This window comes from Lysinibacillus sp. C5.1, assembly GCF_016350185.1.
In the GTDB taxonomy this organism is placed as follows: Bacteria; Bacillota; Bacilli; order Bacillales_A; family Planococcaceae; genus Lysinibacillus; species Lysinibacillus sphaericus.
Genome location: NZ_CP066226.1, coordinates 3,354,327 through 3,585,012, shown reverse-complemented (window position 1 = coordinate 3,585,012; position 230,686 = coordinate 3,354,327). Strand labels below are relative to the sequence as shown.

General features: G+C 38.4%; 203 protein-coding genes, 40 tRNA genes, 3 rRNA genes, 1 pseudogene, 3 riboswitches and 2 other annotated features (2 of these 252 only partly in view). Of the genes and pseudogenes, 197 read left to right on the top strand and 50 right to left on the bottom strand.

Features of this window, described 5'->3' with window-relative positions; all coding sequences use genetic code 11:
• From I5435_RS17635 to I5435_RS17530, 22 genes are all read left to right on the top strand, one after another.
• Positions 1-666 (top strand): 23S ribosomal RNA (locus I5435_RS17635) (it extends 2,262 nt beyond the left edge of the window).
• A 305-nt stretch (positions 667-971) separates the two neighbouring features.
• Positions 972-1,087, top strand: a 5S ribosomal RNA gene (rrf, locus tag I5435_RS17630).
• A gap of 10 nt (positions 1,088-1,097) precedes the next feature.
• Positions 1,098-1,173 (top strand) — tRNA-Val (locus I5435_RS17625).
• A 3-nt stretch (positions 1,174-1,176) separates the two neighbouring features.
• Positions 1,177-1,252, top strand: a tRNA-Thr gene (locus I5435_RS17620).
• 7 nt (positions 1,253-1,259) lie between these two features.
• Positions 1,260-1,335: transfer RNA gene (locus I5435_RS17615), tRNA-Lys, on the top strand.
• A gap of 23 nt (positions 1,336-1,358) precedes the next feature.
• A tRNA-Leu gene (locus I5435_RS17610) sits at positions 1,359-1,443 on the top strand.
• Between the two features lie 48 nt (positions 1,444-1,491).
• Positions 1,492-1,566, top strand: a tRNA-Gly gene (locus I5435_RS17605).
• Between the two features lie 5 nt (positions 1,567-1,571).
• Positions 1,572-1,660: transfer RNA gene (locus I5435_RS17600), tRNA-Leu, on the top strand.
• Positions 1,661-1,671: 11 nt separating this feature from the next.
• A tRNA-Arg gene (locus I5435_RS17595) sits at positions 1,672-1,748 on the top strand.
• Between the two features lie 9 nt (positions 1,749-1,757).
• Positions 1,758-1,834: transfer RNA gene (locus tag I5435_RS17590), tRNA-Pro, on the top strand.
• A gap of 22 nt (positions 1,835-1,856) precedes the next feature.
• A tRNA-Ala gene (locus tag I5435_RS17585) sits at positions 1,857-1,932 on the top strand.
• Between the two features lie 26 nt (positions 1,933-1,958).
• Positions 1,959-2,032: transfer RNA gene (locus tag I5435_RS17580), tRNA-Met, on the top strand.
• A 7-nt stretch (positions 2,033-2,039) separates the two neighbouring features.
• Positions 2,040-2,116, top strand: a tRNA-Ile gene (locus tag I5435_RS17575).
• Positions 2,117-2,131: 15 nt separating this feature from the next.
• A tRNA-Ser gene (locus I5435_RS17570) sits at positions 2,132-2,224 on the top strand.
• A gap of 54 nt (positions 2,225-2,278) precedes the next feature.
• Positions 2,279-2,353 (top strand) — tRNA-Met (locus tag I5435_RS17565).
• Positions 2,354-2,356: 3 nt separating this feature from the next.
• Positions 2,357-2,432: transfer RNA gene (locus I5435_RS17560), tRNA-Asp, on the top strand.
• Positions 2,433-2,460: 28 nt separating this feature from the next.
• Positions 2,461-2,536: transfer RNA gene (locus I5435_RS17555), tRNA-Phe, on the top strand.
• Between the two features lie 5 nt (positions 2,537-2,541).
• Positions 2,542-2,615, top strand: a tRNA-Gly gene (locus I5435_RS17550).
• A gap of 2 nt (positions 2,616-2,617) precedes the next feature.
• Positions 2,618-2,694: transfer RNA gene (locus tag I5435_RS17545), tRNA-Ile, on the top strand.
• A 4-nt stretch (positions 2,695-2,698) separates the two neighbouring features.
• Positions 2,699-2,775 (top strand) — tRNA-Asn (locus I5435_RS17540).
• 13 nt (positions 2,776-2,788) lie between these two features.
• Positions 2,789-2,879, top strand: a tRNA-Ser gene (locus I5435_RS17535).
• 2 nt (positions 2,880-2,881) lie between these two features.
• Positions 2,882-2,953: transfer RNA gene (locus I5435_RS17530), tRNA-Glu, on the top strand.
• Positions 2,954-3,052: 99 nt separating this feature from the next.
• Here I5435_RS17530 and nadA read toward each other — a convergent pair.
• The 3 genes from nadA to nadB are packed head-to-tail and all read right to left on the bottom strand — an operon-like array spanning position 3,053 to position 6,546.
• Positions 3,053-4,156 (bottom strand): quinolinate synthase NadA, encoded by a 1,104-nt coding sequence (nadA, locus tag I5435_RS17525; RefSeq protein WP_337982675.1) that lies wholly within the window; start codon positions 4,154-4,156, stop codon positions 3,053-3,055.
• On the bottom strand, positions 4,143-5,003 hold the full coding sequence (gene nadC, locus I5435_RS17520) for a carboxylating nicotinate-nucleotide diphosphorylase (protein ID WP_108031405.1): 861 nt from the start codon (positions 5,001-5,003) through the stop codon (positions 4,143-4,145). Before nadC ends, nadA begins: the two co-directional genes overlap by 14 nt.
• Positions 4,960-6,546 (bottom strand): L-aspartate oxidase, encoded by a 1,587-nt coding sequence (gene nadB, locus I5435_RS17515; protein ID WP_108031402.1) that lies wholly within the window; start codon positions 6,544-6,546, stop codon positions 4,960-4,962. Before nadB ends, nadC begins: the two co-directional genes overlap by 44 nt.
• Before the next feature lie 99 nt (positions 6,547-6,645).
• Between nadB and I5435_RS17510 the strand changes: the two genes are divergently transcribed.
• The 27 genes from I5435_RS17510 (at position 6,646) to I5435_RS17380 (ending at position 15,281) form a co-directional block, all read left to right on the top strand.
• Positions 6,646-7,731 (top strand): cysteine desulfurase family protein, encoded by a 1,086-nt coding sequence (locus I5435_RS17510; protein WP_108031409.1) that lies wholly within the window; start codon positions 6,646-6,648, stop codon positions 7,729-7,731.
• A 598-nt stretch (positions 7,732-8,329) separates the two neighbouring features.
• A 5S ribosomal RNA gene (rrf, locus tag I5435_RS17505) occupies positions 8,330-8,445 on the top strand.
• A 10-nt stretch (positions 8,446-8,455) separates the two neighbouring features.
• Positions 8,456-8,531: transfer RNA gene (locus I5435_RS17500), tRNA-Val, on the top strand.
• A gap of 3 nt (positions 8,532-8,534) precedes the next feature.
• A tRNA-Thr gene (locus I5435_RS17495) sits at positions 8,535-8,610 on the top strand.
• A 7-nt stretch (positions 8,611-8,617) separates the two neighbouring features.
• Positions 8,618-8,693, top strand: a tRNA-Lys gene (locus tag I5435_RS17490).
• 23 nt (positions 8,694-8,716) lie between these two features.
• A tRNA-Leu gene (locus I5435_RS17485) sits at positions 8,717-8,801 on the top strand.
• Between the two features lie 48 nt (positions 8,802-8,849).
• Positions 8,850-8,924 (top strand) — tRNA-Gly (locus I5435_RS17480).
• A 5-nt stretch (positions 8,925-8,929) separates the two neighbouring features.
• Positions 8,930-9,018, top strand: a tRNA-Leu gene (locus I5435_RS17475).
• An 11-nt stretch (positions 9,019-9,029) separates the two neighbouring features.
• A tRNA-Arg gene (locus tag I5435_RS17470) sits at positions 9,030-9,106 on the top strand.
• 9 nt (positions 9,107-9,115) lie between these two features.
• A tRNA-Pro gene (locus I5435_RS17465) sits at positions 9,116-9,192 on the top strand.
• Positions 9,193-9,214: 22 nt separating this feature from the next.
• A tRNA-Ala gene (locus tag I5435_RS17460) sits at positions 9,215-9,290 on the top strand.
• Positions 9,291-9,316: 26 nt separating this feature from the next.
• A tRNA-Met gene (locus I5435_RS17455) sits at positions 9,317-9,390 on the top strand.
• Between the two features lie 7 nt (positions 9,391-9,397).
• Positions 9,398-9,474: transfer RNA gene (locus I5435_RS17450), tRNA-Ile, on the top strand.
• 15 nt (positions 9,475-9,489) lie between these two features.
• Positions 9,490-9,582: transfer RNA gene (locus tag I5435_RS17445), tRNA-Ser, on the top strand.
• 54 nt (positions 9,583-9,636) lie between these two features.
• Positions 9,637-9,711 (top strand) — tRNA-Met (locus I5435_RS17440).
• Positions 9,712-9,714: 3 nt separating this feature from the next.
• Positions 9,715-9,790: transfer RNA gene (locus I5435_RS17435), tRNA-Asp, on the top strand.
• Between the two features lie 28 nt (positions 9,791-9,818).
• Positions 9,819-9,894 (top strand) — tRNA-Phe (locus I5435_RS17430).
• 5 nt (positions 9,895-9,899) lie between these two features.
• Positions 9,900-9,973, top strand: a tRNA-Gly gene (locus I5435_RS17425).
• A gap of 2 nt (positions 9,974-9,975) precedes the next feature.
• Positions 9,976-10,052: transfer RNA gene (locus tag I5435_RS17420), tRNA-Ile, on the top strand.
• 4 nt (positions 10,053-10,056) lie between these two features.
• Positions 10,057-10,133: transfer RNA gene (locus I5435_RS17415), tRNA-Asn, on the top strand.
• Positions 10,134-10,146: 13 nt separating this feature from the next.
• A tRNA-Ser gene (locus tag I5435_RS17410) sits at positions 10,147-10,237 on the top strand.
• A 2-nt stretch (positions 10,238-10,239) separates the two neighbouring features.
• Positions 10,240-10,311, top strand: a tRNA-Glu gene (locus tag I5435_RS17405).
• Positions 10,312-10,480: 169 nt separating this feature from the next.
• Entirely contained in the window at positions 10,481-11,692 is a 1,212-nt protein-coding gene (gene dpaL / locus I5435_RS17400) for a diaminopropionate ammonia-lyase (protein ID WP_337982674.1), read from the top strand.
• A 368-nt stretch (positions 11,693-12,060) separates the two neighbouring features.
• Positions 12,061-12,834: a DUF7683 domain-containing protein gene (locus I5435_RS17395; RefSeq protein ID WP_108030006.1), complete on the top strand. Its 774-nt coding sequence runs from the start codon at positions 12,061-12,063 to the stop codon at positions 12,832-12,834.
• 180 nt (positions 12,835-13,014) lie between these two features.
• Positions 13,015-13,776, top strand: coding sequence for a MerR family transcriptional regulator (locus tag I5435_RS17390; protein ID WP_108030005.1), 762 nt, complete (start codon positions 13,015-13,017; stop codon positions 13,774-13,776).
• 85 nt (positions 13,777-13,861) lie between these two features.
• Positions 13,862-14,299 (top strand): TraR/DksA C4-type zinc finger protein, encoded by a 438-nt coding sequence (locus I5435_RS17385; RefSeq protein ID WP_036205401.1) that lies wholly within the window; start codon positions 13,862-13,864, stop codon positions 14,297-14,299.
• 55 nt (positions 14,300-14,354) lie between these two features.
• The gene (locus I5435_RS17380) at positions 14,355-15,281 is read left to right on the top strand and encodes a dipeptidase (protein ID WP_108030004.1); all 927 of its coding nucleotides are present in this window, start codon (positions 14,355-14,357) and stop codon (positions 15,279-15,281) included.
• Positions 15,282-15,450: 169 nt separating this feature from the next.
• Here the strand turns inward: I5435_RS17380 and I5435_RS17375 are convergent, their stop codons facing one another.
• Complete coding sequence (locus tag I5435_RS17375) at positions 15,451-16,371, bottom strand: 1,4-dihydroxy-2-naphthoate polyprenyltransferase (protein ID WP_025220364.1); 921 nt, start codon at positions 16,369-16,371, stop codon at positions 15,451-15,453.
• A 353-nt stretch (positions 16,372-16,724) separates the two neighbouring features.
• Between I5435_RS17375 and I5435_RS17370 the strand changes: the two genes are divergently transcribed.
• From I5435_RS17370 to I5435_RS17345, 7 genes are all read left to right on the top strand, one after another.
• Positions 16,725-18,110, top strand: coding sequence for an isochorismate synthase (locus I5435_RS17370; protein WP_108030003.1), 1,386 nt, complete (start codon positions 16,725-16,727; stop codon positions 18,108-18,110).
• Positions 18,103-19,827, top strand: coding sequence for a 2-succinyl-5-enolpyruvyl-6-hydroxy-3-cyclohexene-1-carboxylic-acid synthase (gene menD / locus I5435_RS17365; RefSeq protein ID WP_108030002.1), 1,725 nt, complete (start codon positions 18,103-18,105; stop codon positions 19,825-19,827). The genes I5435_RS17370 and menD overlap by 8 nt, the downstream gene beginning before the upstream one ends.
• Positions 19,815-20,624 carry a 2-succinyl-6-hydroxy-2,4-cyclohexadiene-1-carboxylate synthase gene (gene menH, locus I5435_RS17360; RefSeq protein ID WP_108030001.1) on the top strand — a complete coding sequence of 270 codons (810 nt, stop codon included), beginning with the start codon at positions 19,815-19,817 and terminating at the stop codon, positions 20,622-20,624. Before menD ends, menH begins: the two co-directional genes overlap by 13 nt.
• A 63-nt stretch (positions 20,625-20,687) precedes the next feature.
• Positions 20,688-21,506: a 1,4-dihydroxy-2-naphthoyl-CoA synthase gene (menB, locus tag I5435_RS17355; RefSeq protein ID WP_024363692.1), complete on the top strand. Its 819-nt coding sequence runs from the start codon at positions 20,688-20,690 to the stop codon at positions 21,504-21,506.
• Between the two features lie 329 nt (positions 21,507-21,835).
• Positions 21,836-23,275, top strand: a complete 1,440-nt coding sequence (locus tag I5435_RS17350) for an o-succinylbenzoate--CoA ligase (protein WP_024363693.1) — start codon at positions 21,836-21,838, stop codon at positions 23,273-23,275.
• Between the two features lie 71 nt (positions 23,276-23,346).
• A complete protein-coding gene (locus I5435_RS23200) occupies positions 23,347-23,451 on the top strand; it encodes a hypothetical protein (RefSeq protein ID WP_108030000.1) in 105 nt (34 codons plus the stop codon).
• 67 nt (positions 23,452-23,518) lie between these two features.
• On the top strand, positions 23,519-24,694 hold the full coding sequence (locus I5435_RS17345) for a transglutaminase domain-containing protein (RefSeq protein ID WP_108029999.1): 1,176 nt from the start codon (positions 23,519-23,521) through the stop codon (positions 24,692-24,694).
• 22 nt (positions 24,695-24,716) lie between these two features.
• Here the strand turns inward: I5435_RS17345 and I5435_RS17340 are convergent, their stop codons facing one another.
• From I5435_RS17340 to ytzI, 4 genes are all read right to left on the bottom strand, one after another.
• Positions 24,717-25,787 (bottom strand): metal ABC transporter solute-binding protein, Zn/Mn family, encoded by a 1,071-nt coding sequence (locus I5435_RS17340; protein WP_108029998.1) that lies wholly within the window; start codon positions 25,785-25,787, stop codon positions 24,717-24,719.
• 105 nt (positions 25,788-25,892) lie between these two features.
• Positions 25,893-26,126: a membrane protein insertion efficiency factor YidD gene (gene yidD / locus I5435_RS17335; RefSeq protein ID WP_024363696.1), complete on the bottom strand. Its 234-nt coding sequence runs from the start codon at positions 26,124-26,126 to the stop codon at positions 25,893-25,895.
• The gene (locus tag I5435_RS17330; RefSeq protein WP_162832724.1) at positions 26,123-26,284 is read right to left on the bottom strand and encodes a hypothetical protein; all 162 of its coding nucleotides are present in this window, start codon (positions 26,282-26,284) and stop codon (positions 26,123-26,125) included. The genes yidD and I5435_RS17330 overlap by 4 nt, the downstream gene beginning before the upstream one ends.
• Positions 26,285-26,354: 70 nt before the next feature.
• Positions 26,355-26,501 (bottom strand): YtzI protein, encoded by a 147-nt coding sequence (ytzI, locus tag I5435_RS17325; protein WP_103976058.1) that lies wholly within the window; start codon positions 26,499-26,501, stop codon positions 26,355-26,357.
• Positions 26,502-26,634: 133 nt separating this feature from the next.
• Between ytzI and I5435_RS17320 the strand changes: the two genes are divergently transcribed.
• Positions 26,635-26,952: a hypothetical protein gene (locus I5435_RS17320; protein WP_024363697.1), complete on the top strand. Its 318-nt coding sequence runs from the start codon at positions 26,635-26,637 to the stop codon at positions 26,950-26,952.
• A 48-nt stretch (positions 26,953-27,000) separates the two neighbouring features.
• Here the strand turns inward: I5435_RS17320 and I5435_RS17315 are convergent, their stop codons facing one another.
• The gene (locus tag I5435_RS17315; RefSeq protein WP_337982673.1) at positions 27,001-28,467 is read right to left on the bottom strand and encodes an L-lactate permease; all 1,467 of its coding nucleotides are present in this window, start codon (positions 28,465-28,467) and stop codon (positions 27,001-27,003) included.
• A gap of 223 nt (positions 28,468-28,690) precedes the next feature.
• Here I5435_RS17315 and I5435_RS17310 point away from each other — a divergent pair, with 223 nt between their 5' ends.
• Genes I5435_RS17310 through I5435_RS17300 form a run of 3 tightly spaced genes read left to right on the top strand, consistent with a single transcriptional unit; the run spans position 28,691 to position 30,537 of the window.
• On the top strand, positions 28,691-29,251 hold the full coding sequence (locus I5435_RS17310) for a helix-turn-helix domain-containing protein (RefSeq protein ID WP_337982672.1): 561 nt from the start codon (positions 28,691-28,693) through the stop codon (positions 29,249-29,251).
• A 58-nt stretch (positions 29,252-29,309) separates the two neighbouring features.
• Positions 29,310-29,777, top strand: coding sequence for an NUDIX domain-containing protein (locus tag I5435_RS17305; protein WP_229387438.1), 468 nt, complete (start codon positions 29,310-29,312; stop codon positions 29,775-29,777).
• The gene (locus I5435_RS17300) at positions 29,761-30,537 is read left to right on the top strand and encodes an alpha/beta hydrolase family protein (RefSeq protein WP_024363701.1); all 777 of its coding nucleotides are present in this window, start codon (positions 29,761-29,763) and stop codon (positions 30,535-30,537) included. The genes I5435_RS17305 and I5435_RS17300 overlap by 17 nt, the downstream gene beginning before the upstream one ends.
• 104 nt (positions 30,538-30,641) lie before the next feature.
• Here the strand turns inward: I5435_RS17300 and pckA are convergent, their stop codons facing one another.
• Positions 30,642-32,228, bottom strand: coding sequence for a phosphoenolpyruvate carboxykinase (ATP) (gene pckA / locus I5435_RS17295; RefSeq protein WP_024363702.1), 1,587 nt, complete (start codon positions 32,226-32,228; stop codon positions 30,642-30,644).
• 202 nt (positions 32,229-32,430) lie between these two features.
• A riboswitch (SAM riboswitch) is annotated at positions 32,431-32,549 on the top strand.
• A 256-nt stretch (positions 32,550-32,805) separates the two neighbouring features.
• On the opposite strand from pckA, the gene metK reads away from it, so the two are divergent.
• On the top strand, positions 32,806-34,002 hold the full coding sequence (gene metK, locus I5435_RS17290; protein WP_025220354.1) for a methionine adenosyltransferase: 1,197 nt from the start codon (positions 32,806-32,808) through the stop codon (positions 34,000-34,002).
• A gap of 361 nt (positions 34,003-34,363) precedes the next feature.
• Here metK and I5435_RS17285 read toward each other — a convergent pair whose 3' ends face one another.
• Complete coding sequence (locus I5435_RS17285) at positions 34,364-34,876, bottom strand: gamma carbonic anhydrase (RefSeq protein ID WP_024363704.1); 513 nt, start codon at positions 34,874-34,876, stop codon at positions 34,364-34,366.
• Positions 34,877-35,011: 135 nt separating this feature from the next.
• Between I5435_RS17285 and I5435_RS17280 the strand changes: the two genes are divergently transcribed.
• Both I5435_RS17280 and I5435_RS17275 read left to right on the top strand, forming a co-directional pair.
• A complete protein-coding gene (locus I5435_RS17280) occupies positions 35,012-35,818 on the top strand; it encodes an alpha/beta hydrolase (protein ID WP_024363705.1) in 807 nt (268 codons plus the stop codon).
• A 129-nt stretch (positions 35,819-35,947) separates the two neighbouring features.
• Positions 35,948-37,456, top strand: a complete 1,509-nt coding sequence (locus I5435_RS17275) for an alanine/glycine:cation symporter family protein (protein ID WP_024363706.1) — start codon at positions 35,948-35,950, stop codon at positions 37,454-37,456.
• A 42-nt stretch (positions 37,457-37,498) separates the two neighbouring features.
• On the opposite strand, the gene I5435_RS17270 is transcribed toward I5435_RS17275, so the two are convergent.
• Together I5435_RS17270 and I5435_RS17265 are read right to left on the bottom strand one after the other, a co-directional pair.
• Positions 37,499-38,125 carry a tRNA 5-(aminomethyl)-2-thiouridylate-methyltransferase MnmM gene (locus I5435_RS17270; protein ID WP_108029995.1) on the bottom strand — a complete coding sequence of 209 codons (627 nt, stop codon included), beginning with the start codon at positions 38,123-38,125 and terminating at the stop codon, positions 37,499-37,501.
• On the bottom strand, positions 38,122-39,078 hold the full coding sequence (locus tag I5435_RS17265; protein WP_337982671.1) for a tRNA modification radical SAM protein MnmL/YtqA: 957 nt from the start codon (positions 39,076-39,078) through the stop codon (positions 38,122-38,124). Before I5435_RS17265 ends, I5435_RS17270 begins: the two co-directional genes overlap by 4 nt.
• A 293-nt stretch (positions 39,079-39,371) precedes the next feature.
• On the opposite strand from I5435_RS17265, the gene I5435_RS17260 reads away from it, so the two are divergent.
• The 3 genes from I5435_RS17260 (at position 39,372) to I5435_RS17250 (ending at position 42,858) form a co-directional block, all read left to right on the top strand.
• Positions 39,372-40,559 carry an MDR family MFS transporter gene (locus tag I5435_RS17260; protein WP_024363709.1) on the top strand — a complete coding sequence of 396 codons (1,188 nt, stop codon included), beginning with the start codon at positions 39,372-39,374 and terminating at the stop codon, positions 40,557-40,559.
• A 136-nt stretch (positions 40,560-40,695) separates the two neighbouring features.
• Complete coding sequence (locus tag I5435_RS17255) at positions 40,696-41,043, top strand: ArsR/SmtB family transcription factor (RefSeq protein WP_024363710.1); 348 nt, start codon at positions 40,696-40,698, stop codon at positions 41,041-41,043.
• 75 nt (positions 41,044-41,118) lie between these two features.
• Positions 41,119-42,858 (top strand): SulP family inorganic anion transporter, encoded by a 1,740-nt coding sequence (locus I5435_RS17250; RefSeq protein WP_025220350.1) that lies wholly within the window; start codon positions 41,119-41,121, stop codon positions 42,856-42,858.
• Positions 42,859-42,909: 51 nt separating this feature from the next.
• Here I5435_RS17250 and I5435_RS17245 read toward each other — a convergent pair whose 3' ends face one another.
• Positions 42,910-43,494, bottom strand: a complete 585-nt coding sequence (locus tag I5435_RS17245) for a transposase (protein ID WP_337982670.1) — start codon at positions 43,492-43,494, stop codon at positions 42,910-42,912.
• A 251-nt stretch (positions 43,495-43,745) separates the two neighbouring features.
• Positions 43,746-43,964 (top strand) — a binding site (T-box leader).
• A gap of 92 nt (positions 43,965-44,056) precedes the next feature.
• Between I5435_RS17245 and leuS the strand changes: the two genes are divergently transcribed.
• From leuS to I5435_RS17225, 4 genes are all read left to right on the top strand, one after another.
• The gene (gene leuS, locus I5435_RS17240) at positions 44,057-46,471 is read left to right on the top strand and encodes a leucine--tRNA ligase (protein ID WP_337982669.1); all 2,415 of its coding nucleotides are present in this window, start codon (positions 44,057-44,059) and stop codon (positions 46,469-46,471) included.
• 169 nt (positions 46,472-46,640) lie between these two features.
• Positions 46,641-46,832 carry a hypothetical protein gene (locus tag I5435_RS17235; RefSeq protein WP_337982668.1) on the top strand — a complete coding sequence of 64 codons (192 nt, stop codon included), beginning with the start codon at positions 46,641-46,643 and terminating at the stop codon, positions 46,830-46,832.
• Between the two features lie 153 nt (positions 46,833-46,985).
• Positions 46,986-47,507: a sigma-70 family RNA polymerase sigma factor gene (locus tag I5435_RS17230; protein WP_024363713.1), complete on the top strand. Its 522-nt coding sequence runs from the start codon at positions 46,986-46,988 to the stop codon at positions 47,505-47,507.
• A complete protein-coding gene (locus I5435_RS17225; protein ID WP_337982667.1) occupies positions 47,494-48,432 on the top strand; it encodes a hypothetical protein in 939 nt (312 codons plus the stop codon). Before I5435_RS17230 ends, I5435_RS17225 begins: the two co-directional genes overlap by 14 nt.
• Before the next feature lie 55 nt (positions 48,433-48,487).
• On the opposite strand, the gene I5435_RS17220 is transcribed toward I5435_RS17225, so the two are convergent.
• From I5435_RS17220 to I5435_RS17195, 6 genes are all read right to left on the bottom strand, one after another.
• The gene (locus I5435_RS17220) at positions 48,488-49,756 is read right to left on the bottom strand and encodes a TRAP transporter large permease (RefSeq protein WP_024363726.1); all 1,269 of its coding nucleotides are present in this window, start codon (positions 49,754-49,756) and stop codon (positions 48,488-48,490) included.
• The gene (locus tag I5435_RS17215) at positions 49,737-50,234 is read right to left on the bottom strand and encodes a TRAP transporter small permease (RefSeq protein ID WP_024363727.1); all 498 of its coding nucleotides are present in this window, start codon (positions 50,232-50,234) and stop codon (positions 49,737-49,739) included. The genes I5435_RS17220 and I5435_RS17215 overlap by 20 nt, the downstream gene beginning before the upstream one ends.
• Before the next feature lie 153 nt (positions 50,235-50,387).
• Entirely contained in the window at positions 50,388-51,434 is a 1,047-nt protein-coding gene (locus I5435_RS17210) for a DctP family TRAP transporter solute-binding subunit (protein ID WP_337982666.1), read from the bottom strand.
• A 56-nt stretch (positions 51,435-51,490) separates the two neighbouring features.
• Positions 51,491-52,534: a DctP family TRAP transporter solute-binding subunit gene (locus tag I5435_RS17205; RefSeq protein ID WP_108029983.1), complete on the bottom strand. Its 1,044-nt coding sequence runs from the start codon at positions 52,532-52,534 to the stop codon at positions 51,491-51,493.
• Positions 52,535-52,908: 374 nt separating this feature from the next.
• Positions 52,909-53,577: a response regulator gene (locus I5435_RS17200; protein WP_024363730.1), complete on the bottom strand. Its 669-nt coding sequence runs from the start codon at positions 53,575-53,577 to the stop codon at positions 52,909-52,911.
• Positions 53,574-55,061 (bottom strand): ATP-binding protein, encoded by a 1,488-nt coding sequence (locus tag I5435_RS17195; protein ID WP_337982665.1) that lies wholly within the window; start codon positions 55,059-55,061, stop codon positions 53,574-53,576. The genes I5435_RS17200 and I5435_RS17195 overlap by 4 nt, the downstream gene beginning before the upstream one ends.
• 981 nt (positions 55,062-56,042) lie before the next feature.
• On the opposite strand from I5435_RS17195, the gene I5435_RS17190 reads away from it, so the two are divergent.
• On the top strand, positions 56,043-57,314 hold the full coding sequence (locus I5435_RS17190) for an L-lactate MFS transporter (RefSeq protein ID WP_024363732.1): 1,272 nt from the start codon (positions 56,043-56,045) through the stop codon (positions 57,312-57,314).
• 354 nt (positions 57,315-57,668) lie between these two features.
• Entirely contained in the window at positions 57,669-58,361 is a 693-nt protein-coding gene (locus I5435_RS17185; protein ID WP_024363733.1) for an AIM24 family protein, read from the top strand.
• Between the two features lie 221 nt (positions 58,362-58,582).
• On the opposite strand, the gene I5435_RS17180 is transcribed toward I5435_RS17185, so the two are convergent.
• Positions 58,583-59,836, bottom strand: coding sequence for a BaiN/RdsA family NAD(P)/FAD-dependent oxidoreductase (locus tag I5435_RS17180; RefSeq protein ID WP_024363734.1), 1,254 nt, complete (start codon positions 59,834-59,836; stop codon positions 58,583-58,585).
• Positions 59,837-60,033: 197 nt separating this feature from the next.
• Here I5435_RS17180 and asnB point away from each other — a divergent pair, with 197 nt between their 5' ends.
• The 4 genes from asnB to I5435_RS17160 all read left to right on the top strand — a co-directional run bounded on the left by asnB (position 60,034) and on the right by I5435_RS17160 (position 66,161).
• Positions 60,034-61,881 (top strand): asparagine synthase (glutamine-hydrolyzing), encoded by a 1,848-nt coding sequence (gene asnB, locus I5435_RS17175; protein WP_024363735.1) that lies wholly within the window; start codon positions 60,034-60,036, stop codon positions 61,879-61,881.
• Positions 61,882-62,136: 255 nt separating this feature from the next.
• Positions 62,137-63,750 carry a putative polysaccharide biosynthesis protein gene (locus I5435_RS17170; protein ID WP_229387414.1) on the top strand — a complete coding sequence of 538 codons (1,614 nt, stop codon included), beginning with the start codon at positions 62,137-62,139 and terminating at the stop codon, positions 63,748-63,750.
• Between the two features lie 8 nt (positions 63,751-63,758).
• Positions 63,759-64,472, top strand: a complete 714-nt coding sequence (locus I5435_RS17165) for a pseudouridine synthase (protein ID WP_024363737.1) — start codon at positions 63,759-63,761, stop codon at positions 64,470-64,472.
• A gap of 168 nt (positions 64,473-64,640) precedes the next feature.
• Positions 64,641-66,161, top strand: coding sequence for a GGDEF domain-containing protein (locus I5435_RS17160; RefSeq protein WP_024363738.1), 1,521 nt, complete (start codon positions 64,641-64,643; stop codon positions 66,159-66,161).
• Between the two features lie 62 nt (positions 66,162-66,223).
• Here the strand turns inward: I5435_RS17160 and I5435_RS17155 are convergent, their stop codons facing one another.
• Positions 66,224-67,387 carry an MDR family MFS transporter gene (locus I5435_RS17155; protein ID WP_337982664.1) on the bottom strand — a complete coding sequence of 388 codons (1,164 nt, stop codon included), beginning with the start codon at positions 67,385-67,387 and terminating at the stop codon, positions 66,224-66,226.
• A gap of 140 nt (positions 67,388-67,527) precedes the next feature.
• Positions 67,528-67,749, bottom strand: coding sequence for a DeoR family transcriptional regulator (locus I5435_RS17150; RefSeq protein ID WP_025220342.1), 222 nt, complete (start codon positions 67,747-67,749; stop codon positions 67,528-67,530).
• 358 nt (positions 67,750-68,107) lie between these two features.
• Here I5435_RS17150 and pepV point away from each other — a divergent pair, with 358 nt between their 5' ends.
• The 8 genes from pepV to I5435_RS17110 all read left to right on the top strand — a co-directional run bounded on the left by pepV (position 68,108) and on the right by I5435_RS17110 (position 76,964).
• The gene (gene pepV / locus I5435_RS17145) at positions 68,108-69,511 is read left to right on the top strand and encodes a dipeptidase PepV (protein ID WP_024363740.1); all 1,404 of its coding nucleotides are present in this window, start codon (positions 68,108-68,110) and stop codon (positions 69,509-69,511) included.
• Positions 69,512-69,686: 175 nt separating this feature from the next.
• Positions 69,687-70,538 (top strand): D-amino-acid transaminase, encoded by an 852-nt coding sequence (gene dat / locus I5435_RS17140; protein WP_337982663.1) that lies wholly within the window; start codon positions 69,687-69,689, stop codon positions 70,536-70,538.
• Between the two features lie 209 nt (positions 70,539-70,747).
• Positions 70,748-71,755 carry a nuclease-related domain-containing protein gene (locus tag I5435_RS17135; RefSeq protein WP_337982662.1) on the top strand — a complete coding sequence of 336 codons (1,008 nt, stop codon included), beginning with the start codon at positions 70,748-70,750 and terminating at the stop codon, positions 71,753-71,755.
• Positions 71,756-71,758: 3 nt separating this feature from the next.
• Positions 71,759-72,712, top strand: a complete 954-nt coding sequence (locus tag I5435_RS17130; RefSeq protein ID WP_258841861.1) for a diacylglycerol/lipid kinase family protein — start codon at positions 71,759-71,761, stop codon at positions 72,710-72,712.
• A gap of 76 nt (positions 72,713-72,788) precedes the next feature.
• Positions 72,789-73,436 carry a tRNA (guanosine(46)-N7)-methyltransferase TrmB gene (gene trmB, locus I5435_RS17125; RefSeq protein WP_024363744.1) on the top strand — a complete coding sequence of 216 codons (648 nt, stop codon included), beginning with the start codon at positions 72,789-72,791 and terminating at the stop codon, positions 73,434-73,436.
• A 21-nt stretch (positions 73,437-73,457) separates the two neighbouring features.
• Complete coding sequence (locus tag I5435_RS17120) at positions 73,458-74,321, top strand: YtnP family quorum-quenching lactonase (RefSeq protein ID WP_025220337.1); 864 nt, start codon at positions 73,458-73,460, stop codon at positions 74,319-74,321.
• 288 nt (positions 74,322-74,609) lie between these two features.
• On the top strand, positions 74,610-75,638 hold the full coding sequence (locus tag I5435_RS17115) for a PTS sugar transporter subunit IIC (RefSeq protein WP_024363746.1): 1,029 nt from the start codon (positions 74,610-74,612) through the stop codon (positions 75,636-75,638).
• Between the two features lie 99 nt (positions 75,639-75,737).
• Positions 75,738-76,964 carry a carboxylate--amine ligase gene (locus tag I5435_RS17110; RefSeq protein ID WP_108029979.1) on the top strand — a complete coding sequence of 409 codons (1,227 nt, stop codon included), beginning with the start codon at positions 75,738-75,740 and terminating at the stop codon, positions 76,962-76,964.
• Positions 76,965-77,341: 377 nt separating this feature from the next.
• On the opposite strand, the gene I5435_RS17105 is transcribed toward I5435_RS17110, so the two are convergent.
• Positions 77,342-77,656, bottom strand: a complete 315-nt coding sequence (locus tag I5435_RS17105) for a peptidase M4 (protein WP_024363748.1) — start codon at positions 77,654-77,656, stop codon at positions 77,342-77,344.
• A gap of 166 nt (positions 77,657-77,822) precedes the next feature.
• Between I5435_RS17105 and I5435_RS17100 the strand changes: the two genes are divergently transcribed.
• The 11 genes from I5435_RS17100 to I5435_RS17050 all read left to right on the top strand — a co-directional run bounded on the left by I5435_RS17100 (position 77,823) and on the right by I5435_RS17050 (position 90,753).
• A complete protein-coding gene (locus tag I5435_RS17100; RefSeq protein ID WP_024363749.1) occupies positions 77,823-78,899 on the top strand; it encodes a M42 family metallopeptidase in 1,077 nt (358 codons plus the stop codon).
• Between the two features lie 58 nt (positions 78,900-78,957).
• Entirely contained in the window at positions 78,958-79,479 is a 522-nt protein-coding gene (locus I5435_RS17095) for a DUF84 family protein (RefSeq protein WP_024363750.1), read from the top strand.
• 94 nt (positions 79,480-79,573) lie between these two features.
• Positions 79,574-80,092 carry a hypothetical protein gene (locus I5435_RS17090; RefSeq protein WP_025220334.1) on the top strand — a complete coding sequence of 173 codons (519 nt, stop codon included), beginning with the start codon at positions 79,574-79,576 and terminating at the stop codon, positions 80,090-80,092.
• Positions 80,093-80,162: 70 nt separating this feature from the next.
• A complete protein-coding gene (locus I5435_RS17085; RefSeq protein WP_081769926.1) occupies positions 80,163-80,987 on the top strand; it encodes a DUF1444 domain-containing protein in 825 nt (274 codons plus the stop codon).
• On the top strand, positions 80,984-81,598 hold the full coding sequence (ytpR, locus tag I5435_RS17080) for a YtpR family tRNA-binding protein (protein ID WP_337982661.1): 615 nt from the start codon (positions 80,984-80,986) through the stop codon (positions 81,596-81,598). Before I5435_RS17085 ends, ytpR begins: the two co-directional genes overlap by 4 nt.
• A gap of 207 nt (positions 81,599-81,805) precedes the next feature.
• Positions 81,806-85,231, top strand: coding sequence for a DNA translocase FtsK (locus I5435_RS17075; protein ID WP_337982660.1), 3,426 nt, complete (start codon positions 81,806-81,808; stop codon positions 85,229-85,231).
• A gap of 222 nt (positions 85,232-85,453) precedes the next feature.
• Positions 85,454-86,767: a UDP-N-acetylmuramate--L-alanine ligase gene (gene murC, locus I5435_RS17070; RefSeq protein ID WP_337982659.1), complete on the top strand. Its 1,314-nt coding sequence runs from the start codon at positions 85,454-85,456 to the stop codon at positions 86,765-86,767.
• A 113-nt stretch (positions 86,768-86,880) separates the two neighbouring features.
• Positions 86,881-87,387, top strand: a complete 507-nt coding sequence (locus tag I5435_RS17065; RefSeq protein WP_025220330.1) for a DUF948 domain-containing protein — start codon at positions 86,881-86,883, stop codon at positions 87,385-87,387.
• Between the two features lie 131 nt (positions 87,388-87,518).
• The gene (locus I5435_RS17060; RefSeq protein WP_024363757.1) at positions 87,519-88,028 is read left to right on the top strand and encodes a YtxH domain-containing protein; all 510 of its coding nucleotides are present in this window, start codon (positions 87,519-87,521) and stop codon (positions 88,026-88,028) included.
• Positions 88,029-88,363: 335 nt separating this feature from the next.
• Positions 88,364-89,514, top strand: a protein-coding gene (locus I5435_RS17055) for an IS3 family transposase (protein WP_337982658.1) whose coding sequence is annotated in 2 segments (ribosomal slippage) — positions 88,364-88,637 and positions 88,637-89,514 — 1,152 coding nt in all. Because the reading frame shifts where the segments join, the coding sequence is not laid out codon by codon here.
• 88 nt (positions 89,515-89,602) lie between these two features.
• Positions 89,603-90,753, top strand: a protein-coding gene (locus tag I5435_RS17050; protein WP_337982657.1) for an IS3 family transposase whose coding sequence is annotated in 2 segments (ribosomal slippage) — positions 89,603-89,876 and positions 89,876-90,753 — 1,152 coding nt in all. Because the reading frame shifts where the segments join, the coding sequence is not laid out codon by codon here.
• Positions 90,754-90,833: 80 nt separating this feature from the next.
• Here I5435_RS17050 and I5435_RS17045 read toward each other — a convergent pair.
• Complete coding sequence (locus tag I5435_RS17045; RefSeq protein WP_337982656.1) at positions 90,834-92,990, bottom strand: cell division FtsA domain-containing protein; 2,157 nt, start codon at positions 92,988-92,990, stop codon at positions 90,834-90,836.
• A 172-nt stretch (positions 92,991-93,162) separates the two neighbouring features.
• Here I5435_RS17045 and I5435_RS17040 point away from each other — a divergent pair, with 172 nt between their 5' ends.
• A complete protein-coding gene (locus I5435_RS17040) occupies positions 93,163-94,248 on the top strand; it encodes a bifunctional 3-deoxy-7-phosphoheptulonate synthase/chorismate mutase (RefSeq protein ID WP_024363759.1) in 1,086 nt (361 codons plus the stop codon).
• Between the two features lie 176 nt (positions 94,249-94,424).
• Positions 94,425-95,429 (top strand): catabolite control protein A, encoded by a 1,005-nt coding sequence (gene ccpA, locus I5435_RS17035; RefSeq protein ID WP_024363760.1) that lies wholly within the window; start codon positions 94,425-94,427, stop codon positions 95,427-95,429.
• 103 nt (positions 95,430-95,532) lie between these two features.
• Here the strand turns inward: ccpA and I5435_RS17030 are convergent, their stop codons facing one another.
• The 3 genes from I5435_RS17030 to I5435_RS17020 are packed head-to-tail and all read right to left on the bottom strand — an operon-like array spanning position 95,533 to position 97,997.
• Positions 95,533-96,693 (bottom strand): acetoin utilization protein AcuC, encoded by a 1,161-nt coding sequence (locus I5435_RS17030; protein ID WP_024363761.1) that lies wholly within the window; start codon positions 96,691-96,693, stop codon positions 95,533-95,535.
• Positions 96,693-97,340 (bottom strand): acetoin utilization AcuB family protein, encoded by a 648-nt coding sequence (locus I5435_RS17025; RefSeq protein ID WP_024363762.1) that lies wholly within the window; start codon positions 97,338-97,340, stop codon positions 96,693-96,695. The genes I5435_RS17030 and I5435_RS17025 overlap by 1 nt, the downstream gene beginning before the upstream one ends.
• A 24-nt stretch (positions 97,341-97,364) precedes the next feature.
• Complete coding sequence (locus I5435_RS17020) at positions 97,365-97,997, bottom strand: GNAT family N-acetyltransferase (RefSeq protein ID WP_025220327.1); 633 nt, start codon at positions 97,995-97,997, stop codon at positions 97,365-97,367.
• 527 nt (positions 97,998-98,524) lie between these two features.
• Between I5435_RS17020 and acsA the strand changes: the two genes are divergently transcribed.
• The 5 genes from acsA to I5435_RS16995 all read left to right on the top strand — a co-directional run bounded on the left by acsA (position 98,525) and on the right by I5435_RS16995 (position 104,751).
• A complete protein-coding gene (gene acsA, locus I5435_RS17015; protein ID WP_337983878.1) occupies positions 98,525-100,240 on the top strand; it encodes an acetate--CoA ligase in 1,716 nt (571 codons plus the stop codon).
• A gap of 233 nt (positions 100,241-100,473) precedes the next feature.
• Positions 100,474-101,508: an N-acetyl-gamma-glutamyl-phosphate reductase gene (gene argC / locus I5435_RS17010; protein WP_025220325.1), complete on the top strand. Its 1,035-nt coding sequence runs from the start codon at positions 100,474-100,476 to the stop codon at positions 101,506-101,508.
• 87 nt (positions 101,509-101,595) lie between these two features.
• Entirely contained in the window at positions 101,596-102,828 is a 1,233-nt protein-coding gene (gene argJ, locus I5435_RS17005; protein WP_337982655.1) for a bifunctional glutamate N-acetyltransferase/amino-acid acetyltransferase ArgJ, read from the top strand.
• Positions 102,791-103,555: an acetylglutamate kinase gene (gene argB / locus I5435_RS17000; RefSeq protein WP_337982654.1), complete on the top strand. Its 765-nt coding sequence runs from the start codon at positions 102,791-102,793 to the stop codon at positions 103,553-103,555. The genes argJ and argB overlap by 38 nt, the downstream gene beginning before the upstream one ends.
• 65 nt (positions 103,556-103,620) lie before the next feature.
• Positions 103,621-104,751, top strand: coding sequence for an acetylornithine transaminase (locus I5435_RS16995; protein WP_337982653.1), 1,131 nt, complete (start codon positions 103,621-103,623; stop codon positions 104,749-104,751).
• Between the two features lie 152 nt (positions 104,752-104,903).
• On the opposite strand, the gene I5435_RS16990 is transcribed toward I5435_RS16995, so the two are convergent.
• The gene (locus I5435_RS16990) at positions 104,904-105,785 is read right to left on the bottom strand and encodes an NAD-dependent epimerase/dehydratase family protein (RefSeq protein ID WP_337982652.1); all 882 of its coding nucleotides are present in this window, start codon (positions 105,783-105,785) and stop codon (positions 104,904-104,906) included.
• A 91-nt stretch (positions 105,786-105,876) separates the two neighbouring features.
• The gene (locus I5435_RS16985; protein ID WP_337982651.1) at positions 105,877-108,939 is read right to left on the bottom strand and encodes a transglycosylase domain-containing protein; all 3,063 of its coding nucleotides are present in this window, start codon (positions 108,937-108,939) and stop codon (positions 105,877-105,879) included.
• A 102-nt stretch (positions 108,940-109,041) separates the two neighbouring features.
• Positions 109,042-109,245, top strand: a binding site (T-box leader).
• Between the two features lie 71 nt (positions 109,246-109,316).
• Between I5435_RS16985 and tyrS the strand changes: the two genes are divergently transcribed.
• On the top strand, positions 109,317-110,585 hold the full coding sequence (gene tyrS, locus I5435_RS16980) for a tyrosine--tRNA ligase (protein WP_025220319.1): 1,269 nt from the start codon (positions 109,317-109,319) through the stop codon (positions 110,583-110,585).
• Positions 110,586-110,658: 73 nt separating this feature from the next.
• On the opposite strand, the gene I5435_RS16975 is transcribed toward tyrS, so the two are convergent.
• Both I5435_RS16975 and I5435_RS16970 read right to left on the bottom strand, forming a co-directional pair.
• Entirely contained in the window at positions 110,659-111,468 is an 810-nt protein-coding gene (locus I5435_RS16975; RefSeq protein ID WP_108029968.1) for a cobalamin-binding protein, read from the bottom strand.
• Between the two features lie 124 nt (positions 111,469-111,592).
• Positions 111,593-112,798, bottom strand: a complete 1,206-nt coding sequence (locus I5435_RS16970; RefSeq protein WP_024363773.1) for an iron-containing alcohol dehydrogenase — start codon at positions 112,796-112,798, stop codon at positions 111,593-111,595.
• Between the two features lie 1,440 nt (positions 112,799-114,238).
• Here I5435_RS16970 and I5435_RS16965 point away from each other — a divergent pair.
• The 5 genes from I5435_RS16965 (at position 114,239) to I5435_RS16945 (ending at position 117,046) form a co-directional block, all read left to right on the top strand.
• Positions 114,239-114,508, top strand: coding sequence for a hypothetical protein (locus tag I5435_RS16965; RefSeq protein ID WP_337982650.1), 270 nt, complete (start codon positions 114,239-114,241; stop codon positions 114,506-114,508).
• 331 nt (positions 114,509-114,839) lie between these two features.
• On the top strand, positions 114,840-115,190 hold the full coding sequence (locus I5435_RS16960) for a hypothetical protein (RefSeq protein WP_108029966.1): 351 nt from the start codon (positions 114,840-114,842) through the stop codon (positions 115,188-115,190).
• A 187-nt stretch (positions 115,191-115,377) separates the two neighbouring features.
• Positions 115,378-115,728, top strand: a complete 351-nt coding sequence (locus I5435_RS16955; protein WP_108029966.1) for a hypothetical protein — start codon at positions 115,378-115,380, stop codon at positions 115,726-115,728.
• Positions 115,729-115,883: 155 nt separating this feature from the next.
• Entirely contained in the window at positions 115,884-116,291 is a 408-nt protein-coding gene (locus tag I5435_RS16950; RefSeq protein WP_108029965.1) for a phage holin family protein, read from the top strand.
• On the top strand, positions 116,288-117,046 hold the full coding sequence (locus I5435_RS16945) for an N-acetylmuramoyl-L-alanine amidase (RefSeq protein ID WP_337982649.1): 759 nt from the start codon (positions 116,288-116,290) through the stop codon (positions 117,044-117,046). Before I5435_RS16950 ends, I5435_RS16945 begins: the two co-directional genes overlap by 4 nt.
• A gap of 340 nt (positions 117,047-117,386) precedes the next feature.
• On the opposite strand, the gene rpsD is transcribed toward I5435_RS16945, so the two are convergent.
• The gene (gene rpsD, locus I5435_RS16940; RefSeq protein WP_337982648.1) at positions 117,387-117,989 is read right to left on the bottom strand and encodes a 30S ribosomal protein S4; all 603 of its coding nucleotides are present in this window, start codon (positions 117,987-117,989) and stop codon (positions 117,387-117,389) included.
• Positions 117,990-118,458: 469 nt separating this feature from the next.
• Between rpsD and I5435_RS16935 the strand changes: the two genes are divergently transcribed.
• Positions 118,459-120,342: a sensor domain-containing diguanylate cyclase gene (locus tag I5435_RS16935; protein WP_337982647.1), complete on the top strand. Its 1,884-nt coding sequence runs from the start codon at positions 118,459-118,461 to the stop codon at positions 120,340-120,342.
• 91 nt (positions 120,343-120,433) lie between these two features.
• Here I5435_RS16935 and I5435_RS16930 read toward each other — a convergent pair whose 3' ends face one another.
• Positions 120,434-120,913: a GAF domain-containing protein gene (locus I5435_RS16930; RefSeq protein ID WP_337982646.1), complete on the bottom strand. Its 480-nt coding sequence runs from the start codon at positions 120,911-120,913 to the stop codon at positions 120,434-120,436.
• A gap of 20 nt (positions 120,914-120,933) precedes the next feature.
• Complete coding sequence (hisJ, locus tag I5435_RS16925) at positions 120,934-121,731, bottom strand: histidinol-phosphatase HisJ (RefSeq protein ID WP_337982645.1); 798 nt, start codon at positions 121,729-121,731, stop codon at positions 120,934-120,936.
• Between the two features lie 199 nt (positions 121,732-121,930).
• Here hisJ and ezrA point away from each other — a divergent pair, with 199 nt between their 5' ends.
• The 4 genes from ezrA (at position 121,931) to I5435_RS16905 (ending at position 126,745) form a co-directional block, all read left to right on the top strand.
• Positions 121,931-123,634 carry a septation ring formation regulator EzrA gene (gene ezrA, locus I5435_RS16920; RefSeq protein ID WP_024363778.1) on the top strand — a complete coding sequence of 568 codons (1,704 nt, stop codon included), beginning with the start codon at positions 121,931-121,933 and terminating at the stop codon, positions 123,632-123,634.
• Between the two features lie 326 nt (positions 123,635-123,960).
• Positions 123,961-125,121 (top strand): cysteine desulfurase family protein, encoded by a 1,161-nt coding sequence (locus I5435_RS16915; RefSeq protein WP_337982644.1) that lies wholly within the window; start codon positions 123,961-123,963, stop codon positions 125,119-125,121.
• A complete protein-coding gene (thiI, locus tag I5435_RS16910) occupies positions 125,118-126,326 on the top strand; it encodes a tRNA uracil 4-sulfurtransferase ThiI (protein WP_337982643.1) in 1,209 nt (402 codons plus the stop codon). Before I5435_RS16915 ends, thiI begins: the two co-directional genes overlap by 4 nt.
• 212 nt (positions 126,327-126,538) lie before the next feature.
• A complete protein-coding gene (locus I5435_RS16905) occupies positions 126,539-126,745 on the top strand; it encodes an alpha/beta-type small acid-soluble spore protein (RefSeq protein ID WP_024363781.1) in 207 nt (68 codons plus the stop codon).
• 107 nt (positions 126,746-126,852) lie between these two features.
• On the opposite strand, the gene thiE is transcribed toward I5435_RS16905, so the two are convergent.
• From thiE to thiM, 3 genes are read right to left on the bottom strand one after another with little or no spacing between them, the layout of a single operon-like run.
• Positions 126,853-127,482, bottom strand: a complete 630-nt coding sequence (gene thiE, locus I5435_RS16900; RefSeq protein WP_255702584.1) for a thiamine phosphate synthase — start codon at positions 127,480-127,482, stop codon at positions 126,853-126,855.
• Positions 127,469-128,296, bottom strand: a complete 828-nt coding sequence (gene thiD, locus I5435_RS16895; protein ID WP_337983877.1) for a bifunctional hydroxymethylpyrimidine kinase/phosphomethylpyrimidine kinase — start codon at positions 128,294-128,296, stop codon at positions 127,469-127,471. The genes thiE and thiD overlap by 14 nt, the downstream gene beginning before the upstream one ends.
• Entirely contained in the window at positions 128,296-129,051 is a 756-nt protein-coding gene (gene thiM, locus I5435_RS16890) for a hydroxyethylthiazole kinase (RefSeq protein WP_258841872.1), read from the bottom strand. Before thiM ends, thiD begins: the two co-directional genes overlap by 1 nt.
• Before the next feature lie 92 nt (positions 129,052-129,143).
• A riboswitch (TPP riboswitch) is annotated at positions 129,144-129,241 on the bottom strand.
• Positions 129,242-129,435: 194 nt separating this feature from the next.
• On the opposite strand from thiM, the gene mbcS reads away from it, so the two are divergent.
• From mbcS to I5435_RS16865, 5 genes are all read left to right on the top strand, one after another.
• Complete coding sequence (gene mbcS, locus I5435_RS16885) at positions 129,436-131,022, top strand: acyl-CoA synthetase MbcS (protein ID WP_258841900.1); 1,587 nt, start codon at positions 129,436-129,438, stop codon at positions 131,020-131,022.
• 187 nt (positions 131,023-131,209) lie between these two features.
• Positions 131,210-132,223 (top strand): signal peptide peptidase SppA, encoded by a 1,014-nt coding sequence (gene sppA / locus I5435_RS16880; protein WP_024363787.1) that lies wholly within the window; start codon positions 131,210-131,212, stop codon positions 132,221-132,223.
• A 12-nt stretch (positions 132,224-132,235) separates the two neighbouring features.
• A complete protein-coding gene (locus I5435_RS16875) occupies positions 132,236-132,844 on the top strand; it encodes an RDD family protein (RefSeq protein ID WP_337982642.1) in 609 nt (202 codons plus the stop codon).
• Positions 132,845-133,094: 250 nt separating this feature from the next.
• On the top strand, positions 133,095-133,598 hold the full coding sequence (gene tpx / locus I5435_RS16870) for a thiol peroxidase (RefSeq protein WP_024363789.1): 504 nt from the start codon (positions 133,095-133,097) through the stop codon (positions 133,596-133,598).
• Between the two features lie 88 nt (positions 133,599-133,686).
• Positions 133,687-134,616 (top strand): class I SAM-dependent methyltransferase, encoded by a 930-nt coding sequence (locus tag I5435_RS16865; protein WP_025220308.1) that lies wholly within the window; start codon positions 133,687-133,689, stop codon positions 134,614-134,616.
• Between the two features lie 48 nt (positions 134,617-134,664).
• Here the strand turns inward: I5435_RS16865 and I5435_RS16860 are convergent, their stop codons facing one another.
• Positions 134,665-135,114, bottom strand: coding sequence for a universal stress protein (locus tag I5435_RS16860; RefSeq protein ID WP_024363791.1), 450 nt, complete (start codon positions 135,112-135,114; stop codon positions 134,665-134,667).
• A 298-nt stretch (positions 135,115-135,412) separates the two neighbouring features.
• Between I5435_RS16860 and ald the strand changes: the two genes are divergently transcribed.
• Positions 135,413-136,528 (top strand): alanine dehydrogenase, encoded by a 1,116-nt coding sequence (gene ald / locus I5435_RS16855; RefSeq protein ID WP_024363792.1) that lies wholly within the window; start codon positions 135,413-135,415, stop codon positions 136,526-136,528.
• A gap of 376 nt (positions 136,529-136,904) precedes the next feature.
• On the opposite strand, the gene I5435_RS16850 is transcribed toward ald, so the two are convergent.
• Positions 136,905-137,993 carry a M24 family metallopeptidase gene (locus I5435_RS16850; RefSeq protein WP_337982641.1) on the bottom strand — a complete coding sequence of 363 codons (1,089 nt, stop codon included), beginning with the start codon at positions 137,991-137,993 and terminating at the stop codon, positions 136,905-136,907.
• A gap of 307 nt (positions 137,994-138,300) precedes the next feature.
• Here I5435_RS16850 and I5435_RS16845 point away from each other — a divergent pair, with 307 nt between their 5' ends.
• Together I5435_RS16845 and I5435_RS16840 are read left to right on the top strand one after the other, a co-directional pair.
• Positions 138,301-138,984, top strand: coding sequence for a metal-dependent hydrolase (locus tag I5435_RS16845; protein ID WP_024363794.1), 684 nt, complete (start codon positions 138,301-138,303; stop codon positions 138,982-138,984).
• A gap of 152 nt (positions 138,985-139,136) precedes the next feature.
• Entirely contained in the window at positions 139,137-140,444 is a 1,308-nt protein-coding gene (locus tag I5435_RS16840) for a DRTGG domain-containing protein (protein WP_024363795.1), read from the top strand.
• An 85-nt stretch (positions 140,445-140,529) separates the two neighbouring features.
• Here the strand turns inward: I5435_RS16840 and I5435_RS16835 are convergent, their stop codons facing one another.
• The gene (locus tag I5435_RS16835) at positions 140,530-140,835 is read right to left on the bottom strand and encodes a YtpI family protein (RefSeq protein ID WP_024363796.1); all 306 of its coding nucleotides are present in this window, start codon (positions 140,833-140,835) and stop codon (positions 140,530-140,532) included.
• Positions 140,836-140,925: 90 nt separating this feature from the next.
• Between I5435_RS16835 and I5435_RS16830 the strand changes: the two genes are divergently transcribed.
• The 8 genes from I5435_RS16830 (at position 140,926) to I5435_RS16795 (ending at position 151,097) form a co-directional block, all read left to right on the top strand.
• A complete protein-coding gene (locus tag I5435_RS16830) occupies positions 140,926-141,873 on the top strand; it encodes a DHH family phosphoesterase (protein WP_108029953.1) in 948 nt (315 codons plus the stop codon).
• A gap of 19 nt (positions 141,874-141,892) precedes the next feature.
• Positions 141,893-144,976 (top strand): DNA polymerase III subunit alpha, encoded by a 3,084-nt coding sequence (gene dnaE / locus I5435_RS16825; RefSeq protein ID WP_337982640.1) that lies wholly within the window; start codon positions 141,893-141,895, stop codon positions 144,974-144,976.
• 130 nt (positions 144,977-145,106) lie between these two features.
• Complete coding sequence (locus I5435_RS16820) at positions 145,107-145,748, top strand: FadR/GntR family transcriptional regulator (protein WP_025220305.1); 642 nt, start codon at positions 145,107-145,109, stop codon at positions 145,746-145,748.
• A gap of 21 nt (positions 145,749-145,769) precedes the next feature.
• Positions 145,770-146,627, top strand: coding sequence for an acetyl-CoA carboxylase, carboxyltransferase subunit beta (gene accD / locus I5435_RS16815; protein ID WP_024363800.1), 858 nt, complete (start codon positions 145,770-145,772; stop codon positions 146,625-146,627).
• Positions 146,620-147,576 (top strand): acetyl-CoA carboxylase carboxyltransferase subunit alpha, encoded by a 957-nt coding sequence (locus I5435_RS16810; RefSeq protein ID WP_024363801.1) that lies wholly within the window; start codon positions 146,620-146,622, stop codon positions 147,574-147,576. The genes accD and I5435_RS16810 overlap by 8 nt, the downstream gene beginning before the upstream one ends.
• A gap of 227 nt (positions 147,577-147,803) precedes the next feature.
• Positions 147,804-148,763, top strand: coding sequence for a 6-phosphofructokinase (gene pfkA, locus I5435_RS16805; RefSeq protein ID WP_024363802.1), 960 nt, complete (start codon positions 147,804-147,806; stop codon positions 148,761-148,763).
• A 27-nt stretch (positions 148,764-148,790) separates the two neighbouring features.
• Positions 148,791-150,551 carry a pyruvate kinase gene (gene pyk, locus I5435_RS16800; RefSeq protein ID WP_024363803.1) on the top strand — a complete coding sequence of 587 codons (1,761 nt, stop codon included), beginning with the start codon at positions 148,791-148,793 and terminating at the stop codon, positions 150,549-150,551.
• A 156-nt stretch (positions 150,552-150,707) separates the two neighbouring features.
• The gene (locus I5435_RS16795) at positions 150,708-151,097 is read left to right on the top strand and encodes an FxsA family protein (protein ID WP_337982639.1); all 390 of its coding nucleotides are present in this window, start codon (positions 150,708-150,710) and stop codon (positions 151,095-151,097) included.
• On the opposite strand, the gene I5435_RS16790 is transcribed toward I5435_RS16795, so the two are convergent.
• Positions 151,081-152,046: an AI-2E family transporter gene (locus tag I5435_RS16790; RefSeq protein ID WP_229387366.1), complete on the bottom strand. Its 966-nt coding sequence runs from the start codon at positions 152,044-152,046 to the stop codon at positions 151,081-151,083. The genes I5435_RS16795 and I5435_RS16790 overlap by 17 nt on opposite strands.
• 252 nt (positions 152,047-152,298) lie before the next feature.
• On the opposite strand from I5435_RS16790, the gene citZ reads away from it, so the two are divergent.
• The 23 genes from citZ (at position 152,299) to I5435_RS16675 (ending at position 176,311) form a co-directional block, all read left to right on the top strand.
• On the top strand, positions 152,299-153,414 hold the full coding sequence (gene citZ, locus I5435_RS16785) for a citrate synthase (protein WP_024363806.1): 1,116 nt from the start codon (positions 152,299-152,301) through the stop codon (positions 153,412-153,414).
• Between the two features lie 80 nt (positions 153,415-153,494).
• On the top strand, positions 153,495-154,757 hold the full coding sequence (icd, locus tag I5435_RS16780) for an NADP-dependent isocitrate dehydrogenase (RefSeq protein WP_024363807.1): 1,263 nt from the start codon (positions 153,495-153,497) through the stop codon (positions 154,755-154,757).
• Positions 154,758-154,935: 178 nt separating this feature from the next.
• Complete coding sequence (gene mdh, locus I5435_RS16775) at positions 154,936-155,874, top strand: malate dehydrogenase (protein ID WP_024363808.1); 939 nt, start codon at positions 154,936-154,938, stop codon at positions 155,872-155,874.
• A gap of 188 nt (positions 155,875-156,062) precedes the next feature.
• Positions 156,063-156,503 carry a MaoC/PaaZ C-terminal domain-containing protein gene (locus tag I5435_RS16770; RefSeq protein WP_024363809.1) on the top strand — a complete coding sequence of 147 codons (441 nt, stop codon included), beginning with the start codon at positions 156,063-156,065 and terminating at the stop codon, positions 156,501-156,503.
• A gap of 55 nt (positions 156,504-156,558) precedes the next feature.
• On the top strand, positions 156,559-157,275 hold the full coding sequence (locus I5435_RS16765; RefSeq protein ID WP_024363810.1) for a response regulator transcription factor: 717 nt from the start codon (positions 156,559-156,561) through the stop codon (positions 157,273-157,275).
• Positions 157,272-158,825 carry a two-component system histidine kinase PnpS gene (gene pnpS / locus I5435_RS16760; RefSeq protein WP_025220303.1) on the top strand — a complete coding sequence of 518 codons (1,554 nt, stop codon included), beginning with the start codon at positions 157,272-157,274 and terminating at the stop codon, positions 158,823-158,825. Before I5435_RS16765 ends, pnpS begins: the two co-directional genes overlap by 4 nt.
• A gap of 243 nt (positions 158,826-159,068) precedes the next feature.
• On the top strand, positions 159,069-159,434 hold the full coding sequence (locus I5435_RS16755; RefSeq protein WP_024363812.1) for a CidA/LrgA family holin-like protein: 366 nt from the start codon (positions 159,069-159,071) through the stop codon (positions 159,432-159,434).
• Positions 159,431-160,150 carry an LrgB family protein gene (locus tag I5435_RS16750; RefSeq protein ID WP_024363813.1) on the top strand — a complete coding sequence of 240 codons (720 nt, stop codon included), beginning with the start codon at positions 159,431-159,433 and terminating at the stop codon, positions 160,148-160,150. The genes I5435_RS16755 and I5435_RS16750 overlap by 4 nt, the downstream gene beginning before the upstream one ends.
• 135 nt (positions 160,151-160,285) lie before the next feature.
• Positions 160,286-161,272 (top strand): FtsH protease activity modulator HflK, encoded by a 987-nt coding sequence (gene hflK / locus I5435_RS16745; RefSeq protein ID WP_337982638.1) that lies wholly within the window; start codon positions 160,286-160,288, stop codon positions 161,270-161,272.
• Positions 161,272-162,273: a protease modulator HflC gene (gene hflC / locus I5435_RS16740; protein WP_024363815.1), complete on the top strand. Its 1,002-nt coding sequence runs from the start codon at positions 161,272-161,274 to the stop codon at positions 162,271-162,273. The genes hflK and hflC overlap by 1 nt, the downstream gene beginning before the upstream one ends.
• A gap of 364 nt (positions 162,274-162,637) precedes the next feature.
• Positions 162,638-163,069, top strand: a complete 432-nt coding sequence (locus I5435_RS16735; protein WP_025220300.1) for a hypothetical protein — start codon at positions 162,638-162,640, stop codon at positions 163,067-163,069.
• Positions 163,070-163,279: 210 nt separating this feature from the next.
• Positions 163,280-165,907 carry a DNA polymerase I gene (gene polA / locus I5435_RS16730; RefSeq protein WP_337982637.1) on the top strand — a complete coding sequence of 876 codons (2,628 nt, stop codon included), beginning with the start codon at positions 163,280-163,282 and terminating at the stop codon, positions 165,905-165,907.
• Between the two features lie 11 nt (positions 165,908-165,918).
• Positions 165,919-166,791: a bifunctional DNA-formamidopyrimidine glycosylase/DNA-(apurinic or apyrimidinic site) lyase gene (gene mutM / locus I5435_RS16725; RefSeq protein WP_024363818.1), complete on the top strand. Its 873-nt coding sequence runs from the start codon at positions 165,919-165,921 to the stop codon at positions 166,789-166,791.
• Between the two features lie 13 nt (positions 166,792-166,804).
• The gene (coaE, locus tag I5435_RS16720; RefSeq protein WP_024363819.1) at positions 166,805-167,398 is read left to right on the top strand and encodes a dephospho-CoA kinase; all 594 of its coding nucleotides are present in this window, start codon (positions 166,805-166,807) and stop codon (positions 167,396-167,398) included.
• Between the two features lie 379 nt (positions 167,399-167,777).
• On the top strand, positions 167,778-168,800 hold the full coding sequence (locus I5435_RS16715; RefSeq protein WP_025220297.1) for a glyceraldehyde-3-phosphate dehydrogenase: 1,023 nt from the start codon (positions 167,778-167,780) through the stop codon (positions 168,798-168,800).
• A gap of 169 nt (positions 168,801-168,969) precedes the next feature.
• Positions 168,970-169,440 (top strand): transcriptional regulator NrdR, encoded by a 471-nt coding sequence (nrdR, locus tag I5435_RS16710; RefSeq protein ID WP_024363821.1) that lies wholly within the window; start codon positions 168,970-168,972, stop codon positions 169,438-169,440.
• Positions 169,441-169,458: 18 nt separating this feature from the next.
• On the top strand, positions 169,459-170,832 hold the full coding sequence (locus tag I5435_RS16705) for a replication initiation and membrane attachment family protein (protein ID WP_337982636.1): 1,374 nt from the start codon (positions 169,459-169,461) through the stop codon (positions 170,830-170,832).
• 24 nt (positions 170,833-170,856) lie between these two features.
• A complete protein-coding gene (gene dnaI, locus I5435_RS16700) occupies positions 170,857-171,786 on the top strand; it encodes a primosomal protein DnaI (RefSeq protein WP_337983876.1) in 930 nt (309 codons plus the stop codon).
• 393 nt (positions 171,787-172,179) lie between these two features.
• A complete protein-coding gene (gene thrS, locus I5435_RS16695; RefSeq protein ID WP_337982635.1) occupies positions 172,180-174,114 on the top strand; it encodes a threonine--tRNA ligase in 1,935 nt (644 codons plus the stop codon).
• A gap of 394 nt (positions 174,115-174,508) precedes the next feature.
• Positions 174,509-175,012, top strand: coding sequence for a translation initiation factor IF-3 (gene infC, locus I5435_RS16690; RefSeq protein WP_024363824.1), 504 nt, complete (start codon positions 174,509-174,511; stop codon positions 175,010-175,012).
• A gap of 31 nt (positions 175,013-175,043) precedes the next feature.
• The gene (gene rpmI, locus I5435_RS16685; protein ID WP_024363825.1) at positions 175,044-175,244 is read left to right on the top strand and encodes a 50S ribosomal protein L35; all 201 of its coding nucleotides are present in this window, start codon (positions 175,044-175,046) and stop codon (positions 175,242-175,244) included.
• A gap of 58 nt (positions 175,245-175,302) precedes the next feature.
• Entirely contained in the window at positions 175,303-175,662 is a 360-nt protein-coding gene (rplT, locus tag I5435_RS16680; protein ID WP_024363826.1) for a 50S ribosomal protein L20, read from the top strand.
• Positions 175,663-176,038: 376 nt separating this feature from the next.
• Positions 176,039-176,311, top strand: coding sequence for a DUF1294 domain-containing protein (locus I5435_RS16675; RefSeq protein WP_024363827.1), 273 nt, complete (start codon positions 176,039-176,041; stop codon positions 176,309-176,311).
• Positions 176,312-176,354: 43 nt separating this feature from the next.
• On the opposite strand, the gene I5435_RS16670 is transcribed toward I5435_RS16675, so the two are convergent.
• On the bottom strand, positions 176,355-176,750 hold the full coding sequence (locus I5435_RS16670) for a hypothetical protein (protein WP_024363828.1): 396 nt from the start codon (positions 176,748-176,750) through the stop codon (positions 176,355-176,357).
• Positions 176,751-176,854: 104 nt separating this feature from the next.
• On the opposite strand from I5435_RS16670, the gene I5435_RS16665 reads away from it, so the two are divergent.
• The 17 genes and pseudogenes from I5435_RS16665 (at position 176,855) to I5435_RS16590 (ending at position 192,414) form a co-directional block, all read left to right on the top strand.
• Positions 176,855-177,340: a dUTP diphosphatase gene (locus tag I5435_RS16665; protein WP_024363829.1), complete on the top strand. Its 486-nt coding sequence runs from the start codon at positions 176,855-176,857 to the stop codon at positions 177,338-177,340.
• Positions 177,341-177,448: 108 nt separating this feature from the next.
• Positions 177,449-178,537 (top strand): M42 family metallopeptidase, encoded by a 1,089-nt coding sequence (locus I5435_RS16660; RefSeq protein WP_024363830.1) that lies wholly within the window; start codon positions 177,449-177,451, stop codon positions 178,535-178,537.
• A gap of 245 nt (positions 178,538-178,782) precedes the next feature.
• A complete protein-coding gene (locus tag I5435_RS16655; protein ID WP_193768781.1) occupies positions 178,783-181,278 on the top strand; it encodes an HD domain-containing protein in 2,496 nt (831 codons plus the stop codon).
• A 141-nt stretch (positions 181,279-181,419) separates the two neighbouring features.
• Positions 181,420-181,578, top strand: a pseudogene (locus I5435_RS16650) (peptidase M28); the annotation flags it as partial.
• A 600-nt stretch (positions 181,579-182,178) separates the two neighbouring features.
• On the top strand, positions 182,179-182,886 hold the full coding sequence (locus tag I5435_RS16645; RefSeq protein WP_108029945.1) for a zinc ribbon domain-containing protein: 708 nt from the start codon (positions 182,179-182,181) through the stop codon (positions 182,884-182,886).
• A gap of 272 nt (positions 182,887-183,158) precedes the next feature.
• Complete coding sequence (locus tag I5435_RS16640; protein WP_024363831.1) at positions 183,159-183,641, top strand: DUF2975 domain-containing protein; 483 nt, start codon at positions 183,159-183,161, stop codon at positions 183,639-183,641.
• Positions 183,642-183,682: 41 nt separating this feature from the next.
• The gene (locus I5435_RS23195) at positions 183,683-183,922 is read left to right on the top strand and encodes a DUF2975 domain-containing protein (RefSeq protein ID WP_024363832.1); all 240 of its coding nucleotides are present in this window, start codon (positions 183,683-183,685) and stop codon (positions 183,920-183,922) included.
• A 53-nt stretch (positions 183,923-183,975) separates the two neighbouring features.
• The gene (locus tag I5435_RS16635) at positions 183,976-184,191 is read left to right on the top strand and encodes a helix-turn-helix domain-containing protein (RefSeq protein ID WP_337982634.1); all 216 of its coding nucleotides are present in this window, start codon (positions 183,976-183,978) and stop codon (positions 184,189-184,191) included.
• A gap of 295 nt (positions 184,192-184,486) precedes the next feature.
• Positions 184,487-185,452 carry an ornithine carbamoyltransferase gene (argF, locus tag I5435_RS16630; RefSeq protein WP_024363834.1) on the top strand — a complete coding sequence of 322 codons (966 nt, stop codon included), beginning with the start codon at positions 184,487-184,489 and terminating at the stop codon, positions 185,450-185,452.
• Positions 185,453-185,753: 301 nt separating this feature from the next.
• Complete coding sequence (locus tag I5435_RS16625; protein ID WP_337982633.1) at positions 185,754-186,650, top strand: LysR family transcriptional regulator; 897 nt, start codon at positions 185,754-185,756, stop codon at positions 186,648-186,650.
• 199 nt (positions 186,651-186,849) lie between these two features.
• Entirely contained in the window at positions 186,850-188,178 is a 1,329-nt protein-coding gene (locus I5435_RS16620) for an LLM class flavin-dependent oxidoreductase (RefSeq protein WP_258841878.1), read from the top strand.
• A 47-nt stretch (positions 188,179-188,225) separates the two neighbouring features.
• Positions 188,226-189,239 (top strand): LLM class flavin-dependent oxidoreductase, encoded by a 1,014-nt coding sequence (locus tag I5435_RS16615; RefSeq protein WP_337982632.1) that lies wholly within the window; start codon positions 188,226-188,228, stop codon positions 189,237-189,239.
• A 15-nt stretch (positions 189,240-189,254) separates the two neighbouring features.
• Entirely contained in the window at positions 189,255-189,533 is a 279-nt protein-coding gene (locus I5435_RS16610; RefSeq protein ID WP_337982631.1) for a glutaredoxin family protein, read from the top strand.
• 16 nt (positions 189,534-189,549) lie between these two features.
• Complete coding sequence (locus I5435_RS16605; RefSeq protein WP_337982630.1) at positions 189,550-190,374, top strand: transporter substrate-binding domain-containing protein; 825 nt, start codon at positions 189,550-189,552, stop codon at positions 190,372-190,374.
• 24 nt (positions 190,375-190,398) lie between these two features.
• Positions 190,399-191,100, top strand: coding sequence for an amino acid ABC transporter permease (locus I5435_RS16600; RefSeq protein WP_231784895.1), 702 nt, complete (start codon positions 190,399-190,401; stop codon positions 191,098-191,100).
• 12 nt (positions 191,101-191,112) lie between these two features.
• A complete protein-coding gene (locus I5435_RS16595; protein WP_337982629.1) occupies positions 191,113-191,820 on the top strand; it encodes an amino acid ABC transporter permease in 708 nt (235 codons plus the stop codon).
• A gap of 81 nt (positions 191,821-191,901) precedes the next feature.
• Positions 191,902-192,414: a GNAT family N-acetyltransferase gene (locus tag I5435_RS16590; protein ID WP_337982628.1), complete on the top strand. Its 513-nt coding sequence runs from the start codon at positions 191,902-191,904 to the stop codon at positions 192,412-192,414.
• Positions 192,415-192,928: 514 nt separating this feature from the next.
• Here I5435_RS16590 and I5435_RS16585 read toward each other — a convergent pair.
• Positions 192,929-194,308, bottom strand: coding sequence for an FAD-binding oxidoreductase (locus I5435_RS16585; RefSeq protein WP_337982627.1), 1,380 nt, complete (start codon positions 194,306-194,308; stop codon positions 192,929-192,931).
• Positions 194,309-194,385: 77 nt separating this feature from the next.
• Positions 194,386-194,595: a small acid-soluble spore protein SspI gene (sspI, locus tag I5435_RS16580; protein WP_024363844.1), complete on the bottom strand. Its 210-nt coding sequence runs from the start codon at positions 194,593-194,595 to the stop codon at positions 194,386-194,388.
• A gap of 236 nt (positions 194,596-194,831) precedes the next feature.
• On the opposite strand from sspI, the gene I5435_RS16575 reads away from it, so the two are divergent.
• Together I5435_RS16575 and I5435_RS16570 are read left to right on the top strand one after the other, a co-directional pair.
• Complete coding sequence (locus I5435_RS16575; RefSeq protein WP_337982626.1) at positions 194,832-195,356, top strand: sigma-70 family RNA polymerase sigma factor; 525 nt, start codon at positions 194,832-194,834, stop codon at positions 195,354-195,356.
• A gap of 212 nt (positions 195,357-195,568) precedes the next feature.
• Positions 195,569-197,728 carry a putative bifunctional diguanylate cyclase/phosphodiesterase gene (locus tag I5435_RS16570; RefSeq protein ID WP_337982625.1) on the top strand — a complete coding sequence of 720 codons (2,160 nt, stop codon included), beginning with the start codon at positions 195,569-195,571 and terminating at the stop codon, positions 197,726-197,728.
• Between the two features lie 104 nt (positions 197,729-197,832).
• Here the strand turns inward: I5435_RS16570 and I5435_RS16565 are convergent, their stop codons facing one another.
• From I5435_RS16565 to I5435_RS16555, 3 genes are all read right to left on the bottom strand, one after another.
• Complete coding sequence (locus I5435_RS16565) at positions 197,833-198,024, bottom strand: H-type small acid-soluble spore protein (RefSeq protein ID WP_024363847.1); 192 nt, start codon at positions 198,022-198,024, stop codon at positions 197,833-197,835.
• 12 nt (positions 198,025-198,036) lie between these two features.
• Positions 198,037-198,195, bottom strand: coding sequence for a YfhD family protein (locus tag I5435_RS16560; protein WP_105928897.1), 159 nt, complete (start codon positions 198,193-198,195; stop codon positions 198,037-198,039).
• A gap of 173 nt (positions 198,196-198,368) precedes the next feature.
• Complete coding sequence (locus I5435_RS16555; RefSeq protein WP_337982624.1) at positions 198,369-199,775, bottom strand: glycoside hydrolase family 18 protein; 1,407 nt, start codon at positions 199,773-199,775, stop codon at positions 198,369-198,371.
• 174 nt (positions 199,776-199,949) lie between these two features.
• Between I5435_RS16555 and I5435_RS16550 the strand changes: the two genes are divergently transcribed.
• From I5435_RS16550 to pheT, 6 genes are all read left to right on the top strand, one after another.
• On the top strand, positions 199,950-201,299 hold the full coding sequence (locus tag I5435_RS16550) for an FAD-binding oxidoreductase (RefSeq protein WP_337983875.1): 1,350 nt from the start codon (positions 199,950-199,952) through the stop codon (positions 201,297-201,299).
• Between the two features lie 359 nt (positions 201,300-201,658).
• Positions 201,659-202,453 carry an alpha/beta fold hydrolase gene (locus tag I5435_RS16545; RefSeq protein ID WP_024363850.1) on the top strand — a complete coding sequence of 265 codons (795 nt, stop codon included), beginning with the start codon at positions 201,659-201,661 and terminating at the stop codon, positions 202,451-202,453.
• Between the two features lie 27 nt (positions 202,454-202,480).
• Positions 202,481-203,449, top strand: a complete 969-nt coding sequence (locus tag I5435_RS16540; protein WP_038509874.1) for a sensor domain-containing diguanylate cyclase — start codon at positions 202,481-202,483, stop codon at positions 203,447-203,449.
• Between the two features lie 112 nt (positions 203,450-203,561).
• Positions 203,562-204,326 (top strand): TrmH family RNA methyltransferase, encoded by a 765-nt coding sequence (locus I5435_RS16535; RefSeq protein ID WP_337982623.1) that lies wholly within the window; start codon positions 203,562-203,564, stop codon positions 204,324-204,326.
• A gap of 487 nt (positions 204,327-204,813) precedes the next feature.
• Positions 204,814-205,851, top strand: a complete 1,038-nt coding sequence (pheS, locus tag I5435_RS16530) for a phenylalanine--tRNA ligase subunit alpha (protein WP_337982622.1) — start codon at positions 204,814-204,816, stop codon at positions 205,849-205,851.
• 12 nt (positions 205,852-205,863) lie between these two features.
• Entirely contained in the window at positions 205,864-208,281 is a 2,418-nt protein-coding gene (pheT, locus tag I5435_RS16525; protein ID WP_025220274.1) for a phenylalanine--tRNA ligase subunit beta, read from the top strand.
• A gap of 225 nt (positions 208,282-208,506) precedes the next feature.
• Here pheT and rnhC read toward each other — a convergent pair whose 3' ends face one another.
• Positions 208,507-209,433, bottom strand: coding sequence for a ribonuclease HIII (gene rnhC, locus I5435_RS16520; protein ID WP_024363854.1), 927 nt, complete (start codon positions 209,431-209,433; stop codon positions 208,507-208,509).
• Between the two features lie 135 nt (positions 209,434-209,568).
• Between rnhC and zapA the strand changes: the two genes are divergently transcribed.
• The 13 genes from zapA (at position 209,569) to I5435_RS16455 (ending at position 224,969) form a co-directional block, all read left to right on the top strand.
• A complete protein-coding gene (zapA, locus tag I5435_RS16515) occupies positions 209,569-209,829 on the top strand; it encodes a cell division protein ZapA (protein ID WP_024363855.1) in 261 nt (86 codons plus the stop codon).
• A gap of 5 nt (positions 209,830-209,834) precedes the next feature.
• A complete protein-coding gene (locus I5435_RS16510) occupies positions 209,835-210,380 on the top strand; it encodes a CvpA family protein (RefSeq protein ID WP_024363856.1) in 546 nt (181 codons plus the stop codon).
• A 259-nt stretch (positions 210,381-210,639) separates the two neighbouring features.
• Positions 210,640-212,349, top strand: coding sequence for a DNA polymerase/3'-5' exonuclease PolX (gene polX / locus I5435_RS16505; RefSeq protein WP_337982621.1), 1,710 nt, complete (start codon positions 210,640-210,642; stop codon positions 212,347-212,349).
• Between the two features lie 18 nt (positions 212,350-212,367).
• The gene (locus I5435_RS16500; protein WP_337982620.1) at positions 212,368-214,734 is read left to right on the top strand and encodes an endonuclease MutS2; all 2,367 of its coding nucleotides are present in this window, start codon (positions 212,368-212,370) and stop codon (positions 214,732-214,734) included.
• Between the two features lie 21 nt (positions 214,735-214,755).
• Complete coding sequence (locus I5435_RS16495; protein ID WP_010860124.1) at positions 214,756-215,169, top strand: DUF350 domain-containing protein; 414 nt, start codon at positions 214,756-214,758, stop codon at positions 215,167-215,169.
• A gap of 502 nt (positions 215,170-215,671) precedes the next feature.
• A complete protein-coding gene (locus I5435_RS16490) occupies positions 215,672-217,363 on the top strand; it encodes an AMP-binding protein (RefSeq protein ID WP_024363859.1) in 1,692 nt (563 codons plus the stop codon).
• A gap of 236 nt (positions 217,364-217,599) precedes the next feature.
• On the top strand, positions 217,600-218,181 hold the full coding sequence (locus I5435_RS16485; protein WP_024363860.1) for a fatty acid metabolism transcriptional regulator FadR: 582 nt from the start codon (positions 217,600-217,602) through the stop codon (positions 218,179-218,181).
• Positions 218,182-218,195: 14 nt separating this feature from the next.
• Positions 218,196-218,969, top strand: a complete 774-nt coding sequence (locus I5435_RS16480; RefSeq protein WP_024363861.1) for an enoyl-CoA hydratase — start codon at positions 218,196-218,198, stop codon at positions 218,967-218,969.
• 110 nt (positions 218,970-219,079) lie between these two features.
• Positions 219,080-219,853, top strand: a complete 774-nt coding sequence (locus I5435_RS16475) for an electron transfer flavoprotein subunit beta/FixA family protein (RefSeq protein WP_024363862.1) — start codon at positions 219,080-219,082, stop codon at positions 219,851-219,853.
• A gap of 51 nt (positions 219,854-219,904) precedes the next feature.
• The gene (locus tag I5435_RS16470; protein ID WP_025220271.1) at positions 219,905-220,882 is read left to right on the top strand and encodes an electron transfer flavoprotein subunit alpha/FixB family protein; all 978 of its coding nucleotides are present in this window, start codon (positions 219,905-219,907) and stop codon (positions 220,880-220,882) included.
• 181 nt (positions 220,883-221,063) lie between these two features.
• Positions 221,064-221,375 (top strand): thioredoxin, encoded by a 312-nt coding sequence (gene trxA / locus I5435_RS16465; protein ID WP_024363864.1) that lies wholly within the window; start codon positions 221,064-221,066, stop codon positions 221,373-221,375.
• A 156-nt stretch (positions 221,376-221,531) separates the two neighbouring features.
• On the top strand, positions 221,532-223,322 hold the full coding sequence (uvrC, locus tag I5435_RS16460; protein ID WP_337982619.1) for an excinuclease ABC subunit UvrC: 1,791 nt from the start codon (positions 221,532-221,534) through the stop codon (positions 223,320-223,322).
• Between the two features lie 136 nt (positions 223,323-223,458).
• A riboswitch (Lysine riboswitch) is annotated at positions 223,459-223,636 on the top strand.
• 103 nt (positions 223,637-223,739) lie between these two features.
• Entirely contained in the window at positions 223,740-224,969 is a 1,230-nt protein-coding gene (locus I5435_RS16455; RefSeq protein WP_108029928.1) for an aspartate kinase, read from the top strand.
• Between the two features lie 97 nt (positions 224,970-225,066).
• Here the strand turns inward: I5435_RS16455 and I5435_RS16450 are convergent, their stop codons facing one another.
• Positions 225,067-225,501 (bottom strand): YslB family protein, encoded by a 435-nt coding sequence (locus tag I5435_RS16450; protein WP_024363275.1) that lies wholly within the window; start codon positions 225,499-225,501, stop codon positions 225,067-225,069.
• Positions 225,502-225,773: 272 nt separating this feature from the next.
• Between I5435_RS16450 and I5435_RS16445 the strand changes: the two genes are divergently transcribed.
• From I5435_RS16445 to I5435_RS16415, 7 genes are all read left to right on the top strand, one after another.
• A complete protein-coding gene (locus tag I5435_RS16445; protein ID WP_024363274.1) occupies positions 225,774-226,382 on the top strand; it encodes a succinate dehydrogenase cytochrome b558 subunit in 609 nt (202 codons plus the stop codon).
• 67 nt (positions 226,383-226,449) lie between these two features.
• On the top strand, positions 226,450-228,204 hold the full coding sequence (gene sdhA / locus I5435_RS16440; RefSeq protein WP_024363273.1) for a succinate dehydrogenase flavoprotein subunit: 1,755 nt from the start codon (positions 226,450-226,452) through the stop codon (positions 228,202-228,204).
• A 5-nt stretch (positions 228,205-228,209) separates the two neighbouring features.
• Positions 228,210-228,989 (top strand): succinate dehydrogenase iron-sulfur subunit, encoded by a 780-nt coding sequence (sdhB, locus tag I5435_RS16435; RefSeq protein WP_024363272.1) that lies wholly within the window; start codon positions 228,210-228,212, stop codon positions 228,987-228,989.
• 212 nt (positions 228,990-229,201) lie between these two features.
• Positions 229,202-229,660, top strand: coding sequence for an acyl-CoA thioesterase (locus I5435_RS16430; RefSeq protein ID WP_024363271.1), 459 nt, complete (start codon positions 229,202-229,204; stop codon positions 229,658-229,660).
• Between the two features lie 71 nt (positions 229,661-229,731).
• Positions 229,732-229,914, top strand: a complete 183-nt coding sequence (locus I5435_RS16425) for a hypothetical protein (RefSeq protein ID WP_108029927.1) — start codon at positions 229,732-229,734, stop codon at positions 229,912-229,914.
• A 37-nt stretch (positions 229,915-229,951) separates the two neighbouring features.
• Positions 229,952-230,173 (top strand): helix-turn-helix domain-containing protein, encoded by a 222-nt coding sequence (locus tag I5435_RS16420; RefSeq protein ID WP_004226437.1) that lies wholly within the window; start codon positions 229,952-229,954, stop codon positions 230,171-230,173.
• A 74-nt stretch (positions 230,174-230,247) separates the two neighbouring features.
• Positions 230,248-230,686, top strand: partial view of a MarR family winged helix-turn-helix transcriptional regulator gene (locus tag I5435_RS16415; RefSeq protein ID WP_024363269.1) — the 5' portion only. 14 nt of this gene lie beyond the right edge of the window; the window shows 439 of its 453 coding nt (coding positions 1-439); the start codon lies at positions 230,248-230,250; its stop codon lies off the right edge, out of view.

The following is a 230,686-nucleotide window of genomic DNA, read 5'->3' as shown; positions in this document are numbered from 1 at the left end:
GGCGGACAGTTTGACTGGGGCGGTCGCCTCCTAAAAGGTAACGGAGGCGCCCAAAGGTTCCCTCAGAATGGTTGGAAATCATTCGTAGAGTGTAAAGGCACAAGGGAGCTTGACTGCGAGACCTACAAGTCGAGCAGGGTCGAAAGACGGGCTTAGTGATCCGGTGGTTCCGCATGGAAGGGCCATCGCTCAACGGATAAAAGCTACCCCGGGGATAACAGGCTTATCTCCCCCAAGAGTCCACATCGACGGGGAGGTTTGGCACCTCGATGTCGGCTCATCGCATCCTGGGGCTGTAGTCGGTCCCAAGGGTTGGGCTGTTCGCCCATTAAAGCGGTACGCGAGCTGGGTTCAGAACGTCGTGAGACAGTTCGGTCCCTATCCGTCGTGGGCGTAGGAAATTTGAGAGGAGCTGTCCTTAGTACGAGAGGACCGGGATGGACACACCGCTGGTGTACCAGTTGTCTTGCCAAAGGCATCGCTGGGTAGCTATGTGTGGACGGGATAAGTGCTGAAAGCATCTAAGCATGAAGCCCCCCTCAAGATGAGATTTCCCATTACGCAAGTAAGTAAGATCCCTCAAAGACGATGAGGTAGATAGGTTCGAGGTGGAAGTGTGGTGACACATGGAGCTGACGAATACTAATCGATCGAGGACTTAACCAAAAGTTTGAAACATTCAATGCACCGTTTATCCAGTTTTGAAAGAACAATCTTTCATAAAAGGGTTTCAAGATACGAGTAGTTCCCGGAAGCGATTGAGAGAAGGAAGGAGCGTACGTCTGTACGTGACTGACTGAACGAATGAAGCTGACAAAGAAATACGATGTATATTGAAAGCCGTGAGAGCTTCAAGACACAAGTAGAACAAGGAAGCAAACGAGTGATTGAAGGAGCGTACCTTTGTACGTGAGTGATTGAACGAGAGAAGCTGACGCAGTAATACGCCGTGTAATGGAGGTCGAATATAGTCTAGTGATGATGGCAAAGAGGTCACACCCGTTCCCATACCGAACACGGAAGTTAAGCTCTTTAGCGCCGATGGTAGTTGGGGGCTTCCCCCTGCGAGAGTAGGACGTCGCTAGGCATAATACCCAGGAGGATTAGCTCAGCTGGGAGAGCATCTGCCTTACAAGCAGAGGGTCGGCGGTTCGAGCCCGTCATCCTCCACCATATGCCGGTTTAGCTCAGCAGGTAGAGCAACTGACTTGTAATCAGTAGGTCGTGGGTTCGATTCCTATAGCCGGCACCATTTTTTCGAGCCATTAGCTCAGTTGGTAGAGCATCTGACTTTTAATCAGAGGGTCGAAGGTTCGAGTCCTTCATGGCTCACCATTTTTAATTGCCAACAATAAATTGCGGGTGTGGCGGAATTGGCAGACGCACTAGACTTAGGATCTAGCGCCGCGAGGCGTGGGGGTTCGACTCCCTTCACCCGCACCATTTTATTTGAATTTATATAATTGCCAGGATAAATAATCTTATGCACATGCGGAAGTAGTTCAGTGGTAGAACACCACCTTGCCAAGGTGGGGGTCGCGAGTTCGAACCTCGTCTTCCGCTCCAAATGTGCCGGGGTGGCGGAACTGGCAGACGCACAGGACTTAAAATCCTGCGGTAGGTGACTACCGTGCCGGTTCGATTCCGGCCCTCGGCACCATTTTTTATCAAGCGCCCGTAGCTCAATTGGATAGAGCGTCTGACTACGGATCAGAAGGTTGTGGGTTCGACTCCTGCCGGGCGCGCCAATAAATAAACGGGAAGTAGCTCAGCTTGGTAGAGCACTTGGTTTGGGACCAAGGGGTCGCAGGTTCGAATCCTGTCTTCCCGACCATTTCCAAAAAACTGTAATTTATGGGGCCTTAGCTCAGCTGGGAGAGCGCCTGCCTTGCACGCAGGAGGTCAGCGGTTCGATCCCGCTAGGCTCCACCATAATTTATAACCAGTATAAAGATCCTGGCGGCGTAGCTCAGCTGGCTAGAGCGTACGGTTCATACCCGTAAGGTCGGGGGTTCGATCCCCTCTGCCGCCATCTTAAAGGACCTTTAGCTCAGTTGGTTAGAGCAGACGGCTCATAACCGTCCGGTCGCAGGTTCGAGTCCTGCAAGGTCCACCATTTATATAATAGTACGGAGGTATACCCAAGTCTGGCTGAAGGGATCGGTCTTGAAAACCGACAGGCGGGTAACACCGCGCGGGGGTTCGAATCCCTCTACCTCCTCCAGTTTTAATTTTAGTAAATGGTGTACAAAAAACTCGAAGTGAATAAACATATTATCGCGGGGTGGAGCAGTGGTAGCTCGTCGGGCTCATAACCCGAAGGTCGTTGGTTCAAATCCAGCCCCCGCAACCAAATGGTCCCGTGGTGTAGCGGTTAACATGCCTGCCTGTCACGCAGGAGATCGCCGGTTCGATCCCGGTCGGGACCGCCATTTTAAAATAGGTTCAGTAAAAGTATATGGGTCAGTAGCTCAGTTGGTAGAGCATTAGATTGAAGCTCTAAGTGTCGGCGGTTCGATTCCGTCCTGACCCACCATATACGCGGGTGTAGTTTAATGGTAAAACCTCAGCCTTCCAAGCTGATGTCGTGAGTTCGATTCTCATCACCCGCTCCAATGGGCCTATAGCTCAGCTGGTTAGAGCGCACGCCTGATAAGCGTGAGGTCGATGGTTCGAGTCCATTTAGGCCCACCATTATTCCGAAGTAGCTCAGTTGGTAGTAGCACCTGACTGTTAATCAGGTTGTCGCAGGTTCGAGTCCTGCCTTCGGAGCCATTTTTTTATTTATGGGGAAGTACTCAAGAGGCTGAAGAGGCGCCCCTGCTAAGGGTGTAGGTCGGGTAACCGGCGCGAGGGTTCAAATCCCTCCTTCTCCGCCATTGGCCCCTTGGTCAAGCGGTTAAGACACCGCCCTTTCACGGCGGTAACACGGGTTCGAATCCCGTAGGGGTCATACTAAAACACAGTCGATATGAGCAATCATATCGACTGTGTTTTTTTGTCTAGATCATTTTAAAAATCGTCTACCGATTTAACGGTAGACGATTTTTTGTTAACTACGTGATAGCATTCTTTCAAGAGAGCTACGAGCTTCTTCAGCCGTTGACGCATCCACTTGAATGCGATTATGTGGCTTACCTTGGTCAATACTTTCAAGTGACCAAAGTAGATGTGGAAGGTCGATTCGATTCATTGTAAGACAAGGGCAAAAGTTTTCGTTTAAAGAGATTATATTTTTATCAGGATGTTGTTGAATAATGCGATTTACTAGATTCATTTCTGTTCCGATTGCCCACGCCGAGCCGCTTGGGGCGTTATTAATCGTATCGAGAATATATTTTGTAGAGCCTGCATCATCTGCAGCAGCAACTACTTCACGGCTACATTCAGGATGAACAATAATGCGCATATTTGGATATGTTTGACGAACCTTAGCAGTATGTTGTACTGTAAAACCTTCATGCACCGAACAGTGTCCTTTCCACAATATGACTTTGATATTTTCTGGAGATTGGTCTGTTTCAAGTGTATTTGTATGAGGGTTCCAAACCGCCATACTTTCTAGTGGAACACCTAAGTCAAAAGCAGTGTTTCTGCCCAAATGCTGATCTGGTAAAAATAAAATACGCTGCTTTTGTGAAAAAGCCCATGTTACCATTTCTTTAGCATTAGAGGAGGTTACGCAAGCCCCACCGTGACGTCCCGTAAATGCTTTAATGGCTGCAGTCGAATTTACATATGTTAACGGCAATATTGTATTACCAAAAAGTTGTTGTAAAATAGGCCAAGCCTGCTCTGTTTGATAAATATCAGCCATATCTGCCATGGAACAACCTGCACGCATATCAGGTAAGTAAACATGTTGTTTTTCAGTCGTGAGCATATCAGCTGTCTCTGCCATAAAATGTACTCCACAAAAAACGATATGTTCTGCTTCTGTATTAGCAGCAGAAATTTGAGCAAGCTGTAAGGAATCTCCTGTGGCATCAGCAAATTGAATCACTTCATCTTTTTGATAATGATGTCCAGGAATAAAAAGCTTCTTACCTAGTTTCTTTTTAATAGCTAAAATTCGAGACTCCATTTCGGTCGTTGATAATGTGCGGTAATGCTCAGGAAGTAATGAAGTTTGTTGTAGTAGACTAGTGATGGACAAGTGTATGCTCTCCTTTCATTTGTACAAGTGCACTTATATCAAAGGCTTTTACTGAATGCGTTAGTGCACCCAGTGAAATCCACTGAATACCTGACTTTGCATAAACATGTAAATTTTCTAATGTAATGCCACCAGAAGCTTCAGTGGCAATATGTGTTGGAACGTATTGAATCCAAGCTGCTATTTCTTCAGGCGTACAATTATCGAACATAATAATGTCTGCACCTGCGGCAATGGCTTCATCTAACTGGGCTTTTGTTTCAATCTCTACTTCGATTTTTACTGTATGCCCAATTTTTTTACGAGCGGTTTGTACGGCTTCTGTAATACTACCAGCAAAAGCAATATGATTATCCTTAAGCATAATCGCATCGTATAAGCCACTTCGATGATTATAGGCACCACCTATACGTACAGCATATTTATCAAGCATCCTTAAGCCAGGAATCGTTTTGCGTGTATCGCAAATTTTCGCAGAAGTTCCTGCTGTTTCCTGAACAGCTCTATTGGCTGCTGTGGCGATGGCGGACATGCGCTGAATAAGATTTAAAATCACTCGTTCTCCTATCAATAATTTCTGTAGAGGTCCTTTAATAACTGCAAGAATATCACCATATTTCACGGCATCACCGTCATTTTTATGCATTGTGATCTGCATGGAAGAATCGAGTAACCGAAAACCATGTTCGATAATAGGTGTTCCGCAAAAAATACCACTATCTTTTGCATAAAAGGAAAAGGAACCGGTTTGCTCGATTGAAAAGATAAGTTCGCTTGATAAATCCCCATCTCCTATATCTTCATTAAAAAATTGCTTGAGCATTTCCTCGAGTTTGATGATATTCATACATTGAATTCCTCACTTTCATTTGTCCTTGTTGAAAAATAATCCAGCGCTGTGCCCAGTCTGTTTCACTGTTAGGCGTATCGTTGCGAATATGAGCGCCACGAGTTTCTGTTCGTGTAAGAGCCGCATGCCCCATCAGCGAAGCAACAATATGCATCATGTAGAGTTCAAGGTGCTGTGCATTGAAATTCATCACATTCACTTGAAGTAAATCTTGTAATGAAGGCAATTGCTCTACAAAAAGTTGCATATCGATAGGGTTTCGCACGATGCCTAATGTATGCATCATTGCTTGTTGTAATTGCTCTTTCGGTAATAATGGGGGCATCGACTGTTGATATTTTGCAGCAGCAAGCGTGAAATTCGTTTGGTTGCAACCAGTTTGTATGATATATTGAGCCATCTTTTGGCCGAATGTGATGCCTTCCAGTAATGAATTGCTTGCTAAACGATTTGCACCATGAACGCCCGTACAAGCAACTTCGCCGACAGCATATAGGTTTGCAATCGTAGTTCTTCCCATGTCATCAGCTATAACGCCGCCCATTAAGAAATGACTTCCTGGTGCTACAGGGATTAGGCCATTTTGTAAATCAATACCGTTGTCAATGCAAAGTTTTGTAATCGTAGGGAATTTCTCTTCAAAGTGCTGAATGTTTGTAATATCAATAAATGTTTCTTGCCCAGATGCGCGCTTTGTATATAATGTGTGGGCAGTAACATGACGTGGTGCTAAATCTAGCAGTGGATGTACACCTGTCATAATAGGTTCACGCTGTGCATTAACAAAAATACCTCCAGCGCCTCGAACAGCTTCAGAAACCAATCCTTTAGCCTCGCCATCACACCATAATAAACTTGGATGAAATTGCATAAATTCCATATCACTGATGGCAGCGCCTGCGCGATATGCTAATGCAATACCATCTCCCGTATTCGTTGCATAGTTAGAAGTGCTTGGATAAAGAGCACCTGCACCACCTGTAGCAAGAATGACATGATGGGCAAAGTAACGTTTTAATCCTTCTTCACCCTTTGTCATGACGCCAATACACGCGCCATTGCTGTTTAACATCAATTCAAAAGCCAATTCATTGCAATGAATAGAAATATTTGGCGGTAGGTGTTTAAGTAAGTAATCAATCAATATTTGACCAGTCCTATCGCCCCCAGCATGTAAAATACGATGATGACTATGGGCTCCTTCTAAGCCAAGTGCCGGTTCACCGGTTTCTTGCCGATCGATGGGCAATCCCTCTAAGAGAAATTGCCTCATAATGGTAGAACCATCTTTTATAAGTGTTTCAACAAATTTTTTCTCGTGATGGCATTCACCGGCAGCTAATGTATCAGCAATATGCAAATTTGTATGATCTTCAGGACTAGTAACGGCAGCTATGCCTCCTTGTGCACGATAAGAGCTACTCATTTTAACAGAGGATTTCGTAACAATCTGTACTTGAAAATACTGTCCAAGTAGTCGTGCTGCTTGAAGTGATGCAATGCCACTACCAATAATGAGTATGTCTGTCTTTACATCCATAGGTCTACCTTCTTTACAGTTGTCTTGACACATATCTTTACATAAAATAAAAAGGAAAACAAGACTTGATGACTAGAAAGGGAGAATTAGATGATTTACATGGATTATGCAGCAACATCTCCAATGTCGAATAAAGCACTTGAAGCTTATTGTGAAGTGGCAAAACGTTATTATGGAAATAGTGCAAGTTTGCATGATTTAGGAGGACAAGCAAATTACTTTGTAGAACAGGCGAGAGCTATCGTAGCAAGAAAACTCGGCGTTAAAAGTGATGGGATTATTTTTACTGGAAGCGGAACAGAAGGGAATTTACTATCGATTTTATCACTGGCTTTAGCTTCAAAAAAAGGCAAGCATATAATTTCATCGCAAGCTGAGCATACGTCTGTCCATGCAGCATTGAATACACTTGAGAAAATGGGTTATTCCGTTACAAAATTACCTTTACAACTGGATGGGTGTATTCAAGTCAATCAGGTACGAGAGGCTATAAAAGAGGATACAGCATTAATAACAATTCAACATGTAAATTCTGAAATAGGCTCTATCCAACCAGTGGAAGAAATTGCTTTAATAGCAAACAGTCAAAATATATTTTTTCATGTAGATTGTGTACAGTCCTTTTGTAAGCTACCAACTACTTCTTTTGGTGCAAATGTAGATGCAATTACCATTTCTGCCCATAAAATAGGAGGGCCAAAAGGATGTGGGGCAATATTTGTAAATCCTCAAATTCGAGTGCCGTCTTTAACACCCGGCGTAACACATGAACGTGGTTTACGTGGTGGAACATTAGATACACCTGCCATTGTGGCTTTTGCGACAGCCATTGAAAACTATCATTTTGAGCGTCAACATTATGAATTGTTGCGTCAATATCTACAAAGCCATTTACCACCAGCTTGTCGATTAATTGAGTGTGTGAGGCAACTACCTAATATATGTGGTTTGATGATGGACAAAGTGGAAGGGCAATACGTGTTACTCAAATTAAACGAAGCCGGTATTTGTATTTCAACTGGTAGTGCTTGTGATATACACAGTGAATCTGGCACAAAAGCAATTATATCAATGGGTTATACAATGGAGGAAGCACGACAGTTTTTTAGAATATCATTTGGACCAACAACAACATTTGAAGAAATTGATCAATTAACCTTTGCATTGTCTAACATTCTAAAATAAATTAGGTATTGAAAAAAGCCTTTAATTTTTCTGATAAATCACTTCCTGTAAAAATTAAAGGCTTCTTTGTTCTAATAAATTGCTTCTTGACGTTACTAGTAAGCATGGGCTTTAAGTGATAACTGCAAAAGCCATCTATAATTTTATTGTTGCAAAGGCGTAAAAGCTACCTCTCCCATAGCGATGCAAACGAGCACACCATTAAAGAAACAGTAGTAGCGTTCGTTAAAAATATACATCTCTTTGTCGACAATTTAACTATTTTATTGATTTGTGTAAATAAAATGTTTTCTTTTGGAAAAACAATTGCTATAATGGTTAGTAGAGCGATAAATTCTCTCACATAACAAAAATATCTTTAAAAAGTAATAATTTCTTTTTTTTTATAAAAAAGTGTTGCATTCTCTAGATAAACGTTATACAATAATTCTTGTCTTGAAGGACAGGTAAACAACTTCAAAACGAAATACATAAGAGTTTCGAGATAAAAGCTATTCGCAAAAGCGGTTGAGAGAAGGAAGAAGCTTACTCTAGTACGCAACTGACCAAACGCATAAAGCTAATGCAGTAATACTTTGTATTGAAAGTCGAAATATAGTCTAGTGATGATGGCAAAGAGGTCACACCCGTTCCCATACCGAACACGGAAGTTAAGCTCTTTAGCGCCGATGGTAGTTGGGGGCTTCCCCCTGTGAGAGTAGGACGTCGCTAGGCATAATACCCAGGAGGATTAGCTCAGCTGGGAGAGCATCTGCCTTACAAGCAGAGGGTCGGCGGTTCGAGCCCGTCATCCTCCACCATATGCCGGTTTAGCTCAGCAGGTAGAGCAACTGACTTGTAATCAGTAGGTCGTGGGTTCGATTCCTATAGCCGGCACCATTTTTTTGAGCCATTAGCTCAGTTGGTAGAGCATCTGACTTTTAATCAGAGGGTCGAAGGTTCGAGTCCTTCATGGCTCACCATTTTTAATTGCCAACAATAAAATGCGGGTGTGGCGGAATTGGCAGACGCACTAGACTTAGGATCTAGCGCCGCGAGGCGTGGGGGTTCGACTCCCTTCACCCGCACCATTTTATTTGAATTTATATAATTGCCAGGATAAATAATCTTATGCACATGCGGAAGTAGTTCAGTGGTAGAACACCACCTTGCCAAGGTGGGGGTCGCGAGTTCGAACCTCGTCTTCCGCTCCAAATGTGCCGGGGTGGCGGAACTGGCAGACGCACAGGACTTAAAATCCTGCGGTAGGTGACTACCGTGCCGGTTCGATTCCGGCCCTCGGCACCATTTTTTATCAAGCGCCCGTAGCTCAATTGGATAGAGCGTCTGACTACGGATCAGAAGGTTGTGGGTTCGACTCCTGCCGGGCGCGCCAATAAATGAACGGGAAGTAGCTCAGCTTGGTAGAGCACTTGGTTTGGGACCAAGGGGTCGCAGGTTCGAATCCTGTCTTCCCGACCATTTCCAAAAATCTGTAATTTATGGGGCCTTAGCTCAGCTGGGAGAGCGCCTGCCTTGCACGCAGGAGGTCAGCGGTTCGATCCCGCTAGGCTCCACCATAATTTATAACCAGTATAAAGATCCTGGCGGCGTAGCTCAGCTGGCTAGAGCGTACGGTTCATACCCGTAAGGTCGGGGGTTCGATCCCCTCTGCCGCCATCTTAAAGGACCTTTAGCTCAGTTGGTTAGAGCAGACGGCTCATAACCGTCCGGTCGCAGGTTCGAGTCCTGCAAGGTCCACCATTTATATAATAGTACGGAGGTATACCCAAGTCTGGCTGAAGGGATCGGTCTTGAAAACCGACAGGCGGGTAACACCGCGCGGGGGTTCGAATCCCTCTACCTCCTCCAGTTTTAATTTTAGTAAATGGTGTACAAAAAACTCGAAGTGAATAAACATATTATCGCGGGGTGGAGCAGTGGTAGCTCGTCGGGCTCATAACCCGAAGGTCGTTGGTTCAAATCCAGCCCCCGCAACCAAATGGTCCCGTGGTGTAGCGGTTAACATGCCTGCCTGTCACGCAGGAGATCGCCGGTTCGATCCCGGTCGGGACCGCCATTTTAAAATAGGTTCAGTAAAAGTATATGGGTCAGTAGCTCAGTTGGTAGAGCATTAGATTGAAGCTCTAAGTGTCGGCGGTTCGATTCCGTCCTGACCCACCATATACGCGGGTGTAGTTTAATGGTAAAACCTCAGCCTTCCAAGCTGATGTCGTGGGTTCGATTCCCATCACCCGCTCCAATGGGCCTATAGCTCAGCTGGTTAGAGCGCACGCCTGATAAGCGTGAGGTCGATGGTTCGAGTCCATTTAGGCCCACCATTATTCCGAAGTAGCTCAGTTGGTAGTAGCACCTGACTGTTAATCAGGTTGTCGCAGGTTCGAGTCCTGCCTTCGGAGCCATTTTTTTATTTATGGGGAAGTACTCAAGAGGCTGAAGAGGCGCCCCTGCTAAGGGTGTAGGTCGGGTAACCGGCGCGAGGGTTCAAATCCCTCCTTCTCCGCCATTGGCCCCTTGGTCAAGTGGTTAAGACACCGCCCTTTCACGGCGGTAACACGGGTTCGAATCCCGTAGGGGTCATACTAAAACGCAGTAAATGTGATTACACATTTACTGCGTTTTTTTTGCTAGATTGAAAAATTGAGAGTGCATCGTTTCCCATTGTCTATTTATGAATACAATGATGATTCTCTTTAATAGCAATATTAGGTAATATAGGTATAAGTAATTATAAAGGGGGATCATACGAATGAGCGAAAATTTAAGATGGGTGTATAATCGGCAATTTCTTTTGCAAGAGAACTTACAACAATGTAAAGATTTACTGCAAAATTTTACAGTAGAACAGGTTAATTGTGTGGAAAGATTCCATCATACATATGAAAATTTTGAAAAAACACCTATACATGATTTAGATGCTTTAGCAATGCATCTCGGGGTCAGTAAGATTTTTGTTAAAGATGAATCCTATCGCTTTGGTTTAAATGCGTTTAAGGTGTTAGGTGGTATTTATGCGATTGGCAAATATGTTGCGAAATTGCTAGATCAAAATATTGATGAATTGTCTTTTGAACAATTAAAACTACCTGAAGTGAAAGAAAAATTAGGCAACTGTACCTTTATTTCAACGACAGATGGCAATCATGGGCGCGGGGTTGCTTGGGCAGCAAGGGAACTTGGCTGTAAGGCGCGAATTTATATGCCTGCTGGTAGTGCGGAAGAGCGCTTGCAAAATATTAAAAATGAGGGCGCATATGCAGAAATCACTTCAATGAATTATGATGAAACGGTAAGGTATACCTCACAGCTTGCAGAGGATAATGGCTGGATAGTGATACAGGATACAATGTGGGAAGGGTACGAAGAGATTCCATTATGGATTATGCAAGGCTATACAACATTGGCAAAAGAGATTGTTGACCATCTGCAAGAAGCACCGACCCATGTATTTTTACAGGCAGGTGTAGGTTCATTTGCAGGAGCTATAGTCGCTTTTTTACAACAATATTATGGACAACAACTAACATTTGTTTTAATCGAACCTGATGCAGCTAATTGCTTCTATGAGAGTTTTAACCGAGGTATTGGACAGTTTGTTACTGTCGGTGGAGAAATGCAAACCATTATGGCTGGCTTAGCATGTGGGGAGCCTAATCCTATCGCTTGGGATATTTTAAAAACATATACAAAGGTAAGTATTAGTTGTAGTGAGAGAGTAGCTGCAACGGGTATGCGCGTCTTGGGAAATCCACTTGGAGCGGATAATCGTATTGTTGCAGGAGAATCAGGAGCAGCGCCATTTGGATGTTTTTATGAATTAATGACAAATGAGGATTACTATGATTTAAAGGTCGCTTTACAGCTCAATCCAAAGTCAAAGATATTGTTTGTTAGTACGGAGGGAGACACAGACGTAGAAAACTACAGAAATATAGTGTGGCATGGGAAGTATGCTAAATAGGAAAGGTGAGCGTCTTGGATACTGAGATGCTTTTTTATATTAATTCTTGCAAATTATTTATCCATTTTATAAAATATTTTTACTTATATACGGAATATCTCAATATTTAGCTTTTAGTAGGAATTAAAATATATGTGTTTACAAGATGTAGACTTAACTTTTGAATTAACGGAATTTTCATACATTTAATTAGTTAGGAGATTTAATAGAAATTAGATACTTTTATCCGATCTTCTTGTTATTATCAATATTTCTCATAGGGTGCAGTTCTAAAGAAGCTAGCTTAGATTCTATAGCATTTTCTTCTAAAGAATGTGAACAAAACTGGGGTATTTGTACAGTTTATGATAAAGGAAGAGGTGATAAAAGTGAATAATCACATAAAATATCAATGGAGGATAACGAAATATAATCCTGACTTCAGAAATAATGAAGGGCATTACACGAAGAAATTGGAATGGACAAGCCCAGCTCACATTGGGAAGACAATTAATGGTGAAACTTTTACATTAGAAAAATATTTAAAGGTCGAAACAGCCTATATTAATACAATCATGAAGTTTTTAGAGGTCAATCATATAAAATCATTAACAATGATTAACATGACTTATATTGATGTAGATAGTAATTGTGCTCTGTATAATCAATTGTATGATGAAAAATTAGACAATTTTCAATTAAAAGATGATCAAGAAGTATCGATTGATCAAATCCCTCTTATTTCTAAAATGGTATTAAGAGGTTTCATATATTGTCATTTCATAACTTTAGATTTTTTTGTGCATTTTGGAGATGACTATTATATGTTTATTGGAACAAATAATTATCAAGAGGAACCATTACAATTTGCTCGGGAAAACAATTTATTTGTAGAAGAAATGGTTTCTCCATTTTATATCAATGAAGAGAACATCGAAAGAATGATAATGTGGACGCCAATTAATGAAGATACCGTAGTAGGTGAGGAAATACTAACTGACTTTTCAATAGAGGAATATAGAGAAATATTGCATCTTTCAAATATTCATCCGGTTATCGGGTTATTTCCAATTACAGCGAGTAACCAACAATTTTTTCAAAAAAAATTAAGACATAAAATAGATACGAATAAGTATCAATATTATCTAAGTGCGGGGGATTAACCTAACTGTACTGAGCTACTCTAAAAAGTTAGCCAAATATTATAAGCAACTTCTAAGATCTGTTCCTGGGTGAAGTGGACACAGATCTTTTTATTTTTCCCTTTCGGCAGACTTATATAAATATCCCCTTGACCTTAACGCTGCGGAAAGGTTTACAGTATAAATATGGAGGTGAAAGCAATGGAGTATACCATTTTACAGCTTGCTAAATTGTCAGGAGTAAGTACGAGAACGTTGCGGTATTATGATGAAATTGATTTACTAAAGCCGGCAAGAACAAATGAAGCAGGGTATCGCTTTTATGGGCAACAAGAAGTCGATATTCTTCAGCAAATTTTGTTTTATAAAGCGTTAGATATGAAGCTTGAAACCATTCACAACATTATTCATGCACCTGATTTTCAACATAAAGCGGCATTAAAAACACATCGTGATGCTTTATTACAACGAAAAAAACAGCTAGATCAATTATTAAAAACAGTGGAACAAACCATTCATTCGATTGAGGAGGAACAACCAATGACAAACGAAGAGAAATTTGAAGGCTTTAAAGAAATGCTGATTGAAGAAAATGAAAAACAATACGGTAAAGAAATTCGTGCAAACTACGGCCATGAAAAGGTCGATGCATCGAATGCGAAGTTTAAGAATTTATCAGAGGAACAATATAAGGCAATGCAGCAACTCGAACAGCAACTATTTGAACGATTAAAAGAGGCAATGGCTATAGGCGACGTGAAACATGATGTCGCCATGGAAGTGGCAGAACTGCATAAGCGTTGGCTGAGCTTTTCGTGGCCACAATATACAAAGGAAGCACATGCTGGTTTAGCACAAATGTATATAGCAGATGAACGTTTTACGGCTTATTACGATCAACATGTGTCAGAAGGTGCTACTCAATTTCTCCATGATGTAATTAGAGAATACACACAAAACTAATGGAATCCTTCTCATACAGATGTTTTAGAAATAGATATTTAGGAAAAAATGAAAGTATGAGGAGGAGATTTTTTTGAAACAACAAATGATCGAAAAGTTTAAAAACCAATTACAGCAGGAATTACAAGAACTAGAGAAGCAGCTAGAAGAATCAGAGCGACCGCAGGCAACAGAGCTCTCAAATTATGATAACCATCCAGCCGATAATGCGAGTGATTTAACAGACCAACTTACAGAGATGGCCATTGATGAACATCGCAGTGACCATGCTGAAGAAATCGAGCATGCGCTGCAAGCAATAGAAGATGGAACATATGGTAAGTGCGCTATATGTGGCGAAGAAATTCCGTTAGGCCGTTTAGAGGCTATGCCACATGCATTGACATGTGTAGAGCATGCTGAACAAAGAGACGATTTACTGCGACCAGTAGAAGAAGATGTGTTATCCTCTTTACCAAAATCTGATGATTTCGAAGAGCTTGAGGAATTTGGTTCGTCTGATACACCATCAGATAAAATGTAAAAAATAAGAGCATTTCTTCCCTTAAACAGTATAATAACTGTATGAGGTGATTGACATGGAAATAATTGATTTACATTGTGATGTTTTATTAAAGTTAACGACATTGGAAGAACCAAAATTTAGTAATGATAGCCGATTACATGCTAATAAAGAAAGACTGCAATTAGGGCAAGTCAAAGCACAAGTATTTGCCATTTTTATTGACCCTGAAATACCTCAAAGTATGCAATTTTTAGAGGTTATGCGCCAAATTGAAGCCTTTCATACACAAGTATTACAAACAGAGGGCATGGTGCATATTACGGAATGGTCACAACTCGATACTTTAGCACCTCATGAAATTGGTGCTATTTTAAGTTTAGAAGGCTGTAGTGCAATTGGCGAGGATTTGACAAAGCTTTCCGCAATTTTGGATGCAGGTGTTATGTTAGTAGGTCTTACATGGAATGAAGAGAATGCTGTAGCCTATGGTGCTGAGCAAGATGCTAGCCTCGGTTTAAAGCCATTTGGTAAGGAAGTTGTTAATATGCTAAATGAGCGGGATATTATCATTGATGTTGCCCATTTAAATGAGCAAGGATTTTGGGATGTACTGCCGCTAGCAAAGCATATTATTGCTAGCCATAGCAATGCACGTGCAATTTGTGACCACCCGCGTAATTTAACAGATCAACAGGCTAAGGCGCTTGTTGAGCATGGGGGGCATATTCATCTAGTTTACTACCCGCATTTTATTGGCGACAATGCAACAATGGATGATTTAATTGAGCATATAAAGCATCTGGCAAGTGTCGTTGGCATGGAGCATCTTGGGGTAGGTTCTGATTTTGACGGAATAGATATGACAATCAAAGGTCTTGCACATGCAGGTGAGGCGCAAAATTTATTAGAGATGTTACGTGAGCATTTTTCAGATGAAGAAGTTCGTGGAATTGCGCATAATAATTTCAAACAATATTTAAAAAAAGCAGCAACTAAATAAGTTGCTGCTTTAGCGTGTCAACAGAGTAAAAATCGCTACGAAGTTATTTCTGCTATTGGCAAACGCACACCGTTGGTTGCAATTTTCTACTTGCATGTGAGGCGCCACGTTTAACGTTTTATGTTGTTCTCGTTGAAGTCGCTGCCTTCGTTGCAATTAACTAACCCTATTAATAAAAGAAATGATTTACTAATAAACCAATTGCTAATAGGAAACCGAAGAATGTATTTGTTTGCGCTGTAAATTTCATCGCGGGCATTACTTCTTTGGCTTCTTTTTTATCGCGGAAAATTTGGATTGCTCGGAGTGGCTTCGGTACACTTAGGAAAATGATAAGCGCCCAAAAAGTAATCCCATCAATGGCTACTAATGCGATAACCCAAAGGTACGAAACGATGAAAAAGCCAGATAATACAGAAATAGCACGGTCGCGTCCCACTAAAATGGCCAGTGTTTTACGTCCACCTTCTGTATCGCCAACGATGTCACGAATATTATTAGAAAGCATAATGGCGCCAACTAAAATCATACTCGGAACAGAAAGTAATACCGCATCTAATGTAACTGTAAGTGTTTGAATGTAAAAGGCAATTAAGACAATACCCATCCCCATGACTGCGCCTGAAACAAGCTCTCCAAAAGGTGAATATGCGATAGGGTACGGCCCTCCTGTATATAGAAAACCTATAAGCATACATACTAGTCCAACTACAGCAAGCCACCAAGAAGTGGAGGCACAAATATAAATGCCAAGTAGCATGGCTAGTGCATAAAAGCTTAGGGCAATCAGCATAATCGTTTTCGGTTGAACACCGTGGCGCACAATCGTGCCACCAATGCCGACAGAATGTTCATTATCTAATCCTAACTTGTAATCATAATATTCGTTGAACATATTTGTTGCTGCTTGAATCAGCATACTTGCAATTAACATTGCAAAAAACAGTCCAAAATGAATGGTTTCTTTTTCAATTGCTAGCGCAATCGCTGTTCCTAAAAATACTGGAACAAATGAAGCGGTTAAAGTATGTGGACGTGTTAAATGCCACCAAACTTTAAAACCCCTATCAGCTTCAATGACTTTGGTCATAAGGTCTTTCTCTCCTTCAACTATTGTAGACTCTTCTTATTTTATACGAAGAAAGAGAAATTGGATAGGTTCACAGCTTATTACATACTGTTATGTTTAAAAAAATGATACAATAGTACATGCATTTGAGAGATGGGAATATAAATTAAGCAGTAGAAAGAACAGAGCCGTCAAACGTATAGGACGGCTATTTTAGCGGAACAAGTAATGCTAAAGACGGATGTCACAGAGGGATTTGTGTGTGACATCAAAGCGACAGACGTAGGAAGTTATGTATGTGCAGGACAACGCAACACGTACCATAACGCGAAAACATCATTGATATGTACATTGCAATAACGGAGGTAATTTTCATGCAACAGAAGTGGTACCAAGCCACAGAACTAGAAGTGGACTCTTTGGGCCAAAACCTTCATTTTTATATGGAAACAATCGAAGTAAGTCGCTTATCGGCTCTTGCATTTTTTGCAGCGGGCGAGGAGCGTTATAAAGGTGAACGATTTTATTGGCAAAATAGAGAAAAAACAATGACATTGGTTGGGCTAGGACACGCTCACACAATTCAAAATAACGAAAAAAATAACCGCTTTGATGCTGTAGAAGCAGAGTGGAAGCGCTTAACGAAAAATTGCGTAAAAGGTCAGGCTGAACTACAACCAATTTTGTTTGGTGGTTTTACATTCGATCCGCAAAATAATGTAGATGGGGAGTGGACTGACTTTCCAGAGGCTTATTTTGCCTTAGCAACGTATCAGTTTGTTTTACGTGATGATAAAGCCTATGTAAGCATTCACCTTATCGCAAGTGCTACTGAGGCAGATGGACAATTAGAGGCGTTGCGTAAAGAGCGAAATCATTTAATCCATGCTGCTCAAGTAAAAGAAGTGAAAATGTATGCGAAGCCTGAAATCACAAATTATTTCGAGCCTTATAAGGATCCTTATTTAGCATCAATTGATCAGGTCACAGCATTAATTAAAGCAAAAAAAGCGGATAAGGTTGTCATTGCACGTTCCCTTGCGCTGCAATTTAAGGAGCAAGTAACTTCACCTCAAGTATTAGCTCAAATTATTCACGAACAGCCTGAAAGTTATTTGTTTGGGTTGGAGTGGCAAGATTTATTATTTTTCGGCGCGTCTCCTGAGCGTCTTGTAAAGGTTGAAAATGGTCGTGCCTACTCATCATGTGTTGCAGGATCTATTCAACGAGGTAAAACGGCGGAGGAAGATGAAGCTTATGGACAAAGCTTATTAAATGATCCGAAAAATGGTGGTGAACATCAATATGTAGTCGATATGATTGCGGAAACGTTCCGAAAAAATTGTGTTGAAATGAAAATACCTGATGGACCACGCTTACTAAAAATTAGAGACATCCAACATTTATTTACACCTGTTGAAGGTCAGCTAAATAACGAAGCAACCATTTTGCAATTGACGAAGCATTTGCATCCAACACCCGCTTTGGGCGGTGTGCCAAGAAAAGAGGCAATGATTGCTATACGTAAATACGAGCCAATGAACCGTGGTCTTTATGCTGCACCTATTGGCTGGTTAGATGCGGAGGGTAACGGAGAATTCGCAGTTGCGATTCGTTCAGCAGCTCTACTAAAAGATAAAGCTTATTTATATGCAGGTGGCGGTATTGTAGCTGATTCAGAGCCACAATCTGAATATGAGGAAACATTAGTGAAATTCCGTCCAATGCTTCGAGCGTTAGGAGGACAAGTACATGAGTGAACGGAAAATATTGACTGATTATGTTTATAAAATGGTTGCATCATTAGTACAAGCAGGTGTCCAACATGTTGTTGTAAGCCCAGGGTCACGGTCGACGCCACTAGCTTATGCTTTTGCCTCAACAAAGCAATTGACGATGTACCGTCAAGTAGATGAGCGAGCTGCTGCATTTTTTGCGTTAGGCATTGCTAAGGCGACTACTAAGCCTGTCGTTTTGTTATGTACATCTGGTACTGCCGCGGCAAACTATTATCCTGCGATTGTGGAGGCAAGTTATGCAAGAGTACCACTAATTGTTATAACAGCCGATCGTCCACATGAATTACGTGAAGTAGGTGCACCACAAGCAATTAATCAGACGAATTTATACGGAGCACATGTAAAGTGGAGTGTAGATTTTCCGCTAGCGGATGGTGCTGCACCGACATTGCCATTTATTGAACGTCATATTGCACGTGCAGTAGCTATTGCAACAAGTGCACCATTTGGACCAGTACATCTTAACGTACCGTTCCGTGAACCGTTGCTCATTGATTTTCGAGAGGAGCTTCCAACTGTTACGTTTAAGCAAAGCCATATTGGACAGTTAACGCCACCGAAAGCTGCACAAGTAGAACTAGCTTCTATTTTACGAGACACTAAAAAAGGATTTGTTGTTGTTGGGGAGCTTCCGCTCGGGACAGATTTAACCATTATGTGGGAGTTTGTGCGCCAATTAAAATGGCCAATCATTGTGGAGAGTCTATCGAATATGCGAACTTCCGTGCCAAATGATTGTTTGCCATATGTTATGACAACCTATGATGCCATTATGAAAAACGATGATTTCAAAGCGCTAGTAGAACCTGAAACAGTTCTGCGCTTAGGAGCACAGCCTGTATCGAAATTTATGATGCAATTTATTACAAAGTCGCAGCCCCAAGCTTATATTGTTGTCGATGAAGATCCGATGTTCCGTGATTCAACAGGGGTGTCCACTCATTTTCTGCATGCAAGCATTGGCGAATGGCTCGTACAATTAGACCTTGCTGAAACTGCGCTAGAGGCGGCATATTTAGCGGAATGGCAAGATGCGAATGATATTGCACTTGAGTATATTGAGCATTATACAGAAGGCGCAATTGACGAAGGTGCTATGGTAAGTCGTTTACTTGAAATCATTCCAAATGGCAGTGATATTTTTGTTAGCAGTAGCATGCCCATTCGTGATATCGATACGTTTTTAATGGCAACATCAAAAGATATTCGAATTTTTGCGAATCGTGGCGCTAATGGCATTGATGGGGTCGTATCAACGGCAATGGGCTTAAGCCAAGGAAATAACCGTGAAACCTATTTGCTTATCGGAGACCTAGCTTTTTTACATGATGTCAATGGCCTAATTGCGTCACGCTATCAAGCATGTAATATGACCATTATTGTCATGAATAACGATGGTGGTGGTATTTTCTCATATTTACCGCAATCTACGGTAGAGGCTCATTATGAAGATTTATTTGGTACACCAACTGCACTTGAATTCCAAGACATTGCTCATATGTACAATATGGACTACATTTGTGTTGAGGATATTGCACAGTTAGTGCCGAAATTTAACACGTTGAGAAAAAATCCGTTACGATTAATTGAGATTTTTACAAACCGTGAAGAAAATGTCTATGCACACCGCGCGCTTTGGAACCGTATTAATGCGGGGTTAAAAGCATGGCAAAGCTAATGATTCGAGGGCTTGAGACACATGTGGATATATGGAATGAAGAAGCGGGGCAAACACTAGTTGCCCTGCATGGCTTTACAGGTAGTACTGCTACATGGCGAAATTTAGCAAAGAATCTTCCACATGTGCGAGTTGTGGCGATTGATTTAATTGGTCATGGTCAAACAGCCGTACCGGAGCAAGTAAGTCGCTTCACGATGGCTGAACAATTGCGTGATTTAGAGGAAATATTTTGTCAGTTACAATTAGAAACTTTTGCATTGCTCGGTTATTCAATGGGTGGACGTATTGCACTATCTTATACGATTGCTTACCCTCAACGTGTCAGCAAGTTGCTGTTAGAAAGTTCTTCTCCTGGTTTGCGAACTGCAAAAGAGCGTATGGAGCGATGCGAGCGTGATAATGCGTTAGCGGAGAAAATAACAACGAATGGTTTACAGTCCTTTGTTAATTCGTGGGAAAATATTGCGCTATTTGAATCGCAGAAGCGTTTAGCTAAAAATGTAAAACAAGCAGTTCGAGCAGAACGATTAGCCCAAAGTGAAAAGGGCTTGGCAGGCAGTTTACGAGGAATTGGAACAGGCATGCAACCATCAAACTGGGATAATTTAACTAAATTAGAATTGCCTGTACTATTAATAACGGGTTCATTAGATGTTAAATTTTGTAATATCGCATTGGAAATGAAAGCGTTATTAAAAAATGGAAAGCATATGTCAGTAAATGACGCTGGACATGCAATTCATGTGGAAAATCCAGCTGAATTTGCTACAATAGTAAAGGAGTATTTAACGTAATGTTTTTTACGTTAGCGCCTCTTAGTAGTAATGAGGCGAATTTTATAATTAGGAGGTATTTCAATGTCACGTCAATGGACTACATTACATACTTACGAAGATATTAAGTATGAGTTTTATAACGGTATCGCTAAAGTGACGATTAACCGTCCAGAAGTGCGCAATGCATTTCGACCAAAAACAGTTATGGAAATGATTGATGCATTTTCTCGTGCCCGCGATGACAAAAATGTCGGTGTTATTATTTTAACAGGTGAAGGCGAAAAAGCCTTTTGCTCAGGTGGAGACCAAAAGGTACGCGGCCATGGTGGCTATGTAGGGGAAGATGAAATCCCACGTTTAAACGTTCTTGATTTACAACGTTTAATCCGTGTTATTCCAAAACCAGTTGTAGCGATGGTTGCTGGTTATGCTATCGGTGGAGGACACGTATTACATGTTGTATGTGACCTTACAATTGCAGCAGACAATGCTCGTTTCGGACAAACTGGTCCTAAAGTTGGTTCATTTGATGCTGGTTATGGTTCAGGCTATCTTGCACGTATTATCGGTCATAAAAAGGCGCGTGAAATTTGGTACCTTTGCCGTCAATACGATGCTCAGCAAGCGCTTGATATGGGCTTAGTCAATACAGTTGTTCCTTATGAACAATTAGAAGACGAAACAGTGCAATGGTGTGAAGAAATGCTACAAATGTCTCCAACAGCTCTACGCTTCTTAAAAGCAGCTATGAATGCTGATACAGACGGCTTAGCTGGTCTTCAACAAATGGCAGGCGATGCTACACTTCTTTACTACACTACTGATGAAGCAAAAGAAGGTCGTGACGCATTTAAAGAAAAACGTCAACCAGACTTTGGTCAATTCCCAAGATTCCCTTGATTCGGAATATTAGAAAAAGCTGGGATAAAAGAGAAAAAGTGTTAGATTGATGGTAGTCAATCTAACACTTTTTTACTGCGCCGTTGTTGTCCGCTTCAGCGGTGCTTTCCGCTTAGCACCGTAAGCCCAACCTTCGCTACCACGCAGAATGCCCGCGTCTTACGGTGTACGTTCTGAGCAGGAGCCATAGCGAAGTTCGCCATATAGCAAAAATTGATGAACACCTTTCCTCTGTTCCTTAAATTTTTTAGTTATGTAACAGCCTCTTTTTCTGTCTATATCAGGCTGAAGCAGTACCATATCAGTGTAATGATTGGAGGAAGCAAACAATGTATCCAAACTGGATTTTACAGCGTGCGTCTATCACACCATTACGTAGCGCTCTCACATATGAAGGACAAACTTGGACCTTTCAACAAGTAAATGAGCTATCCTTAAAACGAGCTCGACAATTAACAGCACTTGGGGTGCAGCAAGGGCATCGTATCGCTATTATGGGTCCGAGTACGCCTGCACTGGTCGTTATGATGTATGCTTGTATGCATTTGCAATGTGAAATGGTGATGCTTAATCGCAGGCTGTCTCAAGCAGAAATCGCATATCAATTAGAAGATTCACAAGCAACGATTGTGCTAGTTGCAGATGAGGATGTAGAAAAATTACCGTCATCCGTACACTATCATGAATTTACGACAATAGAAAATGGTAAAGAGCAATATGTTGATATTGCAAAAGAATGGTCACTCAATCAAACAACATCCATTATGTATACGTCTGGTACGACAGGCTTCCCAAAGGGGGTTCGTCAAACAGTTGGCAATCATCAGGCAAGTGCTACAGCCTCTGTTCTAAACATAGGTTTACAAGCCGATGATGTTTGGTTGTGTGCAGTGCCATTATTCCATATAAGTGGTTTTTCCATTTTAGTTCGTTCATTGTTATACGGCAATAAAGTACAACTATATGAGCATTTTAACGTAGAGGCGATCACGCAAAATATTATGGATGGTGATGTCACCCATATGTCAGTGGTCGCTGTAACATTAGAACGCATTTTAAATACCCTTGAGTTAAATAAGGCGCAGGCGTCACCGCGTTTTAAATTGATGCTAGCCGGTGGTGGTCCTGTACCAGTGGATTATCTAGAGCGAGCAAGTGCATTGCATTTAGCAGTAGCTCAAACATATGGTATGACAGAAACCTCGTCACAAACGGCTACATTGGCAAGTGAAGATGCCATGACAAAGATTGGCTCAGCAGGTAAGCCATTGTTTTTTAACCAAATAAAAATTTCAGCACCCAATGCACAAGGTGAAGGGGAAATATGTATTCGAGGTCCCCACGTAACGCCTGGTTACATAGGTCGTTTTGCCGAGAAAAGCGCAACTGAGGAGGGCTGGCTTCACACGGGAGACATTGGCTATATGGATGAGGAGGGTTACTTGTTTGTAGTGGATCGTCGGGCAGATTTAATTATTTCTGGTGGTGAAAATATTTATCCAGCAGAGATTGAAAATGTGCTATTGGCACATCCAGCTATTCAGGAAGCGGGTGTATGTGGCATTGAAGATGAAACATGGGGACAAGTTCCTATAGCATTTGTTGTTTTAAAGGAAGCGGTCACGATGGAAAACTTAAAGCAATACTGTGAAAAGAAACTGGCTAAATATAAAGTTCCCAAACAAATTAAGATAATCGATACACTGCCACGTAATGGAGCAAATAAGCTACTAAGAAGAAAATTAGCAGCTTTACTTGCCAGTGAATAACTTTAATGGATTTAGCCTTTAAAAATAGCATGCTAGAAGTCACTTCTAGCATGCTATTTTTTTGACTTCACGTGCCAGTCACTCAAACAATTCTCAAACAATTGTATAAAGTATATGTGCCAGTCACTCAAACAATTTTTAGGCTTCTGTTATTGAAATTATATTTTTTTGATTAAATTAATTATTCTTTAACATAATAAATAATGGGGGGCATAAACTATTTAGTAAAGGAGAATGACTCATATGAGAAAAACTATATATAATGTTGTCATTATATTATTTGTTTTACAAATGAGTCATGTGCAAGTATTCGCAAATTACGAATCACAGAATATAGCAAAAGCTAATTCAATCGAAACATTACAACAGCAAATTCAGAAAGAAGTGATGCAATTGTCTACTGAATTTGAAATTCGTTACACTGGTAAAACTTCTGAATTACAAAACGAACTAACAGAGCTTATCAAACATGCCATATTAGATCCATATATTTTCGCCAATATTTCCAGCTTTCAATGGAAGTATGATGGCTATGCCAATAATATTGTCATCCAATTTCAATTTACTTATCATATTTCACAGGAAGAGGAGGCATTTACAGAGCAAACATTGACAACTATTGTTGCGTCTATGCATGGATTAAGCGAATTAGAAAAAATACAGGCTGCACATGATTATATCGTCTTAACAACAGAGTATTCAAAAGATAGTGTAGGAAGCCAATATTCGCCATACACATTGCTTAGCGAAGGCAAAGGTGTCTGTCAGGCCTATGCTTTAGTGCTTTATCGAATGTTAGATATGCTAGGTTTTGAGGTGCAATATGTGCCAGGGAAAGTAGGCGAACAATTGCATGCATGGGTGTTAGTGAAGTTAGATAATGAATGGTACCATATTGATGTGACATGGGATGACCCATTGCCAGATCGGAAGGGCGAGGTACGTTATAACTATTTTCTCGTATCCGATAAGCAATTAGCGCAGGATCATACATGGGATTTTGCAAGTTTTCCTTCAGCAACAAGTGAAAAATACGCAGATTGGCAAGGGAAAAGTAGGATTGAAGTTCTTACGAAACCATTAGCTAATCTTTTTACCCCTAATAGTGGGCTAGCGATTATAGAAAATAATGCGCTGCAAATGAAACAATTAATAGAACACTCTGCACAATTACCAAATGACTTTCAACTTAGCGACAAACTTAATCAAATCGTTTTATATGAACAACAGGATAAAGTTGTCCTACAGAGCGCTCTTACAGTTCGTCTGGTTATTGTCAAGACAAAGATAAACGGGGATGCCAGGATAAAGAGGCTTCTTCACTTTGACAAAAATGAAAAGCGTATGCCGCAAGAAAAGTACGTCATAATAAAGGAGGTGTCCCTTATGCATTACGGGGCACCTCCTTCTTCATCTTAAACAGGTAATTCGTATCGTTGTTTTACTTGTGTTCATTTAGAGCTGTTTCTAAAGTTTGCATATTTTTTTTCATGAGAGTAAAATACGTTTCATTATTTTTCACATCATCACTTGTTAACACGCTTAAATTATGTAGGACAAGTGATTGAGCGCCAACTTCTTTTTGAATGACTTCGGCTAATTTAGATGAAACATTTTGCTCGAATAAAATATAATGAATATTTAAGTCTTTTGCTTTATCTACAATCGCTGTTAATTCCTTTTGAGACGGTTCATTTTGCGAGTTTAACCCTGCAATTGGAACTTGTGTTAAGCCATATTGACCCGCGATGTAGCCAAATGCAGCATGCGATACAAAGAATGTTTTGTTTTGCGTTGTGTCAGCCATCGCTTTATATGCAGTGTCTAAATCTTGTAGCTCTTTTATGAGCCCTTCATAATTTGCTGTAAATGTCGCTTCTTGAGCTGGCATTTTTTCAACTAATGCATTTTTAATGGATAATGCTAAATCTTGACTAATAACAGGCGACAGCCATACATGGGGATCGACACTACCGTGAGCATGATCTCCATGATCAGCCTCCTCGTCATGCGCGTGATTATCTTCCGTAGTCGCATCTTCGTGCTCGTCATGTGCGTGGTCATCTTCTGAAGCGGCAGCTTCATGCGCATGATCAGCTTCATCTTCTTCGTCATGCGAATGACCAGTACTAACGGCTAATTTTTCATCAGGTATTTGAGATGCCATAGCAACCATAGTGACATCTTCGTTGGCTAATGTCTTTTTCGTATTTTCTACAAAACCTTCAAGTCCTAAGCCAATATAGAAAAATAGATGCGCGTCAGCTAATTTCATCATATCCTTTTGCGTTGGCTCAAAGGTATGCTCGTTAGCACCAGGAGGATATATAGAAGATACTTCTACATAATCGCCACCAATCCGCTCCGTAAAGTAGCTTAAAGGATAGACGGTTGTGTACACAGTTAATTTATCTGTTTTCTCCGTCTGTTTCGACGATGATGATTGATCACCACAGGCAGCTGTAAATACGGCTAGTACAGCAACTAAGAAAAATAGAAATATTTTTTTCATATAATGGATACCTCTTTCAAATAGTAATGATTACGATTTGTTTTTTAACAGTATCTATAATAACGCACATCGAATAAAAGTACAAGAAAAAATGACCTTCGAAAATTATTTCTTTTTCGAAGGCCATTTTTCAGGCACTGGATCAAAGCCACCAGGATGAAGTGGTTGGCATTTTAAAATACGTGTGACGGTCAAAATTAGACCTTTAATAGCGCCATGCTTTTGAAAAGCTTCTAGACCGTAAGAAGAGCATGTTGGATAGAAGCGACACGATGGTGGCGTCATTGGTGAGATAAATTTTCTGTATAACTGAATGAGCCATATAAAGGGATATTTCATGCTTGTCCATCCTTGTGATGTGAATTATTTTGTTTTGGTTTTGCATCGATTGTTTGTGTAAAAAAATCGCCTTTTTTCTTGAGAATAACGATTACGGAAACACCAAACATTAGCATCATCATTGCAATCATAATGATGATTGGTAATGGAACACCCATTGTTTTCACTCCAAATTCTATTTGATATTGTTATTATAAGTGATATTGCTATAAAAGGGTTAAATTTGAACTACTCGTCATGCTGCTGAAAATTTTGCTTCGGTTTTTCATCGACCGTATGTTTAAAAGCATAGGCGCGATTTACACTTAGAATGGTTGCGACTGTTACTAATATCACGATAATGATTGCAACCGTGATTAGCGAGGTTAAACTCATTGTATTCACTCCGTTCTTGTTCGTTATATCTATTATAAATTAGAAGCTCTAACTTAGTTGTGAAGGAAGTTTGACATTCCAGCGAATAAAATAACCACTTAACCACCATACTATGGAAAAAGGAGTGTTATCTATGGATCGTCAACGTGTTTATTTTTCACTTGCCCATAAAACGTATTATACAAATCCTTACGAAGGGCAATGGAATTTCGAACTTAATGTAGACCGGCAAGCATTAGATGTTTTTGAAAAAATATTTCAGCAAATGCAACTATTAGAAATTGCGAACGGTTGGCGCGCACAATTGCCTTATTTGCAATATCATTTGGATCGAGAAAATGACGAGTTAGATTTACGTTTGAAGAAAATTTATGCACTTATACATGAGTATGGGGATGATGATACAAAGCAATTTGTAGAACAACTTCCCTATTTCAATAAACGTGTCTAGCTATTGGCTAGACATTTTTTATATTTGCATAACCTGTATAACATTATGCTAGTGGAAGCGTGATAGAAAAATAATTTCTAGAAAAATAATAGCAAGTGTACTAAGTCCAACTAGCGCCATTTTTCTTTGAATAATATTTTCAAATGAATGTATTTTACATACTGAACAACTTAATGCCACTCTAGATGGGTTGACCATTGTCATGAACGAAGAACTAACATTTTGAATGCAAGCAAGTATAGTAGGTGACAGACCTATGTGCGTAGCAGTTTCTGTTTGTAGTCGAATAAACATAGTATTGGACGCAGTATTACTGCCAGTTAAAAAACCACCTGTTGCGCCAATTAAAGGTGTTATGAATACAAAGTATGAACCAAATGTGTTGGCAGCAGTTACGGATAGTAGCTGAATCATCTCGGCCTCTGCCATCATTTCGGAAACCACAATATATAAAAAAGTCGTTAGCAATACAGGATAACATTTATTGATTGTTAATTTGATACTATCGAAAATGGATGCCTTATTTAAACGGAAGAGCGTACAAGTAAAGAGACAAACAATAAAGAGAAAAAATCCAGGCGAATAAAGAAACGATAATTGGAATTGATAAGAAGCAATCGTTACGGTAAGCAGGCTCGTTAAAAAATCTTTAATCGGATTAATAGTTCTTGATGCGATTAATAGAGCGATTAACAACAAATAAGGAGAAATATTTTTTAAAAAGATATTAGAATAATATTGTTTGTTTCTATTTTGCAAAGAAATCATAATAAAAATAGCCGCCATCACCGTTAAAGAGCCCACTACTCCGGCAAGTTCTACACTGATGAAACGATTACAAACCCACACGCTTAAACCTAAAACTAATCCCATCGATAGTATCCGCCATTTTTTCTTTTGCATTGCTTCTTTTCTGACGCCTATGTATGTAACTAAGAAGGCAAAGTAGATATAAATAGGAATGCACATCAGAGCGCTTCCAATACCTAAATCCTCTAAAGGAATGTTTCCTAATGATGCACCAATAATTGTCCCCATTGCTAACGTGCCCCAAGGTATGATACATAAACTAATTAATGCAATGAAGGAAGATTGTAAGGAATTGAAACCTAGAGCCATTAAAATAGGTGCAATAACAATGACCGCTAGACCAAAGCCGCTAACGGATTCAATTAAAGGAGAGAGCCCCAAGGCCAATAATAATACTTGGTCAATCCGATTATCAGTAGAGGTGGCAATAGAAGAAGCTATTTTTTGGATGGACCCTGATTTTTCCATTAGATGATATAATAATATTCCAAAAAATAAAACATAGGTAACTGGCAATGTTATAAGAAAACTGTTGATAAAAGGTTTAGGCAGTAATGCGATGTTTAGGTGAAAAACAGGAGAAGTAGCAATCACTGTTGTAAGTAGGCAAGCAAAAATGCCAGTGAAAATAGAAGATTTCTTTAAAATAAAAATCATAAATAAAATACTAACAAGAGGGAATAGCGCTAATACGACTTTTAACATAAAACAACACTCCTATACTTGATTATTCACTATAGTATATTTTATTTTCACTAAAGTGTAAATATCTTATCTTGCATGAAATGATTCAAACATCTTCTAGGTTGATTGTGATTGATAATGTACAATATCATAGTAGAAGGGCTAACGAAGATAAGTTTTTAATTACATTTCACTATAGTAAAAATAATAGTAGGCGAACAAAGTAGTGAAAGGAGCTTTATTCATGGGATTTGGAAAGCAAGTAAATGTAATGAGGAAGAAAAACAAAATGACATTACAGGAGCTTTCAGCCGCAAGTAATGTGAGTGCCTCGATGCTATCTCAAATTGAAAGAGAGGAAAAAAATCCAACGATACAAGTAGCTTGTCAAATTGCAGAAGCTTTAAATACAACACTTTCAGCTTTATTAGATCAGCAGGAAAAAAGGGAGATTGTCGTCATAAGAAAAGATGAACGACCCATTTATGTTGATGAAAAATCGGGTTTTCAACGACATTTATTATCACCTTCCGTTCCATCACGAGGTATTGAGTTTGTGTTAAATATTATTCCACCAAACAAAGAATCAGGCATATTTCCCGCGCATAAAGCAGGCGTAAAAGAGTATATTTTTGTTAAAAGCGGAAAGTTACGAGTTGAATTGGGGCATGGTGCTTTTTCTGAAGAATTAGAAGCAGGCGATTCTCTTTTTTTTGAAGCAGATACAGCGCATAGATTTATCAATATGACGAATGACGAATGCCACTATTTTCTTGTGATTGATTCCTCACAGTACATGAAATAATAAGACGAATAACATAATGAATACATTCGTGACAATATAATACGAGGAGTTGAATGGAATGTTTTCATTTCAAGATTTGAATGGATTTCAAGTGGATTTAAGCTTTACAAGAGGGGAGTTTCAAGTTGAACCAAAGCATGTCCTTGTCTTTTTAAAACATGAACAGAAATGGCTATGTACGATTCATAAGCGTCGTGGCGTGGAAGTGCCAGGAGGGAAGGTAGAATCAGGCGAAACATTAGAGCAAGCTGCTGTTCGGGAAGTATTTGAAGAGACGGGTGTGCATGTGAAAAATCTTCAATGGTTTGCAGAATATGCTGTCCACGGTGAACTATTGTTTTGTAAAACAGTCTTCACTGCGGAATTTGTCAGTCAGGAGAAGATAGATTTTGATTTGGAAACTTCGGGTATGGTCTGGTTAACCGATGAAGAGTTTGCAAGCCATCCAAATTTAAGCTTCCATATGAAAGATGAAGGCATGCAAAAAATGCTAGAGGAGCTGAAGCGCTTTGACAATCAATGGTGAAATAGTTGAAAAACGTCCATATCCTTCACCGAATCCAGCTATTCGATTATCAGAAATTACGTATCTATCCCTTGGATTACGTGTCAAAGGCTTACTAGCAGAGCCTAAAGCAGAAGGTACATATGACGGTTTTTTATATTTGCGTGGGGGTATGCAAAGTATCGGCATGGTAAGACCAGCACGTGTTGCACAATTTGCAGCCCAAGGTTTTATCGTGTTTGCCCCTTATTATCGGGGGAATAGAGGTGGAGAAGGCCGTGATGAGTTTGCAGGTCAAGATCGTTTTGATGCAGTGCATGGAGTAGATGTGCTAAAACAATTTTGCAACGATCATATCCATGTGTTTGGTTTTTCACGTGGAGGTATTATGGCGCTCTGGACAGCCATTTTACGGAAGGATATTACATCCGTTGTGACGTGGGCAGGCGTTTCGGATGCCACAGCTACATACTGGGAGCGAACCGATATGCGTCGAATGATGAAACGGGTTATTGGCGGGACACCTAATCGTGTTCCAGAAGCCTATGATGCACGCACACCTTTATTTCAAGTCGATCAGATTACAGCCCCAGTGCTAATTATCCACGGCTATCGGGATGAAAATGTAGATATTGAGCATGCAAGGCAGTTAGCATTTTACTTAGAAGATGCCAATAAAGTGTATGAAACTTGGTATGATCAACGTTTTGCCCACCAATATCCACCTGCCCAAAATCGTGAAACGGTTCGTGCATTATGCGAATGGATGAAGAAGCAGTGAAAATTGTTTGAGTGCCTGACACTAAAAAAAGACACTAAAAAAAGACACTAAAAAAAGACACTAAAAAAAAAGGGAACGAATACATCGTTCCCTTTTTGTATGCATTATTTTAATGGCCCACCAAGATTAGTGATTGCTTCAGAAACATTTGAGAATTTCTTGAAGTTGTCGTTGAATAGACCAGCAAGTTCAGCAGCTTTCACATCGTAAGCAGCTTTGTCTGACCAAGCATCACGTGGGTTTAGCACTTCTGTTGGTACACCTTCAACTGCTGTAGGGATGTGTAAACCGAATACAGCATCTTGAATTGTTTCAACATTGTTTAGTTTTCCGTCGATTGCTGCACGTACCATTGAACGAGTATAAGAAAGCTTCATACGGCTACCTGTACCGTATTCGCCACCAGTCCAACCAGTGTTTACAAGGAATACTTGTGCGCCATGCTCATCGATTTTTTGACCTAACATTTCTGCATAAACAGTTGCTGGAAGTGGAAGGAATGGAGAACCGAAACATGTAGAGAATACTGGTTCTGGCTCTGTTACACCACGTTCAGTACCTGCAAGTTTAGATGTGAAACCACTTAGGAAGTGATACATTGCTTGCTCTTTTGTTAATTTACTGATTGGAGGTAAAACACCAAATGCATCAGCAGTTAAGAAGATGATTGTTTTTGGGTGACCTGCAACAGATGGATCAACGATATTTTCGATATATTGGATTGGATAAGCAACACGTGTATTTTCTGTTAATGAACCATCATCGTAGTCGCAAACACGAGTTTCAGGGTCTACAGCTACGTTCTCTAGTACAGAACCGAAGCGGATTGCGTTGTAGATTTCAGGTTCTTTTTCAGCAGAAAGGTTAATTGTTTTTGCGTAGCAACCACCTTCAATGTTAAATACGCCGTTGTCAGACCAACCATGCTCATCGTCACCGATTAATTTGCGGTCAGGATCAGCAGATAAAGTCGTTTTACCAGTACCAGATAAACCGAAGAATAATGCTACGTCACCAGCTTCCCCAACGTTTGCTGAACAGTGCATTGATAAGATGCCTTGTTGTGGTAATAGGTAGTTCATAATACCGAAAATCGATTTTTTAATTTCACCAGCATATTCAGTACCACCGATTAGGATGATTTTCTTTTCAAGTGATACAATGATGAATGTTTCAGAAGCTGTACCATCAACAGCTGGATCTGCTTTAAAGTTAGGAGCTGAAATAATTGTGAAATCAGCAACGTGAGAAGCTAATTCTTCTTCAGTTGGACGGATAAATAATTGATGGGCGAAAAGATTGTGCCAAGCATATTCATTGATTACTTGAATACTTAATTGTGAATCTTTGTCAGCACCAGCAAAACCTTTAAATACAAATAATTCGTCACGTTCTTTTAAGTATTTAACTACTTTTACATATAAGTTATCGAACACTTCAGAAGAAATTGGTTGGTTTACTTTACCCCAGTCAATTTTATCTTTTGTGCTTTCTTCTTCTACCGTATATTTATCTTTAGGTGAACGACCAGTGTATTTGCCAGTTTCTGCACGAACTGCGCCATCTACTGTTAACATTGCCTCACCACGAGATGTAGCTTTTTCAGCTAATTGTGGTACTGAAAGTTGAACGTTAATGTTCCCGCCGTTTAATAATTCCTTCAGTTCGTTTGCAATTTCTACTGAATTCATCGATTAAATACCATCCTTTTTTATAGTATTCCCTTGAGTTTGAGGGAGTTTTTCTTAATTTCAAAAATAGTATAACACAATTGCTTTAATAATCTATACTAATTCAAAAATTATTTTCGAGTTTTAAATACTTTTCAACAAAACGACATAAAATAATTGACATTGTTCTACCTTTTACGTAAGATGAGGAATTGAACGGATACTCTTATCCCGAGCTGGTGGAGGGTCAGGCCCTGTGAAACCCGGCAACCTGCATGAACTATTTCACGACATGCGTTGGTGCCAACCTGATGCAAGGGGATACCCCTTGAACGATAAGAGTGAAAGGTTAGAAGTCATTATTCCTTTCCTCATGTTAAGTACACGTGAGAAAAGGATTTTTTTTATTTTTAAAATGAATGTAAAGGTAAGTATGTGCAATTCTTTCCTTATTATAATGACGGATCTTTCGAAATCCTCATGTTAAAAGCAACAACGGCTTGAGAGTTCAATCCTTTAGGAGCGGACTTGACATGGGTAATGAGTACCGTATTAATTTCGCAAATACTATTTGTAAGAGTAATAGGAGGAAAACCAAATGACAAACCGTCGATTGTTTACATCAGAGAGTGTAACAGAAGGACATCCCGATAAAATTTGTGATCAAATCTCGGATGCTATTTTAGATGCTATTTTAACAGAAGATCCTAATGCCCGTGTAGCGTGTGAAACAACGGTCACAACAGGCTTAGTATTAGTAGCAGGAGAAATTACTACTTCTACTTATGTAGATATTAAAGGCATTGTGCGTGATACAGTAGCAGAAATCGGCTATACACGAGGCAAGTATGGCTTTGATGCTGAAAACTTAGCTGTACTAGTCGCAATCGGAGAGCAATCACCTGATATTGCCCAAGGTGTAGACCAAGCATTAGAAGCGCGTGAAGGTTCAATGACAGATGCGGATATTGAAGCAATTGGTGCAGGTGACCAAGGATTAATGTTCGGTTATGCATGTAATGAAACACCTGAATTGATGCCTCTACCAATTAGTTTAGCGCATAAATTGGCTCGTCGTTTAACAGAAGTACGTAAATCAGGTGAATTAGCATATTTACGTCCAGATGGTAAAACGCAAGTAACAATTGAGTATGATGAAAACAATGTCCCTGTTCGTGTTGATACGATTGTTATTTCAACTCAGCATGATGAAGAAGCAACACTTGAACAAATTCAAGCAGATTTAAAAGCATTAGTAATTGCTCCAGTAGTTCCTAGTGAGTTATTAGATGCACAGACGAAATACTTCATCAACCCAACTGGTCGTTTTGTTATCGGTGGTCCAAAAGGAGATGCTGGACTTACTGGTCGTAAAATCATCGTTGATACATACGGTGGTTATGCACGTCATGGTGGTGGTGCATTCTCTGGTAAGGATGCTACGAAAGTGGACCGTTCAGCAGCCTATGCAGCACGTTATGTAGCGAAAAATATTGTTGCAGCTGGTTTAGCAGAACGTGCAGAAGTACAGCTTGCTTATGCTATCGGTGTAGCACAGCCAGTATCGATTGCCGTTGATACGTTTGGTACAGGACGAGTAAGTGAAAGTGAAATTGTAAAATGGGTTCGCGAACTTTTCGATCTACGTCCAGCAGGCATCATTAAAATGCTTGATTTACGTCGTCCAATCTATAAACAAACGGCTGCATACGGTCACTTTGGCCGTACAGATTTAAATGTACCTTGGGAAAATACGGACAAGGCAGATGCACTAAGAGAAAAAGCTAGTTTATAATCTGTTTTGTCAAGAACATTCGATTTGGTAATGAACAAACGTAAATGTTTTTTTGAAAGGGGCTAGCTAGTGGCCCCTTTTTATCTTGCCTTTCGCATTTCTTCTTACTTGCTGCTAAGTCGGGGAGTAATGCACCTTCTATTTAAATCGTGAAGGCAACTAGTGCTCTTTAATCGAGTGAAAGATTTAAGCGGACTTTACGTAAGTGATTGAAAAAATTCGCTTTCTTCCCGTACGTCTACATACAAGATGTACTGTAGGCGGTTAGTGGAAGGAAATTGCGAATTTTTTTTATAAAGAGTTGTTACGTATGCAAACATCTACAACTATAGGGGCAATTCGCCCGTTTTGTAAGCATCCATTATTTTTGAAGAGATTTGTAATATTGTCCTTTTTCCGCGTATTCTCTAACGATACGTTCCATATCTTCCTTGTCTTCAGCATTTAATTCCCGTACAACTTTCGCTGGACGTCCTAATGCTAAACAATTGGGAGGTATGACTTTACCTGGAGGGACAAGACTACCCGCACCGATAAATGCACCTTCTCCTATCTCTGCCCCATCTAACACAATTGATCCCATACCAATTAAGGCATTTTTTCGAATTGTACAGCTATGTAAGGTTACTTGGTGTCCAACTGTTACTTCATCTTCGATTATTAATGGATATTTTGGACTTTGATGTAGACAACAAAGATCTTGGATGCTTACTCGTTTACCAATAATTGTAGGAGATACATCGCCTCGAATCACTGTATTAAACCATATTGTTGTCTCTGCTCCAATCGTTACGTCTCCCGTAACGGTTGCATAGTCAGCAATAAAAACCGATGGATCGATTGTAGGTGTTTTGTCTTTAAAAGGATAAATCATGCTAATCGCCTCTTTTCTTTCTTTGATGTAGTATTATCGTATCAAATACGCAATTTTATGCAAATATAATTTTATAATGGTACGAATATTTCGTTATAATTATTGTGTAACTAATTATTTAGGAGGACTATGTGAATGTGGAAATGGGAAGCTGATGGACAAGCGAAGGCTGTGATTGCTATTGTTCACGGTGCATATGAAAACCACCGTTGGTACGCATGGCTGATTGAAAAACTTAGAATGGAAGGCTTCCACGTAGTCATGGGCGATTTACCGAATCATGGGGCAAATGCGAAACTATCACGTGTCCATGATGAGGACTTTAAAGAATACAACAAGTATACTAGGCATTTAATTGAAAATGCCTTTTCATATAATTTGCCAGTATTTTTAATAGGGCATGGACTAGGAGCAACGTTAATACTGCATACCATGCATAAGAGAAAATATGAATGTGCAGGAATTGTCTTGACCTCACCTTGGTTGCAATTGAACTTACAGCCTGGGAAATTATCGAATGCATTAACGAGCTTAAGTGCTTTGACGGCAAGTGTGAAGATGACACATGATATTACTTTCGACAAGTTATCACGTAGTGTCGAAGGTCGCGATGAAATGAAAGACGAGTTTCCTTTTATGTCTGTCATCTCAGTAAAATGGTATCGTGAGTTACAACAGATGATGCGCAATTTAGTGATTATGCCGAAAGCAGAGTTTCCAAATACCCCTATGCTTATTATGACTGGAGAAAGAGATAGCATTACAGAAACTAGACAAACACGTAATTGGTTGCATCAGCAGGAGTTTGCTGAATTCCAATTTAAAGAATGGGCAAAATGCTACCATAATCTGTACCATGAAATAGAGAGAGATGAGATTTTTTTCTATATCCGTGATTTTATTAATAATGCTTTGCGTAGAATTGGCTATATAATTCGATAGAATGTTTCCCCTCCGAAAAATATTGTTGAATAAGATGTATAGTAACTTAAAAATAATGTTGTAATTTTCAGAAAAATGTAATACTATAATGTCTTAAAGAACGAATATTCATATTTTGGGAGGGGTAAGATGGAAAGTATTGTTAGTTTTATGAACAGTATTTTATGGGGACCGTGGTTTATTTATGGTATTTTATTGATCGGTTTATTCTTTTCAATTATTACAAGGTTCCTACAAATAAGACATATTAAGGACATGTTTGTCTTAATGTTTAAAGGGGAAAAATCAGAAAAAGGAATTTCTTCTTTCCAAGCAATGTCGATTGCATTATCTGGGCGCGTTGGTACAGGGAACATTGCTGGTACAGCAACTGCCATTGCAATGGGGGGACCTGGTGCGATTTTTTGGATGTGGGCAATTGCCTTCATCGGTGCAGCGACAGCTTATGTGGAGTCAACATTAGCGCAAATATATAAAGAAGAGAAAGAAACAGAATATCGTGGTGGTCCAGCCTTTTATATTGAAAAAGGGATGGGGCAGAAGTGGTTTGCAATCATTTTTGCAATTGCAGCGTTAATAGCCATGTTAATACTAATGCCTGGTGTTCAATCAAATGCAATAGCAGGTGCCGTTGAAAACGCTTTTGGAATGGAATCTTGGATTACAGGAATTATTATTGTTGTATTATTAGGTGCTATTATTATCGGTGGGGTTAAATCCATTGCAAATGTTGCACAAGTAGTTGTCCCATTCATGGCTTTAGCTTATATTCTAATGGCAATCGTCATTATTTTTATGAATATTTCAGAAGTACCTGCTGTATTTTCGCTAATTTTCTCTAGTGCTTTTGGTGCACAAGAAGTATTTGGGGGAATTATTGGTTCAGCAATCGCTTGGGGGGTTAAGCGTGGTATTTATTCTAACGAAGCGGGTCAAGGAACTGGTGCGCATCCAGCGGCGGCAGCTGAAGTTTCACATCCTGCTAAACAAGGTATTGTGCAAGCGGCATCTGTGTACATTGATACATTATTAGTTTGTTCGGCTACAGCATTTATGATCTTATTTACAGGTATGTATAATGTTCAGAATGAGAAAGCTGCGGAAGGTACAGATCCGTTTATTTACGTTGGTGAATTCAATGAAAATGGCCTTACTGGTGAGGAGCAAATTACCTTTGCGAAAAGTATTAAAGAAGGTGCTGCATATACACAATGGGCAGTGGAATCTTCATTGCCAGGTATAGGTTCAAGCTTCGTAGCAATCGCTTTATTCTTCTTCGCATTTACGACAATTATGGCGTACTACTATATAGCAGAGACGAATGTGGCCTATTTATTCTCAGGGAAAACCGAAAAGATTTTCATTTGGATAGCTAAAATCGCCTTTTTAATTGCAACATTTTTTGGAACGATTCGTACATCTGACCTTGCATGGGCAATGGGTGACGTTGGCTTAGGATTAATGGTATGGATTAACGTTATTGCCATTTTAATTATTATGAAGCCTGCGATTCTCGCATTAAAAGATTACGAGAAACAGAAAAAAGAAGGCAAAGACCCTGTGTTTGATCCTCGTAAACTAGGAATTAAAGGTGCGGATTTCTGGGTTGATTACAATGATAAACGCAAAAATAAATAATGTATAAAAAAGTCCTCTCAATATTGAGAGGACTTTTTTATTTTAATGGCCGTCGCAAGCGGCTGCTTGTGCGTTCAGAATTGTTTGAGCGACTGGCACCGGGAAGTCTTTCATTTTTTCTAATGCAATAACAAATGGTGGGTCGTTTTGTTGGTTTAGAAATTCGTATTTTAACACATGGATATATTTTTGTGGTAACTGACTAACATAGTTGATGACTGCGTCACGTTCTTCTTTACCGCCTGGATGGCCATGGTAAATAACAAGGACAATTAATCCGCCGATTTTTAGCAGTTGCAATAAATCTTGAATTGCAAGAATTGTTGTATTTGGTTTTGTTACGATATCATGGTCACTGCCAGGCAAATAGCCAAGATTGAATATAGCAGCCGCAACTGGTTTTTGAACATGCTTGGCTATATTTTCGTGCCCTGTATGTAACACAAGGGCACGGTGTTCTAATGCATTATCTAGCAGACGGTGCAAAGTAGCATCGACTGCATTTTTTTGCACGTCAAAGGCATAAACTTGTCCGTTATCACCAACAAGTTGAGCTAAAAATAATGTATCATGGCCGTTTCCAGCCGTAGCATCGACAACAGTATCGCCTTCTTGTATCGAGTCTATTAATAATTGCTGTGCATATTGTAAGACGCGTTGAAGCTTCATTTTGTGACCTCGGCATTATAAAATTTACCTTGCCAACTGCCCCGACGTTCTAACTCTGCATCAATACCGTTCAATACTTCCCACTTATTAACACTCCACATTGGTCCAATCATTAAATCAATTGGTCCATCACCTGTTATACGATGGATAACCATTTGCGGTGGTAAAATTTCTAACTGGTCTGCAACTAGTTTTGTATAAACGTCTTGATCTAAAAATTCTAGCATGCCTTTTTCATATTGCTTAACCATTGGCGTCCCTTTTAATAAATGAAGTAAATGGATTTTAATGCCTTGGACATCCAGTTTAGCTACTGCACGTGCCGTTTCCATCATCATGTCATAATCTTCAAGTGGAAGGCCATTGATAATATGTGAGCACACACGAATCCCATGCTTACGCAGCTTTTCAACACCTTCTACATAGGTTGCATAATCATGTGCACGATTAATCAGGTTTGCCGTTTTTTCATGGACGGTTTGTAGTCCCAGTTCAATCCATAAATAGGTGCGTTTATTTAGTTCTGCTAAATATTCTACAACATCATCTGGTAAGCAATCTGGGCGTGTTGCAATGGACAGTCCGACTACACCTTCTTGTGCTAACGCAGCCTCAAATTTTTCCTTTAAAACTGGCAGTGGCGCATGGGTATTTGTATATGCTTGGAAGTAAGCCATATACTTGCCATCTTTCCATTTTTGATGCATTTTGTCTCGAATTTCCGCAAATTGCACATTAATAGGATCGACTTTATTTCCGGCAAAGTCACCTGACCCTGCAGCACTACAAAATGTACAACCTCCGAATGCGACTGTACCATCTCGGTTCGGGCAATCAAAACCTGCATCGAGCGCTACTTTAAATACTTTATGACCGAAGTGATCACGTAAATAGCGATTCCATGTATAGTATCTTTTCCCCTCTGTGGGAAAAGGAAAGTTTGTTTCTGTCATGTATTTCACTCCTCTAACATTGTATTTTATCATGTGCGTAAGGTTCCGTCATGGAGTAAGAATATAAATAGACAGAGACAAATATTAGGCGGCTTTGTTTACTTAAATAAATAATTTATTTTTGTGGTAAAGGAACAGAACTGTTGGCTACTATAACGCATGCATAAAGCACAAAAAAACGGCTTATTTAAGAAGTTTTTTATGAAGAAAGGGTAAATTTATTTTCCTTGTACTTTTTTATTTTTCATCATAAACTAGCTATTTAGAGAAACGAAATAATGGGGGTCAAGGATATGCCAAAAAGTGTTTGGTTTTTAATTATCGGTATGCTTGTGAACACGACGGGCAACTCTTTTTTATGGCCTTTAAATGCCATTTATATGCACGATTATTTAGGGAAATCACTTGCAATGGCTGGCTTTGTTTTAATGTTGAATTCGGCTGCGGGTGTATTAGGCAATCTATTAGGTGGTTTTTTATTTGATAGAATTGGCGGCTATAAATCTATTATGCTGGGCATTTTATTGACCGTTGCTTCGTTAATAGGATTAACAATCTGGCATGGCTGGCCACATTATGTTTGGTTTTTAACCATACTTGGATTTAGTGGAGGAATTGTATTTCCAGGGATGTTTGCCTTAGCAGGAGCGGCTTGGCCTGAAGGTGGTCGTAAGGCATTTAATGCGATTTATTTAGCGCAAAATTTAGGTGTTGCCGTAGGGCCGGCATTAGCTGGGATTGTGGCGGATTATCAATTTGATTATGTGTTTGTTGTTAATTTAGCGATGTATATTTTATTTTTCTTTATCGCATTGATTACATTTAGAGGAATAGATGCGGAAAGTATAGCATTGAAAAATGTAGTAAGTGAAAGTAAACGTATTACAAATAAGGCACCATTTTATGCCTTGTTAATTTTAAGTTCATCCTCCGTGTTATGCTGGCTTGCCTATTCGCAATGGAGTGCAACCATTTCATCCTATACGCAAGATTTGGGATTAGGGTTAAAACAATATAGTTTACTTTGGACGATTAATGGGCTTCTTATTGTTGTTGGGCAACCATTAATCGCACCGCTTGTGCGCCGTTGGGAACATCAACTAAAACGTCAACTAGTATTTGGCATTACGCTTATTGCAGCGTCGTTTGGCATTGTAGCATTTGCTGGAGATTTTAAAATGTTTGCTGCTGCAATGGTTGTATTAACTTTTGGCGAAATGTTTTATACACCAGCTTTACCGACCATTGCAAATCAGCTTGCACCAAAGGGACGCGAAGGTTTTTACCAAGGTATTATTAATAGTGCGGCTACAGCAGGTAGGATGATCGGTCCATTGTTTGGCGGCATTATGGTGGATCAATTTGGTATGATTGCCCTTGTTTCAATTTTAGTAGTTATTGTATTAATAGGCATTTTCCCATGTCTGATCTATGACCGCCCATTATTGGGTGGCAGGCACGCAAACAATTCTGAAAATTAAAGGCGATTTACTTAAAGCGAATGCTATAGCATTCGCTTTTTTATTTTTTTGGATTGAAATAGTTGACGCAAAAGGATACAATCATACATATTCAAATATTTGAATATGTGAAAATGAATGATATGGGGGGATTAACGTGGAAGAAGGCTTACAACAGTTTAAAGCCGATTTTTTTAAAGCCTTAGCACACCCGTTACGGATAAGAATTCTTGAGTTGTTAGTCGATGGCAAGAAAAGTGTGAATGAGATTCAAAGTTGCCTAGAAAAAGAAGGCTCGGCAGTTTCCCAGCAGTTAAGTGTTTTACGGGCAAAAAATATTGTTTATGGGACAAAAGAAGGTAAAAAAGTTTACTATTCTTTAAGTGATCCAATGATTGTTGAATTGTTGCGTGTTGCAAAAGATATCTTTGACAACCATTTAATTCATACAATTTCAAGATTAGAAGAAATGACCGTCAGTGAAAATGACGAAGAGTGCATGTAGGGGATGTAATACATTTACCACCCCTTACTGAACTGGATTCGAAAAACTTAATTATTTCGAAGGGAAGATTATTGTATGAAATCACTGTTTACAGGTCGGTATGAAGGGTATTCAGTTGATCATTTTAAAAAGGACTTATTATCTGGCATAATTGTTGGGATTGTTGCAATTCCACTAGCGATGTCTTTTGCCATTGCTTCCGGTGTAAAACCAGAATATGGGATCTATACAGCGTGTATTGCGGGCATACTTATTTCACTATTTGGAGGTTCAAAATTCCAAATCGGTGGACCAACAGGTGCTTTTGTGCCAATTCTTTTAGGCATTGTCTTATCATATGGCTACGAAAATTTATTAATTGCGGGGTTAATGGCGGGAGTGCTGCTATGTTTAATGGGCCTTTTCAAGCTAGGTACTCTTATAAAATTTATACCACGTCCTGTAACGATAGGCTTTACTGCGGGTATTGCGGTTATCATTTTTACTGGGCAAATAGCTAATTTTTTAGGTTTAACAAATATTACACGTCATGAATATTTTATCGCAAATATGAAAGAGTTGTTCGTGCATATAGGAACAATTAATTATTATAGTATTTTCATAGCGGTTATTTGTCTTGTAATTATCCTTTTAACACCTAAATTTTTTCCAAAAGTACCTGGCGCATTAGTAGGCATTGTTGTTTCTACACTTGTTGCTACCTTCTTTTTTTCAGGACAGGTTGCAACAATTGCTACGGCTTACGGTCAAATTCCTAATACGTTACCGAAGTTTTCAATACCAGAAATCACCTTGGAACGATTACAATTATTGATTGGACCTGCCTTTGTAATTGCCATTTTGGGCGGGATTGAGTCGCTCTTATCAGCAGTTGTTGCTGACGGTATGACCAATACGAAACATAATAGTAATCGTGAGCTTGTAGGACAGGGCATAGCGAATATTATTACACCATTATTTGGCGGGATTCCTGCTACAGGGGCGATTGCACGTACGGCAACCAATATTAAAACGGGTGCTGCATCACCAATGTCAGGTATTATTCATGGTGTGTTTGTATTAGTCACATTATTGTTATTAGCGCCCTTTGCTTCGCATATTCCGTTAGCAAGTATGGCACCAGTACTAATGGTCGTTGCGTGGAATATGAGTGAACAAAAACATTTTGCTCATATTGTAAAAGCGAAATCTGGAGATTCACTTGTATTAATTATTACTTTTTTGCTTACCGTTTTCGCTAGCCTAACGATTGCTGTTGAAGTAGGTCTTGGCTTAGCCGTTGTGTTGTTTGCTAAACGAATGAGTGAGAAGTTAGTTATAGATAAAGTATTACCTGACCATACAAAAAAGAATGGAAAGGTACAACCTTATGTTGTCAATCAAAAGCATGATTGCCCACAAATTAGTATTTATACGATTGAGGGTCCACTGTTTTTTGGTGCAGCGCAAACGTTTGAAGAGACATTACTGCATTCTATGCAAGAACAACCAAGCGTCCTGATTTTACGTATGGGAAAAGTGCCATTTATGGACTCCACAGGTGAGTCTTATTTTAGCAATATCGTGGAGAACTTTACAAAGCGTGGTGGCAAGGTCTTCGTCACGGGCATACAAGAGGACTTAAAACTAGCGCTTATGCGTAATGGATTATATGCTCAAATTGGACAAGATCATTTTTTTGAACATACAGGAGAAGCTATAAATAGAGCATTGACACATTTAGATATGAATAAATGCCTTGGTTGTAAACATTTCGCTTTCCATGAATGTGCTGACTTTTCGAGTGACAGGCACGGAAAAGATTCTGACAATTGATGACGATTGAACAGAAAAGCTCCACACGATGGATTGTCGTGTGGAGCTTTCCTATTGGGGTGCTACATTACATGATTTGCTTTCATGTTCCTCGCAATATTGGCAGTAAGATAGTGAGTGGCGTTGTAATGTTTGAAGAAAAAAGCTATTGAGAATACTTGTATCAAAGAAGGGGAAGTTTGAAGATATAGGATGCTTGTAGAGATAATACGAGCTATAAGGATAGTCCTCCATTTTGTCAACCATAGGGGGAGACGTTGAGATAGGATTGCGGTGAATATAGCGACTAACACTAAGCATGTCGAGTTGTGAGGGAACAAGGTCTGCAAAATATCGACTCTCATATAGATGACAGCAATAGTTGTACTTCTTTTTAAAGTAATTGCTGTAACGCCAGTTAACATTGGCCATCACTTTGCCTAGTGGCACTTTGGGTGAACGAATCAGCAGGTGATAGTGGTTAGACATAACGCAATAGGCAACAATCGTAAACGAATATTTGTGATAAGCATATTGTAATACACGAAAGAAAGCTTCGTAATCTGCTACATTGTGAAAAATAGTTTGACGATTGTTACCGCGTACTACTACATGATGATAATGATCTGGGGACCAAAGCCGTTTTTTTCTTGGCACACGCTATTGCCTCCTTTACTTTTTTCTTTAGCATAAAAAAGCATGTAAAGAACGTCAATTAGACGGGAGTTACGAAAGTAATGACTATTTTTATTTTTCATGTGCATAGAAGGTTGAAATGAAAAATTGTTGGTGAAAATAATCATAGAAAAAATTTTTTTGATAATTGTGTGGAAATTGTGTGCGTGCCAGGCACCATAAAAAGATGCTTGTGCTTTTCAGGACTTTCCATTAGAATAAATGCAATACATGTAAAGACATTGATGAGGAATAGTAAATTTGTGGTTCTTTTTAGAGAGCTAGCGGTTGGTGGAAGCTAGTAAGGATGCAAATTGAACTCGCCTGCTGAGTCTGCATACGTAATATGAAATTTTACGTTTGCCGTTATTTCCGCGTTAAGGAAGCTTGAGCCGAGTGTAATCACTAATTTGGGTGGTACCGCGGGAGTTAAGAATACTCTCGTCCCTTTCTAACAAAGAAAGGGGCGAGTTTTTTTATTTTTTAAATATTTTGTCAATTCTTACGATAAGTGGTACTGCACATACTATAAGGAGGAAAAATAATGAGCTTTAATCATCAACAAATTGAAAAAAAGTGGCAACAGTATTGGGATGTCAACAAAACATTCAAAACCGAAAATGAAATGGATAAACCGAAATTTTATGCGCTTGATATGTTCCCTTACCCATCAGGTTCGGGACTTCACGTAGGACATCCAGAAGGTTATACAGCGACAGATATCCTTTCACGTTTCAAACGTATGCAAGGCTTTAATGTTCTACATCCGATGGGATGGGATGCATTTGGATTACCTGCCGAGCAATATGCACTTGATACTGGGAATGACCCAGCAGAATTTACAGCAAAAAATATTGCGACATTTAAACGTCAAATTCAAGAGTTAGGCTTTAGTTATGACTGGGATCGTGAAATTAACACTACAGATCCAGAATACTACAAATGGACACAATGGATTTTCATTCAATTATATAAAAAGGGCTTAGCTTATGTAGATGAAGTGGCGGTAAACTGGTGCCCAGCTCTAGGTACAGTGCTTGCGAATGAAGAAGTTATCGATGGGAAGTCTGAACGTGGCGGACATCCAGTAGAACGTCGTCCAATGAAACAATGGATACTTAAAATTACAGCTTATGCGGATCGTTTAATCGACGATTTAGAAGAAGTAGATTGGCCAGAATCCATTAAAGACATGCAACGTAACTGGATTGGTCGTTCGGAAGGTGCAGAAGTAACATTTAGCATGGAAGGGTCGGACAAAAACTTTACGGTATTTACAACACGCCCTGATACGCTATTCGGTGCAACATATACAGTGCTTGCACCAGAGCATAAACTAGTGGCTGAAATTACAACAGCTGAACAACAAGCTGCTGTCAATGCATATCTTGAAAAAGTAAAAATGAAATCAGACTTAGAGCGTACAGATTTAGCCAAAGAAAAAACAGGTGTATTTACAGGCGCTTATGCAGTAAATCCGATTAACGGCAAAAAAGTACCAATTTGGATTGCTGATTATGTGTTAGCGACGTACGGAACTGGTGCGATTATGGCTGTTCCTGCACATGACGAACGTGATTATGAATTTGCTAAAGAGTTTGGTTTAGACATCGTTGCTGTACTTGAAGGTGGAGATATCGACAAAGAAGCATTTACAGGTGACGGTCAGCACATTAACTCTGATTTCCTTGATGGTTTAAATAAAGCAGATGGTATTGCAAAGGCGATTGAATGGCTAGAGGAAAAAGGTGTAGGGGAGAAAAAGGTATCTTATCGTCTTCGTGACTGGCTATTCTCTCGTCAACGTTATTGGGGTGAACCAATCCCAATGATCCATTGGGAAGATGGTACAACAACTCCAGTTTCAGAAGCGGAGTTACCATTAATGCTTCCAAAAACAGATAATATTCGTCCATCTGGAACAGGGGAATCACCATTAGCGAATATTACGGATTGGGTAAATGTTGTAGATCCTGAAACAGGCAAAAAAGGTCGTCGTGAAACCAATACAATGCCACAATGGGCAGGTTCTAGCTGGTACTTCCTACGATATATTGACCCTAACAACAAAGAGGCGATTGCTGATCCAGAGTTACTAAAACGTTGGTTACCGGTTGATATTTATATTGGTGGAGCAGAGCATGCAGTATTGCATTTACTATACGCGCGCTTCTGGCATAAAGTACTATACGATTTAGGGGTAGTGCACACGAAAGAGCCATTCCAAAAATTATTTAACCAAGGTATGATTCTTGGTGAAGGTAATGAAAAAATGTCTAAATCAAAAGGCAATGTCGTGAACCCTGATGAAATCATAGAGTCACACGGTGCAGATACACTACGACTTTATGAAATGTTCATGGGTCCATTAGAGGCTTCAGTTGCATGGTCTACTAATGGTTTAGACGGTGCTCGTCGTTTCTTAGACCGCATCTGGCGTTTGTTTGTCAACGAAGAAGGTACGCTATCAGCGAAAGTGCAAACTTCAGACGATAAGTTTTTAGAAAAGTCATATCACCAAACAGTGAAAAAAGTGACAGAAGACTACGAAGGGATTCGCTTCAATACTGCTATTTCACAAATGATGGTCTTTATTAATGACTGCTACAAAGCAGAAGTACTTCCAACAGCCTATGCTGAAGGATTTGTGAAAATACTAGCACCAATCGCTCCGCATATTGCTGAAGAGCTATGGCAACTATTAGGTCATGAAAATACATTATCTTATGAAGAATGGCCAACGTATGATGAGTCTAAGCTTGTGGACGATGAAGTGGAAGTTGCTGTTCAAGTGGCAGGTAAAGTACGTGCTAAAATTATTGTAGCAAAAGATGCTTCAAAAGAAGAAATTGAAAAAGTAGCATTAGCCGATGAAAAAGTACAAGAATATATGGCGGGCAAAGACTTGGTAAAAATTATTGTTATCCCAGGAAAGCTTGTTAATATTGTTGTTAAATAATTAAACAAGAAGCCGTGAAATACGTTGTAAGAAGCGTACTTCACGGCTTTTTTAAATGTCGTTGGTAATAGGAACATTACATGCATTGCGATAAACGAGCCACGTATACAGGGATTGAGCGGAAAGGAAGCAAACAGTATCTTGCTAAAAATGAAGAGGTCGACACGTAATGGAAGACATAGTGGCAGGAATTCAAACGTATGGTAGATGCTACATCGAAAGTAGCACAATTATAAAGTACAAGCATCAACGCCAACAGATAAAATCATATCGAGCGAAAAATATGGCACAAGCATGTAACCTAAAAGGCAAATGTTTAGGAGTTAATGTTAGTTATGGACGAAATAGAAAACAGCTCTAAGCAAATTAGAATGTAAGAAATAGGGACGATTCTAAAGTTTTAAAACGATGCTACGAAAAAAAGTGTCCGAAGCGGGGGCACTTTTTTTGTTAAAGTGAAACCAACTTTAAAAGTTTTACGACTATAGGATGAATGAATAAAGGAGGGGCTCAAGTGAGTGAGCATTTAACAGCCATTATGGAAGAGCACGGCGAGTATTGCCTTCGTGTGGCCTATTTATATGTACGAGATTGGTCGATTGCAGAAGAAATCGTACAAGATGTATTTCTCGCCTACTATTTGCAACAGCATCGCTTTGAACAAAGAGCTTCGCTTAAAACTTATTTAGTAAAAATTACAGTACATAAAAGTCATGATTATTTAAGAAGCTGGAAAAATAAACGCCATCAATTACTTAGCAAATTTCATTTTGGTATTAGTAAAAGAACGCCAGAAAGCGATGTCATTAAAGCGGCGGAACGAGTTACATTGCAAGCGGCATTATTTGAGTTACCTATTACTTATCGGGAAGTATTGATTCTTTATTATTATCAGGAATTAAAAGTACGTGAAATTGCAGATGTACTAGGTAGTACAGAAAATACAGTGAAAACGAGGTTGCGTAGAGCGAGACAACTGTTACAAAACAAACTCGAACGAAGCGATTGGGAGGTGCTAGGCGATGACATCTTTTAAAAAGAAGCTGAATGAGGAAATAGGCGAAACACCACGTTTTACAAAAGGATTAAAGGAGCGCATTGTGCACCAAGCCGCACAACAACAGTACAAACAAATTAGCAAATGGCAATATCCTGCAATAATTGTAGGGATAATGGTGACACTACTTTTTTTGATTGCGAGTGGGCCATGGCAGCAAATGGAATATGTACATCATGCCTCAATTGTTGAACTAGCGCAAAATGAAGAAATACAGCAGTTGTCAATTGCACAAAATTGGTATGAAGATTCATTTAAAGCGGGGAGAACAGGTTGGGTAATAGGGCAACAAGAGTACGCAAAAGGGACTGAGACAAAGCTGTTTGAGAACATGCTTCAAAAGGCAGTGGTAAGACAAAAATCAGAAGAGTATTACTTGATTAATAATTTATGGATAGAATTTAGTAATGGGCAAGTGGTAAAGCTCCAGATGTTTAAAAGTGATGACAAATTTGCCTTTCTCGATCTAAAAACCAATAAATTTTATGAGGTCAATGATGGGGAGGCTATATCCGCATTTACAGACTTTAATTTTAAGAAATTGGACTTTAACTTTTTGGTCTTTCTCGTATGGATTGGTTTCATTTGGCTAGGGGCTTGGGTAGCGGAGAGAGCCGTTCGCTGGAAATTCCATATTCCAAAAGAGCCGAAGTATGTAAATGACAATCATAAGAAAGTCGTATATCTTAATAAGTTTATCAATGTGATTGTGCTGTGTATATTTAACTTAAAATCATGGATTATATTTATTGCTGCTGACTTTGTGCTCATTTTAGTTATATTGTTACCTAATTTAGCAATCGAATATTATTTTGGCAGACATGAAAAAAGACATTACGTAGCATTAACAACTACAACTTACACATCTATTATATTTATCGCTTTCCTTATTTGGATTTTTTAAGTGTCAGGCACCCAAACAAATTCGAAAATTCAGAATAGTTTGGGTGCCTGGCACGTTATTTCATTTGTTCTGGTAGCCAAAGTGATAATTGTGGAAGTACGATAACGAGTGCTAAGAACACAATCATTAAAATAATAAATGGAATAACTCCTTTGACTACTTCTCCGAGTTTTTCCTTCGCAATACCACTTACTACAAAGAGATTTAGACCTACAGGAGGTGTAATCATACCAAGCTCCATATTGATTGTCATAATAATCGCAAAGTGAATAAGGTTGATATCAAAATGAACAAGGATTGGTAACAAGATTGGTAGCGTTATAAGAATAATGGATACTGCTTCTAAGAACATCCCCATGATAAAGAATAAAATATTGACGATAATCATGAAAATCCATTTGTTCAAGTCACTTTCCGCAATCCAAGCACCAACTTGTTGAGGAACTTGTGCGTTCGTTAAATATAAACCGAATAAAGACGCAGCACCGATAATTAAGAAAATCATTGCAGTAATATTAATAGACTCAACTAATACTTCACGGAAGTCTTTTAACTTCATTTCACGATAGATAAATAGTGACACGACTAATCCGTAAAATACTGCAATCACAGCCGATTCAGTAGGTGTGACAACGCCAGAATAGATCGTTCCTAAAATTAAAAACGGTAAGAAGCCACCCCAAATGGCCTTTAGTGATTTCCGCCAGCGAACTTCCCAAGATGCCGGCTCATCGCCATTAAACCCATTGCGTTTTGCATAGAAGATAGCAGCAACGATTAAAATACCAGTTAACGCAAGACCTGGAATAACCCCAGCCATAAATAATTCACCGATAGATTGCTCGGAAGTTATACCATAAATGATTAAAGGAACACTTGGAGGAATTAAAATGCCGAGTGTACCACCAGCAGCTACAAGTCCCATAGAGTAACGCTTTTTATAGCCAGCTGAAATCATGGCAGGAATCATAATGGAACCGATAGCAGCAGCCGTAGCAGGGGAAGAACCGGAAATGGCTGCGAATATCGCACAGGCAACAATGGTTACAACTGCGAGACCGCCAGGGAGATGTCCAATCCAAGCGCGTAATGCTTCTATTAAATACTTAGAAATGCCCCCACGTGCCATAAGTACACCTGCAAGAACGAATCCCGGAATAGCCATCATCGGGAATGAATCGAGAGCTGTGAAAATACGCTGTGGAATCATATTCATATTGAAATCAATTTGGAAGAACACTAAAATCGTTGAAAGCGCTAAGCTGACTGCGACAGGTACACGTAAAAATAATAAAATAAAGAAACTAAGTAAGAGGATTAGCATATTCTTCGTCCTTTCCTCTTAAAATATTGACTAATCTTTCTACAAATCGTAGTAAAAATAACACACCTGAAATTGGCAGTACTAAGTAGACTACCCACATAGGAATGCCGATGTCTAGTGATACCATACCTGATGTATAGCGGTTTTCAACTAAAATAAATCCATAGTACGTATAAATGAAACAAAAGACGATGCTTAAGCATGTTGCCACTAAATCTAAAATTCGTTTCTGGGATGGTTTTAATTTATCGTATAAAATATCTACTTGGATGTGCTGATTGTGACGAAGTGCTAAACCAAAGCCAAGAAATGTTCCCCAAATAATGGCGTAACGTGCTAATTCTTCTACCCAAGCTTGGGGTTCATTAAAAATATAACGCATCATTACACCGTAGAAAATCAGTGCAATACCAGCTACGAAAAAGAATCCAGCAAGGATTTCCTCTAGATACCCCCATAGTTTATGTAAAATATTCATGCGGATGCCTCCTTAAAATATGATGATTGTATTTTCCGATTTAAAGTAAAATGAGAATGCATTCTGTCTATCAATTTTTCGAAATATTGTAAGCGATTTACTTTAAGAAAAAGAGTGAGTGTCGATAAGTCATCGACACTCAATTTAAAGCGCTTATTTTAAATCACGAATACCATTAATTAAATCTTCAGTAATCGCTTTGCCAAACTCTTCGTAAACGGGCTCAAGTTCAGCTTTGATAGCCTCTTTTTGAGCAGCTGTTAATTCAACTACTTCAATGCCAGAGTTCTTAATGTTTTCATACGATTTGGCGTTTTCTTCAGCAGCTAAATCCCAAGCTAACGTTGTAGCCTCATTTAAAGAATCTTCAACCGCTTTTAATAAATCGCTAGGAATTTTATCCCAGAAAGGTTTGTTCACAAAGATAGCGTAGTCAAGACGACCGTGTTCAGATACAGAAAAGTACTTTTGAACTTCTTGGTATTTTTGAGTATCGAAGTTGTTGAACGTATTTTCTTGACCATCTACAGTTCCTTGTTGCAGAGCAGCGTATGTTTCACCGAATGAAATCGTCGCTGAGCCAGCATGTAAAGCTTTAAATTGTGCTTCAAGAACTTTCCCTGCTTGTGCACGGAATTTTAAACCTTTAAAATCTTCAACATTTACAAGTGGGTGTTTGTCATTTGAAAAATGTTTAAAGCCGTTTTCCCAGAATACTAAACCTTTAATATCATTTGCCGCTAATTGATCGGATTCAAGAATGGTTTTTGCTACGTCAGAATCAAAGAATTTACGAACATGCTCTTCGTTTTCAAAAAGGTAAGGCATGTCTACGTATTGCCAACGAGGGTCAATTTTCACCATTTTTGTAACAGATGGAGCAATCATATGTACGTTTCCAGATACTAATGCATCCAGTTCATCATTATCGCCATATAATTGAGAAGAAGGATAAACTTCAACTTTCACTTTACCGTCAGTTTTCTCCTCAACTAATTTTGCAAAAGCATCGGCAGCTTTTCCTTTAACACTGTCAATTGATGTAACGTGAGAAAATTTAATAATAAGCGGTTTATCTTTTGTATAACCACCATCTCCTTCAGCTGCTGGAGCAGAGGCTGTTTCTTTTTTGTCGCCACCACACGCGGCTAATGCTAGTACAAGCACAGCCATCAGTGACATAAGAAGCCATTTTTTCATGTCAAATCCCCCTTAAAGTTTTGATTATAGTTAAAAGGATCCCCTTTAAACCCAAGTTAATGACGTGATTGGTTTTTTGGCAGTGCCAGTATATATTTCTTGCTATAGTTATTTGCGTAATACTCATACACTGGGTGAAATGCAGATTCCCATTGCTGAACATCTTCATCTGTAAAGTAATGAATATTGATACAACTACAAGCTTCCATTTCTTGCAAACGTTCTGCTGTGAGATTTTCTGCCAGTTGCCATTCCCATTCTTGTACTTCTGCAAGCGTTTCAATAAGCAATGTTTGAACATCCTTCGGTAAGGATTGCCAGAACTCATTGTTCATCAGTAGCAAATAACCTAAATAACCATGATTACTAATAGTTAAGTAGTCTTGTAAGGAATGGAGGTTTTTACTTGTAATATTTGTTAAAGTATTTTCCTGTCCATCTACATTGCCTTTTTGTAGTTGATGGAAGACCGTGTTGAAATCTATGCGTTTTGGATAGGCACCAACACTTAAAAATTGTTCTGCTAAAATATCACTTGGCATGATGCGCATGCGTAAGTCTTTTAAGTCAGAGACATCTTGGATAGGGCGGATACTATTACTCAATTGTTTGAATCCACTATCCCAAACACCCATTGAAAACAGATTGTGGTCATTTAATTTCTTCATTAATGATTGACCCACTTCACTATCAATGTATGAATGTACTTCCTCAGCATTTTTAAATGCATAGGGTAGGTCCATCACTGACCATTCGGGAACGAGTGTAGTAATTTTTGAAATGGCTGGTGCAATCATTTGAATATCGCCACGTAAAAGCGCATTCATTTCTTCACCGTCTTTATAAAGAACACCATTTGGAAAGACTTGAATTTCTACATGACCATTACTTCGTTGTTTAATGAGCTCGGCAAACTTTACTGCCGCCATTCCCTTTGGTGTGTTTTCACCAACTACATGTGAAAAGCGAATAACAATTTGTTCTTCATGACTTAATTGCTCATTGTCTGTAGGGTAGTCTTGTTGCTGACAGGAAACTAACAGCACTGTCAGTAAAATGAGAACGCTCACAAATTGTTTGAGAATACGATTGCGCCACATATAAATTCACCTCTAATCTATTGAAGATGTGAACGCTTTTTATTGTATTGTATTTATTGAAATACTCAATATTATGGTATTAATGAACATTTTGGTATTTATGGTATATAACAATTTATTATTTTAATAAACTGTTACAAAACAGATTGCGTGCTTTTTTTCTTATGTGTAAGTAAGTGAATTGAAATGCTTTAATGCTAAAAAACTTCTCAAAAGAAAAGAATCTGCACGTCTTGTATGGGAAACGATAGCATAGCAAAATCCTGAAGAGAACGTGGATATTGCTATGCTTGTTGCTTACCCACAAAAAGCGAGCAGATTCTTATTTCTTGCTATTAGTAATCACAAACGTGGAGAAATTGCGCAGGATGCCATTATTTAATGGAATAGTATTTTGTAGGCCGTCCAACAGCTCCGTATTTTAATTCGATTTGCACAGTACCTTTTGTTGCTAAAAAGTCTAGGTACTTGCGGACAGTTACTCTCGCCATGCCAACATTTTGCGCAAGCTGTTCAGAAGTAATAGGTGCCTGAAGTGTTGTTAAGTAACCTAAAATTTGTTCCATTGTAATGTTGTTCAAGCCTTTAGGCAGTTCAAGCATTTCGTGCTGGATGCCTAACCACTGATCAATATCCTCTTGGTTAATTGTCGCGGTGCTTAGTAAACTTTTTGTAGCGTTTCGATATTGTTGTAAAGCTTTTTCGAAGCGATCAAAACGAAATGGTTTTATGAGATAATCCATTGCACCAAGTCGAAGGGATTCTTGTACAGTAGGTGCATCACGAGCGGCTGTAATCATAATAATATCGGATGGAATACGCTGCGCCCGAATTTTTAAAAACAATTCCATTCCCGTCATATCTGGTAAGAACATATCAAGTAAAATGAGATTAGGTTTTTGAATAATGATTTTTTCGTAGGCATCACGTCCGTTGACAGCCTCTCCGATAAGCTGAAAACCAGTCATTTTATTTAAAAACCCTTTGTTAACCTCAAGCACCATTGGATCATCTTCTACGATAAAAACTGTGAGTTTGCTCATTGTTCGTCCATCACCCCTATATTAATTGTAATTGTTGTACCAACATGAACAGTGGATTCTACTTGAATCGTCCCCTTATTGGATTCGACAATTTGTTTGACAAGTGCAAGTCCAATACCGTGTCCATCTTTTTGTTTCGTACTAAATCCGTATTCAAAAATACGCTGTGGTATGCCTTCTATTCCTTTCCCACTGTCCTGCACTTCTATAATTAAAAAGTGCTTATCCCCAATAATCGTTAAGTGAACATCTTTATGTAGACATTCGAAGCAAGCTTCCATTGCATTGTCCAGTAAGTTGCCGATAATGGTAATAATGTCACCACACGATAAACCACTCATAAAATCTACAAGGTTGGAATCTTCATCAATTGTTAGTTCAACGCCTAGTTCCTTAGCACGTGAGTATTTGCCAAGCAATAAGCCTTGAATTGAATAGTCTTGAAATTTATCATGCAAGCTTTGAATGATTTCCTCTTCATCTGTAATTTCATCGATAATGAGGCTTAATGCATCATCATTTCGTTCCAATTGGATAAGCCCTGCAATACTATGGAGACGGTTCATATATTCGTGTTGCTGTGCACGCAAAGAATCGACAAGCATTTTAATACCCGTTAATTCTTCGGCAAGCATATTTGCTTCTTTGCGGTCGGTTAACATGATGAGATATCCGGCATTTTGCTCCATAATCCGAATTGGAAATGTTCGAACTAAATACATTTGGTCGAACATTAACAGTGGTCGATAGATTTCGTGCTGTTGAATAGTATCCTCTGCCAGCCAAGTGTTTTTAAATAATGCTTTTCTGGAAACTTTATGCCCAAAGAAATGCGTATATTGCCTAGCTAATCGGTTAATAAATGTTATATTCCCGCTTTCGTCAGTCGCCAAAATACCAATATCCATCGCTTGAATAATGCCTGAGCGTTCTTCTACTAGCCGAGCGATTTCATAAGGTTCCAAATTCAATGTTTGGCGTTTTAAATGGTTAGCAACCCATACAGACCCACCTAAACCAATTACGAGCCCCCAAAAAAGAGAGACTAAAATATCAAATTGATATTGGTCTAAAAGGTTGTACCATTTTGGTGCCAGTAGCCCAACAGTAATAACGCCAACTTGTTTTGTACCTTCCTCATTCATTATTGGTACGAATGCTCGTATGGAATAGCCAAGGACACCGTGCGCCTTTGATATGTACTCATGCTGTGAAAAAGCTTCTATTTCATCGCCACCTTCAAAAACGGTACCTAGCTTACTTTCAGATGGATGGGAGTATCGAATACGTTTCATATCAATGATCACAATGTAATCAACATCCGTTGTTAATCGGATACGTTCCGCAATGGGTTGAATAACTTCAAACCCCTCTTTTGTGCCTACATTTTTTTGTACGTCTGTCAGCTGCGAAACCGTTCGTGCTATAGCTATTGCACGGGCACCGAATTCTTTTTCCAAAGCGCCAGCTAGATTATGAATCATAATTGCACCACTCGTCGTGATAGAAAAAATAACAATTATGAACGAAAAGATAAACATTTTTAGTCGCAACGATATGTTTTTCATAAGTATGTAAAAGGAATGCTAAAATGGCAGCCTTTTATCATTTCATCACCTCTGTTATTGAAGATTTCGCTAAGTAAGCGCAGTGATTATGTAGAGTAGCACACCTATTTTTCTAACTAGAACTAGGACTATCATTCTATAATAAAGTAACATAAAAGAATAGCTTGTTGTAATACAATTCAGCTTAAAAGTATTCATTTCAATGGTGTACTATAACAATTTACATATACGTTCTCTGAGAAAAAATGAAAAAAGTGGGAAGTGCTATGAAGGTTTTGTTGTTCTATTATTTGTAACGTGTTTTCGGTAAATCAAAAAATTTATATTTGAATAATAAAAAATAATAGGTAATTTATCTTGAAAAGGTCGTTATACAAGTCGTTTGTGTAAATTAATTTACATTTTAAATGCTTACTGGAGGAGTTTACATATGTTGTGATAGCTTGATTTCTTTTGCGCAAAGAAAATTTGCTTCGATAAGGTTTTAAAATTCTCTTTTGTTCTTAATATTTCTGTCTATCAATTATTTGTATTTTCTAACCCTTTACGTCTAGTGGTTTTGAATCTAGTGGCAGCGTAGGAGAATACATGGCTTGATATGTGAAAATATGCACAAATTTAACTATTTTAAAATAATTTATTTAGCGTAAATAAGTACGGTAGAAAAATAATAATAGCTAAAATATGTTGGTGAAATTGTTTGATAAACGCCTTTTTTCTTAGGGACTGTAAGGATTTCGATGTTTTTGATATGCATTGACTAGTCGAAAACTTTTTGGAGAAATAATATTTTTTAGAAAAACATCTTGCATTCGAATAATTATAAGTGGTAAATTGTTTTACATGGACGTTCATAGAATTTTCACAGGTAGCAAAAGAGGGGAGAAATGAGAATTTATGAATAAAAATAGATGGTTAATTGCATTATCTGCAATCGCTATTCACCTTTCCATTGGTGGAGCCTATGCATACAGTGTATACAAGCTGCCGATTGTCACAGAAATGGGATGGAGTGAAACAAAGGTTACGATAGCCTTTACAATAATGATGGGGCTTGCTGGTTTTTCAGCAGCGCTATTTGGTAGTTTAGTAGAAAAAATGGGTCCGCGTAAATCGGCTATGGTAGCAGCAGTGCTGTTTGGAGCAGGACAAGCTGGTGCAGGTGTGGCAATCTCTATGGATTCTGTCACTTTATACTGGTTAACTTACGGCTTACTTAGTGGTTTAGGTATGGGGATTGGTTATATCGCACCTGTCTCTACATTAGTAAAATGGTTCCCAGACCGTCGTGGTTTAGCTACAGGTATGGCTGTATTAGGATTTGGATCGGGAGCATTAATTACTGCACCGGTAGCAGCAAACTTAATGGAAGCAGTCGGAATTTCTACAACTTACTTTATTTTAGGGGCAAGTTACTTCACGTTAATGATTTTAGGGGCTTCTTATATAGCGCCGCCAAAACCAGGTTTTATGCCTGCGAATATGAAAGCGGCAGCAGAAAAAGGCAAGGATGTAGTGAAAAAAGATTTAGCAGTAATGTCAGCTCGTGAAGCTGTGAAAACAAAGCATTTCTGGATGTTATGGTCCATGCATTTAGTCAATGTAACTGCGGGTATTATGATGATTTCTGTTGCATCTCCGATGGCGCAGGAAATTGTAGGTTTATCAGTTGCAGGTGCTGCAGCAATGGTAGGCGTTATGGGATTATTCAATGGTGGTGGTCGCTTAATTTGGGCTGCTGTGTCAGATTATATTGGTCGTTCAAACGTCTTTGTAATATTCTTTACAGCACAACTTATTACATTTATCGTATTGCCACATACGACAAACGTTATTATTTTCCAAGCACTTATTTTCTTAGTAGTTAGTTGTTATGGTGGCGGTTTCTCAAACTTACCTGCATTCGCAAGTGATCTATTTGGTACGAAGCAACTTGGTGTTATCCACGGTTATTTACTAACAACTTGGTCTTTAGGTGGCGTTTTTGGTCCACTTCTAGTGAGCGCTATTAAAAATGCTTATGATAGTTACATTCCTGTATTCTATGTATTTGCAGGTTTAATTGCCATTTCCTTAATTATTTCGTTAACGCTACGTGCAGATGTGCGTAAACAAACTGCGTTAAAAACAGCAGAGCAAAAGGTTGGAGACGTCTCCGCTACACGATAATTTTTACTTTCAATTCGCACTTGAAAAGTATAGCCGTATTAGTGTCATTTCGCATATGACGCTAATGCGGTTTTTTATTTGTAGCAATTGTTATACAACACTTGATTAATCTTCGTCTAACATATAACAGCTCATGTTTGATGTCAATAAGATTATGGTAAATAAAGTGATTTTGCTACTAAAAGAGAAATTTTGCAACGTTATTCTATTTATAAGTGACAGCAATTTACTATAAAAATAATCAAAATAATAGTATATAAAGTGCTATATGTCTGTAGTGGTGGACTGTGACAAAGAATGGTGAATCTTTTCATGGCAATTAACGTATATAAGGGTATAAAGGAGGCGGACGATATGGGAAAGTATTCATTAAATGAATTCATTAAGAAAACGCAACAAGATGATTATGAGAACGAATATTTTGAGTTAGAAACAGAGCGTGTATTAGAGGTTAATTTAGATGGTGAAGTCTGGTCAAAAATGGGGGCTATGATTTCATACATAGGCGACATTAAGTTTGAGCGGGAACGTGTTTTAGAGCATGGCCTTTCCAAAATGTTTAAAAAAGCATTAACAGGCGAAGGGACGCAACTTATGAAAGCAAAAGGAAAAGGGCGTCTCTATTTAGCTGATCAAGGGAAAAAAGTGACTATTTTTGATTTAAAGGATGAAAGTATTTGTGTCAACGGGAATGACTTGCTGGCATTTGAACCAAGTATTAATTGGGACATTCAATTAATGCGTAAAATGGCTGGTATTATGTCTGGCGGACTGTTTAATGTAACGCTACAAGGAAGCGGTAAAGTAGCTATTACAACACATTTTGAGCCGTTGACGTTATTGGTGAAGCCTGGTGAAACGGTTTATACAGATCCTCATGCTACAGTTGCATGGTCAGGTAATTTAACACCTGAATTTAAAACAGACATTAGCTTCCGTACATTTATTGGACGTGGCAGCGGTGAATCGATTCAAATGGCTTTCTCCGGCGAAGGGTTTGTCATAATCCAACCGTATGAAGAGGTTTATTTGTCTAACGAAAGTTAAAATAAAGTAGTGACAAAAATGCAAAAGTGTTAGATTGACTGCTATCAATCTAACACTTTTTTGTTATGCCCCGTTGATGTCCGCTTCGGCGGTGCTTTCCGCTTAGCACAGTAAGCCGCAACTCTCGCTAACGCGCGGCTTACTTTGTGTGCTGTTCCCACAAAAGTCCTACCATTGCTACTATCAACTCGTCTATTCTAAGTTGTTCAAAGTGAATCGGGTCATTCGAATGCGGCGTTCATTCCTGCAATTCGTCCTGTCACAAGTGCAGACGTAATATTATAGCCACCTGTGTAACCATGAATATCTAATATTTCTCCGCAGAAAAACAAACCAGCCTTTTTCTTAGACGCCATCGTTTTTGGTTCGATTTCTTTCACAGAAACGCCTCCACCTGTAACGAATGCTTTGTCGAGTGATTGCGTACCGCTAACCGTCATTGTGAAATTGACTAGTAATTGTGCTAGCGCGCGAATTTTTTCTTGCGATAATTCAATGCCAGTCATTTGAACATCAATATTTGCACGGTCACATAAAAATAGCAGCCAGCGTTCTGGTGCGACGCCTTTCCAAACATTTTTCACTGCTTTTTTCGGTTCTTCTTTTATAAGCTTATTTAAATATTGCAGACATGTTTCCTCATTGAAATCTACAAGCGTTTGGATACGCATTGTGACAGGTTCATAACCCGTTTTCATTAACTCCTTGACGACAAACTGACTACAGCGTAATACCGCAGGGCCGCTTAATCCGAAATGCGTAAAGAGCATGTCCATTTGATGTGTTATTAGTGGTTTACCTTTTTTATTGAGAACGGATACCGCAACATCTCGTAATGCTAGTCCTTGTAGCTCTCTCGTTTGAATAAACTCCTCTTTTGATAAAACGGGCACTTCTGTTGGAAAGAGTGTTGTCACATTATGTCCAGCACGCTCGGCCCAAGGGTAGCCATCACCTGTTGAACCTGTTTGTGGCACTGCCTTGCCTCCAACTGCTACAATAACAGCCTTACAGCGTACTTCTGTTCCATCTTCTAAGCGCACACCAAGAATCTTTTCATCATCCATCAATAACTTGTTAACGGGTGTATTTAACCTTACTTCAACATGTAGTCGTTGCAATTGACGAATTAATGCATCGACTACATCTTGCGCTCGGTTGGACATAGGGAACATACGACCATGGTCTTCTTCTTTTAATGCAACACCTAGACCTTCGAAAAAGGCAATAATATCCTCATTGTTGTAAACAGTAAAGGGGCTATATAAAAAACGACCGTTGCCAGGAATATGTTTAACAATTTCTTCAACAGGTAGTCTGTTTGTTACGTTACATCGACCACCACCAGAGATTGCAAGCTTTTTCCCAAGCTTTGTCCCTTTTTCGAGAAGTAAAACTTTCTTTTTTCGTTCTCCAGCTGCGATGGCGGCCATTAATCCAGAGGGGCCACCACCGATAACGATTACATCATACATATATGTGAACTCACTTTCTTTTCATTATTAGGAACTTTTCCTATTATACATGAAGTCTATATAGAGGGCGGCTAGTTTACATTGAAAATTATAATAAAGTGCTTTATAATTTTTTATCTATAATGACAGCATGAAATGAACGGCTTTTCGTGCTATGATGATAGAGGTTATGCACTAAATTATGAGGTGAAAAATAGATGTGCGGATTTATTGGCTATATTAATGGAACAAATGTGATTGATCATCACCAAACAATTGAAAATATGATGAATACAATTATTCACCGTGGGCCAGATAGTGGTGGTATTCATAGTGACGATAAAGTAACGTTAGGTTTCCGTCGTTTAAGCATTATTGACTTATCAGACGTGGCAAATCAACCTCTTTATAGCCCAGATGGCAACATTGTGCTTGTTTTCAATGGGGAGATATATAATTTCCAAGAGTTGCGTAAGGACCTACAAGAAAAGGGTCATACATTTAAAACAAAATCGGATAGTGAAGTGTTAATTTTCGGCTATCTGCAGTATGGTGTAGAATTTGTCAAACAGCTTCGCGGTATGTTCGCATTCTGTATTTGGGACAAAAAGAATGATTTACAATTTATCGCGCGTGATGGCTTTGGTATTAAGCCTTTGTACTACACTGAAAACACAACGGATGGAACATTTATTTTTGGGTCAGAAATTAAATCTTTCTTGCCTCATCCAGCATTCATTAAAGAATTAAACAAAAATGCATTACGTCCTTATTTAACGTTCCAATATTCTTCAATGGACGAAACATTCTTTAAAGGTGTATTTAAATTACCACCAGCGCACTATATGGTCATTAAAAATGGACAAAAACAAATTGTCCAATATTGGGATAAAAAATTCCATGCGAAAGAAGCGCCGATTGAAAAATATGTGGAAGATATTCGTTCAACAGTAAAAGAGTCAGTAGATGCCCACCAAATTAGTGATGTAAAGGTTGGTTCTTTCCTGTCTGGCGGTATTGATTCTAGTTATATTACATCATTGCTACGTCCTGATAAATCATTCTCTGTTGGTTTTTCTGACTATGAAGATATGTTCAATGAGACAAACTTAGCAAAGGATTTATCGGATACATTAAATATTCAAAACGAGCGTAAATATATTACAGCGGATGAGTGTTTTGAAGCTTTGCCGAAAATTCAATGGCATATGGATGAGCCGCAGTCGAACCCATCTTCTGTACCGCTTTACTTCCTATCGGAGCTAGCGGCGAAGGATGTAACAGTAGTACTTTCTGGTGAAGGTGCGGATGAGATTTTTGGAGGCTATTCGTGGTACCAAAACTCTGGTCGAATGAAAAAATACGAGAAAGTACCATTTGGTCTACGTAAAGCATTACGAGGTATAGCAGAAGCATTACCTAAAAACCAATATACGCATTTCTTAGTAAAAGGCGGACAAACGGTAGAGGAACGCTTTATTGGTGAAGCGGTTGTATGGGATGAAGATGATGCATTAAATGTCTTAAAACCAGCATACAAAAACGGACCATCTGTTCAAACAATTACGAAACGTATTTATGATGAAGTACCTGGTGATGATGATGTTACGAAAATGCAGTATTTAGATTTGAATTTATGGATGCCTGGAGATATTTTGTTAAAGGCAGATAAAATGAGTATGGCGCACTCTATCGAATTACGTGTACCATTTTTAGACAAAGAAGTAATGGAGCTAGCTAAAAATATTCCATCAAGATATCGTGTCAATGATATTGATACGAAATATGTCCTTCGTCAAGCGGCACATCAGGAATTACCAGAAGAGTGGGCAAAGCGTCCGAAGCTTGGCTTCCCAGTGCCAATTCGCCACTGGTTGCGTGAAGAAAAGTACTATAATATGGTGAAGGACATGTTTACAACTGACTTTGCCAACGAATTTTTCGATACGAAGCAACTAGTTGGTTATTTAGATGAACATTATGAAGGCAAAGCTAATCGTGGTCGCTATATTTGGACAGCGTATGTGTTCTTAGTATGGTATAAACAATTCTTTGTTGATATGTAACACAGAAGTAGCAGTTCAAAGAATCTAGTAGATTTTTTGAACCGCTATTTTTTTGGAAATATACTAGACAATGAATATCAATTTGTTCTAATATACGGAGAATTGAGGATTTCAAAAACTTTTCAGTGTTTTTTACATCTGTTCTCTTGTAAATATGTTAAGATAACAGTTGGTTTACTTGTTTTAATGTTTGAAAAGTGATGCTATTACATCACTTATAAAAAGCTTGATTTTACTAATGAATGGATGGATACGATGTCCAATTTAATGAAAGGTACTGCGATATTAACATTAGGGATGTTTTTATCTAAGGTGCTTGGATTAATTTATATTTTTCCCTTTTATGCGATTGTTGGGCAGGAAAATATTGCGCTGTATCAATATGCATATATTCCTTACTCAATCATGCTCGCAATAGCCATTTCAGGTGCACCGATTGCTGTATCGAAATTTGTTTCTAAATATAATGCATTAGGAGACTATCAATCAGGACGCAAGCTGATGAAGTCGGGCATCCTTATTATGATGATAACGGGTATGGTGTCCTTTGCTGCTCTTTTTATATTGGCAACACCGATTGGTGAACTTGTTATTAAAAGCGATGAACAGAAATTTACTGTCGAGCAAATTGCTTCTGTAATTCGTTGGGTAAGCTTTGCGCTTATTGTTGTCCCATTTATGAGTTTATGGCGTGGCTTTTTTCAAGGCTATGACAAAATGGAACCAACAGCAGTTTCGCAGTTGGTGGAACAAATTGTCCGAATTGTTGTTTTATTAGGTGGTTCTTTCTTAGTGGTTGTTGTTTTTAAGGGTAAACCTGAAACAGCAGTGTCCTTTGCGGTATTTGCAGCATTTATCGGGGCAATTGGTGGTTTAATGGTGCTCTATTACTATTGGAAAAAATATCAACCTGAATTTAATTTATTACGTAGTCAAAGTATTACGTCTACCCAGCTACCAATGTCGGATATTTATAAAGAAGTGATAACGTATTCCATTCCGATGGTATTTGTAGGGGTGGCTAATCCATTATTTCAATTAGTGGATATGTTAACATTTAATGGCGCTATGAGTTCCATTGGTTTAGCCAAAGTAACAGATGAATATTTATCGATGATTAACTTTACAACACATAAAGTAGTCATTATTCCAGTTATGTTAGCAACAAGTTTTTCAATGGCGTTAGTACCAACGATAACAAAATATTTTACACAAGGTGAGTATTTATCGTTACGTCATGCGATGGATAAAACGTATCAAATTTTAATTTTCATTACATTACCAGCAGTTGTGGGCATTTCATTATTAGCGAATGAAATTTACTTTATGCTTTACTCTGAAAGCGAAATGGGTGCAACGATTTTAGCTCATTATGCTCCAGTGGCAATTTTATTTGCGTTGTTCCAAGTTACTGCCGCGCTGCTACAAGGTATTGACTTCCAAAAGTGGATTGTCTTCAGTCTACTATCAGGTATTTTAGTAAAGCTAGCCCTTAACATAACGTTTATTCGTTGGCTAGAAGCGGACGGAGCTATTTTAGCAACAGCGATTGGTTATAGTGTATCAATTATTATTAATTTGCTAGTGCTTCGAAAAACGCTTAATTATAAATCAGAAATGGTTATACGTCGTGTTATGCTTATTTCACTTTTAACAGCCGCAATGGCTGTCAGCGTTTTAATCGTTCACAAGCTATTAGAACTTGTAATGGGTCCAGTGGATGGTAAATTCTCGGCGCTTGTCTATTCTGTTATTTGTGCAGCAGTGGGTGCTGCTGTTTATGGCTATTTGTCGTTACGCTTAGGTTTAGCACAAAAACTACTTGGTGAGCGCATAACACGAATTACAAGTAAATTAGGGTTTAAATAGGAGGAACAATGCGTTTAGATAAATTATTAGCCAATATGGGCTATGGCTCACGAAAGGAAGTTAAGCAACTCCTAAAACAAAAGGCCGTTTCTGTTGATGGCACGTATGTAAAAGATGCGGCAATGCATGTTGATCCAGAACAGCAAAGTGTTGTCGTATTCGGTGAACGTGTTGTATATACAGAGTTTGTGTATTACATGATGAATAAGCCACCAGGTGTTATTTCTGCCACAGAAGATTTACGAGATGAAACTGTCATTGACTTATTAGACCCACTACATCAACATTTTCAACCATTCCCAGTCGGTCGTTTAGATAAAGATACAGAGGGCTTGTTACTATTAACGAATGATGGTGTTTTGGCCCATAACTTACTTTCTCCAAAGAAGCATGTACCTAAGGTGTACTATGCTAAAATAGAGGGGATTGTTACGCAAGATGATGGAGAACAATTTGCGCGTGGTGTCGAACTAGATGATGGCTACGTAACAAAGCCAGGCAAGCTTGTTATTCTGAAATCTGCTCCGCAATCAGAAATTGAATTGACGATTCAAGAAGGTAAATTCCATCAGGTAAAACGGATGTTTGAAGCAGTAGGTAAACGTGTCATCTACTTAAAACGCCTTTCTATGGGGAGCTTACAACTTGATGAAAGCTTAGCATTAGGTGAATATCGCGAGTTAACGCCAGAAGAATTAGCAGGCTTACAAAATAGAGAGTAAAGAAAATCCTCGATGCTATACTTTTAGTATCGAGGATTTTTTTTATACATGTTTGTCCCATTAACTGTATAATATGATATATCAATAAAATAACGTGGGAGAGGCTTGACGTACCGGAAATATTTTTTGTTCAAAAAAAGATAGTGAAGATGAGTAGAGGACATGTTAATGAAAAAACTACGGATTAAATTATTAATATCTTTAATTGCCTTTGCATTAATACTTGTTGCTGTAATTTCTTATGTCAACAGACAAATTCTTGTGACAAATATTGAAACACAAGAAGCTCGTAATCGAACATTAATTGAAAATCATATTCTTGCAGATATGCAAACTGTAGATAATGCGCACTTTTATTTTGATAAAAACATTTCGGATCAGATGGAAAAAGAGTTAAGAGCATTAGCTACTTATTATAAGCAAAATCCAAAAATAGACACTTGGAACTTACAACAAATGAAAAGTCAACATGGTATGGATATATACATATTGGATCAAACAAATACGGTAATTTATACTACATTTCCAAAAGATTTAGGTCTAAATTTTTCGCTTTGCTGTAAAAATTTTTCGGCATTATTGGATGAACGTAGAGAGAGTGGGCAATTATTTACAGATGGGATAGATATTTCGACCACTACTGGTGAGTACCGTAAATTTAGTTATTTAGCAACGCCTGATAAAAAATACTTATTAGAGCTCGGTTTGGAATTAAATGAAGTCCCTGTCTTTCAAACATTTAACTTTGGAAAAACCGCTGCGTATTTAGTTGAAAAGTATAATGACTTACTGGATGTTCGAACGATTAGTGCAAACGGTGTTTTTTTCTCGGACACCGAATCCACTCGGGTAACTGTGAAAAATCAAACAAAAAAATTCCAGGATCATTTTAAGACTGCACTACAAACGATGAAGCCTGCTGAATATCAGCAAATATTAGACGATGGCTATATCGAAACCTATCGTTTTTTACCGTATGAAGCAGAGACGGTGCGTGGTGCCTCAACAAAACGGGTAGTCTATGTCAAATATGGCAATCGTACAGAGTTAACTGCACTTGCCAATAACACAAAACAGTTTTGGTATGTTTTAATGATTGCATTAGTAACAGCGTTAATTATGTTAGTTGTTATTAATAGGCTATTTTCTAAAACGATACATCTTGCAACCTATGATCCACTAACAAATGTATATAATCGTGCAACATACATTAGCAAAATGGATAAATTATTGAAAAAAAGAAAAGCCAATACGCCTGGTTTATTATTAATAGATTTAGATAACTTTAAGCAAGTAAATGATCGATTTGGACATGCTGAAGGAGATAGGATTCTTATTGAAACAGCTAAAATTTTAAAAGACGTCGTAAGAACAGAAGGTTTCGTTGTAAGATTTGGTGGAGATGAATTTGCAATTGTCCTATATGATACGAACAATGAACATATGGTACAAGTAGCAAGTGCGATTTTGGAGAAAATCCGTAGATTAAAAAATGTAGAGAATCATAAATGGTCGGTTATTTCTGTTAGTATGGGTGGCGTAATTTGTGAAAAGTCAAATGAATCCGAGTTAAGTTTATTTGAACGAGCAGATAAGGCTTTATATCAGTCGAAAAAAGCAGGTAAGGACCAATATTCTAGTTATCATGAAGTAGCTTCAACAGAAGAAAAATACAATCAATCAACGTAGTTTTACAACGGTTATAAGTAAAAGCACGAGTCCAGTAGGCAGCCTACTTGTCTCGTGCTTCTTTATTGTGTTTTGGGTCGATAAAATAGGGAACTACATAAAACAAGAGCAGCAATGACGATAAACATTGTATCAATATAATGTGTTAACAGCCAGCCACCTATAATAGGACCAATAAAACCGCCTAAATTTTTAAATTGTGCCGCACCTAAATATGTAGCTTTTTGGGTCTCTGGCGCAATTTCATCAATCATGACATTCATTGTTGGGAAAGTAAATATTTCACCAATTGTAAAAAGAACCATTGCACAAATAAACAACGGATAGTTTGTAGATACGCCAAATAATGTGAGCCCAACAGCAAAGAATAAAATACCGATAAGCAGTATTGTTGTAGATGTGAAGCGCTCTGAAAAAATACTAATCGGTAATTGCAGTAAAAGTACAACCGCAGCATTTAACGAAATCAGTAGCGAATAGAGCTTGGCTCCATCTTCAATTTTGAGCTCAATAAGCTGAGGAAGTGTTGAGTCGAATTGCGAGTAGCCAATATTTATTAAGATTGCGCCGAAAATAAAGCTTAACAGTACACGGTTTGTTAAAAGAATTGTAAAGGTTTGTAGCACTTTTGTATGAATCATCGCCTTTTGCTGTTGCATTTTGTAACGATTCAACACGAAAAATAAAAATATGGCATAAACAATGTACATAGCGCCTGTCAACATAAACGGCACGCTAGGACTAGATAATGTCGCAATATATACACCAATAAGTGGTCCTATGACTGCGGCAATATTAATGGCTGTGTAACGCAATGAAAACAATCGTTTTCGTTTATCAGCAGGAGTAAAGTCAATCATTAAAGCCTGTGTAGAAGGTTCAAAGAAGGAGCGACATAACCCGTTCAATGCATTTAGAATGACGAAAAACCAAATTGTATGCGCTGTTGCAAAACCAAAGAACACAATACTCCATACGAGGATCGTAAGTAAAATAATACTTTTTCGACCAAAACGATCTGTTAAGTAACCGCCGAAAAATCCACCTACTGTAGAAATAAGTGGCGCGATACCAATGGTCAATCCTATTTGTAAAGGGGAGGCATCAATTTCGTTATGTAAATAGATAGCTAAAAAAGGCATTGCCATAAAGCTTGCAACGCGTGTGAAAATCGTTCCACCTAAAATAATCCAAACAAGTGGATGAAACATTTTGGGAAGTTTCATAAAATTATCCTCCTCTCAACATGTAGAATGTTTCGAGTGTAACGGATAATAAAGTGCTTTGTAAATAGAAAAAAAGAATGACCCCGACGAAAGGTCATTCTTTTTCCATACAAAAATGCTTTACGCAAAGTGCGCAAAAACTAAGACGTCAATTTTACTTTTTTACTCGTCGTTGTCCATTTGCCTCGACTTGGACTCATCACCAAATCGTTAAAGGCTAACACGTTCAAATCTCTTTGAACGGTGCGAGGAGTGATGCTAAACTCTTCGACTAAATCCTGTGTAGACACGGTTCCTTTGTCTAAAATAAACATGTACACATCTTTAATACGATTAAGCATTCGATCAGTAGTTGGTTTCATAAATGAACCACTCCTTCATCTTAATTCACTTGGCAAAGACTAGCGGACGACAATATGTGCGGAGTGCACTGAGGCTATTAAGTAGCTGCCTTAGACATCCCCTTTTCTAATTTTATGTTCAGAACAAATAATTCTGATAACTCTATTATATAGAATAATGATGTGATTTTCTAGTGAATGGCGTGGAAATTTACAATTAATTCATAAAGTTTGCGCTGTATTTTGTGGAGATTAGTGAAAAAGATGCTATATGTGGTAGTGTAAAGGAAAGATAAGAAAATGATAGTTAGAAAGATGATTGAATTTTTTTTAGTAAAGAGTAGAATAATCTTATTATAAAATGGAGGAGGTACATAGGATGGATTGGTTACAGGTTGCAAAAGAAAGACAAGATGAATTAATTCAAGAGTTGCAAGAGCTTGTGCAAATTAATAGTGTACTGGATGAAAAAACAATAACTGCGGATGTGCCTTTTGGTGAAGGACCGTTAAAGGCATTGGAATGGTTGTTAGCGAAAGGGAAAGCACAAGGGTTACAAACAAAAAATGTTGATAATTATGCTGGACATATTGAAATGGGCCAAGGTGAAGAGTTACTGGGTATTTTATGTCACGTAGATGTTGTCCCTGTAGGTGATGAATCAAACTGGACGTACCCACCTTTTAGCGGCACGATTGCAGATGGAAAATTATTTGCGCGCGGTGCTATTGATGATAAGGGCCCAACAGTTGCTGCATGGATGGCAATGAAACTTGTAAAAGATGCAGGTATTCAATTAAACAAACGTGTGCGTATGATTATCGGAACAGATGAAGAAACAGGCTTCCGCTGTGTCGACCACTATTTTAAAAACGAGGAAATGCCCACAATCGGTTTCGCTCCTGATGCGGATTTCCCACTGATTAATGCCGAAAAAGGCATTGCTGCGCTTGTGTTGTCCCAAAAGCAGATTGGGGATGCAACGAAAGAACAGCTACTACTATTTAATGCTGGAAAGCGTTCAAATATGGTACCTGATTTTGCGAAAGCGACAGTTCAATTCGTATCTTCACCGTTCGAACAGAATTTTCAAACATTTTTAAGTAAAAATCAGCTAGAAGGCTCTTTATTAATGGAGGGTTCTCACTATATAATAACTATCAAAGGAAAAGCAGCCCATGCAATGGAACCTGAAAAAGGTGTCAATGCAGCTGTTTACCTTGCAGCATTTTTACAACAAGAGTTAACGACTGAAGGAAGTAAGCAATTTGTCGATTTTATCGTTGATGTATTCCATCAGGATCATTATGGTCATGCACTAGCATTACAATATGAAGATGACATGTCCGGACAAACAACATTAAATCCTGGTATTGTAACGTATGATGCAACGCAAGGTGGCAACATTGTTATTAGTTTCCGCTACTCTGTAACGTATCCATTTGATGACAAAATAACAGAAGCGCAACGATTAGCTGCAGACAAAGGATTTTCACTTGATATTCAAGAAAACTCAAAACCTCATTATGTCAGTGAGGATGATCCGTTAATCCAAACGTTAGCTGGTGTTTATCGCCGACAAACGGGCGATAACGAAACACCTTTACTTTCAACAGGCGGTGGAACGTATGCGCGCGTCTTGAAAAAAGGTGTGGCATTCGGCATGCTTTTCCCTGGTGATCCAGATGTCATGCATCGTGCGGATGAATATGTAATTGTTGATAAATTAGTACAAGCTGCTGCTATTTATGCAGAAGCCATTGCAGAACTGGCTGGGAAGTAAGTGTCATTAAGAGCGTAATGTTTTCTTGCCAAAGAGATCACGAAGCTTCACACGCCAAGCACTTCACTGAAAAGTTTACTTTGATTTACTGCATCTGGTCTTACTTGATTGTGTAGTGGGAATCATTGTACTTAAAAATGTGAAAATAACTTAAAAATGAAAAGGATGTATAAACATGGCATACTCATTATGGAATGACCAAATCGTTGAAGAAGGATCTATTACAATTTCACCAGAAGACCGTGGTTACCAATTTGGTGATGGTATTTACGAAGTAATCAAAGTATATAACGGGCATATGTTTACAGCACAAGAGCACATCGATCGTTTCTATGCTAGTGCCGAAAAAATTCGCCTTGTTATTCCTTATACAAAAGATGTATTACACAAATTATTGCATGATTTAATCGAAAAAAATAATTTAAATACAGGTCATGTTTACTTCCAAATTACACGTGGAACAACTTCTCGTAACCACATTTTCCCGGATGCAAGCGTGCCAGCAGTGCTAACAGGTAATGTTAAAATTGGTGAACGTTCAATTGAAAATTTCGAAAAAGGCGTAAAAGCGACATTGGTTGAAGATGTTCGTTGGTTACGTTGTGATATTAAATCTTTAAATTTACTTGGCGCGGTACTTGCGAAACAAGAAGCATCTGAAAAAGGTTGCTACGAAGCCATTTTACACCGTGGAGATATTATCACAGAATGTTCTTCTGCTAATGTCTATGGTATTAAAGATGGTAAACTTTATACGCACCCAGCAAATAACTACATCTTAAATGGTATTACACGCCAAGTTATATTAAAATGTGCCGCTGAAATAAATTTACCAGTGATTGAAGAGCCGATGACAAAAGGCGATTTATTAGCAATGGATGAAATTATTGTGTCTTCTGTTTCATCTGAAGTGACACCGGTTATCGATGTGGATGGTCAGCAAATTGGTGCAGGTGTTCCTGGTGAATGGACTCGTAAATTGCAAAAAGCATTTGAGGCAAAATTACCAATTTCAATTAATGCCTAATCTGTATAAATGATTAAAAAGAGCTACCTAAAACTTGGTTATTCGCCAAGTTAGGAGGGTAGCTCTTTTTTATAGAACAAAATATGCATGTATTCTCCTGAAACGTCATGTAAAATAAAAAAGATAGCGCCTTTAGTCGATATCACGGTGATACCGACTAGTAACGAGGCGAATTTGATATGGGGCAGTAAGATTGGAGTGACCTAAACATGGCACAATTAGTGAAAATACAAGATTATATTTCACGTTATCAAATTGATTTAGCTAGATATCCAACGCAATTTGTACGTTTAAAGAAAAGCCAATGGGATCGAATTAAACGTCAATGGGAATTGGGCGAAGATATTACCGAGTGGCAGCATACTGCGAATGAAAAAGACAATGATGTATTGGAAGAAAAAGAGCGCTTCTCACTCTTTAAAAAGATTTTTGCAGGGCGACACAAAGAAGACGTGCAAGAAGATATTGAGCAAATGGACGTTACAAACGATTTGACAAATGACGAAGATATGATCCCTGAAGAAGAAACAACTTTATCATTTGAACCGAATATAGTGTACGCACCTCAGTCTATTCATGAGTTGAAGCGAATGTTTATAGATCAGTTTTTTCATTTCCAAATGAAGTGGGCGAGTTCCACTTTGCGGGAAAAATCTTATGTCGATCCTCGATTTTTACGTGATTCTTTGTTGCGAACATTGCTACAAAAATTACCAGATAATTATTTAGTTTTTTACTATCCTATTTTGCAAGTGAGAAAGGCACCAATTGAGCTAGATGTTGTGTTAATGTCACCTACGGAATGTATTTGTATTACTGTACTTGAGGCAGAGAATCAAGCAGTGTATGTAGGTGGAAGTGACCGTTTTTGGGAGAAAAAAGTGGGCACAAAAGATTCGAAAGTACTGAATCCAATGATTAATTTAAGTAGAATGGAATCTGTGTTAACTCAATTATTTAAGCAAGATCAAGTCGACATGCCGATTCGCAAAGTTATTTTAACACGCAATGGCTATTTCGATTATCCAGGCTCATCTTTTAACGTTCGATTAGTGGATCGTCGTAATTATAATGAATGGTTGCATGCTTTAAGAAATGTATCATCTCCTATGAAGCATATGCAAATCCGCGCTGCACAAACAATTTTAAATAACGTCCAAACGACTTCATTTAATCGTGATATTTGGCAACAGACACCTACAAAAGCTGAGGACTAACAGATGCATGTATTATTTATTGTCAATGAGCGTGCAGGGAATGGCAAAGGGAAAATTGTTTGGAATAGACTACAACGACATTTAACGATTGATTATCAAGTCGCTCTGACACAATATGAGGGGCATGGTCAAGAAATTGCGAGCGAGTGGGCACAAAACGGGCAAATAAAAAAGTTAATCATTGTTGTTGGTGGAGATGGCACCGTTCATGAGGTAGTTAGTGGCATTGTACATAATGATTTTGTTGTGATTGGTGTTATTAGTGCAGGCTCTGGTAACGACTTTGCACGTTATTTTCCAACATTTCAAAATGCAACACAAATTGAAGCTTACGTCAAAACGGAAATGCTTGAGCGTTCGATAGATATAGGAAAGATTCAACTAGGAACCATGCACGATGAAATATTCGTCAATAATGCAGGGCTTGGCTTTGATGCCTATGTCACAAAGCATATTAATAAGTCGCGTCTAAAATACTATTTTAATAAAATTGGATTAGGAAAACTATCTTATGCTGCCGCAGTAGTTAGGGGCCTGTTTCGTTTTACCTGTTTCGATGTAACGGTTTATGCAAACAATCAAACACAGCAATTTCAGAATGTATGGTTTGTAGCAACGAGCAATCAACCGTATTTTGGTGGAGGAATGAAAATTTCACCTATGTCTAATGCATTGGACGGCAAAATTGAATTAACCATTGTTCATAATATTGCAAGATGGAAGCTACTACTAGTTTTTGCTACTGTTTTTTTTGAGAAGCATACAACTTTCCGAGAAATAACTTTTTTACAAAGCAATCAATTTGAGATTGTTGTACATGCACAGAGCGTTGATTGTCATACAGATGGTAACTACATTGGTGCAATAGGACAGGATACAATTGTGCGCTGTACAATCCAACAGCAAGCATGGAAATGTATAAAATTAGAAAAAACAAAAAACGTCATTTCGCAATAATATCATGCGAATATGACGTTTTTACGTTATACTATAAAAAATCAATAATTTCACTATTAAGAAATGAGGAAGAAAATTGAGATTACGAAATAAGCCTTGGGCAGAGGAAATGATTACAAATCATCCAGAGGTGATTATTCCAAATCCTGAAGACTTTAAAGGAAATTGGCAAGCGGTTTTTGGCAACAATCACCCATTACACATTGAAGTAGGTACTGGGAAGGGTCAATTTGTAACCGGAATGGCTCTGCAAAATCCAGATATTAATTATATCGGTATTGAGCTTTATGATAGTGTCATCGTTTGCGCATTAGAAAACATTCTTGAAGCTAAATCTCCAGCGAATTTACGTTTGTTAAAAGTAAATGGCGCAGATTTAAATAAATTCTTTGAAAAAAATGATGTAGACCGCGTGTATTTGAATTTCTCAGATCCTTGGCCAAAATTACGCCATGCAAAGCGTCGTTTAACGCATGAGGGTTTTTTGAAATTATATGAGTCGATTCTAGTGGATAACGGGGAAGTTCATTTTAAAACGGACAACCGTGGACTGTTCGAGTATTCGTTAGTTAGTATGTCTGAATATGGTATGTTACTGAAGTATGTATCACTCGACCTACATGCAAATATGCCAGAAGATAATATTATGACAGAATACGAGCAGAAATTTTCTGCTAAAGGTCAGCCGATTTATCGCTTAGAATCGCAATTTATTACAAAATAATAGATAGCAGGGGGAGTAAGGATGGATCAGTTAAAGTTTCACAATATGACATTATCATGGCTAAACGGGGGTGTCACTTGCCTTGATGGCGGTGCAATGTTTGGCGTAGTACCAAAACCACTTTGGTCACGTAAATATCCAGTAAACGAAAACAATCAAATTGAATTACCAACAGAGCCTATTTTAATTCAATATGGTGAAAAAAATTACCTTATTGATACGGGTGTCGGTTTTAACAAATTAAATGAAAAGCAACTACGAAACTATGGCGTAACAGAGGAATCGACGCTAGCTGATAGTTTACAAGAGCTTGGTCTAACAACCGCTGATATCGATGCAATCTTAATGACACATTTACATTTTGATCATGCGGGTGGTCTGACGCAATGGGAAGGTGAAGTTTTAGTTCCTACATTCCCAAATGCTAAAATCTATGTAACACAAATTGAATGGGATGAAATGCGTGAGCCAAATATTCGCTCAAAAAATACGTATTGGAAAGAAAACTGGGAGCCTGTACAGCATTTAGTTGAAACGTACGAAAGCTCTTTAGAGGTAGCTCCTGGCATTGAAATGATCCACACAGGTGGTCATAGTGATGGACATGCCATCATTAAGTTGTCACAAAATGGTGAGGTCATGATACATATGGCCGATATTATGCCAACGCATGCGCATCAAAATCCATTATGGGTGTTAGCATATGATGATTATCCGATGACGAGTGTATTTGCTAAGGAACGAATGATGAAAGAAGCTTTAGCAAACGGCTACAGTTTTATTTTCTACCATGATGCGTATTATCGTATGGTGAAATGGAATGAAACAGGTAAGGAAATGGTTGCTAAGTTAGAACGCAGTAGACAAGCGGTTATAACATTTTAATCATAGGTCACACATGTGAACTAGACTATAGGCAAGCGAAAGATTAGACGCTTGCCTGTAGTCTTTTTTATTTATCTTGCTGTAATTGTTTATGTGCCTGGCACCGATATTTTTTGTGCAGTTTTCAGCTAGTTGTAAACGACTACTTTCTGACTATGGATGGAATATGCTGTTTACCGATATTGGTATACAATATTCTGAATATTTTATATTGACCGATTAGTCTAATATTAATATACTGAGATAACATCAACGAGCGTTATATTGTCAGAAGGGAAATGAACTACAATGAAAAATTTTATTAATAATGTACTAACCGGTATGAGTATGGGGATTGTCGTTTGTTTAATTCCAAACGCATTAGTTGGAGAAATATTAAAATTAATTATTCCCTACGTACCTCAGTTAGAAATTATTTTAAATACATCGGTTTTAGCTATGAGTCTATTGCCAGTTGTAATAGGTGTAATGACAGGTATTTGCTTTAAATTAACGCCTGTTCAAACATGTAGCGTTGGACTAGCTGCATTTGTCGGTAGCGGTGTCTATACAATTGATCCGGATGCAGGTATTACCATCGCCGGTATTGGTGTGGTAATTAATATCGGGATTACGACAGCTTTGGCTGTACTGTTTGTGCAATTTTTAGGAAATAAGCTGAAAGATTTTACACTTCTTTTAATGCCTGCACTTGCTATGTTCGTACCTGGTTTAATCGGAAATGCCATTTTACCGTATGTGCGTACAGGCTCAGGCTATGTTGGTCTGATAATTGAGCATTTAACGACATTACAACCTGTTGTAATGGGTTCGCTAATTGCCATGATCTTCTCTATCTTAATCATTTCACCAATCTCTACAATCGGTGTTGCGACAGTTATTATGTTATCAGGCATCGGTGCAGGTGCTGCAAATCTCGGTGTTTGTGCTTCTGGCGTCGGAATGTGTATTGCCAGTTATAAAGCAAATAATATTGGGACAGCCATTGCCCATGTTGCGTCAGCAAAAATTCAAATGCGTAATTTTTTCATGAAACCTAAAATAGCATTTCCGATGATTATTACTGCGGGAATATTAGGGGCATTAGCAGGTCTGTTTGAAATCGTAGGTACCCCATACAGTGCAGGTTTCGGTTTAGGTGGTTTTGTGGGACCGTTGAAATATTTAAGTTTAGTCGGATGGACACCTTATACAATCACTGTAGCTGTTACATTATTTATCGCCTTACCAATTATATTAAATGTCATCTTACTGCGAATCTTCTCGATGAAATTGAAATGGATTACATCCAATGATTACAAAGTACATTATGAATAATGGAAAAGTCTCCGTATGGGGGCTTTTTTTTCGTGAACATTTTGGAAAATGTGATACACTAAAAGCTATACTAAAACACAAAAGAGAGTTGAAATAACGATGGCAACGGAGCAACCATTTTTACCAGTATTATTAGGATCAGATATGAATGCATACGGCATGGCCCGAGCATTTTATGAAGCATATGGCATTAAGCCACTTGTATTAGGACGTTCACATTTAACAGCAACACAGGATAGCCATATATTGGAGTTCCAAGAAATCGATCGTTTAAATGAACAAGACGTATTTGCACCAGCCCTTGCACAAGTTGCAAAACAATACGCTGATAAAAAATTACTGCTACTTGCTTGTGGCGATGATTATGCAAAACTAATTATTAAAAACAAACCGGCTCTACAGGAGCACTTTACAGTACCTTATATTGATGAGTCATTAATGGATGAAATATTATTGAAAGAAAATTTTTATAAAATGTGTGAGAAGTACGACTTTAAGTATCCAGGTACAACAACAGTTACAGCTAAAAACTATCAAGACTTTACACCACCATTTGACTATCCAATTATTTTAAAAGCGTCCAATTCAGTGGAATATTGGGCTTGTAAATTCCCAGGAAAGAAAAAGGTCTTCGTTGCACATGATGAAGCGGAAAAAACGGCTATCTTAAAAGCGATTTATAGCTCTACTTACCAAGATACAATGATTATTCAAGAATTCATCCCTGGTGATGATTCGTATATGCGCGTGTTAAATGCATATGTAGGAAAAGACGGGAAAGTGAAGCTAATGTGCCTAGGTAACCCAATTTTGGAAGAGCATTCACCTGAAGGAATTGGTAGTTATGCAGCAATCGTAACGACATATGATAAAGCGCTGATGGATCAAGTGCGCCACTTTTTAGAAGATATCGGCTATACGGGCTTTGCTAACTTCGATATGAAGTATGATATTCGCGATAAACAATATAAGTTATTTGAAATTAATTTACGTAACGGTCGCTCAAGCTATTATGTAACCGCAAGTGGTCATAACTTAATGAAATATGTAGCGGATGACCATATGTTAAATATTGAGCAACAGTTAACATATGTTGAGGATAAACATTTATGGATGATTATTCCGAAAGGTGTGCTATTTAAATACGCATCAAACGAAAAGCTTAAACTAGAAGCGCAAAAATTGATTCGTGAAGGAAAGTGCACCAATTCACTTTACTTCAATCAAGATATGAATCCAAAGCGATGGGTAAAGCTTACGCTAAATAATCTAAACTATTACCGAAAATATAAAAAGTATTTTAATAATAAAGGTCTAGAAGAATAAGATTACGTAAAAGGAGGTATAACACATATACCTCCTTTTATTTGATTTCTCTCGGAGTAAGGTGATTTACCCGCGAAAAGGTGAAGAATACCCGCGGAGTGAGGTGATTTACCCGCGGAAGGGTGAGGAATACCCGCGGAGTAAGGTGATTTACCCGCGAAAAGAGAAGAAATACCCGCGGAGTAAGGTGATTTACCCGCGAAAGCGAGGAATACCCGCGGAGCAAGAAGATTTACCCGCGAAAGCGAGGAATACCCGCGAAACAACGAAAAACAACTTGAGCAGCATCGTTCATCCTTCACTACATATATGTAGTTATAAAGAAAATAGCATATGGACGTATCACAATGTCCACATGCTATTGTAAAAGATTATGTTTAGACTTCGATTAGTTCTACGACAACGCCAGAGCGTGCGTCGGCAGCGAACTCGAATGTTTGCATTTCACCCTCGTGCATGCGAGAAATCCCACCACGATAAACGGGAATTGTCATAAAACCATTTGTGAAATTATCTGTTTTCATAAAGATCCAAGAACCGTCTATTGGCGCATCTTTTTTAAATTCCTTTTTTATGTTTTCAAGTACTTGTCCTGCTGGCACATACGGAGAAACTTTTTCACTGGCTTCTTTAATAATGACTGCCGCGGCGAGGCCTGTTGCAACACCAATTAAAAAATCACGTAATTTCATGGGTTTTTTCCTCCTTTTCCTATAGCTCTATTTTAGCATAGCACAAAGAGTGAATGCACGTTCATTGCAAAGGACTTTTATGAAATATATCAATATTTCGACTTCTGAAATAATTATGATACAATAAGCAAGGAAGAAAATTCTACTTCGTGGGGAGAGAGTCATCATGAATGAGGAAACATTACAATTATTTAAAACTTTAACGGAATTACCGGGTGCACCAGGCAATGAACATGCAGTACGTGCATTTATGCGTTCAGAGCTACAGAAGTACTCAGATGAGGTTATCCAAGATCATTTAGGTGGTATTTTTGGTGTCAAGCATAGTGAAGTAGCAGATGCCCCTAAAATACTTGTAGCAGGTCATATGGACGAAGTAGCATTTATGGTTACATCTATTACTGATAATGGGTTAATTCGTTTTCAAACACTTGGAGGCTGGTGGAACCAAGTGATGCTTGCACAACGTGTAGAAGTATATACTAAAAACGGTGCAATTCCAGGTGTAATTTCATCCATTCCACCGCATTTACTTACAGATGCAGAACGTGCAAAACCAATGGAAATCAAAAATATGCTGATTGATGTCGGCGCGGACAATAAAGAAGATGCGATTGCTCTTGGCGTTCGCCCAGGACAGTCAATCATCCCAGTATGTCCATTTACGCCGATGGCCAATCCGAAAAAAATAATGGCAAAAGCGTGGGATAATCGCTACGGCTGTGGACTGGCGATTGAATTAATGAAAGAAGTGAAAGATGAAAAATTAGCTTCTCATTTATATTCAGGCGCCAATGTTATGGAAGAAGTTGGATTGCGTGGCGCTCAAGTGTCAGCAAATATGATTCAACCTGATTTATTTTTCGCGTTAGATGCATCACCTGCGAACGATATGTCTGGAGATAAAAATCAATTTGGTCAACTTGGTAAAGGGACATTATTACGAATACTTGACCGTACAATGGTCACACACCGTGGTATGCGTGAGTTTATTTTAGATACGGCAGAATCTAATCATATTCCATATCAGTATTTTGTATCTCAAGGCGGCACCGATGCTGGTCGTGTACATACATCAAATGACGGTGTACCAAGTGCTGTGATTGGTGTGTGCTCGCGTTATATCCATACGTCAGCATCGATCATTCATATTGATGACTATGCAGCAGCTAAAGCATTAATCGTAGAATTAGTGAAAAAAGCAGATCGTTCGACATTAGAAACGATTCGCGCTAATGTATAAGTAACAGAAAAGATGCCTTTAGGGCATCTTTTTTCTATGTAAAGAAAGAGGGATATCAATGGAAATAGCGATTGGGACAACGAATAAAGCGAAAATCCAAGCAGTGCAAGCGATTGTTAATCAATATTTTGAAAAAGTAAATTTTACATATTTTAAAGCCGCCTCACAAGTATCAGAGCAACCTTTAACTACGGAAGAAACAAGATTAGGGGCCATCAATCGGGCGAAAAATACAGCCCTTGCGACCGATGCAGCACTATCCTTTGGACTTGAAGGTGGCGTCACTGAAATAGATGGTGTGATGTATGTCTGCAATTGGGGAGCACTAACATTAGCTGATGGGACAACGTTTACGGCAGCAGGTGCACAAATTATTTTGCCAGAAGAAATTGCCCAGGAAATAAGGGGTGGCAGGGAGCTTGGTCCTGTAATGGAACAATATACGCAACGTCTAGATATTCGTCAAGGCGCAGGGGCTGTAGGTATTTTTACGCAAGGGATAGTGAGTAGACAGACAATGTTTGAGCATATTGTCGCGCTGCTTGTTGGACAATATTTGTTCACATTAGCACAAAGATAGTGTCTTAGAACTAGTGAGAACGAAGCAGTGAAGTTGCAACTTATCTAGAATTTTTTTAAAATAGAAAAAAGTTAGCAATGAAAGGGAGATTGAAATGTCTTATGCAAGGCTTCAAGCATTAGGTTTACTGCTATTACTTTTGGGGCTTTCGGGTTGTAATCAATCGGTTGATGAACAAATTGCTAGTGGACTTCAAATGACAGAAAAGGTATTTGCAGAAGAGCCAGAAGCGTATACCGACAAAATTGGTCAAATTCAACTTTTTTTACCGTCAAAGTTCAAAATTGAGGATAGTTCAGATGCCTATAATATTTTAATATCAAAAGGAACGAATTCCTATATTCTTTTTATCAATGATCGTGAACAAGACGATAGTAAGCTTTATTATAATCTGCTAAAAGAAGATCGTTCAAAGAAAGTCATTAATGAAACTACATATGACAAGGATGGTATTTTCGGCTTCTCTGCGGTGTCTAAAACAGATAATAAAGATGAATTTGAGTTAATTGTCAGCAGTGGTGGTGTAAAAATGACGACTATTTCACCAGCAAATAATATTGAAAATAATCTTCATGAGATGACGAAAATCGTTCATTCGGTTAAGATTAAATAATTGCATCGTTTGAAGAGCGGTTCACAAATCTATGTGAGCCGCTTCATTATGAAGAAAGGACGTGAGCGAATTGAAACAAATAAAATCAGAGCAACTTGTGTCCCTATTAAAAAAACAGTTAAATGAGCAAAAGTTTGATTTTCAATTTGATAAAAAGCAAGATAAATTACGCTTAAATCATAAAAAACTAGACAAAGGGATGGAGCTTTCTTTACCAGGTATTTTAGCAAAATATAATGAAAAGCAAGAAGCGGCGATTGCAGAAGTTGTCTATACGATTGAGCAAACTTTTTTAGCAATGGAACAGGAGCAGGAGCAAGGCTTTAAACAATCTGGGCAAATCTACCCGGTTATTCGTGCTACATCTTATCCGAAAGCTTCGAAAGAAGGACATGCTTTTATCACAACGGAGCATACTGCCGAAACACGTATTTTCTATGCACTCGATTTAGGAAAAACGTATCGCTTTATTGATGAATCCATGTTAGAAACGTTAAAATTAACTGTAGAGCAAATCCGAGAAATGGCGCGTTTTTCTGTTAAGCAACTACCAACCAATTATAAGAAAGACGAAGTAGCTGGTAATGTCTTTTATTTTATTAATGCCAATGATGGCTATGATGCCAGTCGTATTTTAAATGAAAGCTTTTTAAAAGATATGCGCTCAAAAATTGAAGGGGATATGACTGTATCTGTACCTCATCAAGATGTATTAATACTAGGTGATATTCGCAATGAAACAGGGTATGATGTATTAGCACAGATGACGATGCATTTCTTTACGGTAGGAACAGTACCGATTACGTCATTATCATTTATTTATGAAGATGGAGAGCTAGAACCAATCTTTATACTAGCAAAAAACAGAGTAAAGAAGGAGCAAGAAAAACAATGAATGTATTTTACAACAAAGAACATGTGGGAGATGTCCTATTAGTACAATTAGCAACAGAGGCAATTGTGAAAACAGAGGTAGAACGTGCTGGTGATATTGCCATTTTAAAAGAAGCACAAACAGGGGAAATAAAAGCATTTAACTTATTTAATGCAAGTAAGTATGTGCAAGTTGAGGCGCAGGGGAATGTAGAGATTACACCAGAATTTGTTGCACAGCTTGAAGCTGCTATTACGAACAATGGAGCTACAATTAGCCTGGATGTAGATTTTTCACCTAAATTTGTTGTGGGCTATGTAGAAACAAAAGAAAAGCATCCAAATGCTGATAAATTAAGTATTTGTACTGTCAATGTAGGAGAAGAAATGCTACAAATTGTATGTGGTGCACCGAACGTTGATGCTGGTCAAAAAGTAGTCGTTGCTAAAATTGGAGCTGTTATGCCATCAGGTATGCTGATTAAAGAAGGCAATTTACGTGGTGTTGACTCTTTTGGTATGTTATGCTCAGCGCGTGAATTAGCCATTCCTAATGCACCATCTGAAAAAGGTATTTTAATTTTACCTGAAGATGCTGTAGTAGGTAGTGCATTTGAAACACCAAGCCGTTAAACGAATAAGTTTGAAGCAAAAATCGTTATGCTACCAATAGCTGGTGGTATAACGATTTTTTGTCTAGATTGAGCCTATAAATACGAGTTTCTATATCATTTTTATGGTATGCTTTTTGATGTGGACATTGAACATAGTTTTAGTACCCGATTTTAATAGTCTTAGACAATGCTATAAAAGAAGTGTAAGAGAAATGAGTGAAACAACGTGAATTGGTTTAAAAGAAAATTAGATAAAATTTTAAATAGAGATGACTATGAATATGAAGAATATTACGAAGAGTATGAGGAGCAACCGCAGCAGCAACAGCCGATAAAGGAGACGCAAGCACCTTCACAAAAAGCTTTTCGTTTCCCTTTAATTGACGATGAACCAGAGTTGCCGCAACCTGCTTCACAACCAAAAGAAATGTTTAATCAAATGGACGATGTATATGGCCAAATTGAAGATTTATCTTTACCAAAACATTTAAATCATCAAGTTGTAGATTCCCGTGTATATGACATAGAAGTTTCTGGAATTCGTGAGCTTTTAGAAAATCGTTCGAAACGAACTGGCCGAACGACAATTTCACGTGTTCAACCTAAGCAAGAATATCCGACAAAAGCGAGTATGGTTTTTCGTGATGCACAAGTTGAAGCTACACCTGTTATAAAAGAACCACAAGCGAAACAGGAAAATACTGCCGAAATTATGGCGCAAAATCGTAAACGTTTTGTACCAACAGATGTTCCTTCGCCAGTTTATGGTTTTGCAAAACCAAGTCCAATCGAGCAATTATTAAATAAACGCAAGGAGGAACATGAAGCGGAAAAGCCCTCCATTGCTATGATTGCAAAAGAAGCGACAACAAATAAGCCTATTGAAAATATACTAGAAGAAAAAGAGCCTACCATTACGCCAAATGATTTACATGAACAGCTTGAGATATCAAGCTTAAAGGAAGTGCCAGCGAAGCATTCAAGTGAATTTGAGGATGTTGAAGTGATAGAGCAAAGGCAAGCAATCGTTGATGCGAATAGCAAAGCTACTTCGAAGCAACCAATTACTTTTGAAGAAGTTGAAGTGACAGAGTCAAGCAAAGTAGCTTTTGAAGCATCTACGGAAGCAACACCAAAGCAGCCGATTACATTTGAAGAGCTTGAAATTCCAGAGCAGAGCGAACTGACAGATAAAGCAGATATAGAGCTACCTATACCACAAACAACATCTTTTGCTGTAAATTTTGAAGCTCAAATTAAAGATGCTGTGCAACAAGAACTAGCTGTTGAACAGCTATCAGCAGATCAATCCGAAATTCATGTAAAAGAAGTCGTTGTGGAACAATTACAAATAGAGAATTCCACAATCCATATTGGAGAAGTGACGGTTGTTCAGCCGACGAGTGAAGAAAATGAACAGCAGGTAGTCGAGGAGTCATCTTTAAAGCAAGAAAAGAGTCGCATTCCATTTAATGTCTTAATGTTAAAAACAGATAAAGAAAAATGGCGCATTTCACAACAATTAAAATCGAAAGTGCCAGCGACTACAGAAAAAATACAAAGCGAGATAGCGGTTACTTCCGATGATGACAAAATCGACGATGGAGCATTGTTAGAAAATGTAAATACATCTTCAATAGAGACATCATCCCAAGAACCTTTTTCCAAAATGACAGAATCTAATAGTAATCCTGTTATCACGATGTCTCCTGTTGCAACAATGACGCGGATGCCAACTGAAAAACAGTCAATTGAAGCGGATGCAAATGAAGTAAAACCAGTATCACCGATTGTCACAAATGAAATGCGCCAAGCAGAGCAGCTAGCGATTGAAGTGGATACTGTTGAAGAAAATCCAGTATCACCGATAGTCACAAATGAAGTAAGCCAAGCAGAACAGTCAGCAAGTGAAGCGGATGCACATGAAGCAAATCCAGTATCACCGATTGTTCCAAATGAAATTCATCAAGCAGAACAGTTAGCAAGTGAAGCGGATACACTTGAAGAAAATACACCACCGTTTGTTGCAAATGCTTTACGTCAAGCAGAACAACCAGCAATTACAGTGGATGCAAGTGAAGAAGTTTCTGCAACGCTTTTTGTCGAAACGGATTTATTACATGAAAAAACTATCGCACAATCAAATGATAATCAAAACATCATTGAAGAGAAACTTAATGATTCACTGGAAATTTTAAATATAGAGCCTGAAAAAGAAATAACACCTCAAAAGCCTATTCATGTGTACCAAAAGCCAACGGATGAATTTTTGGAGCCACCTGAGGAGAAAACACAGGATACAGAGTGGATGGAGCAACAAGGGGATACACTAGTTGAAGCACTATCTTATTTCCAAGTGTCAGCACAAATAGAATCGATTATGCAAGGTCCTGCCGTTACTCAATTTGAAATTACAGTTAGTCATGGTACAAAGGTAAGTAAAATTCGTAATTTAGCAGATGACTTAAAACTGGCTTTAGCTGCAAAAGACATTCGAATACAGGCGCCGATTCCTGGAAAGAGTTCGATCGGAATAGAAATTCCTAACCGTGTATCTCGTGCTGTTCGTTTATCAGAAGTGACAAATAGTGCGTCATTCCTCGATTCTGATTCACCACTTGAAGCGGCACTTGGTCTCGATTTAACAGGGAAGCCAGTGACAATTGATTTACGAAAAATGCCACATGGCTTAATTGCTGGGGCGACTGGTTCAGGAAAGTCTGTTTGTATCAATTCCATTTTGGTTAGTTTATTATATAAAGCTGCACCGCATGAATTAAAACTTATGCTGATTGACCCAAAAATGGTAGAGCTTGCGCCATTCAATCATATTCCCCATTTAGTCAGTCCGGTTATTACGGATGTAAAGGCTGCAACAGCAGCGTTAAAATGGGCTGTAGAGGAGATGGAGCGTCGTTATCAGCTATTTGCACATGCAGGTGCGCGTGATATTACACGTTATAACGCTTTAGCAGATAAAAACAATGAGCATAGTTTAAAATTACCCTATATTTTAATTGTTATTGATGAGTTAGCAGACTTAATGATGATGTCGCCAGCAGATGTTGAGGAAGCAATTTGTCGGATTGCGCAGAAGGCACGTGCTTGTGGTATTCATTTAATTGTTGCCACGCAAAGACCTTCTGTCGATGTTATTACAGGTCTAATTAAATCTAATATCCCTACCCGTATTGCCTTTGCGGTATCTTCACAAATCGATTCACGTACAATATTAGATGGGCAAGGGGCAGAGCGCTTACTAGGGCGAGGCGATATGTTGTATCTAGGTAATGGCATGTCGGCACCTGTACGTTTGCAAGGGACGTTTGTAACAGATGATGAAATAGAAGCGATTATCGATCATGTTCGTGAGCAAGGTGAACCAGATTATATATTCGATCAAGAGGAACTTTTAAAGAAATCAGAAGTTACTGCAGAGCAAGATGATTTGTTTGAGGATGTCTGTCGCTTTGTTTATGAAGCAGGTGGAGCTTCGACTTCTCTTATTCAACGCAAGTATCATATCGGTTATAATCGTGCTGCACGTTTAATTGATATGCTGGAATCACATGGTTTTGTGTCAGAAGCACGAGGTAGTAAACCGCGTGAAAGTTATATTACTGAGCAAGATTTAATTGCTATGTTTGAATAAGAATTGCGGTGTTTTCGTCAAGATTATCTGACTTTCGTCAAAATTAGTTTTTTTAGAAAAGTTGCACATTTATCCTTGTGCATAAATAGTGCTATAATAGACAAGATGTTTTAACATAGTACGTATTTTTCTGTACGTGTAAAGGTATTAATACCTAGTACAAAATACGATACACCTAATAGATGATAGATGGGATATTGTATTTCCCGGGGGGTTTAATTAATGACAGTTTTTCATTTCACAGGCATTAAAGGTTCTGGCATGAGTTCGCTTGCACAAATCTTATTTGATGCTGGTGAACAAGTACAGGGCTCAGATATTGATAAGTATTTCTTTACGGAACAACCGTTACGTGAACGAAATATTCCAATTTTTACTTTTAATGCGGATAATATTAAAGAAGGTATGACAATAATCGCAGGGAATGCTTTTCCTGATGACCATCCTGAATTAGTGCGAGCACGTGAAATCGGTGTAGAAATTATTCGTTATCACAAATTTCTTGGTGAGTATATTGGCAATTACACATCCATTGCCATTACAGGTGCGCATGGCAAAACCTCTACAACAGGCTTAATGGCGCATGTTGTTGGCGGATATAAACCAACATCGTATTTAATTGGTGATGGTACTGGTGCAGGACATGAAAATGCAAACTTCTTTGTGATGGAAGCATGTGAGTATCGTCGACACTTTTTAGCCTATAATCCTGATTATGCAGTAATGACGAATATTGACTTTGACCATCCGGATTACTTCGCGAACATTGAAGATGTATATGCAGCCTTTCAATCACTTGCCTTACAAGTGAAAAAAGCAATTATTGCATGTGGTGATGATGAGCATTTGCAACGTATTCAAGCGAAAGTGCCTGTTGTTTATTATGGGTTCGGAGCTGAAAATGACTTCGAAGCACGTAATGTTGAAAAAACAACAGAAGGCACAACATTTGATGTATTTGTTCGCAATGAATTTTATAGCACTTTCTTTATTCCGCTATTTGGCGACCATGCAGTGTTGAATACATTAGCTGTTATTACACTTTGCCAATACGAGGGTATTTCATCAGAAATTATTCAAGAACGTTTAAACACATATAAAGGTGTAAAAAGACGTTTTACGGAATCGAAAATCGGGAATCATGTGTTAATTGATGATTACGCACATCATCCAACAGAAATACGTGCAACGATTCAATCGGCTAGACAAAAATATCCTGAACGTGAATTGGTAGCTATATTCCAGCCACACACATTCACACGTACGCAAGCATTTTTACAGGACTTTGCTGATAGCCTTAGTTTGGCAGATGCAGCATACCTTTGCGATATTTTTGGTTCAGCAAGGGAAACGCAAGGTGCACTGTCAATTCAAGATTTAGCCTCTCTTATTGAAGGAAGTGCTGTAATTACTACAGAAGGTATTGATGTTTTAACAAAGCATAAAGGCGCAGTGTTTTTATTTATGGGCGCAGGCGATGTTCATAAGTTCCAAGATGCCTTTGAAGATGTACTAAAAAACAACGAAACAGCTTAATCCGTAAGGAATAAGCTGTTTTTCTAAAATTTGAGAAGGATTTAAGTTTTATTTGTCGAAGATAAGGTAAGTAATAGTATAGAGAGAATTCTTACTAGCAGGAGGTCTATTTTATGGAAGTCATTTTGTATATCGCAGCAATTATTGCAGCAATCGGTTTTTTATTTTTGTGTGTCAGCGTCGGTATGACGTTATTTTCGCTCAAATCCATTCTTAGCAGTTTATCAGGCACATTATCAGGCATTGAGAAACAAATGGAAGGCATTACACGTGAAACGACTTCTTTGTTAATTAAAACAAATAGCTTAGCCGAAGATATTCAACAAAAATCGGAGCAGTTAAATTCTGTTGTTCATGCAGTGAAAGGTATGGGTGAGTCTGTAAATGGTTTAAATGCATCCGTACAGCAAATTACATCATCTATTTCTAAAAGCGTTGAACAGAACGAAGAAAAAATTGCGCAAGTTGTACAGTGGAGTAATGTTGCAATGGGCATTGCAGATAAATGGAAGAAGCGTAAAATTATTGAGCAGGCACCAGAAATAATGCCTGAGGACGTATATAATTTTGAACAAGTTCAATCGGACAAGCCGAAAAGAAAATGGGGTCGCAAAAAATAATTATTATTGAGCAGGTGCTTTATTGACACCTGCTGAATATAAATAAAGCCTTAGGCGATTTTCATGTGTTGCTCGCAAGTAGTAATACAGACGTCTAGGCGCATTAGATTATAAAATGGGAGGAATTGTCCATGACTACACAAAAGCCAAACTTTAACGAAGTGAAAGAACAACAACTTGAAAGTACATTACCACAGCTTTATAATTCGCAGGAATCGATCTATGAAGAGGAGCGTGTAAACATGAAAGATTTCGTCATTGGCGCTTTAGTTGGAGGTATAGTGGGGGCAGCAGCAGGGTTATTATTAGCTCCAAAATCAGGGAAAGATTTACGTAGTGATGTGGCAGTGCAAGCCGTTAATTTAAAAGATAAAAGTGCAGACTTCTCGTCAACAGCGAAGGATAAAACAGTGCAACTATCAAAACAAATTCAAGAGCAATCTTCACAATTGGTAGAGAAAGTTAAAACGCTTAAGTCTGCAAAAGCACCAACTGTTTTTGATGATGGAACGGTTTCTTTTGAAGGGGAAGAGCCACTTGATGAATTTATCGATGGTGGTGAAGTAAAACAAGAGGACGTAGTAGAAGCAACTGAACAAACTGTTGAAAAGCAAGAGAAAGCACAAGAGGTTCGAGCGTAAACTAAAGGGGAATTTAGGATTTCCTATAGAACACTACACTAGTACTAGTTGATGAAAACGGTGGTGGTGACTCCTGTGAGCATGTGGAATGTACCGTAAAGCACGCATATAAGATGGCACAAACCGCGCAGGAAGCCCTCGCCGTAGCCTGACATCAACAACATAGCAAAAAGTGTTAGATTGATTACGGAACTGACCCCAATAGGTATAGACAAATAAAAAAAGCATCTTCGATTGAAAGGAACTGACCCCAATAGATATAGACAAATAAAAAAAGCATCTTCGATTGAAATCGGGTATAGATACCCAAACTTCAATTAGGAGGTGTTTTTTCTATGGGAACAAGAGTGAGTTATCCATATGATGTAAAAATGAAAGCGATTGAGATGCGATTAGCGGGTGTACCTGTCAAACAGATTTTATTGGATTTAAATATACGCCATAAAACGCAGGTCGAAACATGGGTGCGTTGGTATAGAAATGGTGAAGTGAATCGTTTGAAACAACCAGTAGGCAAACAATATAGCTTTAATAAAGGTCCTGAATCTGATAACGAACAAACGAAATTAGCATTGGAAAACCGTTATTTAAAGCAACAAATAGAGGTGCTAAAAAAGTACGCGGAGTTGGAGAGGAAGTGGTTGGAGAAGTAGCAGTACAGTTAGTTGCGTCATTGAGAGACTTGATGTGTGTAAAGGACATTTGTAGACACTTAGGGATTGCACGATCTACCTACTATCGTTGGAAACAGGCATCAACCGATGCAAGGTCTCGTCAGGCAATAGAGAGACGTATCGGTGAACTGTGTCGTGCGCATAAGTTTCGCTATGGCTACCGAAAAATCACGGCACTTTTACGCCAAGAATTACGCGTCAATCATAAAGTCGTTCAACGTATCATGCAAAAATATGGTTGGCAATGTCGTGTGAAAGTGAAAAAACGGAAACAAACAGGTCAACCTCACGCTATCGCAGCCAATTTATTAAATCGTGATTTTGAAGCAAGTGCACCCTTACAGAAGCTCGTAACCGATATTACTTACTTGCCATTTGGTCAGAAACAGTTGTATCTTTCAAGTATTCAAGATTTATATAATGGCGAAATTATTGCCTATTCGATTGGAGACTGCCAAGATACAGATTTTGTGTTGCATACGTTAGCCCAACTCCATGATGTACCTGAAGGTTGTACGTTGCATAGTGACCAAGGCGCGGTGTATACATCTTCTCACTATCAACAGGCCGTAAAAGCAAAAGGCATTACCATGAGCATGTCCCGTAAAGGTACGCCCGCTGATAATGCCCCAATCGAATCGTTTCATTCTGTGTTAAAGTCTGAAACATTCTACTTAGACAATTTGAACAGTACTACGACGGCCATCGTAGAACAAACTGTCAAAGACTATATAAACTATTATAACAATAACCGAATTCAAACGAAACTAAACAACCAGTCACCGGTTCAATACCGACAACTGGTTGGGTAATGCTTTTTTGATTACTGTCTTATATAACGGGGTCAGTCCCAAATTTCGGGTATAGATACTTAAATTTCAATTTGGAGGTGTTTTTTCTATGGGAACAAGAGTGAGTTATCCCTATGAAGTAAAAATGAAAGCGATTAAGATGCGATTAGCAGGTGTACCTGTCAAACAGATTCTATTGGAATTAAATATACGCCATAAAACACAGGTCGAAACATGGGTGCGTTGGTATAGAAATGGTGAAGTCAATCGTTTGAAACAACCTGTAGGCAAACAATATATCTTTAATAAGGGTCCTGAACCGGACAATGAACAAACGAAATTAGCATTGGAAAACCGTTATTTAAAGCAACAAATTGAGGTGCTAAAAAAGTACGCAGAGTTGGAGAGGAAGTGGTTGGAGAAGTAGCTGTACAGTTAGTTGCGTCACTAAGAAGCATGATGTCTGTAAAGGACATTTGTAAACACTTTGGGATTGCACGATCTACCTACTATCTTTGGAAACAGGCATCAACCGATGCAAGGTCTCGTCAAGCAATAGAGAGACGTATCGGTGAACTCTGTCGAGCAAATAAATTTCGCTATGGCTACAGAAAAATTACAGCACTTTTACGTCAAGAAATGTGCGTCAATCATAAAGTGGTTCAACGTATCATGCAAAAATATGGTTGGCAATGTCGCGTGAAAGTGAAAAAACGGAAACGAACAGGACAACCTTATGCAATCGCAGCAAATTTATTAAATCGCGATTTTGAAGCCACCGCACCGTTACAGAAGCTCGTAACTGATATTACTTACTTGCCATTTGGTCAAAAACAGTTGTATCTTTCAAGTATTCAAGATTTATATAATGGTGAAATTATTGCCTATTCGATTGGAGACTGCCAAGATACTGATTTTGTGCTGGATACATTAGCTCAACTTCATCATTTGCCCGAAGGGTGTACGTTGCACAGTGACCAAGGGGCGGTATACACATCGTATGATTATCAACAGGCCGTAAAAGCAAAAGGCATTACCATGAGCATGTCCCGTAAAGGTACGCCCGCTGATAATGCCCCAATCGAATCGTTTCATTCTGTGTTAAAGTCTGAAACATTCTACTTAGACAATTTGAACAGTACTACGATGGCCATCGTAGAACAAACTGTCAAAGACTATATAAACTATTATAACAATAACCGAATTCAAACGAAACTAAACAACCAGTCGCCGGTTCAATACCGACAACGGGTTGGGTAATGCTTTTTTGTTTAGTGTCTTATATATCGGGGTCAGTCCCTACAGTCAATCTAACACTTTTTCTTTTTGCACCTACTTTTTTACAATGATAAAGGTGCTTCTTCGAGTACAATTTCTAATTGATCGCCACCGAAAATTTCTGTATCAAAGGTTGCGGGCTGTCCGTTACGTAAAATCGTAAAGTTGCCTTTAAATGTTTTAGGGAGCTGCCAATTCGAGAAACGGAACACATCCTGATAAATCCAAGGACTTCGATCTTTCTCTTGAATGCTAACCGTCGCTCCATTAGGAACCGTAGAGAGCGGTGAAACAACAGCTTGATTAACAAGCACTTCATTCGTCGTTTTTTTCAACTCTAACAGTTCCTGTTGAAAATGGACAATGATTTTGTCCTCCAACAACACATTCATATGATCAGCGATTCTTTGTACAGTTGGTAACGATGGTTGGGAAAAAGTAATAATATCGTTATGTTGAACAGCATAAGACAGCTTTCCTGGTTTTCCGTTAATTAGTAAATTCGCAGAAAACGCTGGTAAATATAATGGCTTGCCATCGACGTAAATAACATATGATTCAAATTGTTTCAGTAAATTGGTATTGTTCGTCGATGTAAAAACGTCTTCTACTGTTTCCGCTATTTCATATGCGATAATATCACGATCGTTTACGAGAGCATCCATTGAAACGGATGAACCGTTAACAGTAATTTTAGGTTCAATGACATATTTTGTTCCTTGAATTGTAATCGTTTTAATGACTGCTTGATCCACTATATCTCTTATTGTAGCAGTAGCTGGAAGACCATCTTGTCCTTCTATTAGCTGAATGGCATCCCCCGTTTTAATAATTGTTTTTGTAGAGGATTGTTGTCCATTCACTAAAATTTGTGCTGGTTGACCGTGGCCACCAGGTATAAAAATATCTTGTCCGTTCACACTAATGGATAAACCATGACCTGGCTTGCCATATAATTGTTTAGCACGAATATTGGCAGCTAAAAAGGCATCGCCAACAGTCATTTCTTTTAATTCAAACAGGCGTACAATTTGTTCATTTACCGTTAAACTCATATATTGAATTGGCATTTTCTTTGCAGCAATAGCTATGCCGATAGGTGTTACTAATTCAGGGGATGCTTTAATGTGCGCTTCCTTTGTTAAATTTTGAATGGCATCGACACCGCGAACGGCAATACGATTTGCTGGTAAATCAAGTACTAGACCGATTTCAGTTGTAAGGTTAGGTGTTAAACTACCTCCACCAACGAGCATTACGGCTTTAGGAGCAGTTCGATTATTAAGACGTAATATTTCTTCTCCAATCGCCTTGGCGAGTTGTTTAACAGCTGGTTCAATTGCAGAAAGCACTTCTTCTTTAGGATAATATTGATCGAATCCTAAAATATCTTGAATTAATATCTCCGCTGAACAATGCAGTTGGCGCTTTGCCTCCTCGGCAACAGGAAAATCAAGCAAATAATGGTCACTAAGTGCTTCGGTTATTTCATCTCCTGCTGTCGGCACCATACCATAGGCAACAACTGTACTTTTATCGGTAATGGCGATATCTGAAGTACCAGCACCAATATCGACAAGTGCAACATTTAAACGGCGCATCGTAGGTGGAATGAGCACATTAATGGCAGCAATGGGCTCTAATGTTAGTGCATCCATCTCTAAATTTGCCCGTTTTAATGCGGCAATTAGTGATTCCACTACAACACGAGGAAGGAAAGTGGCAATCACTTCGATTTGTGCCTCGTCACCTTGCTGATCAAGAAGGCTACCAATTTCTTCACCATCTAGACGATAATAAAGGACTGAATAACCAACGCAATAATAGTGACTTGTTTTCGTATCCTCTTTATGTTGTAGGAGCTGTTGCTGGGCTTGTTGAACGGCCTGTAATTCTAAGCGACTAATATCTTCTTCAGTAAAGATAGGACGGTTACGAATATTAATGGTCACACTTGCCTGCTCGGTTTTTAATGAACGACCTGCAGCAGCAACGCTTACTTTTGATAAAGGTCCGTGCTTTTCTTCGAGCTCTTGTTTTATCTCATTAATTAACTCTGCCACGTACATGACATTATGTATTTGACCATCTACCATGGCCCGTTCTTTATGCTCTTTTACTAAAATATCTTGTACATGAAAATGATCATTATCTTCTTCTAAAATAATGCCAACAACAGAACGTGTACCGATATCAAGCGCAAATAATTTTGAACTCAATGTAATCGCTTCCTTCCTCGAAATATCTCAAAATAATTTAGCGAGTTGAAGCGCTAAATTAAAAATGCGTGACATTCTGAACAACTTTGATTATAATGATGCTAATATCTAAAAATGTAACATACATTTCAGAGTTCTGAAAGTGTCTGTCATAGGGAGAGGAGCAAGAAGTATGAGCCAAAAGGATTTAGAAAGCTTACGTAGTCAGATTGATGGATTAAACTTAGAAATTCTTCGTCTAATTAACGAACGTGCAGCTGTAGTAGATGAAATCGGTAAAATTAAAGAAAAACAAGGTGTTAACCGCTATGATCCATTGCGCGAACGACATATGCTTGATCTTATTAAAGAGCACAATCACGGTCCATTAAACCAAATGACGGTAGATTATATTTTTAAACAAATCTTTAAAACAGCTTTAAAACAACTTGAAGCGGATAAAAAGAAAGAATTACTTGTATCACGCAAGAAAAAATCAGAAGATACTGTCATTAATGTTAATGGTGAACTAATCGGCCAAGGAAAACCATCTTTTGTATTTGGGCCATGTGCTGTTGAATCATATGAGCAAGTAGCAGCCGTTGCGGCATCTATTAAAGCTAAAGGTGAAAAGTTAATCCGTGGTGGAGCATACAAACCTCGTACTTCTCCATATGACTTCCAAGGTCTTGGATTAGAAGGGCTTAAAATTTTAAAGCGAGTATCTGAAGAATATGGTTTAGGTGTTATTACAGAAATTGTGACACCAGGTCATTTAGAAGAAGCACTTGATTACATTGATGTAATCCAAATTGGTGCACGTAATATGCAAAACTTCGAATTATTAAAAGCAGCGGGTGCTACAAATAAACCGGTACTATTAAAACGTGGTTTAGCAGCAACGATTGACGAGTTCATTCATGCAGCAGAATACATTATGTCTAAAGGAAATGAGAACATCATCCTTTGTGAACGTGGTATTCGTACGTACGAAAAAGCAACACGTAACACATTAGATATTTCAGCAGTACCAATTTTAAAACAAGAAACACATTTACCAGTATTCGTCGATGTAACACATTCAACTGGTCGACGTGACTTATTATTACCATGTGCGAAAGCAGCAATTGCCATTGGAGCAGATGGTGTAATGGCAGAGGTGCATCCAGATCCATCTGTAGCACTTTCTGATTCACAACAACAAATGGATATTCCAACATTCGATGCATTCTACGAAACGCTACAAAAATTCATGAAGAATCATGAAATTCATGCATAATGATTTCACACCGCTTGCGCATTAAGCAGGCGGTGTTTATTATATCGTGACAATTTAATGTCTAGAACAGTACTATTTGTACTTGGTATTTCTGTTCATGTACGTACTTCTTCTTGAAAATGATGCGAAAATTATCGTATGATAAGGCTATAAAAGGAAAAAGGGAGGCACGTACGATGACTGTTACAATTTATGATGTTGCACGAGAAGCAAATGTTTCGATGGCAACCGTTTCTCGTGTAGTTAATGGTAACCAAAATGTAAAACCAGCAACACGAAAAAAAGTATTAGAAGTAATTGAACGATTAGAATATCGTCCGAACGCAGTAGCGCGAGGGTTAGCGAGTAAGAAAACAACAACAGTTGGCGTGATTATCCCAGATATTGCAAATAACGTTTATGCGGAGCTGGCACGTGGTGTGGAGGATATTGCGACAATGTATCGCTACAACATTATTCTTGCCAACTCAGACCAACATGAAGATAAAGAGCTACAGCTGCTAGATACAATGCTAGGCAAACAGGTGGACGGTATTGTTATGATGAGTGATGAAGTAACAGAGAAAATGCAACAATCGATGGATCATTCGCCAGTTCCGATTGTTCTTGCAGGTTCTGTAGATGAATCACAAACAATTGCCACTGTGAATATTGATTATTTCCAGGCAGCGTATGAAGCGATTTCGTTATTGATTCAAAATGGACATAAACGAATTGGCTTTGTAACAGGCCCACTTACTTATACAATTAATGGAAAATTCAAGCTTGAAGCTTATAAAAAAGCATTGCAAGATGCAGGCTTAAGTATAGATGAATCACTAATTGCTGCAGAGGAATCTAGCTATGATATGGGCTTAGAGGCATGGGAAACGTTATCTGCTCTAGAAAATCCTCCAACTGCTTATTTTGCAGGAAGCGATGAACTCGCTATCGGATTGATTCATGGTGCGCAGGATGCTGGGAAAAATGTGCCAGAGGATATCGAAGTTATCAGTTTTGAAAATTCTAAGTTAGCTCGTATGGTGCGCCCTCAGCTTACAAGTGTAGCACTACCGCTATATGATATCGGAGCTGTTGCGATGCGTTTATTGACTAAACTTATGAATAAAGAGCCTGTTGAGGACGAAGCGGTTATTTTACCACACCGCATTGAACAGCGACAATCTGTTAAAAGCAAATAACAAAAAACACGTAAATCTAATAGTAAGATTTGCGTGTTTTTTTATTGAAGTGAATTGTTTGAGAATTGTTTGGGTGACTGGCACCGCGGCTTGGCACCGCGGCTTAACTGCGCTTTTCAGTGCGAATAATATGTAGCGCTTTTTCTAACATTTGCGCGTTTTTTTCTTCAATTTCTGCCTTTCGTGGAATGGGCTCATAAAGAGGATTTGGGTCCTCCCATGTAGGAATAAACGGCACGGGTGCCTCTGGTTGCCAGCGCTCTAACCATGCTTGTGGTAAGGGACCTGATGGTTTTTCTTGATCGGTCATTTCTAACCATAGCATCGACCATGCGCGTGGTACAACCCGCCAAATATCGTAGCCTCCACCACCAACCGCAATCCATTTGCCATCACAATATTCGTGCGCTAGCTTGTGCGCTAACTTAGGAATTTCCTTATAAATATTCATTGTACCGTATAAATGTGTTAATGGGTCAAAATAATGTGCATCTGCACCGTTTTGCGTTAATACAACATCGGGTTTGAAAAATTCAAAGACTTCGCGCATTGCCTGTTCATATATGTCTAAGAAACTATCATCCTCGGTAAATGCATCGATTGGAAAGTTAAATGAAGTTCCATAGCCTTGCCCATTGCCTCGTTCAGTTATATTACCTGTTCCAGGGAATAAGTAGCGACCTGTTTCATGAATCGATAATGTACAAACATCGGGGTCATCATAGAAACTCCATTGTACGCCATCACCATGATGGGCATCCGTATCAACATATAGCACCCGCGCTTTGTATTTGTCCTGTAAATAACGTATAGCTACAGTACTATCATTATAAATACAAAAACCTGAAGCGCGCCCACGGAAACCATGATGTAGCCCACCGCCCAGATTTAGCGCATGTTCGGCTTTTCCTTCCATCACATAATCGACAGCAGTTAATGTGCCACCTACAAGTTGGGCACTTGCTTCATGCATATTTTTAAAGATAGGTGTATCCTCCGTGCCTATACCATAGCTTGCACATTGTGCCTCGCTGAGTTTACCATGCCCTGCATTTTTTACAATTTCAATGTATTTTGGATCATGTGCGAGCAAGAGTTCTTCTTCTGTTGCAATTCGTGCAGGAACGATATCGACATCATCGAGCGCCCCTATATTTTTTAGTAAATCCATCGTTAGCGTCAAGCGTTTGTGATTGAAAGGATGTGTATCTGAAAATTTATATCCGAGTTGTTCTGGCGAATAAACAAAGACAGCCTTTTTCATTATAATGAAACACCTGGTAGATTAGGCCATAACACGTCGAAACCTTCTTTGCGAAGATTCTCAATGATAGCAAGTGGGTTTAGTGTTTTTACTCGGACGCTTAAAATTTTATTTTGTGTATTTTCAGAATCAGGATATACTAAGACGCTTTGGACATTTGCATGATGCAGATTAAAAATCTTTGTAATTTCAAATAACACGCCCGGTGTATCGCACACGCGTATTTCAATTTTAGAGCCGGGTTCAGTTGCACCGGTTAACTCAATATATGTGTAGAGCAAATCGGTTGTAGTGACGATACCGACAAGTTTTCCCCCAGAGACAATTGGTAAACAACCGATCTTCGTTTCATAAAAAGTGAGTGCAACTTCCTCTACAAAATCAAGAGGATGACCGACAAGTGGATTTTTTATCATAATATCTTCTACCTTGGCACTAAAGACAGGAGAATTCGGCTCATCCTTCAATGGCGAAGGCAGTGCTTCTTTAATATCTCGCTCTGTAATTACACCGAGAACGTGGTGTTCATTGTCTATAACAGGTAAATGACGCACCTTCTTCTCACGCATCAATTTCAGCGCTTCTAACACAGTATTTGTAGGAGCCAGTGTATAAGGCTCATCATTCATAATTTCTTCTACAATCATATACTCATCCCCTTTGTGTTGGTTTTAATACATGAAGCGATTTCTAAAACGGAGCCTATCGAATCTTTCCATCGTTTCAGGAGGCACTCGTTTGCCTTCCCGAGCCATTAGGCAGTTAGCTGGATGCGATGTAATTTCAGGATCATCTGTAGCAAAATATTCGAAACCAGCCGAGCTCATCATTCGTTCCATCATTTTGCGGTAATCCCATACATTTAACCCAGTCCCTTTTAAGTCCCAATGCCAATAATATTCAGTTGTAATAACAAGGTAATCCTCCATCTCATCCCCCATAAAGGACACCGAAAGCAAGGCTTTACCAGCCCCAGTCCCACGATAGTCAGGAATTACCTCAATGGCTCCTAACTCAATCATATTATCAATGCGGTCCTCTGCCCAACGTTCAAGCGGATCGGGATATAAATAGGTGACGTAGCCTACAATAATGTTGTCTTTTCGAATGATAATAATGCGACCTTCAGGAAGCCCTGCGATTTCTATAATGGCTTGCTGTTGTTGTTTAGGAGGTCTAAAGGCAACTAATCCCTCGTGGAATGTATACGTAGCTAATTTTTCTGGAGGAACAGGCCCTTCCACATAAACAGTACCATGCTTTGTCTCCTTTGTAACAGAAAAAAAAGTCTTTTTATGTTCCATAATTACACCACCTGAGTTTAATAATTCCATTATAGCTGATTTAAAGCCGAAAAACGCTTAAATTTGCGAAATATAACTACATTTTCGGAAAAATAAAAATATTGAGACATTCTTGAAAAATTCGTGTAAAATAGATGTATATTGCAACTGTTATTTAACAGATGAATGTTGTATTGTAAGCATTGTTCATATTTATAGCGCATAAACTGTTCTATAACAATTGCTACATAACGTATTTGTCTTTGGAGAAAGTAGCGAATTTTAATAGCATTCAGTAGCTGTTTTATATGGCGAAATTGTTTCAATTGCCATTATTAAATTTAATTTTCCATATGGGGATGGAGGTTCTCTTTTTATCCTTTATAAGAGGCTTCAAGGGAAATTATATTGCACGCAAGCAAAATGCAAACGATGTGACAGGCAGCTACGCGTACGTCAAGGCCTAATTGCTAGGGGTATCGTGAGTACGATTTGAAATTTGCTTACGAATGGACTAAAGCAAAAAAGGAAGGGGTAATTTCATGGGGATGAAAACAATGGAGAAATTGAAGGCAATACCAGGGCACTATCATTTGCCAAATTATGAGGAGGCAGCAGCGAATCATAATTGGGCAGAAAAGGCATTTAGTTGGCATAAAACAGGATTAGTAAACATGGCTTATGAGGCTATTGATCGCCATACAGAAACGGCTAGAAAAAATAAAGTTGCACTGTATTACACGGATGGAAAACGCAAAGAAGCCTATTCTTTTAATGAAATGAAAAGGCTGACAAACAAGGCTGCCAATGTTTTTAAAACAGCGACAAACTTAAAAAAAGGCGATCGCTTATTTATTTTTATGCCGCGTTCACCAGAGCTTTATTTTTCTTTATTAGGCGCATTAAAAATGGGGGTTATTGTAGGGCCTCTATTCGAAGCATTCATGGAAGGAGCGGTATATGACCGTCTTTCAGATAGCGATGCAAAAGTGTTAGTTACAACGCCTGAGTTACTGGGTCGAGTACCGTTAGATAAACTGCCTAACTTGCAACATGTATTTTTAATAGGTTCTGATATAGAAGAAACACCGCAAATTTTAGATTTTAATAAGCGTATGAAAGAGGCCGCTGCTACATTTGATATTGAGTGGATGGACCGTGAAGACGGTATGATTTTACATTATACTTCTGGCTCGACAGGTGCACCAAAAGGTGTGTTACACGTGCATAATGCAATGATTCAGCATTATCAATCTACACAATGGGTACTAGATTTAGGCGACAATGATATTTATTGGTGTACAGCTGATCCAGGTTGGGTAACGGGGACATCTTATGGCATTTTTGGTCCATGGTTAAATGGGGTGACAATGCTGATTGTTGGTGGTCGATTCTCACCACAAGCATGGTATCAAGCAATCGAGGATTACAGTGTTACAGTTTGGTATAGTGCGCCAACAGCTTTCCGTATGTTAATGGGGGCTGGTAGTGGAATGTTAGAAAATTATGATTTATCATCCTTACGCCATGTATTGTCTGTTGGAGAACCCCTTAACCCTGAAGTGATACGTTGGGGATGTGACGAATTAGGGCATCGTATTCACGATACGTGGTGGATGACCGAAACCGGCGCGCATATGATTTGTAACTATCCAAGTATGGATATTAAACCGGGTTCAATGGGCAAACCATTGCCTGGCGTTTATGCGACAATTGTAGATGATGCGGGAAATGAAGTACCACCATTTACTATGGGCAATTTAGCGGTACGTCGAGGTTGGCCTGCGATGATGCGTCAAATTTGGGGTAATCCTGAGCGATACGAATCATACTTCCTAAAAGGTGAATGGTATGTGTCGGGCGATTCAGCTTATATGGATGATGAAGGGTATTTTTGGTTCCAAGGTCGAGTAGATGATGTCATTATGACAGCTGGAGAACGTGTAGGACCATTCGAAGTAGAAAGCAAGCTACTAGAACATCCAGATGTCATCGAAGCAGGTGTAATTGGAAAACCAGACCCTGTTCGTGGAGAAATTATTAAGGCATTTGTATCTTTGCGTGAAGGTGTTGAACCATCAGATGCTTTAATTGAGAATATTCGCGAGTTTGTCAAAAGGGGATTATCAGCTCATGCGGCCCCGCGTGAAATTGAGTTTAAGGAAAAGCTACCGAAAACAAGAAGTGGTAAAATTATGCGACGTGTGTTGAAGGCATGGGAGTTAAATTTACCAACTGGTGATCTTTCGACGATGGAAGATTAAGAAGGGGCAATAGGCAATTTATTTTTATTCAATCAGAAAACATATAGAGGGTAGGAATTCATTCGACTATGAAAGAGTTCCTACCTTCTTTTTTCTGAATTTATCGTAACCATTCTGTATTCCTGTAATTTATAACAGAAGATTAAGAAAATACTAGGATTAAATAAAAATTCATTTGACTTAATATTTATGCAGACGTATACTATTTTTAACTTATTTTAGAGGTGAGTAGAATGAAAGTAGGAATTGTTGGTGCAACAGGTTATGGAGGGTTAGAATTAATTCGTTTTTTACATAATCATCCAGTTGTTGAACAGATAGATTTATTTACATCTTCTGAAGAAGGTGTCGTTTTTTCTTCGAAGTTCGGACATTTAGTAACAATTATAGATTCGCCATTGCAAAAAATAGATTATGAAGCATTATCGAAATTGGATGTCGTATTTGCAAGTACGCCTTCGGGTGTGACAAGTGAGTTATTACCACCTTTAGTTGGAAAAGGTCCGAAGTTAATTGATTTATCAGGTGATTTTCGTTTAAAGAATCCAGCAAGCTATGAACAATGGTACGGGAAAAAGGCAGCACCACTAGAAATTATTGAGCAAAGTGTTTATGGCTTAACAGAGTGGAATGCGCATAATGTCAAAAATGCCTCTCTTATTGCGAATCCAGGATGCTATCCAACAGCTGTTCTGCTGTCGTTATTACCTTTATTAAAAGCGCAATTGATCGACCCGAATTATCTCGTTATTGATGCGAAAAGTGGTATTTCTGGTGCTGGCAATAAACCATCGCAAACAACGCACTTTAGTGAAGTGAACGAAAGCTTCTCCATTTATAAAACAAATACACATCAACATATTCCAGAAATTGAGCAAGCCATTTCAATGTTTGCCAATGTGGAGACGACTATTACTTTTAATACACATTTAGTTCCAATGACACGTGGTATTTTATCGACAGCGTATGCACCAGTAATGCCTGGCATTACTGAGGAACAATTAGTGACTTGCCTACAAACAACATATGAAAAACATCCATTTGTCCGAGTGATAACAGATATGAATAGCCTTACTACAAATCGTGTGAAGGGCTCTAACTATTGTGATATTTTCGTAAAAGTTGATAGCCGTACAAATCGAGCAACCATTGTTGCAGTTATTGATAATTTAGTTAAAGGTGCTGCTGGGCAAGCGATTCAAAATATGAATGTACAATTGGATTTACCACAAACAACAGGCCTAGATGTCGTGCCATTGTTCATTTAAGTGCCAGTCACCTAAACGATTTTGAATATTTAGAATTGTTTTGGTGCCAGTCACCAGTCACTCTTGAAACTAAGGAGGAATTAGTTTATGACATTAACAGCGTCAACAAACGTTATGAAAAAATTATCAAGTAAAAACATTGTATCGCCCAAAGGGTTTAAAGCAGCGGGGTTACATTGTGGATTAAAGCATAAGAAAAAAGATTTAGCTATTTTAGTTAGTGACGTACCAGCAAGTGTAGCTGGCGTATTTACTACAAATGCGGTTCAGGCAGCACCATTAAAAGTAACGAAAGAAGTTGTTTACTCAACAAAAAAAATGCAAGCAATGATTGTCAACTCCGGTAATGCGAATGCTTGTACAGGTAAGCAAGGTGTAAAGGATGCGCAAACAATGCAAGCTTTAACCGCTGAAAAGTTAGGGATTGCAGCAAATTTAGTTGGTGTGTGCTCAACGGGTGTAATTGGTGAAATTATGAATATGGAGCCAGTAGCTAGCGGGATATCGCAACTACAACCAAAAGATTGCTTAGAGAGTGCAATTGATTTTGCACAGGCCATTATGACAACTGATACTGTTATGAAAAATACAAGCTATAGCACAATCATTGATGGCAAAGAGATTATTATTGCAGGTGTAGCGAAAGGTTCGGGAATGATTGAACCTAATATGGCAACAATGCTAGGTTTTATTACAACAGATGCGAATATTGAATCGCATGTATTACAAGCAGCTTTATCAGATATTACGAACCTAACATTTAATGCCATTACAGTGGATGGCGATACATCGACAAATGATACGGTCGTCGTGATGGCAAACGGTGTAGCTGGCAATAATTCTTTAACATCAGCACACCCTGATTGGCATAACTTCTACTATACCTTAAAAACCGTGGCACAAGACTTAGCCAAAATGATTGCAAAAGATGGAGAAGGTGCAACGAAACTAATTGAGGTGGAAGTAGAAGGTGCTATTTCAGATGACGAGGCACGTAAAATCGCGAAAACAGTAGTTGGGTCGCCACTTGTCAAAACAGCTGTATTTGGTTGCGATGCGAACTGGGGACGTATTATTGCAGCGGTTGGCTATAGTGGCGCGACAGTTGACCCTGACAAAATTACCATTCAAATTGGTGGCGCAACAATGGTTGAAAACGGAGAGCCAATTGCCTTTTCAGAAGATGAATTAATCCAAATTTTAAAAATGCATGAAGTTAAAATTCACGTGTCACTTGGCATAGGTGAAGGCAAAGGGCATGCTTGGGGATGTGACTTAACGTATGACTATGTTCAAATCAATGCATCATACCGCTCGTAAACGCATGGTGATTAAGCTAGGTGGTAGTACGCTTGAAGGCTTAAATGACGATTTTTTTGACAATTTTAAAAAGCTACAAGAGAGTGGCGTTGAACTTATTATTACACATGGCGGCGGCCCTGCTATTAATCGGGAGCTAGCTGCACGAGATATTGAATCTCATACATTAAATGGTATTCGCGTAACGAGTGAAGCAGCAATGGATGTTGTCCAGTCTACATTAATCGGGAATGTTAATCCTGCGCTAGTACACGAGTTAACAACAGCGGGGATTGCGGCAGTCGGTTTAAATGGCTTTGATGGGCAATTACTTGTAGCAGACTTTTTAGACAAGGACATATACGGCTTTGTGGGTGAGATACAATCCGTGAACACATCGCTGTTAGAAGCATTAATTGCTGCTGGAATTGTGCCAGTCATCGCGTGTGTTGGGGCGAATCTAGAGGGTCAAGCGCTTAATATTAACGGAGACACTGTGGCGAGTGAAGTAGCTCTCGCTGTGGGAGCGGAGAGTTTACTTCTTGTTACGGATGTCTCCGGTATTCGTATTCAAGGCGACTATCAAACAGAAGTAACGCCTTCATTAATAACACAGTGGATTGAGGAAGGTCATATTTACGGTGGGATGATTCCAAAAGTGCAAGGGGCACTCGATTGTCTAAATGCAGGAATTCCATCAGTGCAGATTGTTGGAGATACATTAGTAGGTACAACGATTTTGCCGTAAGGGGAAGGGATGGACGTCATGTTGTGGAGATGACGTCCTAAAAAATAACTTGGGGAGCTGATAGAATGAGTGCTTTATTTGGAAACTATGGCAAACGTCGTGCACAAATCGTAAAAGGGCAAGGAACTGTTGTGGAAGATGCTAGTGGCAAAAAGTATTTAGATTTCACAAGCGGCATTGCTGTTGTTAGTCTTGGGCATGCACATCCTGCTATTGTCAAAGCGATTCAAGAACAAAGTGAAAAACTTTGGCATATATCGAATTTATTTGATATACCTGGGCAAGAAAAAGTTGCCCAAAAATTAGTGGCAGATACACATTTGAAGTATGCGTTTTTCTGTAATAGTGGTGCTGAAGCTAATGAAGCGGCCATCAAACTAGCACGTAAGCATACTGGAAAACATCATATCATTACTTTTGAAAAATCATTCCACGGTCGCACGTTTGGCGCAATGTCAGCAACTGGTCAAGGTAAGGTACATAATGGATTTGGACCACTTGTCGATAAATTTACAACACTTCCATTCAATGATGTAGCGACACTTGAGGCAACCGTTGACGATTCAGTTGCAGCCATTATGCTGGAGATGATTCAAGGTGAGGGTGGTGTTAATAGTGTAACGCCTGAATTTGCAGCTGCTATCGCCAAAATTTGCGAAGACAAAGGTGTTTTATTAATTGTCGATGAGGTGCAAACTGGTATTGGAAGAACAGGGACGCGCTATGCATATGAGCAAACCGTGTTACAACCAAATATTGTGACATTAGCAAAAGGCTTAGGCGGAGGATTCCCAGTGGGAGGAATGTTAGGTACAGCAGAGTTCTATGACACATTCGGTCCAGGGACGCATGGTACAACATTTGGTGGGAATCCATTAGCAATGCATGTTGCGGAAACGGTCCTTGATTATGTATTTGAGCCAAGTTTTTTAGAAAATGTGCAAGACTTATCTTCATATTTTGTGAAGCAATTGCAAGCCAATTTACCAACAAGTTATACGGTACAAGGGCAAGGATTATTACTTGGAATCGGTTGCGGTGAAGCGGAAGTAGCGCCTTATATTACAGCAGCGGAGGAAAAGGGGTTACTACTGGTAGGCGCAGGCCCAAATGTCATTCGACTTTTACCACCGCTTACAGTGACTAAAGCAGAGATTGACGAAGCTGTACAAATTTTAAAAACAATTTTACGATAATCTATCGTTGGCTTGTAAACTACTATAGATAAAACGAAAAAAGTGTTAGGTTGACTGCAATCAATCTAACACTTTTTTGCTTTGCTATCCGTTTTATGGCGGTTGTTTTCTGGAAGTTTTCCTAGCGATTCACTAGCAAGTGGAGCGATATTTTATTGGAGTTGTTTCACTAATGTCGTAACAAGACTCGGAAGCCAATCGTTTAAATGGCTGAATTTAAAGTCTGCTGCTTCTGCTTTTGCATTCGACATATACCAATGTGTTGGAATGCCATAAGGTGATTGTGATGTTTCATCACCGCCAATAAGTGATACTTTGGCTTGTTTTCCTGTTTCCTGCTCAATAAGTGCAAGTAATGCCTGTAAGGAAATAGTACCTGTTGCTGTGGCGTTATACGGACCTTCAATCGGTGCAGTTCCAGCAAAATATAAAAATGCTGCTGCTTCATCGTCGGTAATATAACTCATTTTTGCTTCAATATTTGGCATGGATATTGGTTGCCCATTTAAAATGCGCTCAACATGGAAATGTAACCGACGAGTATAGTCATGCTCACCAAGGACAATTGGGAAACGTACAGCGACAACTGGAAATGTTGCTTCTTTAAAAAGGACAGCTTCTGCTTGCCGTTTGCCTTCACCGTATGTGAAATCATCTCTATCGCCCATACGAATCTCGTAGTCATACGGATTAAAATCAGTTTCAGATTTCATCTTTCCATCTGCTTCATACGTCGAGAGCGTTGAGGTAAAGACGAGCTTTTTAGTTTTATTTTGTAATATCTGCGCAATTTTCTGGGCTTCATTTGGAGAGTAACAAATATTATCGTAGACGATATCCCATGTTGTAGTAGCGAGTGCTTTTGTCAATCCTTCAACATCATTGCGATCAACCGAAAGCTGTTGAACTTGTGCTCCAAAAGGATTGCCACTTTGACCGCGAGTTAAAATCGTAACGTCATGGTTATTCTCAAGGCAAAGCTCCACCAATTTTTTACCGAAAAAGCGTGTGCCCCCTAAAACTAGAATGTTCATGTTATCTACCCCTTTGTTTAGTAGTCCTCTTAATAATGACAAAAAAATAGGCTTACTACAATTGAAATTTCAATGTAGTAAGCCTAAATGATTATTCTGTAGGTGGTTCTGTAGGTGGTGTCGTCTCTCCGTTATTTCCTCCAGTAGAGCCAGAGCCATTGTTAGAGCCGTTGCCACTAGAGCCGGAACCATTGTTACCATTAGAGCCGTTGCCACTAGAGCCAGAGCCATTGCCACTAGACCCGTTGCCGCTAGAGCCAGAGCCATTGCCACTAGACCCGTTGCCGTTAGAGCCAGAACCATTGCCACCAGAGCCATTATTGCCAGAACCATTGCCGTTATTCCCATTGACTGGTGGAATAGGAACGTCTGGCGTCGTTGGTTGTTCGCCTTTGTCCTCTTCTTCTGGTTTTGTCTCACTGCCACCTGTTGACGCAACATTTGACTGTGGTGAAGTTAAACCAGTAATATCAACTGCTACAACTACATACGCTTGTCCGCTTGCAACGGTTATACTTTGCGTTGCTTCTAGCACCGAAGTAATTAGTGTGTTACCACCATTTGTTACATTATAAATTCGATAGCCTACCACATCATTAGATGAGCCACTCCAAGATAGTGTATTGCCTGAAATGGATGCTGTTACAGCCGCTGGCGGACTACCATCTGCTGGGAAGTCGACAGCTGATACAGATGAACTTGATAGTGATGAATTTTTAGGAAGTAGGCTTGCAGGGTTCCCACCCAGTCTACCTAACATCCGTTTAATAAAGGCTTGGTTAATACCAGCACCACTAGATTTTACAAATTCTGCTGGTGTGTTTGGATGTGCATTATACGTTTTACCTTTAATTGTTACGACGCTTGATGAAGCGAGGCTATCATCAGGTCGTGACGGTAAAAATACTTTCGCGTTAAATAAATCTGAGCGTACCAATCCTGCATTTGCACAAGCGGAAGAAGGTGCTAGACCAGAAATACCACAGAATGAAGCAGTCACAACATTTTTTGGTGCCTTAAAGTTTGAAGGAGCATCAATTAATTTAGGATCTACATCATACATAGAATTCATTAAAGTACCCCATAGCTTGTTAATACGTACACTTGGTTGTAAATACGTATTATTAAAGGCATTAAGTGAGCGTTGTTTATCGTAGCCCATCCATACACCAAGTGAAACATTTGGATTATAGCCTACTAACCAGACATCGTTATATTTTTGGGAAGTACCTGTTTTAGCTGCAAAATCAGAAGAGAATTTTAATGTATTTTTTGCAACTGTACCTGTTCCTTTTGTTAAAACATCTCGTAACATATCCGTTACGATATAAGAAGTCTCAGGGCTAAACACTTGTACAGGTTCAACTTTATGTTGGTAAATAAGATTTCCATCTTGGTCTTCGATTTTTTCAATCATATAAGCATCGATAAATTGACCACCGTTTGCAAAAGTTGCAAATGCATTTGTATTTTCTTCAACAGTTGTACCTATTTGTAAAGCACCAATCCCTGTTGAAGGATTTGTATAGTCTTCAGGTTTTAATTGTGAGAAGTCCATTTTTGCTAAAAATTCAGCGGGACGTCTATTTAAAATATCATAGTATAAGCGTAGCGCTGAAATGTTTGTTGAGTCAGCTAACGCTTCACGTGCTGGAATAAGACCACGCTCATCGTTCGTCAAATAGTTCGTTGGACTCCAATCGCCAATAGAGAACTTGACGTCAACTAATGGACTTCCTGCACCAATTACGCCATATTCAATGGCTGGGGCATAGACAAGTAGTGGTTTCATAGTTGAACCGTTCGAGCGGTAAGCTTTAGTAGCGTGGTTTAATTGATTTATTTTAAAATCACGACCACCTAGGAAGCTTAAAATTCGACCTGAGCTATTTTCGATTAAAATACTACCAACTTGAACAGGCATTTGCACATCGATTTCCTCACCTGTTACAGGATCTTTGCCTTTACCCGTATATGTCTGACCGTAGTATTTAAAATTATCGGCTGCTTTTTGCATAGCATCAAACATATCCTTGTTGATAGTGGAATAAATACGATAACCTTTTGAACGAATGTCTCGGTCTGCCAAAATCGAATATTTTTCTTGTAATTTTTCTTCCGTTTTTAAACGTTCTGAATCAATACCATCTTCATTGGCTAGTTTTTCAGCAATAATTTCTTTTGCTCGTTCCTCTAGCTCAAACGTTAACCATGGATAACGATCCTCTGGACGTGCTTCTGGTGTACGGAAGTCTGCTGTAATGTCATATGCGAGCGCATCTTCATACTGTTTTTCATTAATGTAGCCAGCTTCATTCATGCGGTAGAGCACCGTTTTCATACGATCGATGCCTAATTTTAATGCTTCTTCACTTTTTAGCACACCTGTATTTGTAAATGGTGTGTAAGTATACGGTGCCTGAGGAATACCAGCTATGTAAGCGGCTTGAGGAAGCGTTAAATCCTTTGCTTTCACATTAAAAATACCTTCAGCTGCTGTTTCAATACCTGCGATATTACGCCCTGTTGCATTTCGACCATAAGGAATAATATTTAAGTATGCCTCTAATATTTCTTCCTTTGTCATAAAGTGCTCTAAGCGCATGGCAAGTAGCAGTTCCTTCGCTTTTCGCTCATAGGAAACTTCATTTGTTAACACTTGGTTTTTAATAAGTTGTTGTGTTAATGTAGAGCCACCTGTCTGTGTGGCAGAGTTTGTAACGTCTTGCAGCAATCCTCGAATAACAGCTTTTGGAACAATCCCATTATGTTCACGGAAATATTCATCTTCCGTTGCGAGTACTGCATTAATTAAGTCAGGCGCTACTGCGCTAAGAGACGTTTCACGACGTTCTAAATCTGTACGCAATTTTCCCATATAAATATCGTTGGCAAAATAAATTTCACTTGTTTCCTCATAGTTGAAGATAAGGTTTCGTAACTCTTCTTTCGAACGTAAAGGTTCTTCTTGTACAAGTGAGGCAAAATAGCCGGCGCCAACAGAACCAACAAATACAGTGCCTACCAATGCAAAGACTAAAAATAGTAAAAATAAGTTCCAGACGACGCTGCCTGAAATACGTAATGTCTTCATCCATTTTTGTTCGAGAAATGCATCGATCTTTACATTGATTTTCTCAATCCAATCCTTCAAGGTATCGACCTCCTAAAATCTTGTTTATTATAGCATATAATGAATTGTCTCGAACATAGTTATTGACATTGAAACAGAATCGTATAGAATAATGCTTATAGTTTTCTAGTGATGAAGAGTTTGCAGTAGTATCTATATTCCCTGTTTAGAGAGCCAGCGGTTGGTGAAAGCTGGTCATAATGTAGAGACGAATTACGTACTTGGAGCTTAGACGTGCGCGCCTGCGATAAAGGCGGCTGAATGAAGAGGAAGATGGATGACATCTTCAAGCTGGGTGGTACCGCGTTAGTTATTAACGTCCCTGCATGCAATTTGTTGCGTGTAGGGACTTTTTTGTTTCTACACGCTAAAAGATGACAATTTAGGAGGAAGAAACAATGACAAACGAATTATTACAAGATTTAGAATGGCGTGGATTGTTGTACCAACAAACGGATGCTGAAGGTATGGCAAAACTTCTAGCAGAACAGTCTGTTTCTCTATACTGTGGGGTAGACCCAACCGCTGACTCAATGCACATCGGTCACATCGTCCCTTTATTAACGCTTCGTCGCTTCCAAAAAGCTGGCCACCGTCCAATTTTACTTGTTGGTGGAGCAACAGGAATGATCGGGGACCCTTCTGGACGCTCTGAAGAACGTCAGCTTCAAACAGTGGAGCAAATTGACAAAAACGTGCAAGCCATTCGTGGACAATTAGAGCGTATATTTGAATTTGCACAAGATGGAAATGGCGCGCAACTTGTTAATAACCGTGATTGGATTGGGGATATTAGTACAATTGAATTTTTACGTGATTACGGGAAATTAATCAATGTTAATTACATGTTAGCAAAAGATACAATTGCTTCACGTCTTGATACAGGTATCTCATTTACGGAATTTGCTTATACATTAATTCAAGGTATTGATTACAATCACTTGTACAACAATTACAATTGTCGCATTCAAGTGGGTGGCTCTGATCAGTGGGGCAATATTACAACTGGTTTAGAAGTTATACGTAAAACACATGAAGAAGAAACAAAAGCATTTGGTATTACAATTCCGTTAGTAACAAAAGCGGATGGTACAAAATTCGGTAAAACAGCTGGTGGTGCTGTATGGTTAGATAGCAAAAAAACATCTCCGTACGAATTCTACCAATTCTGGATTAATGCTGCGGATGCGGATGTTATTAAATACTTAAAAATCTTTACGTTCTTAACACGTGAAGAGATTGAAGCATTAGCTGTGTCTGTGGAAGAGGAACCTCATTTACGTAAGGCACAAAAAGCTTTAGCGGAGGAAATGACACGCTTAATCCATGGTCAGGAAGCGCTAGACCAAGCTATTCGCATTACGGCTGCATTATTCTCTGGCGATTTAAAAGCACTTTCAGCACAGGAAATGAAGGATGCATTTAAAGATGTTCCTTCTATTGAAATGGCTAAAGAGGCAAAAAATATCGTAGATTTACTTGTGGAAGCAGGGATTTCATCTTCAAAACGTCAAGCTCGTGAAGATGTGACAAACGGTGCCATTAGCATAAACGGTGAAAAAATCACAGATTTAGAATACAACGTCGATGCAAAAGACCGTTTAGAAGATGCCTTTAGCATTGTACGTCGCGGCAAGAAAAAATACCATATGGTCAAATTTGTTTAGGTGTCAGGCACTCAAACAATTTTCACCAATTCAACCTCCCTTCGAATGGATCACTTCGAGGGAGGTTTTTGTTTTAACATTGTAAGAAATTAGGTAGAGTGATTTGCTGATAGCTTTCAGGGTGTAGCAGTTGAGCAAGTTTAAGTGCACCTTCCACTAATCGAGGGGATGGACGGCAATACAACCATTCCTCCATTACGTACACCTGTTGCATTTGAACCGCTTGTAGCTCGTTAGCACCTGGTCGCTTTAATAAATGAGCTGGTTTAATTCGCTCATAGGCAACACCTACCCACGCCATCAGTATATAATCTGGATTACGTCGAACAATTTCTTCCCACTCTGTTTGGACATTCGCTAACTCGAAATCGTGAAATAAATTTTGTCCTCCAGCAAGTTTGCTAATTTCGGTTAACCAATTAACTTGACCAGGTGTGAAAATAGGATTTGGCCACCATTCCCAATATAAAGTAGGGTGAGTGGAAACCGTTTGTGCCACCGCTTGAAGCTGGGCAATAAATTGTAAATATTCCGTTGCAACTTTTTGGGCGTGCTCCGTTACGCCACAAGCAGCACCTAGTGTTAGAAGATCTTGCGCAATTTCGTTTAACGAGTTGGCATTAAAAACAATGTGGGGAATGTTCCTTTCCTGTAATGCCTCTATATTTTTTTCCATGCCTGGTACACTTAATGAGGCAAGTACTAAGTCGGGCTGCAATGCTTCTAATGCATCCATATCAATTGATAAATCGGGACCAAGCTTTGGTAATGCCTGCACAGATGAAGGCCAATCTGAAAAATCATCAACACCTACAAGTTGATGGGTCAATCCTAAGTAAGCAACAAGCTCTGTGTTGCTTGGACAAATGGAAATTAAACGCATATGTTTCCCCCATATCTTTTTAAGAAAAGTATAGCTGTCACTAGGCACACATACAACAGGGGAATGTTTTTTGTTCCACAGAAAAAGGCATGCCCCAAGGAGACACGCCATTGTTATTAATATTTTAAGACAGTGCAACCGCTTCAAGTGACTCTGTTGGTTTCCCTACAGGTCCCATTGCAGCAGTAATAATTTGTTTAATGTCCTCTAATGTTGCTTTACGAGGATTCGTTGCTGCACAAACGTCTAGCATTGCATTTTTAGCTAAAATTTCAATATCTTCATCCTTCGCACCTAACGCACGGAAGCCACTTGGGATATTTAAATCTTTTGATAATTTTTCAATGGCAGTAATTGCTTTTTCAGCAGCATCACGTTTGCTAATCCCTTCAACATTTTCACCTAATAACTCAGCGATTCGAGCAAACCGCTCAGTACGTGCTGTTAAGTTGAAGCGGCAAACATGTGGTAGTAAAATCGCATTACATACACCGTGTGGTAAGTTGTAGAAGCCACCTAATTGATGAGCAATCGCATGTACATAGCCAAGTGAAGCATTATTAAATGCCATACCCGCTAAAAATTGTGCATACACCATTTGCTCACGTGCTTCTAAATCAGCACCATTTGCGTAGGCACGAGGTAAAAATTCAGGAACTAGCTGAAGTACTTTTTCAGCACATGCATCAGTAATTGGTGTTGCATTAGTCGATACAAACGATTCGATTGCATGTGTTAATGCATCTACACCAGTTGCAGCTGTTAGAGCTGGAGGTAAGCCAATCATTAACTCTGGGTCATTAATGGATACAAGTGGTGTCACATGTTTGTCAACAATCGCCATTTTTACTTTTCGAGCAGTATCTGTGATGATTGTAAAACGTGTCATTTCGCTTGCTGTACCAGCAGTTGTATTAATCGCGATTAATGGCACCAGTGGGTTTTCTGATTTGTCAACGCCTTCATAATCATGAATGCGTCCACCATTCGAAGCAATAAGTCCGATACCTTTTGCTGCATCATGTGCACTACCGCCTCCAAGCGATACGATAGAATCACAGTTTTCGGCATGATAAACAGCAATTCCATCTTCAATGTTTTGATCTGTTGGATTTGGTTCTGCTTTAGGGAAAATTGCAACATCAATTCCAGCTGCTGTGATGATGTTAGCAATTTGTTCTGAGAGACCTAACTTGTGTAAGCCCTCATCTGTTACGATTAATGTCTTCTTCACTTCTAAATCATTTAAGCGCTTACCAACTTCTTGAATTGCTCCAGGTCCAAATAAGTTTGTTTTTGGCATTACAAATTGCTTTAGAACGTCTGACATATTTCCAACCCCTTTGAAATAATTGTTATTGCTTGAATGATGGCGAACCACCTTCCGAAATCCATATTATTCTATTTTTTTTGAAAGTACAAGACGTATTTTTATTAAAATTGTTAATTTTACAACTGTTATTATTTCACAAAAAAGTAAGTTTAGAATTGAGGTAGTAAAAGAATAATAAGGAGTAGGAAGGTTGATTTAAATATGTTTTAAGAAATGCTATCGTATAAAAATAAAATATATTTTTTGGTATTTTGTTCTATTTTACACCTTGCTTGAATAGTAAATAACTGATATTTGATTGTTAATATATTAATAGTGTTTACGTTGTTTGATATGGGGATAATTGTTATTTTAATGTACGGAAAAATAAGTGCTTTTTATTTAATGTAATATTTAGGATGGAACAGTAAGTTATGTCCGTATTATTTATAATAAAATAGAAAAACACCAACCTTAGTATAATGAAATTAAAAAAGCTACTACCAAATGCTAGATATTAATGTACGTCTAAATTATGGATGTGGTAAATCGCTGTAGGTGTGGCTTATGACTAGGGAAAGACAATATCAAATTTTGAAACATGAATAGGAGTTAATAGATTATATTTATTATTTACAATATGAAAAAGAAAAGGATGACATAGTTGTAAAAACGGCAGATGCCTATTTCATGGTATGGGAAGGTAGTACTTTTAAAGTGAACGGTGATGAATGTTCTTCAAAAGAGTTCTATGAAATACTTGATAGATGCCAAAGACCAGTAGAATGTAATGGTATTGTTTTTGAGAAGAAGGGTAATGTGTTCGTAAGCACTAAAGATATAGAAGCAAAAAAGAAATAATAAGTACAATAATTAAGTTTTAAGAAATGAAATTCCGGTGTCATGCACGCAAAAAACTTTGATAATTCAATTTATGAAAAGATCCTTACTCAGTAACTATTGATGCTCATAAAATAAACCTTAATGATGCAGTAATGGTAGTATATCAGGCGCTACAGATATAAATATAAACAGAGATATTTATATGGGCAACAAGCTCCACTTTAGCGATATGACTTCTGTTGGTGGTGCAAACGGAACGATTCAATTAAGCGCTTGGAATGGCATCGTATAGCAGGCCGCGTCATTTAATGGAACGGTGGATTTTAGCAATGCAAATGTTGTGGGGTTAGGTTGAGGGGGAAACTCTGTATCTACAAATACACCAGGGTTAGAAATAACAAAGAGTTCCAACAACCTAAAGCTTTTTGTATTTAAAAGTATGGAGCTGATTTAGGCATTACTTTATCTTAATAAAAGGAGTGGATAAAAATTGGAGAAATATATAATTGTCACGATGGACGGTCAAAACGTATTGACTACAGAGGTAAATTTAGAGTCTGTCGCTACTATTTTTAAACAAATACTTAAATGGCAGCAAAAATTAGAAAGAAGAGTATGTCAAAACATTTAGTAATGGTAGTGGCTAATATTAAAGCATTAGAAAAAACAGAAACACTGAACGTGACAATAAAGGTTAGAAACACATTACCCTACACATCAGAAAGTGACACAGATAAGATGTTTGATATATTAACGACCGATATTAACAAAAAGGCTTTTGTTCTGATAAACAATGAAATTTTAATCAATCGTTCAGCTTATCAGTACGCTGAAGCAGATGAGCAAAAAAACACTGTTGTAAACGAAGCGCAAGCAAATGCTTAGCGTTTTAGGCCTTCCACAGATGATTTTGGAGGGCTTTTATTATGCGCTATGAGAGCTATCAATATGGGAAACAGTACATGTTACTGATTCTCGACGTTTCTCAGGAAAAAAGCTTCAATAAACATCTGAAGTCCTTGTGGCTCCAGGGTTGGAAACTTATCCTAAATATTATTAAAATCAATTAAACTTTTGCTTAAGTTGTTCACGTTTCACTACCCAACTTTGGTGTCTTATTTTTTTATGGTCAATGTCACAATAAAGCGATTTTTTTTCACAAGTAATAATGACGGTAACTAAGCCGTTAACATTAAAAAACTAGGGGGTTTTATGAATGGCTTCATATTTTGACAAAGTAGAACAGGAGAAGAACTTTCTCGCTATCATCAATGGTTCTACGGACGTAGATAAATACGTTAGTTGGTCAACGTATATTGAATTCTGTCACGGATACAAAGACGGTACGGCACAAGGAACAAGACTGGAATACACTGCCTATTTACAGTATTGGGATGGTTCATCTTGGACAAATGTTGATCATCATACGGGATATTTTTCATATTCTTCATGCTTCAATTGGTCACTTACAGGGCGAAAAGCAGGTTCATATCGAATACGTACTGTTTATTACTTTAAGGGAAGTTCTTACGTCAACCGTACATCTGCATTTATTGTGGAACGCTAAAAATTAAGGCAGCAACCATCGGGTTGCTGTTCTTTTTTATCACTATGTTTTAAGTTGTTCACGTTTCACTACCCAACTTCGGTGTCTTATTTTTTTATGGTCAATGTCACAATAAAGCAATTTTTTTTCACAAGTAATAATGACGGTAACTAAGCCGTTAACATTAAAAAACTAGGGGGTTTTATGAATGGCTTCATATTTTGACAAAGTAGAACAGGAGAAGAACTTTCTCGCTATCATCAATGGTTCTACGGACGTAGATAAATACGTTAGTTGGTCAACGTATATTGAATTCTGTCACGGATACAAAGACGGTACGGCACAAGGAACAAGACTGGAATACACTGCCTATTTACAGTATTGGGATGGTTCATCTTGGACAAATGTTGATCATCATACGGGATATTTTTCATATTCTTCATGCTTCAATTGGTCACTTACAGGGCGAAAAGCAGGTTCATATCGAATACGTACTGTTTATTACTTTAAGGGAAGTTCTTACGTCAACCGTACATCTGCATTTATTGTAGAACGCTAAAAATTAAGGCAGCAACCATCGGGTTGCTGTTCTTTTTTTATCATTATGTTTTATTGTAAAAGTACCATTTGGATTAAATTTTATTTTGGTGTCTTTCACTTCACTTTAATCAAGCGCTTGTTTATTTATAAAAAAGGGCAAAGGACGGTGTATTAATGGAGCAAATCTCTAAATATTTAGTTACTACAGTAGGTGGTGCTGTCTCATGGCTTGTTGGTGGATGGGAGTTATTAATGACAGTACTACTTATTTTAAATGCAATTGACTTTTTCACAGGCATGGCTGCTAACTGGGGAGCGATTAATAGCAAAAGAGGTTATCAAGGCATTATCAAAAAAGGCATGATGTGGGTTTGGATTGTCGTAGCGAATTTAATTTATCTAGTGCTGTTAGACCAAGGCTTTTCAATTGGGCAGATTATTCCTGATGCGGTGGTATTAATGTTCATTTTCAATGAATTAGTTAGCTTGGGGGAGAATTCTGCAAAGCTGGGTATAGACATGCCTGCACCAGTTAAAAAGGCATTAGACATATTTAATACTAAGGAGGAAAAAGTGAAATGAGCATAAAAGAAATTGAAATTCACCCAGGACATTGGATTAATCCTGGCAGTGGTGCTGTCGGTATCCTAAATGAAGTTATCGAGGCACGAAAGATAGCTAAAAGAGTATTCGGGATTCTGAAAGCATCAAATGTGCCATGTACTTATTATGAGGACAATACCTCAACTAACCAACGTCAAAACATTAACTATCTTGTTAATCAACATAACAAGGATCGTGACAGTTTAATTGTCTCTATCCATTTGAATTCTGGTGGTGACAGTTCCAAAGCTATCGGCACAGAAGTCTTGTACTATGACCAGCAAGCTTTAGCAGCACGTATTTCAAAAGCTATTTCTGATGCAACTGGCGGAGAGCTACCAAATAGAGGTGCTAAACAACGTAAGGATTTAGGTGTATTAGCAAGCACATACGAGCCAGCAATTTTAATAGAGGTTTGTTTTGTGAATAGTGTAGTAGATGCAGTTGTTTATCGACGAGACTTTGGGAAAATTTGTTATGCCATAGCTACTGAACTTGCTAAGCATTTAGGGAAAACATTGAAACTAACTACACAACCAAAAACAGAGCGTAAGAGGGAGGAAACACAGATGACTAATTCATTAACATCAACAGCTAAAGAGGATTTGAGAGGGTTATTAAAAGTGACTTATCAAAAAGGAATCTTGAAGGTCGACCATAGTGATCGAGTTGGTTCAATGACTGATGGTGAAGCTTTAGGATTACTCATTTCAGTTGTGAAACGGACATTATAAATTGTAAAAATACCAGGTAACCACAAAAATTTGTGACCCTGGTATTTTTTAAATTGCTAAAATAAGGATAATAAATAATTAATCAAAAATAAAAAAATCATGCTTTAAGCGGCAACTTAAAACATGACATAAATTTGAGTACATCTACTCTAATTTGTTTCTAATGAACAATTATAACATAATATTTTATTAAGGTGGAAACGCTCCCCCAGGTGCTCCCAAAATCATCCGAATAAAAACGTGAATTTCCGATTAACTAATTATATGCAAAAACCTCGTAAACGCTTGTATAAACAAGGTTACGAGGTTTAAGAACCGTAAGTAATCTAACGTTAAAAAATTAACGAGAGTAGAACTCTACGATGAATGCTTCGTTGATTTCTGCAGATAGTTCAGAACGTTCTGGAAGGCGAGTGAATGTACCTTCTTTTTTATCTGCATCAAAAGTTAAGTAGTCAGGTACGAAGTTGTTTACTTCGATCGCTTCTGTAACTACAGCAAGGTTTTGAGATTTTTCACGAAGAGAAATCGTTTGACCTGGTTTAACGCTGAATGATGGGATATCAACGCGTTTGCCGTCTACTAAGATATGACCGTGGTTTACTAATTGACGAGCTCCACGACGAGTGCGAGCTAAACCTAAACGGTAAACTAAGTTGTCAAGGCGAGTTTCAAGAAGGATCATGAAGTTTTCACCGTGAACACCTTTCATTTTACCAGCGCGGTCGAATAGAGTACGGAATTGACGTTCAGTCATACCATACATATGACGAAGTTTTTGTTTTTCTTGTAGTTGTAAACCGTATTCTGATAATTTTTTACGTTGGTTCGGGCCGTGTTGACCTGGTGCGTAAGGGCGTTTTTCGATTTCTTTACCAGTACCGCTTAGTGAGATACCAAGACGACGAGATAGTTTCCAAGATGGACCTGTATAACGAGACATATTGTTGTCTCCTCCTTTAAATTTGGTTTTTTTTGTTGTAAAACAAAAACCAGTAGTACCCATTCTTATACGCATTTTATTTTCATGTATTTTCGCCTATGCAGCCATTAGGTTACACAATACACCATCTATTTTGCCACTGAGAGTTTTTGTGTAGTAATACTCAGTAAAATTGAGGAATAAAATACAGTAATAAGCTTATACCACTGCTGCGTTTATTTTACACAAACTTCATTGTAACTGCTTAGAGCGTAGACGTCAATTATTAGTATGGCTATTTTTAAAAAGAACTATAGTAGGAATTTCCTTGAGAGGAATTTAACACTAATACGAAATGGTTATTGATGCGGTAGTAAATGTAAAATGTAAAAGTAAGGTAGAATTACATAGTCAAAATGACACAAATTATGTATAATACATTATAAGTTAATAGTAATTGATTTGTACGTTATATAGAAAAGGTGATTTCATGACAGACCATTTACAAACGCTGAAATATATAAAATCTGATGTTTTGAGCATTTGGGTGAGTTCGAATGGAGGACTAGTCAGTTTTAATGAGTATTTTTATTCATTTAAACAGTGTCTAAAGAAGCACTTGAAAATTGAAAATGCGGCCTTTCTTAGTTTTGAAGGGAATAGTTTAATACCTGTAGAAGAATTGGCCTCTTTGACAATTGAAACAAAACTAAATGCTGTGTCATGGCTAATGATAGAAGCTAGCTTTTACCAACAGAAAGTAGTAAAGCTTCCCTATATATTAAAAGAAAAAACAGCCTATAATATGATGACAGATATGGTGCTTTTCCAGACGGAGGGCAAAGAGCCTATGGGTGTGTTACTTGTTGAAGCCACCGATACTTGGACGGACTTTATGACTTCGGATTACGGTGAAGAGTGTGTAGAAACGCTTACAAAAGTTTTACAAATGCTGATTGAAAATCTCGAAGTAAAGTTAAATGAAGACCAATATAGAAAACTTTATAACATGACCGATTTATTTCACTCAACAATGGATATTGATTTGATTTTAGAAAACGTTTTAAAAAATATTCGCGATAATTTTCCAGAATTCAATGTGGAACTTATATTATCTAACGATCAAGATCGCCATACGACTATCCATATAAAACTTTTTGATTATCTGTCTGAAAGACCGGCTACTATCGAAGCTTTTGTATCAGGAGAGTTGACTACTGAACTAGCTGGAGACTTGAATTGTCGTTTATTAAATGCCCCTATAAAAGGGAGACAAGCTATTTATGGCATTTTGCAAGTGAGTGCACCAACCACATATCTTTTTTCAGCAACGGAAAAAGACTTTGTGCGCATGTTAGCACAAGCATCTGGAAATGCGCTAGAAAATGCAAAATTATATCATCAATCGCATCGCCTCGTAAGTGACTTACAACTCATCAATGAAACTTCGCATCGATTAAATATGCGCATTGATATTAATGAAATGTTACTTTTCCTACAAAAACAATTAATGAAGTCTTTCCAACCAATGGAAGTTTGTTTCGCTTTTAAAGATCATGCTACCTATGAAGTGACAGATGCTAGCACATCGTTATTTAAATCAGAAGAAGGTAATACTTATATTAGACATGTTGAACAACATTTTGAGCATACAAATGATCCACTCTTTATAGCAGATTTTAGCCGATTAACCCCAAATCAAATAGAATATCGTTCAATTATGGCGATTCCTATCTTAATGGAGGAAAAAATAAATGGCTTTAGTATCGTACTGCACAAAGAGCCCTATTTCTTTTCATTTGATAGCTTTAAGTTAATGCAATCTTTAATCCATCATTCTTCGTTAGCGATTGCCAACTCTATTTTACGCAATCAGCTACAAGAAATGGTTGACCGCGATCATTTAACAAAATTATATGCACGCAGTTATTTAGATCAATATGTAGAAAAATCCCTGAAAAAAGATCAATCAGGTATGTTCTTGCTTATTGATATTGACAATTTTAAACGCATCAATGACACTTACGGCCATCAAACAGGCGATAAAATTCTTGTGCAAATTGCCGTGAAATTAGAAGAAACAATAGGTGCTAGCGGTATTTGTGCTCGCTGGGGTGGAGAAGAAATGTCGGTGTATGTACCAAATGTTGGTGAGCAAGAGGCCATTGAGTTAGCTTCAACAATAGTTGAAGTCATTCCGAATGCTACTGACCCTAAAGTAACGATTTCAGCAGGTCTTATAACATGGGATCAATACTATCGACCAGCTTTTCAATCGGTTTTTCTACACGCCGATACAGCTTTATATGAAGCGAAAAACAATGGGAAAAATAGATTTTGTATCCATGATCGGACGTTACAAACAAATGCATAATAGATGGTTTACTATAAAATGCCCCGAAATGATATATTTATAATCCATTTCAGGGCATTTTTTAGTGGCTATAAGATAATATTGCGAAATATTAAATATGAAGAAGTAGTGTTTCTGCAAAATGTTCTAAGCCGGTTTGATCTTCTTGTGAAAAGCGATTTTTAATAGGGCTATCAATATCAAGAACGCCAATCACCTTCTCTTGTTGAATAAGCGGAATGACAATTTCTGATTGAGAGGCAGCATCGCATGCAATATGCCCTGGAAATGCATGAACATCTTTTACGACAAGTGTCTCTTTTTTTGTTACAGCTGTTCCACACACACCGCGTCCAATTGGAATTCTCACACAAGCTGGTAAGCCTTGGAATGGTCCTAAAACTAGTTCATCCTCTTGTAAAAGGTAAAAGCCAACCCAGTTAATGTCAGTAAGAAATTGATTAAGCAAGGCAGATGCGTTGCCTAAATTTGCAATGCGATCGGTTTCGCCAGTGAGTAATGCATCTAACTGTTTTGCTAATGTCTTGTATTGATCCGCAATAGATCCTTCGTAATTAATTTGTGTAAACATATGAGCACCTCGTTTAAACGTTATTTGTCTGGAAATAGAGTTTTATAATGCTGATGTAAATCGACAGCAGCATGAGCATCTGAACCGAAAACGATAGGTAAACCAATCGTTTTACTATAATCGATAAAGGCAAATGGTGGATAGGGTTCCTGACAATATGTTTTACTTAAGCCAGCACTATTTAAATCTAACTCATATCCTTTTTGCTGCATAGTAGTTAATACTTCTTGGATGCGGTCTGTGTCATCAACTGGCTGAAGATGCGCTAGCTGAAATTTATGAATAAGTGTTGGATGCCCGATGCGCTTAGGTTTGTATTGTCCTAAGTCAGCTTCAATAGATTGTAGGACAGTATCATAATATAAATGATAGAGACGTTCAACAGAACCTACTTTTTGGGCAAAATTTATAAAACTTTCAGCAGAAAAATCAATGCATTCATACGTATTCTGCCATTGTAAAAAATGAACAGATAAAATGGCATCGTCTAAAAAATGTCCATATGTATCAAGAAAATGACGTGTTTCTTGCTCGAAGCCGACAATATAGTCGATCTCTAAACCGATGCGAATGCGAATATCCTGTGCATATTGTTTTTGAAGTCGTTGTAAGTCTTCCAAATAAGGCATTAAAAAATCTGGGCGCATACCACTATCCTGTTCAGGTGTAGGATCTTGGAAATTAGAGGGTAATGGTGCATGTTCTGTAAATGTAATATCGGTAAAGTTTTCAACAATTGCTTTTTCAATATATTGTGTAAATGAATCAGATGACCCATGTGGGCAATAGGGGCTATGGATGTGCCCGTCTCTTTTCATACATTTTACACTCCTTTAACTATTAAAATGATAAATACATATTTACGCTCTATGTTCAATGACATAGGGGAAGCTGTCAATATGTAGGTCGTGAATACACTTTTCTGAAAATCACTTAAATTTTAGTACAAAAGGCGAAAACATAGTATATAATAAATACAACTAGCCAATTCGTTTATTGTAGAATAGGAGGCTTACGATGGAGTATATCATCATTCCGATTATCCTACTATTAATTTTAGCCATAGTAGGATTAATGATGCGAAGAAAACATACAACAATTATTGCACAACTTGAAAATGAAAAATTACAAATACAAAACAATCCCATAAATGAAGAAATTTCTAAAGTTAAATCTTTAAACATGAATGGCGAAACAGAGGAAATGTTTGAACGGTGGCGTAATAGTTGGGATGAAGTCATCGACGTACATATGACAAAAATTGATTCGCTTTTATTCGATGCTGAAGACCAAATCAATCGCCTTCGTTTTAAAAAAGCAACGTTGATTGAGCGTGAAATAGAAGATTATATTCGTAAGTGTGAAAAAGATAAAGATAAAATCTTAGAAGAACTTAATGAATTAATTGGCAGCGAAGAAAAAAACCGTATTGAAATTGAACAGTTAAAAGAATATTATCGATCAGCACGTAAAACATTGCTTGCACATCAGCACTCATTTGGCGTAGCCCTACCAGCACTTGAACAAAAACTAGAAGTGTTTGTACAAAAATTTGAAGAATTTGATGTACTCACAAGCGAGGGCAATTATTTACAAGCGCGTGAAATAGTAATTAGCTTAAATAATGAATCTCAGCAAACGTTTGAATATATTAATGATGTGCCAACTATTTTAACCGAACTACAAGTAAAATTACCTGGTGCAATTCAAGAATTACGCAATGGTCAGCGTGAAATGGAAGAACAATCTTACTACTTGCATCATTTAGAACTTACAGAGGCTTTGGACAAACTGGAAGAAGAGTTTGCTTCGTTAAAAGAAGAACTAGCAGAGCTGAAATTAACATCTGTGAAACCTCGTGTTGCTGAAATAAATGAAGAAATAGACCGTTTTTATGACTTGCTTGAAAAAGAAGTGATTGCTAAAAACTATGTCGACCAAAATTGTGAGCGCTTATTAGGATCGATTACGAATGTTATTAACTCCACTCGATTAGTAAGTGATGAAGCAACATTTGTCCAACAAAGCTACCACTTGAATGAAAAAGATGCAGAAATTCCAAAAGCGGCGCTAAAACAATTAGAAGCATTACAACGTCGCTATGATTTATTGGCGATGCGTGTGTCAGAGGAAAAATCGGCCTATTCAAGCTTACAAGAGGAATTAATTGAAATTAGTGAAGAACTGGAGCGCATACACGAAGAGCAAGGGCATTTATCGAATACAATGAAAAAACTTCGCATTGATGAAAATAAGGCTCGGACACAAGTGGACAACTTGAAAAAAACGTTACAAGAAACAGATCGTCTGTTAAATAAGGCGAATATTCCAGGTATTCCTGAAGAGATGGATGCGCGATTAGATGAGGCAGCGGAGCATATTTACGTTGTGATGCAAAGTCTACAAGAGGTACCGCTCAATATGGGAACTGTCCATAATAACTTAAATGCAGCGACACTTTGTGTTGAGGATGTTCACGCGAAAGCACATGAATTGATTGAAAACGTCATGCTTATCGAACGTATTATTCAATATGGCAATCGCCACCGTGCAACAAATCCAAAGTTAAATGCTCGTTTAAAAGAAGCAGAAGAGGCATTTCATCAATTCCGGTATGCAAAGGCTTTAGAAGAAGCAGGGACTGCAGTGGAGGAAATGGAGCCAGGTGCTTTGAAACGCATTGAGGCCATTGTTGCCGAAGAAGCGTTCACAAAGTCATAAATGCTTTATGACAATAACAAATAGACAATAACAAATGAATTAGCTGCCTAAAAAGTGAAGTGACCTTTTTAGGTAGCTTTTTTTACGACCGTACTCTTTTACTTGAACATTTTACTGGTTGTTTTGGGTATTTTATCCTAAATAAATGTTTTCCAAAATATTTTTCTATAGTGTGAAATCAGCTGAAATTCACAGCATATTCGCAATAAATAAGCGATGCTAAGCGGACCTAAAATGACGAAATTAGAATATTTAGTAGTCAATTGCGACAGATTGCGTTATGATAAATACCGTTAAATCAACGTTTTGAAAGTGTGTGAAAAATAATGAAAGCTAATACAATTTATCTTGATAATAGTGCTACTACAAAGCCTTATCAAGAAGTGATGCAAACATTTATGGCAGTAAATGAGCAATATTATGCAAATCCTGCATCAATCCATGCCATGGGTGTAGAATCAAATGCATTATTAATGCGTGCACGGGAGCAAGTAGCAGATATTTTGAAGACTGAAGCAAAAAATGTGCTATTTACTTCAGGTGGAACCGAATCGAATAATACAGCCATTTTAGGTTTCGCACGCGGTAATACGCATAAAGGAAAACATGTTATAACAACGGAAATTGAGCATCTTTCTGTGTTAGAGCCAGTCAAGCAGCTTGAAAAGGAAGGCTTTGAAATAGAATATTTACGTGTCAATAAACAAGGTGTTATTTCATTGGATGAGCTAAGAGCCAAAATACGGAAAGATACGATATTGGTTAGCATAATGCATGTCAATAATGAAATGGGAGCAATTCAACCTATTTTTGAAGCGGCTACTATCGTTCATGCAGAAAGTAGAGCGGCATTTCATGTGGATGCAGTCCAAAGCTTTGGAAAACTTCCATTAACGTTTAAAGGTGAAGATGGGCCAGATTGTATTACGATTTCTGGACATAAAATCCATGGCTTTAAAGGTTCTGGTGTCTTAGCTTTTCGTAAGCCAATGCAATGGCAACCTTATGCTTTTGGTGGTGGACAGGAATTCGGCTTACGTAGTGGCACAGTGGCTGTACCTCAAGCAGTAGCATTGGCAAAAGCGGCTCGTATGGCAGTCGAAACAATGGAAGAACGTTCTGAAAACTACCGTAATTGGCAACAGCAATTACGTGCAGCACTAGCGCATTTTGGTGATATTGTGCATATAATATCTACTCCAGAGTGTGCAGCTCATATTTTATCGTTTAGTGTACGTGATATAAAAGGCGAGGTACTGATCAATGCTTTGCAAAAACATGGCGTGATTGTATCGACTTCGAGTGCTTGTTCTTCTAGACAAACAAAGACAAGCCATGTTGTCGAAGCCTTAAATATTGATGAACATTTTAAAAAAGGTGTTGTTCGTGTTAGTTTTGGTGCACATGTAACATCGGACGATATAACCCAATTAATACAAGTTATTAATACAGTATTGAAGGAACTTAAAGGAGAACTATTATTATGATTTGGAAAGAAATTTTAATTCGATATGGCGAACTATCGACAAAAGGACGTAATAAAATGGACTTTATCCGCCGTTTACGTGAAAATATTCGCTATGCATTTGCAGATTTAGGCCATTTACACATCCGCACAGAACGCGACCGAATGTTTATTGCCATTCAAGATGAAGCACAGATGGATGTTTTATTAGCAGGCTTACCGAAAATTTTTGGAATTCAATCATTTAGCCCAGTTGCTGCATGTGAAAAAGATATGGATGCTATGAAGCGACTTGCGCTTACAATCATGGACACATTTAAAGATCAACAGCTAACATTTAAAGTTGAAGTGAAACGTACAGATAAAACATTCCCATTAGATTCTCACAGCATTCAACGCGAAATTGGTGGGCATGTTTTACCACAATATCAAAACTTATCAGTAAAAGTGAAACATCCAGATGTAGAATTACGAGTGGAAGTACGCCACGATTCAACATATATGATGGCGCAAGTGATTCCAGGCGCAGGTGGTATGCCAGTTGGCTCTAACGGCAAATCACTATTAATGCTGTCAGGCGGTATTGATAGTCCTGTTGCTGGGTATTTAATGATGAAACGCGGTGTACGTTTAGAAGCAATTCATTTCTTTAGCCCACCGTATACAAGTCAAAATTCATTGGAAAAAGTAAAAGTACTTGCAAATGAACTAACAAAATTTGGTGCGAGTATTCGCCTGCATGTTATTCCATTTACAGAAATCCAAGTACTTATTAAAGACAAAGTGCCGTCCAATGTGTCAATGACAACAACACGTCGCATGATGTTAAAGGTGGCAGATAAAGTACGTGAGGAAATTAATGCACTGGCCATTGTAACAGGTGAAAGTCTTGGACAAGTAGCAAGTCAGACGCTAGAAAGTTTAACGGCGATTAATGCTGTAACGAATACACCAATTTTACGTCCGCTTATTTCAAATGATAAATTAGAAATTATTGATATTGCAGAAAAAATCGGCACATATGAAACGTCAATTCAGCCATTTGAGGATTGCTGTACAATTTTCACCCCAGCTAGTCCGAAAACAAAGCCAAAGCTTGAAAAAGTAGAGCATTATGAAAGCTTTTCTGATTTTGATGAACTAATCGAACGTGCTGTGATAAACCGTGAAGTGTACATTTTCCCGAAAAAAGAACAGCCTAAAGATAAATTTGCAGATCTTTTATAAAAAATTTACGGATTTAAACTAAAAAGAATGTTCTTTTCTTATAAAGACCAATAACGACATTATAATAAGAAGGAAACCGTCTCAAATTTGTAATTTGGGACGGTTTTTTTATATTTTCTAGTCTTTTTCCTTTAGAGTTACATTTTACCTTTAAAAATTTCGTATTAAAAATCGAATATCGCACATTCTATATTCACAAGGAGGTGAGAGACATGACAAACAACAACAGTTCAAACAAGCTTGCAGTACCTGGTGTACAACAAGCGCTTGATCAAATGAAATACGAAATTGCACAAGAATTTGGTGTTCAATTAGGAGCTGACGCATCAGCTCGTGCTAACGGTTCCGTTGGTGGTGAAATCACTAAACGTCTTGTACAAATGGCAGAATCTCAATTAAAAGGTATGCCAAAACAATAATTGCAAAAAAGCATTTATTGAACTTAAAACCAGTGACCGTAAAAGGCACTGGTTTTAGTTTGTTTATTTTTACTTTTTTTATGACTAGCGTAACTCGAATTATTCAATCAATACGATTTAAAGGTCTCAACGGTTTGGTGAATATTATGACTTTCACAAATTGCGGAAATAACTGCTACACCGTCTGCACCAGCTTTTAATACAGTTTCTGCATTCTGACAGTTAATGCCACCAATTGCTACAATCGGCAACTCGGGATAATGACGGCGTGCTTGTTGTAAAAATTCAGTACCACTTGGCGCTTTGGCATCGTTTTTAGAAGTGGTGGCAAAAATGGGACCAATCCCTACATAATCTGCACCATTTTCTATAGCGATCTGTAATTCATCCGCTGTATGAACCGAAACACCAAGTATTATTTCCTCACCAATTTTTTCTCTTACTAGCGAGATGGGACAATCATCTTGTCCAATATGAATACCGTCTGCCTTGAGCTTTAAGGCAAGCTCAATATCATCATTTACGATAAATGGAACATTGTAGTGATGACATCGTTTTTGGCATTGACGGGCAAAATGTTCATAATGTTCATCAGTTAGTGCATCTGTTCCTTTTTCTCGAAATTGGAACATCGTAATACCAGCTTGCAATGCTTCTTCTAGTATTGCTAATGGTTGTTTGATTTTTGCATTCGCTGTACCCATTATAAAATAGAGCTGCAAATCACTGCGTTTCACCTATGGTCACCTCGCAACTTTCTTTAAATTTTTGGTAAGCAAAATGATTTGTTGGTCCATTACCATGACCAATCGATAAGTTATGAGTAATTGCTAGTTGAATGAATTTCTTAGCCTCAATAATGGCTTGCTCTATCGGCATTTGACGGCCAATAAAAGCTGTTAATGCGGCAGAAAATGTACACCCTGTACCGTGTGTATTTTTGGTCGCAATTCGATTAGATTGCATTGAGAATGATTTGCCATTTTTAAAAAATACATAATCTACAGCAAAATCTTTGTTCGCTAGATGGCCACCTTTGATAATCACGCATTGAACACCTAGCTGTAGTAACGAATGCGCCGCAAGTCGAATGTCAGACACGGTTTCGATTTTTCTTGCAGCTAATATTTCAGCTTCTGGAATATTTGGCGTTACAATCGTGGCAAGTGGTAATAAATTGTTTCTTAATGCCTCCACAGCTTCTTGTTGTAATAAAGTTTCACCGCCCTTTGCAATCATGACAGGATCAACAATAAGAGGGATGGTTAAATTCGTCATAGCTAGCGCAATTGTACGAATAATATCAGAGGAAAAAAGCATGCCAGTCTTAATGGCGCTAATTGGAAAATCCTCTAAGAGAGCATGAAATTGTTTATTTATAAAGGCTTGTTCAATGGGTAGCACATCCATGACACCTTGTGTGTTTTGGGCAGTTAAAGCTGTAATTACGGACGTTCCGAATACATCTAATTCTTGAAATGTTTTTAAATCTGCTTGGATACCTGCACCGCCACCGCTATCAGAGCCCGCTATTGTTGTAACAATGTGCATCAAATATCACCGTCCTTCGATAAACGATGCAATTCGTTTAAGACTGCTACAGCAAAATCACCATTATATTGAGCAGCCGAATGAGCATGTTCAGCAATTTTTTTATAGCTCGTTAATGTTTCGCATAATTGAGAAAAAGGCTCATTGCCCGCCATATATGCAGCACAACAAATTGCGCTTAATAAACAGCCAGTACCTGTCACTTCTGTCATTCGAGTATGACCACCAGCAATCCATTGCGCAAGGTTCCCATCGGTTATAAAATCTTTTTCACCAGTTACAATCACGATGCAATTAAATTTTTTTGCTATTTCTTTTGCTTTATCCTCAACAGATATGGAACCAGTACCACTATCAACACCTTTTTGTTGCCATTGTACATTAGCAATCGCGGCAAGTTCGCCAACATTACAGCGGATAACAGCAAAATGAATCGAATCTAATAACTGTAGTACCGTTTGTTTGCGGTATGCTGTAGCGCCAGCAGCTACTGGGTCCAAAATTACTGGTATACCAAGGGCATTTGCTTTTTTTCCTGCAAGTAACATCGACTCTTTTGTTCGTGTAGTAAGCGTTCCGATATTGACTAATAACGCTGATGCGATGGATACCATTTCTTCGACTTCCTGCGGATCATCCGCCATTACCGGTGATGCACCAATTGCTAGTAAGCCATTTGCTTGAAAATTTGCCACTACATAATTGGTTATGCAGTGAATCAACGGTTGTTTTTTACGAATCGTTTGAAAAACCATTGTAGTCCTCCTCTTTTGGTGGACGTAAGCATGCAAAAAAAGCTCTTTTTTATTCGGGCACAAGGCACACGTAAAAAGAGCTTTTCATCAATAATAAGATGTGTATTGCTCCCTACGTCAGTATTAACTAACAGGTTCAAAGGGTCAGGTTTTACCTTCTCAACTCACAAGAGTCCCCCTGCAATCATGAAAATTTTAGTTGACCAAAATGTAACATACCTTTTCATAGTATTCAATAGCATTTTATCATTATTTGGAAAGCAGTGACTGATGCCATATACTAGACCATGATAATTGTCATGACTTTTTTAAAATAGGGTCCTTCCATTGAAAATCGTAAAAAATGAGTTTTATAATGAACCTAGTATTAAGGAGGAAGTTATGATGAAAAGACAGGATTTAATTGCACCAGAATGGTATAACATTGTGGAGGAAATTGAAAAGTATGCTCAAGATCCATCTAAAAATGCATTAATAGTTTATAATGACAACGAAGAAATTCAATATATTACATACGCAAATTTACTGGAAAAGGCGAATCAGGCTGCCCATGTATTTACTTCGCAGGGTTTAACGAAGGGCGATGTGCTATTAGTGATGGTTCCAAGATCTGTCGAAGCTTATATTGTTTACATAGCGGCACTGAAAGCGGGTTTAACTATCATCCCTAGCTCTGAAATGTTACGTACAAAGGATATTGAATATCGTATTACACATGCCAATGCCAAAGGTATTATCGCCTATGAGCCATATATTGAGCAATTTGACGACGTAACAAATTTAAAAGGAATTATGCAATTCGTTATTGGTCACGCGCATGCACCATGGCAACCATTGCTTGAAAAAATGAAGGAACATCCTACAAATTATACAAACCCTACACCGACAAAAAGTACAGATCATGCCTTTTTAGCTTATACAAGTGGGACAACAGGGAATCCTAAGGCAGCTGTTCATACACATAGCTGGGGTTATGCGCATTTACGTACGACAGCACCGAATTGGTTAGGTGTCCAAGAAAATGATATAGTTTGGGCTACTGCCGCACCCGGTTGGCAAAAATGGATTTGGAGTCCGTTTTTAGCAACGTTAGGTAGTGGAGCAACGGCATTTGTCTATAAAGGAAAATTTGATGCTTCGACTTACTTGTCATTGCTAGAAAAATTTAAAGTAAATGTGTTATGTTGTACCCCAACAGAATATCGCTTTATGGCCGCACTTAACAATCTACAGGACTATAATTTAAGTGCCATCCGTCAAGCTGTATCAGCGGGGGAGCCGTTAAATAGTGAAGTCGTTAAAGTGTTTTCAAAAACGTTTCATATTCAAGTGCGTGATGGCTATGGCCAAACAGAAAATACATTGCTTGTTGGGACACTGGTTGGCATGGATGCTCGCGTCGGCTCTATGGGTAAACCGACACCAGGCAATACAGTCGAAATTATTGATGATTTTGGAAATCCTGTTGCTGATGGCGTGGTTGGAGATATTGCCGTTCATCGTCAAACCCCAGCACTGTTTAAAAAGTATTTCAAGGACCCAGAACGCACTAGCATGCAATTCCGTGGAGATTGGTATATTACCGGTGACCGAGCATATAAAGATGCAGATGGCTATTTTTGGTTTGAGGGACGTGGTGATGATGTCATTATTTCGTCAGGCTATACAATTGGGCCATTTGAAGTGGAAGATGCCTTAATGAAGCATCCTACTGTTAAAGAAGCTGCTGTTGTGGCAAGCCCTGATGAAGTAAGAGGAAATATTGTGAAAGCCTTTATCGTCTTGCGTGAAGGAGTGACAGGTGATGATACGCTTATTCAAAAGCTACAAAACCATGTGAAGCTGATGACAGCACCTTATAAATATCCACGGGCAATTGAATTTGTTGAAGCATTACCAAAGACTGCATCTGGAAAAATCCGTCGTGTCGAATTACGACAACAAGAAAAAGCCCATTACACACACCAATAATTATTTCCTAGGAAATAATGTCGAAAAATCAAAGTTCATGCTTTATGATGAACTTTTGATTTTTTTTGTACATCCCTATTTCGTTTATGGCAAAATAATAAATGTGGGAAAAACTTTTACATAAAAATCACTTAAAAGTGAAACGTTTTCGACATTTAGACGTATAACGTGAAGAGGAGGCGATTAGATGAATACAAAAAGGTGGATAGCCTTAGCAGTTGCAGCTGTATTATTAGTGTTTTCATTAGGACTTAACACAATTATGGCGATTTTTAAATCAGATTTCTTTAGTAATTTTGATAGCGTGATGGCTGGCAAAAATTTAGATGTATACGAAACGATTATTGAAGGTGAAGATCATACTAAACGTATCGCATATTTGAAAGTGGATGGGACGATTCAAGATGTTGGATCGAATACATTATGGCAATCCATTGCTTACGATCACCAGTTTTTCTTAAATCAATTGGATAATATTTTAGCTGATGATACAGTACAGGGGATTGTACTAAGTGTGAATACTCCAGGTGGTGGAGTAAAGGAATCGGCAGAAATTTATAAGAAATTGTTAGAAATTAAAGAAGAGCGTCAAATTCCTATCTACGTGTCGATGGATTCTATGGCAGCGTCGGGTGGTTACTACATTTCAGCACCAGCAGATAAAATATATGCACATCGTGATACAATAACAGGTTCTATTGGTGTCATTATGCAATCTATTAATTATCAAGAATTAGCCGAAAAAGTTGGCGTGAAATTTGAAACGTTTAAATCAGGGCAACATAAAGATATGCTAAGCCCTACGCGTGAAATTACTGCAGAAGAACGTGCTATGATGCAAGATATGATTAATGAATCTTATGAAGAGTTCGTTGATATTGTTGAAAAAGGACGAAATATGTCTGAAGCGGATGTAAAAAAGGTAGCTGATGGTCGAATTCTTGGCGGTACAAAGGCACTTGAAGCAGGCTTAATTGACGAAATTGGCGATGAGCAAGCGGCAATTGCAGCTTTACGACAAGATTTTGGATTAGAGGATGCAGTTCTTTTCGAATACTCGTATAATCAAGGAGGCTTACCGTCATTAATTGGCATGAAAGTAGGTTCACTATTTGGTCCTTCGGCTGAAGAAAAAATGTTGATGAAAATTATGACGGAATACAAGGCACCAAAAATGATGTATTTATATGGTGAATACTAAGGAGGGCATACCATGACAAACAATGATTTCGTTTTGCAAGGGACACCCTCGATAAGCCAAGAATTGCTAGATAAAACAGTGACGCCTACAGTGATGACAAACTATGAATTGAAGACCGCAGGATTTTGGGTACGTTTTTGGGCATTTGTCCTGGATGGATTAATTATTTCTGCAATAATAGGAATTGCTGTTAATCCAATATTTTACTTAATGGACTGGTCATTATCAGAATCAGTGTGGTATGCACCTATTTCAATTATTTCAGCTGTTCTTTATTATTGTTACTTTGTTTTGATGACGAAATTTTTCGGGCAAACTTTAGGGAAAATGGCATTGGGGTTACGTGTAGTATCGCTGAAACATGATAAACTCCAATGGTCAGATGTGCTGTTCAGAGAATGGATTGGTCGTTTAATCAGTAATATCTTTACGCCGCTGTATATTTTAGTTGCGATTTTACCTGACAATCAAGGTATACATGATTATTTTGCGGAGACTACGGTTGTTCATGAAAAAGTGTATATAGTAAAAGAAACTGTGCAAGCAACAGTACAAACGCCAGCAACTATTCAGGAAACTGCTAAAGAGCCTGAAAAGTTGGAGGAGAAGCCTGAGGAATAATCAGCAGGCAAAACATCACTTTGAGTGACTTGACAAAGAGATGTAAATTTTTGATATGTAAAAATGTTAGATGATTACAGTCATCTAACATTTTTTTGTAATTATCTTTAAAAATGTGTGTGAACAGTGTAAATAGGAGTGGTAGCTGACAAGCCATCACAATAATTGCATGAAGATAAGTTGTCCTAGTTGCAATTATTTCCCTACATTTAGTAAGATTATGTACATATGATGATTAGGAGGCGTTAACATGGCACAAATTACATTTAAAAAGGGTCCAGTAACACTAATAGGTAACGAAGTAAAGGTTGGAGACCAAGCACCGGATTTCACAGTATTAGCAAATGATTTATCACCTGTTTCTTTAAAAGATTCAGAAGGTAAAATTCGCTTGTTTAGCGTAGTCCCATCATTAGATACAGGTGTATGTGATGCACAAACGCGCCGTTTTAATGAGGAAGCTGCAAATTTAGGCGATGATGTAGTAATTTATACAGTATCAGTTGACCTGCCATTTGCACAAAAACGTTGGTGCGGAGCTGCAGGAATTGATGCTGTTCAAACAGTTTCAGATCATCGCGACCTGTCATTTGGTGAAGCATATGGCGTATATATTAAAGAATTACGCCTTCTAGCACGTGCTGTTTTTGTGGTAGATGCAACTGGCAAAGTGACTTATGTCGAGTATGTACCTGAAGCTACAGATCATCCAAACTATGAAGCAGCAATTGCAGCAGTGAAAGCACTAGCATAATTTGCTTCTTTTAGGCTAAGATAATACTAGACAAAAGGGCTGTGACAGGTTTTGTCAAGGCTCTTTTCTGCGTGAAAGGAAGTTGTGTATGGAAAAAATTGAAAAACTATTTGGGATGCTGAATGAGCATGCAGAAAAAATAGAAAAAGAGCAAGATGCGACATTGCTTGAAGGTGTGCTTGATGGGCTAGAAGCATGGCTTGATGGAGAAGTAGATTTCTCCCAACAAGGAGCAACGAAAGAAGATGTGCGTAAATCTATTCAAATTGCGATTTTAAAAGGGATGCGTAAAGGTTCCCAGCCAAATCATCAAATGACGCCAGATACGCTTGGTTTATTAGTTGGTTATTTTGTTGAACAAATTTTTGCGGATCGATTAGAGAAAGAAAAGCTGACAATCATGGACCCAGCAGTGGGAACAGGTAATCTATTGTTAACAGTTATGAATTTACTTGATGGAAAATTAGAAGCATCAGGTGTGGAGGTAGATGAATTACTGATCCAATTAGCTGCAGCAACAGCAGATTTAACAGAGCAACCAGTTTCTTTATATCGCCAAGATGCGTTGCAAGACTTATTGGTGGATCCTGTAGATGCGATTGTTTGTGATTTACCAGTCGGATACTATCCGAATGAGGAAGTAGCACTAGATTATGAGCTTTGTGCTTCTGAAGGCATGAGCTATGCTCATCATTTATTTATTGAGCAGTCTATCAATTATACGAAAGACGGAGGCTATTTATTTTTCTTAGCGCCAACACATCTTTTTGAATCAGAACAGTCGAAACAACTGCATAAGTACATCCAAAAGCATGCTTGGATTCAAGCGATTATTCAATTGCCAGATACAATGTTTGCCAATAAAGCACTTGAAAAAAGTATTGTGATTTTACAAAAGCAAGGGGAAGCTTTTAAAGCCCCGAAAGAAGTATTATTGGCAAAAGTACCAAATATGCAAAATAAACAAGCGCTTGCACTGTTTTTTGAGAAAGTGAAGATGTGGCAAGAAGGAAAATAAAATAATAAAAAAGGTATCCGAATTAGGATACCTTTTTATGTATTGCGATTAAGCTTCTGGTGTACGGATAACAAGTACGTCACAATTTGCAGAACGTACGATTGCTTCAGATACTGAACCGATTAGGAAGCGTTCTACTGCATTTAAACCAGTAGCGCCACAGATAATTAAATCTGCATCAACGATTTTAGAAAGCTCTTTTGTAATAATATTTTTAGGAGATCCATACTCGATTACAAGGTTTACGTTTGTTAAGCCTTCTTCTTCAGCTTGTTTTTTGTAACCATTTAATAATTCTTCAGAGAAAGCTTGTGCACGCTCTGCAATGGAACGGTCATATGCTTCAATAGCAGCGAATGAACGTGTATCAATAACATTTACTAGGTTTAAAACAGCACCTTCGTTACGTTTAGCAACGTCGATTGATTTACGAAAAGCGTACTCTGCCTCTTTAGAACCGTCTACTGCAACTACAATGCTTTTATAATGATTAGCCATTTGTATTACCTCCCTATTTGTATAATGATATTATATCAAATGATTTTCTAAAGGAAATACTTTCCGAAGAAAATTTGTGAAAAAGTGAAGGCATTTACTGTACAATGACTCGTATATCTTTAATAGTCTTACTATTTGATATTTTATAAATATTGTAAATTTAATTAGTATTTGCTTTAATTAAAGCATTTTTTGCACATGTTTGGTAAGATGGAAATGCAAGGGGTGCATCATTTACGATGAAACGTATTTTGATGAAAATTGCTTAGTTCATAGGTTATGAAAGGGGATTGGAAATATGAAGATTGGTATTCCAAAGGAAATTAAAAACAACGAAAATCGCGTAGCAATGACACCAGCAGGAGTTGTATCCTTAACGCATGCTGGGCACGAAGTGTATATTGAAACAGGAGCTGGTATCGGTTCAAGTTTTACAGATGCAGATTACGTAGCAGCAGGTGCACATATCGTTGCATCGGCAAAAGAAGCGTGGGCTCAAGAAATGATTTTAAAAGTAAAAGAACCCGTAGCATCGGAATACGATTACTTTTATGAGGGACAAATCTTATTTACCTACTTGCACTTAGCGCCAGAGCGTGAATTAACGCAGGCATTAATAGATAAAAAAGTTGTAGGTATTGCCTATGAAACGGTTCAACTTGCAAATGGTTCACTACCTTTATTAACACCAATGAGTGAAGTAGCTGGTAAAATGGCAACACAAATTGGTGCGCAATATTTAGAGAAAAATCACGGTGGTAAAGGGATTTTACTAGGCGGTGTATCAGGTGTACAACGCGGTAAAGTAACAGTAATTGGTGGCGGAATCGCCGGAACAAACGCTGCGAAAATCGCAGTTGGTATGGGAGCAGACGTAACAGTTATTGATTTAAGTCCAGAACGTCTACGTCAATTAGAAGATATGTTTGGTCGCGATGTTCAAACATTAATGTCTAACCCGTATAATATTGCAGAATCTGTGAAACACTCAGATTTAGTTGTCGGTGCTGTTCTAATTCCTGGTGCAAAGGCTCCAAAGTTAGTTTCGGAAGAAATGATTCAATCGATGCAACCAGGTTCTGTTGTTGTGGATATTGCGATTGACCAAGGTGGAATTTTTGCGACATCTGATCGTGTTACAACACATGATGATCCAACGTATGTTAAACATGGGGTAGTCCACTATGCTGTTGCCAATATGCCAGGGGCTGTGCCACGTACTTCAACGATTGCTTTAACAAATAATACAATTCCATATGCGTTGCAAATTGCCAATAAAGGCTATAAGCAAGCATGTATTGACAATCCTGCATTGAAAAAAGGTGTGAATGCATTAGAGGGGCATATTACTTATAAAGCGGTAGCAGAAGCACAAGGCTTGCCATATGTGAATGTGGATGAATTAATCCAATAATAATGAATAACTAAAATTAATATATCCTGTGGTTGCTATTCGTTACGTATGAATACATCTGAACCATGAAATGCCAAAAGAAGGACAGAAATATCCATTTATATTGGATTAGCAATTCTTCCTTTTACAATAAATAAAAATATTGAAGCTAGCATTAGTTGTTGACGTAGGCGCTGACTCCTGCTCAGAACAAACATCATGTAAGACGCGGGCATTCCGAGCAGAAAGCATCGCCATAACGTACAACAAACGATAAAGAAAAAGTGTTAGATTGACTTTAGTCAATCTAACACTTTTTCTCTTTTGTGACTGTAAAAGAATCCAGAGAAACTGTGCTATCTTCTACATCGTATTTCCAACTGTAAAATACCTTGTCTTACAGTACGATTAAGTCTTTAGGGAATTTTGTTAATACTTCCACACCATCTTTTGTAACCACGACATCATCCTCAATACGGACACCTGTCACATCAGATTTGTAAACACCAGGTTCGATTGTGAATACCATGCCTTCTTTCATCATCATGTCATTTGTTCCTGTAATAGATGGGAATTCATGAACGGAAATGCCAAGCCCATGGCCAAGTCGATGTGTGAAATATTCACCAAATCCTGCGTCTGTAATAGTATCGCGCGCAATTTTATCTAAATCCATTGCACGTACGCCAGGCTTTACAGCTGCAATGGCATTGGTATTAGCCGCTAATACAGCATTATAGATTGCCTTTTGTGGAGCAGATGGTTCACCAAAAGCTACTGTACGTGTAATATCAGAGCAATAACCATCGTAAATTACCCCTAAATCAAATAACACCATATCGCCTTTTTCGATTTTACGTGAACCAGGTTTACCATGTGGTGAAGCCGATTTTGGTCCACTTAATACCATTGTTTCAAAGGACATTTTACAGCCTTTTTCTTGAATAGCACTTTCAATAGCAGTTAAAATCTCCATTTCAGTTTTACCTTCAGCAATTTCTTTGCAACCTACTTCAATCGCATAATCGGCAAGTTGAGCCGCTTTGCGTAACTTATTTAACTCATTTTCATCTTTAATCACACGCATTGCATTAATTTTTTCATCAAGGCGTACGAATTGAGCTTGTGGAAATGATTGTTGTAAAGCTTCTAAACGTTCTACGATAAGCTGTGCTTTTTCAATCGCAAATGTTGATGGATTTACATTGCGCTTATGAATCGCTTGTGCAAGAACATCCATAGCATTATCTGTATCTTGATGACCGATTACTTCATATGACCAGCCGGCAGCTTGTGCATCTGGAATTTCCATTTGTGGACAAATTAAAAAAGGTTCTGCTTCTTTAAAAATCATCACACCTAGTAATCGTTCGTGGGGATTACTTTTAAAACCTGATACGTAATAGACATTATCGGGAGTCGTTACGAATGCGGCATCAATTTGATTTTTTTGTAAATAGTTTTGGATTTCTTGTACTTTTGACATCATCCATTTCCTCCTCATATTGCACCTAGTTTTTTTCGATGTTAATTTAAAACATCATCTTTCAAGTGGCTTCATTTTTAGGTATAAGCAATGCAATGCTTACGTTTATTTGGAGCACCCGCAGCGCGGTTATAACAAAAAATGATTTAGCACGATGGTTCTTTTCTCGGCATATACATGTCAAAGGAAAAGCTAGCACTATAGCACTTTTCATATCCTGTACAAGCATATCAAAAAAAGGGAAAAAGCGCATGGATAGCGAATTAAAAGATGGAGCAAATATTATGGTATTGGGAGGAACGTTTTTATGCAAATTAGTTATCATGGTCATTCTGTCGTTAAAATTCAGACAAATGATAAAACAATTTTAATTGACCCTTTCATTAATGGAAATAGCCAAACCGATTTGAAGGTTACAGATGAGGCGCCGGATATTATTTTACTTACACATGGGCATAATGATCATGTAGGGGATACGGTGGAACTTGCTAAGAAAAAGGACGCGCTAGTTATTGCACCAAATGAATTAGCAAACTGGATTTCATGGCAGGGTGTGAAAGCGCATCCAATGCATATTGGTGGAGCAAAACAGTTCGATTTTGGGAAGGTGAAGTTTACACAGGCTTTCCACGGCTCCTCTTATATAACAGAAAACAATGAAATCATTTACATGGGAATGCCTGCCGGCGTGCTATTATTTATCGAGGGATTAACGATTTATCATGCGGGGGATACAGCACTATTTAGCGATATGAAATTAATTGGTGAACGTCATCCAATTGATATAGCGTTTATACCAATTGGAGATAACTTTACGATGGGTCCTGAAGATGCTGCATGTGCTGTAGAATTTTTAAAACCAAAAATTGTTGTACCGATACATTATAATACATTTCCTCCGATTGAGCAGGATCCGCAAATTTTTGCAAATTTAGTGCAAAATGCAGAGGTTCAAATTTTAAAAGCTGGTGAAAAAGTAAACTGTTCCTAATCATTTAAGGTGCTGTACTATAATAATTGACACCACGTGCGTAGTTGAAATAATAGGAAACGTTAAACATTTTACACCTTTATACTCAATATTTTCGCAAAAAATATGGTACACTAAGAACAGAATTCATTGCTTGAGAAATAGGTGATATTTTGTCAACAAAACATGAGAAGATTTTACAATACATCGAGTCACTACCCGTGGGCGATAAAATTTCAGTACGACAAATTGCAAAAGAAATGCAAGTTAGTGAGGGAACGGCTTACCGCGCTATAAAAGAAGCGGAAAATCGTCGCTTAGTAAGTTCTATTGAGCGTGTCGGAACAATTCGTATTGAAAAGAAAAAGAAAGAAAACATCGAACGGTTAACATTTGCCGAAATTGTTAATATTGTAGATGGCCAAGTATTAGGTGGTAAAACAGGTCTACATAAAACATTAACAAAATTTGTAATAGGTGCGATGCAATTAGAAGATATGATGCGTTATACAGATGCTGGTAGCTTACTTATCGTCGGAAACCGTATAAAAGCGCACGAAAATGCGCTACGTGCAGGTGCTGCTGTATTAATTACCGGTGGCTTTGACACAACAGATGACAATAAGCAACTTGCCGATGCACTGGATTTACCGATTATTTCTACTAGCTACGATACTTTTACTGTTGCCACGATGATTAACCGTGCTATTTATGACCAGTTAATTAAAAAAGATATTTTATTTATTGAGGATATCTATGTACCAATGGTTGAGACATCTGTGTTACGCAATGATGAAACGATTCATCATTTCCACAAGTTGAATGAGCGTACAACACATGGTGCATTCCCAGTAGTAACTGCCAACAATAAATTGGTCGGAATGATCACTGTTAAAGACGTTATTGGTAGGGAAGAAGACGAGCTGATTGAAAAGGTTATGACGAAAAATCCAATCGCTGGTTCAATGAAAATGAGCGTCGCGTCTGCAGGGCACCGCATGATTTGGGAAGGAATCGATTTACTACCAATTGTCAATGACGATAATGTTCTACAAGGTGTAATTAGTCGTCAAGATGTGCTGAAAGCATTGCAACTTGCACAAAGACAGCCTCAGCACGGTGAAACAATTGATGATTTAGTAAAGAATGAGATGAAAGTGCTAGGCGATGAAGATTTAATCGTTGAGTTTAAAGTGACACCGCAAATGACAAACCAATATGGGGCTATTTCTTACGGAGCATTTACAACTTTACTAGCCGAAGTTGGGTCATTTGCATTAAAGCGTCGAAAACGTGGCGATGCAGTGGCAGAAAACATGACGATTTATTTCATTAAGCCTGTTCAAATGGAGAGCACACTTACTGTTAAGCCCCGCATTTTAGATATGAGTCGGAAGTTTGTTAAGATGGACTTCGAAGTATTTAATGAGCAAATGCTTGTCGGTAAGGCAATGATGATGTTCCAGCTATTGGAGCGTTAAGTACACAAAAAGGGATGGCCTAGTGCAAATACTAGGTCATCCCTTTAATCGTTATGTTCAATGATATGTGCCCTGCAATTAGAAATTATCGGTTGATACGATATTCTTCATCCACAAATTGACCATAGTGGCGAGCTTTTTTAATATTTTCTACAATAACAAAGATGCCTAATATCACAAGAATTGCTACAATGATAAATGTAAACATTCCAGGGAATAAGTAAGCTTGGTTTAAAGAAAATGCAAGAATAAAGGAACCGAAGCCTATATTCGCCTTACTTTTGTACCAATTTTTAGCAATAGGTAATGGAGAACGGAACTGTTTTGTTTTAAAATAAAAATAAAAGACAAATGATATGATAATTGCGAAGACAAAAATTAAATTGAGCATAGTAAACCTCCTAGCATAACTAGACATTATTGTAACGATTATTGAAGAAAAATGCTAACGGTTATTACTATCATTTTGGGGGAAATCATTTTGAAAAGACAAATCATCGACACAATTACTGCATATGAGACAATCGTTATACATCGCCATGTGCGTCCGGATCCGGATGCGTACGGATCACAATTAGGGTTAAAAGAATTGATTTTAGCCAATTATCCTGATAAAAAAGTGTACGCTGTAGGCCAGCACGATACGTCTTTGTCGTTTTTAGCAGAGCCCGATCAAATTGCGGATGCTGTTTATGAAAATGCTTTAGTTATTGTGACAGATACAGCGAATACGGAGCGTATTGATGATCAACGCTATACAAAAGGTAAGATGGTTGTAAAAATTGATCATCATCCGAATGATGACCAATATGGAGATTTATTGTGGGTAGATACAACAGCAAGTTCGTGCAGTGAAATGATTTACGAGCTTTTTGAAACAGGTAAAGAAACATTGGATTGGCAACTATCGGATGCCTCTGCTAGATTATTATTTGCTGGAATTGTAGGAGATACAGGGCGTTTCCAATTCCCAAGTACGACCGTAAAAACATTTAGAGTGGCAGCAGAGCTCATTACATATCATTTTGATCGAAATCAAATTTTCGATGGGATGTATGAAATGGAACAAAAACTGTTAACTTTACAAGGTTATATTTATCAAAACTTCATAATGGATGAACATGGAGCGGCGTATGTTAAACTGACTAAGGAATTACTTGCAGAATTTAACGTTGTGCCATCAGAGGCATCTTTATTAGTCGGTTGTTTAGGCAGTGTAAAGGGAATTTGTGCTTGGGTTATTTTCATAGAAGAGGAGGACCAAATTCGAGTTCGTCTCCGTTCTAAAGGTCCGATTATTAACACATTAGCAAAAGAATTTAATGGTGGGGGACACCCTCTTGCTTCAGGGGCAACTGCCTATTCATGGCAAGAAGCAGAGCGTGTCACTGCACGTTTAAAAGAAATTTGTCAATCATATCATTCATAATTGAAAGGCGGGGATTCTTTTGACACATGTATATACACAAATGCATACGAGCGCGGATTTATTGCAAAGCACGATTCGGCTTGAACAATTGATCCCTTTTTTACAAGAGCAAAATACGCAGGCCTGTGCAATTGTCAATTCGAAATTGTACGGGCTTTTGCCTTTTTGTCAAGCGATGCAGCAAGCAAATATTCATGCGGTAATAGGGCTTACAATAAAGGTCCAGTGGGATGAAAAAACAATTCCGCTTGTGCTGTATGCGCAAACACAGGAAGGTTATCAGCATCTACTAAAGATTAGTAGTGCTGTTTCTATTCGACAAGACGAGGTATTGCCTTGGAAATGGCTTGAAGGCTATGCGGCAGGATGTATAGCGCTACTGTCGACGGTTGAAATAGCCGATAGAGCAGAGTGGCAAGCAATGACAAGTGCGCTACAGCAAGTGTTTGGAAAACGTCTATATGTAGGGATCGCAAGACCAGGAGGAATAAGAACAGACAATGAAGCGATGATTGCGCAGTGGTGTGAAGCCGAAAATATTGCCATTGTAGCCACGCAACGTTGCTATTTTTTACGACCAGAAGACCATTTTGCTTATGAAGTGGCTAGAGCAATCGATACAGGGGAAAAGCTTCAAAACACGATGCTTACAGCGCATTTAGAACACTATTTTGTACCAACAGAGGAACAGTGGAAAGGTTGGTTTGGAGATCGTTTAGAATGGCTTGAAGCAAGTGCCAGCATGCTTGCTAGCTGTGTTGCAAAAATTCCAGAAACGCATGTTCAAATGCCTACATTCCCTGTACAAGAGGGAGAAACAGCCGAAGACTTGCTTGTCAAAGAGGCATTTTTAGGCTTAGCTGCACGTTTGAAGGTGGCTGAGCTACCTGTAGCATATCGAGAGCGACTCCAATATGAGCTTGGAATCATCTGTTCAATGGGCTATGCTGATTATTTTTTAATTGTTGCAGATTTTATGCATTTTGCCAAAGAACAGCGTATTTTAACTGGGCCAGGTCGTGGATCTTCCGCAAGTTCACTCGTTGCTTTTAGTCTCTCTATAACACAGGTCGACCCACTCGCCTATGGTTTATTATTTGAACGCTTTTTAAATCCTGAGCGTGTTACACTGCCAGATATCGATATTGACTTTGTGGACAGTAAACGACATCAAGTCATTCAATACGTCGTACAAAAATATGGCAAGGCTAATGTTGCACAAATTATTACTTTTGGTACTTTGTCTGCGAAAGCAGTAGCAAGAGATGTGGCGCGTGTTTTTGGGTTTGAGGCTGAAGTGATGGAAAAAATATCGAAAATGATCCCCAATAAACCAGGGATGACTTTGCACAGAGCGGTGGCAGAATCACCAAACTTTCAAACTTGGTTAGCGGAAAATGAATACCATCAACGTTGGTATGAAGTGGCATTAAAACTAGAAGGCTTGCCGAGAAATTCTTCTACCCATGCAGCGGGTGTTGTGTTAGCACCGACACCTTTAGTGAATACAATTCCAATAGAAGATGGTCATGATGGTGTGTATATTACGCAGTGGCCGATGGGGGATGTGGAGGCGCGTGGGCTTGTAAAGATGGACTTTTTAGGGTTGCGCAATTTAACAATTTTAGAGCAAGTACGTTGGTCTATTTATAAAACTGGAGGGCCATGGATAGAATTTGACCTTATTCCAATGCATGACGAGCTGACGTTCCAGTTGCTTCAAAAGGGTGATACAGTTGGTATTTTTCAGCTAGAATCGGAAGGGATGAAACAAGCATTACGTGATATTCATCCAACCCATTTTTTGGATATTGTAGCTGTCAATGCACTTTACCGTCCAGGCCCAATGGAATTTATCCCTGTGTACGCTAGACGGAAAGCAGGCAAGGAACAAGTAACGATGCCCCATCCGTTGCTGGAACCAATTTTACGCGAAACATTTGGTGTTATTGTTTATCAGGAGCAAATCATGCACATTGCTGCAACGATGGCAGGTTTTACAATGGGGCAGGCGGATTTATTGCGTCGTGCGGTGAGTAAGAAAAATCGTGATATTTTAGACGAGCAACAAGCCGCCTTTGTCAATGGGGCATTGAACCAAGGTTTTGATCGACATATTGCAGAAGATGTCTATGCGCTAATTGTCCGCTTTGCAGACTATGGCTTCCCAAAAAGTCATGCTGTTGCCTATAGTGTCATCTCGTATCAAATGGCGTATTTAAAAGCACATTATCCGCAAAGTTTTTATGCTGCTTTATTAACAAATGCAACGGGAAATACGGAAAAAATTCAGCAACTTGTAGCGGAAGCGAAAGATAAAGGAATTCCATTTTATCCACCTTCGCTGTTGCACAGTACAAAATTCTTTTTAGTTGAAAAGGATGGAATTCGCTTTAGTTTATCCGGCGTTAAAGGTGTGCCGCACACGTTTATAGAGAAGGTAATGGCAGTACGCAAAACAAATCCAGCTGCTTTTCATAATTTATTTGATTTGGCAGTCGCTTTAAGTGCACAACATTTCAAACCGAAAGTAATGGAAACTTTAGTTTATGCAGGTGTGCTCGATTATCTAGGTAAGGATCGTGCGGTGCTCGTAGCTACTTTAGAGGCGGCGCTAATGCATGCAGAACTATTGCGTCCAACAGAAGATGTAGATATAGAAACGGCAACTGCGTTTACTTTTGGGAAACCAAAGTATATGCAAGCAGAAGCGATGCCCCAGAAGGAAAAACTCCAGCATGAAAAAGAAAGTCTAGGCTTTTATATATCAGCTCATCCTGTTTCAGAAGTAAGAAATTACTGGGCAGATGTGAATATTACATGTGCAGAACTGAAGCATGCACGTGAGGGAATGTATGTAAAAATGATTGGACTGATTGAAGAAGTAAAAAAAATCCGAACGAAAAAAGGAGAGCAGATGGCTTTTGTCCAACTTCAAGATGAGTTTGGTACAGTATCTGTGACATTATTCCCGCAAGTATTTCAACTCGTACAGGAAATGTTGCTGGAAGATGGGTTACTCTATATTGAAGGCACGCTGGAAAAACGTTTTGGGAAACCACAAGTGAAAGTAAAACATGCACAATCGACTGAAAAATTATGAAATTAAACAAGAATTTAGAAACTGCATAGCATCATATGCAGTTTTTTCTTTACTTTTCATCAGTTATTTTGTAAGATATAGTCAATGCTAAAAAGTGGTCAGACCACTTTTGATAACGGGAGTTAATCATATGGATAAACAAACCGAACAAAAAAAAGTGTTTTTAGAAATCGTTCAGCAATTGCGTCAACTGATTCGAATGGAAAAAATTCAAGCTGGAGAAAAGCTTCCTTCTGAACGTGTATTATCAGAAAGGTTAGGTGTTGGGCGATCCTCTGTAAGGGAGGCACTGCGCAGTTTAGAGTTACTTGGACTCATTGAGACACGTCATGGTGGGGGTACATTCCTTGCCTCAACACATAAGCATCAGCTTGTAGAAGTACTGTCGATGTTTATATTAGAAGATGAAAAATCAAAAAAAGATGTCGAATTAACGCGACAAATTCATGAAAAGGAAGCAATTCGCGTAATAAGTTGTACAGAGATTCTTCGTACACTACCTGTGTGGGACAGTTTTTTTGTGAAGCTGGAGATTGAAGGAACAGTCAATTGTCGCGATGTGTTACGAGAAATAATTATTACATCAGGCAATCGGCTTTCGCTGAAAATCTGGTTTCAACTTGCAGCTTATGACGGTGACCGTTTAAATCGAAACTCAACGGAAGATGAAAAACTTATCCTTCAAACAATGTTGAAATCGATGCAGCTTGGTTATGAAAAAGAAGCTTTACGAGCTTACGAGCAGTGGATGGGTACTGGTCAAACTTTTTAGACAACAAAGGGGGAGTCAAACATGGCAATACGCGACATATTTAGCGCAAATCGAAAAAAGAAACAGGATGGTCAAGAAAAGGCATTTCCAGAAGGACTCATGACAAAATGTCCAGAATGCCGCCATATCCAGTTAACAAAAGAATTAGAGAAGCATCACAAAGTATGCACGAAATGTGGTCACCATTTTAAAATGACGGCACAGGAGCGTGTAGCAGACTTTTTAGATGAAGGTTCGTTCGTTTCGATGGACGATCATTTACAAACAAGCAATCCACTAAATTTCCCTGCCTATGTAGAGAAAATTAATGCGGATCAACAAAAAACAGGCCTAAATGAAGCGGTATTGACAGGGTTAGGCACACTGGATGGGGAAGAGATCGTCGTTGCCATTATGGATTCGCATTTCCGTATGGGGTCAATGGGCTCTGTTGTTGGAGAAAAGATAACACGCGCTGTTGAAAAAGCAACAGCATTACGTGTACCATTTATTATTTTTACTGCAAGTGGTGGCGCACGAATGCAAGAAGGTGTTTTATCGTTAATGCAAATGGCAAAAACGAGTGTGGCGTTAAAACGTCATAGCGATCAAGGGCTATTATTTATTTCGATTTTAACGCACCCAACGACAGGCGGTGTTTCTGCAAGTTTTGCCTCAGTGGGGGATATTAATATTGCAGAACCTCAAGCACTAATCGGCTTTGCTGGTAGACGTGTAATTGAAGAAACAGTAAGAGAAAAACTACCAAATGATTTCCAAACAGCAGAATTTTTATTAGAACATGGTCAACTAGATGCCATCTTCCATCGCAAAGATTTACGTAAACAAGTGGCTGTGCTTGTAAAAATGCATACGAAGGGTGGCGTACAACATGTCTAAAAATTTAGCCTTTGAAGAACCAGTAGTACAATTACGTGAAAAAATTGATGAATTAAAAACGATTGCAGCCGATGCGGATGTAGATATGACTGGTGAGATTGAAAAGCTGGAAACACGTTTAACGCAATTAGAGCAATCAATCTATGCCAATATGAAGCCGTGGGATCGAGTGCAAGTGGCACGTCATCCAGAACGACCAACAACGTTACAATATATTGAAGCGATGTGCGAAAATTTTATTGAACTACATGGTGATCGTACGTTTGGTGATGATGCCGCGATACTTGGTGGGATTGCTCTTTTTGAAGGACAACCTGTCACTATCATCGGTCATCAACGTGGCAAGTCCACAAAAGAAAATATTCGCCGTAATTTCGGTATGCCACATCCAGAAGGTTATCGTAAGGCGTTACGCTTAATGAAACAAGCTGAAAAGTTTAATCGTCCAATCATTTGTTTTATTGATACAAAAGGTGCTTACCCAGGGAAAGCAGCAGAAGAACGTGGTCAAAGTGAAGCGATTGCTCGTAATCTAGTAGAAATGGCAGGGTTATCAGTACCAGTCATTAGCATTGTTATAGGAGAAGGCGGTAGTGGCGGTGCTTTAGCATTAGGTGTAGCAAACCGTGTATTCATGTTAGAGAACTCTACTTATTCGGTTATTTCTCCAGAAGGTGCGGCTTCAATTCTATGGCGTGATGGTAGTCTTGCAAAGCAAGCGGCTGAGGCAATGCGCATTACCGCACCTGATTTAAAAGAGCTTGGTGTTATTGATGGGATTATTCCTGAAATCACTGGCGGTGCTCATCGCAATGTAGCAAAGCAAGCTATGTATATAAAGGAATGTATTAGTGACACACTAAAAGCATTAAATTCTTTAAATGGTGAGCAACTAATTGAAGACCGCTATGAAAAATTTAAAAAAATTGGACAATATACAGAAGTGTAGACTAAACACATAACAAAGCGCTGACTAGCTAATCGTTAATTTATAACGAAGAATTTTTTAAAAATGTTAAATTTTAGATGCTTTGTGATGAGAAGAATGTGTGAAAGCGCATTCTTTTCATTTTTTATGTAAAAGTTATGTTTTTCTAACGTCAGAACCCTTACATAGTTTGTTTTTTCGTGTTAATGTGAATAATATTAGATAACACTGCAGGAGGTTGTTCGACAATGAAAAAAATTGCCGTATTAACAAGTGGTGGAGATGCACCTGGCATGAACGCAGCCATTCGAGCAGTCGTTCGTAAGGCAGCTTATCATGGACTAGATGTTGTTGGCATTAAGCATGGCTATGAAGGTTTAATTAAAGGATCTTTTGAGCTACTTGATTTAGGCTCTGTAGGTGGCATCATTCAAAGAGGGGGTACGAATTTATTTTCAGCTCGTTGCCCTGAATTTAAAGAAGATGCTGTCCAACAACAAGGTATTGCTAAAATGCGAGAAGCAGGTATCGAAGGTTTAGTTGTTATCGGGGGTGATGGTTCCTATCGAGGTGCTATGGACCTTGTGAAAAAAGGGTTCCCAGTTGTTGGTGTGCCTGGAACGATTGATAACGATGTTCCTGGAACAGAATATACAATTGGCTTTGATACTGCGCTTAATACAGTCGTTGAATCAATCGATAAAATTCGTGATACGGCGACTTCCCATGAAAACTCTTTTATTGTTGAAGTTATGGGGCGTGATGCCGGTGATATCGCATTATGGGCAGGGCTTGCAGCAGGTGCTGAAACCGTCTTAATTCCCGAGGAAGATTATGATTTAGACGACATCATATCGCGTCTAGAGCGTGGTGAAGCACGAGGGAAAAAGCATAGTATCATTATTGTAGCAGAGGGTGTAATGTCAGGAAGCGATTTGGCAAAACTACTAAAAGAAAAGACGGGGAAAGAGACGCGTGTTTCAGTTCTTGGTCATATTCAACGCGGTGGTTCTCCAACGGCACGTGATCGTGTCCTCGCAAGTCAATTTGGTGCACATGCAGTAGAATTATTAATGGAAGGTAAATCTGGTCGAGCTGTAGGCATACGCAACCATACAGTAATTGACTATGATATGCCAGAAGCTTTTGAAAAGCATCATGAGTCAGATGTAAGCTTGTATACTTTAATGAAAGAACTATCAATATAATTTGGCGTAAAACGGAGTGGGCAGAAAATGAGAAAAACAAAAATCGTATGTACAATTGGTCCAGCAAGTGAGTCACCGGAAATTTTAGAAAAACTAATTGAGGCAGGTATGAATGTAGCCCGCTTAAATTTTTCACATGGTTCACATGAAGAACATGAAGTGCGCATTAATTTAATTCGTGAAGTTGCAGATAAGTTAGGAAAACCAGTAGGGATTTTGCTCGACACAAAAGGACCTGAAATTCGCACACATAATATGCAAAATGGAGAACTGCATTTAACAGCAGGACAAGTAATCGATATTTCGATGACGGAAGTAGAAGGAACAGAGGCAAGCTTCTCTGTTACGTATGACCGACTAATCGAAGACGTAGAACAAAACTCCATTATTTTATTGGATGATGGGTTAATTCAATTACGTGTGTTAGCAACAGATACGGAAAAAGGGCTTATCCACACAATAGTAGAAAATGCTGGGGTCTTAAAAAATAAAAAAGGTGTTAACGTCCCTGGCGTTTCAGTGCAATTACCAGGTATTACTGAAAAAGATGCACAAGATATATTATTTGGTATTAAGCAAGGTGTCGATTTTATTGCCGCTTCATTCGTTCGTCGAGCGAAAGATGTATTAGAAATTCGTGAATTACTTGAGCAAAATGGTGGTAGTCATATTCAAATTATCCCGAAAATCGAGAACCAAGAAGGTGTCGATAATATTGACGAAATCATTTTAGTATCAGATGGATTAATGGTAGCACGTGGTGACCTTGGTGTAGAAATTCCAGCCGAAGAGGTACCTTTAGTTCAAAAGAAATTAATTCTAAAATGTAACCAAGTTGGTAAACCAGTTATTACAGCTACTCAAATGTTAGACTCAATGCAACGTAATCCTCGTCCAACACGTGCTGAAGCAAGTGACGTTGCGAACGCCATTATTGATGGAACGGATGCGATTATGCTATCTGGTGAAACAGCAGCAGGAATTTACCCAGTGGAATCTGTACAAACGATGAATAAAATTGCACAGCGCACTGAAAACTCATTGGATTATAAAGCAATCGTTTCGACACGTAGTCGTGAAAAAGAAGCGAATATGACAGAGGCTATTTCTCAGGCAGTAGCTTATACTTCGATAAACTTAGGCGTAAAAGCGGTATTGGCACCAACGGAAAGCGGAAATACAGCGAGAATGATTGCAAAATATCGTCCTGGTGTACCAATTGTTGCTGTTACGGGCTCTGCAAATACAGCCAATACACTAACGCTTGTATGGGGTGTCTATCCGGTAGTATGTCAACGTGTTACAACGACAGACGAAATTTTAGAGCTGGCAGTAGACGAAAGTTTAAAACATGGCTATGTTACGCATGGTGATGCAGTTGTTATTACGGCTGGAGTTCCTGTTGGTGAAGCAGGTACTACAAACTTAATGAAAGTTCACATTATTGGTGATTTACTGGCGCGTGGTCAAGGAATCGGCAAAGCATCAGTAATCGGTAAGACAGTTGTAGCAAAAAATGCAGCAGAAGCATTAGCATATGACACAGATGGCTGCATTTTAGTAACATTAGGTTCGGATCGCGATATGATGCCAGCGATTGAAAATTGCATCGGCCTTATTACAGAGGAAGGCGGACTGACTAGTCATGCTGCTGTTGTAGGGCTAAGCCTTGGTATCCCTGTAATCGTCGGCGTAAAAGAAGCAACAACATTAATTCGCCACGGTCAGGAAATAACAATGGATGCTGAAACAGGTGTTATTTATAAAGGACATGCAAGTGTACTTTAATAAATAATAACAAGGCTCTAGTAGGGGGAACCGTACTAGAGCCTTTTACATAACAAGTGAAAAATAGTATTTACATGTATTTGTTTTTTAGATGAAACTTATTGGGCTATAATAACGTATAGAAGGTATAGCTTTTTCAATAGAAAGGAGAAAAATATGAAAAAATTTTTTCTTAGTTTTGTTGTATATGCATTAGCCGAACTGGCGTTATTAATAGTTATTGGTCAAAATATTGGCGTTTTCAATACATTATTACTTGTTGTCGCAACGACAATTATTGGTATTTATATAGCGAAAAATAAAGGTATTAATTCCGTGAAAAACGTAAAACATATGGTAGCACGAGGAGAAGCTCCGGGACCTGCATTAGTCGATGCCATGTTGAATTTTAGTGGCGGTATACTTTTAGCACTACCAGGTTTTATAACAGATGTTATCGGGTTGTTATTGCTGTTACCAATAACACGAAAATTATTCCAACCGCTCGTATTTTACTGGATGCGTAAAAAAATGAAAAAAGGACAATTTATCATTGTTCAAAAATAGATTTTTCTTTCAGCTTAACAGCTAAAAATAAAAATAATGGGCTTAGTAAAATACCATAAAAGCCGAATAATAAAATGGAGGCAGCACTGATGAAAAATGTGTGAAATGTTCGTAATTGCAGTGTATTCGACCAAAGCATAGATTCAGCTAGCTGCCTTGTAAGTTGGACAAACAAATACAATAGTAAAATGGCAACACATAAAAAGGTATTACCATTAAAATAAAAGTAAATGCTCATTGGGACAAGAAAAACACCAATGCCGAAAAAAGGTAGTACATCTGCAAAAGCAACAATAAATGCTTTCGTAATAGCTTGGTCAAATTGGAACATCATAAAGCCTGCACAAAGAATGAGCAGTGTAATCGTAAATAACTGAAATTCCACGAATACAAAGTAATGAAACAGTTGCATAACTTTGGAAAAATGAGATTGCCATTCATGTCTATATTTTTTCGGGACATATTGGAAAAACCAATAACGAGATTTCCTTGTTTCTAATAATGCAAAATAATATGCAACAAGAAAGATAAAAACTTCAATGACGTGCTTCATAAATATTTGAAATAAATTTGCTGTATAAACGACGATTGAATCAAAAATAGACAGTGATTTCTCCTGTAAAAACTGCATGAAAATGGATTCATATTCAGTGAATAATGGGAAGTTTTGGAGTGTATCTCGTATTTCTGGAAAGATGAGTATAATGCTGTTTATTGATATAATAATGAGGAGAACAATGCAAGAAAGTATCAATATTTCAACGATAATTGCAGCAATCCAATAAGCGATTTTACAGTACTTATGAAGAAAATTTATTATAGGATATGTGGTAAATGATAAAAATATAGCAAGAGACACAGGTAATACGAACCAAAGAATTACTAAATAGAAAATAAACCAGAAAATATTAATAGTTCTTTCGTATGAAAAATATTTAATATTCCTCATTTTTACAAAATCACCCCGATTCAAATGAAAAAATATTGTCAAAATATACAAAACACCCTCTTTAGTACGCATATATAGTCGCTCGTCCGACTTTTTCTTTATTTAAAGGATTTTCATTCACAAAGCTGTCAAAAATGATTATAATAGCAATGTAAGCGATTTACTTAATGGTTCATGTGAGCAAAAAACGTAAATGCTATGTTTGAAAAAGCGTTTACAATAAAAATTATTAGTATGAGGGAGCGATAATTTATGTCAGCAACAAAAGGTTTAGAAGGTATCGTAGCAGCGGAATCTAAAATCAGTTCAATTATCGATGACACACTTACATATGTTGGTTACAACATTGATGATTTAGCAGACAACGCATCATTTGAAGAGGTTATTTACCTACTATGGCACACTCGTTTACCTAAAGCGGACGAGCTTGCTGAGTTAAAACAACAATTAGCAGACAACATGTCTATTCCACAAGCAATTGTAGACCAATTCAAAACGTACCCACTTTCAACTGTACATCCAATGGCTGCACTTCGTACGGCAGTATCTTTACTTGGTGTATTCGATGAAGAAGCGGATGTGATGGATCCAGAAGCTAACTACCGTAAAGCTATCCGTCTACAAGCTAAAATTGCAACAGTTGTGACTGCATTTGCACGTGTACGTAAAGGCTTAGAGCCAATCCAACCAAAAGCAGAGCTTAGCTATGCAGCAAACTTCCTATATATGTTAAAAGGCGAAGAGCCAGCAGCAATCGAAGTAGAAGCGTTCGATAAAGCATTAGTATTACATGCTGACCACGAATTAAATGCCTCTACATTTACAGCACGTGTATGTGTAGCTACATTATCAGATGTTTATTCTGGCGTAACTGCAGCTATCGGTGCATTAAAAGGACCACTTCATGGCGGTGCAAATGAGCAAGTTATGAAGATGTTAACTGAAATTGGTTCACTTGAAAACGTTGAATCTTACATTCAAAATAAATTAGACAACAAAGAAAAAATCATGGGCTTCGGTCACCGCGTATACCGCAAAGGCGACCCACGTGCACCACACTTACGTGTAATGTCACAAAAGTTAACTGAACTAACTGGTAAACCAGAACTTTATCAAATGTCAGTTAAAATCCATGACATGATCGTTGAACAAAAGAAATTACCTGCTAACGTAGACTTCTTCTCTGCATCAGTGTACGATTCTTTAGGTATCGATCATGACTTATTCACACCAATTTTTGCAGTTTCACGTACTTCTGGTTGGGTAGCACATATTCTTGAACAATATGCTAACAACCGCCTAATCCGTCCACGTGCAGAGTATGTTGGACCAGGCATGCAAAAATATGTTCCAATCAGCGAGCGCTAATTTGGAATTTATGCTAGAATATTTGGGACTGTGTTACCTATAACACAGTCCTATGATTATGAATTTAGGAGGCAACATCAATGTCAAACAAAATTGTAGTTGAAAACGGCGTACTTAATGTACCAAACAACCCAGTAATCCCATTCATCGAAGGTGATGGAATCGGTCCAGATATTTGGGCAGCAGCATCTCGCGTAATTGACGCAGCTGTAGAAAAAGCTTATAACGGCGAAAAGAAAATCGAATGGTTAGAAGTTTTAGCTGGTGAAAAAGCATTCAACCAAACAGGTGAATGGTTACCACAAGATACTTTAGACAAAATTAACGAATACCTAATTGCAATCAAAGGTCCTCTTACTACACCAATCGGTGGTGGTATCCGCTCTCTAAACGTAGCATTACGTCAACAACTTGATTTATATGTTTGCTTACGTCCAGTACGTCACTTTGACGGAGTACCTTCTCCAGTTAAACGTCCAGAAGACGTTGATATGGTTATCTTCCGCGAAAACACAGAAGACATCTACGCAGGTATCGAATTCGAATCAGGCTCTGAACAAGCTCAAAAAATCATCAACTTCCTACAAACTGAATTTGGTGTTAACCAAATCCGTTTCCCAGAAACTTCAGGTATCGGTGTAAAACCTGTATCTAAAGAAGGTACTGAGCGTTTAGTACGTTCTGCTATCGAATATGCAATTAAACATAACCGTCCTTCTGTGACTTTAGTTCACAAAGGAAACATCATGAAATTCACTGAAGGTGGATTCAAAAAATGGGGTTATGAATTAGCTGAAACTGAATTTGCTGATCAAACATTCACTTGGAACCAATATGATGCAATCAAAGCTGACCAAGGTGAAGAAGCAGCAAACAAAGCACAAGCTGAAGCTTTAGCAGCTGGTAAAATCTTAGTAAAAGATTCAATCGCTGATATCTTCTTACAACAAATTTTAACTCGTCCAACTGAGTTTGATGTAGTAGCTACAATGAACTTAAATGGTGACTATATTTCTGATGCATTAGCTGCTCAAGTTGGTGGTATCGGTATCGCTCCAGGCGCGAACATTAACTACGTAACTGGTCACGCGATCTTCGAAGCTACTCACGGTACAGCTCCAAAATATGCTGGCTTAGATAAAGTTAACCCATCTTCAGTATTACTTTCAGGTGTATTAATGCTTGAACACTTAGGATGGCAAGAAGCGGCTGATCTAATCACTAAATCTGTAGAGAATACAATCTCTTCAAAAGTTGTAACTTATGACTTCGCTCGTTTAATGGACGGCGCTACAGAAGTGAAATGTTCAGAATTCGCTAACGAACTAATTAAAAACCTATAATTTTTACGAAATAGCGTAAAAATGATCACTGTAACAATCCGGAATGTGTCAACAGACGTTTGTTTCATGTAAAATTGGTTTGCTACAGTAATATTAGTACCTGGTTTAATCGAGGGAGAGAGAATTTATTCTCCTCCCTTTTTTAGCATATATCCTAAAATAAAAGGAGCGTATTCAAATGACTTTGAAACGTAAAAAAATCTCAGTAATCGGTGGCGGATTCACCGGCGCAACTGCAGCTTTTTTAGCAGCACAAAAAGAACTTGGCGATGTTGTATTAGTCGATATCCCACAAGCTGAAAATCCAACAAAGGGTAAAGCTTTAGATATGTGGGAAGCTGCGCCAATACAAGGTTTTGATTCTTTTGTAAAAGGTACTTCTAACTATGCAGATACTGCTGATTCTGATGTAGTCATCATTACTGCAGGTGTCGCACGTAAACCTGGCATGAGCCGTGACGACTTAGTTCAAATCAACCAAGGCGTTATGAAAACTGTTTCAAAAGAAATCGCTGCTCATTCACCAAACGCAACCATTCTCGTATTGACAAATCCTGTTGATGCGATGACTTACACAGTATTTAAAGAAACGGGCTTTCCAAAAAACCGTGTAATCGGACAATCAGGTGTACTTGATACCGCTCGATTCTGTGCTTTTGTAGCTGAAGAGCTAAACATCTCTGTAAAAGACATTACTGGTTTTGTATTAGGTGGTCATGGTGATACAATGGTACCACTTACTCGTTATTCTTTTGCTGGTGGTATTCCTTTAGAAACTTTAATCGCTCCAGAACGTTTAGCAGCAATTGTAGATCGCACGCGCAATGGTGGTGCAGAAATCGTCAACTTACTTGGTAACGGTTCCGCATACTATGCTCCAGCAGCTGCACTTGTTGAAATGGCTGAAGCAATCATTAAAGATCAAAAGCGTATACTTCCATCTATCGCCTACCTAGAAGGTGAATATGGTTACAATGATATTTATTTAGGAGTACCAACATTACTTGGTGCAAACGGTATTGAAAAAATCTTTGAACTGGCATTAACGGATGAAGAAAAAGCTGCATTAGATAATTCTGCTGACGCTGTCAAAGCAGTTATGAAAGTTTTAGCTTAATCAAAGTTTATGAAATCGAGTAAGATTCATTCTTACTCGATTTTTTTATGCAGAAAAATATTAAAAAAAGCCACTTTTGTACTTTATACTATGCCTAGTTATAAAATGGTTATTCTGCTTTTCGTTGTACTTTTAGAATAAAATTGATACTATGAAGGTAGTATGATAGAAAAGGGGTTGGCGTATCTTTGCTTCAAAAGAACAGTAAGCTTGGTCTCACTATTGATGAAATTACAGTTGGCGAGAAAATTCATATTACTGAAAAAATAGAAGATAAGGATTTATTGCTTTATTTAGGACTTACAAATGATAGTAATCCATTATATATTCAACATGAATATGCAGCGATGACGCCTTTTAAAAAGCCAATTGTACCAACTATTATGTTAAATGGCATAATTACGTCAGCTGTCTCAAAGTATATACCTGGACCAGGAGCGCGTATTATCGAACAACATTTAACGTATTTAGGACCACTCTATCATTATGAATTATTTGATACGTTTTTAGAGGTAACAGCAGTTAACAAAGTACAGAATACTATTACTGTATCTGTGCTCTCCTATAATGAACAAAAGCAGCTTGTAATTGAAGGTACATTGCTGGTGACACCACCACTGGCATTATAGCGAGCGTCTTAAGATTTGAAATGGGGGTTTCAAATCACTAACGGAGGCAATATACATGACAAAGACAATTTTAGTTGTAGAAGATGAGTTTTCTATTGCGACCTTATTAAAATATAATTTAGAACAGGCTGGCTATTTAGTTGAGACGGCAGCCGATGGTTTAGAAGGGCTAAATAGAGCCATGGAAATTCAGCCCGATTTAATCCTTTTGGACTTAATGCTTCCAAAGTTAGATGGTATGGAAGTTTGTAAGCAAATTCGTCAACAACGAATGAATACACCGATTATTATGTTAACAGCAAAAGATGATGAATTCGATAAAGTACTTGGTTTGGAATTAGGGGCTGACGATTATATGACAAAGCCTTTTAGTCCACGTGAAGTATTAGCACGTGTTAAAGCGGTTTTAAGACGCTTTACACAAAATGTTGTGATTGAGGATAAGGATGCATCTCAAGAAAAAATGTACGAATTTGGACAATTACGCGTATTTCCTGAGCGTTTTGAAGTATTTTTACAAGAGGAAGCACTAGAATTTACACCGAAAGAATTTGAGTTGCTTATTTATTTACTCGAAAACAAAAACCGTGTCTTAACGCGTGATCAGCTTTTAAGTGCTGTCTGGAAGTATGATTTTGCAGGCGATACTCGTATTGTAGATGTGCACATTAGTCACCTCCGCGATAAAATTGAAGAAAATAGTCGTAAACCGATGTTTATTAAAACAATTCGTGGTCTTGGCTATAAATTTGAGGAGCCGAAAACTTCATGAAATCAATGAGTAACCGCTTATTCTTGACATTCATGCTCTCACTCGGAACGATTCTAGCTGTCCTAATGATTGTTATAGGTCAGCTTTTTCCTGTTTATGTAGAACAATACAAAGAGCAGGCGAGCTCATCAAGTCAAGAAGCAATCGAAAAAGTACTAGAGGAACGTCAAATTACTTTATCTGAGGAAGATAAAAAAGCATTAGTTGCATCTCAAACAATCGAAATAAAGGACTCGCTCTTGTCATACGTGCGTGCCCGTCTGTATGGTGTTTTAGCAATATTATTTACGATTACGCTGCTATTAATAGCCGTTGTAAGTCGTTACATGATTGTGAATTTCACCGCACCGATTGATAATGTAACCGAAACGGCACTTGAATTAGCAAAAGGAAATTACCGTGCTCGTGCACACGAGAATGAGCAGGAACGCATGATGCCTCTTAGTCATTCCATCAATATTTTAGCGCGTAATTTACAGGATATTACGACGATTCGTGAAGTAGAAGAAGAAAGGCTAAAAACGTTAATTGAAAACATGGGCAGCTCACTTATGATGATTGGACGTGAGGGGAATATTTCAATCGTCAATCGCGTGTTTTTAGAGCGCTTTGGTATGCAACTTGAGGATGTACAAGGAAAAGTTTTTCGTACAATTGGCTTACCGAAAACGCTTGAGCAATTTATAGACCATGTATTTTTAACAGAAATGCCCTATCGCCAACAAATAAAAATGGAAGTACAGCAGGAGTTATATAATAAAGAAGTGTACGGTGCTCCTGTTATTGGCGACCACGGACGTTGGCTAGGCGTTGTCATTGTTATGCATGATATAACAGAGCTTGTACGCTTAGAGCAAATACGGAAAGACTTTGTAGCCAATGTATCACACGAACTGCGTACGCCGATTACATCCATTAAAGGCTTTTCTGAAACACTGCTTGATGGTGCATACAAGGATGAAAAGATGCTGCTGTCTTTTTTAGAAATTATGCATAAAGAGAGCAATCGTCTTCAAATGCTCATCCAAGATTTATTAGAGTTATCTAAAATCGAGCAACATGGTTTCACGGTAAATATTATGCCTATGGGCTTGCAGGATGTACTGATACGTGGAGCAGAATTAACAGGGCCACGACTCGATGAAAAAAATATGAGCTTTCATGTGGATATTGCTCGTGATGTGGAAGTAATGGGGGATGCAAATCGCGTTATTCAAATTGTAACGAATTTAATCACAAACGCCATCACCTATTCACCTGAAGATACAACCGTCACGATTCGCTTGAAGGAAAATGATATGTATGGAATTATTGAAATTGAAGATGAAGGTATAGGGATTGAAAAGCATGAAATTGCACGTGTCTTTGAACGTTTTTATCGTGTCGATCGTGCACGTAGTAGAAATTCGGGTGGAACCGGTTTAGGGCTAGCCATTGTTAAGCATTTAGTGGAGGCACATCATGGGCGAATTCAGGTAGAAAGTAAAGTAGGGGTTGGCACAAAAATGATTGTAATGATTCCTAAAAAATTAACAAATTCTTTACAATAATTATATGTAGGATTCAAAATAGAGGGCTATACTGTTTTATAGAAACCCCCTATTTTGTGAAGACGAAAATAATGAAGAAAAAATCTTGATAACTTGTATGAAGATTTTTATGGTTGCTACTTTAGCTTTCGCCACAGAAGAATCTATTTCCAAATTTATTTTGGGGATAGATTTTTTCTGTTTTACACGTAGTAGATTTAGGTGTAAAGTATAGTAGCATAAAAAATTGAGAGAAGGTTGACCATGAAAATCGTCAAAAGTTTCGTGCAAATTGGCTATCTTTATATAATATTATTTATTGGGAATAGCATTGCTCGTTTACTTCACTTGCCGATTCCCGGTAGTATAATTGGACTTATTTTATTATTTTTAATGTTACAGTTTCATCTTATTAAATTAGAATGGATTGAGTTAGGCGCAGGGTTATTACTTAGTGAATTGTTATTATTTTTCATACCTTCCGCGATAGGTATCATTGATTATGATGCATTATTCGGTATACAAGGCGTGAAAGTAATACTTGTTATTTCAGTCAGTGCATTTGTAGTAATGTTAGTGACAGGTTATACTGCGCAGTGGTTAGAGAGAAAGAAGGGTGATGCTGCATGAACATAGTGATTGCTGTCATCAGTTTATTAGGGACCATTGCGATTTTTTATGCTTGCAAAGCGCTCTATCAAAAGTTTCGTAAAGAATGGCTTACGCCAATTTTGATTAGCCCGTTAGTTATTATTTTATTGTTGCTAGTAACTGGTACATCCTATGAATCTTATAATGCAGGGGCTGATATTTTATCGAATTTATTAGGGCCTGCAACCGTTGCATTTGCTGTACCGATTTATAAAAATTTTGATCTATTAAAAAAACATGCATTTGAAATTGTCCTTAGCATTGCAATCGGATCAGCCGTTGCAATCGCTTCTTCCTTTATTATAGCGTTAGTAGTTGGGCTAAATGATGAGCTAGTTCATAGCTTAGTGCCACGGTCTGTCACAACGCCTATTGCGATGGATATTTCCAATATGATAGGTGGTTCACCTACGCTTACTGCGGTTTTTGTTATGACAACGGGTATTTTAGCTAGCCTACTTGCACCAATCGTGATGCGGATATGTCGTTTCCAAAAGCCATCTGCAAGAGGGTTAATGCTTGGCATGGGTGCGCATGGAACGGGTACGTCAAAAGCATTTGAATTAGGGGAACTAGAAGGTACTTTTGCTAGTTTAGCGATGATTGTAGCTGCCCTAATAAGCATCGTGTTGTCAGCTACATTTTTCCCAGTGTTAGAACATTTCGTTATGAATATCCTGTTACCTTCACGGTGACGGGATATTTTTTTTGTAATTGTATGTGTGCCAGTCACTCAAACAATTTATCTAATTTTACTTTATGAAATTATTTTGAATCTTTTTATGAAATATCCCGTATACAATAGTACTAAGCATAAGGGAGGAACAGACATGAGTGTGAAAAGGACACTAATGATGGTAGGGCTTGGGATTTTCGGCATTGTAGCACTAATCGCTGTATTTACTTCATGGTACACAGTCGATGAATCGGAGCAAGCAGTTGTCATCACGTTTGGCCGTGCTGATGAAACGGTAACAAATCCAGGTTTACATTTTAAATTGCCTTGGCCTGTACAATCCGTCGAGATTTTGTCAAGAGAAACATTTAGTTTACAGTTTGGCTATAAGCAAAATAAAGAAGGTGAATTGGAAGCTTATGATGCTGAAACGAAAATGATTACAGGTGATGAATATATTGTTTTAACAGATCTTGTAGTGCAATGGAAAATTACAGATCCTAGCAAATACTTATTTAATGCACAAAATCCAGAAGAAATATTACATAGCGCTACATCAAGCGCCATTCGCTCAATCATTGGTAGTTCAACAATTGATGCTGCGTTAACAGATGGAAAAGCAGATATTGAAGCCGAAACAAGAGAATTGCTTGTTTCACTTATAGATAAATATGATATTGGGATTGGCGTATTAGGTGTCAAATTACAGGATGTAGAATTACCGAATGCGGAAGTACGTGCGGCATTTACTGCAGTAACAGATGCACGCGAGATGAAAAATACAAAAACGAATGAAGCGCAAAAATATAAAAACCAACGCATTAGTGAAGCGAAGGGTGAAAAAGATGCCATCATTTCAAAAGCAAATGGTGCGAAAACAGCTCGTATTGAGCAAGCTCATGGGGATGTCGCAGTCTTTAATAAAATGTATGAACAATATAAAGGTAACCAACAAATTACGCGAGAACGTTTAATTTTAGAAACGCTCGAAAATGTTCTTCCGAAGGCACAAATTTATATTATGAATGATGATGGTAGTACGATGAAGTATTTGCCATTACAAGCATTACAACCAACAGCACAACAGGAGCCAAAAGAACAGCAGGCACCAACAGATAAAAAAGAAGGGAGCGGTAATTAATGGACCAGAAAAATAAAGATCTTGAAAAATTTCTAAATTTTTTATCAGGGAAATCAAAAAATACTGCTCCAAGTGATGGAGACAATGTTATTAAGATGTCAAAAAAGGGTCCGTTGAATCCTAAAAAATACATTTCTCTTGTTGTCACATTAACTGTTGTTTTTGCTATTGCCATTATTCTTTTTGCTAATGTATATATCGTAAAAGAATCTGAATATGCTGTTGTTCGACAATTTGGGGAAGTAGTAAAATTTGAACGTGATCCAGGGCTTAAAATGAAAGTACCATTTATTCAAAGTGTAACAACGCTACCCAAAAATCAAATGACCTATAATATTTCAGAGGAAGAGATTAATACAAAGGACAAAAAACGTATCATTATTGATAATTATGCAGTATGGCGCATTACAGACCCGAAAGCACTAATCTCCAATGCGGGTACGCTGACGAAGGCAGAATCTAGAATGGAGGAGTTTATTTATTCTGTCATTCGAACAGAGCTTGGTCAACTTAAATACGATGAAATCATTAATGATGAAAATTCCTCTCGAGGTAGTTTAAATGATCGTGTAACAGCACGTGTGAATGAATTATTGCTAAACGATAAATACGGAATTGAAGTAGTAGATGTACGTATCCGTCGAACGGATTTGCCAGCAGAAAATGAGCAGTCTGTATTTACGCGTATGGTTTCAGAACGACAATCAACTGCACAACTATATTTATCAGAAGGTGATGCGGATAAACGCCGTATCGAAGCACAAACAGATAGAGAAGTGCAAGAAATGCTAGCAACAGCCAATAAAGAAGCAGCATTGATACAAGCGGAAGGAGAAGCGGAGGCAGCGAAAATTTACAATAGCTCCTTCTCTAAAGACCCGGAATTTTATTCGCTCTACCGTACGTTAGAATCGTACAAGAAAACAGTTGGTGAGGATACGGTGATTATCTTGCCGTCTACTTCACCGTATGCAAAAGTGTTATCAGGCTATATAAAGTAATACTGGAATCCTTGCAGGGGTTAATAAAGAATATACTAAATATAATAGATAGTACTAGTTGTTAGGAGCTAAGCGGTGACTTCTGCTCAGAACGCACACAGTGTAAGACGCGGGCATTCCGCGCGTTAGCGAGGGTTGCGGCTTACTGTGCTGAGCGGAAAGTACCGCTGAAGTGGACAATAACGGCGCAGCAAAAAAGTGTTAGATTGACGACAATCAATCTAACACTTTTTCTCTTTTGACCTTGTAGTAATGCTAGTATCCAAACTATGAAATTAATTCTAACAAATAATTGGTTGTGTTATAGACTGCTATTTTCTGATAAAATGATGTTGTTTAGAAATGATAGATGGGGGTAATAGCTGTGAAACTAACCATTAGCACGTGGCTCCAAAACTTAGGGATTGCTTGTAGCATCGCATCGTTTTTTACACTTTTCTTTCGTATATCTGATTTTGCTTGGATGACGAACAGTGTTTATCATATACCGGTATTTTTTGTTATTTTATTTTTATTAGGATTAGTCATTGCAGAGGATGTACGCAAAGCTTCTAAAAAAATATTTTGGTACGAGAAACGGCAAGAGAAACGCCCAATTTGGCAGGTGGGCATTGGTTTTATTTTCTTCCTCGCGCAAATCGGCGTAGTCATGGTGTTTAGTGCAGGACTAACACAGTTAAAACTAGGCGGTATGCCGCTATTTTTTGTTATTGCTTTTATGAATGCTTTCATGATGACCGTTATTTATGAGGAAATTTTCTTTCGTAAAGAAAGAGCTAAAAATGTTAGTCAATAAGAGTAGAGTCGATTGCATGTGCAATTGACTTTTTTTATGGATTTAACGGAAAATACCATGGAATGTTGCGTGATTTTAATTTTTCAACTGATCTGCGTCCCTATGATTGGTAAAAAGTCTGTTTTCCCGATAAAGTAGAGGAAAGAGGCATTTTCAAACATACGTTTTCGTTTTACAATGAAAAGAACGACGACTTCAGGAGGAAATAAGATGACTAAGAATAAATTACTATTACTAGACGGTAATAGTTTAGCTTACCGCGCTTTTTTTGCATTGCCACTGCTGACAAATGATAGCGGTATTCATACCAATGCAGTGTACGGCTTTACAACGATGTTGCAACGAATTTTGGAGGAAGAACAACCGACGAAGATGCTCGTTGCTTTCGATGCAGGTAAAACGACATTTCGTCACGATACATTTACGGAATATAAAGGTGGCCGTCAAAAAACGCCACCAGAACTTTCAGAGCAGTTTCCTTATATTCGCAAACTGATTGATGCTTATGGAATTAAACGCTATGAACTAGACATGTACGAAGCGGACGATATTATTGGCACATTGGCAAAAGAAGCAGCAGGACAAGATATGGAAGTAATTATCGTGTCAGGAGACCGTGACCTTACCCAGCTCGCAACGGATAAGGTAACAGTGTATATTACGAAAAAGGGCATTACGGAAATCGAAAAAAACACACCTGCATTTATCGAAGAAAAGTATGGCTTAACACCTCTTCAAATTATAGATATGAAAGGTTTAATGGGGGATGCCTCTGATAATATTCCTGGAGTACCTGGTGTTGGCGAAAAAACGGCTGTTAAATTGTTAAAAGAGCATGGCTCAGTTGAGGCACTGTATGAAGCAATGGATACGTTAAAGGCTTCCAAGATGAAAGAAAAGCTTGTTGCCAATGAAGAGCAGGCATTAATGAGTAAAAAGCTTGCTACAATTTTTACTGAAGCACCGATTGATTTAACGTTAAATGACCTTGCTTATGGTGGACCTAACGAAGAAGAACTAATTAGTGTGTGGCAGGAGCTCGGCTTCAAATCGCTACTAGATAAAAGTAATTTTACTGTGGAAGAACACCAACAGGCACCATTTGCTTTTGACATTGTACAAGAAGTGAAGCCAGAGCACTTAAAGGACGTTATGGCGATACATGTAGAGTTAGAAGATGAGCATTATCATACTTGTCAGCCACTAGGTATTGCTTTAACGGATGGCACAGCTACGATTTATGTGCCATTTGAAGTGGCTTCTACATCTGATTTGCTAAATCGATGGTTAGAAGACGCTACGAAGATTAAATATATAACAGATACGAAGGCAGCACAGGCGGCTTTAAAGCGTGTAGGTATTCGTTTAGCAGGGGTGGAGTTTGACCTATTGCTTGCATCCTATATTAATAACCCTGCACTTAGCGGTGATGATGTGGCAACACTTGCAAAAGATTTAGGCTATCGAGAAGTACAAGCAAATGAGACGGTCTATGGTAAAGGAGCAAAACGTGCTATACCAGCAAGTGATGTACTAGCTGAACATGTTAGTCGTAAAGCGTTTGCTGTGTGGACATTACAACCTAAACTAGAGGCATTGTTAAAGGAAAATGAACAGTTTGAACTGTATAAAAACTTAGAACTACCACTTGCGTCGATTTTAAGTGAAATGGAAAGTGAAGGGATTACAGTAAATCGTGCCACACTTGAAACGATGGGGCAGGAGCTAAATAATAAATTAGTAGTGATTGAGCAGGAAATTTATGCGGAAGCGGGCGAAGCATTCAATATAAATTCACCAAAGCAATTAGGCGTTATCCTTTTTGACAAGCTAGGTTTACCAGTGATTAAAAAAACGAAAACAGGTTATTCCACAGCAGCAGATGTGTTGGAAAAATTAAAGCCAGAGCATGCCATTATCGAGCATATTTTACTGTACCGTCAGCTCGGTAAGTTACAATCAACGTATATTGAAGGCTTGCTAAAAGAAATTCATAAAGAAGACGGAAAAGTACACACACGCTTCCAACAGGCATTGACGTCAACAGGTCGACTAAGCTCAACGGACCCTAACCTACAAAACATTCCAATTCGTTTAGAGGAAGGGCGAAAAATTCGTCAGGCATTTGTGCCATCACAAGAAGATTGGATTCTTTTCTCTGCGGATTACTCTCAAATTGAGTTGCGTGTACTTGCTCATATGTCAGAGGATAAAAACTTAGTGGAAGCTTTCCGTGAAGGCATGGATGTTCATACACGTACCGCGATGGATGTTTTCCATGTAACCGCAGAAGAAGTTGATAGCAACATGCGTAGAGCTGCCAAGGCAGTTAACTTCGGTATCGTGTATGGCATTAGTGATTATGGATTATCACAAAATTTAGATATCACACGTAAGGAAGCAGCCGTTTTTATTGAGAAATATTTTGCCAGCTTCCCTGGTGTAAAAAACTATATGGATGAGATTGTCCAAGATGCAAAATTTAATGGTTTTGTCACAACGTTATTGAATCGTCGTCGTTATTTACCAGATATCACGAGTTCGAATTTCAATCTACGAAGCTTTGCAGAGCGCACAGCGATGAATACGCCGATTCAAGGAAGCGCGGCAGATATTATTAAAAAAGCAATGATTGATATGGATGCTCGCTTGAAAAAGGAAAACATGCAAGCAAAACTTCTTTTACAGGTGCACGATGAATTAATTTTTGAAGCGCCTAGAGAAGAAATTGCCTTGCTCGAAAAAATTGTACCAGAGGTTATGGAAAATGCCATTGAGTTGATTGTTCCATTGAAAGTGGACTTCAACTATGGGGCAACTTGGTACGAAGCAAAGTAAGGAGGGGTAAAATGCCTGAATTACCAGAGGTAGAAGGTGTCGTGCAGGCATTAAAGCCGGAAGTTGAAGGTCGCACAATTAAGCAGGTTCAACTGTCAGAAATTGTCCGCTTTTCTTATGATGAAGGAAAGCAATGTATCGTTAAGCAAGCTGAGCCCGATGCATTTGAAATGGCATTATCTCAAATGACGATTACGAAGATTGAGCGCCGTGCTAAATATATATTTTTTCATTTGGTGAAAGAAGATGTGTCCTATGTATTAGTCAGTCATTTAGGCATGACAGGTGCATGGTTTATCGTCAACACGCCTGAAGAAATCAATGAAGAAAAATTTAAAAAGCATATCCATGCGACTTTTCAAATGGCAGATGGTGGCTATTTAATTTATTCAGATATTCGCCGTTTTGGTGAGTTGCGATTTTTAACGAAAATTGAAGATCATGCGCCACTGACAAAAATGGCGCCTGAACCGTTTGATGAGATAGCATGTGATTATTTTATAGCCAAATCCATGCTACCGAAATACGAGAAAAAGGCTGTTAAAGAAGTCATTATGGACGGACAAGTGATTTCGGGCTGTGGCAATATATATGCGACAGAAGCATTATTTGCTCAAAAAATTCACCCAGCCCGCAAAATGAACCGCATAAGTGAAAAACGAAAACGTGCACTTTTTGGGGCAATTGTTGACGTCCTGCGTCAAAGTATTGAAGCGGGAGGTTCAACGATTTCGGATTATCGTAATATTAATGGCGAGGCAGGAAGCATGCAAAATCGATTACAAATGTACGGTAAAAAGATATGCCCAGTGTGTGGAACAGGGACGAGTCAAATGACAATTGGTGGACGTACATCTGTATATTGTCCAAATTGTCAACATTAAAGGGGAATTTACTATGATTATCGGACTAACAGGAAGTATTGCAAGTGGTAAAAGCACAGTCGCCAAAATGATGACAGCGCTTGGATTACCGATTGTCGATGCAGATGTTGTAGCACGTGATGTTGTGGAACCAGGAACGGAGACGTTGGCACTTATTGTCCAAAATTTCGGTGCAGACATTTTACTTGAAGATGGCAACTTAAATCGTCCAAAGCTTGGTGATATTATTTTTCATGAGCCGGCGAAACGCAAAATTTTAAATGATATTATGCATCCTGCTATTCGTCAGGAAATGTTACGCCAACGCGATGCATATATAGAGGCTGGACAAAAGCATGTCGTGATGGATATTCCATTACTGTTTGAAAGTAAATTGGAGCATTTTGTAGAGCGAATACTTGTTGTTTCAGTTAGTGAAGAGGTGCAACTTCGGCGATTAATGGAGCGCAATCAATTATCAAAGGAAGATGCGCTAGCTCGTATGCATTCACAGTTACCCATGTCTGTGAAAGAAAAAAGTGCACATGCGGTGATTTACAACAATGAAAATTTACAACAAACAGAAGAGCAGTTAAAGAAAATTCTGACGCATTGGGGCGTACTTTAGTCAAAAAGCGCAACGTTAATTACTACACAGAGAAGCTCCAAAAAGGCATCGAGAGATTATTCTTGATGCCTTTGTTATTTTTCACCTTTTTGTACCACATCTTAGGCTAGTTGGCGTGCTCGCCCAGAGAAGAAATCAACCAGTTTGTAGCCAAAGGCATTCTAGGCACAGCAATTATTGCTGTGCATTTTTTTGTTTATAAGCGTAATAATAAGCATGAAGTACTGAATTTTTTTATTTCAAAAAAGGTGCTATTTTTCAGAAAATAAGAACTTTTTCATTATGGATATATAATGTTCATCTTTTTTAAAATTGTGTTATACTAATTAGCATAAAGTATATAATGAATATGAGTATGCACTCACAGGAGGATTTTATAATGACAGTATCAGTTGCTATTAACGGTTTCGGACGTATCGGACGTATGGTTTTCCGCCAAGCGATCGTACAGGAAGGTTTAAATATTGTTGCAATTAACGCAAGCTACCCAGCGGAAACGTTAGCACATTTGATTAAGTATGACACAAATCACGGAACATTCGAAGGTACGGTTGAACCAGCAGACGATGCTTTAATTGTAAATGGTAAACGTGTCCAAATTATTAGCGAACGTGATCCATTAAAATTACCATGGGCTACAATGGGCGTGGATATTGTAATTGAAGCAACTGGTAAATTCAATGATCGTGAGAAAGCAGCAATGCACCTTGAAGCAGGCGCAAAGAAAGTAATTTTAACAGCTCCAGGTAAAAACGAAGATGTTACAATTGTTTTAGGTGTAAATGATGAAAAGCTTGATGTTGAAAAACATGATGTTATTTCAAATGCTTCTTGTACAACAAACTGCTTAGCACCGGTTGCAAAAGTGTTAAATGATACTTTTGGTATCGAAAGCGGTTTAATGACAACAGTTCACGCATATACAAATGACCAAAAAAACTTAGATAACCCACATAAAGATTTACGTCGTGCGCGCGGTTGTGCACAATCGATTATTCCAACATCTACAGGTGCTGCAAAAGCATTAAAATTAGTGTTACCAGAATTAGAAGGCAAAATTCACGGTATGGCACTTCGCGTTCCAACACCAAACGTATCACTAGTTGACCTTGTTGTAGATTTAAATACAGATGTGACAGTTGATTCAGTTAATGCTGCATTTGTCAAAGCGGCAACAGAAGGGCCGATGAAAGGTATTTTAAACTTCTCAATTGAGCCGCTTGTATCTGCTGATTACAATACAACAACATACTCATCTACAGTTGATGGACTTTCAACAATGGTGATGGGTAACCGTAAAGTAAAAGTACTTGCTTGGTACGATAATGAGTGGGGCTATTCTGCACGTGTTGTAGACCTAGTGCAAAAAGTTGCAAAAGCGCTAGAAACAGTTAACGCATAATGAACGCTATTGGCACATTGAAATCTTATGGTTTCAATGTGCTTTTTTTTGCAAGTTAGGATGTAATGCAAATTGTTTGAGTGCCTGGCACCAAATGAACTTTTCTTATTTGTAGGAAATTTGTTATAATACAAATATCAAATTGTTGTGGAATCAGGAGAGTAAAAATATGAGATGTCCTTCTTGCCAATTTAACGGAACACGCGTAGTGGATTCGAGGCCAGTAGATGATAATAAAGAAATTCGTAGACGTCGTGAATGTGAGTCATGTGGCTTTCGTTTTACAACGTTTGAAAAAATTGAAGAAACACCGTTAGTCGTTGTGAAAAAAGAAGGCTCACGGGAAGAGTTTAGCCGCGAGAAGGTGCTGCGTGGTCTTATTCGTGCTTGTGAAAAACGTCCGGTTGCTTTAGATGTTTTAGAGGGACTTGTTCTATCTATTGAAAAAGACCTTCGCCGTATTGGGAACGCTGAGGTACGATCAGAGGATGTAGGAGAAATGGTGATGGATCGTTTGGCAAAAATTGATGAGGTGGCCTATGTTCGATTTGCCTCGGTTTATCGTCAGTTTAAGGATATCAATGTATTTATTGAGGAAATAAAAGAAATTATTCAACGTCAAACAGAGCAAAAATCTTAGGAAAAACAGAGAGGGTGAATGACGTTGATTCATTTGTATAAAGAATTGCAGCCCGCAGATACTTTTGACATTCGTCTACCTCATGCGCTTTCCACGATGGAACGTCAATTAGTAACATTATTTTATCAACCTCTAACGGGTGCTGAACCAATCAGTCTTTATTTAACACTATGGGCTGAAGCAGAGCAAATGCCAAAACAGCAAATGAATCATTATTATTTAATGAATGTGCTAGGACTACCAATCGGTAAAGTGTTCGAAGCACGTATTGCACTTGAAGCAATCGGTTTGTTACGTACTTGGAAAAAAGAAGAGGAAGAACAGCGAAGCTTTTTATATGAGCTTATGCGCCCGCTTGATGCAGATAGTTTTATGAAAGATCCTTTATTATCAATGTTTTTGTTTAGTAAAATCGGAGAGCAGGCGTATCGGAAATTGCGCCAACGTTTTATTCAGCCTATAAGGGGTACAGAATATAAAGATGTATCACGCGCCTTTATGGATGTTTTTAAACCGGTTAATACCAATATTCCTACCGATTTGCAGGGTGGCATTGATAGCAAAGAAAATGCACAAAAGGTCTACCCGTTTTATTTTGAGCAATTTGATTTTGAGTTGCTACAGGCAGGTTTATCTGACCAGTTAGTACCCGCAAATTTGCTGACGCTTGAAGTGCGGGAAACAATTGCCAAATTAGCATTCCTCTATCATTTAACGGCATTGGATATGCAAAAGGTTGTTATTTTAGCGCTTGATGATGAGTTAGGTATTTCACAAGAACGATTACGAAAAGCGGCAGCCGATTTTTATAAGCTTACTGTTTCAAAAGAGCCACCAAAGCTTGCCAAAGTATATACTCCACCGGTTGAGGAAGATGCTGTTCAAAAAACCAAAGATCAGGAGTTGCAACATTATTTAGAGTCAACACCTCCTGTCCAAGTGTTGCGAGATATTAATAACGGTAAAGAGCCATTGCAAACATCTGTACAATTAGCTGAGAGCTTAATCGTGCAACATGGGATGCCGGTAGGCGTGGTTAATGCACTACTTGAATATGTCATGCTATCTACGGATATGAAACTACCTAAAAAGTATGTGGAAACCATTGCCGATCACTGGGTGCGAAAAAACATTAAGACGGCGAAGGAAGCAATGGAACTTGCACGTCAAGAACATGATAAATATACAACGTGGAAAAATAAACCACAGGCACCAGCTAAAAATAATAATCAGTATGTCAAAGGACGAGCAAATAATCAGCGTAAGGAAAAAGTACCTGAATGGTTTTATAAACGCAATGAGCAACCAGACGAGAGCGCTTCGTCCAGTACAATGGATTTTGAAAAAGAGCGCCAAAAAATATTAGCAATGCTTGGAAAAAGCGATAAGTAAAGTAGGTGAACGGTAATCGAACCAATTAATAAAGCATTAAAAAGAGCTATTAATGTACCATCATTTCAAGAGCGATATGAGGCGATGAGGCGAGAGATTTTAGAACACCCTCGTGTGCAGGCCTTTTTAGCAGAACACGCAGATGAATTAAGCTACGATGCTGTTGAGCGCAATTTACCAAAGCTACATGAATTTATTAGTCAATCGACAGTGTGCTGTGGTTGTGATCATACAGCGCATTGCACCAATTATTTAAAAGGTTTTATTCCGACATTACGGGTTGTACGCAATACGGTTGAAATTGATTACGTGCGCTGTGAACAAAAGGTACGTGAGGATGAACGTCGGGATGTTGCCAATATGATTGCTAGTATGCATATGCCAAAAGATGTGTTACAAGCGACAATCCAAGATTTAATGATTGATGATGAATCACGTGTGCTTATCGCGCAACGGGCGGCACAATTTGTTAAGAAAACAGAGGAAACAGGGCAGTTGCCAACGAAAGGCTTTTATTTATATGGGAAGTTTGGTGTAGGGAAATCCTTTGTGCTTGGTGCACTTGCGAATGAACTGGCTTCCAAAAAAATCCGTTCAGTGGTCGTTTTCGTACCCGAATTTTTACGTGAAATGAAAAATGCAATCGGTGATAATACGCTAAATGAAAAAATAGATTATGTGAAAAAAGCGCCGGTATTAATGCTTGATGATTTAGGGGCAGAAACAATGTCAGCTTGGACACGCGATGAAATTTTAGGGACAATCTTCCATTATCGAATGGCAGAACAATTGCCAACATTCATTACCTCTAATTTTAACTATGATGAATTAGAGCATCACTTAGCGCAGTCTCAAAAAGGGGATATTGAGGTCGTAAAGGCTGGCCGTATTATGGAACGTGTGAGAGCTTTGACGGAGCCTATAGAAATGCGTGGCAAAAATCGACGTTTATAACATTGACAGTTGCATTTTATGACAATCGAGCGTATACTGTCTCATATACTATATAGCACAATGCAATGATGAGGACATGAATTTTGTGTAACGGCTTTTAGAGAGGGAAGTCATCGGCTGTAAGCTTCCTAGTTTGGACACATTATTTACTACCTACTGAGCAGCGAAAGGGCATATCTTTCGCCGGTCCCTAGCCCGTTAGCTAGCCTTGAGCTTCGTCTGATGATTTTATCGGAAGGAAGAAGGGTGGAACCACGAGCATACGCTTCGTCCCTTTTGTGAGGGACGGGGCTTTTTTGTTTTTCAGGGTTTTTTGTGCAAGCTTACGTTAACCATAAGATTCGCTGCTTCATCATGCATCACTAAATTTAACCAAACAAGGAGTGCAACAAAATGTCAGACATGATTAAATTAACGTTCCCAGATGGCGCTGTAAAGGAATTTGCAAAAGGTACATCTACTGATGATGTGGCATTATCTATTAGCCCAGGACTTCGTAAAAAAGCTTATGCAGGGAAAGTAAATGGAGAATTAGTAGACTTAAAAACACCAATTGAAGAAGATGCAACAATTGCCATTATTACACAAGATGATGAGGCAGCATTAGAAATTCTTCGTCACTCAACAGCCCATTTAACAGCACAAGCGATTAAACGCCTATTCCCTGAAGTAAAACTTGGTATTGGTCCGGTTATTGAAGGCGGCTTCTACTACGATATTGATGCACCAACACCAATTACTGCTGAAGATTTACCAGCAATCGAAAAAGAAATGAAAAAAATTATTGCTGAAAATCTAGAAGTAGAGCGTAAAAACGTTAGCCGTGCAGAAGCACAAGCAATTTATGAAGAAATTGGCGACGAATATAAATTAGAATTACTTGAAGCGATTCCTGCTGATGAGCAAGTGTCTATTTACTACCAAGGGGAATTTTTCGACCTATGTCGCGGTATTCACGTACCATCAACAGGTAAACTACGTGAGTTCAAATTATTATCATTAGCAGGTGCTTATTGGAGAGGGAACTCTGATAACAAAATGCTACAACGTATTTACGGTACAGCTTTCTTCAAAAAAGAAGAATTAAAACACCATCTTCAAATGTTGGAAGAAGCAAAAGAACGTGACCACCGTAAAATCGGGAAAGAATTAGAATTATTCACTACTTCTCAAAAAGTAGGTCAAGGTTTACCACTTTGGTTACCAAATGGTGCAACAATCCGTCGTGTGATTGAACGTTATATCGTAGACAAAGAATTATCGCTTGGTTATAAACATGTCTATACACCAGTACTTGGTTCTAAAGAGCTTTACCAAACTTCTGGTCACTGGGATCATTACCAAGATTCCATTTTCCCACCAATGGAAATGGATAATGAGACATTAATTATGCGTCCGATGAACTGTCCGCACCATATGATGGTTTACAAAAACAGCATGCACTCTTATCGAAATTTACCATTACGTATTGCTGAACTTGGAACAATGCACCGTTATGAAATGTCGGGCGCTGTTTCAGGGTTACAACGTGTACGTGGGATGACGTTAAATGATGCACATATCTTTGTTCGTCCAGACCAAATTAAAGCAGAGTTCCAAAAAGTTGTGCAGTTAATTTTAGAAGTGTACAAAGACTTTGATTTAAAAGATTACTCCTTCCGTCTGTCTTACCGTGATCCAGCAGATACAGAGAAGTACTTTGATGACGATGCAATGTGGGAAAAAGCACAAAGCATGTTAAAAGAAGCAATGGATGAGCTTGGCTTAGATTACTTTGAAGCAGAGGGTGAAGCGGCGTTCTATGGCCCTAAACTTGACGTACAAGTAAAAACGGCCATTGGTAAAGAAGAAACGTTATCAACTGTACAATTAGACTTCTTATTACCAGAACGCTTTGACTTAACATATGTAGGTGAAGATGGTAAACCACATCGTCCAGTCGTTATTCACCGTGGTGTTGTGTCAACAATGGAACGTTTCGTTGCCTTCTTAATTGAGGAATATAAAGGGGCATTCCCAACTTGGTTAGCACCAGTACAAGTAGAAGTAATCCCAGTATCAAACGAAGCGCACTTCGACTATGCGAAACAAATCGAAGAGCAGTTGACAGCAGTTGGATTACGTGTTGAAATGGATGACCGTGAAGAAAAACTAGGGTACAAAATCCGTGAAGCTCAAATGAAAAAGATTCCTTACATGCTTGTTATTGGCGATAAAGAAGTTGAAGCTAACGGTGTAAACGTGCGTCGTTACGGCTCAAAAGATTCAGAAACAATTGCATTCGAAGACTTCTTAGCGAATATTAAAGCGGAAGTTGCACGTTTTTAATTGAATAAAGTACTTGATTATCTATAATTATTTGTACTATAATGACGTATAAACTGTAAGTGTATTACACATACTAATTATGAGATTGTAAAAATATTTGACAATCTAAATTGTACATGCTAATATAATTAAGGTTAATGAATACAAAGTTTGTGGTTGAAGTAGAGGCTGCCCGCTTCTCACCTGATACAACGCTTAGGCTGTGAACAGGTATGACACGTTGAATTGTTTTGCGTACATTTACGCATGCACATATAGCGGGCGGACATCTTCAAAAATGTCCGTCCTTTTTTTATGGACATGACAAGAGGATGTACCGTTCAACCGGGCAAGGCTTTGCCCAAACCATGTATTCGCGACAACTACTTGGAGGTGGATTACTATTAGCAAAGACATGTATGTAAACGAAGGCATTCGCGCACGTGAACTTCGATTAATCGATCACAATGGTGACCAGCTTGGTGTAAAGACACGTAACGAAGCGCTAGAAATCGCCACTCGTGTAAACTTGGATCTTGTCCTTGTGGCCCCTCAAGCCAAGCCGCCAGTCGCTCGTATCATGGACTATGGTAAATTTAAGTTTGAACAGCAAAAGAAAGACCGTGAAATTCGTAAAAATCAAAAAGTCATCGTGATGAAAGAGGTTCGCTTGAGCCCAACAATCGATGAACATGATTTCCAAACGAAGCTACGTAATGCGATTAAATTCCTTGAAAAAGGCGATAAAGTAAAATGCAGCCTACGTTTCAAAGGTCGTGCGATTACACACAAAGATATTGGTCAACGTGTGTTAGATCGTTTTGCTGAAGCTTGTGCTGAAGTATCTACGGTTGAACAAAAACCGAAGATGGAAGGCCGAAGCATGTTCTTAGTTCTTCAACCAAAGAACGAGAAATAATATTAGACGAACAGTTTAGGAGGAATTCGACATGCCAAAAATGAAAACTCACCGTGGAGCTGCGAAACGTTTCAAAAAAACGGGTTCAGGTAAATTAAAATATGACCGTGCTTACGGAAGCCACTTATTCGCAAACAAATCTACGAAACAAAAACGTCACCTACGTAAAGGTAAAGTTGTATCATCTGGTGACTTCAAACGCATCAAATCATTACTTGTTTACATGAAATGATTGACTACACAAAATAAACTAATATTCATTTTTTAATGAAAAGCAGGAGGTAATTCATATGCCACGCGTAAAAGGCGGAACAGTGACGCGCAAACGTCGTAAAAAAGTATTGAAATTAGCTAAAGGTTACTATGGTTCTAAACATACATTATATAAAGTTGCTAACCAAGCAGTAATGAAATCAGGTCAATATGCATACCGTGACCGTCGTCAGAAAAAACGTGATTTCCGTAAATTATGGATCACTCGTATCAACGCAGCTGCTCGCATGAACGGTCTTTCTTACAGCCGTTTAATGCACGGTTTAAAAGTTGCTGGTATCGAAGTTAACCGTAAAATGTTAGCTGACTTAGCTGTAACAGATGCTGCAGCATTCACACAATTAGCAGAAGCTGCTAAAAAAGCAGTAGCGAAATAAAAAAGAGCGACTAAGTCGCTCTTTTTTATTTCTGCCCCGAAAGCAAAGCGACAGGGGCAAAATAAATAAATTTCTGCCCCGAAAGCAAAGCGGCAGGGGCAAAATAAATAAATTTCTGCCCCGAAAGCAAAGCGGCAGGGGCAAAATAAATAAATTTCTGCCCCGAAAGCGGAAGCGACAGGGGCAAAATATAAATAAATTTCTGCCTCGAAAGCGGAAGCGGCAGAGGCAAAATAAGGTTTCAGCCTCGAAAGCAAAGCAACAGAGGCAAAAGATATTTGGCATTGAAGCGAAGCGACAAGTGCGAATAAATTAGTGTATAGTGAAGACTGGTGGGGTTATTTCATCAGTCTTTTTTACATAGGAGGTTGTTCTAATGGCTCAAGCTTTACTTGCCTATATGGCAATTGTTTCAGTTGTATTGCTTGTTATGATGGGCATGGATAAATCGCGCGCAAAAAAGCATGAGTGGCGCATTGCGGAACGTACGTTGTTTACCTTGGCAATTGCAGGAGGGGCTGTTGGTGGCGTATTAGGTATGTATTTATTCCGTCATAAAACACGCCATAACAGTTTTGCGTTTGGCTTTCCATTGATTGCAGCAATTCAAATTTTTATAATCGTGCAATTATGGAGTAGCTCATTATAAAAAACTTAAATTGTGTAGAATTGTGTGAGTGCCTGGCACATCCTCATGAAGAGGATGTGTCACGCATAAGTTGTTCAATGGGTTGCTTCCAGTTGATTTTAGCGTTAGGATAGTTAAATAAAATTTCTTGTTGGAGATATTCGAAGTCACTCCTTGTAAATCCTTGTAAAGTTGCAGTGTCGCGGGCACCAACGAAAATTGTAACGACCTCAAACGCATCTTCGGTCGTACCCAAGTATTTTTCACCTTCAAATAGCGCACCCTTAAAAGAAATAAAGAAATTCTTTCGAACATTTTTTACGTCATCATAAAAGTAATATTGGCCTTTTTCATAGGCTTCATCGAGTTTTCGTTTAGGATCGGTTATATATCGAATCGCTTTATAGAATACATAGATAATAAGCGCAATCACTGCAAGTCGAATAAGTAATGGTAACATTTAAAAAATTCCCCCTTGAAGAAAGGTTATTCCTACCTATACGATTGGGGGAGACATTTAGTTTCACTTTATACAAAAAAATTTTAGAAATTTAGGAGAAAAAAATGAACTTACAACAATTATTTACGATGCAAAAAGAACTTGATGATTTTATTGCAAAAACACAAAATATTGAACACGATGTCTTTAAAGAGAAAGGCTTGGCGTTAATGGTTGAGCTTGCGGAGCTTGCCAATGAAACACGTTGCTTTAAGTTTTGGAGTACGAAAGGACCATCAGCGCGCGAAGTAATTTTAGAGGAGTATGTGGATTCAATTCACTTTATTTTATCGCTAGGGCTACTTAAAGGCTATACGGCTATAGAAAAATGGCCAGTTGTGGAAGAGAAGCGTGATTTAACTGAGACATTTTTAATGACACAAAACTATATATTAACATTTATAAGCCATCCAACAGAGCATAGTTATGCAGCAATTTGGCAATGCTATGGGTTACTTGCATATAACCTCGGTTTTACATTTGAGGATGTTGTGTCAGCGTATATTGAAAAAAACGAAGAAAATTATAATCGCCAACGAAGTGGCTATTAATTTACTAGACTAAAAAGTAAAAAAAACATCAATTTTCAGACGACTCACTAGGAATATTTCGGTAAACGAAGTATAATAGAGGGGATACAAGATGTAGGAGGCAAAAGGATGACACAACTAGATTCAACTTTGCAAATGTTTAAAGATTTAACAGATGCGAACGGCATTGCAGGTAACGAGCGTGCACCACGCGAAGTTATGAAAAAATACATCGCACCATACGCAGATGCTGTAGAAACAGATCATTTAGGGAGCGTCATCGCTAAAAAAGTAGGCGATGAAAACGGCCCTAAAATTATGGTAGCAGGCCATTTAGATGAAGTAGGCTTTATGGTCACTCAAATCGATGATAAAGGATTCATCAAATTCCAAACAGTGGGTGGTTGGTGGAGCCAAGTAATGCTTGCGCAACGCGTGACAATTACAACACGCAAAGGTGAAGAAATTATTGGGGTAATCGGTTCTAAACCACCTCATATTTTACCAGCCGATGTACGTAACAAAGTGGTAGACATTAAAGATATGTTTATCGACGTGGGTGCTGCTTCTAAAGAAGAAGTACTTGAATGGGGAGTATGTCCTGGTGACATGGTAACACCTTATTTCGAATTCAATGTAATGAAAAATGAGAAGTATTTATTAGCAAAAGCATGGGATAACCGTATTGGCTGTGCGATTGCCATTGATGTCATGAAGGCTTTAAAAGATGAAAAACATCCAAATATCCTATATTCTGTAGGGAACGTACAAGAAGAAGTAGGTCTTCGTGGTGCGAAAACAGCAACTCATAAAATTCAACCAGATATCGGTTTTGCTGTTGATGTTGGTGTTGCAGGGGATACACCAGGGGTAACACCGAAAGAATCGACTAGTAAAATGGGTGCAGGTCCACAAATCGTTGTCTACGATGCATCTATGGTTTCACACCGTGGTTTACGTGAATTTGTTTTAGATGTGGCGGATGAAAACAACATTCCATATCAATTTGAAGCAATGGCTGGTGGCGGCACAGACGCTGGTTCTATCCATGTTACAGCTAATGGTGTACCTGCTTTATCAATCGGTATTGCGACACGTTATATCCACTCACACGCAGGGATTTTACACCGTGATGACTACGATAACGCTGTGAAGTTAATGGTTGAAGTGATCAAAAAATTAGACCGCGATGCAGTAAACAAAATAACATTTGATTAATCATGGAAAGATCTAAATAGATATACCGTAGTTTTGCCTTCTAACTAAAAAGTTAGGAGGCTTTTTATAATCCACTTATATTGTAAAATTAATATTGGATCTTCATTGGAAAATGAAATTATTGTAGTAAAATATTTGATATTTTGGTTTTGAGGTTAAAAGTTTTGTATAATATGGTAAAAGTATAAATAAGATATTTGTTAAGTTGCTTTTTGTGTAAATGAAAAATGTGAAGGATGAAAATGATGATTGAAAATAATGATTTTATGAAAATATTAAAATCCAGAGATTCAGATTTTTATAGTATTATTCAAAATGTTTATAAAGAAATAGAATCGCTTTTAGACCAGAGAATAGCTTATGTATTTCCAAAATATACTCAACATGATACTAAGCATTCCAAACGTATAATAGAACATATGGAAAAAATAGTTCCAAATATTGATGAACTAAATGACTTGGAAATAGCTATTTTATTATTATCTGCTTTGCTACACGATGTTGGAATGGCAGCTTCTGATGAGGAGATAGAAAATATAAAACTAGGGACTTTAAAATATAATAATATTAAATATAAGGCACTATTAAATAAATTTAATGGTAATGAAACTGAAGCGATACAAGAGTACATTAGAAAAGTTCATGCTGAGCGGTCATCATATTACATTAAAGAAAATTTGAATAAAAAGTTAGTTTTACCAGAAATGCCTGAAAAATCATTTGCGGATATTGTAGCATTAGTGTGTGAAGCCCATACAAAGGATATATTGTGGCTTAAAAATAATGTGCAGAATGAATATAAAATAGGCAAGTATGAATTAGCACCACAATTTTATGCTATTGTTCTAAGAATTGCGGATATACTTGATTTTGATGGTATGAGAACTCCTCAAAGATTATTTAACGCTATAAATCTTACTGAATATAGTAAAGAAGAATGGAAACAGCATTTTTCTATAGAAAATACTGATAAAATAAAAATTGCTGAAGATGGAAAAAAATATATTGAGTTTTACGGTATATGTTCAGAACCTATAATACACAGGAAGGTCTTAAGTTATATTGATTGGGTAAATTATGAATTGACAAATGCAATTGAGATAACAAAAGAACTTGCTGTAAATTATAGATTGAATTTTTATCATAAAGTGATTGATAAGATTAATTCCAAAAAATATTCCATTGTTGATTTAAAGTTTCAAATGAATTATAAAAACACGATTAACCTATTAATGGGTGAAGCATTATATGGAGATAGAAAAATAGGTTTAAGAGAATTGATACAAAACTCTATAGATGCTTGTTTGCTTTTGAAAGAAATAAAAGCTAATGACGTAGAAAGTGAATATGATGAATATAATCCTAGAATATATATTATTTTAGATAAGGGTAATGGTATTGTTAAGATAAAAGATAATGGAAAAGGTATGGATATATATACAATAAAAAATTATTTTCTAGAAATAGGGGCTTCTTATTTTATGTCGGATGATTTTTTATTAAGTGGATATGAATATAATCCTATTGGTAACTATGGAATAGGTTTTTTAGCAAGTTTTATGTTAAGTGAAACTGTGAAAGTTAGAACAAGGGAATATAGGGATAGTAATTTATCTGAAATTGATATCTATAAAGATAATGAGTATGTTTCGATAAGAAAACTAGAGGATACCCAATTTAACGGTACTGAGATTATTTTAGACTATCAAGAATTTTTTAATGTATTTGAAGATAAAGAGGATATTATAGAATATATTTATGAGAACTTCTTGATAAAAGATTTTGAAATTATTATAGATGATAAAGAAGATAAGAAACGAGTAAGTTTAAAGCAAAATGAAGGTAGAAATAAATCACAAACTATAATTTCATTATCTAAATATCTAGATGACATAGATGCTGAAATTATATTGCCTAATGAAATTCAAAACTATTTTTTTCAGTATTTAGATGAGATTTTAGATGCAGAGCATAACTATAGCTTTGATGGAAGCACATTAAGAATGTGTGATAAAGAGCCTATACCAATAAAAGATTATTTGCAAAAAGATACAATTCAAATTGTATCTTTTATGAATGTAGAAGATTCTTCAGGTCTTTACGAATTAATAGAGCTTGAAAATGAAATGTTTTCTATAGATGCGGAAGAAGAATATAAGTCTAAGTATGATTCTATTGAAACAAATATTGTAATTTCACCTAATATACCTGTACACAATTTTAAAGGGAAGCTTCATGAAGTGGATGAGATTGTAAATGGTTTAAAGTTTGAGTTAATTGAAGAGATTGATGAAGATTTTTATCATGAGAATGAATATGGTACTTATTTTTATGATTATAAAATAAATATTTTTAGTGTTGAGGGTATTGAAAAGGTTCTTCATCTTACTTCATCTCGCGGGGCGATGGGAACCAGAGTGTTCATTAGAAATGTGTATGTAAGCGATATAGTACTACATATGCCAAATGCAATTATCCATAACCAGAGTAAAAAAATTAAAAGTGAAATAAATATTTTTAATAGAAAGATAATGCCAAATGTAACTAGGAAAGAATTATTAAACGAGGATAAAAAATTAATAAGTAATTCAATTAATCAAGCACTCTATTTACATTTTTTAGAGCAAACAAATAATAAGCAGGAACAGATTATTTTAAGTAATTATATTAAGCGTTATCATAATTATGAAAAATCCTTGCTTAAAAAAGAATACATTGAGAAAATAAAGTATTTCCTATGAAAGTAAACCCAAACTTTAGCTTGAACTATGTTCTTATACAGTTCCTTACGATAAATGAACATTCTTTTGTTAGAATCGGTTTGATAGTTGCATTTGGTAGGGGTAAAATGAGTATGCAGCACTCATTTATGACGCTGGCTCAACGGTGTACCTGCTTTATCAATCGGTATTGCGACACGTTATATCCACTCACACGCAGGGATTTTACACCGTGATGACTACGATAACGCTGTGAAGTTAATGGTTGAAGTGATCAAAAAATTAGACCGCGATGCAGTAAACAAAATAACATTTGATTAATCATGCTATAATGCAGTTTAGCCTTCTAACTAAAATGTTAGGAGGCTTTTTGCGTTGGCTAGACCAAAGAAGTATATAAATGTTGACATTGATGCGAAGATTTTGGCGATTCGAGCTCAAAAGTAAGAAGAGCCAATATCAGAGGAAAAAAGCATTTTAGATAAGGCGACCATTAACAGTTAGGGCTGGAAGGTCTGAATGATTAAGGTCATGCAGGTTGTATCATATGTTTTAGGAGTTTCAGAGTTCCTCATTAAATGAAGGAGATATGGATTAACGGCAATTGCACTGGCAGGTGTACAAGTTTTAAACAACTATCAGGGGCAGAAGTAGATTAGTAGATGCAATGTGAGGAATCTCACATTAACAAGGGCATACATATACGGATAACTTAAATGAGGGATTCATGTACATATAGCGATGGCTGTCTAAGTTTTAGATTCTATTCAATTAGCATCTAAAGCATAGGCAGTTCATTTTTGCATCAAGCCTTTGTCCTCAATTCTGGCTTCTTGATGCACCATAATAATGTAAATTACAGTATATATAATCCAAATATTGTGGTATGATTATTTTACTATATATTCTTGAGGTGATTAGGTGTTTTGTAATGAATGCGGGCATGAGAATGGTGAGATTAGCAAGTTCTGTTCAGAATGTGGTAAAGGTTTAACAACAGTAATAGATAACAATAAAAATGAAGAATTGCCAACTAAGAAAAAATCAAAGAAGAAGTTAATTATTAGTTTAATTCTAAGCCTAGTAGTAATAGTTGGTGGAGTAATTGCTTTCTTGTATTATAAAAAGACACAAGAAGAAAAAAGAGTGCAAGAATACGTTAGTGAGATGGCTGTAAACGCATTTAACATGTATACGGAAACAATAAGCAATGCAATGGTTATTTCCTCTTATTCTGAACAGTGGGATGATGCTATTGACGATGGACGAGATTTTAATGTCGCATTAGCAAACTTAAAAAATACATATGAAGAGAAAGGTCTTTTACAAGACTTAGTTGATGGTCAAACAGAAATTCAAGAAAGTATGAAATATTTACAAGATGTACCGGAGGGTTATGAAGATGCTTATGATGTGCTAAAAGAAATGTATACTGTTTATGTTGAGTTTTCAAACCAAGCACAATCGCCAACAGGTTCTTTATTAACGTTTAATAACAAAACAAATGACCTATTCTCAGAGTTTAATACATTATTTGAAGAGTTTTTAATCACAATGCCTGCGGATGTTAAAGAGGAATATGAAACATATGTAGAGAAGTATGAGAATGAAGAGGATGCAGATATTTAAGAATGAACGGTTGCCAATGGGTGACCGTTTTTTTGTTTACGGGAGTATTAAAGCTTATTGTTCTAGTAGATACAATGAAAGCTAGTGTCAACAGTACCATCTACAAACTATATATAATCTACGAAAAGAAAAAAGCGAGCCCTAGCAATACGAGTGGGCATGCTTACGGAGGATAGAAAGGTAATATTTCAATGGTAATCAATGTTTATTTATTGTAAAACGATAAATAATATATTAAAATCAAATTGAATATAAACCAATGAGGTGTTTTTATGAAAATAGCAACAACTTTGTTTTTAAAAATAGCGGTCATACTAATGGCTATCCCAGTTTTAGCACTGTGTATTTTGCTGGTACCGGAACTAGGGACGCTTTCAGAAAAGTTATTACCTGCGTTTTCTTCAATACAATATATCGTATCGATTATTTTGTATGCATCTTCCATTCCGTTTTACTTTGCTTTGTATCAGGCTTTTCAACTATTACGCTACATTGATCAAAACAAAGCCTTCTCGGAACTTTCTGTAAAATCTTTAAAGAAGATTAAATATTGTGCCATTATCATTAGTAGTTTACATGTCCTGATTTTGCCACTTTTTTACCTTTTTGCTGAGAAAGACGATGCACCAGGTGTGATTTTTGTTGGATTGCTTGTACCATTTGCCTCTATGGTGATAGCAGTATTTGCTGCTGTTCTTCAAAGACTTTTACAAGAAGCGGTCGAAATTAAATCCGAAAACGACTTAGTTGTTTGAGGAAAGTAACTTAGCATTACCAACTTTTTCAGGAGCAACTTATGTATTTTCTAGTGCTTTATAATAATGCATATAAGCTGTTGCTTGACATTGCTAGGAACAAGACATGTTCAGAAGTATCAGTTAAGGCTTTAAAAGTAATCAAGTTCTGTGCTATTGTTATCAGTGCTTTTGTTGTAGCGGGAATTCTCGTTGTTGCGATTTTTATTAAAGGTGATAGAGTGGAACTGCTGGCATTCGAGTGTCATCACAATCTGAGGTTTTCCCAAACACTTGTATAAAGAAATCGTAGACATAAAATCGGAAAATGATTGAATAGTGTGAGGTTGAGGATATGGCGATTATTATTAACATCGATGTGATGTTAGCTAAACGAAAAATGAGCGTAACAGAGCTTTCGGAAAAGGTTGGCATAACAATGGCGAATCTTTCTATTTTAAAAAATGGAAAGGCAAAAGCAATTCGATTAACTACTTTAGAGTCGATTTGCAAGGCGTTAGACTGTCAGCCTGGCGATATTTTAGAATATCGAAGTGTAGCCGAAGAGTAGTAGAATATTTTAGAATAGCTTTAAATAACTGCATAAGTGTGACCAGAGCAGGCCTTCGGGTAGGCTCTTTTTTTTATGGCAACAAAACAGGTTATATGAAATGGTTATCAATGTAACTACGGCAGTAGTATGTTGACAATACGTTGAGTATGCATAAATATTCAAATAGACGTATTTTTGTCACAAATAACTGATGAATTCTAATTTTTGAAAATAAACATAAAAATTCAGTTGATTTTATATTTATGCATGTGTATACTAAGTTCAACAGTAACAAAAGCAAGGAGCGAAGGCTATGAAATTATTAGAAGAGGTACAGTTAAAGTTAGTGTCAAGCTTAAAAGGGAAAGACTTACTAACTTTGCTAGACTATACAAGTGAAGAAGTTCAACAGTTAGTTGCACTATCGTCTCAACTAAAAATAATTACAAAAGAAGGTAAATGTCCGAAATTACTTGAAGGTAAAACACTCGGAATGATTTTTGAAAAACATTCAACGCGTACTCGTATTTCATTTGAAGTAGGCATGGAACAATTGGGCGGTAAAGGTATGTTTATGCATGCGCGTGATTTGCAGATTGGACGCGGTGAATCAATTTATGATACTGCACATGTGTTATCAGGTTATTTAGATGGCATTATGATTCGTGCAAACTCTCATGCAATGGTTAAAGAACTAGCCGAGCATGCTACGATTCCTGTTATTAATGGTTTAACGGATATTTATCATCCTTGTCAGGCATTAGCAGATTTAGAAACAATCTTTGAAAATAAAGGTGAATTACAAGGTCTTAAAATTGCCTATGTTGGAGATGGCAACAATGTAGCGCACTCATTAGTAGTTGCTTCTGCACATGTAGGGATGCATGTAGCTGTTGCAACGCCTGTTGGCTATGAATGCGATGCGGAAGTTATCGCAAAAGCACAAAAGATTGCAGAGAAAAACGGTAGTACCATTACGATTACAAATGATCCTGTAACAGCAGTCCAAGATGCAGATGTGGTATACGCAGATGTTTGGACATCAATGGGGCAAGAAGAGGAAGCTGCAAAACGTTTACAAGATTTTGCTGGTTATCAAATCAACGATGAACTTGTTGCACATGCAAAGCCAGACTATATGTTCTTACATTGCTTACCAGCTCATCGCGAAGAAGAAGTGGCAACATCAGTTATAGATGGCCCTAATTCTTACATCTTTGAGCAAGCAGAAAATAGACTTCATGCTCAAAAAGCTGTTCTAGCTTCTATTATGGCTTAACGTTAGGCTAGATGACTTTCTTATGGAGAGTTGCTATATAGAGAGTTCACATTGACAACAGTGGTGTCATCTGTGAATAACATAAAGCGGCATACAGACAGAGGGATGTAGCTGCGCGCGATGTACGTTGTCAAGATGGATGGCCTCATCGCTACATAGTGAAAGTAACCTGGGAGACGCTGGGTTGCTTTTTTTTTATTCAAATGGTTATTGATAATAACATAGTTTTCCAATCAGTTATAGAGAAAATTGATGGATATCTATATAATAGGAACAATACGAAATTTTAGGAGGGTTTTATTTGAACATTGATCATATCGAGGCATTTTTATATGTTGTCCATTATAAAAGCATTCATAAGGCTGCCAATGCATTGTTTTTATCACAGCCAACAGTTACAGCTCGTATCAAATCATTGGAACGTGAGTTAAACGTTGAATTATTTTATCGCGATGCAAGAAGTGTCATTTTATCAGAGAAAGGAAAAGATTTTTTACCATTTGCCACACAGATTGTGCAAACATTTCAGCAAGGGAAAAAGCAATTGCAGGAAACGCAAACAACAAATGAAGTATGTATTGGCACGAACGGTGTGACAGCCCAATATTTTTTGGCATATGCCTTACCTAAATGGAAGGAAAGCTTTCCTCACATGCGCTTTCAAATCATCACAGGTCCTACAACAATCCTGTTAGAAAAATTACAGAGTCACCAAATTGATATAGGGTTTATGCAATATGTGCATCGACAAGGAGTATGCAATGAGTTGTTATTAAGCAATGCAGTAAAGCTCGTTATGCATCGGGACCATACTTTGACACAAGGAGTCGTTTTAAAGGCAAAAGAATTAGCGCAGCAAAAAATGGTGTTTTTTGAATGTGGCGCATTTGATTGGAACTATGTCCATAAAATGTTCGAGGTAGAAGGCGTATCGGCAAATATTGAAGTGCGAACAGACCATTTAGAAGTAGCGAAGGCATTTATTCGAACGAAAGGTTATATGAGCTTTTTGCCACATCTATGTGTGAAAAACGAGCTTGAAAGCGGCGAGTTTGTTGAGATTGATGTGAAGCATTTACTCGATATGAACCAGCATATTTTTTTAACTTATTTGAAGAAAAATACACTGGAACCTGCTTTTTGGGACAATATTCTAAATACAGCTATTCAGTTTGAAAATACCCAAACATTTTCATGATAAAAAAATTTATAGCCCAAAAAATTTTTTCTATTATAAGACCTATTGCATAATCGTTTAATGAACGGTAATATCTTCCTCAATCCTATTTTATTTATGCATGTCTGTTTGACAGCATAAGTGAAATATTATTTTTTAACTCAAAACATACTTAACCACTAAGTTTAGTAAAATAAAAATTTTAAGGAGGAGAACAGGTATGGTGAGACAGGATAAAATTCGATTTGGGGCGATTATTCATGGTGTAGGTGGCAATATTTCGAGCTGGCGTCACCCAAAAGTAGCAAGCAATCAAAGTGTTAGCTTGCCGTTTTATATACAACAAGCACAGAAGGCGGAACAAGGGAAGTTTGATGTAGCTTTTATTGCAGATGGTTTATTTATTAATGAAAAGTCAATCCCTCATTTTTTAAATCGTTTTGAGCCGTTAACGTTATTATCGGCACTAGCAGTTTCAACAAATCACATCGGACTTGTAGGAACGGTATCCACTTCATATAGTGAACCATTTACGGTAGCACGACAATTCGCATCACTCGATCATATTAGCAATGGGCGAGCAGGTTGGAATGTGGTGACGACGCCATTAGAGAGCACAGCGTTAAATTATAATAAAACGATTGACCAGCATCCTAGCCATGCGGAACGTTACCAAATTGCTGAGGAATACTTAGAGGTGACAAAGGGACTTTGGGACTCATGGGATGATGATGCTTTTATAGCAGATGTGGAAAATGACGTGTTTTTTGATCCAGCAAAGCTACACACCTTACAACATAAGGGGAAATACTTTTCGATACAAGGCCCGCTCAATATTGCGCGCTCAAAACAAGGGCAACCTGTTATTTTCCAAGCAGGGTCCTCGGATGCAGGTATCCGCTTAGCCGCAAAGGATGCGGATGCCATATTTACGCATGGTGCATCGCTCGAAGAAGCACAGAAGTTTTATAAAAAAGTAAAAACGGCGGTTGCAGAAGTTGGACGAAATCCTGATGAAGTGAAGATTTTCCCAGGAATATCACCTATTATCGGAGACACAATCGAAGAAGCCGAGGCAAAGTATCAGGAAATAGTAGAGCTTGTTTCCATTGAACGTGCACTTGCCTATCTTGGTCGTTATTTTGATCATCATGATTTTACTCAGTATGATGTGGATGCATTATTCCCAGAGCTAGGTGACATTGGAGCAAATAGCTTCCGTAGCACGACAGATTATATTAAAACCTATGCTAAAGAAGAAGGGCTCACACTTCGTCAAGTAGCATTACGTGAAGCTACACCGAAAACGACATTTTTTGGTACTGCTGAACACATTGCGGATTTAGTACAGGAATGGTTTGAAAAAGAAGCAGCGGATGGCTTTATTGTAGCTGTAACAGTGCCTGATGCACTTGATGATTTTGTCGATAAAGTTGTACCCATCTTGCAATCACGAGGTCTATACAGAGAGCAATATGAGGCAGATACATTGCGTGGTAATTTAGGATTACCATTTAAAGAAAGCCGTTATGTCACACAGTCTGTTTAAAAACCAAGTAAACTTATTTGAATGAATATATTTCGAGGAGGTATTGTATGAGTTATTCTTTAGGCATTTTAGACCAAAGCCCAATTATCGACAATGCGACAAACGAGCAAGCATTGCAAAATACAGTCGCTTTAGCACAAAGAGCTGAGCAGTTAGGATATACGCGTTTTTGGGTGTCAGAACATCATAATACCGATACATTAGCAGGCACTTCACCAGAAGTTTTAGTATCGTATTTACTTGCAAAAACGACCTCAATGCGTATTGGCTCAGGCGGGGTTATGTTACAACATTATAGCCCATACAAAGTGGCAGAAAATTTCCATGTGCTCGCAACGTTAGAACCAGGGAGAGTAGATTTGGGCATTGGAAAAGCACCAGGAGGTTTACCATTGTCTACAAAGGCATTGCAATTTGGCACGCTGAACAATGGGGAGGACTTTGAGGAAAGACTAACGTTTTTACAGCAATTAATAGACAACGCGCTACCATCAGAGCATGAACTAAAAGATGTTCAGGCAACACCTATTCCTAAAGTAAAACCATCGTTATTTTTACTTGGTGCAAGCCCTCAAAGTGCAGCTCTTGCAGGTAAGCTTGGCATTGCCTTTGTCTTTGCTCGCTTTATCAATAGTGATCCGGCAATTTTACAGGAAGCGGCTAAGACCTATCGCACGCATTTCCCAAATGGTCATTTTGCAGTATCAATTGCCGCCTTTGCCGCCCCAACAAAAGAGGAGGCACAGGCATTAGTAGGAGAACAAAAAATTACGAAAGTACATTTGGCAAGTGGTCGTAGTTTGACACTACAATCGGTGGAATTAGCAGAAAAATTTGGGCAGGAATCAGGAGAAGCGTTCACTGTACAGCAGTATGATGCTGATATTTTATACGGTACGCCTGAAGAGATAAAAGCCACATTGGATGTCTTTCACAAGCAATATCAAATTGATGAGTTTATTTTGCATACACCGATTTTAAAGGCATTTGAACGACAACGATCATTTGAACTATTAAGTCCAGTAAATTTACATTTACAACAACATGAAGCAGTAAGTTAAGGAGGATTAACAAACATGGCAAAAAAAATCGATGTAGTTGTATGGTCAAAGCAAGGTTGTAGCTATTGTGATGAAGTTAAAGCCTATTTACAAGGGCAAGGAATTACCTATAGAACAGTTGATGTTACACATAACGATGCTTTTCGTGACATTCTTGATACAAAGTATGGCGTACGCTATGTGCCAGTAGTAGAAATTGGTTCAAGTGAGGATGGGGTGTACAAAGCCGTTACAGAACTTGGACTTGAATATATTAAGACAGCACTTGCTATTCATCTACCATCGCAAGTTTAGGAAAGGGAGTGATACGATGAGGAAATTAACGTTTTATTTAACATGTGTACTTATGTTATTGTTAACGGCTTGCTCAAGTACAGAAAAATCACAAATAGATAGTAGTAAAGATGCGAAAGCACAAGGTAAAAATAACGTTCAAACAATACTGGTTGGAACAGGTACGCAATTTCCTAATATTTGCTTCCTTGATGATAAGGGGGATTTAACAGGCTACGATGTTGAGCTTGTAAGAGCGATTGATAAAAAGCTACCGGAGTATAATTTTGAATTTAAAACGATGGAATTTTCAAACTTATTACTAAGTTTAGAAACAGGGAAAATTGATTTAATCGCACATCAGATGGAGGTCAATAGTGAACGGGAGGAAAAATTTCTATTTAACAAGGAGCCATATAATGTATTTCCATTACAAGTAACGGTCAAGGCGGACAATAATGACATCCAATCGATTGCGGATTTAACAGGCAAAAATGTCAGTGTGTCGCCAACGAGCAACTCTGCTGTTTTTATTGAAAAATATAATAAAGAGCATAATTTAGGGGCAAATATTGTGTACTCCTCTGGATCAGTGGATGTTAATAATCAACTTGCGACAGGCCGTCTTGATGCAATTATTACAACACCATTTGCAGTGAAGTACTATAACGAAAGCAATGAAGCTCAACAAAAAGTAGTTGGTGACGCACTATTAAACTCGAAAGTTTACTTTTTACTAAACAAAGATGAAGTACCTTTACAGGAGCGTATCGATGAGGCGATTAGAGAGCTTAAAACAGAAGGCGTAATTAGCGAGCTTAGTAAAAAGTGGTTAGGTGATGACTATACTGTAGATTTCTAACACATAGGAGAGGATGAGGGAAGTATGGGCAATGATTTTGACTGGATGCTAATAGCGAATGTACTTCCGATATTGCTTCAATATTTACCCGTAACACTGGAGATCTTATTTTTTTCGATTGTTTTTGGCCTATTGTTTGGCTTCGTAGCTGCCATACCAAAGCTATTACAAATTCCAATTTTAAAACAAATGGTTACGATTTATATTTCGTTTATTCGTGGCACACCTATTTTAATTCAGTTGTTTTTAGTGTTTTACGGTGTACCTGCTCTATTAAAGATGATTCATATTGATGTAACAAGAATGGATGCTATCTATTTTGTCATCATAACGTATACATTCAGTAATGCTGCCTCGTTTGCAGAAATTTTTAGAGCCGCTATTTTAACGATTGACCGTGGGCAATTAGAAGCGGCTTACGCTGTCGGCTTAAATCGAGCGCAAGCATTTTTACGTATTATTTTGCCACAGGCGCTACGTATCGCCTTTCCAAATATGGCGAATACGATGGTTAGCTCGTTAAAGGATACGTCATTGGCATTTTCAATTGGTGTTATGGATATGGTCGGTCGAGGAGAAACGCTGATTGCTTCGACTACAAGAGCATTAGAAATCTATTTGGCACTATCAGTCGTTTATTATGTGATTGTGCTGTTCGCGGAAAAGATATTGAAACGTAATGAACGCTATCTCAACCGTTATATGAAAGAAGTAGCGATGAGCTAGGGGGAAAGGATAATGACTATCGATGTAGCTTTTATAGGGCAGGCTTTACAGGAAATTTTTAAGGTGTTGCCTTTAACTTTGTTTATGACATTTACACCTGTTTGTTTAGGTATTTTAATTGGTATCATCGTCGCCTTTGTTCGCCTAAAACAACTAAAAATACTAGCACCGTTATTAAATTTTTACGTTTCTTTTTTCAGAGGCACACCGATTATTATGCATATTATGCTTATTTACTTTGGAATACCAATTGTTGTAGATGCAATGGCACAAGCATTGAGTTTGGATTTTCAGTCAAATACGATTCCAATTTTATTTTTGGTCTTACTAGCGTTGACGTTAAGTGCAGGGGCTTATGCATCAGAAATTATACGATCCGGTATTTTAGGTGTGCCACAAGGGCAATTAGAAGCGGCGTATGCTGTTGGGCTAACCTTTTCGCAGGCAATGCGACGTTTGATATTACCTCAAGCATTTAGTCAATCCATACCGAATTTTACAAATGTCTTTATTGGATTTTTGCATGCGACCTCTTTGGCATTTTTTGTCTCAATTAAAGAGTTAACAGGCGCAGCGAATATCGTGGCTTCAGTTAATTTAAAGTTTTTAGAGGCATTTATAGCAGTCGGTTTAATCTATTGGGGTGTTTCAATTGTTGTGGAATGGTTTGCTCACCAAATCGAAAAGAGGGTGACGGCTTATAGTAAGGGAGGCATCTAGTTGTGTGCAATAAGAACGCTGTTCAACGCCTGAGTGCTTATCCCGTTTTCAATCGAAAAAGAAGTGAAAGGAGTGTTGTTTATGACAGTAGCACAAATTGTTATTGAACATTTACGACAAGAAGATTATCCAGCTTATTTGGAAGTGCTAGTGGACAGTTATGCGCAGTATGAGAAAGATTACAAAAACCCAGCGCATTGGGCTCAATATTTACAAGATATTCGGTCGTCTGTTGGCAATCCAAATGCAGAGACAATATTAGTTGCAAAGCGTGAGCAGGAAATTGTAGGAGGCTTGCAACTATTTACAAATGCTGAAAAAGCATACGGTCTTCCTGAACTTGGTATTGAGTCAACGATTGTACGCTTATTAGCAGTTCATCCGAAAGGGAGGGGGCAAGGTGTGGCTAAAAAATTATTACAAGAAAGTTTTGCCTTTGCTCGCAAGCGTCAGGATCAATCTCTTTATTTACATTCTGGTGATATTATGCAAGTTGCGATCAACCTCTATTTATCACTCGGTTTTGTCCGAGACGAGTCAAAAGAGTTTTATAAAGGCGATATCTTGGTGAAAAGCTTCCGCTATGATTTGTAACGAATAGAGGCTGGGACAAAAGAGAAGAAGTGTTAGATTGACTGCCATCAATCTAACACTTTTTTGCTATGCCGTTGTTGTCCGCTACGGCGGTGCTTTCCGCGGGCACACCGTAAGCCGCAACCCTCGCTAACGCGCGGTCTGTTGCGTCTAACATTATGTGCTGTTCTGAGCTGGAGTCACTGCCTTCGCTACCAACAACTAGTGAACACTTCTAATTTTTTTAATTGCAAAAGCAAGAATAGCTAAGGTCTCCATATAGCAAAAAATTATGAACAGCTTTCGTCTGTTTCTTAAATTTTTTTAGTTATGTCCCAGCCCCGTTGTTAGATGTTTCTAGAAAATCATTTATGAAGAAGAAGGTTATCTCATCGAAACAATGGTTCCACGTGCACTTGAACAGAGCGTGACATAAGTGCCTGTCACCTTTAATCATATTCAAAACACGACCTTCTCCTTAGTTGGAGGGGTCGTGTTTTTTTTCTCAATTAATGAAAGTGAAAATTTATCGCTACTACAAGTTGAAAATTTTTCCTGGATTCATAATATTATGTGGGTCAAGTGCTGCCTTAATGCTTTTCATAACAAGTAATGAGGCACCGTGCTCCATTGATTGATATTTCATCTTCCCAATCCCTACACCATGTTCTCCTGTACAAGTTCCACCGCGAAGCAATGCATACTGTACAATATGTTCGTTAAAACGGTCAGCTTGAGCCTGTTCCTGTGCATTCGTTGGATCTAACATTAATAGAGCATGGAAATTGCCGTCTCCGACATGTCCGACAATACCTCCTACTAGACCGACAGTATTTAATTGTTCGCGTGCATAGAGTATCGTTTCTGCCAATTTTGAAATCGGTACACAGACGTCAGTTGACATTAGTTTTTTACCAGGGTACGCATGAATATATGCATAGGCTAAAGAATGACGTGCCTCCCACAGCTTATTGCGTGCTGCATTGTCTTGTTCAAATTGGACACTCTTACAGCCGAAATCCTCAAAGATTTCTGTAGCAAATTCAATATCTGCACGCATACCTGCATCGTTGCCGTGGAATTCTAAAAATAGCGTAGGTTTTTCATCATACGTTGTTTCATTATAAATATTCACTTGTGTAATAGAAGCTTCATCGACTAGTTCAACGCGACCAACGGAGATGCCAGCCTGCAATAATGTGGCTACTGCACTGACAGCATCGCCCACTGTTTCAAAGACAGCACGGCCAGCAGTCACGAATTCTGGAATACCGTAAACTTGCAATGTCAGCTCTGTAAAGCATCCTAACGTACCTTCTGAACCAACAAATAAACCGTTCAAATGATAGCCAGAAGAAGATTTCGCTGCTAAGTTGCCCGTATGAATTACAGTTCCGTCTGCAAGTACTACTTCTAAATCCCGTACTTGGTCGCGCATTACACCGTAACGAACTGCTGTCGTACCGCTGGCGTTTGTTGCAGCCATACCACCAAGTGTCGCATCTGCTCCAGGATCTACCGTAAATTGTAGCCCATGTTTTTTAAGTTCTTTATTTAATTGTGCACGTGTCACACCTGGTTGCACTTTCACTAATAAATCTTCTGGACGAATCTCTAAAATTGCATTCATTTCAGAAAAATCGATAGATATCCCTTTTTCAATCGGAATAGCATTGCCTTCTAAACTTGAGCCAACACCAAATGGGACAACGGGTATAAGATTAGCATGTGCGATTTTCATGATGGCACTTACGTCTCCTGTAGAACGTGGGAAGACGACGATATCAGGTAAATTCATCGCATGATGAGATTCATCTTTGCCATGTAGTTCTCGTACTGTGTCGTTTGTCGACACTTGCTCATCCGATAATACCTCTCTAAGTTGATTTACTAGTAGCTCTATTGCAACAGTCATTCCAATCCCTCCAAACTTTCTGATAAATCTAATTTATCATGCGATTAGTGGAATTGGAATGAAGTGTTCATAAAAAATCAGTGTGCAAATACTTTTTCAAGCTTTTGAACGAATGCATCTTGTTCTTCAGCAGTTGATTGTTGCCACCATTTTTCGAAAAATACACCAAGCCCAGGTAGTAGATGCTCCTCACCACGTGAAATAGCATCTTGCACTATATCCTTAAATTCTGCTGCGGATTGCCCATGTACGTTTGCTGAAATGGCATCTCTTATTTGAAAATTCATCTATTTCGCCTCCTTAGTCATAATGTGTCCAGCGAAAAAAGAAATATGTATTAAATGAAGGTAAAACATATGATTTGTTTAAATACTTCTTATTATTTGTGCTAAATTAAGGCGATTTTTTAAAAGTTTCGTTGATGATTTTTTATAAAAGCGTTTGTCGACGATTTGGTAGCCGCACGTTAAGCTAGTATCACCTAGGAATAATGGACTGTGCACAAGTCGTTAGGAAAGTAATAGTGTCACAAGACAAGCACAAACAACTTCTTTCGCCACAACAGCCATTTGAGGAAATATTAGAATTAGTCCAACCGATGATTACTTCTATCTTATTAAAGTGCCATATTTACAAAGACTTTGCGTATTATCGCCATATTGCAGCAATTGCTGTGTGGAAAGCTTATCAAAAGGCCAATCCATCGAACGGGCAGTTTTCTGCATATATTTATTCAACTGTTAAAGGGGAAATTTTGAAAGAACTGACAAAGAATAAACAATTCCAAGACAACGTGACATTTGTAGCTGACGACAAATTAAACAGTATAAGGTGTCAGCAGGAACAGATTAACCGACTAGAGGCATGCTTATTAGTAGAGACAATCATGGGTAATTTAAATGAGGTAGACCGAAAGATACTGCAACTTTATTACCTAGAAGGCTATACGTATGATGAAATAGCTAAAGAACTACATCTGTCTGTTGCTGCAGTCAAAAAGAGACGTACAAGACTGATATATAAGCTCCGTAGTCTCTACCGTCGATAAAGAAATTACTACAAAAAGATAGTAAAAGTATGCTAATATCAAAATAAATTGAATATTAGCATACTTTTGCTTGATGCATACAAAGTCTAATAAAAGTGCTATGATTTGTAAGAAGTCTAAGATATATACAATTTCAATGTCTTTGCTATGAATTAATGGGTATATATACCCGTCTATTTAAAATGAGTATAACTTGGTATGGAGGGTTAGTATTGGAAAACGCGCGTAATAATATAGTTATAGACAAAAAGGAGCTTGGATTTAGTGCGATACCGTTGCTACTATTACTACCACTAATCGTTTTTAACCATCAGCTTTTTGCTATTTTTGAAGGTAGCTTTGTTTATTTAAGTTTAATCATGAAAATTTTTATCGTTGTATTTACTATGACCATTGCTATTCATTCATGGTTAATCTTTTCACAGCTATTATCAAATCAAACATTATACATAGGTAGTATATTTTTCGTTATTGCTTTGTTAGAAATTGCGAATATTGTCTTAGCAGTTTCTCAAAGCCTAGACATAATGTTACTAAGCGTTTGGATACAGATTTTCATGCGCTTTGCATTAGTAATTGGTGTATTACTAATGATTGTAAAGCCTAGAAAAAAGTTAACGTTAGCACATCGTAGGATTGCTTATGGCATTGCGGTTTTATCTGTTGCACTGGTACTCATCATATTGTATAAGGCACAGCCATTTATTGATGATCGTCCATTAGTGACAACAATACAAAATAGCGCGCAATTATTGACTGCGGTTTTACAAGCTGTTTCAATCTATTTTTTAAGCAAGCATTATAAGGAGGCACCAAAACAAACTGGATGGCTAATGAGTGGGTCTGCTTATTTGATTTTGAGTGATTTGTTATTTGTTTGTAGCTATAACTTCAGTGGTATTTGGATGTTCGCTGCACTCTTTTATCAATTTTTTGCGTATTATATTTTTCTAAAGGCAATTTACTATACGTCAGTTGAAAAGCCCTATCAACAGCTATTAAAAATTAAGCTAGACTTGGAACAATCGCAACAGGAGCTAACTTTTCAAGCTTATCATGATGATATTACCCAACTTCCGAATGAGCGTCTTCTTTTAAAAACATTAAAGGAGAAGCTGCATAAGGATGGTAGGCAACAACAGGCCATTATCTCCATTGAAATTGATCGTCTAGCCACTATTAGTGACTCCTTAGGCATTAGTTATTCCAATAGGATGATGAAACTTGTAGCTGAAAGAATTCAAGCGATGCTACCACCCCATTATTTTGCCACAAAATTACGGGAGAGCCAGTTTGTCATTTATATTCATCATGTACAAACAAAAGAAGAATTGATCCAGTTTTGCTTGAATTTAAAAAGCGTTATGAATCAGCCGCTGCAAGTACAACTTTTTTCATTAAAAGGCAATGTCAATATTGGCATTGCATTCAATGACGCCAATTGTACGGCTGAACAATTATTGACGCATGCACAGCTAGCGATGCGTGAAGCGAGTCAATTACCGCAACGACTTCTTTTTTACCAACAGCATATGTCAACCGGTGTGGCAGATCGTATTTTACTAGAGCAGGAGTTACATAGGGCGCTCGAGCGACAGGAGTTTTATTTGGATTATCAGCCGCAAATTAACTTGAAAACAGGAAAAATAGAATCAGTCGAGGCGCTAGTGCGCTGGCGTCACCCAGAGCGTGGGCTTGTCCCACCTGATACGTTTATCGAGATAGCAGAAGAGTCAGGGCTTATTATTCCTCTGGGAAAATGGATTCTTGAAACAGCATGCTTGCAAGTAAAAGCATGGGAAGCGCAAGGTTTGCCGCCAATGAAAGTTGCGGTTAATTTATCTCTTGGCCAATTATTTCAGCAAGATTTAGTACAAATGGTGAGAGAGATTTTACAACGAAGTAAGTTGGAACCAAGCTATCTTCAATTGGAAATTACAGAAAGTATGACAATGAATATTGATCAAATGACGCAGCTTTTACATGAATTAAAAGCACTAGGGATTCAAATAGCTGTCGATGATTTTGGGACAGGTTACTCGTCTTTGTCGTATTTAAAAGATTTTCCAATCGACTGTTTAAAAATTGATCGTGCTTTCGTACATAATATTCAACATGACCCAAATGATGAAGCGCTTGTATCCATGATCCTTTCAATGGCAAAGCATTTACGTTTAAAAGTTGTCGCTGAGGGGATAGAGGAAATTGCACAACTTGCTTTCCTTGTTGCAGGGGATTGCGATTATATACAAGGTTATTTATTTAGTAAGCCTATTTCAGCTGAACAGCTTGCAACAACGTTTAATGACTTACATATGCATGCAAATGATATTTTAGAGCGTTTTAAATACGGGGAAGAATACAGCATTTAAAAAGATAGTAAATGAAAATGGTAAATCCGCTTTGACTTAATTAGGCTGCAACAAGGTTGCATCTAATTAAGTACAATGCGGATTTTTGGGGAGTCCTTATTTTTTTAATGAACGAGGTATTCTTCTTTCAGTTCTGAAATATTGACTTCAGAGCGTTCTTCTAGCGAGCGTCGTAAATGAACAGTGGCTGTTTTGCGATCATCATGTAGCTTGTCAATCCATATCGAAACGCCATTGTAGCTCACTTCATATTCCGATGGAGAGGCAACAATTTCTTGTGCGCGTTGATACTCCAATTGAATACCCCCTTATTTTTTTTGCTTGTTTTTCGTCACAGCATTAATAAGTTCTGTGAATTCTTGAGAAAACTCTTCTTTTACTTTATCAGGTGCGATTTTTTGGTTTTTTGGTGTCTGTGGTAATGAGCCTTTATTTTGGCTTTTCCCTTGTTTATTATCTCTTCCCATGTGTGCTGTCTCCTTTCAGTTTTGATATTTCTTAATATGGCTTTCAAGTGCTATTTTTATCATGGGAAATACTAGGGAAACGTAAGAAATTCATGAAGGAATGTCAAAAGGTTTTGCCAAGATTCATAAAAGCTTATGAAAGATAGCGTTTCGGGAAATTCTAGTAGTAGTCCTTATTTTTTTATAGAGAAATCATTTTCTAATAGTGCCCAATTTTGAGGGAATGGAAAACCTAAAGCCCAATAGCTTACACCACGAAGATGATACTGCTTGAGTAGATCGAATTTAGCTTGTGCGCTTCTGGCGTCTTCAAACCAAACCTCATGATTTCTTCCTTGCTGATCAACGTAGCGGAAAAATGGTGATTGTGTAGTGCGATCATATTGAATAGTAGCGCCAAATTGTTTGGCTCTTCTAATGGCCTCTTGCGGGCTAAAGGTTTCCGCTTCTTGCCCTTTGACATGAGGAACTAGCCAATCCCGAGCATAAATTTGAAAGCCTAAAAAAATTTTATTAGCGGGTATTACTGTTAGAGCGTATTCTACAACTTTCTTCATTTCATTGATGGGCGAGATGGCCTGCGGAGGTCCAAGGCGATAGCCCCATTCATAGGTCATTAACACAACAAAATCCACAATTTTGCCATGAGCCTCATAATCAAATGCTTCATATGTTGACCCTGCTGGAGAAGACCTTGTTTTTGGAGCAAGTGCAGTTGATACTAAATAACCTTGCGGGTGCAGACGATCAACGGCTAATTGAAGGAATTGGTTGTATAGTTCTCGGTCTGTCGGTAGAACATTTTCAAAGTCTATGTTTAACACTTTATAGCCTTTATCCTGCATCACATGTAAGATATTATCCATCACTTTTACACGTAACTGTTCGTTAGATAAAATAATATGGGCTAAGTTGGAGCCGCTTTCTGTAGACGTAAAATTTGTAATAGTTAGCATTGGTAGGATGTTTTGCGATTGTGCTGCGTCAATCATTGCTTGATCATTAATCGGTTGTAATGTACCGTCTTCCTCTATCATATAAGCAAACGGGCTAAAAAAAGTGAGAAGATGACCGATTGCATGCAATGACTGAACAGCTTCTTCAGGCGGTTGATACGTATAAGCATTTACTTCAATAGTAGGCTTGGCTCTAGGAATAACTAACTGTGAACCGACATAAATCATATTTGGGTTTGTCATGCTATTTTCTTCTACAATTGCTTGAACAGTTGTACCATAGTTGCTAGCGATTTGTGATAATGTTTCGCCAGCTTGTACAGTATGTGTAATGGGCGGAATAATCAGTTTTGTTCCAGGTGATAAAACATTCGGATTCGTAAGGTGATTCATATGAATAATTGATTGCATTGATATGTTATATTGTTTGGCAATTCTCGATAATGTGTCACCTTTTTTGACGATATGCGTTGTGTAAGCAGAAGGAATAACGAGTGATTGTCCGATTATTAATTGATTTGGGTTAGGTAACGCATTTAAATGAGTAATTGCTTGCAGTGGCGCAGCATAACGGTTTGCAATGTGCCATAATGTTTCACCCGCACTAACTACATGTATTAACATTGTTCTCCCCCTAATAGGTTTTGTTAATGCATCATATGAAACAAAATGGATAGCTGATGATGAAATGCCATGTTATTTTTCATTCTTTCCCATTTTAAAATGCATATTTTTTCCTCATTAAATATACATAGTATAGTACATGCACATTGCATTATTGGAGAAAGGGGCTGTATGTTGAAGAAAGTAAAGCTCACAGGAAGAATTGTTAGTCCAGTTGATCTAGATTACGATGAAGCGAGGACAAATAATAACTTAAGTTTGCCAAAATTCCCGAGTAAAATTGTCTTTTGCCAAAGGACAAAAGATGTCGTGAACGCTTTAAGATGGGTTAGGGAAAATAATGAGGACTTCCGAATAAGGAGTGGGCGTCATAGTTATGAAAATTATTCCTTAATCAATCACGGTCTAGTCATTGATGTGAGTGAAATGAACGACATAACCATTAATTTAGATTATGGAACTGCTCGCATTGAGGCGGGTGCGAACTTAGGGCAAGTATACCGTACATTATGGGAACATGGTATGACAATTCCAGGAGGAACTGAAAGTAGTGTAGGAATTGTGGGTTTAACGCTTGGTGGAGGTATCGGTATGCTTTCTCGTCCTTTTGGGCTTACTTGCGATCAATTAATGGAAATTGAAATGGTTGGAGCGAGTGGCCATCAAGGAGCGGAGCTGATTCGAGCAAATCGGCAGATGAATAGTGATTTATTTTGGGCTAGCTGTGGTGGCGGTGGGGGGAATTTCGGAGTTGTTACAGCACTTACATTTAAGTTACATCCTATAGCGGAAGTGTCTCTTTTCCATATTTCTTGGGACTGGGATGATTTTGAGATTGCTTTTGATGCATGGCAAAAATGGGCGCCTTTTACAGATGAACGTTTAACCTCACAAATAGAGTTAAAAGCAAAGGAAGTGGGGGAAGTTGTTGTGCAAGGTATATTTGTTGGCGCACCATCAGAATTAAAAAAGCTGTTACGACCATTAAGAAAAAGCGGGTCACCAACGGATCTATGGATAAAAGAAGTGCCTTATATGAAGGCAGTTCGATTTTTTGATGTTCCGAGTGGTAACCAGCCGGCACTCCGTAAAAGATCAGGTTCCTTTATTGAAAAACCATTTCCGCATGCTGCCATCTTGACTATGAAGCAATTTTTAGCAAATGCACCTAACAGCAATGCGAGCATCTGGCACCAATCGCTTAGAGGTGCTGTTAGTCACATTGCACCAAACCGTACTGCCTATTACTATCGTGATGCTCTTATTGCCCAAGAGTACATCACTTCATGGGAACAAACTCAAGATGAAAAGGAAAATATTCAGTGGGTGGAAGATGTAAGAAGGACATTATCCCCGTTTACAATGGGGGATTATGTGAACTTTCCAGATCAATCGATTGAAAACTGGCCAACTGCATACTATGGACGTAATTTCAGACGGTTAAGAGAAGTGAAAACCAAATACGATCCATTCAATGTATTTCGATTCCAGCAAAGTATTCCTCCGATTCGAAAGTGGCTGTAGTTCCCTTATAAAGTAAAGTTGGAACCTAAGAGAAAAAGTGTTAGATTGAGCGCTTATAATCTAACACTTTTTTGCTATGTTTTAAAGATAAACTGGCGATTTCTCGGTAGCATGCATGCCCCTCATTTGTGCTGTTACACAGGGGTTGCCGTTGTAACTAGCTACTAATTTATACGCTTGTAAAAGCGCTATTTTTACAGAGAAAATGGAAAAACACAGAGCCTTTGTTTCGAAATTATTAAAAAATTATGTCACGATGCCTTTTATTATTCATTTCATACTCGTTATTTCCCTTGATAATTATTGAATACATCGTCAAAATGAAGATATTACATATATTTCTAGAGGGAGTAAATGCGATGAAGGATGTAGTTGTACGCAATAATGTGAAAATAATCGGCAAAGGGAAGCAACCAATTTTATTTGCACATGGATTTGGTTGCGATCAAAATATGTGGCGTTATATTACACCTGCATTCGAGGAACACTATCAAATTATTTTATTTGATTATGTTGGTTCAGGTAATTCTGATTTTAATGCCTATCAATCTCAAAAATACCAGTCACTTCAGGGCTACAAGCAGGATGTTTTGGATATCATTGAGACACTTGAACTGCAACAGGTCATTTTTATTGGTCATTCTATTAGTTCAATGATTGGCTTACTTGCCTCCATTGAACGCCCAGATTATTTTGAAAAACTAATCATGATTGGCCCTTCACCTCGTTATTTAAATGATAGAGATGGCTATGTTGGTGGATTTGAGCTAAGTGACATTATGGAAATATTAGATATGATGGAAATGAACTTTTCGGGTTGGGCTAGTTTTCTAGCGCCTATTGCTATGAATAATCCCGAGTCTCCAAAATTTACAAATGAGCTTGAACAAACATTTAAATCAGCAGACCCAGTCATTGCAAGGGAATTTGCGGAAGTTACTTTTTTATCGGATCATCGAAGTGACTTATCTAAGGCAAGTATTCCTATTTTAATCATGCAATGTTCGGATGATAGTATCGTTCCGATTGAAGTTGCAGAATATCTACATCAGCATTTAAAAGCTAGCACGTTGCGTTTAATGACAGCAAAAGGCCATTATCCACATATTAGCCATCCGCAAGAAACGATTGACTTAATTACACAATTTCTTTAATGGAAAATGAAAGGATTATTATCAGAAATGGATAAACGATTGAACTATGCACCTTGTGGATTTATTGCCATTACACTTGATGGCATCATGATTGAGGTGAATCAGACCTTTCTGCAGTGGATGGGTTATGAACGGGTGGATATATTACACCAGCATATTGAAATTCTAATGTCCAAGCCTAACAAAATGATTTTTCATTCATTTTTTTACCCGACCATTAATTTGTACGATTATGTGGAAGAATTATTCATCAGTTTAAAGCATGACAATGGTACAGCCATTCCTTTTCTGTTGAACGGTCGGAAGTATGCGGTGGGAGAGGTTGAATGTATTGATTGCGTTTTAGTGCCGATGAAAAAGCGCATTGATTATGAATTAGAATTACGTGCGGCTAAAAAGCAACTAGAGGCGGCTTATTTAGAAAAGGATCAAGCATTAGCAAAATTAAAGCAAATCCATTTGGCAATTGAGCACAAACAAGAAGAGTTATTATCTATGAATGCCACGCTTGTAGAACTTTCCATTACGGATAAGCTAACAGGTTTGAAAAACAGAAGATTTTTTCAAGAAAAGCTTGAAGAACAGCTTGCTATGTTCAGGAAATCGGCGATCCCTTTCTCACTATTAATTTTGGATATCGATCATTTTAAAAGGGTCAATGATACATTTGGACATCAAGTAGGAGATGAGGTGCTTGCCCAATTGGCACAAATTTTAGATGCACAAGCTCGTCCAAGCGATGTAGTAGCGCGCTATGGTGGGGAAGAATTTGTCATCATTTTACCTGATACCAGTGTCGATGATTGTTGGACTATTGCTGAACAACTTCGTCAAACGGTTGAGCAGGCTCAATGGCAGACAGGAAGAATTACGATAAGTATCGGCATTGCCACAGCAACCGAGAACGATTCCGATGCCACGATTTTGAAAAAGGCGGATCAGGCTTTATATACTTCGAAAGAGAACGGAAGAAACAAAGTGAGTTTGTTTGAGTGACTGGCACGCAAACAATTCTGACAATTTGCTGTGTTTTACTGGACTATGTAATTTGTGGTTTTCTACTGTATAATAATGAACAGTAAATAGGATAAAGGCGGTACAAACTACGATGAAAAGAATAGAATCTACGCAAAATGCGTTAGTGAAATATTGGAAAAAGCTAGCAACTACGCGAAAAGAGCGTGAACGTTCGGGTGAGTTTTTAGTGGAAGGCTTCCATTTAGTAGAAGAAGCGTTGAAAAACAATAATCAAGTGTTACAGCTAATCGTGCGCGAGGGTGTTGATTTACCGTTGCTATGGCCAATCGACAATGTAGCAATGGTGGAAGTAACAGCAGCTGTAGCAAAAGAATTTGCGGAAACAGAGACCTCTCAAGGAGTTTTTGCAGTATGCAAACAGCTAGCGGTAGAAGAAGATACAATGGCTTCTTGGCGCAAGGTACTTCTCATCGATGCTGTGCAAGACCCAGGTAATATTGGCACAATGATTCGAACAGCGGATGCGGCTGGTCTGGATGCAGTAATTTTAGGCAAAGGTTGTGCAGATTTATATAACCCAAAAACATTGCGTTCTGCCCAAGGGTCACATTTCCATATTCCCGTAATCCGCGGTGATTTAGAAGATTGGATTGATATGCTTCAGGACAATGGTGTACCTGTATTTGGGACAGCTCTTGATGAGGATGCAGTCGTGTATCATGAAATTCAGCATACTGGTGCATTTGCGATTATGATGGGCAATGAAGGCAGTGGCATTAATCCACAACTATTAGCGATGACAGATCAAAACATTATTATTCCCATTTTCGGACAAGCAGAATCGTTAAATGTCGCTGTTGCAACAGGTATTGTGTTATATGGCTTTGTTAAATAGAAATTGGTGTGTAAATGGAAAGAAATACCGATAAACAAGTGTAAATCGACGGTAAAGTAAACCTTCCAACAACGCCGATAGAACAATGCTAAAGTCAAGCTTGCACAGATGCCCCTTGATTTGAAGTGGTATCATATTGTATAATCACATTTAAAATGTAATTCTGTATAATGAAATGCTTTGACCAGGAAGTAGTAAAGATTGTGAATGGACGACAGGGAGCGTAGGCCGGAGATTGAGAGCCAGCGCCGAACCAATGCAATTTTGAATTCATCCTGCGAGCAGCTACCGGGACCAGCAAGAAAAGATGCTGTAAAGGTAAGCCGGCTTCAATCGAGTCGTTATGGCAATGAAGTGATTGTGCGCACCAAAAGCGCGCAATAACTAGGGTGGTACCGCGAATATGTCCTCGTCCCTTTTTTGGGGGCGAGGTTTTTTTATGCCATTTGAGCAAGCGGGCATTTATATGATCAAGGAGGTTTTTTACATGGAAGAGCAATTAAAGCAGTTAGAACAAGAAGCGCTAGCAAAAATTGAAGCAGCAGCAAATTTAAAAGAATTAAATGATGTGCGTGTCGCTTATTTAGGGAAAAAGGGACCTATCACAGACTTGCTAAAAGGAATGGGGAAATTATCGGCTGAAGAACGTCCAAAAATGGGTGCTTTAGTTAATACAGTTCGTGAAAATGTTACAGCAGTGTTAGAAACAAAAGTGACTGTATTAGAAGAAGCGGCAATTGCCGAAAAATTAGCAAGTGAGTCGATTGATGTCACATTACCAGGGCGTGCTATTAAAGTAGGTAACCGTCATCCTTTAACACGCGTTATTGAAGAAATTGAAGATTTATTTGTCGGTATGGGTTATGAAATTGCAGAAGGCCCAGAAGTGGAAAAGGATTACTATAACTTTGAAGCGTTAAATTTACCAAAAGGTCACCCTGCACGTGATATGCAGGATTCATTCTATATTTCCGAGGAAATATTATTACGTACACATACGTCTCCAGTTCAGGCACGTACAATGGAAGCGAAAAAAGGCGAGTCAATTCGTATTATTTGTCCAGGGAAAGTATTCCGTCGTGATAATGATGATGCAACACACTCTCACCAATTTATGCAAATTGAAGGTTTAGTTATTGGTGAAAATATTCGTATGAGTGATCTGAAAGGAACATTAGATACACTAGCAAAAAAAATGTTCGGTGCTGACCGTGAAATTCGTTTGCGTCCAAGTTTCTTCCCATTCACAGAGCCATCTGTTGAGATGGACATTTCTTGCTTCAAATGCGGTGGTGCAGGTTGTAACGTATGTAAAGGCACAGGCTGGATTGAGATTTTAGGTGCAGGTATGGTACATCCAAATGTACTTGAAATGGCTGGTTATGATCCGAAGAAAGTTTCTGGTTTCGCATTTGGTATTGGAGCAGAACGTATCGCTATGTTGAAATATGGCGTCGACGATATTCGTCATTTCTATACAAGTGACACACGTTTCTTATCACAATTCGAGCGAACAGAGGCGTAAGGGGGACTATAAATGTTAGTATCATTAGAATGGTTAAAAGATTATGTAAGTACAAAAGGCTTAGCGCCTGAAGAATTAGCAGAAAAAATTACTCGCTCAGGCATTGAAGTAGACGCAGTAATTGACCGTGCAAGCGGTATGGATAAAATTGTAGTCGGCTATGTTGTATCAAAAGAAAAGCACCCTGAAGCCGATAAATTAAATATTTGCCAAGTAGATGTTGGAGAAGAAGTGCCACAACAAATTATTTGTGGAGCGCCAAACGTGGATGCAGGTCAAAAAGTCATTGTTGCTCGTCCAGGTGCACATTTACCAGGTGGCATTAAAATTAAAAAAGCAAAACTACGTGGGCACGAATCGAACGGTATGATTTGTTCATTACAAGAGCTTGGTATTGAAGGGAAAGTAGTACCGAAAGCTTATGCAGAGGGCATTTATGTGTTACCAGCAGATGCAGAGGTGGGCGCTGATGCGCTAGCGCTTTTAGGTCTTCGTGATACAGTGCTTGAGCTTGGTTTAACACCAAACCGCTCAGATGCACTTTCGATGTTAGGGGTAGCTTATGAGGTTGGTGCTATTCTATCAGAGGAAGTAAAGTACCCAGAAATCGCTTATAGCACATCTTCTGACAAAGCGGAGGATTTACTAAAGCTTCGTGTAGAAGACTTACAAGCGAACCCAATGTACGTAGCGAAAGTTGTAAAAAACGTTAAAATTGCAGAATCACCAATGTGGTTACAGCACCGTTTGATGGCAGCTGGCGTACGTCCTCACAATAATGTAGTCGATGTGACAAACTATATTTTAATGGAATATGGTCAACCACTTCATGCATTTGACTATGATAGCTTAGCAACAGGTGAAATTGTTGTGCGTAAAGCAACAGAAGGTGAAAAAATCACGACTTTAGATGACCAAGAGCGTACATTAAAGGCATCTGATTTAGTGATTACCAATGGCAAAGAGCCAGTGGCAATTGCAGGCGTAATGGGTGGAGCCAATTCGGAAGTAACAGCATCTACAACGACTGTTGTGATTGAATCTGCTTATTTCGATGGCTTAACAGTACGTCAAACTTCACGCAATTTAGGTCTTCGTTCAGATGCATCAGCTCGCTTTGAAAAAGGTGTTGACCCTAACCGTGTTGTGCCTGCAGCTGAACGTGCAGCGGCATTGCTTGCTGAATTAGCTGGCGGTGAAGTGTTAGAAGGCACTTGTATCGTTGATGAATTAGATAAAACACCAGTACGTGTTGTAGTCTCTCCGGATTTTATTAACGAACGTCTTGGCATGAAAATTTCATTAGAAGATATGCTTTCGATTTTAGAGCGTTTGAAATTCGGTGTAGAAGCAGCAAATGGCTTATTAATCATTGATGCACCAACACGTCGTCAAGATATTAAAATCGAAGAAGATATCGTTGAAGAGATTGCACGTTTATATGGCTACGATGAAATCCCTATGACTTTACCAGAAGGTGCCAACCAAGTTGGACAACTGACAGCGTATCAAGCAAATCGTCGCGTTGTACGTAACTTTATGGAAGGTGCGGGGCTTTATCAAGCGGTTACTTATTCATTAACGTCTGAGGCGTTATCACAACGCTTTGCACTAAAAGCGGAGCCCGTAACACGTTTATTAATGCCAATGAGTGAAGAACGTTCAACACTTCGTCAAAGCTTAATTCCACATTTAATCGAAGCGGCAGCATATAATGTAGCACGTAAAGCGGATAGCGTAGCATTATACGAGGTTGGTTCTGTCTTCCTTGGTCAAACAGCAGAGGGCTTACCGTTTGAGGAAGAGCATGTAGCAGCTGTGTTAACAGGTAAATGGTTAGATCATGCTTGGCAAGGTGAGAAAAAAGAAGTTGATTTCTTCGTCTTGAAAGGTATTATCGAGGGTGTTATTGGCAAGCTTGGTTTAACAGAGCGCATTACATTTGTGAAAGCAGAAGTAGCTGGCTTACATCCTGGTCGTACCGCTAGCATTTTATTAGATGGTGAACAAGTGGGTATTATCGGTGGTTTACATCCAGCGGAGCAAAAAGCATGGGGTGTAAAAGATACGTACGTGATGGAAATGAATCTAGTAGCATTACTACAAGCCAATGCAAGTGAAGCGCCACTTGGCTATAAACCGGTGCCTCGTTTCCCAGCGATGTCTCGTGATATCGCACTTGTTATGAATCGTGCAACAACAGCGGGTGAAGTAGTAACGGTTATTCGTTCGGCAGGAGTGAAACTGTTGAAGGATATTAAAGTGTTCGATGTTTATGAAGGTGAAAAAATGGAGGCAGGTAAAAAATCTGTTGCTTTCTCCCTCACATACTTCGATCCAGAACGCACGTTAACAGATGAAGAAGTTGTTGCTGCGCATAATAAAGTATTGAAAGCCATTGCTACAATTGAAGGAACAGAAGTACGTTAATTTATGCTATTAAAAGCTGTCTCGAATACGGAGACAGCGCAGAATGTCGACAAAAGGCATCCAGAGGTTCGCTCTAGATGCCTTTTGTCTTTTTTATATTATTGATGAGCATTACATGAAATAGCTTTGCAAATAGATTCACCTGATTGGAGCAAAGGGTTTACGATGTGCCTGCGGAAAGCGGCCAGCTAGTAGAGAATACCAACAGCAGAAACCCCTATAAATCTATTTTAACTTACGAGCTTTTTCGGTGTTCGCAAAATGCCATTTTGTAATGGAGCGTAAAAATTCCTCACCTTGTCCACGCCAAATACGTGCTGCTAAAGCATCAACCTTGCTAGATGCACCTTTTTGTAACGCCACGCCAGCAAGCTCACTGAGTCGATCCATTTCTTTTAAGAATGCTGCACGCGCCAAAATGGAAGCGGTGGCAACGGCAACATGTAATTGTTCTGCTTTTGTTGAAAATAGGACGCCATCTCGGACAATTTCACGCTCATTTTTTAAATAATTATAATACACCCCGCGTTCTGCAAACTGGTCAATTAAAATATGTGCAGGTTTTTCGGGCGCCATTTTTGCTAATGTATGTCCAAGTGCCTTATTATGCATCATCGCTTTCATTTTGCCTTGTGAATAGCCCTTTGCTTGTAAAGCATTATATTTTTCATTGCGCAATACGAGTACGCTATGAATACATGCCGCACGTAAATCAGGGGCAATTTTTCGCATATAGTCATCCGTCAGCATTTTAGAATCTTTCACGCCAAGTTCATTAATCAATTCTATTTTTGAAGAAGGAACGTAAACGGCTGCCACTGTTATCGGTCCGAAATAATCCCCAGTTCCTGTTTCGTCAGAGCCTAACACAGACATGGCGGCAAAACCTTCAGGAAGTGTATCACCTTTTGCACCAACAGTTGAAGCCTTTTGCGTAGCTGATGCCCCAGAGGTTCCCCATCGTGCGGCTTCTCGCTCAGCACCGCCTCCTTGAAACATACATTTTCCTGATTTATACATCGTAATGGCTGTATCAGGCAGTTTTGCAGCGAACACAACACCAGGTGCTTTTCGCTCCACATAATAATTTGCGTAGTAGGACATTACCTCTTTTTGTGCAGTTGTTGAAATTAAAAGTACAATATTTGACATTAAACCGTTCCTTTCTATCCTCATTGTTCACAATTTTATACCTTTCATGGTATGATAATATATAGCTTTTTTGTATGGACGTTGCTCATAATGAATAACACCGTGAGCAAAAAGATTTTACTGGAGGGTGCGACTATGGAAAATCAAGAAAAGAATAAAATTTCTGTGGAAATATATGGTCATACATATAAAATGGTCGGCTCCGAATCCATTGGACATATGCGACTTGTCGCTTCTATTGTTGATGACCGTATGCGCGAAATGAATTTACATAATCCCTCACTTGATAGCACAAAGCTTGCCGTCCTTACAGCCGTAAATACGGTGCATGATTATTTACTCTTAAAAGAGCAAATAGAATTACTAGAAGAAGAATTGAAAAAATTAAAGGGTTGAAGTAAATGCTAGATTTAATTATATTAGTAGTTCTATTAGGTGGACTGCTAGTGGGGGCAAAACGTGGCTTCATTGTACAAATGATGCATATAGTTAGCTTTGTTGTTGCCCTAATTGTTGCGTATATTTATTATAAGCCATTAGCACAGAAATTTGTGTTTTGGGTGCCGTATCCAGGTGTTACAGATTCTGGAAGCCTTGGAGTTGTCATTGACAGCTTAGATTTAGACCGAACATTTTATCGTGTCATTGCGTTTGCGGTTATTTTCTTTGCAGTAAAGATTGCCTTGCAAATTGTGGCATCCATCTTTGATTTCATTGCTTATTTACCAGTGTTAAGTACGGTCAATCGCTGGCTTGGTGCACTGCTTGGCATGATTGAAAATTATTTAATTTTATTTATTGTATTGTATGTTTTGGCATTAGTACCGATTGATTTTATTCAGAATTTAATGTCGAAGTCGTTCATATCAGGCCTTATTTTGGAACATACGCCGATCATTACAAAGATGTTCCAAAATTGGTGGTATATTTATCTCCATGCTTCCTAATAAAATTTGGCATCTACGCATGGAAAATTGAATGTAGTATTCACTCATTTGTCCGTAGAAATCTGCTAAATGGCGAAATTTCTGTTAAGGGCGTAGCTGTTTTGTGCACAAGCAGATTGTAAATTTTGTTGAATGTTGATTGCCTATCGCAATGTAAGCTAAAACAAAGTTGCGCAAAAGCCGTAATGAATAGGCAATAGTAAATGATGCACTTCTCTCGGACCAGAGGGAAGTGTTTTTACGATAGGGGGAATTCTAAATGAACAAAAAAACAATTATTCGTACGTTAGAAAAAATTGCATTATATATGGAGTTACAAGGTGAAAATCCGTTTAAAGTATCCGCATTCCGCAAAGCTGCAGCAGCATTAGAAGGTGATGAGCGCTCGCTTAGTGAGATGGAGGATGTAACAAAGCTTAAAGGAATCGGTAAAGGTACAGCCTCTGTTATTGAAGACTTAATCGTGACAGGTGAATCGAGTCTGCTTAAAGAATTACAAGATATTGTACCGAAAGGATTACTGCCATTACTGAAGTTACCAGGCTTAGGTGGCAAAAAGATTGCGAAGCTTCACCAAGAGCTAGGCATAGACTCTGCTGAAAGCTTACAAGCTGCATGTGAAGCGGGTAAAGTGCGCGAGCTAGCAGGCTTTGCCGCCAAAACAGAAGAAAAGATTTTAAAGGAACTAGCTAATTTTGCTAATCGTTCAGAACGTTTGCCAATTTGGCAGCTTGAGCCTGTCGTTTTACAAATTGAAGCACTTCTCGGTAGTATGGAGGAAGTGACGCGTTTTTCCGTAGCAGGCAGTTTCCGTCGTGCATCTGAAACAAGTAAAGATATTGATTTCATTGTTGTAACTGAAGCAATAGAGACAGTACGAGAAAAAATATTGAGTGCACTCGCTATTCAAGAGGTAGTGGCAGCAGGAGATACAAAAATTTCCGTTATTTTAGATTTAGATGATGCTGTAAGTGTTGATTTTCGATTAGTAAAGGATGTTGAGTATGCCACAGCCTTGCACCATTTTACAGGTTCAAAAGAGCATAACGTTCGCATGCGCCAACTTGCCAAAACACGTGGGGAAAAAATTAGTGAGTATGGTGTAGAGCAAGCAGATGGTTCTGTGCTGACATTTGCAGACGAAGCGGCATTTTTTGCCCATTTTGATTTGCCATTTATCCCCCCTAGCTTACGAACAGGGTCAACAGAGTTTGACCGGCAAAGTGAAGTCAAGGATTTAGTTAAGCTAGAGGATATTGTCGCTGATTTGCATATGCATACAACATGGTCAGATGGCGCGTACTCTGTGGCTGAAATGGGTGAAGCGCTAATTTCCCGTGGTTATCAATATAGTGTTATTACCGATCACTCACAATATTTAAAAGTGGCGAATGGTTTGACACCTGCACGATTAGTGAAGCAACGAGCTGAAATTGACGCTTTTAACGAAGCGCATCCTGACTTTTATTTATATGCAGGCACAGAAATGGATATTTTACCAGATGGTTCGTTAGATTTTGACGATGAAGTACTGCGGAAATTGGATTTCGTGATTGCCTCCATTCATTCGAGTTTTACACAGTCACAGGATAAAATAATGGCGCGATTACATACCGCAATGCAAAATCCGTATGTACATATGATTGCTCATCCAACGGGGCGCATTATTGAAGACCGGGCTGGTTATAATCCAAATATCGCGCAGTTGATTGAATGGGCAAAGGAATATGGTAAAATTTTAGAGTTGAACGCCAATCCCTATCGTTTAGATTTATGCGTTGAGCATTTAGAAATGGCTGTTGCAGCAGGTGTACCAGTAGCGATTAATACCGATGCGCATGATATCGCGCATTTACGTTTTATGGATATTGGTGTGCGCTATGCAAATAGGGCATGGCTGAAAAAAGATATGATTGTCAATACATGGACGCGCGAACAGTTCGAGTCGTTCATTCGACGAAATAAATAGGTTGAGGAGGTGTTCTCAGTGATCGCAGACCGCGCATTGAAAACACTAGAATATGATAAGGTACGTCAACAAGTGGCTACATACTGTACTTCTTCAATCGGCAAATCAGCCATTGATGAACTTGTGCCACAAACAGACTTTGAAAAAGTCGTTCAGTTGTTAGAAGAAATGGATGAAGGGCTTTCCATTTTACGTGTAAAAGGCAATGTGCCAATGGGTGGTATTTTCGATGTACGACCAGCAGCAAGACGTGCCCAAATCGGAGGCATGCTTTCAGCGATGGAATTAATGGAAGTGTCTAGTACGATTCGAGCTAGCCGTATACTGCGTAATTTCTTAGAAGATTTAGAGTCAGATGAAATTATTGAAATCCCTCATTTTATCGCTAAAAAGGAAATTATGCCTGTATTAACAGGTTTACAGCATGAAATTAATAACTGTATTGATGATAATGGGGCTGTTTTAGATTCTGCAAGTCAAACGTTGCGCTCCATTCGCCAGTCTCTACGAGCAGAAGAGGCTAAAGTGCGTTCAAAGCTAGAGAGCTTAACACGAGGAAGTAATGCAGCCAAAATGCTTTCAGATGCAATTGTAACGATTCGTAACGACCGTTATGTGATTCCAGTTAAACAAGAATATCGCTATCACTATGGCGGCATTGTGCATGACCAATCATCGTCTGGTCAAACGTTATTTATCGAACCAGATTCAGTTGTACAAGCGAATAATGAAATACACCGTCTCAAAATGAAAGAGCAAGTTGAAATTGAGCGCATTTTGCTTGCTTTAAGTGCGATGGTTGAAGAAGTGGCACCTGATGTATTTAATTTAGTAAAACTATTAGGCGAGATTGACGTTATTTTGGCAAAGGGTAAATATGGCCAAGCCAATAAATGTACGATGCCTAAAATGAACAAGGATGGTTATATTCGACTTGTGCGCGCACGCCATCCGCTATTACCTATCGAAACGGCGGTTGCCAATGACATCGAATTTGGCAAAGATATTACGGCTATTGTAATTACAGGACCCAACACGGGTGGTAAAACCGTAACGTTAAAAACAGTGGGTCTTTGTACATTAATGGCACAAGCAGGCTTACCGGTGCCGGCATTAGACGGTTCAGAGCTAGCGGTATTTGAGCAACTTTTTGCTGATATTGGTGATGAGCAATCGATTGAACAATCGCTTTCAACATTTTCATCACATATGGTGAACATTGTCGACATTTTACAGCAATTTGATCACGAATCACTTGTGCTATTCGATGAATTAGGCGCCGGAACGGATCCACAAGAAGGGGCTGCCTTAGCGATTTCTATTTTAGATGAAGTACATGGTCGCGGCGCTCGTGTTATGGCCACGACGCACTATCCTGAATTAAAAGCATACGGCTATAATCGCCCTGGTGTTGCCAATGCAAGTGTGGAATTCGATATTGAAACGTTGAGTCCAACTTATCGCTTACTTATTGGTGTACCAGGTCGCTCCAATGCTTTTGAAATTTCTAGTCGTCTCGGTTTACCAGAGTCCATTATTGATCGTGCCAAAAACTTCACAGGAACGGATCGACATGAGGTGGAATCCATGATTGCGTCCTTAGAAGCAACACGACGCCAATCAGAGGACGATGCAGAGCGTTCCCATGATTTACTACTAGAGTCCGAAGCACTTCGTAAAGAGCTTCAGGACAAGCTTCAAGCTTACGAAGAACGCAAAGAAGCTCTTGACAAAAAAGCGAAGGAAAAAGCGCGCAAAATTGTCGAAGAAGCAAAACGAGAAGCAGAAACGATTATTTCAGAGCTTCGAGAAATGCGTAAAAACGCTGATCAAGTAGTGAAAGAGCATGAGCTGATTGAGGCGCGGAAACGATTGGAAGAAGCCACTCCGCTTGAGCATAACAAAGTATTGAAAAAAGCGGCTCAAGTCAAGGCGCGTGCACAAAACTTGGTTGTCGGTGATGAGGTAAAGGTGTTAAGCTATGGTCAACGAGGTACGTTGCTTGAAAAAGTATCTGATGTTGAATGGGTTGTACAAATGGGCATTTTAAAGATGAAAATTGCCGATACCGATCTTGAATACATTAAACCAGAGAAAGCGCCTATACAACGAGTTGCTGGTGTGAAAAATCGAGATAGCCATGTGAAATTAGAGTTAGATTTACGTGGGGAGCGCTATGAGGATGCATTAATACGCACTGAAAAATATATAGATGATGCGCTACTTGCAAACTATGGTCGAGTGTCGATTATCCACGGTGTTGGGACCGGAGCATTACGTCAGGGCATTCAAAGTTACCTGAAAAAACATAAACGGGTGAAATCCTTCCGTTTTGGAGAAGCAGGCGAAGGTGGATTTGGCGTCACTGTTGTGGAATTGAAATAAGCTGTAAAGGGGACGGAGAAAATGCTAAATTCTAGCTTTTGGCGATATCCAATTATCGAAACGGCAGGATATTTTAGTGTTGTTGTGTTATGTTTAGTCGTCTCGATGGCATTGTTCGAAGTCGTTACGAAATATAAAAACTGGGAAGAAATAAAAAATGGTAATGTAGCTGTGGCGCTTGCAACGGGCGGTAAAATATTAGGTATTTGTAATATTTTTCGTTATTCGATTGCTCGTCATAGCACGCTGAGTGAAATGATTGGTTGGGGACTATTTGGCTTCACGTTACTAATTGTGGCATATTTCTTATTTGAATTTATGACCCCTCGTTTTAACGTAGATCAAGAAATTGCTAACGACAATCGCTCAGTTGGCTTTATTTCCTTTACGATTTCAGTCGGTTTATCGTTTGTTATTGGGGCAAGTATTGCATAGGAGTGTTATAGGATGGAAAAATTAGCGAAAGTTCTAATCGTAGTCTGTATCGCATTTTTGGCAGTCGGTGTCTACTATATGTTGACCGTATAATGATACGAGGGATTTAACTGTAGGTAAACTTGGATTTCTAAGTTTATCTACAGTTTTTTTGTCTAGAAATCTGTAGGGTCGCCATGAAAAGTAGGTCAAATGCCACGAAAAGGGCGGGAATCGTCACGAAATCGGTAGCCATTGCACGCTGATGAAAATTGCCTTTTTAAAAATTTTTCTAATATAGAAATATAATGGCCATCAGTTGTATAAAAAACAAAACAATGAATGGGTATTCATAATGATATCAACGGAAAGGACATTAAGGAGTAGTAATATAAATGTTGTTAAATGCATAATAATTAATCGAAAATGCATTTATTTTCTATTTTGCGTTTGAAAGTACATTCCTTTTTCATTATAATTAAAATAAGAATTTACAAAGTTTGGGACAAAGGGGAGAGGACGTATGACAGCAAAACCATGGCTAGCAAATTATCCTGAAGAAGTACCACCGTCTTTAACGTTTGAGGAAATTCCTGTGCAAGAGTTTTTAACGCGTGCCTATAAAAAGAAGCCATCGAAAGTGGCAATTCATTTCATGGGTAAGGATTTGACGTACACCGAGTTATATGAATCTGCACTTAAGTTTGCAAACTACTTACAAGCACTTGGCGTGGAAAAAGGAGATCGTGTAGCGATTATGCTACCAAACACGCCACAAAGTGTAATCGCTTACTACGGGGCAATGTATGCCGGCGCAGTCGTAGTACAGACAAATCCACTTTACACTGAACGAGAATTGCAGTACCAAATGGCCGACTCTGGTGCGAAGGTAATTTTAGTAATGGATATTTTGTATCCACGTGTCATGAAAATCATGAAAGAAACAGACCTTGAAAATGTCATTGTAACAGCTATTAAAGATTACTTACCATTTCCGAAAAATTTAGTATATCCTTTTATTCAAAAAAAGCAGTACGGTTTTAGTGTGAAAGTGGAGCATAGCGGACAAAATCATTTATTTACAGAAATAATGAAGTCCTCACCTGTAAAAATGATCAATCTGCCGTTTGATTTTGAAGAAGATTTAGCATTGCTTCAATATACAGGAGGGACGACAGGGTACCCGAAAGGCGTTATGTTAACGCATAAAAACTTAATTGCCAATACGACAATGTGCGATGCCTGGATGTATAAATGCGTACATGGCGAAGAAACAATTATGGGTATTCTTCCATTTTTCCATGTCTATGGTATGACAACGGTAATGCTACTATCTGTGTTTACCCAAAATAGAATGGTATTGTTGCCGAAGTTTGATGCTGAAACAGCTTTAAAAACAATTGATAAGCAAAAGCCAACATTGTTCCCTGGTGCACCGACATTATATATTGGTTTACTAAATCATCCAGATATTGCGAAGTATGATTTATCGTCTATTAAAGCATGTTTAAGTGGTTCCGCTTCACTGCCTGTAGAAGTACAGGAACAATTTGAGGCCGTAACAGGTGGGAAGCTTGTGGAAGGTTATGGGTTAACTGAAACCTCTCCCGTAACGCACGCAACACCCATTTGGGGTAACCGGGTTATCGGTTCAGTAGGTTTACCGTGGCCGAATACCGACTCTGTCATTTTACGTACGGGGGATACAGAACAACTTGCTGTCGGTGAAGTAGGTGAAATTGCTGTCAAAGGTCCACAGGTTATGAAGGGCTATTGGAATCGTCCAGAAGATACGGCTGCAACTTTTGCAGATGGCTGGTTTTTAACAGGAGACCTTGGCTATATGGATGAGAAAGGTTACTTCTATGTGGTGGACAGGAAAAAGGATTTAATTATTGCGGGTGGCTTTAATATTTATCCTCGTGAAGTCGAAGAAGTTTTGTATGAACGGGAAGAAATTCAAGAATGCGTTGTAGCAGGTATTCCTGATCCGTATCGAGGAGAAACAGTAAAAGCATATATTGTATTAAAAGAAGGATATTCGATTACTGAAGACGAATTAAATAAATACTGTCGTCAGCACTTGGCTGCTTTTAAAGTGCCACGCATTTATGAATTCCGAGATGAACTACCAAAAACAGCTGTTGGAAAAATTTTGCGTCGTTCCTTAGTGGATGAAGAAAAAACAAAATTAGCGAATAAAGAAGCAAAATAACTACGTGTGAAAGTATTGACAAGCGCGAGTGTAAAATATAATATGAAAATATGAATGAATAACCATTCATATTTTCATATTTTTTTGTTTCTATTGACCACGCCCTATTTAGCTAGGATGGACCGCTCAAATTTTTGTATCGGGAACTTCAGCACTTATTAGTACTGATTGGCAAATAAGCAAAGTGCCACAGATGGAAATGGGCGTGCGTATGTTTTTTAGGTGGTGATATAAAGATGAAACGAGATAAGCCAAAATATAAGCAAATTATTGATGCAGCTGTCTTCGTTATTGCAGAAAATGGGTATCACCAAGCGCAAGTATCGAAGATCGCAAAACAAGCTGGGGTGGCTGACGGAACGATCTATTTATATTTTAAAAATAAAGAAGATATATTAATTTCTGTCTTTAATGAAAAAATGGCTGTTTTTGTAGAGTCATTACAAGATATAATAGAAAATGGAAGCACGTCGAAAGACAAACTTTCACGCATGATTGAAAATCATTTTAATGTTCTAGCTACAGATCGATCATTAGCGACTGTGACTCAATTAGAACTTCGTCAATCAAATAAAGATTTACGTCAAAAGATCAATGCAGTATTAAGAGATTACTTGCAATTGCTTGATCAGATTCTAATTGAAGGTATGGTTACTGGTGAGTTCAATCAAACGATGGATGTACGTTTGGCACGTCAAATGGTATTTGGCACAATTGACGAAACGATTACATCGTGGGTGATGAATGACTATCGATATGATTTGATAGAACAGGTTCCGAAAGTTCAGGCATTAATCCTGAACGGCATTAAAGCTTAAAAGGATGTGGAGAAATGGAATTTCTAAGTTGGAAAGTAGAAGATGGAGTAGCAATTATTACGATTGCACGTCCTCCAGCAAACGCATTATCTCGTGGAATCATTGCAGAAGTAGATGCTGTGCTAGATGCCGTAGAAAACGATGACGCTGTACGTGTCCTTGTACTTCATGGTGAAGGCCGTTTCTTCTCAGCGGGTGCAGACATTAAGGAATTTACTGAAGTAGAGTCTGGAGATGAATTTACGAAGCTTGCAGGCAATGGGCAACAAGTATTTGAACGTGTTGAAACGTTCTCTAAACCTGTTATTGCAGCAATCCACGGTGCGGCACTTGGCGGTGGTCTAGAACTAGCAATGAGTTGCCATATGCGCTTTGTAACAGAATCTGCGAAATTAGGGTTGCCTGAATTACAACTAGGTCTTATTCCAGGCTTTGGTGGCACACAACGTTTACCGCGTTATGTGGGGGTAGCAAAAGCAGCGGAAATGATGTTTACAAGCGAACCTATTTCAGGGGCAGAAGCTGTGCAGTGGGGCTTAGCGAACCGTGCATTTACCGATGAATCATTACTTGAGGAAACACTAAAGGTTGCTAAAAAAATTGCTAAAAAGAGCCCAATCGCTTTGAAAGAAGCAATTCAAGCATTGCAATATGCGAAGCCGGCTTCATTCTATGAAGGTATGGAGGCAGAAGCTAAATCCTTTGGTACGGTTTTTGTATCAGCAGATGCTAAAGAAGGTATTCAAGCATTTATCGAAAAACGCGAGCCTGTGTTTACTGGCAAATAGTTTTCCATCAGTGTAGGTAACGACTGAAAGGGGAGTTTATCTACGTTGAAAATATATAATATTTACAAGTTTACTTGGAAATCAAAAAACGTTGCAGGGGGTATGAATATATGAATATTTTTGCATTAATTAAACGTACGTTTGATACAGAAGAAAAAATCGTTGTGTCAGGTGGTAAAATCCAAGAGGATGGCGCTGAATTCATTATTAATCCTTATGATGAATATGCAATTGAGGAAGCAATCCAAGTTCGTGACGCAGCTGGTGGTAAAGTAACAGTTGTCACAATTGGTGGCGAAGATGCGGAGAAACAATTACGTACAGCGTTAGCAATGGGTGCTGACGAAGCGGTTCTTATTAATACAGAAGATGATCTAGATGAATTAGATCAAAATGCAGCTGCTTACATTTTAGCTGAGTACTTAAAAGATAAAGAGGCGGACTTAATTTTAACAGGCAATGTGGCAATTGACGGCGGTTCTGGTCAAGTAGGTCCACGCGTTGCTGATTTATTGGGCATTAACTATGTAACAACAATTACAAATCTTGAAATCGATGGCACATCTGCAAAAATCGTGCGCGATATCGAAGGGGATTCAGAAGTAATTGAAACATCTTTACCACTTTTAGTAACTGCACAACAAGGTTTAAATGAGCCGCGTTACCCATCATTACCAGGCATCATGAAAGCGAAGAAGAAACCGCTTGCAGAGCTTGAATTAGATGATTTAGATATCGATGAAGATGATGTTGAGGTAAAAGTAGAAACGGTGGATATTTACTTGCCAGCTCAAAAAGCAGCAGGTCGTATTTTAGAAGGCGAACTTTCTGCTCAAGCAAAAGAGCTAGTCAACTTACTTCATTCAGAAGCGAAAGTAGTTTAAGTCATTTGTTAACGCAAATCGAATCTTAAAGGGTAACGGAGGGAATATACTATGTCAAAAAAAGTATTAGTATTAGGTGAAGTTCGTGAAGGAAGCTTACGTAATGTATCTTTCGAGGCAATTGCAGCAGCAAAACAAATCGCTGATGGCGGCGAAGTTGTAGGGGTACTTTTAGGAGATGCGGTTGCAGGGTTAGCAAGTGCATTATTCGAGCATGGGGCAGATCGTGTTGTGACAGTGGAGCATCCGCATTTAAAACAATATACATCAGATGGCTATGGACAAGCTTTATTAGCTGTTATCGAGCAAGAAAATCCAACAGGCATCGTATTTGGTCATACAGCTAATGGTAAAGATTTATCGCCTAAAATTGCGAGTAAATTACAAGCAGGACTTGTTTCTGACGTCACTTCTATTGAAGGTGCCGGTGACGATGCAGTATTCATCCGTCCAATTTATTCGGGTAAGGCTTTTGAAAAGGTAAAAGTAAAAGATGGCGTAGTGTTAGTTTCAATCCGTCCAAATAATATTGCACCTTTAGAAAAAGCACCAGGTAAAACAGGTGATGTATCATCTATTACAGTTGATATTACAAATTTACGTTCAATCATTAAAGAGGTCGTACGTAAATCTTCAGAAGGCGTAGATCTTTCAGAAGCTAAAGTGGTAGTAGCAGGTGGTCGTGGTGTTAAATCAGAGGAAGGCTTCGAACCGCTAAAAGAATTAGCAGATTTACTTGGTGGTGCAGTTGGTGCATCTCGTGGAGCATGCGATGCTGAGTATTGTGATTATTCATTACAAATCGGTCAAACAGGTAAGGTTGTGACACCAGACCTTTACATCGCAGCAGGTATTTCTGGGGCTATCCAACATTTAGCGGGTATGTCAAACTCAAAAGTCATTGTAGCGATTAATAAAGATCCTGAGGCAAATATCTTTAAAGTAGCAGACTACGGTATCGTAGGCGATTTATTCGAAGTGATTCCATTGCTAATTGAAGAATTTAAAGCGTTAAAAGTGAACGCATAAGCTAGGGGTCTTCCCTAGCTTTTTTAATGCTTGAGAGAAGAAAAAATGGGGAATAGTAAAATAGGGGAACAGGATGCCGATTGTACGTAAAGCCTAAATTAGACATTGCAGGCAGATTGTTCGCTCAACATAAATTAACCATGCTATACTACAAACATAGTAAGTTTAAGGAGGATTTCAAATGGCAATTGTACATGCAACAGATGCGACGTTCCAAGATGATATTAAAGAAGGCTTAGTATTAGTCGACTTTTGGGCTGCTTGGTGTGGACCATGTAAAATGATTGGACCAGTTCTTGAAGAAATGGATGCTGCGGGTAGTGCTGCTAAAATCGTCAAAGTTGACGTAGATAACAACCAAGGTACTGCTGCACAATACCAAATCATGTCTATTCCTTCACTGCTTTTATTCAAAAATGGTGAATTAGTAGACAAAACTGTTGGTTTCCAACCAAAAGAAGCATTAGAAGCTTTCATCGCAAAACATGCTTAATTTGTAAAAAAGAGCTGAGCCATCTTTAGATGTGCTCAGCTTTTTTTCGTTATATAATAAAAGAGAAGCAACCGTTAAATGGTGATATTTGATATCCGTTTAGGCATCGCAAATGGCACTTTTATTTAGCATCAAAAAAAAGGGGGCAGGTAGGCGATGAATGATTTAATTAAACGAAAGCTTGATATTTTACCAGATCAGCCTGGCTGCTATTTGATGAAAGATCGACAAGGGACAATTATTTATGTAGGTAAGGCAAAGGTGCTAAAAAATCGAGTGCGCTCCTATTTTACAGGAACACACGAAGGCAAAACACAACGCCTTGTTGGCGAAATTGAAGATTTTGAGTATATTGTGACTTCATCTAATTTGGAGGCACTTATTTTAGAGTTGAACCTTATAAAGCTACACGATCCTAAATACAATATCATGCTTACGGATGATAAAACATATCCGTATTTAAAAATTACGAACGAGAAACATCCACGACTTATTACAACACGTAAAGTAAAAAAAGATAAGGCAAAATATTTTGGTCCTTATCCAAATGCGTATGCAGCAAGTGAGACGAAAAAGCTGCTTGATAGACTTTATCCGCTGCGAAAATGTGTGCAATTACCAACCAAGGTTTGCTTGTACTATCATATGGGACAGTGCTTAGCTCCATGTGTAAAGGATATTGATGCTCACATCTATCACGATATGATTGAAGATATGACGAAGTTCTTAAATGGCGGTGTTGAGGCAGTAAAAAAAGAACTTGAGGACAAGATGCTAGTCGCGGCAGAGCAACTAGAATTCGAGCGAGCAAAGGAGTTCCGCGATCAAATTGCACATATTGAGACGGTTATGCAAAAACAAAAAATCGTGTCTAGTGATACGACCAATCGCGATGTCTTTGGTTATGCGGTTGAAAAAGGTTGGATGTGTGTGCAAGTGTTTTTCGTTCGTCAAGGCAAGTTAATTGAACGGGATGTCTCCATTTTCCCAATTTATCAGGACGTGGAGGAAGAATTTTTAACGTTTGTCGGACGCTTTTATGAAAAGCTAGAGCATATTAAACCGAAAGAAATTTTCATTCCACAGGCTATTGATGCGGCAATTTTAACCGAATTATTAGGGGTTAAAGTACTGACACCGAAGCGAGGGCAAAAGAAAGAGCTAGTTGATTTGGCTATGAAAAATGCGGAAATTGCTGTGGCTGCTAAATTCCAATTGATTGAGCGACAAGAAGAACGTACAATTGGCGCATGCGAGGCACTAGGCGAAGCAATAGGCATTTCAGCACCATTGCGCATTGAAGCATTCGATAATAGCCATATGCATGGTACGGATGCGGTATCAGCAATGGTTGTTTTTATTGATGGTAAACCGGCAAAGAAAGAATATCGTAAATACAAAACACGAACAGCCGCAAAACATGACGATTACGGGGCAATGCAGGAAGTGATACGCCGCCGTTACACGAGGGTATTAAAAGAAGGCTTGCCATTGCCCGATTTAGTGCTAATAGATGGCGGTAAAGGACAGATGGAAGTGGCACGAGAAGTGTTGGAAGATGAACTTGGTCTTGTTATTCCAATCGCTGGTTTAGCAAAAGATGATAAGCATAATACATCTCAGCTCTTATTCGGAGATCCGCCTGATGTTATCGCATTAAAACGAACGAGTGATGGCTTTTATTTACTTCAACGTATTCAGGATGAAGTGCACCGTTTTGCTATTACATTCCTACGGCAACAACATGAAAAAAATGCGATTCAATCTGTACTCGATGGCATTGAAGGTGTTGGACCGAAACGAAAGCAACAGCTATTGAAGCATTTTGGCTCAGTTAAAAAGATTCGTGAGGCGAGTGAGCTTGCCCTTCAAGAAGCAGGAATGCCTGCAAACTTAGCGAACATTATTTACACTTATTTTCAGCAGCAGACGTTGTCAAAGGATTAGACATATGCTAATGTTGGAATAGAACATAGCAATGGTAATACCATTATGTTCTAACAATCCTTGTATGAACGATTGTGCAATAAAGCATAATAACGAAGTATTTTCATAAAAGGTAAAATTACATTTCACTATTTTAAGTGATGATAGAGGTGCAAGGTTCAATAGTAGCACATCGAAGGATGGACAAATCCAGTGATGATGTGTGAAAGGGGAGCTTGCCGAAGTGAAGTATCGTTGTTCCGAAACTTTGCTGGTTTTGCATTTAACAGATGTAGGACTGTCGAATCTTGACGTTTCGGAGAGCTATCACACATGCGCAAGCTATTTTATTGTACATGTTGCAGGCAGCTTTCACGTTATGTGAGGGCTGCCTTTTTGCTGTTCTAGAAACGAATCTAAAAAAGGAGAATGATGAAAATGGCAAGTATTGTATTGAAATTTGGTGGACCTGCAATCGCCTCAACAGAGCGGATTCAGGAGGTCGCTAAAATTGCAATGGCAAAAAAAGAGCGTGGCTATGATGTAGTAGTAGTGACAGCAGCGATGGGCCGTACAGCTAAAGACTTAACGAAAATGGTACGTGCATTATCAGATGATGCCTCTAAGCGTGAGATGGATGTACTGTTATCGACGAGCTCGCAACTATCAAGTGCACTATTTGCGATTGCTTTGCAAGAGGCCGGTTATGATGCAGTGTCATTAACTGGCTGGCAAGCTGGTGTGCAGACAGATGCAAAGCATTTTAATGCACGTATTGATCAAATCGATGTTCGTCGCATGCAAGAGCATATGACACAAGGACAAATTGTTGTTATTGCTGGGGAACAAGGGATGAATACTGCCAACAATATTACAACACTTGGAAAGGGTGGAGCAGAAACGACAGCAGTAGCCATTGCAGCAGCATTAGATGCAGAGCGTGTTGAGATTTATACAAATGTCGATGGTGTCTATACAGCTGATCCAAGTCATATTGAAAAAGCGAGAAAGTTACAGGAGATTTCCTATGATGAAATGTTGGAACTTTCGCATTTAGGATCACATATTCTACATCCACGTGCAGTGGAGTTAGCAAAAAAATTTCAAATCCCGGTGATTATTCGTTCAAGTGTAGTGGATACAGTAGGTACTTTATTGAAGGAGGAAGTTGAAATGGAGAAAAATTTAATTGTACGTGGTGTTGCTTTCGAAGCAGATATTATTCGTTTAACAATTGGCTATGATACATATTCAACTGCATCGTTAGCAGATATGTTTGCGATACTGGCAGAAAACCGCATTAATGTTGATATTATTGTTCAAGCTATTATTGAAGGTGTGAAACCATCTGTATCCTTTACCATTTTAAAAGAGGAATTTGCTGAAGCTTTACGAGTGTTAGAAAATAGTAAATTGTCACTTGGTTTTAGCTTTGCCGATTTTGAAATCGGCTTAGCGAAAGTGTCGATTATTGGATCTGGGATGGCATCGAATCCTGGAGTAGCTGCCAGAATGTTTGATCGCTTACGTCGAGAGGATATTCCAGTAAAAATGGTGAGTACGTCGGAAATTAAAGTCTCTGTTGTTGTGCCGCAAGACGAAATGATTCGAGCTGCTAATGCATTACATGAGGAGTTTAATTTAGAAGAAGAAATTCACAAACAGTAACTACTATATAAAATGATAAAAGGCATCAAGAGTAACATCTTGTTGCCTTTTGTCCCCACGTATAAGGTTTGTTCTAACAAAAGAATCCTTTAAACGTTTATTCATTTGTTATTGTATTCATAATACGTTCTTTAACATCCCATTTGACTGTAAACGTGACAAGCTGTTGTTTTTCACGCTTCTCATCATAACATTCAGTCAAGTAACCTTTTACTTGCTGAATTTGTTCAGCAATAAAGCCTGCTTCAAGTCTAAAGCTACGATTTTGAATTTGTAAAAGGGTTGGTTCATTCATTAAATGGAAAATGCGCCCATCTTTAGACTCCTTTGTCAATACTAGAGTACCCCAGCACGCATCTGCGAAAAATGCGATAAGTTCATCTTGACTTTTACAAGGAAACTTCCGTGCAAGCTCCTTGCCAGCCCAATATAGTACGTCATCCTCATGTTTACCAAGTATTGAAGATAGGACATGATCACGAATTAACTCATATCCAAATGATGAGATAGTATTAGATGGATTATTTAACATAGAAATCCTTCTTTCTTAGAATTTTCTTATAATTTAGCACCAATAAAGTAATGATAGATTTTTCGAGAAGAAACGACACGTTATGTACTAGATTGCTTCTTTAATAAGGTCTAGCAAAAACTCTATGTTACCTTGACGCTCGTAGCTCTTGAGAGTACAATAAACATGTCATAATATTGTACCATGATGAAATACACAGTCAATGGAGTATCATTTACAAAATGATGACTTCTTTTGTTGTGCTATTTTAAGTACTAAGGGGGGTAACAGTCTTGTCGAAAGATCGAGAGTTTTTATGGCGTCGCTTACATTCTCTACTTGGGATCATTCCAGTAGGTCTGTTTTTAACGATGCACCTATTCATTAACTTTACAGCAACAGGCGGAGCAGAAAGTTACAATGATGCTACCGCAGTAATGGAAAAAATTCCATTTCTTATCCTAGTTGAGTGGATTGTCATCTACATTCCATTAATGTTCCACGCATTTTATGGTGTGTTCATTGCATTCACAGCTACACCAAATACAGGGCGTTTCAGCACATACCGTAACTGGATGTTCTCATTACAACGCTTCACAGGTGTATTTTTAGTAATTTTCATTGCATGGCATATTTTCCAAACTCGTATTCAAAAAGCGCTTGGTACACACGTTGATTACGACATGATGGCAAATATCGTTGCAAATCCATTTATGCTTGGATTCTACATTGTTGGTATTTTATCAGCAACTTTCCACTTAACAAATGGTTTGTGGTCATTCTTAGTAAGCTGGGGTATTACACAATCACCACAGTCTCAAAAGATTGCTACTTATGTAACAAACGTTCTTTTCGTAATTCTAAGTGTAGTTGGTGTGGCTGCTATTTTAGCTTTCGTATAATTCAATAGAAGCTACTATAAGAGTACATGCAATCATTGCAATTTTTTAAGAGGAGTGAGAAATAATCATGGCGAAAAGCAAAATAATTGTTGTCGGCGGCGGTTTAGCTGGTCTGATGGCAACGATTAAAGCAGCTGAAGTTGGTACTGAAGTTGATTTATTCTCATTAGTTCCTGTAAAACGCTCACACTCTGTATGTGCGCAAGGCGGAATTAATGGTGCCGTAAATACAAAAGGTGAAGGGGATTCTCCTTGGATTCACTTTGATGATACAGTATATGGTGGGGATTTCTTAGCGAACCAACCACCAGTTAAAGGTATGTGTGATGCTGCCCCTGGTATTATTCACTTAATGGACCGTATGGGTGTAATGTTCAACCGTACACCAGAAGGTTTACTTGATTTCCGCCGTTTCGGTGGTACGTTAATGCACCGTACAGCATTCTCAGGTGCTACAACTGGTCAGCAATTACTATACGCGTTGGACGAGCAAGTTCGTTCTCACGAAGTAGCTGGTTTAGTTAACAAATATGAACACTGGGAATTCCTTGGTGTTGTTATCGATGATGACGGCGTTTGCCGCGGTATCGTTGCACAAAATATGCGTACAGAAGAAATTCAATCATTCCGTGCAGACGCTGTTATTATGGCGACTGGTGGCCCTGGTATTATCTTCGGTAAAACAACAAACTCTGTTATTAACACAGGTTCTGCTGCTTCTATCGTATACCAACAAGGTGCTTCATACGCGAATGGTGAGTTCATTCAAATTCACCCAACAGCGATTCCTGGGGACGACAAAAACCGTCTAATGTCAGAATCTGCTCGTGGTGAAGGTGGCCGTATTTGGACATATAAAGACGGTAAACCTTGGTACTTCTTAGAAGAAAAATACCCTGCATATGGTAACTTAGTACCACGTGATATCGCAACACGTGAAATTTTCGACGTTTGTGTAAACCAAAAACTTGGTATCAACGGCGAAAACATGGTGTACCTAGATCTTTCTCATAAAGATCCACATGAATTAGATGTAAAACTTGGTGGTATCATTGAAATCTACGAAAAATTCGTAGGTGATGACCCACGTAAATTACCAATGAAAATTTTCCCTGCAGTTCACTACTCAATGGGTGGATTATGGGTTGACTACAACCAAATGACTGAAATTCCTGGTCTATTCGCAGCGGGTGAATGTGATTACTCTCAACATGGTGCAAACCGTCTTGGTGCTAACTCATTATTATCTGCAATTTATGGCGGTATGGTTGCTGGTCCAAATGCAGTAGATTACGTTAAACATCTTAAAAAGCATGCTGAAGATTTATCGCAAGATATTTATGATGCACGTGTTAAAGAAGAGCAAGCGAAATGGGATGCTATCATGAAAATGGACGGCACAGAAAACGCTTACCTTCTTCATAAAGAGCTTGGTGAGTTAATGACTGCTACAATGACAGTTGTACGCTATAACGACCAACTTGAAGAAACATATAAAAAACTTGGTGAATTCCAAAAACGTTGGGAAAACATTAACATCAACGATACACAAAAATGGAGTAACCAAGGTGCTCACTTTACACGTCAGTTGAAAAACATGCTTTACCTAGCGAAAGTAATGACAAAAGGTGCTTTACTTCGTAATGAATCTCGTGGTGCGCACTATAAACCAGACTTCCCGCAACGTGATGATGAAAACTTCTTAAAAACAACAATGGCGAAATTCGACCCTGCTACAGGCGAGCCAGTGATCACATATCAAGAAGTAGACGTATCATTAATCCCACCACGTAAACGTGACTACTCTGCGAAAGGAGACTAAGAATTATGGAAATCGCAGCTAATACTGGAAGAATGGTAAAAGTTGAAATTTTACGTCAAGATACACAAGGTGGCCAAAGCTACTGGCAGAAATTCGAAGTTCCTTACCGTCATGGTATGAACGTTATTTCTGTGTTAATGGAGATTCAAAAAAATCCAGTGATGGCAAACGGTGAAAAAACTACACCAGTTTCATGGGATATGAACTGTCTTGAAGAAGTTTGTGGCGCATGTTCTATGGTAATCAATGGTCGTCCACGTCAATCATGTTCAACACTGATTGATCAATTGACTGAACCAGTACGCCTTGAGCCAATGAAAACTTTCCCGGTTGTACGTGACTTACAAGTTGACCGTGATCGTATGTTCAACGCACTGAAAAAAGTGAAAGCATGGGTACCAATCGATGGTACTTATGATTTAGGTGAAGGTCCACGTATGCCAGAAGGTAAACGTCAATGGGCTTATGAATTATCTAAATGTATGACTTGTGGTGTATGTATGGAAGCATGTCCAAACGTGTCTGAAAAAGCTTCATTCATTGGACCAGCACCATTATCACAAGTACGTCTATTTAACACACACCCAACAGGTGCAATGATTAAAGACGAACGTTTAAATGCAATTATGGGTGACGGCGGTCTTGCTAACTGCGGTAACTCTCAAAACTGTGTAGCTGCTTGTCCTAAAGGTATTCCTTTAACAACATCTATCGCATCTTTAAACCGTGCAACAACAGTGCAAATGTTCCGTAACTTCTTCGGTTCTGACCATTACGTTGACTAATTGTACAATGCTACTCCCTTACACAATAGTGTAAGGGAGTTTTTTTATAGACTGTTAGATAGAAGATGAGTGAAATCGTGAATAAAACACTAAAATTTCTGATTTTTCTATCATAATTGCCTCTCTTCCTTTATAATGAATTTGTATTCATTTTTTAACGATGGTAATACGAATAGATTAACAGTAGGCAATCACACAAAGGGGTTGGGGATATGAAAGCAAATTATATTGAAGACTTTGAGAAATGGGCAGAGGATTTTTCATTTTATATTGAGGTACGTGTGCGTTTTTCGGAAACGGATATGTATGGGCATATGAATAATACCGTTAGCTTTACATATTTTGAACAGGCTAGAATCGATTATTTTAATCATTTAGGCATATTAATGCCTTCTGCATTGGACGACAAGGTAAAGGGGATTCCGATTGTAGCAGATTTACAATGTGATTATCGAAAGCAAGTTTTCTTTAATGATGTACTTCGTATATATACAAAAGTAGCGAAATTAGGTAACTCATCAATGGATATCCATTACTTAGCGAAAAATCAAAAGGATGAAGTATGCTTTACAGGTCGTGGTACAGTAGTACAAATGGATCCACGAACAGGTAAAAGCGTGCCGATATCACAAGAAGAAAAGGCGCAATTAGCACAGTTAGCGATTATGTAATTTGCTATTCATTGAGTGCTTCATCTTTTTAAGTGAGGCAGAATGGAATATAGGCATGGATGGAGGTCGGCGTGGAATTTCTTGTGGCAGGTAACGCAGATTTTCCCGAGCATGCTCGAAAAAAGAAGCTAGGGCGTCAAGAATTCCATTTTTCATGTCATTTGTCGCGCGAAAAAGAAGAACTTCTGAAATTTTTGTGGAAACTCGGTGTATTCATGAAAATAGCCGTCACCGCTCAACACTCCTTAACATAAGTTACAATACGTGCGGGGGAGGAGGGTGTGACTGAAAATGAATGGCTCTCATCATCGTTCTCTTTTAACAAACCGAGAACGTGAAATATTTGCGCTTTTATTAGCTGAAAAAACAACGAGGGATATTGCAGAGCAGCTTGGTATTAGTGAAAAAACAGTGCGAAATCACATTTCCAATACAATTCAAAAGCTAGGTGTAACAAATCGATCTCAAGCGTTAATTGAGCTGTTACGCTTAGAAGAATTCAAATTAGACTAATGGACACTTGCTATTTCGTGAAAAAAACGACAAAATAGAACTATTCAACGCATGTTTAGGAGTGGAATAGTTATATGTCGGATGAAGTAACAAAGCACTCACCTGAAACCGTTGCAACGGTTGAAAAGGAACTACGCTATATTGCGGCCATTGTGAAGCAAAAAGGAAGAGAAATTGTTTCACAATATACAATTACGCCGCCACAATTTGTTGCATTACAGTGGTTAGAAGAGCTCGGTGATATTACAATTGGCGATTTATCAAACCGTTTATACTTAGCTTTTAGTACGACAACAGATTTAGTGGATCGTATGGAGAAAAATGAATTAGTCAAGCGAGTGCGTGATGAAAATGATCGCCGGGTCGTTGTCGTTCATCTTCTCGAAAAAGGCGAACGAATTATTCAAGAGGTTATTGAAAAAAGACAGCAATATTTGCAAGAAATGCTTGTAGGATTTAACGAACAAGAAGTCGCGCAATTATCGAGCTATTTACAAAAACTACATGTACACA

Excerpts from the sequence above, each read along its gene's own strand:
- nadC (WP_108031405.1), bottom strand. The coding sequence starts at position 5,003 with ATGAATATCATCAAACTCGAGGAAATGCTCAAGCAATTTTTTAATGAA.
- nadB (WP_108031402.1), bottom strand. The coding sequence starts at position 6,546 with ATGGATGTAAAGACAGACATACTCATTATTGGTAGTGGCATTGCATCA.
- I5435_RS17510 (WP_108031409.1), top strand. The coding sequence starts at position 6,646 with ATGGATTATGCAGCAACATCTCCAATGTCGAATAAAGCACTTGAAGCT.
- dpaL (WP_337982674.1), top strand. The coding sequence starts at position 10,481 with ATGAGCGAAAATTTAAGATGGGTGTATAATCGGCAATTTCTTTTGCAA.
- I5435_RS17390 (WP_108030005.1), top strand. The coding sequence starts at position 13,015 with ATGGAGTATACCATTTTACAGCTTGCTAAATTGTCAGGAGTAAGTACG.
- I5435_RS17385 (WP_036205401.1), top strand. The coding sequence starts at position 13,862 with ATGATCGAAAAGTTTAAAAACCAATTACAGCAGGAATTACAAGAACTA.
- I5435_RS17380 (WP_108030004.1), top strand. The coding sequence starts at position 14,355 with ATGGAAATAATTGATTTACATTGTGATGTTTTATTAAAGTTAACGACA.
- I5435_RS17375 (WP_025220364.1), bottom strand. The coding sequence starts at position 16,371 with ATGACCAAAGTCATTGAAGCTGATAGGGGTTTTAAAGTTTGGTGGCAT.
- I5435_RS17370 (WP_108030003.1), top strand. The coding sequence starts at position 16,725 with ATGCAACAGAAGTGGTACCAAGCCACAGAACTAGAAGTGGACTCTTTG.
- menD (WP_108030002.1), top strand. The coding sequence starts at position 18,103 with ATGAGTGAACGGAAAATATTGACTGATTATGTTTATAAAATGGTTGCA.
- menH (WP_108030001.1), top strand. The coding sequence starts at position 19,815 with ATGGCAAAGCTAATGATTCGAGGGCTTGAGACACATGTGGATATATGG.
- menB (WP_024363692.1), top strand. The coding sequence starts at position 20,688 with ATGTCACGTCAATGGACTACATTACATACTTACGAAGATATTAAGTAT.
- I5435_RS17350 (WP_024363693.1), top strand. The coding sequence starts at position 21,836 with ATGTATCCAAACTGGATTTTACAGCGTGCGTCTATCACACCATTACGT.
- I5435_RS17345 (WP_108029999.1), top strand. The coding sequence starts at position 23,519 with ATGAGAAAAACTATATATAATGTTGTCATTATATTATTTGTTTTACAA.
- I5435_RS17340 (WP_108029998.1), bottom strand. The coding sequence starts at position 25,787 with ATGAAAAAAATATTTCTATTTTTCTTAGTTGCTGTACTAGCCGTATTT.
- yidD (WP_024363696.1), bottom strand. The coding sequence starts at position 26,126 with ATGAAATATCCCTTTATATGGCTCATTCAGTTATACAGAAAATTTATC.
- I5435_RS17330 (WP_162832724.1), bottom strand. The coding sequence starts at position 26,284 with ATGGGTGTTCCATTACCAATCATCATTATGATTGCAATGATGATGCTA.
- ytzI (WP_103976058.1), bottom strand. The coding sequence starts at position 26,501 with ATGAGTTTAACCTCGCTAATCACGGTTGCAATCATTATCGTGATATTA.
- I5435_RS17320 (WP_024363697.1), top strand. The coding sequence starts at position 26,635 with ATGGATCGTCAACGTGTTTATTTTTCACTTGCCCATAAAACGTATTAT.
- I5435_RS17315 (WP_337982673.1), bottom strand. The coding sequence starts at position 28,467 with ATGTTAAAAGTCGTATTAGCGCTATTCCCTCTTGTTAGTATTTTATTT.
- I5435_RS17310 (WP_337982672.1), top strand. The coding sequence starts at position 28,691 with ATGGGATTTGGAAAGCAAGTAAATGTAATGAGGAAGAAAAACAAAATG.
- I5435_RS17305 (WP_229387438.1), top strand. The coding sequence starts at position 29,310 with ATGTTTTCATTTCAAGATTTGAATGGATTTCAAGTGGATTTAAGCTTT.
- pckA (WP_024363702.1), bottom strand. The coding sequence starts at position 32,228 with ATGAATTCAGTAGAAATTGCAAACGAACTGAAGGAATTATTAAACGGC.
- metK (WP_025220354.1), top strand. The coding sequence starts at position 32,806 with ATGACAAACCGTCGATTGTTTACATCAGAGAGTGTAACAGAAGGACAT.
- I5435_RS17285 (WP_024363704.1), bottom strand. The coding sequence starts at position 34,876 with ATGATTTATCCTTTTAAAGACAAAACACCTACAATCGATCCATCGGTT.
- I5435_RS17280 (WP_024363705.1), top strand. The coding sequence starts at position 35,012 with ATGTGGAAATGGGAAGCTGATGGACAAGCGAAGGCTGTGATTGCTATT.
- I5435_RS17275 (WP_024363706.1), top strand. The coding sequence starts at position 35,948 with ATGGAAAGTATTGTTAGTTTTATGAACAGTATTTTATGGGGACCGTGG.
- I5435_RS17270 (WP_108029995.1), bottom strand. The coding sequence starts at position 38,125 with ATGAAGCTTCAACGCGTCTTACAATATGCACAGCAATTATTAATAGAC.
- I5435_RS17265 (WP_337982671.1), bottom strand. The coding sequence starts at position 39,078 with ATGACAGAAACAAACTTTCCTTTTCCCACAGAGGGGAAAAGATACTAT.
- I5435_RS17260 (WP_024363709.1), top strand. The coding sequence starts at position 39,372 with ATGCCAAAAAGTGTTTGGTTTTTAATTATCGGTATGCTTGTGAACACG.
- I5435_RS17250 (WP_025220350.1), top strand. The coding sequence starts at position 41,119 with ATGAAATCACTGTTTACAGGTCGGTATGAAGGGTATTCAGTTGATCAT.
- leuS (WP_337982669.1), top strand. The coding sequence starts at position 44,057 with ATGAGCTTTAATCATCAACAAATTGAAAAAAAGTGGCAACAGTATTGG.
- I5435_RS17235 (WP_337982668.1), top strand. The coding sequence starts at position 46,641 with ATGGAAGACATAGTGGCAGGAATTCAAACGTATGGTAGATGCTACATC.
- I5435_RS17225 (WP_337982667.1), top strand. The coding sequence starts at position 47,494 with ATGACATCTTTTAAAAAGAAGCTGAATGAGGAAATAGGCGAAACACCA.
- I5435_RS17220 (WP_024363726.1), bottom strand. The coding sequence starts at position 49,756 with ATGCTAATCCTCTTACTTAGTTTCTTTATTTTATTATTTTTACGTGTA.
- I5435_RS17215 (WP_024363727.1), bottom strand. The coding sequence starts at position 50,234 with ATGAATATTTTACATAAACTATGGGGGTATCTAGAGGAAATCCTTGCT.
- I5435_RS17210 (WP_337982666.1), bottom strand. The coding sequence starts at position 51,434 with ATGAAAAAATGGCTTCTTATGTCACTGATGGCTGTGCTTGTACTAGCA.
- I5435_RS17205 (WP_108029983.1), bottom strand. The coding sequence starts at position 52,534 with ATGTGGCGCAATCGTATTCTCAAACAATTTGTGAGCGTTCTCATTTTA.
- I5435_RS17200 (WP_024363730.1), bottom strand. The coding sequence starts at position 53,577 with ATGAGCAAACTCACAGTTTTTATCGTAGAAGATGATCCAATGGTGCTT.
- I5435_RS17195 (WP_337982665.1), bottom strand. The coding sequence starts at position 55,061 with ATGATTCATAATCTAGCTGGCGCTTTGGAAAAAGAATTCGGTGCCCGT.
- I5435_RS17190 (WP_024363732.1), top strand. The coding sequence starts at position 56,043 with ATGAATAAAAATAGATGGTTAATTGCATTATCTGCAATCGCTATTCAC.
- I5435_RS17185 (WP_024363733.1), top strand. The coding sequence starts at position 57,669 with ATGGGAAAGTATTCATTAAATGAATTCATTAAGAAAACGCAACAAGAT.
- I5435_RS17180 (WP_024363734.1), bottom strand. The coding sequence starts at position 59,836 with ATGTATGATGTAATCGTTATCGGTGGTGGCCCCTCTGGATTAATGGCC.
- asnB (WP_024363735.1), top strand. The coding sequence starts at position 60,034 with ATGTGCGGATTTATTGGCTATATTAATGGAACAAATGTGATTGATCAT.
- I5435_RS17170 (WP_229387414.1), top strand. The coding sequence starts at position 62,137 with ATGTCCAATTTAATGAAAGGTACTGCGATATTAACATTAGGGATGTTT.
- I5435_RS17165 (WP_024363737.1), top strand. The coding sequence starts at position 63,759 with ATGCGTTTAGATAAATTATTAGCCAATATGGGCTATGGCTCACGAAAG.
- I5435_RS17160 (WP_024363738.1), top strand. The coding sequence starts at position 64,641 with ATGAAAAAACTACGGATTAAATTATTAATATCTTTAATTGCCTTTGCA.
- I5435_RS17155 (WP_337982664.1), bottom strand. The coding sequence starts at position 67,387 with ATGAAACTTCCCAAAATGTTTCATCCACTTGTTTGGATTATTTTAGGT.
- I5435_RS17150 (WP_025220342.1), bottom strand. The coding sequence starts at position 67,749 with ATGAAACCAACTACTGATCGAATGCTTAATCGTATTAAAGATGTGTAC.
- pepV (WP_024363740.1), top strand. The coding sequence starts at position 68,108 with ATGGATTGGTTACAGGTTGCAAAAGAAAGACAAGATGAATTAATTCAA.
- dat (WP_337982663.1), top strand. The coding sequence starts at position 69,687 with ATGGCATACTCATTATGGAATGACCAAATCGTTGAAGAAGGATCTATT.
- I5435_RS17135 (WP_337982662.1), top strand. The coding sequence starts at position 70,748 with ATGGCACAATTAGTGAAAATACAAGATTATATTTCACGTTATCAAATT.
- I5435_RS17130 (WP_258841861.1), top strand. The coding sequence starts at position 71,759 with ATGCATGTATTATTTATTGTCAATGAGCGTGCAGGGAATGGCAAAGGG.
- I5435_RS17120 (WP_025220337.1), top strand. The coding sequence starts at position 73,458 with ATGGATCAGTTAAAGTTTCACAATATGACATTATCATGGCTAAACGGG.
- I5435_RS17115 (WP_024363746.1), top strand. The coding sequence starts at position 74,610 with ATGAAAAATTTTATTAATAATGTACTAACCGGTATGAGTATGGGGATT.
- I5435_RS17110 (WP_108029979.1), top strand. The coding sequence starts at position 75,738 with ATGGCAACGGAGCAACCATTTTTACCAGTATTATTAGGATCAGATATG.
- I5435_RS17105 (WP_024363748.1), bottom strand. The coding sequence starts at position 77,656 with ATGAAATTACGTGATTTTTTAATTGGTGTTGCAACAGGCCTCGCCGCG.
- I5435_RS17100 (WP_024363749.1), top strand. The coding sequence starts at position 77,823 with ATGAATGAGGAAACATTACAATTATTTAAAACTTTAACGGAATTACCG.
- I5435_RS17095 (WP_024363750.1), top strand. The coding sequence starts at position 78,958 with ATGGAAATAGCGATTGGGACAACGAATAAAGCGAAAATCCAAGCAGTG.
- I5435_RS17090 (WP_025220334.1), top strand. The coding sequence starts at position 79,574 with ATGTCTTATGCAAGGCTTCAAGCATTAGGTTTACTGCTATTACTTTTG.
- ytpR (WP_337982661.1), top strand. The coding sequence starts at position 80,984 with ATGAATGTATTTTACAACAAAGAACATGTGGGAGATGTCCTATTAGTA.
- murC (WP_337982659.1), top strand. The coding sequence starts at position 85,454 with ATGACAGTTTTTCATTTCACAGGCATTAAAGGTTCTGGCATGAGTTCG.
- I5435_RS17065 (WP_025220330.1), top strand. The coding sequence starts at position 86,881 with ATGGAAGTCATTTTGTATATCGCAGCAATTATTGCAGCAATCGGTTTT.
- I5435_RS17060 (WP_024363757.1), top strand. The coding sequence starts at position 87,519 with ATGACTACACAAAAGCCAAACTTTAACGAAGTGAAAGAACAACAACTT.
- I5435_RS17040 (WP_024363759.1), top strand. The coding sequence starts at position 93,163 with ATGAGCCAAAAGGATTTAGAAAGCTTACGTAGTCAGATTGATGGATTA.
- ccpA (WP_024363760.1), top strand. The coding sequence starts at position 94,425 with ATGACTGTTACAATTTATGATGTTGCACGAGAAGCAAATGTTTCGATG.
- I5435_RS17030 (WP_024363761.1), bottom strand. The coding sequence starts at position 96,693 with ATGAAAAAGGCTGTCTTTGTTTATTCGCCAGAACAACTCGGATATAAA.
- I5435_RS17025 (WP_024363762.1), bottom strand. The coding sequence starts at position 97,340 with ATGATTGTAGAAGAAATTATGAATGATGAGCCTTATACACTGGCTCCT.
- I5435_RS17020 (WP_025220327.1), bottom strand. The coding sequence starts at position 97,997 with ATGGAACATAAAAAGACTTTTTTTTCTGTTACAAAGGAGACAAAGCAT.
- acsA (WP_337983878.1), top strand. The coding sequence starts at position 98,525 with ATGAAAACAATGGAGAAATTGAAGGCAATACCAGGGCACTATCATTTG.
- argC (WP_025220325.1), top strand. The coding sequence starts at position 100,474 with ATGAAAGTAGGAATTGTTGGTGCAACAGGTTATGGAGGGTTAGAATTA.
- argJ (WP_337982655.1), top strand. The coding sequence starts at position 101,596 with ATGACATTAACAGCGTCAACAAACGTTATGAAAAAATTATCAAGTAAA.
- argB (WP_337982654.1), top strand. The coding sequence starts at position 102,791 with ATGACTATGTTCAAATCAATGCATCATACCGCTCGTAAACGCATGGTG.
- I5435_RS16995 (WP_337982653.1), top strand. The coding sequence starts at position 103,621 with ATGAGTGCTTTATTTGGAAACTATGGCAAACGTCGTGCACAAATCGTA.
- I5435_RS16990 (WP_337982652.1), bottom strand. The coding sequence starts at position 105,785 with ATGAACATTCTAGTTTTAGGGGGCACACGCTTTTTCGGTAAAAAATTG.
- tyrS (WP_025220319.1), top strand. The coding sequence starts at position 109,317 with ATGACAAACGAATTATTACAAGATTTAGAATGGCGTGGATTGTTGTAC.
- I5435_RS16975 (WP_108029968.1), bottom strand. The coding sequence starts at position 111,468 with ATGCGTTTAATTTCCATTTGTCCAAGCAACACAGAGCTTGTTGCTTAC.
- I5435_RS16970 (WP_024363773.1), bottom strand. The coding sequence starts at position 112,798 with ATGTCAGACGTTCTAAAGCAATTTGTAATGCCAAAAACAAACTTATTT.
- I5435_RS16965 (WP_337982650.1), top strand. The coding sequence starts at position 114,239 with ATGTCAAAACATTTAGTAATGGTAGTGGCTAATATTAAAGCATTAGAA.
- I5435_RS16960 (WP_108029966.1), top strand. The coding sequence starts at position 114,840 with ATGGCTTCATATTTTGACAAAGTAGAACAGGAGAAGAACTTTCTCGCT.
- I5435_RS16955 (WP_108029966.1), top strand. The coding sequence starts at position 115,378 with ATGGCTTCATATTTTGACAAAGTAGAACAGGAGAAGAACTTTCTCGCT.
- I5435_RS16950 (WP_108029965.1), top strand. The coding sequence starts at position 115,884 with ATGGAGCAAATCTCTAAATATTTAGTTACTACAGTAGGTGGTGCTGTC.
- I5435_RS16945 (WP_337982649.1), top strand. The coding sequence starts at position 116,288 with ATGAGCATAAAAGAAATTGAAATTCACCCAGGACATTGGATTAATCCT.
- rpsD (WP_337982648.1), bottom strand. The coding sequence starts at position 117,989 with ATGTCTCGTTATACAGGTCCATCTTGGAAACTATCTCGTCGTCTTGGT.
- I5435_RS16935 (WP_337982647.1), top strand. The coding sequence starts at position 118,459 with ATGACAGACCATTTACAAACGCTGAAATATATAAAATCTGATGTTTTG.
- I5435_RS16930 (WP_337982646.1), bottom strand. The coding sequence starts at position 120,913 with ATGTTTACACAAATTAATTACGAAGGATCTATTGCGGATCAATACAAG.
- hisJ (WP_337982645.1), bottom strand. The coding sequence starts at position 121,731 with ATGAAAAGAGACGGGCACATCCATAGCCCCTATTGCCCACATGGGTCA.
- ezrA (WP_024363778.1), top strand. The coding sequence starts at position 121,931 with ATGGAGTATATCATCATTCCGATTATCCTACTATTAATTTTAGCCATA.
- I5435_RS16915 (WP_337982644.1), top strand. The coding sequence starts at position 123,961 with ATGAAAGCTAATACAATTTATCTTGATAATAGTGCTACTACAAAGCCT.
- thiI (WP_337982643.1), top strand. The coding sequence starts at position 125,118 with ATGATTTGGAAAGAAATTTTAATTCGATATGGCGAACTATCGACAAAA.
- I5435_RS16905 (WP_024363781.1), top strand. The coding sequence starts at position 126,539 with ATGACAAACAACAACAGTTCAAACAAGCTTGCAGTACCTGGTGTACAA.
- thiD (WP_337983877.1), bottom strand. The coding sequence starts at position 128,296 with ATGCACATTGTTACAACAATAGCGGGCTCTGATAGCGGTGGCGGTGCA.
- thiM (WP_258841872.1), bottom strand. The coding sequence starts at position 129,051 with ATGGTTTTTCAAACGATTCGTAAAAAACAACCGTTGATTCACTGCATA.
- mbcS (WP_258841900.1), top strand. The coding sequence starts at position 129,436 with ATGAAAAGACAGGATTTAATTGCACCAGAATGGTATAACATTGTGGAG.
- sppA (WP_024363787.1), top strand. The coding sequence starts at position 131,210 with ATGAATACAAAAAGGTGGATAGCCTTAGCAGTTGCAGCTGTATTATTA.
- I5435_RS16875 (WP_337982642.1), top strand. The coding sequence starts at position 132,236 with ATGACAAACAATGATTTCGTTTTGCAAGGGACACCCTCGATAAGCCAA.
- tpx (WP_024363789.1), top strand. The coding sequence starts at position 133,095 with ATGGCACAAATTACATTTAAAAAGGGTCCAGTAACACTAATAGGTAAC.
- I5435_RS16865 (WP_025220308.1), top strand. The coding sequence starts at position 133,687 with ATGGAAAAAATTGAAAAACTATTTGGGATGCTGAATGAGCATGCAGAA.
- I5435_RS16860 (WP_024363791.1), bottom strand. The coding sequence starts at position 135,114 with ATGGCTAATCATTATAAAAGCATTGTAGTTGCAGTAGACGGTTCTAAA.
- ald (WP_024363792.1), top strand. The coding sequence starts at position 135,413 with ATGAAGATTGGTATTCCAAAGGAAATTAAAAACAACGAAAATCGCGTA.
- I5435_RS16850 (WP_337982641.1), bottom strand. The coding sequence starts at position 137,993 with ATGTCAAAAGTACAAGAAATCCAAAACTATTTACAAAAAAATCAAATT.
- I5435_RS16845 (WP_024363794.1), top strand. The coding sequence starts at position 138,301 with ATGCAAATTAGTTATCATGGTCATTCTGTCGTTAAAATTCAGACAAAT.
- I5435_RS16835 (WP_024363796.1), bottom strand. The coding sequence starts at position 140,835 with ATGCTCAATTTAATTTTTGTCTTCGCAATTATCATATCATTTGTCTTT.
- I5435_RS16820 (WP_025220305.1), top strand. The coding sequence starts at position 145,107 with ATGGATAAACAAACCGAACAAAAAAAAGTGTTTTTAGAAATCGTTCAG.
- accD (WP_024363800.1), top strand. The coding sequence starts at position 145,770 with ATGGCAATACGCGACATATTTAGCGCAAATCGAAAAAAGAAACAGGAT.
- I5435_RS16810 (WP_024363801.1), top strand. The coding sequence starts at position 146,620 with ATGTCTAAAAATTTAGCCTTTGAAGAACCAGTAGTACAATTACGTGAA.
- pfkA (WP_024363802.1), top strand. The coding sequence starts at position 147,804 with ATGAAAAAAATTGCCGTATTAACAAGTGGTGGAGATGCACCTGGCATG.
- pyk (WP_024363803.1), top strand. The coding sequence starts at position 148,791 with ATGAGAAAAACAAAAATCGTATGTACAATTGGTCCAGCAAGTGAGTCA.
- I5435_RS16795 (WP_337982639.1), top strand. The coding sequence starts at position 150,708 with ATGAAAAAATTTTTTCTTAGTTTTGTTGTATATGCATTAGCCGAACTG.
- I5435_RS16790 (WP_229387366.1), bottom strand. The coding sequence starts at position 152,046 with ATGAGGAATATTAAATATTTTTCATACGAAAGAACTATTAATATTTTC.
- citZ (WP_024363806.1), top strand. The coding sequence starts at position 152,299 with ATGTCAGCAACAAAAGGTTTAGAAGGTATCGTAGCAGCGGAATCTAAA.
- icd (WP_024363807.1), top strand. The coding sequence starts at position 153,495 with ATGTCAAACAAAATTGTAGTTGAAAACGGCGTACTTAATGTACCAAAC.
- mdh (WP_024363808.1), top strand. The coding sequence starts at position 154,936 with ATGACTTTGAAACGTAAAAAAATCTCAGTAATCGGTGGCGGATTCACC.
- I5435_RS16765 (WP_024363810.1), top strand. The coding sequence starts at position 156,559 with ATGACAAAGACAATTTTAGTTGTAGAAGATGAGTTTTCTATTGCGACC.
- pnpS (WP_025220303.1), top strand. The coding sequence starts at position 157,272 with ATGAAATCAATGAGTAACCGCTTATTCTTGACATTCATGCTCTCACTC.
- I5435_RS16755 (WP_024363812.1), top strand. The coding sequence starts at position 159,069 with ATGAAAATCGTCAAAAGTTTCGTGCAAATTGGCTATCTTTATATAATA.
- I5435_RS16750 (WP_024363813.1), top strand. The coding sequence starts at position 159,431 with ATGAACATAGTGATTGCTGTCATCAGTTTATTAGGGACCATTGCGATT.
- hflK (WP_337982638.1), top strand. The coding sequence starts at position 160,286 with ATGAGTGTGAAAAGGACACTAATGATGGTAGGGCTTGGGATTTTCGGC.
- hflC (WP_024363815.1), top strand. The coding sequence starts at position 161,272 with ATGGACCAGAAAAATAAAGATCTTGAAAAATTTCTAAATTTTTTATCA.
- polA (WP_337982637.1), top strand. The coding sequence starts at position 163,280 with ATGACTAAGAATAAATTACTATTACTAGACGGTAATAGTTTAGCTTAC.
- mutM (WP_024363818.1), top strand. The coding sequence starts at position 165,919 with ATGCCTGAATTACCAGAGGTAGAAGGTGTCGTGCAGGCATTAAAGCCG.
- coaE (WP_024363819.1), top strand. The coding sequence starts at position 166,805 with ATGATTATCGGACTAACAGGAAGTATTGCAAGTGGTAAAAGCACAGTC.
- I5435_RS16715 (WP_025220297.1), top strand. The coding sequence starts at position 167,778 with ATGACAGTATCAGTTGCTATTAACGGTTTCGGACGTATCGGACGTATG.
- nrdR (WP_024363821.1), top strand. The coding sequence starts at position 168,970 with ATGAGATGTCCTTCTTGCCAATTTAACGGAACACGCGTAGTGGATTCG.
- I5435_RS16705 (WP_337982636.1), top strand. The coding sequence starts at position 169,459 with ATGACGTTGATTCATTTGTATAAAGAATTGCAGCCCGCAGATACTTTT.
- thrS (WP_337982635.1), top strand. The coding sequence starts at position 172,180 with ATGTCAGACATGATTAAATTAACGTTCCCAGATGGCGCTGTAAAGGAA.
- infC (WP_024363824.1), top strand. The coding sequence starts at position 174,509 with ATGTATGTAAACGAAGGCATTCGCGCACGTGAACTTCGATTAATCGAT.
- rpmI (WP_024363825.1), top strand. The coding sequence starts at position 175,044 with ATGCCAAAAATGAAAACTCACCGTGGAGCTGCGAAACGTTTCAAAAAA.
- rplT (WP_024363826.1), top strand. The coding sequence starts at position 175,303 with ATGCCACGCGTAAAAGGCGGAACAGTGACGCGCAAACGTCGTAAAAAA.
- I5435_RS16675 (WP_024363827.1), top strand. The coding sequence starts at position 176,039 with ATGGCTCAAGCTTTACTTGCCTATATGGCAATTGTTTCAGTTGTATTG.
- I5435_RS16670 (WP_024363828.1), bottom strand. The coding sequence starts at position 176,750 with ATGTTACCATTACTTATTCGACTTGCAGTGATTGCGCTTATTATCTAT.
- I5435_RS16665 (WP_024363829.1), top strand. The coding sequence starts at position 176,855 with ATGAACTTACAACAATTATTTACGATGCAAAAAGAACTTGATGATTTT.
- I5435_RS16660 (WP_024363830.1), top strand. The coding sequence starts at position 177,449 with ATGACACAACTAGATTCAACTTTGCAAATGTTTAAAGATTTAACAGAT.
- I5435_RS16655 (WP_193768781.1), top strand. The coding sequence starts at position 178,783 with ATGATTGAAAATAATGATTTTATGAAAATATTAAAATCCAGAGATTCA.
- I5435_RS16640 (WP_024363831.1), top strand. The coding sequence starts at position 183,159 with ATGAAAATAGCAACAACTTTGTTTTTAAAAATAGCGGTCATACTAATG.
- I5435_RS23195 (WP_024363832.1), top strand. The coding sequence starts at position 183,683 with ATGTATTTTCTAGTGCTTTATAATAATGCATATAAGCTGTTGCTTGAC.
- I5435_RS16635 (WP_337982634.1), top strand. The coding sequence starts at position 183,976 with ATGGCGATTATTATTAACATCGATGTGATGTTAGCTAAACGAAAAATG.
- argF (WP_024363834.1), top strand. The coding sequence starts at position 184,487 with ATGAAATTATTAGAAGAGGTACAGTTAAAGTTAGTGTCAAGCTTAAAA.
- I5435_RS16620 (WP_258841878.1), top strand. The coding sequence starts at position 186,850 with ATGGTGAGACAGGATAAAATTCGATTTGGGGCGATTATTCATGGTGTA.
- I5435_RS16615 (WP_337982632.1), top strand. The coding sequence starts at position 188,226 with ATGAGTTATTCTTTAGGCATTTTAGACCAAAGCCCAATTATCGACAAT.
- I5435_RS16610 (WP_337982631.1), top strand. The coding sequence starts at position 189,255 with ATGGCAAAAAAAATCGATGTAGTTGTATGGTCAAAGCAAGGTTGTAGC.
- I5435_RS16605 (WP_337982630.1), top strand. The coding sequence starts at position 189,550 with ATGAGGAAATTAACGTTTTATTTAACATGTGTACTTATGTTATTGTTA.
- I5435_RS16600 (WP_231784895.1), top strand. The coding sequence starts at position 190,399 with ATGGGCAATGATTTTGACTGGATGCTAATAGCGAATGTACTTCCGATA.
- I5435_RS16595 (WP_337982629.1), top strand. The coding sequence starts at position 191,113 with ATGACTATCGATGTAGCTTTTATAGGGCAGGCTTTACAGGAAATTTTT.
- I5435_RS16590 (WP_337982628.1), top strand. The coding sequence starts at position 191,902 with ATGACAGTAGCACAAATTGTTATTGAACATTTACGACAAGAAGATTAT.
- I5435_RS16585 (WP_337982627.1), bottom strand. The coding sequence starts at position 194,308 with ATGACTGTTGCAATAGAGCTACTAGTAAATCAACTTAGAGAGGTATTA.
- sspI (WP_024363844.1), bottom strand. The coding sequence starts at position 194,595 with ATGAATTTTCAAATAAGAGATGCCATTTCAGCAAACGTACATGGGCAA.
- I5435_RS16560 (WP_105928897.1), bottom strand. The coding sequence starts at position 198,195 with ATGGGAAGAGATAATAAACAAGGGAAAAGCCAAAATAAAGGCTCATTA.
- I5435_RS16555 (WP_337982624.1), bottom strand. The coding sequence starts at position 199,775 with ATGTTAATACATGTAGTTAGTGCGGGTGAAACATTATGGCACATTGCA.
- I5435_RS16545 (WP_024363850.1), top strand. The coding sequence starts at position 201,659 with ATGAAGGATGTAGTTGTACGCAATAATGTGAAAATAATCGGCAAAGGG.
- I5435_RS16540 (WP_038509874.1), top strand. The coding sequence starts at position 202,481 with ATGGATAAACGATTGAACTATGCACCTTGTGGATTTATTGCCATTACA.
- I5435_RS16535 (WP_337982623.1), top strand. The coding sequence starts at position 203,562 with ATGAAAAGAATAGAATCTACGCAAAATGCGTTAGTGAAATATTGGAAA.
- pheS (WP_337982622.1), top strand. The coding sequence starts at position 204,814 with ATGGAAGAGCAATTAAAGCAGTTAGAACAAGAAGCGCTAGCAAAAATT.
- pheT (WP_025220274.1), top strand. The coding sequence starts at position 205,864 with ATGTTAGTATCATTAGAATGGTTAAAAGATTATGTAAGTACAAAAGGC.
- rnhC (WP_024363854.1), bottom strand. The coding sequence starts at position 209,433 with ATGTCAAATATTGTACTTTTAATTTCAACAACTGCACAAAAAGAGGTA.
- zapA (WP_024363855.1), top strand. The coding sequence starts at position 209,569 with ATGGAAAATCAAGAAAAGAATAAAATTTCTGTGGAAATATATGGTCAT.
- I5435_RS16510 (WP_024363856.1), top strand. The coding sequence starts at position 209,835 with ATGCTAGATTTAATTATATTAGTAGTTCTATTAGGTGGACTGCTAGTG.
- polX (WP_337982621.1), top strand. The coding sequence starts at position 210,640 with ATGAACAAAAAAACAATTATTCGTACGTTAGAAAAAATTGCATTATAT.
- I5435_RS16495 (WP_010860124.1), top strand. The coding sequence starts at position 214,756 with ATGCTAAATTCTAGCTTTTGGCGATATCCAATTATCGAAACGGCAGGA.
- I5435_RS16490 (WP_024363859.1), top strand. The coding sequence starts at position 215,672 with ATGACAGCAAAACCATGGCTAGCAAATTATCCTGAAGAAGTACCACCG.
- I5435_RS16485 (WP_024363860.1), top strand. The coding sequence starts at position 217,600 with ATGAAACGAGATAAGCCAAAATATAAGCAAATTATTGATGCAGCTGTC.
- I5435_RS16480 (WP_024363861.1), top strand. The coding sequence starts at position 218,196 with ATGGAATTTCTAAGTTGGAAAGTAGAAGATGGAGTAGCAATTATTACG.
- I5435_RS16475 (WP_024363862.1), top strand. The coding sequence starts at position 219,080 with ATGAATATTTTTGCATTAATTAAACGTACGTTTGATACAGAAGAAAAA.
- I5435_RS16470 (WP_025220271.1), top strand. The coding sequence starts at position 219,905 with ATGTCAAAAAAAGTATTAGTATTAGGTGAAGTTCGTGAAGGAAGCTTA.
- trxA (WP_024363864.1), top strand. The coding sequence starts at position 221,064 with ATGGCAATTGTACATGCAACAGATGCGACGTTCCAAGATGATATTAAA.
- uvrC (WP_337982619.1), top strand. The coding sequence starts at position 221,532 with ATGAATGATTTAATTAAACGAAAGCTTGATATTTTACCAGATCAGCCT.
- I5435_RS16455 (WP_108029928.1), top strand. The coding sequence starts at position 223,740 with ATGGCAAGTATTGTATTGAAATTTGGTGGACCTGCAATCGCCTCAACA.
- I5435_RS16450 (WP_024363275.1), bottom strand. The coding sequence starts at position 225,501 with ATGTTAAATAATCCATCTAATACTATCTCATCATTTGGATATGAGTTA.
- sdhA (WP_024363273.1), top strand. The coding sequence starts at position 226,450 with ATGGCGAAAAGCAAAATAATTGTTGTCGGCGGCGGTTTAGCTGGTCTG.
- sdhB (WP_024363272.1), top strand. The coding sequence starts at position 228,210 with ATGGAAATCGCAGCTAATACTGGAAGAATGGTAAAAGTTGAAATTTTA.
- I5435_RS16430 (WP_024363271.1), top strand. The coding sequence starts at position 229,202 with ATGAAAGCAAATTATATTGAAGACTTTGAGAAATGGGCAGAGGATTTT.
- I5435_RS16420 (WP_004226437.1), top strand. The coding sequence starts at position 229,952 with ATGAATGGCTCTCATCATCGTTCTCTTTTAACAAACCGAGAACGTGAA.